A 227976-nucleotide genomic window follows, 5' to 3' on the forward strand; every position below is an offset into this window, starting at 1 on the left:
CGCCGCCGCGGCGGCGCGCATCGCCGCCGCGACCGCCCGGCCACGGTTCCCCGCCGCCGGCCGGCGCGGAGCGTTCGCGGCGGTCCTCGGCATCGTCTGCGGCGCGATCGTCTTCTCCCCGTGGCTGGGCGAGTTCCGCTTCCAGTCGGCGCACACCGGCACCCCCTGGGGTGAGCCCGCCAGCTTCGCGGCCATCTCGCACGCCTACGGCCAGTGGGCCGGCGGCCCGTCGACGGTCGGCCGGATCCTGCTGCTGTTCATCACCTGCCTGGTCGCGCTCGGCATCGCCGGGCGGGGCCTCGGTGGCCGGTTCGTGCTGATCGACCTGCGCGGCGGGGAGCCGGGGCGCACCCTCTTCCTGCTGTCCACGGTGACGCTGCTGGTCGCCGTCGCCGCCGGCAAGGTCGTCGGCAACGCCTGGGCCGACCGGTACACGGCGACGGCGTTCGTTCCCTTCCTGCTCGTCGTCGGCCTCGGGGCGACGGTCGTGCGCCACCAGCGGTTCGTCCGCGTCACGGTCGCGGTCTGCGCCCTGGCAGGGGTGGCCGGCGGATACGCCGACGTCCAGATGCAGCGCACCCAGGCCACCGACGTCGCCTCGGTCCTCAAGCGGGAGGCCAAGCCCGGCGACCTGCTGCTGATCTGCCCCGACCAGCTCGGGCCCGGCCTCGCCCGCACGATCCCGCCTGGTCTGAACGTGCACCTGATCCCGACGTGGGGGCCGCCGGACCGGGTCAACTGGGTCGACTACGAGGAGCGCAACCAGGCCGCCGACGGCGTCAAGCTCGCGCAGCGCGCCCTGGCGGAGGCCGGCGGCCACACGATCTTCATGGCGGACTCCGGCGGCTACCGAACCTACGAGACGCTCTGCCTGCAGATCCAGACCGAGATCCAGAACAAGCGGCCGAAGGCCAGCCTGGAGATGGAGCAGGGCAAGCCGTCGGAGGTGTACGAGAACTACCAGCTCGTACGGTTCCTTCCGCCTCCGTCATGACCGACACGCCGGACGGCGGGCGGGCGGCCATGTCGCGGCCGCCCGCTGGGTCCGCGACCACGGACGACGACGACGAGGACGAGGACGCCACCGTCCCGAGCTTGGGCGAGGCTGGCGCCGTGGCCGGTCCCCGGTTCGAGCCGTACGCGGCCGCGGCGGCGCGGCCGGTGGAGCGACGGACCTCCGGTGCGCACCGCGCGACGCGCCGGGAGGGCGAGCGGTCCGGCCGCTACACCGACGAGATCGACAACATGCTGGTCGTGCTCGCGGACCCGGCGACCGCCCGCGGCGGCACCGCGGCCCGGCACCGGTTCGGCCTGTCCGACGGCGTCGCCCCCGACGTCGCCCGCGGCGGCCGGCTCTCCCGCTGGTACATACCCGAGGCGGCCGTCGCCTGGGTGGCCGGCCGGGTCGTCGTCGCCGCGGCGCTCGGCCTGGTCCACTTCCTGGCCGGTTCGGTCTCGGACAACGGCGGCCGGCTCGACCACTCCGGCCTGCTCGGCTGGGACGCCGGCTGGTACGAGAGCATCGCCACCCACGGCTACGGCGGCGCCGGCGAGGAGAGCCGCCGGTTCTTCCCGCTGCTGCCGATGCTGGTGCGCGCCCTGTGCACGCTGCCCGGGCTCTCCGGCCACGAGGGCGCGGTGCTGCTGGTGGTCGTCAACGCGCTGGCGTTCGCGCTCACCGTCCTGCTCGCCCGGCTGGCCCGGGCCGAGGGGTTCCCGGACCCGGCGATCCGCCGGGTGATCTGGCTGTCGGCGCTGGCCCCGCCCGCGTTCGTGCTGGCGATGGGCTATGCCGAGGCCCTGGCGATGGTGCTCGCGGTCGGGGCGTTCCTCGCCGCGCGGTCCGGGCGGTTCTGGCTCGCCGCGCTCGCCGGGCTCCTCGGCGGGCTGTGCCGGCCGCTGGGCCTGCTGCTGGTCGCGCCGATGCTGATCGAGGCGGCCCGCGGGCCGCGCTCGGCGTCGCCGCGCTGGTGGCTGCCGAGGTTCGCCGCGGTCGTCGCCCCGGCGGCCGGTGCCGGGATCTACGTGGCCTGGTCGGCGACGACGTACCACGACGGCCTCGCGCCGCTGACCATGCAGCGCGACGCCGCCCGCCACGGCGCCGCCGGCAACCCGCTGTCGGTGCTGTGGGACGCGGCGCAGGGCACGCTGCACGGCGAGGTCGGCACGGGGTTGCACGTGCCGTGGCTGCTGCTCGCGCTGGTCGCGCTGGTGCTGATGGCCCGGCTGCTGCCGGCGAGCTATCCGGTGTGGTGCGGGCTGGTGCTGCTCACCGTGTTCACCGGCTCGAACCTGGACTCCTCGGAGCGGTACGTGTTCGGCGCGTTCCCGTTCGTCCTGGTCGCGGCGCTCGCGCTCGGGCGCCGCACCGTCTGGCCATTCGCCCTGGCGATCTCGGCCACCGTGATGACGGTCTACGCCACCCTCGCGTTCACGCTCGCCTACGTGCCATAGGCCAGCCGGCATCGGCCGGGCACCGGGCCGATCCGCCTCGGGCGCCTCGGGCGAGGTCGGTCCCGAGGTCAGGTCGGGAGGTAGCCGGGCAGGCTGCCGGGCCGGCGGCGGCGGCGCAGCACCACGCGCCGCGAGCCGTCGGGAAGCAGCCGCAGCCGCTCGAGCTCCCAGCCTCCGAACTCGGCATGCATGGTCAGAACCGTCTGCGCCGTCCGCCGGTCCGTCCACGGCGGCAGGTACAGCCGCTGGTACTCCAGCTCCATGTGTCGACACGGTAACGGCCAGGTAGATCTCGAGGGTACGTTTCGCGGTGACTTGAGGCGGCGATGACACGTCCCACCCCGTGGCATCTACCAGGTCACTCGCCCGGATGCGCTGCGTCGCGCACCCGCCCACGCGCCCCGCCCGATCGGTTACCCTCCGTAGTCGATATCCATGGCGTCGAATTCCACGATGTCGCCCTTGCCGCCGCCACGACCCGACTTCCGAACCAAGCCGTCAAGATCTTTTTCCGGAGTCTGCGGGCTGTCAACGGCGTGGACAACGCTGCGCGGCACGCCACCGAGCCACCGGGCCACCGGCCGCGCGCCGCGATCCGCCAAGATCCCATCTACCGCGCGCGCTCGATCCCCACCGGCCTTCACGCAGCGAACCGTGGTCGATGGTCGCGTCCCTGAACACCCTCATCAGCCACGATTCGCGACCAGCGAGCCGATCGTGGTCGATGGTCGCGTCCTGGGAGGCGACCATCGACCACGATCGGCGGCCGCCGGGTCAGTCAGAGCGCGTAGGTACGCAGCAGGGCGAGGGTTTTGGCGGCGTCGGGGCCGGAGGTGGCCAGTCCCGAGGCCTCGGGCGCGAGACGACGGGCGGCGACGCGGCAGAAGGCCCCTGCGGGACCACTGATCACCAGGTCGGCGCCGGCCGGTCCGTACTCCCAGACGGTGACGCCGTCCGGGGCGATCAGCTCGCAGCGAACCGTCGGTGCCTGCTCGCCGGCGACGGCGAACGCGTATGGCAGGGTGCGGTGCGCGAGCCAGGCGACGTGGCGGAGCCGGTCGGTGTCCGGGAACGGGATCGCGAGCGGCTCGACGATGTCCAGGCCGTGCGCCCAGTGCTCGGCGAGCCGGGTGGTGGCGAGCGCCGCGGGTCGCAGCGGCGCCGCCACCCAGGTGACCGGCCTGTCCGGGTCGGCCCGGCGCAGCGCCTCAAGGGCGGCGGTCCTCGCCGCCTGCCAGCGGGCGTACACCCGGGCGGGATCCTCGCGCTCACGGCTCACCCAGGCGTCCATCGCCTCGTCGACCGAGGTGGTCTCGTCCACCCCGCCGACGGACCCGAGGGCGCCGGCCGGGCCGGCGGCGATGGTCTCGACCACCGTCTCGTCGGTCTGCGCCAGGTGGAGCACGACGTCGGCGACGCTCCAGCCGGCCGCCGCCGAGGGCGCCGTCCAGGACGCCTCGTCGAGGCCGCCGAGGATCCGGTCGAGGTTGTCCAGCTCTACTTCCAGATCGTCGAAGATCTGCATGCGCGAAGCCTAGGCTCCACAGCCACGGCGGCGCCAGAACGTCGCTAGCCGGACAGCGGACAGCGCCGAACGCCGGCCGCCACGCCACGCCACGCCGCCTCACGGCCTCGGCCCGCCGCGTCGGCCGCCGTCTGACCCCGCGACCGGGACGGGTTGTCGGGATCAGGCCGACATGCGGCTGGCGACGTAGTCGAGGGCGTCGGCGACGCCGCCGGGGCTGGCGCAGGCCGCGGCGATCTCGTCGAGCGAGATGCCGAGAACGGTGGCGAGCGCGGCGACGGTGAAGAACGCGGGGGTCGGGATCCGGCCGGACTCGATCTTCCGGATGGTCTCGGCCGACACGCCGGCGAGCTCGGCGACGCGCACCATGCTGCGCTCACCGCGGGCGGCCCGCAGCAGCGCCCCGAGCCGTTCGCCCCGCGCGCGCTCATGGCTGGTCAGCGGTGTCCGCACCATGTTCAGCATCCTAGTCCCGTGATAGTTATACCGGTATAGTTATTGCCGTAGTTGACCGGGCCGTCACACGGATCGGGACCACATAGTGGCGAGATCGGGCCAAGCCCCGGACCGGTCGAACAGGACGAACGGGCGACACGACGCGGCGCGACACGACGCGGCCCGGATGGAGGAGATGGCATGGTCGAGCTGAAGTCGCCCGCGGCGATCACGGCGATGCGAGCGGCCGGGCAGGTGGTCGGCCGGGCGCTCGCGGCGGTCCGGGCGGCGGCGCACGTCGGCGCCAGCCTGGTGGAGCTGGACCAGGTCGCGGCGCGGGTGCTCGCCGACGCGGGCGCGACCTCCACGTTCCAGGGCTACCAGCCCTCGTTCGCCCCCACCCCGTTCCCGGCGGTGATCTGCGCGTCCGTCAACGACGTGATCGTGCACGGCGTCCCGGACGACTACCGACTGCGCGACGGCGACCTGGTGAGCATCGACTGCGGCGCCGAGCTGGCCGGCTGGACCGGTGACGCCGCGACCAGCTTCGTCGTCGGCACCGCGCGCCCGGCGGACCTGCGCCTGATCGCGGCCGCAGAGGAGGCGCTCGCCGCCGGCATCGCCGCCGCGCGCCCGGGTGGACGGCTCGGCGACATCTCGCACGCGGTCGGCCGGGTCTGTCGGCGGGAGCGCTACGGCATCCCCGAAGGGTTCGGCGGGCACGGCATCGGCCGGCGGATGCACGAGGACCCGCACGTCGCGAACGATGGGCCGCCAGGCCGCGGCTTCCCGCTGCGCACCGGCCTGGTGCTCGCGATCGAGCCGATGCTGGTTGCCGGCGGCCGCGACCGTTACCGCACCGACCCGGACGGCTGGGCGCTGCGCACCACCGACGGCAGCCGCGCCGCCCACGTCGAGCACACCGTCGCCATCACCGACGAGGGTCCTCGGATCCTCACTCTCCCCTAACTCCCGCACCCCGGCTCACAGCCCGCGGACCGCGGACCGCAGCCGGTATACATGGCATGTATACGCACCATGTATAGTCCCGCGCATGTCGATCGGACACACGCTGCTCGGGCTGTTGGAAGCCGGGCCGCGCCACGGGTATGACCTCAAGCGCAGCTACGACGAACGGTTCGGGCACGATCGGCCGCTGCACTACGGGCAGGTGTACGCGACGCTGTCGCGGCTGCTGAAGAACGGCCTCGTCGAGGTCGACGGCGTGACGCCCGGCGACGGACCCGACCGCAAGCGCTACGCGATCACCGAGGCGGGCGTCACCGACGTCGAGGGCTGGCTCGCACAGCCGGAACGGCCGGACGTGTACCTGCACAGCGCGCTGTACACCAAGCTCGTCATCGCCCTGCTCACCGGGCGCGGCGCCGCCGACATCCTCGACCGGCAGCGCGCCGAGCACCTGACGGTGATGCGCGCGCTCACCCGCCGCAAGACCGGTGGCGACCTCGCGGACCAGCTGGTCTGCGACCACGCGCTGTTCCACCTGGAGGCCGATCTGCGCTTCCTCGAGCTGGCCGCCGCCCGGCTGGACGCGCTCGCGGCCACGATCGCGACCCCGACCGGGACCGCGATCGGGATCACCGAGGCCGCGGAGACGAGGCCATGACCGCCCGGGACCGAACCGAGGCCGCCCTGACAGCGGTTCCTTCGCCGGGCGGCACGGCAGACCCGGTATCGGCCGGCACGGCGGCCCCGGCGTCGGCGGGCGTCGGCCTGGCCGCGCCGGCGGGCGACGCCGGGCCGCCCGGTGCGCTGCTGGCCGCCGTCGAGCTGCGCAAGCGGTTCGGGACCACGACTGCGCTCGACGGGGCGAGTCTGCGTGTCGACGCCGGTGAGATCGTCGCGCTGATGGGCCCGAGCGGCTCGGGCAAGTCGACGCTGCTGCACTGCCTGGCCGGCATCATCGGCCCCGACGCGGGCGAGGTCTACTACGGGACGCGGCGGCTGTCGGCGATGTCGGAGGCCGGCCGCAGCGCACTGCGCCGCGGCGAGTTCGGCTTCGTGTTCCAGTTCGGCCAGCTCGTCCCCGAGCTGACCTGCGCCGAGAACGTCGCGCTGCCGCTGCGTCTCGGCGGTGTCAGCCGCCGCACGGCCCGCGAGCGCGCGCACGCCCAGCTGGCGCGGCTCGGCGTCGACGACGTCGCCGGCAAGCGGCCCGGCGAGGTGTCCGGTGGCCAGGGCCAGCGGGTCGCCGTCGCCCGGGCCCTCGCCACCGAGCCCAGGGTGATCTTCGCGGACGAGCCGACCGGGGCGCTGGACTCGCTCAGCGGCGAGGAGGTGATGCGCCTGCTCACCCAGGCGGCCCGGGAGGCGGCCGCGGCGGTCGTGCTCGTCACCCATGAGGCCCGGGTCGCGGCGTACTCCGACCGGGAGGTCGTCGTCCGCGACGGCCGGACCAGGTCGCTGACCGGATGAGCGCCCCCGCCGTGACCGCCACCAACGCGGCCCCGGCCGCAGGGACGAGGGCGCGCGCGTGGTTCGTCCAGTTACTGCTCGGGGCGCGCCTCACCCTGGCCGGCGGCCCGTCGGCGTGGCTGCGCACCGCGATGACGGGCGTGGGCGTCGGACTCGGTGTCGCGCTGCTGCTGGTCGCCGCGTCCACGCCCGCGATCCTCGGCGCCCGCGACGACCGGCGCGCCGACCGCGACGCGTCGTCCTACCTCGTCGGCGGACCGGTCGTCCCCGGAGACACCACCGTCGTGGCCCAGCCGTACGAGACCAGAACCCACGGCCAGGAGGTCGCCGGGCTGGTGGTGCGGCCGGACGGGGCGCACCCGCCAGTTCCACCGGGTCTGTCCGCCCTGCCCGGCCCGGGTCAGATGGTGGTGTCCCCCGCGCTCGCCCGGCTGCTCGACGCGCCGCGTGGCGCGCTCCTGGCCGCACGGCTGCCCTTCGAGCGGGTCGGCGTGATCGATGCGGCGGGGCTCGCCGGTCCCCACGAGCTGTACGTCTACATCGGGGAGCCTCGGGACCGGCGGCCGGGCGGCGCGCCGGGCAACGGCCAGGAGTTCCGGATCGACCACTTCGGCCGCCCTCAGCGGGGTGCGTCGGTGCCGGGCGTCCTGACGATGCTCATCATCGTGATCGTCGCCGTGCTGCTGCTGCCGATCGGCGCGTTCACCGCGGCCGCCGTGCGGTTCGGATCGCAGGCGCGCGACCGGCAGCTGGCGGCGGTCCGGCTCGTCGGCGCCGACCCGGGAATGGCGCGGCGGATCGCGGCCGGTGGGGCTCTGGCCGGCGCGCTCGCGGGCTGTGTCGCCGGCGCCGCGCTGTTCCTCGCCGGGCGCCCGCTGGCGCAGCGCGTCACCCTGTTCGGCAACGGCGTGTTCGCGGGCGACATCCGGCCGAGCCTGGCGCTCGCCGCGCTGGTCCTCGTCGCGGTGCCGGCCAGCGCGGTGGCGATCACCCTGTTCTCGCTGCGCCGGGTGGTGATCGAGCCGCTCGGCGTGGTGCGCCTCGCCCCGACGACGCGGCGGCGGCTGTGGTGGCGCCTCGCGATGCCCGCGGTCGGCATCGCCCTGCTGCTGCCCCTGCACGCGGGCGGCGAGGAGGTCTTCGACCGGGGGAAACAGGCCCAGCTCGCCGCCGGCGTCGTGCTGGTCCTGGTCGGGGTGACCGTGCTGCTGCCGTGGGTGCTCGACGCGGTCGTTCGCCGGCTTGGCCCCGGCCCGCTGGCCTGGCAGCTGGCGGTGCGCCGGCTGCAGCTGGACAGCGCGACGACCGTGCGGGCGGTCGCGGCGGTGGCGGTCGCCGTCACCGGCGCCATCGCGCTGCAGATGGTCTTCTCCGTCGCCCAGGACCGGTTCACCCGCAACGTCAGCATCGGTCCTGACGGCAGGCGCACGGACATGGCCCGGCTGATGGTCTACGCCGGCTCGCCCGGCTCGACCGTCACCGACCTGGGGCTGGCGCTGGCGGCCGTGCCCGCGGCGCGCCAGGTGTGGGTGTCGGCCGAGGGCTGGATGATGACAGTCGACCCTATCGGCGGCGACCAGGCCAACGGCCAGCTGTCCGCGAGCCTGGCGGTCGCCGACTGCGCGTCGTTGAGACGGTTCGCCGTCCTGCCCGACTGCGCCGACGGCGATGCCTTCCTCGCGGCGCCGGACGCCTCCACCGGCGGAGGCGGCGCAGGTCCGCCCGTCGTGATCAGCCCCGAACAGCTCACGGGCCAGACGGTCGGCGCGCTCGTGTCGGGGGCGTCCAGCGCGCTGCCCGGCCCCGGAACCCGGATGATCGTGAGCCCCGACGTGGCCGGCGCTGGCAGCGCCTGGACGATCCCCGCCGGGTCCGGCGTCGTCGCCACGCGTCCGGACGCGCCGATCCGCGCCGTCGTGCTGGCCACCCCGGGCGCCGTCGGCCCGGAGCTCCTCGACACGCTGCGCCCCACCGGCTATCTCGACGTCGACCGTGACGAGACGGATGCCTACGACCAGGTCGCGGTGGCCGCCGCCCGGGTCGACCCGCTGGCGAATGTCCTGGCATTCGAGCGCACGGTCGTCGACCCGGTCTTCGGCCAGATCCGGATGTCGATGTATGTCGGGATCGTCGCGGTGCTCGCCATGGTCGGCGCGAGCCTGCTGGTGACCATGGTCGAGCAGCTGCGGGAGCGGCGCCGGGTGCTGGCGGTGCTGGTGGCCTTCGGCGCCCGGCGGCGCACCCTGGCGGCGTCGGTCCTCTGGCAGGCTGGGCTGCCGATGGTGCTCGGGGTGACGCTCGCGGTCGGCCTGGGGATGGGGCTCGGTGCCGCGCTGCTGCGAATGGTCGGCCTGCCGCCGAGCTTCGACTGGGCGAACATCGCGACCGTCTCGGTGGCGACCGCTGTCGTCGTCCTCGGCACGACGGCGGCGAGCCTGCCCGTGCTCCTGCGCCTCATGCGCCCGGATGGTCTGCGCACGGAGTGACCCGCTCGCCACCCAGCCGGCTTCCCACCGGCCGGTGGTGGCGGCGAGGGACGCGTCGTGGGCCGATGGGGACCGCCGTGGAGGCCGAGACGATCAACGGCCCCGGCGTGGCGGGGCTTGTGAGCGGGGCGGGCGGGTATGCCGTTGGCGGCCAGCCGGCTCGCCACGGTCGTCCTCGGACGACCCGGCCAGGCGCACGGGTCCCCCGGCGTCCGGCGACGGCGGCCGGCCGGTCGACCGGCACTCCCGGCGACCTCGGGCGCGGCCAACGGCGCCCGCGCCGGGCGGCCACCCGCATGGGCCCGCGCGGGCGGCGCGGCTGGAAACGGTGCCCGCGTCCACGCCGGCCACGCGTCAACGAGAGGACCGTGATGACGACGACCGCACGCGAGATCATGCACCAGGACGCCACCTGCATCGGCTCGAGCCAGACGTTGCTCGACGCCGCCCGCAAGATGCGCGAACTGGGCGTCGGCGCGCTGCCGATCTGCGGCGAGGACGATCGACTGCAGGGGATCATCACCGACCGCGACATCGTCGTGCGCTGCCTCGCGGCCGGCGGCGACCCGGCGACGACACCCGCGAGCCAGCTCGCGCAGGGCAAGCCGTTCTACGTCGACGCCAGTGCCGGCGTCGACGAGGTACTGCAGAGCATGAGCGAGCACCGCATCAGGCGGATGCCGGTCATCGACAACCGCCGCCTCGTCGGCATGATCAGCGAGGCGGACCTGGCCAGCTGCGGCAAGCTCAGCGACTCCCAGCTCGGCCAGCTCGTCGAGGCGGTGAAGTCCGGCCCCGCGGATCGCGTCGGCTGAGTTTCTGGTTCGCTCCGTCCGGGCACGGCGCTACGGCCCCTTGCTCGCTTCGCTCCCAAGGGACCTCCGCGCCGTGTCCTCCTCCGCTCACGTGCGCTGCGGCGACCTCCGCGCAGGCGCGCCTCCGCGCCGCACGGTCACCCATCGCTGGAACGCCAACAACCCACCAGCGGCCACTCCCGCGGGGCCACGTCGCGCTCGGAGGCGTGCCTCGGCGCCGCACGGTCACTCACCGCCGAACGGCGGCGATCCCACACGGCACGGTGGGGCTATCTCGCTTTGCTGCCGCCGGCGGGCAGGGTGGCGGTGAAACGGACGCCCAGGTCGACCCATTCGATGAGGGCGTCGGTGTCGGCGAGGGCGTCCGGGTCGACGAGCACCCAGCCGGTCATCGCCCGGCCGCGCATCTCGAACGGCCCGACGCCTTCCTGGATCAGCGCGGCCGGGTAGGCGTCCGGCCCGACCCGCAGCATCAGCCCCCTGCTCGTCACCGCGCAGATCATGTTCCCTTCGAGCAGGAACGCGAGCCCGCTGAACATCCGCTTCTCCGACAGCCCCGGCCGTGGCCCCAGCACGTCCCTGACCCGTTCCGCGAGCTCCACGTCGAACGCCATCGCCGCACCTCCGAGCCGTGACCACCCCTGCCCCCGCCGCGGATTGTCACGGACACCACCGACAATTCCGTCCAGCGGGATTGACCTCGTCCCCCCTTGAGGTTGTGGACTAGGCAGGACCCACGGCGGGCGCGAGCGGAGGAGCACGGCATGCGGGTGGTGTACCTGACCAGGTTCGGCGGTCCGGAGGTCCTAGTCGCCGGGACCGCGCCAGAGCCCGTCGCCGGCCCCCGCGAGGTCGTCATCGAGGTCGAGGCGGTGAACGTGACCTTCCTGGACACGCTCATCCGGTCGGGCAACGCCCCCGGCCCGTTCCCGGTCACCCCGCCGATCATTCCGGGCAACGGCGTCGGCGGCGTCGTGACCGCGCTCGGCCCGGAGGTCGACCCCGCGCTCAAGGGCCTGCGGGTGGTCGCCGGCACGGGCGGCTCCGGCGGCTACGCCGAGCGCGTCGCCGTCGCCGTCGACAACCTGGCCGAGGTGCCCGAAGGTCTCGGCGTCGAGGCCGCGACCGCCGTACTCGCCGACGGCCGTACCGCGACCTGGCTGGTGGAGGCGACCGCGGTCGCGCCCGGCGACCGGGTCCTCGTCGACGGAGCCGCCGGCGGGGTCGGCTCCATGCTCGTCCAGCTCGTCCGCGCCGCCGGCGGCACCGTCGTCGCCGCGGCCGGCGGCGCCCGCAAGGTGACACTCGCCCGTGAGCTCGGCGCCCAGGTCCGCGTCGACTACCTCGACCCGGCCTGGCCGGACCAGGTCCGCGCCGAGACCGGTGGCGTCGACGTCGTCCTCGACGGCGTCGGCGGCGAGGTCGGCCGCGCCGCCGTCGGCCTGCTCGTTCCCGGCGGCCGGGCGCTGTCCTACGGCCTGACCAGCGGATCCTGGGCCGGCGTCACCGACGAGGAGGCCGCGGCGCGGGGCATCACGGTCATCCGGAGCCGGCCGGGCCCGCGGGACATCCACCGACACCTGCGGTCGGCACTCGCCGCGGCCGCCGCCGGGCGCCTGCGCCCACTGATCGGCCAGCGCTTCCCCCTGGAGGAGGCCTCGGCCGCGCACGCGGCCATCGCCGCCCGCGCCACCGTAGGCAAGACCCTCCTCACCGTCGGCTCCTGACGCCGGCGGGCGCACCCGGTTCGCGATCACGAGTCCCTCGCGACGCGTCGGCAACTCGACCGCGTCAGGGCAACCTTGACGCTACCCAATCGTCAGGGTTAGCTTGACGCCATGACGATCACTCGAAACCCGGTGCCAGGCGAGGGCCGGCTGGAGAAGTTGTGCTGCTCGTTCTGCGGCAAGGACAAGGCCGTGGTGACGAAGCTGGTGGCCGGCCCGGGTGTCTACATCTGCAACGAGTGCGTGGACCTGTGCAACACGATCATCGCCGAGGAGCCCGCGCCCGCGTTCGGCGCGTGGGACGAGCGTTCGGACGAGGACCTGCTGGTCGGCCTGGCCAAGGTCCAGGCGGTCGTGGCCCACGCCGATGCCGCCGTCCACGACTACGTCGACGTCCTGCGCCGCCGGGGCATCAGCTGGACCCGGATCGGAGCGGCGCTCGGCGTGTCCAAGCAAGCGGCCTGGGAACGGTTCTCCGGCGAGGACTGACTGGCCGACCCGGGCATCGGCGACCTCGACTTCCGGGCAGCGGACGGTTCCTCCCCGCTCGCGGTCCCGGAGGATCCCCGCGGCGAGGGCGTCGAAGGACTGCTCCGCACGATCGACGCCCGGCTGCGGCGCATCGAGCACGCCCTCGCCCTGGACACCGACCGACCGCCGCCGACCGCCTAGCCCAGACCCTTTCGACCACCAGCGACTCCGCTACCAGTGACTCCGCCAGGTGGTCGCCCCAGAGCGGTCCAGGAATACCTCCAGAACCGGACAGCTACAGCAGTCGTGCTGTTTCCCCTCCGGGGTGCCAACCACGATCTCAGCCGGTCGTGACTCGCGAATGACGACGCCCGCGCGCACAAGCTGGAACCGTCTCGCCTGGCCTAGCTCTCCCAGGAAGACGGACGGTGAGACCGTATAGGGGTCCGATTTCTGGTCCAGCCCGGGGGATTCCGTCCGAGGGAGGCTCCGAGCCGTCGGCCAGTGGTAGACCGGTCGGCACTCCTCGTCGCACACCCTCAGTTCGTCCGGGTCATCGCCCGGCTGGATGAACTCCTCAAGATGGACCACGGTTTGCACCAGGCACGGCTCGCAGACGATGTCCCCACAGTCCTCCCCCACCAGCGCGCAGCCGCTGGTTGCGGCGAGCGCCGTCGTCGCGCCCAACCCCGGCAGGGCGACCAGCAATACCAGTAGTCCACGGATCAGAAACGTCCCGACCCGGCGCCGGATCACGCGAGCACCTCCTGTCGTCCCCGGATTGGACGCCCGACGGCCCGGTTCGGTTCGCATTGGTCGCTGCTTCGCCGCCATCTGTTACGGAAAGCCGGCGGCGAGGCCGTGCAGACGTGTTGTCCCCGGCTGCGCGAGGTGCGGGCAGGGTCGGCCGGGTGCCCGCTACGCCGCCTTGGTCGCCCGGACCGCGGCGGTCGTGAACGAGACCAGGATCTGGCCGTCCGCGAGGGACGGGTCGAAGCCGGTCGGCGGGCCGCCGGCGAGCTCGGCGCGCAGGTCGGCGTAGACGGCGTCCCGGTCGGCCACGTCGGTGAGGATCCGTTCGAGGGGCAGGCGGCCAGGGGCTGCCAGCTCGTCGTGGTCCAGCTCGCCAAGCTCCGACCGCAGCAGCTCGGCCAGCTCCGGGTAGAGCAGCGCGGCGGCATGGGACGGGTCCATCTTGCGGTGCAGCTCGTCGAACGGGCCGCGCAGCTCGGGGCCCGGCGCGACCATGTCGGAGACCGCCACGACCCCGCCCGGGCGGCACACCCGGACCATCTCGGCGACCGGGTCACCAGGCCGCGGGAAGTGGTGCAGCGCCGACCGGGACAGGACCAGGTCGAAGGAGCCGTCCAGGAACGGCAGCGCGCTGGCGTTGCCCTCCTGCAACAGGACGTTGGTGATGCCCGCGGCGGCCAGGCGCTCGGCCGCGAGGCCCAGCAGTGTGCCGGTCAGATCGATGCCGACGACCTGCCGTACGTGCGGGGCGACCTGCTCGGCGAGATGGCCCGCGCCGCAGGCCAGATCGAGGACGATCATGTCCGGGTGCAGCGGGCCGAGCCACGGCGGCGGTGGCGCCGCCTGGGGAGCGGCGAAGACCGCGGTTTCGCCGGTGAACAGCCGGGTCTGCTGGCCGAAGGACCGCCGAACGGTCGCGTCGTGGTCGCGGCCGGACTCGCCCGCGGCCTCACCTGTGCCTGTTCCAGGGGTCTCACTCATGAATAAGATGTCTATAGGTTCCCAACCGTGTCCGTCTCTGCACATTCGGTCATGAATCATGCTCGGTCGGCCAGACCGACGATCGGACGCGGAAACCGGTTAACGGGTGGCGCGGCGGAATGCCGCCGCGGCCAGCTCGCGGCAGACGACCGCGAGGTCGAGGCCGGCGGCGTGCAGGGCCATCGGCCAGGTGCTCGTGTCGGTCATGCCAGGGGCGACGTTGACCTCCAGGAACTGGGGGGTGCCGTTGGCATCGACGATGAGGTCGGTGCGGGACAGGTCGCGCAGGCCCAGGACGCAGTGGGCCGTGACCGCGGTCGCCGCGGCGGCGCGCAGCACGTCCTCACCGAGACGCGCCGGGATGTGGAAGGCGGTCGCGCCGGAGGTGTAGCGGGCGGCGTAGTCATAGACGCCGGTGATCGGTTGGATCTCGACAGCCGGCAGCGCCACCGGGCCGTCGCCGGTGTCGAGGACACTGACAGCGATCTCGACACCGGGCACGGCGCGTTCGATCAGTGCCCAGTCGTGGTAGCCGAAACAGGTCATCAGCGCCTCCGCGAGCTGGCCCGCCTCCTCGACGAAGCCGACGCCGAAAGCCGAACCACCCGCGCGAGGCTTCACGACCAGCGGCAGGCCGAGCCGAGCCACGATCCGGTCGATCAGTGCCGCGGCCCCGAGGTCGTGGAACGCCTCTCGGGGCAGTGTCACCGCTGGCGGCGTCGCGATGCCGGCCGCGCCGACCGTCGCCTTCGCGGTCGCCTTGTCGAACGCCGCCCGGCAGGCGACCGGCGTCGCACCCACATACGGCAGGCCGTACAGGTCGAGCACCTCGCGGATCGTGCCGTCCTCGCCCGATGAGCCATGCAGGACGGGGATCACGACAGCGGGCGGGTCCGCGGCGAGTGCGGGAAGCGTCGAGCCGTCGACATCCCGCATCTCGACGTCGACGGCGATGCGTTCCAGCGCATCACACAACCTGCGTCCGGAGCGTAGTGACACCTCCCGCTCCGGCGAGAGACCCCCGGCGAGGACAAGCACACGGCCCAGATCGGTCACGGTCACGTCCTTCACTGGCTGGAAGGGTCGGCGGCGGGATCGTGCGCGAACGCGCGCCGCAGGCTGATCTCCGCCTGCAGCACACCGGCGAGGCGTCTCACGCCATCCTGGATACGTTCAGGCGGCGGGTAGCAGTAGGACAGCCGCATAGCGTTGCGGCCCAATCCATCGGCGTAGAAACCGGTGCCGGGTACATATGCGACCCTGGCCGCGATCGCCCGCGGGAGCATCGCCTTCGCATCGACACCGTCCGGCAGCGTCAACCAGACAAAGAACCCACCCTCGGGCCGCGTCCAGGTCGTGCCGGCCGGCATCGTCTCGGCAAGGGTCTTCAACATGGCGTCGCGGCGGTCCCGGTACATCTCCCGGAACGCCTTGATCTGTTCCGGCCATGGCTGCGTCGCCAGGTACCGCTCGACGGCGAGCTGGGTGAACATCGAATGCGACAGGATCGCCGACTCCGCCGCGAGCACAAGCCGCGCCGCCACCGGCTGGGGCGCGAGCGCCCAACCCACCCGCAGGCCCGGCGCCAGCGTCTTGGAGAACGAACCCAGATAGACCACGTCATCCGGAGCGTCCGCCCGCATCGCCCGCACCGGTTCACCCGTGAACGACAGCAGGCCATACGGGTTGTCTTCCACCACGAGCACCCCCGCCCGCCGGCAGATCTCCAGCGTCTCCGCGCGCCGCGCCGCCGTCAGGGTGATCCCCGCCGGATTCTGGAACGTGGGAACGGTGTAGAGCAGCTTCACCCGCGCGCCCTCGGCCGCCAGCCTGCTCAGCGTCTCGCGCAGCGCCTCAGGCACCAACCCGTCGCCGTCCATCGAGACATGCACGACCCGCGCCTGGTAGGCGGCAAACGTGTTGATCGCCGTGACGTAGGTGGGCCCCTCGGTCAACACCACGTCGCCGGGATCGACGAACACCCTGGTGAGCAGATCGAGTGCCTGCTGCGAACCAACCGTCACCACCACGTTGTCCGGATGCGCGTCCGTGATGCCCTCCATCGCCATCACGTCACAGATCCGCGCCCGCAGCTCCGGATCACCCTGTGCGGAGCCGTACTGCAACGCCACCGGACCCCGGCTCATCACCAGATCCGCCACCGTCGACGCGACCGCGTCCAACGGCAACGCGTCCACCGCCGGCATGCCACCCGCCAGCGACACGATCTCCGGACGGCTCGCGACCGCGAACAGCGCCCGCACCTCCGAGGCGACCATTCCGGACGCGCGAGCTGCGTACGAGCCCCACCAGCGGTCCGTCGGCCCCATACCCCCTACCCGCTGATCCCGGTCCACCCATCCACCCCACCGTCGATGCCAGAGGAAGCCGGCCAATGGCGTCATCGCGACGACACCTACGGTGCGACAGCCAACCAGCCCACTGGCGCCAGGGCCAGCCAGTTTCGGCGGCGACAGCCTCTAACCGGCGAGTTCAGGGTTCGAATCCCTGCCGCGCCATCACACTGCGTAGTCGCATCTGACCCTGACAAGCAGGTCCGATATATCGAAATCCGCGATGGGGCGCCGTACGGCCAGGTAGGCGACATGACGGCCGGTTCGTACGGCAATGATTCTCTTGCACTGTCGCTAATTGTGAGGCGTCGACCCATTTTCTAGGACATTCTATGCCGTTCATCAGTCGGATCAGCGGCTGGCTCGTGGCTTTCTGGCCACGTCGGGGGCGGCGGTCAGGTTTTGGGTTGCTGCCCAGCTGGTGAGGAGGCGCAGGGCGTCGGCGTTGGGCGAGCCGATGTCGGCGTGGAAGGCGACGAGGGTCAGGCCGGGGTCGGCGGGCAGGTCCAGGACCTCGAAGTTCAGGTGGAGGTCACCGACGGCGGGGTGGTGGAGGTGTTTGCGTCCGGTGCGGTGGAGGCGGACGTCGTGGGTTGCCCAGCGGACGCGGAAAGCATCGCTGCGGGTGCCGAGTTCTCCGACGAGGTCGATGAGGTCTCTGTCGTGGGGGTCGCGGCCGGCTTCGGTGCGCAGGGTACTGACGCTGTCGTCTGCGGCGCGGTCCCAGTCGAGCCAGAAGTCGTGGGCATCGGGGTCGAGGAAGGTGAACCGGGCGTGGTTGACCGGCTGGCCGGCCGAGCGGACGGGGCTGGTGTAGACGGGCGCGAACAGCGCCCGGCCCAATGCGTTGGCGGCCACGGTGTCCAGACGGGCGTTGTTCACGATTGCCGGGATCTCGGTCATGAGGTCCAGCAGGCGTTGGATGCTGGGCCGGACCTGCTGGGTCGCGGGCCGGCGGCGCGGGCGGGCGGCGGGGCCAGCGGCGCGGGCGAGGTCGAGCAGGTGAGCGCGCTCGGCGTCGTCGAGTTGCAGAGCTCGGGCCACCGCGTCCAACACGCTGTCAGAGGCGCCCGCGAGGTTGCCGCGTTCGAGCTGGGCGTAGTACTCGACGCTGACACCCGCCAGGTCGGCGACCTCGCTGCGCCGCAGTCCCGGCACCCGCCGACCGCGGCCGTGGCTGGTCAGCCCGGCCCGCTCAGGGGTGATCTTCGCGCGGCGGGACGTGAGGAACGCCTTGACCTCGTCCTGGTTACCCACCAGCCCAGGCTAGACACGAACTCGCGGGCGAGAGGTGGGCTGTCAGTACACCTGCCAGCGGTGACTTCCTCGCACGCCCGCGGCCGGATTGCATCAGTGTCGCCACCCGAGGAGCCGGCCGCGACGGACCTCGGGCGGCCGCGGGGGACCAGGTCTGACCTGGGCACCGGGAGCGGGAACAGGAACGGGAACGGGACCGGGACCGGGACGGCTGGCCTAGGTCCCGACCGACACTGGAAGGAAGAATCTGATGAAGAACGTCCACCTCGGGACTCTGGAGGTCTCCCGTATCGGCCTCGGCGCGATGACCATGGCCGGCACCTACACCTCCGAGGGCGCCCTGGACAACGACGAGTCGATCCGCGCCATCCACCGCGCGCTCGATCTCGGCGTGACGCACATCGACACCGCGGAGATCTACGGACCGTTCCTCAGCGAGGAGATCGTCGGACAGGCGATCAGGAATCGCCGCGACGAGGTGAAGATCGCCACGAAGTTCGGCCTTGTCTCGCACTCCGGCGGTGGTCCCGGTGTCGTCGACAGCAGCGCGGCGAACGTGAAGGCCGCCGTCGAGGGATCGTTGCGACGTCTGGGCACGGACCACATCGACCTCTACTACCAGCATCGAGTGGACCGGAGCACGCCCATCGAGGAGACCGCGCAGGCGGTCGCCGATCTGATCGCCGAAGGCAAGGTGCGCCACTTCGGGCTCTCCGAGGCGTCCGCGACGACGATCCGGCGCGCACATGCCGTACAGCCGGTGTCGGCGTTGCAGACGGAGTACTCACTGTGGACCCGCGACGTGGAGGCGGAGATCCTGCCGCTGCTGCGCGAACTCGGGATCGGGTTCGTGCCGTACTCGCCGCTCGGCCACGGGCTGCTGACCGGTCGGATCCGCTCCGTCGACGACTTCGCCGATGACGACTGGCGCAAGACCAATCCGCGCTTCACCGGCGAGAACTTCCAGCGCAACCTGGCCATCGTCGACACGGTCACGGCGATCGGCGCGGAGATCGGCGCGACCCCGGCGCAGACCGCCCTGGCCTGGATCCTCACCCGCGGCGACGACATCGCGCCCATACCCGGCACCCGCCGCGTCACCCGCGTCGAGGAGAACACCGCCGCCGACGGCGTCGAACTCACCGCGGACCAGATCGAGCGGCTGAACACCCTCGACCCCGCCGCCGGGGAACGCCACGACGAAGCCAACATGACCACGATCGACCGCTGACCCGCCCGCGCGAAGCGACCGGGTCAATCCGGTCGCCTGGGCACAGACATCCAGGTCAGAGGGGTCATGCCGGTGCGTCCGGCTCGCCTCGGGTGCCTTTGCGACGACTCGGAGCCGGCGCGGCGGACGGATCCGCCGCGCCGGCTCCGGTGCGGGCCTGGCCGTCAGAACGGCCACTCACCGCGGTGGTGGGTGTCGAGATGACCAAGCATCGCGAAGCCGGCGTCGCTCAGGCCGCCAACGGTCACCCGGTTCGGCGCCGCCGCGACGTGAGCGGCCCGGTAGCCGGCCACGTTGAAGGTGATGATCGGGACGTCGGGCAGGTCGTCCGGGCTGTCGTGCGCCTGCTCGTCGGTCACGATCACTACCCGGGTGTGGCCCGCGTAGGTGTGCCGCAGGGTGGTCCAGGTCAGCGTGCCGCCCAGGTCCGCCCGACCGTGCTTGTCGACGAGCGGCAGTAGCGAGCCTCCCTTCGGCAGCCGCACCCGCTGGTGCTTCGGCTTCATGTCGTTCCAGCCGCCCTGCGCGCCGTAGACGTACACGTCCGCCTTCTCGGCGCGCAGGCCGACCGCGAAGCCGAACAGCGCCGCCGCCTCCGCCCGGGTCAGGTCGGAGCGGGCCGACAGCGGCGCGGCCATCGAGCCGGACTGGTCGACGAGCACCAGCGTCCGGCCCGGCAGCGCCGGGACGTTCGCCAGCGAGTGGGTGACCGCCTGCTCCAGCGGCCACGCCCAGCGAGCCGACGGCGCCGCCTTGTACGCCGAGAGGAACCGCAGCGGGAACATCCGCGACGCGCGGACCTGCTCGGCGTCGGCGAGCCGCGCCGCGACCCTGCCGGCGAGCTCGTCCGAGACGCCGGCCTCGTCGAAGTTCCGCAGGTTGCGGACCTGCGCCATGAGGCCCATCGACGGGATCATGGCCGACCAGGCGGTGGCGTCCATCGGGCCGGCGAGCCAGCCGGCCAGCGCCTCCCACGTCATCCCCGCCGCGGCGAGCCGGTCCGGCGCGCCCGCGCCCCACGACCGCAGCTCGGCGGCGCGCGTCGCCGCGGGGATCGCCTCCAGCGCGGCGCGGGCGCGCAGCGTCGGCAGGTTCTCGGTGGCGACGGCGTCGTCGTGGTGACGGCGGTCGAGCAGGTAGCGGAACAGGTCGTTCTGCCAGGGAGCCGACGGGGTCGGCCGGGCGAGCTCCACCACGTCGCCGAGGCGGAACGCCTGCCGGTGGCCGTCGTACTTCAGCGCCGCGCGCTCGGTGAACAGCCGGGTCGCCGCGTCGGCGACGCCACGCTGCACACCGCCCGGCAGGCTGTTGCGGCCGGGACGGCGGCCAGCCAGCCAGTACGCGGCGAACTCGCCGGGCTCGTCGGCGCGCCGCAGCGCGCCGGCGACCACCGAGCGGACGGTCGGCGCGGCCGCGCGGGCGGCCTCGGGCAGTGCCGTGAGCGCCCGGGCGTACTCGGCGGCGGCGACAACCGACGCGGTACGCAGGTTCGCGCCGTCGCGCAGCCACGGGATGAGCCGGGCCACCCAGGCGGCGTCCTGGGCGACGGCCTCCCAGAGCAGGCTGACGAAACGGCTGTCCCGGTCGCGGCCGGCCTCGTAGAAGGTGTCCTCCGAGACGAGGTTCGTGACGGCGAGAAGAAAAAGTTCACCCTTTGCATCCCGCGTAAACCCCGGGGCACCTTCATGGGTCAGCGTGCGGCCGATCGTCATGACCGGCCCGGACGGTCCCCGCTGCTGCCGCATCAGCTTGCCGAGCTTAGCCACGTCTCCCGATACCGCCTTCCCGCTTTCCTGCGAATTGGACTCACGTTCTTATTGTTGAGGTGCTGGTAGGTCGGAGTCAGCGAGTGGCAGTTAGGGCAGAGCAGTCGGAGATCCTCCGGCCGGTTGCGGGCCCGATCTCCGCTGATGTGATCAACGTGCAGTGGCACACGTCCACTGGTTGGGTTCAGCTCGGCCCAGCCGCACTGTTCACACCTCTGCCCACGCTGAGCGATGAGCACCTCTCTGACGTGCCAGTCCGGCTTGCCGTCAGGACCTGTGCCGCTAATCTCGCCAGCCATCCAGGCCGCGGCCCATCGAGCGAAGCCCCCGGCGCGCCGATATCGATCTTCGTTGAAGCATGACCATGAGCAGTACGGGCCGCCCGTGCGGCGTCCGGCCCGTTCGCGCGACCCGCAGTAACGGCACGGATCCGGAACCCTCTTTCGGGCAATGTCGGCACAGGCACGACTACACCGCAACGCACCCCTAGTCTTGATGGTCGTACCGCAGACGGGGCAATGAGGGCGGAGGGCGTCGGCGTTGCGCTTACGGGTCTCGTTTCGCTGGCCCTGATGTACTCACCAGGTGGCGTCCATTGCTACAGAACCGCGCGTTCCTGGTCGGCTTGCCGCAGTTCTCACACGGATGCTCAGGAAACCTCGCCGCCATATACAAATGATACCCGGTGGCGGAGTTGTTCGGGGCGAGGAAAGAAATCGCTCTTGACGTCACGGACCAGCCGGCGCCACCTCGGGCGGTGACCGCGCTCTCGCCGCTGGTACGGATGAGGCCAGCCACTCCCCAGCGCCGCAGCAGTCTTCGCGACGTTCTCCACACCGTCCTCCTTTCAGCTGGGACGCCACGGCGGAAGCGCCAGGCGGTACCGAGAACCGATTCGGGCGAGGACCAAGGCGTCCTGGTCCACTAGACGACGGGACCCGAAAGTCCCGGCGGGATTCGAACCCGCGTCACCCCGTCCGCAGCGGAAGGAACCCCACCCTGCACTTCGGTACCGCCGTGGCGCGTGACGGTGTCGAGGACCAGGTCGGACGGCGTCTGCCCCCAGAAGGGCATAGCCCCAGGGGTGGGGCTACAAGGAGTCGAACCCAGAAGTACGCCAGCCAAGCACTTCGACACCGCCTCGAATGAGGATGCCGAGAACCAGGTCCGGGAAGCTGTTGTCTACTGCTCTGCCTTCTGAGCTACCCGACGGCCAGCGACCGCCGAGGCGGGACTCGAACCCGCGACCCGTAGATTAGAAGTAAGCCTGCCCGTTCACTTCGGCACCCAATATCCAGCGGTGACGTCCGAGAACCAGTACGGCCGAAGGTGGGATCTTCTTGAGAGGAAGTAACCCTCGGCCTTCACTTCGGACAGGACAAAGAGTACGGCTGGCGCCGTCGTTCCGAAACTGGTTTTTGCTCCCCGCCGATATGCGCCGCCCGGCGTCGGCCCGCTCGCCGGTCGATGGCGGGCTACTCCTCCGAGGGCTCCGGAGGCGGTGCCGGAGGCGCGAGGGAGACGATGCGACCCTCGCGCAGGCGGTGGGCCAGGCCGGTGTGGCGGCGCCCGGCGGTCGCGGCGTGGACGGCGCGGCCGATGGCCTTCTTGGAACCGACGAGGACGACGAGCTTCTTGGCCCGGGTGACGGCGGTGTAGAGCAGGTTGCGCTGCAGCATCATCCAGGCGCTCATCGTGACCGGCACGACGACGGCCGGGTATTCGCTGCCCTGAGAGCGATGGATGGTCAGCGCGTAGGCGTGGGTCAGCTCGTCGAGCTCGGCGAAGTCGTAGGAGACGGTCTCGCCCTCGTCGGTGCGGACCGTCAGGGTCTGCTCGACCGGGTCGAGGGCGGTGACGACGCCGAGGGTGCCGTTGAAGACGCCGTTCGCGCCCTTGTCGTAGTTGTTGCGGATCTGGCTGACCTTGTCGCCGACGCGGAACACCCGCCCGCCGAAGCGGCGTTCCGGCGTTCCCGGCCGGCTCGGGGTGAGCGCCTCCTGCAGCGCGCCGTTGAGGGCGCCCGCGCCGGCGGCGCCGCGGTGCATCGGGGCGAGCACCTGCACGTCGGCCCGCGGGTCCAGGCCGAACCGGCGGGGGATACGGTTCGCGACCACGTCGACTGTGATCTTCGCGGCGTCCTCGGCCTCGTCGCAGGCGAACAGGAAGAAATCCGGCAGGCCCTGGACCTGGGGGAACTCGCCGGCGTTGATCCGGTGCGCGTTGCTGACGACACCCGACTGGGCGGCCTGGCGGAACACCTGGGTCAGGCGGACGTGGGGCACCGGGGTGCCCACGGCGAGCAGGTCGCGCAGCACCTGGCCGGCGCCGACCGACGGGAGCTGGTCGACGTCGCCGACGAGCAGCAGGTGCGCGCCGGGCGCGACCGCGCGGGCGAGCTTGTTCGCGAGCAGCAGGTCGAGCATGCTCGCCTCGTCGACGACGACCAGGTCGGCGTCCAGCGGGCGGTCTCGGTCGTAGGCGGCGTCGCCGCCGGGGCGCAGCTCCAGCAGCCGGTGCACGGTCGCCGCCGGGTGGCCGGTCAGCTCGGTGAGGCGCTTGGCCGCCCGGCCGGTCGGCGCCGCGAGCACGACCTTCGCGCCCTTCGCCGTCGCCATCTCGACGATCGAGCGGACGGTGAAGCTCTTCCCGCAGCCCGGCCCGCCGGTCAGCACGGCGACCTTCCGGGTGAGCGCGAGGCGCACCGCCTCGTCCTGCGCCGGGGCGAGGTCGGCGCCGGTCCGGCCGCGCAGCCAGCGCCGGGCCGCGTCCCAGTCGACCGATCCGAACACCCCCAGCCGGTCGTCGCCGGCCGCGAGCAGCCGCAGCAGCTGGTTGGCCAGCGACACCTCGGCCCGGTGGAACGGCACCAGGTAGATCGCGGGCACCGGCTCCTCCGGGTCGTCGCCGGGGATCTCCTCGCGCTCGACACCGCCCTCGGTGACCAGCTCCGCCAGCGCGTCGATGACCGCCGGCAGCGACACCTCGAGGATCTGCGCGGCGTCGGCGAGCAGGCGCTGCTCGGGCAGGTAGCAGTGGCCGCTACCCGTCGACTCGGACAGGGTGTACTGCAGGCCGGCCTTGATCCGTTCGGGGGCGTCGTGCGGGATGCCGACGGCCTGGGCGATCGTGTCCGCGGTGCGGAAGCCGATCCCCCACACGTCGCTGGCCAGCCGGTACGGCTCACGGCGCACGACGTCGATCGACTCGTCCTTGAACTTCTTGTAGATCTTCACCGCGAGCGAGGTGGAGACGCCGACGCTCTGCAGGAAGACCATCACCTCCTTGATCGAGCGCTGTTCCTCCCAGGCGGCGGCGATCGCCTTCGTCCGCTTGGGGCCGAGCTTCGGCACCTCGATGAGCCGCTCGGGCTCGGTGTCGATGACGTCGAGGGCGTCGACGCCGAAGTGGTCGACGATGTTCTCGGCCAGCCGCGGACCGATCCCCTTGATCAGCCCGGAGCCCAGGTAGCGGCGGATGCCCTGGACCGTGGCGGGCAGGACCTGGGTGTAGTCCTCGACCTGGAACTGCCGGCCGTGCTGGGGGTGACTCCCCCACCGGCCTCGCATCCGCAGGAACTCCCCCGGCTGCGCGCCCAGCAGCGAGCCGACGACGGTCACCAGGTCCCCGCCGCGCCCGGTGTCGACCTTGGCGACCGTGTACCCGGTCTCCTCGTTGGCGAAGGTGATCCGCTCCAGCACGGCGTCCAGCAGCGACCACCGGACCGGCTCACCGGAGCCGGGGGCCGACGCCGGCGACCGGCCGCGCGCGGGGAGCTGGCCACGCTCGGGCCGACTGCGCGCAGCCGCCTCCATGGTCACCGCCGGGCCCCTCCCTCGCCGTCACCCACGGCCGCGGCTCCCCGCCGTCGCCGCCGCGGCCCTCACCGGGGCCGGACCGGCCGCGGAGGCCGCCCGTCCTCGCCTCTGGATCAGCGTAAGGGCCGCCTCCGACGAAACTGCCTGGCGCCAGGCCGTTCCACCGCGGACGCTACCGGGTCAAGCGCGGCACAACGGCCAGCCGAGCGGGGCTGTGGACACCGGGAGCGCGGGGCCACTGCGTACCAAACCGTCGCAGACCACCGGTAATCTGCGCGCCTCAACGCGCGCCGCGGGACGACGGCGCCGGGGCACCGTGGCGCTGGCGACCGACCGGCACGTGGCGTGGCGCCCGATCACGAGGGTGGGACAGGACAGCCGTGACGGACGAGACCTCCCCCGGCGCGTGGCCCGTACCGGAGCCGGCACCGGCATCGGCACCGACGCCAGTGCCCGCACCGGCGTCGGCGTCGGGCGGTCCGGATATCGGCATGCCCGCGGCGGGCGCGGGCGGCCCCGCGGGCTGGCGTACACCGCCGGCGCCGCCAGGCCGGCCGCCACGCCGCTGGTCCGACCGGAAAGTCGGGGCCGTCGTCTTCTTCGCCGTCGTCGGCCTCTTCCTGGCGGCGGCCGGCGTCACCGCCGTCGCCGTGCACGCGGCCGGGGACGACGGCGAGCCGGTGGCCGCCGCGCCCTCGGGCCCACCGCTGACCCCGGCGTCGCCCACGTTCTCGGACCTGCCGACGGCCGTCGGCCTCGCCTTCCAGCGGGGGCACTGCTACTACTGGCCCGGGCCGGACGATGTGCCATGCACGACGCCCCATCATTTCGAGTCGACCAGCGACACCCCCGTCCGCCTCAGCCGGATCGACTACCCGGATGGGGCCGCCTACCCCTCCCCTACGGAGTGGGACACCATCGATGGCAAATACTGCGGACCGCAGGCCGTGGAATACCTGGGGTACGAGCTCGACCCGTTCGGCCGGTTCCGCGTGCAGTCGATCAGACCGTCCGAGGACATGTGGAACGGCGGGAGACGCTTCCTCCGCTGCGGCCTGCACACCTTCGTGCCCGTCCTCGAGCGCCTGGGGGTCCAGGAGAACGAGGCGGTCACCGGGTCGGCCAAAGGCGCGGACCAGTCCTGGATCTACCCGATAGGGACCTGCCTGACGAGCAGGCCGCAGTCGCTGTTCGTGGCCGACTGCGCCGGGCCGCACGAGTACCTGACGATCGGTAACATCCGGCTGCCGGAGACGGCCGGCGGCGGGCCGCCCAGCAGTGCTGAGTTGAACGACATGGCCAGCCCGCCCTGCGTGTTCGCGGCCCGCGTGGCTCTGGGACAGTCCTTCCAGCTGTCGCCGACGGAGACCATCGGCTTTCAGGCCATCCGCCCGGAGAGCTGGCGCGCCGGCAGCCGGTTGATCACCTGTGTGCTCAGCTACGTCACGGCGTCCGGCGAGCCGCGCTCGGAGACCGGGGAGCAGCATCACCCGGCTGGCGGGCCGCGCGGCGCCCGCTGGCCGCGGGCCGCCGGTCCCGCGGGCACGGTGCCGCCTCGTCCCGTGCTCGCGGCCCTCCTCGCGCCAGAGTCAGAGTCAGAGCAAAATTACCGAAAGTGACGACGGATCTCCAAAAGTGTCAAACAGGGGACCTATCGTACGAATCGGTGTTAATAGCCGATATTGTCCGCGCCACAGTTCGCGCCGCGACCGTCGGCGGGCCGAGCGGAGCGGCGGCGGCGCAGCCTCGCCCGCTCCCCGGTCCGGCCGCCGGCGGTCGGCGCGCCCGACGCGATGGGTGGAGCGAGACAACCGTGGCCGACGAGACATCCCCGGCGCCGGGACCCTGGCCCGGGCAGACTGGCCCGGCGGGCGGCCCGTGGCCCCAGCAGCCGGGCCCGGCCACCCCGGGTGGCGCGCCGGCGCCAGCCGGCTGGCCGGCGCCGGCGGGCAGCCCGGTCCCCGGCGCGCCCGGCGGCAACCCACCCGGCCAGCCCGGCCAGCCCGGCGGCCCATGGGCCCAGTACAGGAACCCGGGCCCGGGGGCACCCCCGGTTCCTCCGTACTGGCCGCCGGCGCCGCCGACGCCACCCCGGCGGTCACGCTGGACCCGCGGGCGCATCGTCGCCGTCGTCGTGGGCGGCGCCGTCGCCCTCATCCTGGTGCTGGCGGCCATCGGGGCCGCCGTGGGCGGCAGCGGGGACGACAAGAGCGACGCGGCCGCTGCCACCGCGGGGCCGTCCGGCGCCGCGTCGCCGGGCCAGACCGTCGAGCCCGAGCTCAGCCAGCGCAGCTACAAGAGCGGTCACTGCTACCGCTGGGACCGTGGTGGCACCTCGGCGAAGGTCGACGACGTCCCCTGCGCCGAGCCGCACCTGTTCGAGTCGGTCAGCGACGACTCGGTCGACATCAGCGGTGAGTTCCCGGCCAGCGCCCCCTACCCGCTGACCGACGACGAGTGGTCGGCCATCTATGACCGGTACTGCCTGCAGCCCGTCCAGGCGTACCTGGGCTATCCCCTGGATCCACACGGGCGGTTCTCGGTCTCCACGATCGTGCCGACCACGACGGGCTGGATCCAGGGCGACCGGAAGATCGACTGTGGCATCGGCGGCTACGCCCCCACCCCGGAGAACCCCGACAACGACCTGTTCACCGGATCGGCGAAGGGTGCCGACCAGTCGATGGTCTACCCGGTCGGCACCTGCATGGCGAAGAGCACCGACGGCACCAAGCCGGTGGCCTGCTCCGCCCCGCACCAGCACGTGGCGATCGGTGATGTCCACTTCACCGATCCCCCGGGCGCGGCACCGCCGGCCGACACGGCGTTCGACGAGCGGGCCGGCCAGCAGTGCGCGGTGGTCGCGCGGGCGTTCTTCGGCCCGTCCTTCCAGCAGACCTCGACGGTGAGCATCGGCTGGTTCCCGATCGACCCGGAGAGCTGGCAGGCCGGCAGCCGGTCGTTCAGCTGCCTGGTGAGCTACTACACCGACGCGGGCGATCCCCGTTCGGTGACCGGCGACGCCCGCAACCCGGTCCCGGCCTGACCGCCCGCCCTCCCCACCTTCCCGCCGTGGCCGGTCCAGTTGGACCGGCCACGGCGGGAAGGACCGATCGGGACCTCGGCGCCGTCGTCACCGCGGCCGGTGCGTGAGCACCAGCGCGTATCCGAGGCAGCCGAAGGCCGCGGTGGTCGCGATCGTGCGGACGATGTTCCAACGGATCCAGGCGCCCTCGAAGTGGGCTCTGACGGCCGCCAGGTCGGTGATCTGGTCGAGCGGCCCGGCGGCGTCCAGCGCGTTGTTCAGCGGGACGTTCGCCACGGCGGTGACCCCGAAGGCGACGACGTTGAGCGCGAGCCCCGCGGCCACCCACGGCAGCGCGGCCCGGCCACCGGACGGCAGGTGCACCGCCCCGGCGGCGAGCGTGAGCAGCGGCGCGCCGACGAAGACCAGCAGGAACCAGCCATTGAGGATCGCGACGTTGATGGACTGCATCGTGCCCACCATCGTGCGGTCGTCGGTCGCGCGTAGCCCCGGCATCACCGAGCAGGCATACGCGAAGTAGAGGCCCGCCATCAGCCCTGTCGTCAGGGTCGCCGCCAGCAACGTCCCGATCCGCGTGCCATTCACGGTTGCTTCTCCTCAGGTTCGGTTGGTCCGGCCCGGGCCGCGGTCGGGTGGAGGCCGACTCACCGTGGCCGCCGGGGCCACCTCCATGAAGCCGCGACCGGGTGGGCCGTGACCATCGCCGAGAGGCTCCGGCGCATACGCCGTCGTCCACGCGGACAGTCGATCTAGACTGCCGGGTGTGGACGCGCTCGCCGGGCTGTTGGACGGTCCCCGGGCGCGCGGCGCCTTCCTGCTGCGGGCGATGCTCACCTCGCCCTGGTCGCTGCGGATCCAGGACCGGGCACCGCTCGCCGTCGTGGCGCAGTGGCGCGGCGAGGCCTGGTTCTCCTTCGACGGCGCCGAGCCGCCGACGCGGCTCGGGCCGGGCGACGTGGCGGTCGTGCGCGGACCGGACCCGTACACGGTGGCCGACCATCCGTCGACCCCGCCGCGCGTCGTGATCCACCCCGGGCAGCGCTGCACCACCCCCGACGGCGTCGACCTGCACGACGTCATGGGTCTCGGGGTACGGACCTGGGGCGACGCGCTGGACGGCGAGACCGTGATGCTGGTCGGGACCTACCAGATCGCCGGTGAGGTGAGCCGGCGGCTGCTCGACGCGCTGCCGCGGCTGCTCGTGCTGGCGGGCGAGAGCTGGGACAGCCCCGTCCTGCCGCTGCTCGCCGCCGAGATCCCCCGGGACCGGCCCGGCCAGGATGCGGTCCTCGACCGGCTGCTCGACCTGCTGCTCATCGACGTGCTGCGCGCCTGGTTCACCGGCGACGGCTCCGGCCAGCGTCCGAGGCGCGACGGTGGTGAGGCGGGCCGGGAGCCCTCGTGGCTGCGGGCGCACACCGACCCGGTCGTCGGGCGGGCCATGCGGCTGCTGCACAACAACCCGGGCCAGCCGTGGACGGTCGCGGCGCTCGCCGCCCACACCGGGGTCTCCCGGGCGGCGCTGGCCCGCCGGTTCACCGAGCTCGTCGGCGAGCCGCCGATGACGTACCTGACGGCGCTGCGCCTCGACCTCGCCGCCGGCCTGCTGCGCGACGAGCGGGACGCGACGCTCGAGACCGTCGCCCGGCGGGTCGGCTACAGCACCGCCTTCGCGCTGAGCAGCGCGTTCAAACGGGTCCACGGCGTGAGCCCCTCCGAGCATCGCGCCCGCCTGTCCGGCGCCGCCTGATCCCGCCCGACCCGCCCGCCACCCATCGCCCGGCCGCCATCGCTCGCGACCCGCGCAAAGTGGGCTATATGCTGCGCGCCATAATCCGCGTGCCGCCACGCCGGGCGGCCGGATGGGCGGCGCCCCGGCGGGCGCCGTCGCGTCCGCCTGGCCGCCGGCGGGTTCGGCATCCGACAGAAGGGCGAGGTCGACACAGCCGTGGCGGACGAGGTTTCCCCGGAGTCGACGCCTGCCGGAACACCGGCTGGCCAGCCAGCGGCCAGTGGTGGCCTCGAGGGTGGCGCCGGCGCCGGCCATGACCCGGACGACCCGTTCGCCGGCCTGGTGCTCGACGAGTCCTTCGTCAGGGCGGCGTCGGTCTACGAGGCCCCGGCCCGCACCCGCGCGGCGGTGCGCCGGCATGGCGGGCCGGACGTACCTGGCCGCCCGGCGCGCCGCCGCCGGCGGGTGACGGCGGCCACCCCGCCCTCGCCGCGGGACTGGAGTCCCGCGGAGGCCCCGGCCCGCCGCGCGCGGGCACGGCTCGTCGGCATCTCTGTCGGTCTGGTGGCCGTGCTCTCCCTCGGGTACTTCGCGGTGCTGCCGAGGCTGCACCACGGGGACGACCCGCCCGCACCGGCCGGAGCGGCGCCCGGCGCGCTTCCCAGCGCCCCAGCGGGAGCCACACCGGCGAACGCCGGCGGCCTGGCGCCGGCGCCGGCCGGCACGCCCACCAGCGAGAACCTGATCGACAACCTGAACTTCCGGCGTGGCGGCTGCTACCGGTGGAACCAGGAGCTGGCGGTCGCCCACGCCGATGGAGTGCCCTGCACCCAGACACACCTGTTCGAGGCGGTCGAGCGCACGTCGATGGACAGGGCCGAGTACGCCCCTGGCGCCGCCTACCCGACCCCCGACGAGTGGGACACGATCGTCGACCGATACTGCACGGCCCCGCTGACTACGTTCCTCGGCTACCCGCTCGACCCGCACGGCGCCTTCGGCGCCGGCGCGATCCAACCGTCCAGGGAGAGCTGGCCGACCGGTGATCGCTCGCTGGTCTGCGGGCTGTCCCACAACTGGTACGAGGCGAACCATCCGGTCGACTGGTTCTACTCGTTCACCGGCGCCGTCGAGGGGGCCGACCAGTCCTGGATCTACCCGACCGGCTCGTGCCTCGCGAGCGACCACGATCATTTCCTCGGGACCATCCCCTGCGACCGGCCGCACTCCGAGGTAGTGATCGGCAAGGTGACGCTGCCGGGCGCGCCCGGTTCACCCGCGCCGAGCCAGGACGCGTTCACCGACCTCGCGGGGCCGCGCTGCGACGCGGTCGCACGTGGCTACCTGGGGGCCGGGTTCCGCTCCTCGACGACCGTGCGGGCCGGCTGGATGGACATCGAACCCGACAGCTGGGCCGCCGGAACCCGCTCGACGAACTGCCTGATCTACTTCACGACGCCATCGAACGAGCAGCGGCAGGTCACCGGTGAGCTCGGCCGCGCGGATCAGGGTGTACCCGCGTGACCCGCTGGCGCGGGCCGGCCGGGGTGGTGCTGGATGTGGTGCTCGTCGTGGCGGTGCTCGTCCTCGGCTACGCGGTGGTCGCGTCGAAGGCTGGCCACGACGACGCGGCCGGCGACACCGGCCCGGCCGTCCAGGTGGCCGCGACCACGGCCGCGCCGTCGGCGTCCGGTGAGGTCACCGGCGCCGACCAGTCCCTGCTCTTCCCCGTCGGGGCCTGTCTCGCCGAGACCGCGGCCGAGGTGCGCGGCACTGTCCCCTGCGAGCGGCCGCACGACGCGGTCGCCGTCGGCAGGATCACGCTGCCCACCGGGCCGAGCAACGAGCCGCCGACCGGCGAGCAGTTCGACGCCCTCGCGGCCCCGCGCTGCATGGACCTCGCCAAGTCCTTCTTCGGGCCGGACTTCCACGACTCACCGACGCTAGCGACCAACTGGCTACGGATCTCCCCGGAGAGCTGGCGGGCCGGCTCCCGGAGCTTCACCTGCACCGTCGGCTACCGCACCGAGACCGGCGGGCAGCGCTCGGTCGCCGGCGCGCCGCCCCACCCGACCGCCTGAACCGGTCCCGGGCCGGTGATCGGCCCCGGGATCGGCTCAGGCGGCTACGCCGACCAGCTATCCAGCCCCAGGGAGGCGCCAGAACACCGCATCCTGGTCGATCTTGGTCAGGGTTGCGGTGATGCCGTGTGCGGTACGGAAGTCGTGCACCGCCTCGCGGCAGGCATGGATCATGTAATCATCGATGATCACAAAACCGCCTGCCGATACCTTCGGGTACAGGTTCGCCAGGGCGTCCATGGTCGACTCGTACAGGTCGCCGTCAAGCCTGAGCACCGCGATCCGCTCGATCGGCGCCGTGGGAAGAGTGTCGCGGAACCACCCCGGCAGAAAACGGACCTGGTCGTCGAGCAATCCATAGGCGTCGAAGTTGGCTCGCACGGTGTCGAGCGAGACGGCCAGTACCTTGTTGGCCAGGTGTAGCGGGGTCTTTTGGTCACTGGGATGGCTGTCCGGGCCGCTGACCGGCATTCCCTCGAAGGAGTCGGCCGCCCAGACCAGACGGTCGGGCACTCCGTACGCGCGCAGGATCGCGCGCATGAAGATGGCCGTGCCGCCGCGCCACACGCCCGTCTCCACCAGGTCGCCTGGAACACCGTCCGCGATCACCGCGGCGACACATTCCTGCACATTGTCCAGTCGGGCGCGCCCGACCATGGTGTGCGCGACACTCGGCCAGTCCTGGCCGGTGGCGCGACGAGCATCGTCGAACGTCGAGCCCGGCTGCATCCGGCTCGCGATAGGCGGATCACGGTAGATCGTATTGGTCAGGATTCGCTTCATCAGGTCGAGGTAATGTTCGTTCCCGAGTTCTTGGGCACTCGGTGACGGCGCCAGCGCCACGTGGTCGTCCAATCTCGCGGAGGTGCGTCCTCGCACCGCCCGGCCTTGCTCCGGGCATGCAGGGATGGCAGGTCACTGCCTGGCAGAACCGTACTGTGCCGATCAGATCGCCGAGCCTGTTTTCGAACAATCCCCCAGAAGGGAATCGGCGCTCCGGATCTCCACGGCCGACGCCCGCCCGGTCGACAGAAGACCCGAGATCAGTGACCCGACGCCAGGTTTCTCAGTACTGTTCGTGATGCCGACCCGCCGTCTTCGGCTGTCGGCCACAAGACACCAAGGTCCCGACTTCGGCACGACCATCGACCACGGCGCGACGCGGATACTGGCCGAAACGCGAGCTCCGCGCGCCGGAGTGACACGATCGTCGCGGCGGGCGCACCCAAGTACACGGGAACGCGGTGGGTACCGGGGTGGGGCGGCCGCGCGGCAGACTTGCCCGGCCGGGCGCGCACGGCGGACGGCCGACGTCACGGTGGAGGGTCGATGGACTTCGCGCGGTACCGGTCACTGGATGGTCTGGCGATGGCGGAGCTGGTGGCCAGCGGCGAGGTGAAGCCGGCGGAGCTGCTCGCCGCCGCCCGCGAACGTGCCGCCGCCGTCAACCCGAAGATCAACGCGATCGTCCGGCCGATGGACGACATCGCCGACCATCGGCTCACCGAGGAACTGGCCGGCCCGTTCGCCGGGGTGCCGTTCCTGCTCAAGGACCTCGGCCAGGACTACGCCGGCGTGCCGACGTCGGCCGGCTGCCGGGCGCTCGCCGACAGGACCGCCACCGAGCACTCGACCGTCGTGCAACGCTGGCTCGACGCCGGGCTGGTCATCTTCGGCAAGACCAACACCCCCGAGTTCGGCTCCAAGGCAGTCACCGAGCCCGCACTGTGGGGACCGGCGCGCAACCCGTGGAACCCGGCGCACACCCCCGGAGGATCGTCGGGCGGCTCGGCGGCGGCCGTCGCCGCCGGGATCGTGCCCGTCGCCGGAGCGAACGACGGCGGCGGCTCGATCCGCATCCCCGCGGCCTGCTGCGGCCTTTTCGGGCTGAAGGCCGGGCGCGGCGTCATCCCGCACGGTCCGGCCGACGCCGAAGGCGGCACCGGTCTGTCGACGCACGGGGTGGTGTCCCGCTCGGTGCGTGACACCGCCGCGATGCTCGACGCCCTGGCCGGCGCCGACCCGTACGCGCCCTACCTGCCGGCCGATCAGCCACCCGGCCACTACCTGGCGGAGGCCGGCCGCGCTCCGGGGCGGCTGCGCATCGGCGTACGGGTGACCTCGGCGCTGAACCCGACGCCGTCACCCGACGCGGTCGCCGCCGTCGAGGACGCGTCCGCGCTGCTCGCCGAGCTCGGGCACGAGGTCGAGCGGGTGGAGCCGGTCGTCGACGAGCGGGCACTCGCGACCGACTTCCTGACCTACTGGTTCGTCAAGTCGGCCCGGCTGGTAGCCGACGCCCGCGAGGTACGGCCCGGTGACGACGGCTTCGAGACCGACACGCTGATCACCGCGGAGATGGGCCGGGCCACGGGCGCGGTGGCGGTACAACGATCCGTGGAGCGCTGGCACGGCCACACCAGGGCCCTCGTCGACTTCCACCGCTCCTACGACCTGCTGCTCACGCCCACGCTCGGCCGGGAGCCGCTGCGGATCGGCGAGGTCGCCACCGCGGCGCGCGAGCGGGCCGCCGGGATGCTCATGGTGCGGCTGCGCGGCGGCACGCTGCTGCGCCGGCTCGGCCTGGTCGAGAAGGCGGTGCTGGCCAACCTCAGCTGGGTGCCGTACACGCAGCTGGCGAACATGACGGGTCGGCCCGCGATGAGCGTCCCGCTGCACTGGACGGCCGGTGGCCTGCCGCTCGGCGTCCAGTTCGTCGCCCCGCTCGGCGGCGAGGGCACCCTGCTGCGCCTGGCCGCGCAGCTGGAGTCCGCCCGCCCCTGGTTCGACCACCACCCTCCGGAGGCGGCGCTGACCACCGCTTCGTAGTGGTGCGCCCGTCCGTCGCCGGGCCCGCGGCGACGGACGGGTACCGCGTCTCCCCACCGGACCGAAGTTGATCTTCGCGGGGCACTGGCCGGTCGTCAACGGCGTGGACAACGGCGCGGGGTGGCCGGCGGTGGCAAAAATGAGGTGCGGACTCGGGCGGGCGCGGGTGATCCTGGGTCGGTGGACAACGGAGCGGAAAACACGGGGCGCCGCGCGCCGAGTCCCTGGCGAAAACGCGCCAGGGCGCGCCGGCGACGTTCGCGAACGCTCCCGCCGGCGTCAGCGACCGGCCTTTCCAGCCAGCAGGAAGCCCTTCTGGAACGCGCCAGCCAGGCCGGACCGGACGCGACGGGAACAATGTTGCCCGCGCCGCGCACCGCGAGAGAGCCAGCGGCGACGGGGAAGAGGACGGCGAACGCGAAGGCAATGGCGAAGGACGAGGGCGAACGGCCACCCGCGAAGCGGCGGCACGCCGGGCTCCGTTCCTACCTGCGTTTCGTCGGAACCTTCCGCCGGTCAGTGACGGTCGTCGTCGTCGTCTTCGTCCTCGCGGACGCTTTCCTCGCCGTCATCCCGCTCTTCATCGGGCGGTTCGTCACGGCGCTCACCGCGACCCCGCACGGCGACGTGCTCACCTACACGATCGCGCTGATCGGGTGCAGCATCGGGCACGACCTGTTCTGGCGCAGCGCCGAACTGCTCTACATGCGGCTGCTCAACCCGCGTGGCTACGACTACCAGAACCTGCTGTTCCGCCGGGTCATCAACCAGGAGTACCCCTACTTCTCGAGCCGGGCGACCGGCAAGATCAGCGGGTACGTGCGCACGCTCGGCCAGGAGTTCCGCGACTTCCTCGACAACGCCTGCTTCAACTACATCGACCTGCTCGTGAAGCTTCCGTCACTCGTGCTGATCATGTTCACGGTGAACCTGCCGACGGGCCTGCTGTTCACCGGCTCGATCGCTCTGCTGTTCGTCGTCGGGCGCAAGACGGCGGCCCGGTCCGCTCGCGAGGAGAAGCGCTGGACCGACGTCAACGCCGACATGGAGAGCTACATCCTCGACATTGTCTCGAACTTCGTCAGTGTGAAGTCGTTCCGCCGGGAGGAGGCGGAGCACGCGCTGGTGGTCGAACGCCGTCGGGATGTCGTGACGCAGTCGAACCGGTCGATGCTCTGGGCGATCGTGTTCTGGGGCTCGATGAGCCTCGTCGTGCGTTATCTGGTCTGGCCGGGCGCGATCCTGCTCAACCTCTGGCTTTACCTGCGCGGCGAGCTGACGATCGGCCAGCTCACCACCTTCCTGTCGGCGCTGGTCATCTTCTCGGACTTCATCTGGGGGACGATCTGGGAGATCTCCCAGCTGAACCTGCGGCTGGCGCGGGTCGAGGAGGCCTACGGCTACCTGTTCGACGAGCGCGACGTCCTCGACGACGCCGCGTTCCCCGACCCGGGCGCCGCCGGCGCGGACGAGACCTCGCCCGGGCTGACGGCCGCCGCCGGTCTGACCCCGCCGGCCCCGGCCGGGGCGGCCGTGGACTGGGCGGACGCGGGTGACCTGGCCACCGCCCTCGGGCGGCTCGACCTGGGCGGGGTGACGTTCGCCTACCCGGACAACCCGGCGGTGCGCATCCTCGACGGGGTGACGCTGACGATCGAGCGACACGAGAAGGTCGGGATCGTCGGGCGCAGTGGCAGTGGCAAGACGACGCTGCTCAAGCTGCTGCTCGGCTACTACGCCCTGCCTCTCGGAGCGGTCGCGCTCGACGGCCGGCCGGTGCCCAACCGCCGACTCGCCCGCGCGATCTCCTACGTCCCCCAGGACATCTCGCTGTTCCACCGCTCGATCCGCGACAACATCACCTACGGGGCGCCGGACGGGGTCGGCGACGCGGAGATCGAGCAGGCGGCCCGGCGGGCGCACGCCCACGAGTTCATCGTCCGCGCCGTCAACGGCTACGACACCCTCGTCGGCGAGCGTGGCATCAAGCTGTCCACCGGGCAGCGGCAGCGGATCGCGATCGCCCGCGCGTTCCTCGACCACAAGCCGCTGCTGGTCCTCGACGAGGCCACCAGCGCGCTGGACAGCGAGAGCGAGCTGCTCGTCCAGCACGCCCTGGAGGAGCTGTGGAGCGAGCGCACCGTCATCGCGGTCGCCCACCGCCTGTCAACGCTGCTGCGGATGGACCGCATCGTCGTCCTCGACGGCGGCCGGATCGTCGAGCAGGGCAGCCACCAGCAGCTTCTCGACACCGGAGGCCACTACTACCGCCTCTGGCAGCAACAGTCCGGCGAGATGCTCGTCAACGACTGATGGTGAGCCTGGCCCGACACGTCTCCGCGTGTCGAGCCAGGCTCGCTGCCGCATTGGATAAACTGCGAAATACCGGTGGACCGGTGATACGGGGGCGCGATGACCGGAACGGGCGGCGGTGGTACCGGGCAGCCGGGCGGAACGGGGCAGCCGGGCGGAACAGCGCCACAGCCTGATCCCGACGCGGAGACCGCGATCTCCGCCGTGAACATGATGGCCGGCTGGATTTCCAACGCCGACCAGAAATCCGCGATCCTCGGGGCCGCGCTGGTCGTGTACGGTACCGCGCTCGCCCAACAACGCGACACGGTCGCCAACGCCCTGGATGACGCGGTCCACGGTCCCTGGCACGGCGCGGACGAGGTTCTGGCCCGGGTGCACGAGATCGGGTCGCTGGTGCTGTTCGCCGGCGCGGCCATCGCGCTCGGCTACGCCGGGATCTACCTGTTCCGGGCGCTCGTACCGCGCTCCCCCAGCTCCCGCATTTCCGGCACCGCCCCGGCCGCCGGCACGAACCGGTTCTCGTGGCCGGATCTCAAGGATGCCCAGATCGACGCGTTGGTCAACGGCCTGCCCGACACGGTGCGGCGGGAGGCCTGGACACAGGCGAAGACACTGGCGACGATCACCGCGGGCAAGTTCGCCCACTTCCGCCGCGCCATGGTCGGCGGCGCGGCCTCCATCGCCTTCGCCGTTCTCTGGGTGATCGTCGGCCAGTGACCGTCGGATAACGGGCAGTCGGCCGGGAGGACAGCCCACCGCCACCGCGACGCCCGCGATCCCGGGACGCCTCAGTCGAACCTCTCATTCCGTTGTCAGGTCCGCCAAGCCCGGCAGGATCACCGCGTCGCCATCGGCGGCGTCGCGCCGGGTGCCCGTCACCGGGCGGCTAGTCGATGTACTCGAGCGGAACGCTCTTGTAGCCCTCGACCTCGGTGGGAATCATCAGCTTCTCGTGCTGGGCGGAGGCGACCAGGCTGTTCAGCAGCGTGAGGAGCACGTTGACGAGCGCCTCCTGCTGCTCGACGCCGGCCTGCGCCTTGAACGCGGCCTTGGTCGCGATCCTGGCGAGCACATGCTCGGCCGCGTCACCAAAGCCAAAAGTGATCACATGCGGCCGCCGCGGCCAGCTGGGTGAGGTGAGCTTCGCGAACTCGCCCTCCCACACACCGGAGTCATCCATCGGCTGGCCGTCGGTGATGAAGAACACCGCGGGGCGCAGCACCGGCCGGCCCTGGGCGCGCAGGGCATTCACATCCGCGTCGATCTGCGCCGCCACGACCCGGAAGGCCTCGGAGTAGTTGGTGGACCCTCGGCAGGTCAGCTCCGGCAGGGCGTCGATCTTCGAAATATCCGTCAGGGGCAGCACGACGTGCGCGTTCGAGTTGAAGCTGATGATCGAGACGTGGGCGAACTCCGCCACCGCCTTGTGGTAGTAGAGACCCTCGTACACGCGTTCGAGGGTCTCGTTGAGGACTTTCTCGAACGGGCGCATCGACGCGGACGTGTCCAGTACGGCGTAGGTCGGCAGGCATTTCTGCCCACTCTTTGCCCCTTCGGGCTGAGTCGTCATATCTCTCTCCTTCGACAAGCTGATTTCTTCGCGCGGAGAAGCTCACAGGGCCCTGGCGAGCCCGATGACCACCAACAGGAGGAGCCCGAGTCCCAGCGCCCACGCGCCGAGCACGCTCACGATCTCCGCCGCCTCTCTGAGCGGCCTGGGGACGGGCCTCGCCGGGCGCGGCCTGGTGGCAGGCTGGCCAGGCCGCGGCGGTGAGGCCCGGCGGGTGGGCGAGCCGGTCGTGCCCTGCCGAGCCGGCGATGGCCGCCCCGGGGGCGGCTGTCGCGCGGTGGACGGGTCGCGGGCGGAGGCCGCGGCCGGCGGCCGCGGCGGCGGCGGCGGCGGCGGCGCGGATGCTCCCACAGTCGTGGCCGTGGCCGAAGGGCCGACCTTCTTCCAGTTCTTGACGTTCGCGTCGGACTCGGGCTCCGTCGCCGGGACGGTCTGGACCGGGACGGGAGCGGTCACGCGCGCGGCGGCGCCCAGGGCGACGGCCAGCTCCTCGATCGTCGGCCGCTTCTCCGCCGGGGTGCCGGCGTGGATCATCCGGAGCAGCACCTCCACGGCCGGCTCCCGGTCACGCATCCCCAGAAGCGCGGCGGGGACCTTCTCCGGGCCGCGCTCGCCGGTGAGGCAGCGCGCGACCAGCAGGCCGAGCCGGTAGCGGTCCGTGGTGGTCGTGATCGGCTGCCCGCGGGCGACCTGGGGGTCGTCCCAGTTGACCGCGCCGATCCACGGTCGCGTCCCGAAGTAGCACCCGTCCACGTCGATGACGTAGACCGAACCGTCCTGCGGGTTCCAGAACGCGTTGGTGTACGACCAGTCCGCGTAGACGAGGTCGTGACGCTCGAAGAGCGCGCCGACCTCCGCCAGCCGCCGGCCGGTGGCCCGGCGGTCCTTCTCCGACGGCACCGGCTGGCCCAGCGCCTTCAGCTCGTCGGCCGGCCGGCACAGCTGGTCGACGTTGACCGTCTTGGGCTCCATCCACTTGCCGTCCGGCCGCCGGAAGGCGTGGACGAAGCTGTCCGACGCCTTGGGGATGACGACGCCGACCGACCTGCTCTGCGCCACCACCCGGGCCACCGGCCAGGAGGTGGCCGTGTGGACCAGCGTCTTCTCGGCCGCGTCCAGCCGTTCCGGCAGGGAGATCAGCCGGTCCAGGCGGGCATCCGAGATGGCGGTCCCGGGCCGGTACTGCTTCATCAGCCAGCCGGGCATTCCAGCGATCTCATAGACGATCTTGGCCTCCCCGCCGGTCGTCGAGATCACCTTTCCGCGCCGGTCGACCCAGTCGAGGTGGATGACCCGGTCGCGCCGCCAGTCCGACCAGCCGGTCATCGCGGCTGTCCCCGGCCACGCGCGCCGACGGCCGGCGAGGCCGGGTCCGGCTGGCCGGGCGGCGGTGTGTCACACCAGACCACCACCGCCGTGCGGTCGTCCTGGTGGGTCCTGGCCTCGAATCCGACGTCGAGGACGAAGGCGCCCAGCGTGGGGGGCGTCGCCCACCAGTCCGCGAACGACGCGCTCGCTCCGGGGATCTGGGTCATCGGGTCGCTCACGCCGTCGGTCAGGAACGCGAGAACCGCGCCGGGAGGCAGCGTCAGCCACGTGTCCTGGGCCTCATTCGGGTGGAAGGGCAGGAACGCGCGCAGGGTGTTGGCGTCGGTGCCGGCGCCCTTGTGGTCACCGGCCACCTGCTCCCAGCCGTGCCCGGCCGGGTAGGCCTGCCTCCAGGCCGACACGTCGGCGAGGTGCCCGAACCAGGCGGACCGCCGGCCCTGACGGTTGAGCTCGACCTCGACGACGCCCACGATCAGGCCGGTACGCACGTCCCGCGGGTCGATCTGGCGCTGCTGCGCCGACCCGGTGATGGCGCGGGCGAGCTCGGTGAACAGGCGGTCCGCCGACAGATGCTGGACCGTCGCGCCGCTGTCGAGGTCGGACCGCAGCTTCGCGACCGCCGTGCTGACCGCCACCGTGGCGCCGTGGTCGGAGCGGGGGCTGTCCGACATCCCGTCGGCCACGGCGACGATGAGGTGCCGCCCGGTGGTGTCGCGACCGAGGCGGTAGGCGTCCTGCCGCGGGGTCGCCGGGTCCTGGGTCCGGTGCCCGGGCCCGATGATCGAGGCCGCGCGGATCTCCAGCGTCCCGATCCTGGCCTGGTCGGCGGCGACGGCGGGCTGGGTGGGCAGGACCGGGAGACGCCAGGGTTCCCGGGCCAGATCCGAGCGGGCGCCAAGCACCCGGAAGTCGGCCGGTGCCGGTGCCAGGACCTGGGACGCGGCGCCGACGTGATCGGGTGAACCGCCGCGGTCGATCGGCGGCGGGTCAGCGGCAAACCACTGGCCATGGCCGTGCTCCTCGAAGCCGTGGTGCTCCTCGAGTCCCTGGTCCTCAGGATCCGGCGCGCGAGCGGGTTGCTCCGCCGGCGTGCCGATGGCCGGGTCCGGCGGCGGATCCTTCATGGCGCCCTTCTTCTCCCGTGCCTTCCGCCCGCCCTCCAGTCCCGGCGTGCCGGCTGGCAGGGCACGGTTGTGCTTCCGCTGGAAGAACCCCAGGACGAGAGACATGACGACGCTCCCCAGGACGGTGAGGATGCCGGTCCGCATGGTGCCGACCTGCAACGACAGAAATCCGATGGCTGTGAACGCCGCGCCGGCGGCCAACGACAGGCCGGCGACAATCCAGCCCACCAGGAGCCACGGTGGGACGTCGGCAATCCGAAATCCGTCGCCGCCGGGCCGGGACGGCTCCGACCGCTCGGTCCGCCGCGCGTCGCTGTGCCTGCCAGGGCCGCCCGCGCCCTTCCCCCCGGGCACGTGGACGGCGGCGGACCTGTATTCGCCGTCGTCGTGGCCGCCATAGGCGGGATGCGAGGACATGTCACTCCCCCGGCCGGCGGAGCTTCTTCCAGCCCGCCACGTTCGTTCCGCCCGAGGCGTCTGGCGCCGACGCGCCGGTCGGCCTCTCGTAGCCGGCCATCGGCTCGACGATCGGCCGTTCCTCCTCCTCGATCGTCAGCTCGTCCGCCGGTTGGCCCACCGGGCCGCCGGGCGACTGGCCGACCGTTCGCCAGCCACCGACGTTCGACGGCTCCACGCCCAGCGGCGATTCCTCGGGCGCGTACTCGGTTGGCGATGGCCCGGGTGCCGGGTAGGCCGTGGGTGGCGGCGGGTAGGCCGGCCCTGTCGCGGACCGCCCCGACGGGGCGCCGTACGTCGTGGTCGGCGGCTCGGGGCCGCTCCCGCCCGGTGCCGGGCGGGAGCCGGCTGGCAGCGCCGCCGGGGGGCCGCCCGGCAGCGCCGCGGGGCCTGGCTGGCCGTAGGACGGGGGCTGGATGGCCGGGCGGACGTCGAGGCCGGCGAACCGGGCGAGGATGCCTTCGGCGTCCGCGGGCTGGAGCATGCCCTGGCTGATCATCCGGTCGATGAGCCCCAGCTGCGTGTCACGGTCGGCCTGCCGGCTCGCCGCGATGCTCTGCAGCGCGAACGCCGTGTCCTCCGGATGCACGGTGAGGTGGCGCAGCAGCAGCTCGTCGTGCCCGCCGAGCGCGGCCCGCAGCGCGATGTATCTGTCCTGCTCGCGGCGTAGCCGCCCCTGCTGGGCAATGTCGGCGATCGCGTTCTCGTGATGGGCCTGCGAGGTCTCCCCGGCCTGCAGGCCGATCCGGCGCTGGTGCTCGCGCTCCTGCAGGACCTGCTCCTGCACCCACTCCTGGGTGCCCTTCTCCCGGGCCACCCGCACGCTCGCCCGGAAGATCGTGATGCCCTCGGGCAAGGCCAGGTGCTTGCTCCGGAGCCGCTCGTTGAGCGCCCGCTCGGCTCGTGCCGGATCGTCCTGGTCGTAGCGGCGGGTTATCGGCATCATGTCATCGAGCAGATGGGAGCGGGCCACCCCGAGGCCGTCGCCGACCCGGCGCAGCACCACCTCGCGAGGGTCGGTCACCCGCCAACCGACGTCGATGGTCGTCTGAAAGGCGAAGACGTCGTCCCGGCTCGGCAGGTTCTCCTGCAGGGTGCTGAGGTGGTCGGTGACGTCGACCGTGTACTGGGTCCGGTAGCGGGCTGTGATCCCGTCGCCCAGCCCCGGGCGCCGGTTCAACGTCACCGCATCGCCGTCGGCCGTCGCCACCACCAGGACGGTCCCAGGGCGGATCGCCGCCCCCCGGTTGAACCGCCGGTCGAGCGGCTCCTCCTGGAGAATGAGCGGGACTGGCTGATACACCATCTCAGCGGCTCCTCGCGGCGATGTGTGCGAGCACCGTCTCGGCGGTGCGCGGGGCTGGTGGGTCGGGGTCGGCCTTCTGCCAGGAGATCGCGGCCCGCCGGATGATGGTCAGCGTGCGGGCGGACTGGGCCTGGTCGACGACCAGCTGGGCGAACGCCTCCTGCCCTCGAGGCAGGTCGTCGAGCATGATCGCCCAGATGGTGAGAACGTCGTGCGCGGCCTCCCACAGCTCGGCGTTCAGGGCGCTCTCCCACAGGTAGGCGATCTCGGCCCGGCGCCGCTGGTCGACGGTGGCGATCCGCAGCAGCGCCGGCCAGGTCACCTCCCCACGGCTGGGTGACGGCAGCTGGGAGACGAGGTCCGCCGCGGCGATGAGAAACGCGGACCAGCCGGTCCGGGCCCGCGCACGGCCCAGCTCCGACCTGGGTCCCGACGTCCACCGGATGAGCTGTTCGAGCACCCGCGCCTCGGTCTCGGGGCTGCCGGCGGTCAGCAACAGCTCGCAGACGCTGTGGCAGATCGCGTTGAGCACGCCGAGCTTGTCCGTCTCGGCGAGCGCGTCCAGCTGCCGAAGTGCCTCGGCGGGGTCGTGCTCACCGAGACTTGCCCCGTAGGCGCGCACGGCGGTGGCCTGCAGCCTCGGGTTGCCGTCGGACAGCCAGGACTTCACCAGCCGGTCGACCGCGTCGGCCAGCCTGCTGTCGGCGGCGGGGTCGTGCAGGGCGATCGCCGCGGCGTCCCGCTCGCGGGAGGCGTCGCTCAGAGCCCAGGGCATCAGCACCTCGGCGCGCACGACGTCGAAGGCGACGGCTGCGAGCGCCCCGGCGGCGACGGCCGCGCGCACCCGCACGGTCTCGATCGGGTGGCCGCCGAGGTAGCGCAGCCAGGCCAGGATCCGCGGCTGAGCCTGGTGGTACCGCCAGACCCGCAGAAGGGCTCGGCGCGGGTAGCTCTCGTCGACGTAGCGCGCCACCGACGCCGGGGCGGCGGCGCCATGGCGGGTCTCCACCGACGTGGTGGCGAGCGTCGCGCGCAGCCGCGTGAGTTCGGTGTCACGGTCCGTCAGGAGGATGGCGGGCGACGTCGTCGACGCGGACAGCACAGCCGCGGGCCGGCCGTCACCCGGGTCGACGAAGCAGCGTCGCAGCGCGTCCGCCGCGGTGGTGACCGTCTCGTAGGGCTCGCCCTGCAGGACGGCGAGCGCGATCGCCAGGGTCAGCAGGGTCGGGTCGTTCTGGTCGTCGGGGTTGATCGGGTTCGTCTGGCTCGTCAGGCCGGCGAACCAGTGCTCGAAGTCGTCGTCGTCGAGCTTCGCGAGACTGGCCTGCGCGGCCGCGGCCGGATCCTCCTCGCCGTCCTCGGCCGCCTCGGCGAGAACCTGGGCGAGGAAGGCGACCGTCTCCATCGGCACGTCCGCGCTCAGTCGCGCATCCACCACGGCCCGGACCGAGTCCGTCGCGAGCAGCCGGGCGGCCCGGCGCGCCGCCGAGGCCCGCTCGTCCAGCGCCCACTGTTCGAAGCCGGCCTCGGTGTCCTGCTGCCCCGCCGGCCGGTCCCGGCGGTCCCAGGCGCCGTTGGCATAGGCAGCGAGGCCCGCCAGCCAGAACGCCAGGTGTCTCGCCAGGACCTCGGCCCGGTGGGCGGGACCTGTGAGCTCGGCCGCGAGGCCCATCCGGCGGACCCCCGGCATCCGCACCTCGGGGGCCGCGGTCACGACCAGGTAGGCACGCCGCTGCTCGAGCCGGTCGGCGAGGCCGAGCAGGTCGAACGAGCCGAGCTCGTCCGCCTGGGCCTGTGTGAGGTTCGACAGGATGTAGCCGGCGTCCTTGGCGGGTTCCTGGGCGAGGAACCTGCGCAGGTCGGTGTCGGGCGCGAGTTCGTGGACTGCCCCTGTGGTGCGGGTGACGAGCACCTTCAGGCCGGCCGCCGTCCGGCCGCAGCCGGCTCGGCCGCGCACCACCAGCAGGTGGGTACGCCGGGCGACTGCCTCCAGGGCGTCGAACCCCGGCTGCGGGACGAACGCCTCCGTCGCCGCGAGGTCTGCGAGAGACAGCCTGCGGAGACGGACGCCCACCTCACTTTCCGAGAAGAAGTTGTTCGTGACCCGCGGCGCGAAGTTGTTGAAGTTGCCGCCGACGAAGCCACCGAGCACGTCGTTGCCGGCGCCCACCGCGTTCCTGGCCTCGCGTTCGGTGGCCAGGTTCGCCTGGATCCCGCCCTGCGCGGCGTTGGTCGCACGGATCTCACCGCGCAGCTCTCCGAGGAGGTCCGGCCGCCCGCCGGGCTCGCCGCCCGCCGGGCGACCGCCCTCCCCGCCCGGTGGAGCCGCGGCCCCCTGGCCGCCCACGGCGGGCCCGGCCGGATGTGGCTGGCCCGCCTGACCTGCCTGGGCCGGCTGGTGGTCGGGCGGGTTCGCGGGGCCGGGTGACTCCTTCGGGTCGCCGTTCACCGCGAGGATTCCGGCGGCGTGCGGTACACGGTCTGGTCGCCGAAGACGATGCCGCCGACGACGTCGCCGTCGGACCGGATCCGCACGTCGCCGAAGGTGAACCCACCGGCGCCCTGGCCACCGGGCGAGCCTCTGCCGCCGGGTCCGCCAGCGGGTTCTGGCGGCTCCGACGGCCCTGGCGGCGGAAGGGGAGCCTCGCCGGGCTCGGGAGCGGGCGGCTCGGGGTAGCCCGGCACATGCACCCAGGCCCGCTCGACGAGCTCCTTGGCGGCGACGGTGACCTCGCGGTACGTCGCCGCCTCGACCCCGCCTCGGTTGTGCCGTACGACGGTCTCGTACCAGGTCGCCGACACGATGAGCGCCAGGTCGGCGGCCCTGGCCTGGCGCAGCACCGAGCGCAGTTCGCGCGAGTCCAACAGGCGGCTCGCGACGACCAGGGCGTACCCCACCCAGCCGAGGTCGTCGCGTTCGAGGTCACCGGCGTGCAGCACGGCGCGCATGCGCAGGGGCACGTCCGCCCGGAGCAGGCCGGCGTTGTACTCATGCAGCCGCCGGTACACCCCGCGGATGACCGGCCCGCCGACGTCCTCCTTCGCCACCTCGGCCGGGAAGAGCACCTGCGCGCCGTCGCCGCGGTCGTAGCGGCGGCAGGCGTCCCAGTCGATGCCGGCGTCCTCGACGGCGCCTCGCACCGAGGCGTACATCGCCCGCCGGCCGTCGAGGAGCTGCCCGTCGAGGCGGCTTCCGGACTTCTCAATATCAACCGCAAGCACCGAGAAGTGCCGCGTCTTCACCATCCTCATCCCCCGTCCCCGTTTCGCGCGGCTACTGCCGGACGAGGTCGTGACGATGGCGAGGTTCTCCGCGGAGGCGGCTGGACACGCCGACCGGATTAACCGGCCGGGGCACGCCGCGGACGCGCGAACGCCGAACCCGTGGGCGCCCCCTTGAAACACCGCCGGACGCGGTCATCGCGCCCGGAGGCAGCCCACGTACGTCGGCCATGTGAATCCCCCGTCAGCCGTCGCCCCCTCCAGGACCGCTGCTGAGGAGATGTTACGCCAATGACCGAACTGTCCACGCAATGCACCCAGCCAGCGTCCTGTCGAGACAGAACGGTCACCCTCCGGCGGACATCGGGCGAATTTAGCAACAAACGCCCAACCACAGGGTTTTGGTTCTGGAATGGGCGTGACACCGTCTACGGACGTCGGCGGCGCGCCTGGGTACCGGTCCGCGGGGTTTCCGGGTGTCTAGTGGCCGCGGTCAAGCCAGGACTGGCGTGCGGGGGCTTCCTTACCAATCGTCGTGGCGGCGCCGTGGCCGGTCCGGACGACGGTGTGGGGCGGCAGGCCCAACAGTTGGGTCGTGATCGAGTCGATGATCGTGGAAAAGTCGGAGAAAGAGCGGCCCGTCGCGCCCGGACCGCCCTGGAACAGGGTGTCGCCGGTGAAGACGGTGTTCAGGGCGGGGGCGTGGAACGACACACTCCCCCAGGTGTGGCCGGGGGTGTGCAGGGCGGCCAGGGTCACCGCGCCGTCGCCGCTGCCAATGGTGAACTGCTGACCCGGTTCGATCTCATGATCGGGGGCGCGGTCCGGATGGGTGCGGTCCCACAGCTCCCGGTCGGCCGGATGGAGCCAGATTCCCGCGCCGGTGGCGGCGGCGACGCCGAGGACCGCGTTGACATGGTCATCGTGCGCGTGGGTGCACAGGATCGCGGTCAGGTGACGGTCGCCGACGGCGTTGACGATCGCCCCCGCGTCATGCGGGGCGTCGAGCACGACGCATTCCTCGTCGTCACCGATGAGCCAGACGTTGTTGTCGACATGCCAGCACCCGCCGTCGAGCGAGAAGATCCCCGACGTGACGAGGTGGTCGATCCTCACTCGCCCGCCGAGGCCGCCTGCCGCGCCGTTCTCCGGGAACGTGCCCGCGGTGTCCGTTTCCGTGCTGGCCGTGTTCCTATTCTCGGTGGCGCCGCCGGCGGCGTCCTCAACCGAGGCGCACATCAGATCATCACCACCGAACGCAGCACGTCGCCCCGCTTCATCGCGTCGAAGGCCGCCTCGATGTCGGTGAGGGCGATCTTCTCGGAGACGAACTTCTCCAGTGGCAGCCGGCCCTGCAGGTAGAGGTCTATGAGCATCGGGAAGTCGCGTTCGGGGAGGCAGTCGCCGTACCAGGACGACTTCAGCCTTCCGCCGCGGCCGAACACGTCCAGCAGCGGGATCGAGAGCTCCATCTCCGGGGTGGGGACGCCGACGAGGACGACCGTGCCGGCGAGGTCCCGGGCGTAGAACGCCTGCTTCCAGGTCTCCGGCCGCCCGACCGCGTCGATGACGACGTCCGCGCCGAACCCGTCGGTGAGTTCCTGGATGGCGGTGACCGGGTCGACGTCCCGCGCGTTGACGGTGTGGGTGGCGCCGAGGGTCGTGGCGAGCGCGAGCTTGCGCCCGTCGACGTCGACCGCGATGATCTTCGCGGCACCGGCGAGCCGGGCACCGGCGATGGCCGCGCCGCCGACGCCGCCGCTGCCGATCACCGCGACGCTGTCGCCCCGGCCGACCTCCCCGGTGTTCATCGCCGCGCCGAGCCCGGCCATCACGCCGCAGCCGAGCAGCCCGGCGATCTCCGGCGGCGCCGCCGGGTCGACCTTGGTGCACTGCCCGGCCGCGACCAGCGTCGTCTCCAGGAACGCGCCGATCCCGAGCGCGGGCGAGAGCTCGGTGCCGTCCTCGAGCGTCATCTTCTGGGTCGCGTTCGCCGTGTCGAAGCAGTACCAGGGCCGCCCGCGTCGGCAGGCGCGGCACTGGCCGCAGACGGCCCGCCAGTTGAGGATCACGTAGTCGCCGGGGGCGACGTGGGTGACGCCCGGACCGGTCTGGGCGACGACGCCGGCGGCCTCGTGGCCGAGCAGGAACGGGAAGTCGTCGTTGATCCCACCCTCGCGGTAGTGGAAGTCGGTGTGGCAGACCCCGCAGGCCTTCACGTCCACGGTGACCTCGCCAGGCCCTGGGTCCGGCACGACGACGGTGCGCAGCTCCACTGGCGCACCCTTGCTCATCGACACGACACCTTTGACCTGACGGCTCACGACTGGCCCTCTCCCTCGCGTCCCTCGCGCCAGCCGGCATGACGGCCCGCACGTATCAGTACGTCATCGTCACGTGACGGCCATGCCAACGCAACGTCCGAACATCCCGGCACGCAAGCGACTCTGTCCTTCCAGGTCAGCCCCCGTCGGGCTGCTCCCCCACCGGGCCGTCGTCGCCCGCAAGATCGGGCTGAAACATTTGAGCAGCATTCCTACCAACTAAGTTGACAAACAGCTGACTTAACTGCTTCAGTGAGCAGGCCAAGGCGTCAGCCCGACGGATGTCGGGCCCATTCCCGGCCGCGCCGGACGCCACGCGGCATTCCCCGTTCGCAAGGAGCTACCGTTGACGCCTGCCCGCCGGGCCGGCCAAGGCCGGCCGCGCCGCACGTCCGTGCTGGCCGCTCTGTCCGCCCTTCTCGCCGTCTTCGTGCTGGCGGCCTGTGGTTCCCATGGATCCGGATCCGGGTCCGGCGGTGACGGCTCCGGCGCGGCCGCGAGCGTCGGCGCCACCGGATTCCCGACGGCGGTTCCGGCCGGTACCAAGCTGCGGGTCGGCGACCAGGGCGGAACCCTGAAGGCCCCGCTCGATCTGTCCGGCCAGAGCACCGGCGAGCCGTACGCGGTCGACTGGTCGACCTTCGCGTCCGGGCCGCTGCTGCTCGAGGCGTTCCGCGCGAACGCCGTCGACGTCGGCTACGTCGCCGACACGCCGCCCGTCATCGCCGCGGCGTCCGGCCAGGACCTCGCCGTGATCGCCTCCTGGCAGAACCCCGCTGGCCAGCTCATGCTGGCGACCAAGCCGGGCAGCGACATCCGCACGGTCAGCGACCTCAAGGGCAAGAAGGTCGCGTTCAGCGTCGGGACGATCCTGCAGGCCTACCTGCTGCGCTCGCTCGACAAGGTGGGCCTCGCGCAGAAGGACGTCAAGACCGTCAACCTGCTGCCGACCGACATCGCCGGGGCGCTCTCGCGCGGCGACGCCGACGCCGCCGTGCTGGTCGAGCCGCTCGCGTCGCCCTACCTGAAGGACAACCCGACCGCGCACAAGGTGGACGGCGCCGACACGTCGCCGAGCGTCCAGTACCTGATCACCACGCACAAGGCGCTCTCCGACCCGGCCAAGCAGGCGGCGCTCGGTGACTTCGTGGCGCGGTGGGTGAAGGCGTCCGCCTGGCGCGACGGCCACATCGACGAGTTCACGCAGAAGTACTACGTCGAGCAGGTCAAGGTGCCGGCGGAAACCGGAAAGCTGCTGCTGGCCAAGACCTCCCCTTCGGCATTCGTCCCCATCGACGCGACCAGCATCGGCGGCGCGCAGAAACTCGCCGACCTGTTCACGTCCAGTGGAGTGATTCCCAAGAAGGTCGACATCTCCAAGGTCTTCGACTCCCGATACAACTCCGCCGTTCAGGAGGCCCAGCAGTGACCATCACCGACGCCGTGACCATCACCGACGACAGCGCGGCCCAGTCCGCGATCGGCCTGGACGTCCGGCCACTGTCCGGCTACATCGGCGCCGAGATCCACGGCGTTGACCTCACCCGGCCGCTGGAGCCGGCGGTGATCGCCGAGATCCGGGCCACGCTGCTGAAGTGGAAGGTCGTCTTCTTCCGGGACCAGGACATCACCCCGGCCCAGCAGGTCGCGTTCGGCCGGCAGTTCGGCGAGGTCACACCAGGCCACCCGACCCTGCCGACGCTCGAGGGCCAGCCGGAGGTCTTCCCGCTGGACAGCCGGGCCGAGCACTACCGCTCCGAGATCCGGGTCCAGAGCCGGTGGCACACCGACGTGACGTTCGTGCACAACCCCCCGACGGCGTCGATCCTGCGCGGCGTGATCGTCCCGCCGTACGGCGGCGACACCCAGTGGACGAACCTCGTCACCGCCTACGAGACGCTCTCCGCGCCGATCCGCGACCTCATCGACGGCCTGCACGCCGTGCACGTCAACCAGATCCACCTGGAGCGCGGGGACAGCTCCAAGCTGTCGGCCCTGTTCGCGAAGACGGCATACGAGGCCGTCCACCCCGTGGTCCGGGTCCACCCGGAGACCGGTGAGCGGGCGCTGTTCGTCAACCCGAACTTCACCACCCGGATCGTCGAGCTCAGCAACCCCGAGAGCGCGCAGATCCTCGACCTGCTCTACCGGCACCTGGCCACCCCGGCGTTCACGGTCCGGTTCCGTTGGCAGCCGAACAGCATCGCCTTCTGGGACAACCGGGCGACCGCGCACCTGGCGCCGACCGACCAGGGCAACACCGACTTCGACCGGGTGATGCACCGGATCACCATCGCGGGCGACATCCCTGTCGGCGTCGACGGCAAGCAGTCCGAGACACGCGAGGGCGGGTCCTTCGCGTGACCTCGCTCGCCCTCCACGGCCCCGGTGGCGCCGACGCCCTCGACGCCACCGGGGAGGTCGGCCTGGCCTCTGCCGGGCCGGCGGTGTCACCCGTGGCCTCGCCCCCGCCCACAGCCGCCGGCGGGGGCCGGCGCGGCGTCGAGATCACGCTCGCGGACCCGGACCGACGGGCGCGCCGGCCGCTGCCACCGTGGCTGCGCCGGCTGCTCGGACCGGTGCTGCTGCTGGCGCTCTGGCAGGTTGGCTCGGCCACCGGCGTCATCGCGTCGAACATCCTCGCCGGGCCGTGGACGGTGCTGCACACCGGCTACGACCTGGCCGCGGACGGGACGCTGCACCACAACCTGCTGATCTCGTTGCGGCGGGTGGCGCTGGGTCTGGTGCTCGGCGTCGGGGTCGCGCTGGTGCTGGCCGTCGCCGCCGGGATCTTCCGCCTCGGCGAGGACGTCATCGACGCGCCGATGCAGATCCTGCGCGCGGTGCCGATCCTCGGGCTGGTCCCACTGGCCATCCTCTGGTTCGGCATCGGAGAGCAGGTGAAGATCTTCCTGGTCGCGCTCGGTACCGCGTTCCCCGTCTACATCAACACGTTCGCCGCGATCCGGGGCGTCGACGCCCGGTACATGGAGCTCGCGCGCACCGTGCGGCTGAGCCGGGCGGCGGTGATCCGCCGGGTGGTGCTGCCCGGCGCGCTGCCCGGCTTCCTCGTCGGCCTGCGGTTCGCGTTCACGGTCTCGTGGCTGGTCCTCGTGGTCAGCGAGCAGATCAACGCGTCCAGCGGGATCGGCTACCTGATGGACCAGGCGCGCACGTTCGGGCAGACCGACGTCATCGTCGTCGGCCTCGCCGTCTACGGCCTGCTCGGCCTGCTCTCCGACGGGCTCGTCCGTCTGCTCGAACGCCACGCCCTCGCCTGGCGCCGCGGCCTGGAGGCAACATGACCACGCTCACGACGTCCGCTTCGGCCGGGACGGACACGCAGGACGGCTCGCCCGCGCCCTCGTCCTCCTCCTCGCCCGCGCCCTCCTTCTCGCCTACACCCGCGTCCTCGCCCTCGGTCGCGCCGGCGGTGCGCGCCCGCGGGGTGCGCCGCGAGTTCGGCGGGCGGGCGGTACTCGCCGGGATCGACCTGGACATCGCCGCCGGCGAGTTCGTCGCGCTGCTCGGCCGGTCCGGATCCGGCAAGAGCACGCTGCTGCGCATCCTCGCCGGCCTCGACGCCGACGCCACCGGGCGCGCCACCGTCCCGGCCCAGAGCGCCGTCGTCTTCCAGGACCCGCGGCTGCTGCCGTGGGCGCGGGTCCAGGACAACGTGCTGCTGGGCCTGAAGGGCCGCGACGCGCGCGCCCGGGGAGCCGCGGCGCTGGCCGAGGTCGGGCTCGGCGGGCACGAGCGCGCCTGGCCGGCGACGCTGTCCGGCGGCGAGGCGCAGCGGGTGGCGCTCGCCCGCGCGCTGGTCCGCTCCCCCGGGCTGCTGCTGCTCGACGAGCCGTTCGGCGCGCTCGACGCCCTGACCCGCATCCGGATGCACAGCCTGCTGCGCGACCTGTGCCAGCGCCACCAGCCGGCCGTGCTGCTGGTGACGCACGACGTCGACGAGGCGATCCTGCTCGCCGACCGGGTCGCCGTCCTCACCGACGGCCGGCTCTCGCTCGACGAGCGGGTCCAGCTCGGCGAGGTCCGGCACCGCTGGGACCCGCGCTTCTCCGCGCTGCGTGCCCGGCTGCTCGCCGAGCTCGGCGTCACCGACGACGAGGCGGGCGGCGGCGACGCCAGCGGTGGCGGCGCCGTTGCCGGCGCGGTCGGCCGTGACGTCCCGGTCGCATCCGTGGAAGGCGCGGGCCCGCGGCCGTAGGCTGCGCGCCGCGCCGGGCATACAGACCAGCGGCGGAGCGGCGCGGCGGCCGAGCCATGCCGCCGTGCCTGGTAGGGAACCCTCGGCGGGCCATCGAGCCCGTCGGACAGCCCACGTGAGCAGGGTGAGCAGGCGGCATGAGCCAGCAGACCGCAACCCAGTCGCCCGAACCGACGGGCCCAGCCGGGTCGCTCGCGCACGGACCGCGGTCGCACGACGCGCGACTGCGGCTTCTGCTGAGCGCCGAGCGGCTGTACGCCGAGCACGGCCTGGAGGCGGTGTCGCTGCGGCACATCTGCCGGGCGGCCGGCAACGGGAACAACAACGCGGTGCAGTACCACTTCGGCAGCGAGCGCGGCCTGCTCGAGGCGATCGTCTCCTACCGCGTCCCGCCACTCGACCAGCGCCGTGCCGCGTTGCTCGAAGCCGCGCGGGCCGGCGGAGACCCGCTGGGGGTCCGCGAACTGGTGGACGTGCTGATGCGCCCGCTCGCCGAGGAGGCCCGCCGGCCGGGCAGCCGCTATGTCGGCTTCCTGGGCCGGTTCGCCTCGCATCCGCCGGAGCGGCATCCGTGGTGGGTCGGCGGCGCCCCGGCCGGGCCGGTGGGCCACGAGGTGTCGATGGCGATCCTCGACCGCTTGGCCGCCGTGCCGGAACCGCTGCGGAGCCTGCGGCTACGCCATGTCGTCAGCCTGTGCCTGCCAGCCCTGGCCGGCTACGGCCAGTCCCCCAGCGGCGGCGCCTCCGACGGCGGTACCGACGCGCACGACGACGTCGTCTCCGGTGACGCCGTTCCCTACGGGCTCTACGTCACCGACCTGTTCGACATGGCGGCGGCGGCGCTGACCGCTCCGCTGTCCACGGGAGCCGACAGCAGCCAGTAGATCTCGGTCTCGAGGTCGGCGGGGTCGTCACGGTGGTCGCCGTAGATCTCCCACCGAGGGCCGGCAAGGTGTAGGCCGGCGGCGGCGCAGCGGTCCACGACGGCCTGGTGCGCGCCGGCCAGCGCGGTGTAGGGGCCGCGGTGGACGGTCCTGGCGACGACGCCGGCGGGCAGGGCCGAGGCCACGACATGACCGGTCAGTGGGCAGGGCTCGCGCAGCGTTACACCGACCTGGACGTTCGGCACATCGTCGAGGTAGAGCATGACGGTCCGACAGCCGGCTGCCACACCCGCCGCACGGACGCTGGTCCAGACGTCGTCCAGCAGTGTTCCCCAGAGTGCCGGGAACTCCGCCCAGGTGGTGGTTGCCGCCACCACGGCGGTCGGGCGGGCCCGAACCTCCTCGACGGTCACCTGGTAACTCATCCCGTCCCCGTCCCTCAGCCAGCCGGCCCAGGAGGTGAAGCCGAGCATCGCCTGCATCATCGCCTAAGATCGGCCGCTTATGCGGTGGCGTGCCTGAGCGGCGGCGTCTTCCTCCCGCGGCGGCGTCTTCCTCCTGCGGCGGCGTCTTCCTCCTGCGGCAGGGACTGGATAGCCGATGCGTGGGGGGTGGCAGGTCGTGCACGTGGTACGCAGGGTGGTCACCCGGGATCACCTGGAAGGCGTCGCGTATGCGGCCCTGGGCACCGAGCATCGCCTCGTGGGCGTCTCGCGGCTGCGAGGTGGAAGCAAGAAGGGCGTGTACCGCCTCACCTTCGACGACGACTCCGCCGCGATCGTCTACATCTGGGACGACGCCGAGAACTACTGGACCACCCCGCAGGGCGACGACACCGGCAGCCATGTGGACCCGTTCTCGCCCGCCTCCGGCATCGAGCTCTTCGAGGCCGCCCACCGGCAGCTGGAAGCTCTCGGAATCCGCACTCCCCGGATCCGGCTGGCCGACCGGAGCAGGACCTACTACCCGGCGGACGTTGCCGTGGTCGAGGACGTACCCGGCGACACCTTGGAAGTACTGCTCCGCCAGGACCCGCGCAGCGTGGAAACGACCATGGCGCGACTCGCCGAGGCACTTGGTGCGATGCAGCGACACCAGGGCCCACGCTTCGGCAGATTCGCTCTGATCGACAGGGGTGGTACCTCCGAGGGCAGGTCATGTGAGCAGGTGGTCCTGGACCATGCGCTCGACGACCTCACCGAGGCTGCGTCTCGCGACGCGCGGATCACACGCGCCCGCGACCGCCTGGAGGCTGTAGTTCGCACACTGGCCGCGGCTGTGCGCCCACGCTCGCAGTACGGGCTCATCCACGGGGAGCTCGGGCCGGACCATGTGCTGGTGGACCGACACGGGCAGCCGGTCCTCATCGACATCGAGGGATTGATGTTCTTCGATGTCGAGTGGGAGCACGCGTTCCTGCGACTGCGCTTCGGCGAGCACTATCGGTGGCTGGAGCGCAGTGACCTCGACGAGCAGCGCCTGACGTTCTACATGCTGGCGATGCGCCTGTCTCTCGTCGCCGGACCGCTGCGGCTCCTCGACGGAGACTTCCCCGACCGCGCCTTCATGAGAGGTATCGCCGAGCGCAACCTCCAGGAGGCGCTCGCCTTCCTGCCCATGAACGACCGCTGAGTCCTTGGAATAGATCATCTAGTCGACGAGGCCAGCCCGACGTCCACGGATGATCAACGCGCTGGCTTTGGTTTTCTCGGCCAAATCGTCTGGCTGACCGCCCACAGGAGGTCTGCCACCAAAATGAGGCCCAGCAGCGGGTAGCGGGCCTCGAGGCCGACCGTCCGGTCCGGGTCGTCGACCAGGACCGTCAGGATCCAGATCACCGCGGCGGCGATGAAAACCGCGATCCCGGTGCGGCCCACGTCCGCCCAGCATTCCCGCGTGTACCGCGCGCCGTGAAGCCGCACCGGGGCCGGCCCGCCGGCGAACCGGTGGGCGGCGCGCGCGTCCGCCCAGGCGATGAGCTTGTGCCCGTAGGTGACCGAGAAGCCGAGATAGATCGCGGCGAGCCCGTGGAACACCCCGGCGGTCGCGCCGCCGCGCAGGTCGACGACGGTCGCGGCCAGCAGGACGACGTCGACCAGCGGCGTCATCGCCAGCAGGACGAGCCCAGCGCGCCGCCACCGCAGCCCGTAGCGGGCCATCAGCCCCAGCGCGACGAGCACCCAGAACCCGACCTCGCACGCGACGATCACCGCACCCAACACGGCGCTTCTCCTCCCGGACACCCGCACGGACACATCTTGGCAGCACGCCTGTGCTAGAAAACGACGCTAGCACACCCGTGCTAATTTGTGTCCGTGCCGAGGACCATCGACCGGGACGCACGCAAGGCGCAGCTCGCCGCGGCCGTCTGGCGGATCATCGTCGAACGCGGGATCGGCGCGGTCTCCGTGCGTTCAGTCGCCGAGGAGGCCGGCGTCGTGGTCGGCTCGCTGCGCCACGTCTTCCCGACTCGGGCGGAACTGCTGGAGTTCTCGGCGCGGCTCATGGTCGACCGGGCCACGGCGCGCATCCTGGCGACCCCGCGCTCCGACGACCCGGTGGAGTTCGCGTACGCGATCCTGCGCCACCTGCTACCGCTGGAACCGGACAGCCGGGCCGAGTTCGAGGTCAACCTGGCCCTCATCGCCGAAAGCCCGGCCCTGCCCAGCCTGGTGGAGATCCGTGACTACACCACCCGCGAGGTCGGGGAGCTCTGCCACCAGGTGGTCGAGCTGCTCACCGGCAGACCGCGCGACGAGACCACCCTCACGGCGGCCCGGCGCCTGCACGCCCTCGTCGACGGCCTGGGCCTCCATCTCCTCACCCAGCCGCCCGACGCCGACCCCACCTGGGCCACCGCACTGGTGCGCGCGGAGCTCACCCGCCTCCTCGCCGCCTCGTCATGACCTTCATCAGCGGCTCTGTATCACGATCCGAACCAGCAGGGGCTCGGAGTTCGGATGCCGATACAGATCCGGCGATCAAGGTCACGGCGAGACGGTCGTGACCGGGAGCGACTCCCAGCCACGGACCACCGACGTGCGGGCCTGGACGGCGCTCGGCCAGTCGATCTCCCAGGTGGGGAAGCGGCGCAGCACCTCCTCGAGCGCGACCCGGCCCTCGAGGCGGGCGAGCGCCGCGCCGAGGCAGTGGTGGATGCCGTAGCCGAACGTGAGGTGGCGGCCGACGTCGCGGTGGATGTCGAACCGGTCCGGGTCGGGGTAGCGGCGCTCGTCCCGGTTCCCCGAACCGACGAGGAAGACGACCACGCTGCCCGCCGGCACCGACTGGCCGTGGTACTCGACGTCCCGGGCGACGTATCGGGCGTGCGCGGGCGCCGGCGCCTCGTAGCGCAGCAGCTCCTCGACCGCGTTCGGGATCAGCGCCGGGTTGGCGACGAGCTCGGCGCGCTGGTCGGGGTTCTCGGCGAGCACCTTCCCGGCCCAGCCGATCAGGCGCGTCGTCGTCTCGTTGCCCGCGGCCGCCAGCAGGTTCACGTAGACCAGGATCTCGGACCGGTCGAGGGTGCGCGTCGTGCCCGTCTCGTCCTCGAACTCGGTGGTCAGCAGCTCGGTCATCAGGTCGTCCGACGGGTGGCGGGCCCGCCAGTCGATGTACTCGGCGTACTGGGCGCCGTCGCTCATCCTGGGCGCCGGGTCGGGAGCGTCGTCGGTGAGCCGCAGGCCGCGGTCGATTCCCGCCCGGATCGACTCCTGGTCGTCCTCGGGAATGCCGAGCAGGTAGCCGATCGTGCGCATCGGCATCGGCGCGCCGAGGTCCCCGACGAAGTCGAACCGGCCCGCGCCGACGAGCGGGTCGAGACTGCGCACGCAGAACTCCCGGACCTTCGCCTCCAGCGCCAGCATCTTCTTCGGGGTGAAGACTCGGGAAAGAAGGCCGCGGTGCACGGTGTGCGCCGGCGGATCCTCGAACAGGATCAGGCCCGGCGGCATCTCCAGCTTCGCCTCCAGGCTCGCCCTGATGAACTCCAGCACCGAGCCGCGCCCCGAGTGGTAGGTACGCCAGTCGGCGAGCCCGGCCTCGACGTCGTCGAACCGGCTCAACGCGTAGAAGTCGAACTTCTCGTTGTAGTAGAGCGGTGCCTCGTCGCGCAGCCGCCGCCAGACCGGGTACGGGTCGGCGTCGATGGCGGCGTCGTAGGGGTCGTAGTACGGCTCGCCGCGGCCGGCCATCGGGCCGGCCCCGGCGCCGGCCGCCGCCGCGACGCCCGCATCTGCGTCCGGCGCGCCGTCGGCGTGGGCGTGCGCGTCCGAGTCCTGGTTCGTGACCGTCACCGCTAGACCTCCCGATCCCGGGCCAATATGACGCACGTCGCATGTCCACTATCGCGCGCCTCCGACCTCCGCACGACGGCCAACCGCGGCGAGTACCCGCGCCGGGTGCCAATTTCGGGCCGCCGGACGTTGGTGCGCGGGGAACTGCGCAGCCAGGCGCACGCGGGGCGCCTGGCCGTAAAGGAGTGGTATGAAAATGAGCGTGACGGCGGATTCAGCGGACGACGCGCCGTTCTTCGAGATCCACAAGTACGGGGACCTGACATCCGTGGCAGTCGCGGTACGCGGGAGTGGCGCCGTGATCGTGGACTTCCGATCCGTGGACGACGCGATGGGCCGTCGGGTGGCCGACTTCTGCGCCGGTCTCGGTTTCGGGATCGGCAACTCGCCCTTCCGTCTCACCGACCGTGTTTACTTCCTGTCGGGCCAACGCACGCCGAACAGGGCGGAACGGGCACGGTTCGCGGGATGAGCCCGACGGAGCGGCAGCCCGCGCCGGATGACGGCCTCGCGGCGGACAATTACGACGAGTTCGGATACCTGCACGAGAACGCCGCGGAGATCGGGATCCCGTTCCCCGGGCGGCCCGACGTCGTTCGTGGGTTCCTGGAGGTCGGGACCGGTCAGGAACTGAGCTACATCCGCTGGGGCACGGCCGAGCCGGAGATCGTGTTCCTGCACGGCGGCGGGCAGAACGCGCACACCTGGGACTACGTCGCGCTCGCGCTCGGCCGCCCGGCGCTCGCCGTCGACCTGCCCGGCCACGGCCACTCCTACCGGCGCCCGGACCGGAACTACGGCCCGTGGCGCAACGTCGAGGCGCTGGAGGTGGCGCTGCCGGCGCTCGCGCCGAAGGCGAACGTCGTCGTCGGCATGTCGCTGGGCGGCGCGACCCTCATCCACCTGGCCGCCAAGCGCCCCGACCTGTGCCGGCGTGCCGTCATCGTCGACGTGACACCGCATGTGAGCGACACGCGCCAGCGCCTGACGCGGGCCGAGCAGGGCACCGTCGCCCTGGTCGGCGGCCAACCGACCTATGCCTCGTTCGAGGAGATGGCCGACACGGCGATCGCGCTGAGCCCGTACCGGGCGGCGTCCGGGGTGCGCCGCGGCGTCCGGCACAACGCCTACCGCCGCCCCGACGGGCTGTGGACCTGGCGTTACGACCTGTTCGGCCCGCCACCGGCGGGCGGCGAGAACTGGAACGACCACCTCGGCCGGCTGTGGGCCGACGTCGACGCGATCACCGTGCCGACGATGCTGGTCCGCGGCGGCGAGTCGAAGTTCGTCGCCGACGCCGACGCCGACGAGTTCCGCCGCCGCCTCCCCTCCGCGCGCTACGAGCTCGTCCCCGGCGCCGGCCACGCCGTCCAGAGTGACCAGCCCCTGGCCCTCACCGCCCTGATCAGGGACTTCACCTTTCCAGCTTGACCGCGCATGATCGCGGCTTGCGCCCTCCGGTGGTCATGAACCGGGTCGGATGACGACCACCGGAGGGCACAGACGGCGGTCAAGCAGCCGCCGGTTGCCGGCTGCGACGGGCGACGGGCGACGGCGCTCAGGTGGTCGGGGCGGACGGGCGGGGCGACAGGCCGGCGGCGCGGTAGATGTCGTCGATGACCCGGATGTTCGCGAGGGAGTCCGCGGGCGGGGTAAGCACCGGGGTGCCGTGCCGGATGGCGTCGCGGAAGGCACGAAGCTGCAGGGTGTAGGTGCTCTCGCCGACCACCTTTTCACGCCGCCGCCGGCGGCGGCCGGCGCCCGTCACGGTCAGGCGGTTCAGGATGTGCGGCGCGAGCGGGTTGAGCACCCGGATCTCGCCCCGCTCGCCCGTGATGACCAGGCGCATGGCGAGCCCCGGCCACGCCCAGAGGCCGGTCTCCAGACGGCCGGTGACACCGCCGTCGAACCGCAGCCGCGCCGTCAGGTGCCGGTCGACCTCCGTGAGCCGTGTTTTCGCGGCGGCCGAGACGACGGTGGGCTCGGAGCCGACCACCGTCCTCATCATGTGGACGCCGTAGCAGCCGAGGTCCATGAGACTGCCGCCGCCGAGGGCGAGCTGCCAGCGAATGTCGCGCCGGCTCGGGATGGGGACGACCAGGCGGGCCGCGACGTGCCGCACCGCCCCGATCTCGCCGCTCGACACGATCTCCAGGAGCCGGGCCGCGAGCGCGTGGTAGCGCCAGTGGAACGCCTCCATCACGACCACGTCGCCACGGTCCGCCGTTTCCTTCACCGTGAGCGCCTCGTCGGCGTTGGCGGTGAACGGCTTCTCGCACAGCACGTGCTTGCCCGCCTCGATCGCCCGGACTGTCCAGTGGGCGTGGGCCGCGGGGATCAGCGGGATGTAGACGGCGTCGATCTCGCCGTCGTCCACGACGGCGTCGTAGTCGGCCAGGACGCGTGGAACACCCTGCCGGTTCGCGAACCGCCGCGCCCGCGCCTCGTCGCGCGCGGCGACCGCGACGACCTCGACCCCGTCCATGGCCGCCGCCGGACGGATCAGCGCCATCGGCGCGATCCGCGCCGCCCCGAGCACCCCGATCCGCAACGCCTGCTGGTCCCCCGCGGAAAACGTCGCCATGATGATCCTTACCGGTCTCGTCGCCGAAAGCCATTCCCCGAAGATCAACAGGAAGCACGCTATCTCGCCGCGGGCTCGCCGGCTGAGAGAGGTTCCGGTCCGGTCGTGCGGAGGCGGGTGACGAGGTCCTCGATGGGAGGCTCGCGGATCGCCAGGTCGACGAGGGGGTAGCGGGCGCCGACCCCGGCGACGAGCGGCGCGGCGCTGGCCTTCGCGGTCGGGGCGGTCGGGGCGATCGGGGCGATCGGGGCGAGTGGCGCTACCGGGCGGCACGCTCGACGACGACCAGCGGGATCTCGCGCTCGGTCATCGTCTGGTGAGCGGCCATCTTCTCGTTGAAGTCGGCGAGCGCGGTGAGCAGCCGGGCCCGCTCGTCGCCGGTGGCGATGCTCGCCGTCGCCTCGAACCTGTCGATGCCGTCCGCCCCGGGCAGTTCGACGGTGACCGACGGGTTCGCGGCCAGGTTCGCGTACCAGTCCGGATGCTTCGGCGCCGCCATGTTCGACGCCCACAGCACGATCCGGTCCGGGCCGTCGGTGAAGTAGCCGAGCGGCGTGGTGTGCTCGCCGCCGCCGCGCGCGCCGACGGTGGTGAGCAGCAGCACGCGCGACCCCTTCAGCATCCCGTCGCTGATCTCGCCGCCGTTCGCGCGGAAGTCGGTGACGACCGACCGGTTGAACTCCCGCATGTCGCTTGGCATCGTCACGGCTTTCTCCTCGATCGACGGTGATCTGACCGCGCCGGACGCGTGCAGGGCCGGGACAACGGCTGGTAGGTGCTCGGTATGCGGCGACAGCACATCACATGGAGCACCTGCACCCGCCGCCGGCTCACCGTTGCTGGCCAGCGGCCTTTCCGGGCGGTAACGGTGCGCTGCCGGCAGGAACCGACGGTCCGCGCGCTGCCGGTGGGAACGGATCGGCCGGATCCTCAGCTCTCCGGGCGGCCGATGCGGACGTCGACGCCCGGCGAGTAGTGCGCCAGCGGCGGGCCGGACGGGGCCGGCAGGCCGGCGGCGGTCACCAGCCCGTCGTCGAGGTCGAGCAGATCGACGCGGTGCAGCGGCCAGGGGCGGTGCCAGGCCCGGGCCGAGCGCGGCGGGCCTGAGCGGACCGGGCTGAACAGGCGGAACCGGGCCGTCAGGAAATGGTCGCGGGCGCTCAGCTCCGCGTCCGGGATGCGCCTGCCCGGCCGGACCACCACTCGGCTCGCCGCCCCGCGCGGGCCGGGCCAGCGCCGCCGGCAGGTGTACGTCGTCGTGCCACCGCCGGCGCTGCCTGCGCCGCCAGCGCCCGGGCCGGCCTCCTCGACCAGCCGCATCGACGACCAGAAGTACGGCAGCCGGTAGGTCGTCCGGGCGACGGCGACCGCGCCCCACCGGGCCGCGTCCAGCGAGAAGAACCAGATCCCCGGGCGGCCTTGCTCGTCCCGGACATATGTCCGCACGTTGGTCTCCGGGAAGAAGCTGACCCAGGGAGCGGCCAGGTCGCGCCGCCCGGTCCGCACCTGCATGAAGAACGGCACCAGGCTCACCCAGGCCGCTCCGTCGCACGTCTCGGCCGCGAGGCCCGCCGGCAGCAGCCGTTGCACGGCGTCCGTCGGGTAGGGCCAGTGCAGGAACGTCAGCCGCTCCCAGCGCTGGCGCATGATGGGCCGCTCCACCGTGAACGGGCAGGTCCCGGCTGCCGCGTCACCCACCGAACCCGCGGTCCCGGGTATCGCGGCCCTGGACGCCGCGGGTTCGCGCGTCGCGGGTTCGGGCGTCGCGGCGTCGGACCGGTCGGGAGCGCTCATGGCCCCCATCGTCGCTCCCCTCGACTCCACGGGCGCGCATGCCGACGGGGACCACAGGCATCACACGAGTCCTGAATGGTTTCGCCACACCGGTCCTTGCCCGCGTTCTAGGGTCATGTCGCGACCTTTCGGCGCGCTGGCCTTGGGGGACCTTGCGACGCGGGAAGGGCCGGGGACGGGGGAGGTGGCCGGCTCGTGACCGTCCTCGCCGCGGCGCGCCCGTCGGGCATTCAGGCCGAGCTGCGCACCTGGGCGGCGGTCGCGGCGGCGAGCGCCCGAACCAATGTCGCCCACCGGGCGACGGTCGCCGCGTCCGTGCTGTCGAACGTGACGCTGACCGTGCTGCGCGGGTACCTGGCGCTCGCGGTGTGGGAGGCCCGGCCGGGCCTCGCGGGTTACGACACGCAGCGGGCGGTCACGTTCGTCGTGCTCGGGCAGGCGCTGATGACGACGTTCGCCGCGTTCGGCGGCATGATCGACGTGCCCTGGCGGGTGGAGAGCGGCGCGATCGTCCTCGACGTGGCGCGGCCGTTCGGGTTCCTGCGCTGGTGGCTGGCGCGGGAGATCGGGCGGGCGGCGGTGTTCCTGGTCAGCCGCGCCCTGCCGGCCGGGGCCGTGGGGCTCGCGCTGTTCGGCGCCGTTCCGCCCGCGTCGAGGGCAGCTGCGGCGGGGTTCGCCTTAAGCCTGGTGTTCGCCCTGCTGATCAGCTTCGGGATTCGTTATCTGGTCGGGCTCTCCGCGTTCTGGGTCATCGACGCACGCGGGACGCTCGCGATCTCGGCGCTGACGATGACGTTCTTCTCCGGCGCCGTCCTGCCGTTGACGATCTTTCCCGGGGTCTTCGGCGAGGTCGCGAGGGCGCTGCCGTTCGGCGCGATCGTTCAGGTCCCGATGGACATCTACCTGCGCCCGGCCGGCGGCACCGGGATAGGTCAGGCGCTCGCGTTCCAGGCGGCATGGGCGCTGGTCCTGCTGGTCGCGAGCGACCTGGTCTCCAGGCTGGCGCTACGCCACGTCGTCACCCAGGGCGGCTGACCGATGGTCACCAGGGCGGCCGGGTCGGCGGTCGAGGCGGAGCCGACGGGCCCGGCGGCGCGGATCCGGGCCGTCCGTGGCCTGCTGTGGGCGGAGGCGGCGGCCTACGTGCTGCTCGTGCGGGTCGCGTTCCGTGAGGCGGCGCAGTACCGGGCGTCGCTCGCGCTGCGATCGCTCACCGAAGCCGCGGGGACCGTGCTCGACCTCGTCGCGATCGGCATCGTGTTCGCCCACCTGCCGGCGCTGGAGGGGTTCTCACTGGCCGAGGTGGCCTTCCTCTACGGCACGTCCGCGCTCGCGTTCGCGCTGGCCGAGGCGTTCCTCGGCCCGGTCGACCGGATCGGCTGGCACATCAACGACGGCCGGTTCGACGTCGTGCTGATCCGTCCCGTGAGCGTGCTCGTGCAGGCGGCGACGATGGCGTTCTCGCCACAGCGGGTCGCCCGGGTCGCCCAGCCGATGGTGATCGTCGTCGTCAGTTGTCTCGCGCTGCACGTCCACTGGACCGCGGACCGGGTGCTGCTGGTGCCGGCGATGGTCCTGTGCGGCGCGGTCCTCGCCGCGAGCGCGTTCGTCGCGACCGCCGCGGTCCTGTTCGTCGCCCCGGACGCGACGGTCGCCGTCGTGGCGAGCACGCAGGGCTCGGCACTGGCCGCGCGCTACCCGATGACGGTCTACGGCCACCACCTGGCGCTGTTGCTCACCGTCGTGCTGCCCATCGGGTTCGTGAGCTGGCTGCCGGCGCTGCACGTCCTGTCCCGGCCCGACCCGCTTGGCCTGCCGACGGCGCTGCGCTTCGCCTCGCCGCTGGTCGCGGCCGCCGCGGCCGGCCTGGCGGCGCTCGCCTGGCGGGCCGGCGTGCGGCGCTACCGAAGCACGGGGAGCTGACCGACCCATGACCGACCTGATAGCCGGCCCCGACGAGGCCGGCAGCGGCGACGCTGGCGGCGGGGCCGGTCGCACCCAGCAGCCCGTCGTCATCGAGGTGACCGGGGCGACGAAGACGTTCGTCCAGCGCCGCCGGATCGCCGGGCAGCGGCTGCGGCGCGAACGGGTGGACGTCCACGCGGTGCGGGACGTGTCGTTCACCGTCCGGGCCGGGGAGATCATCGGCTATCTCGGCCCGAATGGCGCCGGGAAGAGCACGACGATCAAGATGCTGATCGGCGTGCTCACCCCGACGGGCGGGCGGCTGCGGGTCGCCGGGCTCGACCCGGCCCGCCAGCGGATCGCGCTCGCCCGCCGGATCGGCGTCGTGTTCGGGCAGCGCTCGACGCTGTGGTGGGACCTGCCGCTGCGTGACAGCTTCGAGCTGGTCCGCCACCTCTACCGGGTGCCGCCCGGCCAGTTCCGCGCGAACCTCGCCCGGTTCGTCGAGATGCTCGACCTCGGCCCGTTCCTGGACACCCCGGTGCGCCAGCTCTCCCTCGGCCAGCGGATGCGCGGCGACCTGACCGCCGCGTTCCTGCACGACCCGGCGATCGTCTACCTCGACGAACCCACCATCGGCCTCGACGTCGTCTCCAAGGCGGCCGTGCGCGCCTTCCTCGCCGAGAAGAACCGCGAACAGGCCACCACGATCATGCTGACGACGCACGACACCGCCGACATCGAACAGCTCTGCCAACGCGTCCTGGTGATCGACCACGGCCGCCTCGGCTTCGACGGCGACCTCGCCACCCTGCGCGACCGCCTCGGCGGCGAACGCACCCTCATCGTCGACCTGGCCACCCCACTGCCCCCACTCAGCGTCACCACCCCCGGCGCCCGGGTAATCCGCGTCGACGGCCCCCGGCAGTGGCTCGCCTTCCCCGCCAAGGCCAGCGCCGCCCCCCTCGTCGCCGAGGTCGCCGCCCGCTACCCCCTCGTCGACCTCGCGATCCGCGAACCCCCCATCGAGGACGTCATCACCCGCCTCTACACAACCGGAGCCACAGCGCCGGAAACCGCGGCGAGCTGACGGCTCGGCGTCGTGGACGGGAGGACCGCGCCTACGGTGCCGTGGGACGGGTGACCGGGACAGGCTGGCCGCCGCCGCGGCGTAGCAGCAGCACACAGGTGATGAGCATCCAGAGCCACGTCGCGAGGTACGGCGGGTTCCACAGCACGTCGGACGACCAGGCGAAGCGGGCCAGCACCAGGAGGGCTCCGCTGACGACGCCGAGCCAGCCCAGCCAACGCGGGAAGACACCGGCCGCGAGTGAGGCAAGCCCCGAGGCCAGGGCGAAGCCGCCCAGGGCGAGGCGGGCGTTGGCGAAGCCGAAGGCAGTCACGTCCCAGGCGTAGGCCGCCAGCGGAGGGTCGATCACGCCGCCGCGGTGGGCGCCCGCCTCGACGCTGGTGTTGACCAGGCCGAAGGCGACGAAGAGCACCCCCGACATCAGCGCCACCGTCGAGCACCACGGCGGCTCGGGCTCGGCGCGGCGCAGGATCTGGCTCAGCCCGACGGCGAACCACAGGAACACCAGCAGGCTCACGGCGAAGAGGGCGGACGCCGCCTGCAGCCAGGCGCCGTCGGCCTCGCGGAGGTAGCGGGCGGCCTGCGCGACAGTGGCCACCGTCGGTGGTTCCCCGTCGCCGATGACGATGACCGAGCCGAAGATCAGCACGATCGCGGCCAGGCCGACCGCGCCGGTGACGCGCTCCAGACGAGGCCACGTGCGGTCGGGAGCGGACAGACGGTCGGGAGCGGACAGGTCGGTCGTCATCTCGGTCCTCCTCGGGTGGACGTCGGCTAGCGGGTGCGGAAGGCGGCCATCATGGCCATGTCCTCGTGTTCGAGGTTGTGACAGTGCAGGAGGTACCGGCCGGGATAGTCGGTGAAGCGCACGAGCACCTCGACGGTCTCGCTGGGCGAGACGTCCACGGTGTCCTTCCAGCCGAGGTCGTGCGGGCCGGGCGCGCCGCCGCGCCGCGACAGCACCTGGAACGGGTTCAGGTGCGTGTGCACGGGGTGGTGCAGGTCGCTGGTGAACCGCCAGATCTCGACGTCACCGAGGGCGACGTCGGCGTCGATGCGGGCGGGGTCGAAGGGCTGGTCGTTGATCAGCCAGCCAGGGTGCTCGCCGGTGGGTGCTCGGCGGAAGCGCCAGTCGCGGGTCCGTACGGCCTGGCTGCGCCGGAGGGGCTCGAGGTGGCTGAGGCGCGGCGGCACGTGGCTGTCGTCGCTGGCACGTCCCGTGACGCGGAACAGCATGATCTGCGCGGTGGATCCGGCTCCCAGCGCGTTGTCCAGCGTGACGGCGGTGCCGGGCGGGAAGGCGGCGAAGTCGACGACCACGTCGGCGCGTTCGCCCGGGGCCAGCACGATGGTTGCCTGTTCGACGGGGTGGTCGAGCAGTCCGCCGTCCGATCCGATCTGGACGAACGGCGTCCGCGCCGGATCGAGGCGGAGCTGGTAGCGGCGGGCGTTGGACGCGTTGAGCAGCCGGAGGCGGTAGTGGGTGGCCGTCACCTCCAGTACCGGCCAGGGTGCGCCGTTGACCAGGATGACGTCGCCGAGCACACCCTCCATGTAGGTGTCGGTCACGCCGCCGGTGATGTGGAGCATCCAGTCGAGCGACGGGTAGAGGAACGAGCCGTCGGCGTCGAAGGCGCGATCAGTGATCATCAGCGGGATGTCGCGGTCACCCCGGGGCAGCGGCAGGGCTGCCTCTTCGTCGTCGGTGACCAGGTGGAAGCCGGCCAGGCCGCGGTAGACCTGCGGACCGGTGAAGTCCATGCGGTGGTCGTGGTACCAGAGCGTCGCGGCCCGCTGCCGCATCGGATAGGTGTAGTCGCGCCGGCCGGCCGCGACGGCGCCGCCGTCCATGGGCATCGTGGCGCCGCCGTCCATGGGCACGGCGGCCCCGCCGTCCATGGCATGTGTGTGCTCGGACCAGCCGGCCGCGGGCAGGATGAGGTCGGTGGGGTAGCCGTCGCTGTCGGCCGGGGTGTGCCCGCCGTGCAGATGGACGGCGACCGGGACGGCGAGTTCGTTGTGGTGGGTGACCACGGTGGTCCGGTTGCCGCGGCTGACGATGGTGGGGCCCGGGAAGATGCCGTCGTAGCCGAAGATCCGGGTGCGCAGCCCCGGCAGCAGCTCGACGTCGGCCTCGCGCTGCGCGATCTCGTAGAAGTCGGTGGTCGCGTCGGTCCGGACCGGCCGGGCCACCGGCGGCACCGGCAGCGGGACGGTGTAGGGCTCGGGCAGCCTGGCGCGGCTGTGCAGCAGCTCGCCGGTCTGGCCACGAGGGCTGGACAGGGCGAGGCCGCCGAAGCTGGCCACGCCGAGCGCGGACAGCCCGAGCGCGCCGAGCACGTGCCGCCGGTTCACCGGGCACGCTTCCGGCGAGCCCGGCGCGGCCGCGGGGTGGCGGCGTCGGCGCGGAACAGCCACACGGTGGTCAGGATCTGGCCCACGACGAGGGACACGCCCAGCGGCAGGTGGACCACGAGCAGCCGTTCGTAGCCCATCCCGACCTGAACCTCGACCAGCAGCGCGATGGCAAGGCTGGCCCAGATCGGCCAGGCCCGCCCCCGGCCCTTCCAGACGAAGGCGATCGCGCAGACCAGCTGGATCACGTCGAGCCCGGTGACCACGATCGCGTTCGCGTCGTGCAGGGCCAGCGCGTCGACGTCACCCTCCAGGTACTCCCCGGCGAGGACCGGCTGGCCGAGGAACGCGAGCGCATGCAGCACCGCGACGACGCGTAGCACGAGGAGCGTCACGCGGGGGCCGGCCTGTGCCAGCGGGCGCGGGCCGGCGGCCTGCTCCGGGATGGTCTCCCCGGACCCGCTCCCGGGGAGACCATGCGCGTCCGCCACGTCCGACACGTGGGTCACGGCAGGCGGACCTCGCGGTCTGGCCCGTGCACCGCGGTGGCCGGCGCCGCGGGAGCCGGGTCGGTGTAGGTGGCGGCGCAGAGCACGAGCAGGCCCAGGCTCCACACCCCGGCGCCGGCCGCGAGGAGGTCGGGCGAGGGGCTCATGGCCAGCAACGCCACCGACCCGACAGCCGCGGCGAGCGGGGTGCGCCGACGCCAACCTGTCCAACGTCCGGCCCGTGACGAGGCCACCGTGAGCAGGATGTATCCGGTCACCGAGAGCAGCGTCGCCAACACGAACATCATGATCACGACAAGGGCGCCGGTGTCGGAGACTCGGTCGCCGCGGACCGCGATCGAGGCGAGCTCGGCGGCGGTGAACAGCCCGAGCGCGCCGAGCGCGAGGCCCCCGCCGACCCGCGCGGCCCGGCCCGAGCCGGCGGCGCCGCTGCGGGCGAACCCCAGCACGCCGACGAGCACCAGCGCATGCAGCAGCGCGTTGACGAGGGCGGCCGCGACGAACGCCCCACTCGAGAACGGGTAGCTGTAGATCTTGGTCGACACGTCTGTCCCCGGCAGGACGACCGCCAGCACCACGACCTCGTCGACCACGGTGGCCGCTGCGCCGACGACACCCACCGCCGCCATCCGCCGCACCGACGCGCCGCGCGGGCCGCGCGGGCCGCGCGGGCCGCTCGTGGATCCGCCGGACGACGCCGCCCGGCCGCCGTTCGTCGTACTTACGTCATTCGCCGTCGCCATCTCGTCCTCCCAAGTGGACGTGGTTCGGAATTGGTCAGACGCGGCTTTCCAGGAACCTTTCGCTTCTCACCTTGATCAGCCAAGGTCGCCGCGGGTCCGAGCCGACGACGGAAAAGGTTTCAGTGGTGACGCTCGCGTTCTGGGAGGTGAAGCTACGGCGGCGGTGATCGCCCAACATCGGGGCAGGCACCGCATTTCCGTGCGCTCCCACCCGCAGCGGCACTAAGTACCAGTACGCAGCCGGGGCGAGTACCAACACCGTTGGCGGCGCCCGGTGGCTCTGGGACGATGGCGCGATGGCGGGTGCCGGACACTCCCATCCGAACGGGGCGTCTCGGCTCGGCCGGCCGTCGTCGCGATCGGGGCCGGCAGGCGCCAGCGGCCCGAGCGCGCCGGCCGGCCGCACGCGGGGCGGGTGAGCGTCGCCGCGCGGATCCAGCGCGGCGAGCGTGCCGGGAAGGGGGCAGGGTGCGGACGTCGCCGTTCCGCGGCCGGCTGCTCCCGGCGGTCCTGCTCGGGCTGACGGTCGCCGCCGAGGTCGCCGCCGTCGTGCTGTCGTCGTCGCTCGAGCCGCGCTACGACACGGTGCTCAACGCCATGTCCAACGTGACCTTCGCCGTCGCCGGGGCGCTGGTCGCCGTCCGTCACCCGCGCCATCCGATCGGCTGGCTGCTGTGCGCCTGCGGCGCCCAGAGCGCGCTGACGGAGCTCGCCCAGGGCTATGGGCTACGGGCGGCGGCGCTCGGCTGGCCGGGCGGCCCCGCGGCCGAATGGTTCAACGCGACGACGAGCTGGACGCTCGGCAGCCTGATCCTGACCTCGATCTTCCTGCTCTTCCCCGACGGCCGCCTGCCCGGCCGGCACTGGCGGTGGGCGCTGTGGGCCAACGGCCTCGGCGGCGCCCTCGCCGTGCCGGGATGGGGTTTCAGCCACCTGTCCGACGCCGGTTTCGTCTCCGGGCACAACCCCCTGGCCACGGACGCGATCCCGACGAACGTCGTCTTCGCCGCCAGCGCCGCCCTGGTCATCGGCGGGCTGGTCGCCTCCGTCGCGGCGCTCGGAGTGCGGCTGCGCGCCGCGCGTGGCGCCCTCCGGCAGCAGCTCAAGTGGTTCACCTACGCCGCCGCGGTCGCCGGGGTGTTGCTGCCAGCGTCCCTGGTGCTGTGGAACGCCTGGCCCGGGGCGCGCGTCCTGTCGGCCGTGGCGGTGACCGTGCTCCCGATCGGCGCCTGCGTCGCGATCCTGCGCTACCGGCTCTACGACATCGACGTCGTCATCAACCGCACCCTCGTCTACGGCACGATCACCGTCCTGCTGGCGGCGGCGTTCGCGGCGACCGTCCTCGCCCTCGGCACGGTGCTCGGCCGTGGCTCCCCGGTGGCGACGGCGGGCGCCACGCTGGTCATCGTGGTCGCGTTCCGGCCGCTACGCGCCCGGGTGCAGGCCGGCGTCGACCGTCGGTTCAACCGCGCCCGCTACGACGCGCTGCGCCGGATGGCCGACTTCCTCGACGCGCTGCGCGCCGACCGCGCGGCCCCCGAGCAGATCGGCGACGTGCTGCGCGGCCTGCTCGACGATCCGGGCCTGGACCTGCTGTTCTTTCAGACGGAGAGCGCGGCATACGTGGACGCCGACGGCGAGCCGGTCGCGGACGTCGCCGCGGCCGCGGCCGGCCGGGCGCGGCTGCCGATCAGCCGCCGTGACGAGCCAGTCGCGTTGGTGCTGCACCGCCCGCGGCCCGACCCCCTGCCCCGGGACGTCGTCCAGGCCGGCGGGCTGGCGATCGAGATCGCCCGGCTGCGGGTCGAGCTGCGCCGCCAGCTCGCCGAGGTGCGCGGCTCCCGGGCGCGGATCGTCGCCGCGGCCAACGAGGAACGCCGCCGGATCGAGCGGGATTTGCACGACGGGGCGCAACAACGGCTCGTCTCGATCGGCCTGGCGCTGCGGCACGCGCAGCACCAGCTCGGCGGCACCGCCGGGCCGGAGCGGGCGAGCCGCACTCTCGACGACGCGGTCACGCAGCTGGGCAGCGCCATCGACGAGCTGCGCGAGCTCGCCCGCGGCCTGCCCCCGGCGCAACTCGGCGGCGGCCTCACCCCCGCCTTCACCGAACTCGCCCGCCAGTCCCCCGTCCCGGTCACGGTGCGCGTGAACCTGGTGCCCTCCGCCGCGGAGACGTCCACGCCCACCGCGATGCCGCCGACATCGGTGGCGTCGGCGGCCACCGCGACGATCACGGCTCCCGCCGCCGCGCCGTCGGCCGGGGCCGCGATGGCCGCGGCCGACGGTGACGCGACGGGTCGGACAGCGGGCGCCGGGCCTGCCGGCGCGGTCCGCGGAGACGGACCGAAGGGCGCGGGCGTCGGGCGACTGGACCGCCGAGTCGAGGTCGCCGCCTACTTCGTCGGAAGCGAGGGGGTCACGAACGCCGTGAAGCACGCGCAGGCCCGCCGGATCGAGCTGAGCGCCGAGGTCCGCGACGGCCGGCTCGTCGTCGCCGTGGCGGACGACGGGGTCGGCGGCGCCACGCCGGCAGGCGGGACGGGGCTGCGCGGGCTCGCCGAGCGGGTCGCCGCCCTGGGCGGGACTCTGCGGATCGCGAGCGGCCCGGGCGCCGGCACCGTGCTCACGGCGGAGCTGCCGTGCGGCTCGTGAGCCGTGCCGCGCAGCCGGCCGCGGCGGCTGGGCGCGAGGGCTCCCATCACCTCGGGCGGCACCAGGCGAACGCGGGAGGGGTGGCCTGCGCATGCGGGTGGTGATCGCCGAGGACCAGGTGCTGCTGCGCGAAGGGCTCGGCCGACTGTTCGAGGACGCCGAGCACGAGATCGTCGCCTCCGTCGGCGACGCGGATCGGCTGCTCGCCGCCGTCGACCAGCACCGTCCCGACCTCGCCGTCGTCGACGTCCGCATGCCGCCGACGTTCACCGACGAGGGCACGGTCGCGGCCGGCGAGATCAAGCGACGCCACCCCGCGGTCGGGGTGCTCGTGCTCTCACAGCACGTCGAGACCACGCACGCCGTCCAGCTCGTCCCCCTCGGCGGGTTCGGCTACCTGCTCAAGGACCGGGTCCTGGACGTGAGCGAGTTCCTCGCCGCGGCCGAACGGGTCGCCCGCGGCGGCTCGGCGCTGGACCCGAAGGTGGTCGCAAGCCTGCTCGCCTCCCAGCGGACCGACGACCCGCTCGCCGGGCTCACCGAGCGGGAACGTGAGGTCCTGCGGCTGATGGCCGAGGGAATGACGAACGTCGGCATCGCGCGCCGGCTCGTGCTGTCCGAGCGAACCGTCGAGGCGCACGTCCGCCACGTCCTGATCAAGCTCGACGTCCCCGATCACGCTGACGCCCACCGCCGGGTCCTGGCCGTCCTCACCCACCTCTCCCTGTCCGCGTGAACGGCTGGCCGACGGGCACCACGCCCCCGCGCTGATCGTCGCCACCGGCGGCTGCCGCAACCCCTCCGCACCGAACTCGCGTTCACGGGCTCCGCCAGCGGCGGCAACGGCGGCACGGTCCAGCTGTGGAACGTCGCCGAGCCGGACCACCCGCTGCCCGGCAGGACGCTGCGATGCGACACCACGAGGGTGTACGCGGTGGCGTTCTTCCCGGACGGGAAGACCCTGGCCACCGGCGGCGGCGACGCGACGGTCCGGCTGTGGGCGATGCCCTGACCCGATCGATCTCCGTTCCCCGGTCCCGGCGCTCGATGCCGGCCGCGCCGCGGTCAGCCGGCGGTGACGCGGCGCGGGCCGGGGCGGGCCGGCGGGGGCGCGGTCATCGGGCGCAGGCTCGCGGGTGGGTCGCCTACGGTGAGCCAGATCGGGTTCGTCAGGCATTCCATGTCGCCCTCGGTGGCGAGCGGCAGGCCCTCATGGGTGTGGCCGCCGCCCCGGACCTCGACGCGGACGTAGCCACCGCCCGGCGGGATCGGGATCGTCGCCTCGATGGTCTGGTCGTCGGACGTGACCGCCGTGGTGGACAGCGTCCCGGCCTGGGTGATGACCGTCGCGCGCATGCCGCCGGCGCGGCGGACGCGGACCTGTACGCCGACGGGGTCACCGCTGGCGCCGAAGACCTCGCCGCCGACGATCGCCCGCTGGCGCTCGCGGCTCGCCGTCAGGTAGCACTCGACGCCGTCGGGGCGGCGGGTGACGAAGCTGCGCCCGGCGCGCAGCGCGGCGATGACCGCCTTCGTCTCCAGCGCGTCGGCGTAGACGACGGTCGTCGGGGTGCCGGCCCTGAAGCCCTGCTTGGCGCCGCTCTCGACGCCGTGCAGGTCGCTGCCGCCGTTCGCGCAGACCCGCCAGCCCTTGCGCAGCATCCCGTCCCAGGCCTGCACGGACTGCTCGTCGTCCGGTCCGTACGACCCGGTCCACAGCTCGTACCCGACCGGTCGCCCGGCCGGGCGTTCCATCTCGGCACCGAACTGCCACTTCAGCCCCGGGAACGACGGGTGCGCCGCCGCGACGTAGGCACCCAGGTCACGGGCCGTCGCCAGGAACTTGTCGATACGAGCGCCGTTCTCCGGCAGAGGCGTGCCTTCCGGCGTCTGGCGGAAGTCCAGCCAGTCACCGACGTCGATCCCCGACACGGTCGCGTGGCCGAAGCTCCAGTTCGTCATCTCCTCTCCGGGCATCAGCAGGACGTCGGAGCCGGCGTCGCGGGCGAGGAAGAGGTTCTGGGAGACGACGTTGTGGTCGGTCATCGCGACGAAGTCGAGGCCGAGCTGGCGACAGGTGTTCGCCCACGCGGCCGGGGTGAGCGCCGTCTTCTGGTTCCAGGCGTCCGACGACTCGGGGGTGTGGCAGTGCAGGTCGCCGCGGTACCAGCCGGGCCGGGCCAGCACGGTACCGACCGTCGCGCCTGGAGTGAACGGCTTCGCCGGGGCCGGGCCGCCGGAGAGGGTGACCGTCACGGTGACCTGCGACGGCGCCTGGACGGCGAAGACCGGGACGATCACGGTCCAGCGGCCCGGCTCGACCGGCCCGGGCAGGAAGCTCTGCGAGGCGCTGTCGGCGGCGACGAAGAACGACGACCGCTCCTCGCCGTAGATGCCGCGGAACCCGGGCGAGCCGTAGGCCGGGCCGCGGTGGTCGAACAGGCCGATGCCGAGCTTCGCCGTGGGGTCGGCCTTGGCCATGGACACCTGGACGCGGTTGACCCCGGGGCCGACGTCGAACGGAAGGTAGACGTACTCCCCCCGGCTGGCGACCGTGCCCGTGAGGACGACCGTCCTGGTCGGCGGGAAGCTGGTGACGGTCGCCCGCGGCGTGGGACCGCCGGCGCCTGCGTCGTCCGAGCAGGCCGCGAGCCCGAACGCCGACGCACCACCGGCGAGCAGCGCCCCACCGCCGAGCCCGGCGACCGTCAGCACCCGCCGCCGGCTCGGCCCGGCCGGCGCCACCGGGCGCGCCGCGAGCGGACCGCCGGTATGCGGGCGGTCGGCGTCCGGGCGGTCGGCGTCGGGGTACCGCTCGGCGACGTACCTACGCTCGTCGGCCTTGACCGCTTCCGGGGCCAGGTCCTGGCAGGGCGAGTCGATGCCGTGATGCCCGCACATGGCATCGCAGTCTGCTCCACATCGGCCGCCGGGTCAGGCCCGCTCGGGCGGTTTGCGCGTCGCGTGGGCCGCCGTCCGCGACCCGTCCCCCTCCCGGCCACGCCCGCGCCACCCGCGTACGGCGCCCGGGCCGCCCGGGCCATACCGGAACAAGGGTGACGCCCGGGTCGTCGGCCTTGCGGCGGCGGCCCACCTGAGCGAGACAATCGTCGGGCCGAGAGCACACGTCCTGGGCGGGAGGTCGAGCCCGTCCTCGCGGCGAGGGGGGATCGTGCTCGTGAAAGGCGGTACGGAACCGGTCCGCGGCGAGCTGGCGCGGCGGACGCGCGGCGCCGCCGGGGCGGCGGTGCTGGGCGTCGCCGTGGTGGGTTACGGGTGTCCCGCGGTCACGTCCTGGCCGGCCCTGCGGGCGCGGCTGACGCCCAGGCTCGCCGGTCTCGGCCGCCGGGACCATGTGGCCCTGACGTTCGACGACGGGCCGGACCCCGCCTCGACGCCGCAGTTCCTGGAGGTCCTGGCCGCGGCGGGTGCCCGGGCGACGTTCTTCCTGCTCGGCTCGATGCTCGCCCGCTCGCCGTCGCTGGGCCGGGAGCTGACCGCCGCCGGTCACGAGGTGGCCGTGCACGGCTGGCTGCACCGCTACACCCTGCTGCGCACCCCGTCGGCGCTCTACGACGACCTCGCCCGGACCAGGGATCTCATCGAGAACGTCACCGAGCGCCAGCCGGTCTTCTTCCGGCCGCCGTACGGGGTGCTCAGCACGGGCGCGCTCGCCGCGGCACGACGGCTGGGGCTGCGGCCCGTGCTGTGGACCGCGTGGGGCCGGGACTGGAGCCCCGGGGCGACCCCGGAGTCGGTGCTGGCCACCATCCGCGGGGGCCTGGCGGGCGGCGGCACCGTGCTGCTGCACGACTCCGACTGCACGTCCGCCCCCCAGGCCTGGCGCTCGGCGCTGGGGGCACTGCCCGGCCTGCTCGGCGAGTGCGCCGGGCGCGGACTGCTCGTCGGACCGCTCAACGAGCACTTCGGGCCCGGGCCGACACCCGCCGAGCCGAGGACGCTGGCCGCGGCCTGAGGGCGGCTCCGGCCGGCGGACGGTCCGATCAGGCGGCGGCGCGCTCCAGGATGTGGACGCCGCAGGCGTTGCCGAGGCCGATGACGTGCGCGAGCCCGACCTTCGCGTTCGGGAGCTGGCGGTCGCCGGCCTCGCCGCGCAGGTGGGTGGCGACCTCCCAGACGTTGGCGATGCCGGTCGCCGCGATCGGGTGGCCCTTCGACTCCAGGCCGCCGGAGACGTTGACCGGGGTCTTGCCGTCACGCCAGGTGGCGCCGGAGTTGAAGAAGTCGACCGCGCCGCCCTCCGGGCACAACATCAGATTGTCGTAGTGCACCAGCTCGGCGGTGGCGAAGCAGTCGTGCAGCTCCACCAGGTCGAGGTCCTCGGGGCCGATGCCGGCCTTCTCGTAGGCCTGCGTCGCGGCCTGCCGGGTCAGCGTGTTCACGTTCGGCAGCACCTGGCAGGCCTCCTCCCACGGGTCGGTGGTGAGGACGGAGGCGGAGACCTTCACGGCGCGGCGCTGCTGCTCCAGGGAGAGCGTCTTCAGCTTGGCGTCGGACACCAGGACGGCGGCCGCCGCGCCGTCGCAGTTCGCGGAGCACATCGGCCGGGTGTTCGGGTAGGCGATCATGACGTCATTCATGATCTGGTCGAGGGTGAACCGCTTCGAGTAGGCGGCCAGCGGGTTCAGCGTCGAGTGGGCGTGGTTCTTCTCGGAGATCTTGGCGAACAGCTCGAAGCTGGTGCCGCCGTACTTGTGCCCGTACTCGAGCCCGATCTGGGCGAACACCCCGGGCATCGTCTCGGTGCCGATCCGGCCGTCGATCGGGCCGACGGCGCCGAACCGGCCGCTGGGCGTCCAGTCCTTCGCGTCGCCGCCGCGGCTGCCGCCGGCGAGCAGGCCCGCGCCCGCGAGCTTCTCCACGCCGACGGCCAGGCCGAAGTCGGCGTCGCCGGCGCGGATCGCCATGTGGCAGACGCGCAGCGCGGTGGCGCCGGTCGCGCAGGCGTTCGACACGTTGTAGACCGGGATGCCGGTCTGGCCGACCTGCTTCTGCAGCATCTGCCCGGAGGCCCGGCCCATGAGGCTGCCGAAGGCCAGCAGGCCCATCTCGCGCATGGTGACGCCAGCGTCGGCGAGCGCGCCCATGGTCGCCTCGGCCGCGAGGTCGATGACGTCCTTGGTGGGGTGCTTGCCGAACTTGGTCATGGTGATGCCGAGGATCCAGACGTCGTCGCTGGCCATGTCCGCCGCTCCGCTTCTTCGTGGTGTGTGGAAGGTCTGTGGGGAGCGCCGGTCAGCGCTGGGGCTCGAAGCCGAAGTTGACGGCCTCGGTGCCGGACTCGTCGGCGCCGACCGGCTGCAGCGCGAGGCGCACCTTCATGCCGACGTGCACGGCCTCGGGGGTCGGGGCGACGTTGATCAGGTTGGCGCGGACGCTGGTCCCGGCGCAGTCGACCGTCGCGGAGACGAACGGCACCGGGATGCCGGGCGCGGCCAGCGAGACGATCGTGAACGCCCGCACCTCGCCCTCGGTGGCGACGTCGGCCTTGCGGAACTCGGTGGCGAAGCAGCTCGCGCAGGCGTTGCGCCGGTCGAAGAACCGCGCCCCGCAGGCGACGCACTCGTTCGCGACCAGGTGCGGGTTGTCGCCGAGAACCAGGTAATCGACGAAGGGGATCGACTGCGGCACGGTCGGTGCTCCTAGGCGGTACGGCCCCGACGGGGCGGACAGCGAGCCGGCCCCGGGCGGGGCGAGCGGCGAGACGACGAACGGACGGTCGGACGAACGGTCGGTCGGACGGTCGGTGACGCGGGCGCGGGGCCGGGGCGTCGTGACCGGTGCCGGCCTCGCGCGGCGGCGCGACCGACCCCCGCCCGCAGAGGACGACCGAGAAACCTGGTTCTAATCCCGGCATACCACCCATCCCCGTCCCCAGCAACCACTAGGGCCGGGCGCGCGACGCCCACACCGTCGTTCCACCGAGGGGGCCGGCCTGGGCCACGGGAGGGACTCACGGCGTTCGCCGCGTCACCAGGGCCCCTCACGGCTGCGCGCCACCACCAACGTCACATCAAAGTTCATATATCGAACTCAGTGGCGAGACAAGCGAACCGAACCGCGGCCGGGAAGACCTCCACCGCGGCCATCACCCCGCGAACGCCACCCCTGGACGCGGGCGGCATGATCGGCAACATCGCCACCGCCCCCGTCCCGCGGTGGTGGCCCGCCTACCCCGCACCACCCGGCCCCGCACGCCACCAATCAGACCGACGGTAAGCGATCTGCCACGAAGGGTAAATGTTCGAAAGCTGGGTGCCGTCAGGAGGAGAGGCGATGATGGTCGGAGTCGACGAACGGCCGAGAGTGTCCGCACCGACCCGGGCGGCGAACGAGGCGACGGCCCGGGCGCTGCCCTTCGGCGACGAGGCCGACTTCGCCGACGCCCGGCGCGGGCTGATCGAGGAGGTCCCCGACCTGGTCATCAGGGACCCGTCGGGCTTCACCTCCTGGGACTCCCGGCCGTACGGGTTCCTCCGCGACGGCGCCGCCACCCCGGAGACCGTCAACCCGAGCCTGTGGCGCTACGCCCGCCTGATGGCCACCACGGGGCTGTTCGAGGTGACCAAGGGGATCTACCAGGTCCGCGGGATGGACATCTCGATCATCACGTTCATCGAGGGCGGCACCGGCGTGATCGTCGTCGACCCGCTGGTGACCGTCGGCGCGGCCCGCGCCGCCCTGGCGCTCTACCGTCGCCACCGCGGCGACCGGCCGGTCGTCGCCGTCATCCACAGCCACAGCCACGCGGACCACTACGGCGGCGTCGTGGGTGTCGTCGACCCGGCCGACGTGGCGGCGGGCCGGGTGGCGATCATCGCCCCGGAGGGGTTCCTGGAGCACGCCGTCACCGAGAACGTGTTCGCCGGGACGGCGATGAGCCGCCGCGCGATCAACATGTACGGCGCGCTGCTGCCCAAGGGGCCGGCGGGCCAGGTCTCCGCGGGGCAGGGGCTGACGAACTCCCTCGGCCCGCCGACCCTGATCCCGCCGACCCGCACCATCCGGGCGACCGGCGAGCGGGCCGAGCTCGACGGCGTGCGGCTGGTGTTCCAGCTGGTGCCGGACACCGAGGCTCCGGCCGAGATGAACATGTACCTGCCGGACCGCCGGGCGCTGTTCGTCGCCGAGACGGCGAACGCGACCATGCACCAGCTCTACACGCTGCGGGGCGCCCAGGTGCGCGACGCCCGGGCCTGGGCGCGCTACCTGCGCGAGACCGCAACGATGTTCGCCGCCGACTCGGACGTCCTGTTCTCGACGCACTCCTGGCCGCGCTGGGGCACCGACGCCCTCACCGAATACCTGACCGACCAGGCGGACGTCTACCAGTACCTGCACGACCAGACGCTGCGGCTGGCGAACGCCGGCTACACGATGCTCGAGTGCGCGGAGATGATCGAGCTGCCGCCGCGGCTCGCCGCCAAGTGGTACAACCGCGGCTACTACGGCTCGGTCAGCCACAACGTGAAGGCCGTCTGGCAGCGCTATCTCGGCTGGTTCGACGGCAACCCGGCGAACCTGCACCCGCTGCCCCCTGAGCCTGCGGGGCGGCACTACACCGAGATGATGGGCGGGCCGGACGCCGTCGTCGCGAAGGCACAGCAGTACTTCGACCGCGGCGACTACCGGTGGGTGCTCCAGGTACTCAACCACGTCGTGTTCGGCCATCCCGGCCACCACCCGGCCCGCGAGCTCGCCGCCCGGGCCTGCGACCAGCTCGCGTACCAGACCGAGAACGCGCCGTGGCGGAACTTCTACCTCGCCGGGGCCACCGAGCTGCGCGGCGGCATTCCCCCCGGCCTGCCCGCCACCAGCACGGCGAGCGCCGACACGGCGCGGGCCATGCCGGTCGACACGCTGCTCGACTACGCCGGTACCCGTCTGGACGGCCCACGCGCCTCCGAGGAGGACCCGTTCACCGTCGACCTCGAGGTGGACGGCGTGGCGGCCGGCCGCCGGCGCCTCGAGGTGCGCAACGGCGTGCTGCGCCACCGCGCGCTCGGCGACCAGGAGCCGGCCGGCGGGAGCGTGCTGCGGCTCGCCCGGCCGGACCTCGCCACGCTGCTGTCCGGCGAGGCCGCGCTCGCCGACCTGTGCGGCGACGGGCGGGCCGTCGTCCAGGGCGATTCCGGGCCGCCGGAACGGCTGTTCGGACTTCTGGTCGGCAGCTCGTTCTGGTGGGCGATAGCCACGCCCTGACGCACCAGCCGGCGCGGCCGTCGTGGCCGGCGCTGGCGAGCCCGGACGGCGCCGCGGTCCCGAGCCAGCCGGCAGGTGACGCGTCGCTGTCCGGCCGCCGCGAAACGCCCGACGCGGGCCATTACCCGAGCGTGGTCGCGCCGGGGCGTGAGGATGACCACCTGACGGCGCGGGCGGGACCGCGGAACGCAGGGACGGGTGGGCGGATGGCGGGCGGCGACGGGCGCGGCGGGCGTTGCCGCCGCGCCGCGAGCCCGCCGCCGTACGCCGGCGGGCCGCCGCCGATGCCCGTCGCCGTCGCCGCGCACCTGGGGGTCGCGGCGCTGCTGCCGTTCCTCGCCCGCCGGCTGGGTGCCCGGATATACCTGCTCGCCGCCGTCGTGCCGGCCGCCGTCTTCTGCTGGCTGCTGATCGCGCGGCTCGGCGACGTGACGTCCGGCGGGCGGCCGGCGACGGTCCTGCGCTGGGCGCCGGGGCTGCGCCTGGAGATGGCGTTCCGGCTGGACCCGCTCGCGCTGCTGATGGCGCTGCTCGTGACCGGCGTCGGCGCGCTCGTCCTGTGCTACGCCCGCTGGTACCACGCGCACGACGCCGCCGGGTTCGGCCGGTCGGCGAGCGCGCTGCTCGCCTTCGCCGGCTCGATGCTCGGCCTGGTGATCGCCGACGACCTGCTCACGCTGTACGTCTTCTGGGAGCTGACGACCGTCTTCTCGTTCGTCCTGATCGGCGGGGACGGGGTGGCGCCGGCGGCGCGGCGCGCGGCGGTGCAGGCGCTGCTGGTCACGACCCTCGGCGGGCTGGCGATGCTGTTCGGCTTCGTCCTGCTCGGCGAGGCGGCGGGGACGTACCGGATCTCGGGCATCCTCGCCGATGCGCCGCCGGCCGGCGGGCTCGCGGCCGCGGCGGCGCCGCTGATCCTGCTCGGGGCGGCGACGAAGTCGGCGCAGGCGCCGTTCCACCCGTGGCTGCCAGCCGCGATGGTCGCGCCGACGCCGGTGAGCGCCTACCTGCACGCGGCCGCGATGGTGAAGGCCGGCGTGTTCCTCGTCGCGACCCTCACGCCCGCCTTCGCCGCCGCCGGCGGGTACACGCGGGTCTGGACGGTTCCGGCGGCGGCGCTCGGCGCCGTGACCATGCTGATCGGCGGGCTGCGGGCGCTGGCGGCGACCGACCTCAAACGGCTGCTCGCGTTCGGGACCGTCAGCCAGCTCGGGATGCTCACCACGCTCGTCGGCCTCGGCGGGCGGACCGTGGCGCTCGCCGGCGCGACGCTGATCCTCGCGCACGCGCTGTTCAAGGCGGCGCTGTTCATGGTCGTCGGCGTCGTCGACCACCGGGCCGGCGGGCGTGACCTGCGGACGCTGTCCGGCGTCGGCAGGCAGGCGCCGGTGCTGCTGACGGCGGCGGTGCTGGCCGGGGCGTCGATGGCGGCGCTCCCGCCGACGGTGGGTTTCCTCGGCAAGGAGGCGGCGCTCGAGGGGCTCTGGCACGGCCGGGGCGCCGGCCAGGCGGTGCTGCTCGCGGTCATGGTCGTCGGCGCCTCGCTCACGATGGGCTACACGATCCGCTTCCTGTGGGGGGCGTTCGCGACCAAGCGGGACGTGGCACCGAGCGGTTGGCGACCGGCGAGCCCGGCGTTCACCGGCCCCGTCGTCGTGCTCGCCGCCGCCGGGCTCGGCCTCGGCCTCGCGGCGCCCGCCGTGGACGCGTTCGTCGCCGGCTACGCGGACACCGTGGCACCGGACGACGGGACCGCTGCCTATCACCTGGCGCTGTGGCATGGAGTGGGCGCGGCCCTGCTGCTGACCGCGCTCGCCGTCGCGGCCGGTGTAGCCATCGTCATCGCCGAGGCACGGCTGGCGGCGGCCAGGACCAGATCGGTGGCGCCCGAGCACCAGCATCCGGCGGAGGCGGGGGGGTCGGCGTCGCCGGCCACGGCCCCCTGGAAGCAGGCAAGGCGAGCGAAGGGCCTGTTCGACGCGCAGCGGGGCTACGAATGGACGGTCACGGCCGTCGGGCGACTCGCGCTCGCGGTCACGGCGCGCACGCAGGTCGGGTCGCTGCCGATGTACCTGGCCACGGTCCTGATGGTGGCGCTGCTCGTGCCGGGGGCGGCGCTGGTGCGCGGTCTCGTGTGGCCGACGGGCCTGCCGCGCTGGGACTATCCCATCCAGCCGGCGCTGGCCGTCGTCGTGCTCGCCTCGGCCGCGACCGTGGTGCGCGCCCGGCGGCGGCTGACGACGGCGGTGCTCCTCGGTGGCGTCGGGTACGGGTGCGGCGCGCTGTTCCTCGTCGAGGGCGCGCCCGACCTGGCGCTCGCCCAGTTCCTCGTCGAGTCGCTGTCGCTGATCGCGTTCGTCTTCGTGCTGCGCCGCATGCCGGACCGGTTCGCCACCATGGCCAGGACGGGGGTGCCGCGCTGGCCACGGCTCCTGATCGCGGTGGCGGTCGGCCTGTTCGTCGGCGCCTTCGCGATCACTGTCGCCGACGTGCACCCCCAGTGGGGCCTCGCGAGCCAGGAGTACGTCGCCCGGTCGCCGTCGCAGACCGGGGCGACGAACGTCGTCAACGCGATCATCGTCGACTTCCGCGCGCTCGACACGCTGGGCGAGAGCACGGTGCTGGCGGTCGCCGCGCTCGGCGTCGCCGGTCTGCTGCTGGCCCGCGCCCCCGGCGTCCGCTCCCCGCGTGGGGGCGTCCGAGAACCGGCTGGCCCGGCCGGGGGCGGGTTGGAGGCCGCCGGCCCAGGCACGAGTGGACCGGCCGACGACGGACCCGACGAACGGTGGCTGGACGGCGCGGGCGAGCTCGGCTGGGTCTACCAGCCGGGCGGCGGCCGCACGTCGACCCGGTCGGTCCTCATGGAGGTGACGGCCAGGGCGGTGTTCCCCGTCGTGCTGGTCTTCTCGGTCTACCTGCTGTTCGCCGGGCACTCCAGGACCGGCGGCGGTTTCGCCGGCGGCCTGGTCGCAGGCCTCGCCTTCGTGCTGCGCTACGTCGCCGGCAGCCGCGACCGGGTCGGCGCGGCGGTGCCGGTCCAGCCCTCCCTGGTGATCGGCGCGGGCCTCGCCGTCGCCACCTGCGTGGCGCTCGCGCCGGTGCCGTTCGGCGGTGCCGTGCTGCGAAGCTACGTCGCCGAGGCGCACCTGCCGGTCCTCGGGCACGTGGAGCTGGCGACGAGCCTGTTCTTCGATGTCGGCGTCTACCTGGTCGTCGTGGGCGTGGTGCTCGAGCTGCTGCGCACGCTGGGCATCGGGATCGAGAAGGAGAGCGGGTCCGCTCCCGGCCCGGCCGCCGGGGACCTGAGCGTCGGGTCCGACCCCGCCCGCCGCCCGCGGCCGGGCCGCTCGCCGGGAGCTCCACCCGACGCCGCGCCGGGCCCGGGCGAGGCACGGTGACGCTGGCAGCAGCAGCCGCGGCGGCCGCGGTGACCGGGCCGGCGGGCCACGGCGTGCTGAACCTGACGTCGGTGGCCGTCGTCTCCGGCCTCTACATGGCCGGGACGTTCCTGCTGCTGCAGCGCGGGCTGTTGCGCGTGCTCGTCGGCATCGTGCTGCTCGGCCACGCGACCAATCTGCTCCTGCTGCTGGTCGGCGGGAAGAGCGGCCGACCCGCCATGTCCGGCTCGGTGCCGCCCGACCAGATGTCCGACCCACTGCCGCAGGCCATGGCGCTCACGTCGATCGTCATCACGTTCGCGCTGACGACGTTCCTGCTGACGCTCGCCTACCGGGCCTGGACCCTGCTCGGCAACACCGAGGTCCGCGACGACGTCGAGGACCACCGGATCACCGCACTGGAGGAGCGCCTGGAGGCCCAGTTCGCGTACCACTTCCCGCATCTCTCCCTGCCGCACCCGCACGCCCCGCGCCATCGCCACCCCGATGACGACCACCGACGAACGGGCCGCCCGGACGGCTCGGACGGTTCCGAGTCGGACGGTCCGGGCGGAGAGCCGCCGGGCGGAGAGCCGCCGGGCGGGGAGCGGCGGTGACGGCGCCGGAGGTGCTGGTCGTGCTACCGGTGGTCGGGCCGCTGCTCGCCGCGGGCGGAACGCTGCTGCTGCGCTTTCGCCTCCGGGCGCAGCGGATGCTGGCGCTCGCCGTCGTCGCGGCGGTCGCGGCCGACGCGGCCGTGCTGCTCGCCGCCGCCGACACCACCGGCCCGACGGTCGCGCACCTGGGCGACTGGCCGGCGCAGATCGGGATCACCCTGGTCGCCGACCGGCTCGCGGCCCTGCTCCTGCTCACCTCGGCGGTGGTGACGCTGGCGGTGCTCGGCTACGCCGTCGGCCAGGGCGTCGTCGACGAGCGGGCGGAGGGCAACAGCACGATCTTCAACGCCTGTTACCTGACGCTGGTCGCCGGCGTGGCGCTCGCCTACCTGACCGCCGACCTGTTCAACCTGTTCGTCGCGTTCGAGGTCATGCTCGTCTCGTCCTACGTCCTGATCACGCTGGACACGACCGCGGAACGGGTCCAGGCGGGCATGACGTACGTGATCGTCAGCCTGACCTCCTCGCTGCTGTTCCTGACCACGCTGGCGCTGGTGTACGCGTCGACGGGAACGGTCAGCTTCGCGGGGCTGGCCGCGACGGTGTCGGGTCTGCCGGCGGCGCTGCGGGCGGCACTCGGCCTCCTGGTCCTGGTCGTGTTCGCCATCAAGGCGGCGGTGGTGCCGCTGCACTTCTGGCTGCCGGACAGCTACCCGACCGCGCCGGCGCCGATCACCGCCGTGCTCGCCGCGCTGCTGACCAAGGTGGGCGTCTACGCGATCGTGCGCACCCACACCCTGGTGTTCCCGCACAGCGGGACCTGGCCGCTGCTGCTGGCGGCCGCGGTCGCCACGCTGCTGGTGGGCGCGCTCGGGGCGCTGGCCCAGGAGAACCTGAACCGGGTGCTGTCGTTCCTGCTGGTCAGCCACATCGGGTTCATGCTGTTCGGGCTGTCGCTGTTCACCGTCATCGGCCTGTCCGGCGTGATCCTCTACATGGTCCATCACATCGTCGTGCAGGCCACGCTGTTCCTCGCGAGCGGGCTGATCACCCGGTACGCCGGCACGTCGATGCCGAGGCGCACCGGCGGCCTGGCCGCCGTCGTACCGGTCGTCGCGGCGCTGTTCGCCATCCCGGCACTGAGCCTGTCCGGCGTGCCACCGCTGTCCGGCTTCATCGCCAAGCTCGCGCTCCTGCAGGCCGGCTCCCGGGCGGGCGCCGCGTCGGGCCCAGGAGCCGGCGCGTTCCGGACCGGGGTGTACGTGGCAGTCGCCGCGATGCTCGTCACCAGCCTGCTGACGCTCTACGTGATGGCGCGGGTCTGGGTGAGCGCGTTCTGGCGACGCCCCCGGCCGGCGCACCCCGACCCGGATCCCGGCGACCTCCTCGTCGTCGGCACCGAGACGGTCAGCCGCCCGATGATCGCCGCCACCGCCGGCCTGGTCGCCGCGGGCCTGGTGATCCCCGTACTCGCCGGGCCCCTGTCCGGCCTGACCGCCCGCGCCGCCGCCGACCTGCTCACCCCGGCGGTCTACGAGCAGGCCGTGCTCGGTGGCAACCAGGGCCGGGAGCCCGACGGGCACGGCACGGCCAGCGGACGGGTCGGCGGCCGGTGAGCGCCGGCCCGCCCGTGGCCAGGTCCACCGGGCCGAGCCCCCGCCCACGCCCGTCGCGGCGGCGGCCGGGGGCCGCGGTCGTGACGGCCGCCCGGCGGCCGGGGCAGGTCGCCTGGCTGTGGCTGGTTTGGATGCTGTTGTGGGGGCGCCTCAGCGTGCTCGCCGCGCTCAGCGGGCTGCTCGTCGCCGTCGCCGTGCTCGCGACGTTCCCGTCGCCGTCGCCCGAGGACGCGGACGAGGACCAGGACGGCGCCGCGGCCGGGCATCGGCGGCCGCGGCCGGTCGCGGCCGGAATGCTGGCCGCCCGGCTGTTGGCCGGGCTGCTGCCGGCGAGCGTCACCGTCGCGGCGCAGCTGGTCCGCTACGGCCCCGCCATGCCGTCGGCGATCGTCGCGGTCCCGCTGCGGACCCGATCCGAGGTGGTCGCGGCCATCGTGGCCAACGCCGTCTCCCTCGCCCCCGGCTCGGCGGTCATCCAGGTCGACCGTGACAACGGCATCTTCTACGTCCACGCCCTCGTCGCCCCGGCCCCCGGCGCCGTCGAGACCGTCCGCGCGCACGCCGACGCGCTGCAGCGGCGGGTGATCCTCGCCCTGGGCCACGATCTGGTCCCACCGGGGCCGGAGCCGCGCCCGGCGCCGGGGCCACGGCCCTCAGGGAGGCAGTGATGCAGGTCGTCTACGCCATCACGCTGGGGTTGGTCACCCTCGCGGGCCTGCTGACCCTCGTCCGGGTGGTGCGCGGCCCGACAGAGCTGGACCGCGTCCTCGCCCTCGACGTCCTGGTGGTCCTGATCGTCACCGCGGTCACGGTCGAGGTCGCGCGGCTCCAGGAGGGCTTCAACCTGGCCCTGCTCGGCTCGGTGGCGCTTCTCGGGTTTCTGGGCGCGGCGGCGGCGGCCCGCCTCGTCGAGCTGCGCGGCCCGCCGGGCCCCCGCCCGCCGCGATCGGGGCAGGACCCGTGAGGGGCCTCGTCGCCGACGTCGCGACCAGTGTGCTGATGCTCGGCGGCGCGGCGTTCTGTGTGCTCGGCGCGTGGGGGCTGCTGCGCTTCCCGGACGTCCCGGCCAGGCTGCAGGCCGCGACCAAGCCGCAGACGATCGGCCTGCTCGCGATCCTCACCGGCGCCGCCCTGCAGGTCGACCTCCGGTACGGCTCCGGCCTCGTCCTGGTCGGCCTGTTCCAGTTGGTCACCGCCCCCGTCCTCGCCCAGCGGATCAGCCGCGCCGCCTACCGCACCGGCCAGCTGCGCCGCGACCTGCTGCTCACCGACGAGCTCGCGGACGGGTCCCCCGACGCGGGGCCGGGCGCGACGGGCCATTAGCTGGCTAGGATTGCGGCGGCGCCAAAGCTCCTGGAGGCCCACAGGAGGTGCGAAAACGCTCCTCCTTCGCACCTCTGGAGGCCCCGTCCCCAGAAGCACCAAGGAGGCACCGGTGAAGACGACTCTTGACTGCCCCTGCGGCACGCGCATCCAGGGCGAGAACGAGGACGACCTCGTCGAGAAGGCCCAGGCCCACCTCGCAGAGAAGCACCCCCACCTGGAGTACGACCGCGACGCCATTCTCTTCATGGCTTTCTGACCGGGCGTGCCGAGCCTGCGGGCGAGGCTCACCCAGTCGGTCGCACTGCCGCTGCGCGGCGGGGACCGGGAGTGGACGGCCGAGGCGATCCGGGCGCGTCTCGCGGCCCAGGGGACGAGCCCCACCGCCGCCCGGGCGCCGCGCTGGCTCGGCCATCTCACCCGGCACACCGTCGCCGACCGCGCCGGCTGGGCCGTCCACGAGCTCTCCCCCAAGGGCCCGCCGGCCCGGGCGGTGGACGGCGGGCCTGGCACCGACGTGACGGTGCTCTACCTGCACGGCGGCGGCTACGTGAACGAGATGCTGCGCTGGCACTGGTACCTGCTCGCGCGGCTCACCCGCGCCGTCCCCGCGCGCTTCGTGGTTCCGATGTACCCGGTGGCACCGCGCGGCGCCGCCGCGGACGTCGTCCCCGCCGTCACCGACCTGCTGTCCGACCTGGTGACCAGGGCGCGGGCCGGCGAGTCCGGCCAGGCGGGCCGGGCCGGCGCGGCGCGGGTCGTGCTGATGGGCGACTCCGCCGGTGGTGGCCTCGCGCTCGCCGCCGCGCAGGTCGCGCGCGACCGCGGCGCACCCCAGCCGGACCGGACCGTGCTCGTCTCGCCCTGGCTCGACGTGACGATGACCGACCCCGACCAGCCCGCGCTCGCCGCGAAGGACCGGATACTCGCCGTTCCCGGCCTCGCCGAGGCCGGCCGGTGCTGGGCCGGGGCCCTCGACCCGGCAGACCCGCTGGCCAGCCCGCTGTACGGCGACCTGACCGGTCTCGCGCCGCTCACCGTCCTGTGCGGCACCCACGACGTGCTGCTTCCCGACAGCCGCCGCCTCGCCGCCCGGGCGACCGCCACCGGCCTGGAGATCGACTACCACGAGGCCGCTGGCCTCCCGCACGGCTATCCCCTGTTCCCCATCCCCGAGGCCCGCGCCGCCCGCACGATCCTCGCCGCGGCGCTGCGAGGCCCGGCCCGCGGTCGGTGACCGCCGCTCCGCCGGGACCTGGCTAGGACGCCAGCACGGGGATCTCGGCGTGGACCTCGCCACCGGCCGGGCCGGGGCCCGCGGTCAGGGTGCCGCCGACCTGCTCGGCCCGCTCCCGCATCGACTGGAGACCGACGCCGGGCCGCCAGTTCGCGGCGGCCCCGCGGCCACCGTCGCGCACGGCGAGCACCAGGCGGTCCGTGCGCGCCTCGACCGTCAGCCAGACATCCGCCGACCCGGAGTGCCGGGCCGCGTTGGTCACGGCCTCCAGGACGATCCGGTAGGCGGCGACCTCGACGGCGGCCGGCAGCGGTGGCAGCTCCCCCGGCGCCTCGACCGCGACGGCCAGCGCCCGCCCGTCCGCTGCGCGCAGCCGGTTGCAGCCCTGGCGAATGGCCGCGACCAGGCCCAGCTCGTCGAGCGCGGGCGGGCGCAGGCCGTACACGATCCGGCGGATCTCGGTGATCGCCGCCGCCGTGTCGGCGCGCAGGTCCGCGAGCACGGTCTGCGCCCGGTCCGGGTCGACGGGAACGAGGTTGCGCGCGGCGTCGGCGCTGTAGGCGACGCCGGTCATGATCGGGCCGAGGCCGTCGTGCAGGTCCCGGCGCAGCCGGCGGCGTTCCTCCTCCAGCGCCTCGACCAGCTGGCCGCGCGAGACCCGCAGCTGTTCGGCCAGGGCAGCGGCGCGCAGGGCCTGGGCCAGCGGCGGCGCCACCAGGCGCAGCACGCTGCGGGTCGCCGGCGGCAGCGCGTGGACCTGCGGTGGAAGGCCGACGACCAGCGCGCCGACCCGCTCGTCGCCGACGACGAGCGGCACGGTGGTAGTGGTCATCACGTCCGGCGGGTGGGCGTGCCCGAACCGATCCGCCGCCGCGGCGGCCTCGGCCTCGGAGGCGGGGGCGGGGGCGGGGGCGGGTGACGGAACCGGGCTCGGCGGCGCGCCCGCGGAGGCGACCCGCTCGTCCTCGCTCCACAGCTCCACGTAGGGCAGCGCCAGCCCGGCGCGCAGCGCCGGCAGCCACGACGCGGGGTCGCCACCCGCGTCGAACCGCTCGCCGAGGCCCGCCAGCGCCTGCACGGGGTCGGCCCGACCGCCGAACAGCACGTCGTCGACGAGGTCCTCGATCGCGCGCAGCGCCGGCTGGAACAGCACCGCGATCATGACGCAGAGCACAGTGACGCCGCTGCGCCCTGGCGGGTGGCCGGTGATGAGCTCCAGGGCGGCGTATGTGCCGGCGGTGGTCGCGAACGCGCACTCCAGCGTCACCGTCCACGCCGACGACTTCCTGATCAGCCAGCGGATGTCCAGCAGATCCGGGTCGACGATCCCGATCACGGCACATACCGGAGGCGGCAGCGCCGCGAGCGCGAACGTGATCACGTAGAAGGCGCGTGGCAGGTCGACCGCGAACGCCTCGCCGACGAACATGACGTGCAGCACGAGAAGCGTCGTCTGCGAGAAACTCCACGCCAGCCACTGCAGCGCCCGGCGGTGCTGCCCAGCCGCTGTCACGAACCGCGCCCAGCCGGCCGACAGCAGCAGGACGACGGCGACGGCGCCGAGCGGGACGGTGGTGTTCTCGTCCACCCGTGCCAGGGCCGCGGCCAGGGCGGCGGCGACGATCCCGGATCCGGCACACGACCGCGTGATCCACCCTGGCAGCCGGCCGTCCGGGTACAGCGCCGCCGAGACCGGGGCCACGACGCCGACGGCGACGAGGTACAGAACCTCGGATACCTGGTCCGCGCCGGGCAGGCCCCAGCCCGCCAGCGTCTGCGCCGCGGCACTGGCCAGGACGAGGCCCGCGAGCGCGGCCATCGCCAGCCCGCAGCGGTTGCGGGGATCCGGGCCGAAGGCCAGGACCGCCCACGCCGTCGCCGCGCACACCGTCCCGAAGATCAGTGCGCCCACCCCGCGCCAGCCCACGCCGCCGGGAGCCCACAGGCCGAGGACGGCGAGGACGACGAGCACGGCCGCCACCCCGACGGGGCCTTTCGGCAACACCCGCCGCGCGCTTGGCCCGACCCACGCCCCGGTCCGGCGCGGGGCGCCACCGGGAACCGTCCCGGCCAGCCTGGTGCCCGCGGCGGCGGGTGGTGGCACGCCGGGACCCGAAGCCAGGGGCTCGGTGTCGGCGTGCGAGGCGTCCGGCGCCAGGGCGTCCGCGGGCCTGGGCTCGGGCGGCACGGGTTTCGGCGGCGCGGGTTCCCCGGACACGGATTCCGGCGGCGCGGATTCCGACGGCGCCCTGCTCATCGATGCGGACCGGGCGGAGTCGGCGCCGACGGGCTCCGTGAGCGCCGGTTGGCCGGTCATGCCCGGGTCACCGGCCAAGGCCCGCTTCCCGGGCCCGCACGATCGCCTCCGCGCGGGTCGCCAGCCGCAGCTTGGCGAAGATCGCCGACACGTGGTTGACCACCGTCTTCGTGGCCACGCCGAGCTCGGTGGCGATCGTGCCGTTGCTGCGCCCGGCGGCGATGAGGTCGAGGATCTGCCGCTCCCGGGCGGTGAGCTCGGGGAACGGGTCCGGTGCCGGGCCACGCGGCTCGGCGGCCTGGTCGAGCAGCCGGCGAGCGATTCCCGGGCCGAGCACCACGTGCCCGGCGGCGACCGAACGGATCGCGTGCAAGATGTCGTCCTGGGCGGCGCCCTTGAGCAGGTATCCGCGGGCGCCGGCGCGCATCGCGGCGAACACGGTCTCGTCGTCGTCGAACATCGTCAGCATCAGCACCGCGCACTCCGGGAGCGCGTCCGCGAGGCCGCGGGTCGCCTCGACCCCGTCCATGTCCGGCATCCGCACGTCCATGACCACCACGTCCGGCCGGGTCAGCTGGGCCTCGCGGATCGCCTCCGCACCCGTCGCCGCCTCGCCGGCCACCTCGATGCCGCCCACGGACGACAGCAGGGCCGCGATCCCGCGGCGGACCACGGCATGGTCGTCGGCGAGGAGCACCCGCAGCGGGGCCGTGGCAGAGATGGTCATGCCTGATGATGACGCCGGCGCGCTCCCGTTGTCCCTGGGAACCTACCCACCCGTCTGGGAGCCTGCCCCCAGACGGGTCGGGCGAAATCCGGGACGGCTGGGAGTCGGGACGGCTGACACCCGCGCCCAGGCGGCCGACCATGGACCGGTGTCGCCCAGCGGACCGGTGTCGCCCAGCGGCAATGGAACCCTGTCCACGCGCCCGCCCCTGTCGCGGCTCAACCGGGCCGGGCTCGGCCTCGCGACCGCCCTCGGCGTCCTGAACCTCGCCGGCCCCGCGCTGCCCCTGCCGAGCTTCGCCGCGAGCGGACCGGTCGCGGCCACCCTCGCTTTCTCCGTGCTGATGGGCGTCATCACCGTGGTGAGCGTCGTCATCCTGCTGACCACCAGGTCGCGGACCGCCTTCCGGGTCGTCGCGGCGAGCAGGATGTTCTCGGTGCTCACCGCGATCCCGGCGTTCTTCCGTGACGTCGTCCCCTCGGGGCTCGTCGTGTCCGCCGCGCTGTGGGTCCTGGTCAACGTGGTCGCGGTCGAGCTGATGGTGGAGCCGGGCAGAGCGCCGCTGCGGCTCCGGCGGAGCTGACGGACCGGCGACCGGCGATGACACCCGGCGAACCGGCTCGAACAGACGGACCACCGGCCGGCCCGCGGCCCGGTTCCGGTGGAGCATCGATCGTGAGCCCAGGGCTCCGCCGGCGAGCCAGGGCCGGGCTGGCCGTCGCGGCCGTGCTCGGCGTGGCGGACCTGCTGGTCCTCGGCCTGCCCGGTTCCGCGGTGGACGGCGACAAGCCCCCAGCGAGCGTGCTGGTGTTCGGCGCCCTGATGGGCGTGGTGACGCTTGGCTGCCTGGTCGTCGCGCCTGCTCGCCGCTCACTGGTCGCTGTGTGGGTCGTCGCGGCGAGCCGGGTCCTGTCGGGACTGGGCGCCGTTCCCGCCCTGTTCACGGCCGGCGTCCAGCCAGGACTGATGGCGCTCGCCGCGGCCTGGGTCGTGCTGAACCTGCTGACGGTCTGCCTGCTGGTGGCGCCGTTGCCGGGCCGGTCCGGCGTCCCCTGATCGGCGCCGTCCCACCGGGCCGGTAGCCGGTGTCGCCGGACGCCAGGCGGGCGGGCGGCCCGCCAGACGCCGGGCCGACGTCTGGCGGGCCGACGTTTGGCGCGCTGGCATCCGGCGCGATGTCGTCCAGGCGACGTCGGGGCGCGGAACCGGTGGCCACGGGCATCCGTTGGGCCTGGTGCGGGTTCGCCCACGACCCTGTGCCCCCGGGTCGGCCGGGGTCCTCCCTCCCGGAGAGCGCGCTCGGCTCGCCGCCTGCGTATTCCCCCACCGCGACGGCGAGCCGAGCGCCCGAGAAGGGCCCGCTGGCGGCCCGGCCAACCCCTCGGTGATCGCAGTTTGTGCCCTGCCGCTAGAAGACGCCGGGCCAGATCGTGACCGCCGAAAGGCGCAGACGGCGATCAATCAGGAGGATGGGGAGGCCACGGGCAGCGGGGGTGTGGTGTTCGGAGCGCCGGCGGGGGTGACCGGGGCGGACCAGTCGATGTGGTGGCGCACCGGCCAGGCGAACGACTCCGGGTTCATGAGCTTCATGGCGACGGGCATCATCAGGTCACGCAGGACGCGGGCGGCCGGGCCGGCCGCCTTGTCGCTGTTGGTGCGCTGCGCCATCTTGATGATCCGTTCCACGCGGTCGCGGCGCATTCCCTCGTAGGTCGCGAACGCCTCCCGATACGGCAGGTCGCGCAGACAGCGGGCCAGTTCGACGGCGCTCTCGATCGCCAGCGAGGCACCCTGGCCCGAGCTCGGTGACGTCGCGTGCGCGGCGTCCCCGATGAGGACGACGCGGCCGTGGTGCCAGACCGGAACCGAGGGGATGTCTTCCATCCCACCAACGGTGACGAGTTCGGCGGGGTCGGTCCGGCTGATGAGGTCGATCGCGCGCAGCCGGTCGTCGGCGAACGTCTCGCGCAGGACCCGCAGCCACTCGACGGCGCCGACCGCGCGCGCCTCGGACGCCGTCATCGACGCCGCCCGCGGCAGGTTCGCGAACCAGCCACCGGAGCCGTCCGCCGCCAGGACGTAACCGAAGAACGCCCGCCTGCCGAAGACGAAGTGCATCTCGCTGCCGGTCGGGTCGATCCGTGCCGGGTCGACGGGCCCGGCGGACAGGCGGGCGCCGAAGCCGAGCAGGCCGACGTAGCGCGGCGACGGCGCCACCGGGTCGATCAGCGAGCGGACGGCCGAGCGGATTCCGTCCGCGCCGATGAGGATGTCGGCGCTGGCCCGGTTCCCGTCGGAGAACACCGCCGTCACGCCGCCGGCGACGTCCGTGCCCGTGTCGTGCTGCTCGATGGCGACCAACTTCCTGCCGTGCTCGATCCGGGCGCCGTGGTGGGCCGCCGCGTCGTGCAGCGCCCGGTACAGCTCCGGGCGCCAGACCAGCAGCTGGTCCGGCAGGCCCGCCGGCGAGCCGAGCGAGGCGAGCCGGCGGCCCTTGCCGTTGCGCATCACCATGGCGGTGATCGGCGTGCCGACGGGTTCGACGATTCCGCCGAGACCCGCGGCGGCGAGCGCGTCGACCCCGTTCGGCGCGATGCTCAACGTTCCGCCGACGCCGTCCGCCATGGTCTCGTACGCCTCGTACACCGTCGCCTCGATGCCGGCCTTTCCGAGGGCGACGGCCGCGACGGGACCCGCGATCCCGCCGCCGATGACGATGGCGCTCCGAATTCTGGACATGGCAAGTTCCGCCTTTCAGGCGTTGAGGGTGCCGAGGAGGTCTTGCGCGGCAGCGGGCAGCGCCGCGGCGGGTGCGGCCGGACGGCCCGGCCCGGCCGGTCAGGGTTTGGCCAAGCGCCGCACCGGCCCACGGGCGCCTCGCGGATCTCCGCTGGGCGGACAGCCGGGCTGGACACCCACCGTGATCGAGCGTGCGCGGCTGAACGGGTCGTGGAGGGCCGAACGCCAGCCGGCTGGAGTGAGGGGGCGTCCCACCCGGCAGGCCCGAGCGGTGGGCATCCGCCCAGGGGATCCCGCAGGTGCGAACCGTGGCGGATCAGCGACCCTATAGCGCCAATGATCTGACGCGGTCCGGTGGTGCGGGTTCAGACTGTGGCAGATCAGCGACCGTATAGGGTCGCCCAGCTGCCACGGAACGGACGTTCCGAGCGACTATGCGGGACCAGCCGGGCCCGTGGTGGGCGCGGCGGGCGTGGTCGGCGTCGGCGCCCCGCCCGCGGCCATGGCCTCGTGGAACTGGGCCCAGGCGGAGGCCCAGCCGGTCTCGGGGTCGGCGATGCGAGCGACGAGACGCTCGACGAACCCCGCCTCGGTGTCAACCTGGGCGAGGCGGTACTCCTCCTCGATCAGGAACAGCTCCGGGACGCCGGCCACCAGCGCGTCGTCGACCATCTTCTGGATCTCGGCCCGCCGCTCGGCGAGACGAGCCAGCCGCGCCTGGAGCAGGCCCGTCACGTCGATCGGGTGCAGTGCGCCGATCAGCGACAGCGCCGAGACGAAGCTCGGGTACTCGTGCTCGGGCTCCGCCACCAGCTCGCGCAGCCAGTCACGCAGCTCGGCGCGGCCGGCGTCGGTGAGGGCGTAGACGGTGCGCTCAGGGCGCTGGCCCGCGCGGGTCGTCTCCACCTCGGTGATGAAGCCGGCCTTCGCCAGCTGCTGGACGACCATGTACAGCGAGCCATGGTTGAACTTGATGCTGCGGGCGTCGCCGTTGTCCCGCAGCATGCGGGAGAGCTCGTAGGGGTGCATCGGGCCCTGGACCAGGTAGGCCAGGACGGCCAGCCCCAGCAGATTGCCGACCTTGCGCCGCGCCGCCACCCGGTTCTCCTCCCGCCACCTTCGCCACCTCCATCCTGCCCTGCCGGCCGACGCGACCCCGACTGTTCGATTTCAACTATCCAGTTCTGACTAGTCGGTGTCAACTAATTTTGAGAGCGTCAGCCATCCAAGGCGGAACGACGCAGGACCACGCATGACGAGGCACGACGAGGCACGACGGCGCCGGGCAAGGCCGTACGGACGAGCCGGCGCCGCGGACGCCGACGCGGCCTCGCGTCAGCGCAGGGCGTCGTCGAGGAAGGCGAGGATGCCGGGGAGACGATCGGCGAGTGGGAAGTCGGGGCCGTGGCCGGCACCGTCGACGATGCGCAGGTCGGCGGCGCCGCCGGCCGCGCGCAGCGCGCCGGCGAACGCGACGGACTGCTGGTAGGGCACGGTGCAGTCGGCGGTGCCGTGCTCGAGGAGGAACCGTGGCGGGGTCCGGCCGGCACCCAGGTGCGTGGCCGGGCTCGCCGCGCGGACGAGGTCGGGCACGGTGGTGATCTGGTGGCCGAGAAACCGCGACTCGGGCGAGCCGGCGGCGTCGTGGACGGCGGCGCCCGCCCCGCACCGGGGGTTGGCGGTCAGCTGGCCGTCCATGGTGGGAAAGTCGACCGGCCCGTACAGGTCGACGACGGCGCGCACCGCGCTCGGGACGTCGACGTTGCCGAGGGCCTCGTCCCCGGGGAACGGGAGGTCACCGGAGGTGCCGAGCATGGCGGCGAGGTACGCCCCGGCGGACTCGCCGAAGGCGGCGAACCGGCCGGCGTCGAGGCCGAGGCGGGGGGCGCCGGCCCGCAGCCAGCGGACCGCGGCGCGCACGTCGTCCACCGCCGCCGGGTACGTCGCCTCCGGGACCATCCGGTAGTTCAGGCTCGCGACCGCGTATCCGTGCCCGACGAGCGCCCGCACGTGGACGTCCATCTCACCCTTGTCCCCGAACGCGAACGCCCCGCCGTGGATCAGCACCACCAGCGGCACCGGGCCGCCGTCCGCGGCCGGCGCCGGCCGGTACAGGTCGAGCCGCTGCGCCGGCGACTGCGACGCGTACGCCACGTCCAGGTCCTGCCGCATGCTGGGATTCTCTCCCGCTGATCCTCCGGCCGAGGCCGAGCCGGCCGGCACGGGGCCGAGCGGCGCGGCGTCGCCCGGCCCGCCCGGCCGGCCGGCCGTCCCGTCGCAGGCCGCCATCGCGACGGCGACCACGCGCGCACGCGCCGCCAGCAGACGCGCCGTGAGCGCCGTGACGGCGCGGTCCCGGCTCAGCCGGCCCTCTCGGCGAGACGCTGGGCGTGCGCGCGGTGGTGGAGGCGGACGAGGTCCTCGACCTGGGAGCGCAGGGCGAGGAAGGCGGAGCCGCGGCGGGTCGCGAGATCGCGGTCGCCCGGGAGCCGGACGGGGATGTCCGCGACGACCCGGCCCGGGTCGCTTGCCAGGACGACGACCCGCTGGCCGAGGAAGACCGCCTCCTCGACGTCGTGGGTGACCATGAGGACGGTCGTGCCGGTGTCGGCCCAGACCCCGCGCAGGAACAGCTGCATGTCCTCCTTGGTCTGCACGTCGAGCGCGCCGAACGGCTCGTCGAGCAGGACGACCCGCGGCTCGCAGGCGAGCGCCCGCGCGATGGCGACCCGCTGGCGCTGGCCGCCCGACAACTGCCCGGGCAACCGGTCGGCAAAGGGCTCCAGGCCGACCTCGCGCAGGTACCAGGCGACGCGGCGGCTCCGGTCGGCGCGGGAGAGCGGCAGCAGTTCGAGGCCGAACGCGACGTTGGCCGCCGTCGTGCGCCAGGGGAACAGCGCGCCGGTCTGGCAGACGAGGCCGCGGTCCGGGCCGGGGCCGTCGACGGGCCTGCCGTCCAGGGTGACCTCGCCGGTGGTCGGGCGCAGCAGGCCAGCGGCCAGGCGCAGCAGCGTCGACTTGCCCGAGCCGCTGGCGCCGACGATGCAGACGAACTCACCGGGCTCGACGGCCAGGTCGACGTCGGCGAGCGTCGGGACCGCCGTCCCGGCGGACGCGTCCCCTCGCCCGCGACGGGGGCGGCGGCCCTTGCCGGCGTGGAAGTCCATGCCGACGCCGCGCAGCCGCAGCGCGCCGCCCGCCGCACCGGTGGCGGAACCGCCGCTGGCACCCGCCACCGCCGGGTCCACGACAACGGCAACGGACTCGGATACCGCGTCGGCGGCCTTGACCAGACTCGGGGACGCGGACGGCCCGGCGGGCGCGGTCGGCCCCGCGGGGGCGACCCGGTCGAGGGGTCCGGGCGGGGCAGCGGTCTTCGCGCGGTCGCCGCCCGCCTGCTGGGGTACACCGGTCACGTCGCCCACCTTCCGACCCGGTCGCGCAGGATGCGCAGCAGGATGTCGATCGCGAGGCCGATCACGCCGATGACGACGAGCACGGCGAAGATCTTGTCTGTCTGCAGGAAGCGCTGGGCCCGGGTGATGCGGTAGCCGAGGCCCGAGGTGGCCGCGACGAGCTCGGCGACGACGACGAAGTTCCAGGCCGCGGCGGCGTTCACCCGCATCGCGTCGATCATCCCGGGCAGCGCGTACGGCAGGATCACCTTCCAGGCGATCTCGTGCTGGCGTGCCCCGAGCGTCGCCGACACCTCCAGCAGGTCACTCGGGATCCGGCGGACGACGTCGGCCGTCATCAGCGTGTTGAAGAAGACCACGCCGATCACCAGCAGCGCGATCTTCGACGACTCGCCCAGGCCCAGCCAGATGATCAGCAGCGGGATGAAGGCGCTCGCCGGCATGTAGCGCAACAGGCCGATGACCGGTTCGAACAACGCCTGGGCCCAGCCCATCGACCCCATCGCGAACCCCAGCGGCACCGAGATCGCCACCGCGATGAGGAAGCCGAGGCCGACCCGGCGCACGCTCGCGGCCACGTCGGAGGACAGCTCGCCGGAGCGGGCCATGTCGATCCCGGCGTTCCACACCGCCAACGGCGACGGCAGGAACGTGTCGTCGACGGCGCCCGAGGCGGACAGCACCAGCCACACCGCCAGCGGCACGACGACCGACAGCACCCGCAGCACCCACCGCGTCGACGGCGACACGTCCTCGCCCAGCTTGGGCAGGCGGCCCGGCCGCGCCGCCCGCCGCCGCGGCGGCGGCCCCCAGTCCCGACCAGCCGCCGCGGGCCGGGCGGGGAGACCTTCTGGGGGCGCGGCAGCGGGGGCTGGCGCCACCGCCGGCGGCGCCTCGGCGCCGCTCACGAGGCTCGCCCCGGGCGGCGGTTCACGTCACTCACGTCGGACCTGACTTTCTCTCCCTTGTCGGCCACCGCCGCCGTTCGCCACCGTCGCCCGCGGGGACGGCACGGGCACGCGGCGCGCGCCCGTGCCGTCCCCGCGGGTTTCCGGCGGTCACCACGAGCCTGGCGGCCTACTTCACGGCCTTGATGAACGTGTCGTCGAGCAGGCCGTCGAGCGAGGGCGCCTCGTCGACCAGCTTGGTGCTGACCAGGAAGTCGGAGATCTTCTTGGCCTGGTAGTCGAGGTTCGCGTCCGTCGAGCCGGGGGCGAACGCCGCCACGTTCTGGTCGAGGGTGAAGATCGTGGTGCCCTTGTCGTACGACTCGTAGTCCGCGACCGAGACGCCGGCGCGCTTGGCCATGATCCCGTAGGCCTCGGTCTTGTTCGCCTGGATCCACTCGATGGTCTGGAACCAGGCGTTGACGAGGCCCTGCACGCCCTGCGGGTTGTCGGACACCAGCTTCTTCGAGACGACCAGGTGGTCGGGAATGGCGCCGGGGAAGTCCGCGGAGGTGGCGATCGCCTTGCTGCCGGCGAGGCCGAGCGCGGTGGTGGTGAACGGCGCGAACACGCCGACCGCGTCGACCTGGCCGGCGACGAACGCCGCCGCGGCCGCGTCGGTCAGCAGCGGCTTGAAGGTGACGTCCTTCTCGGTGAGGCCCGCCTTCGCCAGCGCGAGCAGCAGCAGGTAGTGGTCGACGGTGCCCTGCTCGGCGGCGACCGTCTTGCCCTTCAGGTCGGCGACGCTGTTGATACCGGGCTTGGCGATGATCTGGTCGTTGCCGGTGGAGTTGTCGTTCGTGAGGACGATGGTCTCGTCGGCGCCGCCGGCGACAGAGGCGAGCGTGTCGTTGAGGGTCTGGCTGTTCGCGTCGACGTTGCCGGTCGCGAGCGCGTTCAGGCTGTCGGTGTAGCTGTCGAAGTACTTCAGGTCGACCTTGACGCCGTTCTTCTCGAAGAAGCCCTTCTCCTGCGCCACCTGCCAGGGGAACCAGCCCGGCCAGGCGCTGAACGCGAGAGTGATCGGCTTGGCCGCCGAGCCGCCGGCGGGGGCGTCGGAGCTGTCGTCGGAGCCGCCGCAAGCGGCGGCGACCAGCGCCACCGACAGCATCGCGGCGCCGACGCCGAGTGCCCGCCCGCGGCGGGGCCGGGCGGCGGAGACTGTCGAGACGGTGGAGCCGGCCGGGCGGCCGGAAACGGAATGGTTGCGCCTACCCTGACCCTGCAGGCCGCGCAGGACGTTGCGAAACACGGACCGGTGTCCTTTCGAAGCAAGCCGACGTGCGGATACGAATCTGTTGCCGGGCCGGGCCACCCGCGGCCGCGCGACGGTGGCGGGGCCGCGCGCGGCCGGAGGGTGGAGGGCCAAGAGGTCGAGGCCGTGGGGTCGAGGGGCGGAGGGCAGGAGCGGGGTCAGGCGGTCGCGGGGCGCTTGGGCAGGTGGCCGGCGCGCACCAGGCAGCCGAGGGTGTCGCAGATGACGCGGGTCGCGATCAGTGCGGTGATCTCGGCGTTGTCGTACGGCGGTGAGCACTCGACGACCTCGATGCCGGCGAGCGGTTTCGCGTCCGCGATGATCTGGATGAACTTGAGGACCTCGCGCGGCAGGAAACCGCCGGGCTCCGGCCAGCCGGTGCCGGGGACGAACGCGGCGTCGAGGCAGTCGACGTCGAACGACAGCCAGACCGCGTCGGTGCCGTTCCAGGCGACCTCGAGCGCCCGCTCGGCGGCGGCCTCGATGCCCATCTCCACGCAGTCGGTGACCGTCATGATCGTGGTGCCGCGCTCGCGGCCGACCTTCACACCGGGCCGGGGTGCCTGCCAGCCGCCGATGCCGATCTGCACGAGGTTCTCCGCCGGCACGTTCGGCAGGTCGGTGGCGTGGAACCAGGGCGTCGTGTGCATCCGCTCGTCGAGATCGGTCTCCTGCGTGTCGACGTGGCGGTCGAAGTGGATGATCCCGAGCTTGCCGCCGTCCAGGTTCTCGGCGACGCCCTTGGTCGTCGGGTAGCCGATCGAGTGGTCGCCGCCGAGGACCACCGGGAAGGCGCCGGAGGCGTAGACGTGCGAGACGGCCTTCGTGATCTGGTCGAAGGTCTTCTCGATGTTGGCCGGAATGGTGAACACGTCGCCGACGTCGGCGATGGTGATGGACTCGCGCAGGTCGACGCCGAGCTCGAAGCTGTACGGGCCGTAGAGCGCGGAGATCTTCCGGATGCCCTGCGGGCCGAACCGGGTGCCGGGGCGGTAGGTCGTGCCGCCGTCGAAGGGCGCGCCGAGCACGACGACGTCGTACTCGCCGCACCTGCGCACATCCTCCACGTAGGGCGCCTTCAGGAACGTGTTGATGCCGGCGAAGTGCGGCAGCTCTCCCCGGGAGAACGTCGGGATACGCCGGTCGACGATGGAGTCGGCGCCGGGCAGGCCGAACTCCAGGCCGCGGGCGATCTCCTCGTCCCATTTCGTCGTCGGCAGCGCCTGTTCGGCCGCGACGGCGTAACGGGCCTCAGGGCCGTAGTTCTCGTGCAGCGCGTCGGTCGAGAAGCCCTCCGGAAGATGGCGGTGCGGACGGCCGTGACCATGGGAGTGGGAATGCGGATCGCCCACGGAACTCCTTATGGCGGAGCCCGGCTGGAGGCAGCCAGGCCTGGCTGGCCTCCCGGGCTTTTGTCCCGCCGTGGAACGGCGCGACCGCGTCGGCGTGCCCTTTCCCGCCCGGACGCCGACTGGCCGCCCCGTCTCGCCTCTCGGTCCAGGCTCGCTCTCGCGACGGAACCCTAGGCGCGCCCCACCCGTGGTGAGTCGAGATCAGCAAAGCCCTCCGGTGTCACCGAATCCGAACACCGGTGTTGCGACTTCGTGAACATCCGGGCCGTCGGCGCCGTACGAGGCTCCCGGACCGGCCTGGGAGGGCAGGCGGAGCAAGCCAGTCCGCCCAGGCCGGGTCAGGCCAGCCTGGTCGCCGGGCCAGGCCGGCCCTCGCCCGGCCTGGCCGGCGCGGCCTTAGGCGTAGGGCGGGCGCAGGTCGAAGATGGTGCGGCGGACCTCGTCGATGGTCTGGTCGAGATCGGCGATCGCTGCGGACAGCCGGCCGGTGCCCGGCTCGGCGACCAGGCGGACCAGCGACTGCAGCCGCAGGCCCACTGAGAACAGCCGCTGGATGACGAGGTCGTGCAGCTCGCAGGCGATCCGGTCGCGGTCCTCGAAGACCGCGAGGCGGGCGCGGTCCTCCTGCATCTGGGCGAGCTCGACGGACGCGGCGACGATGTTGGCGACCGACTGGACGAAATGCGCCTCGTCCTTGGTGAAGTATCGGCGGGCGCCGCTGTGCGCCGCCAGCACGCCGAACGCCCGGCTGCCGACGCCGATCGGCGCACCGACCGTGGCCACCGTGCCATCGCCCTGCAGCCAGCCCTCCGGGGCGATGTCCGCGTGGCCGGACAGGTCGTCGATGACGAGGGGCTGGCGGGAGGAGAGCACCTTCGAGACGTACGAGCCGGGGGCGGCGGAGACCGCGCCGGCGGCCCAGGCCCCGCCGACGCGGCCATAGCAGGCGCGCACATGCGCGTGGACGTCGCCCGTCAGCCGGGTGCCGGGGCCCACGTCGGCGTCGGCGTCGGTGGCCTTGGTGACCACGACGCCACCCGAGCCGGCCGCGGCCTGCTCCTGGGTGTCGCCGAACGGGCCGCCGCGGGCCCGGCCGCTGGCGGACGAGGCCGCCTCGAGGCACTCGATCAGGTCGCAGCGCTCGACCGCGAGCGTGGAGGCGACCAGTTCGACGGCCTCGTTCAGCAGGGCGGGCACGTCGAGCGTGGTCAGCGCACGCTGGCCGAGATAGGCCAGCGCCGCCTGCTGGCGCTCGGCGCGGCGCAGGTCGGTGATGTCGGAGAACACGACGGCGACCCGGGTGCCGCCCTCGTCGCGCAACGGGATCACGGTGGCGCGCAGCGAGCGCACCGGGCCCGCGGAGGTCAGCTGCGCATCCCCCGTGGCCGGCTGTCCGGCTGTTGGCTGTCCCGCTGTTGGCTGTCCCGCGCCGGCGTCCTCGGCGGCGGTCGCGGAATCGTCGCCACCGGCGACGTCCGCGCGCCCAGCGAGCACGTCGAGCACGTCGAGGTCGCCGATCTGGGCCTGCTGGGTGCGCCGGGCCGTGGCGACCAGGCCCCACTCGCCACCGAGCGCGGGCCCGCCGGCCGCGGCAGGGCGCAGCTGGGTGGACAGCACGTCGACGGGGTCGCCGGCCTGGGTGCGGGTGCCGACGAGCCGGTCGACCACCTGGGACGCCCGGAGCACCGTCAGGTCGGGGTCGTAGATGACGACACCGACAGGCAGATCGTCGATCTTGCCGCCGGTCGGCACGAGCTCCAGCAGCGCGCTCTGCTCGCCGGCCATCTCCGCCCCGAAGCGGGCGTCGGTGACGTCGATGATCGTGCCCATGTTGCCGACGACCTCGCCGGCGTCGTCGCGCAGCACCTTCGCGCGGATCTGCACGCGGCGGTAGGTGCCGTCGACGATGCGGTAACGGGTCTCGTGGTGACAGTGGTCCGCGCCGCCGACGACGACCGCCATGAACAGGGCGATGGTGTGCTCGATCTCCTCGGGGTGGACATAGGAGATGAACTGACTTCCGAGGCTCTCGGCGATGCTGAACCCGGTGAGCCGGGTCCAGGCGGGGTTCAGGTAGGTCCAGCACCCTTCGGCGTCCGTACGGAACACGACCTCGGAGAGGCTGTCGAGCAGGTTCAGCGCGTCCAGCCCGGCCGCCATCGACGTGCGGGCGGGCGGCGGCGTCGGGCCGTCCGGCACCGGATACCCGGCCGTCGGCGCCGGCGCGGCGGGCGCGGCCGTCGGTCCCGGCGGTGGCACCGGCCGCAGTGAGGTGCTGGGGGCGGCGGGCGCGGCGCCGGCCGCGTCGGCCATGGTGGCCTGCCAGGCGCCGAATCCGCTGGCGACGTTCGGTCCGGTGGCGTCCGGGCCCCCCGCGGGCGTGTCCTGCGCCGTGCTGGCCGCGTCGGCCGGCTGGTCCGTCGTTTCGCCCGTCCGCCCGGCCCCGGCACGCACCGCGTCCGTCATGCCCACGCCATCCCCAGACTCCCCCGGCCCCGGCAAGGTCTCGGTCAGCACCCAGCGGTTCATCCCCAGCTAGACGCCGCACTCAACAGTGCGTGTCTCGATACCGTTCGACACCGTACGCGCCCACACCCCGCCCGTCACGACACGGGTCCGGATCCGTGCAGTCCCACACCCGTTTCGCACCTTAGGGCCGACGCGCCGGGACTTATCCCGGGCCGGCGCCGGCGACGTACCACGACGGGCCACACGGCCGCGGCTGATTCGATCAAAGGCACGACACCCCCCGGGCGCGGCTCTCCCACCGGCCGGGCGGCCGGAATATCCCCGCACACGGCATTTCCCGGAGATCAGATCTCCTTACAGATTATTGTTTTCACCATCCCGGTCCCGACCCCTCACACACCTTGGTGCCAGGGACTGGTGGAAATCACCCAGCCCATTTTGGGGGACGTTTACCTGTCCCGCGAACAAACGCGGGACAATGGGTGGAGTAGTCCACGGGTGGTCCCCCTCGCGGCGCATTACCGCCATGGATTTCCGGCCCTAACGTTGGCGCCATGTCATTTTCGACCAGGCGTGAGCGGCACATTCCCAGGCACCGGGCGCCGGCGCGCCGGTCCGGCGCGCGAACGTCGGCGGCCCTCGTCCTCGGGGTCGCCGTGGCTGCGACGGCGACCCTCGGTGGCGGGGCGGCGCGGGCGGACACGCCCGTGGCGCTCACCGGCATCCCCGCCTACCAGCCGTCGCTGTCGGCCTGGTACACCCCGGACCAGATCAACCACTGCCTGGGTGGGAATCCCGACTGCGTCTCCGTGACGATCGCCCGGATGAACGAGATGCTGGGCGGGCTCGCGGCGACCTGCGACCACCGGGCACCCTTCGCGCTGGCCTACCTGCGCACGACCCAGCAATACCAGCGGGCCGCCTCGACGCCCGGGTTCTTTCAGGACCCGGCGTTCGTCAACGTCGAGGACGTGTTCTTCGCTTCCTATTTCTTCAACGCCTACGACAACTGGAACGCGGGCAACACGTCCGCCGTGCCGCGGGCCTGGCAGGTGGCGTTCTCGGCTGCCCAGAACAAGAGCGTCTCCGGGCTCGGCGACATCCTGCTCGGCATGAACGGCCATATCAACCGGGACCTGCCCTATGTGCTGGCCGGCCTCGGCCTGGTGGCGCCGGACGGGACGAGCCGCCACGAGGACCATGAGCGGGTCAACATCTTCCTCAACCAGGTCGCCGAGTCCATGCTCGACGAGGCCGCCACCCGGTTCGATCCGACAATCAATGATCTGAAAAGCCCCTACGGCATCACCTACACGGTGTTCATGCAGATCATCGCCGGCTGGCGGGAGGTCGCCTGGCTGAACGCCCGCCGGCTGGTCGGCGCGTCGACTCCGGGGCAACGTGCCCTCGTCGAGGCGTCCATCGAGCAGACCGCCGCCGTCACCGCCATCGCGCTGCGCACGGCGTTCACCTACCTGCCGCCGCTGACCGCCCTCCGCGACGACTACTGCGCCAGCCACCACGGCTGACACGCCCCGCCGAGATGGCCCGCCGGACAGCCCGCGACGAGGCAGGACGGGTGAGTCGTTGGGCACACGCCTGTCCGGCGGGCCCGGGCGCGGGAGACGATCGCGGATGGCGTGAAATGCGCCGTGTACGGCCCGGTCTGGAGGTCGCCGGGCCGGGTGGGTGTGAGGTGGGAGGAGAGCCACGGTGAGGGCACCGGCCCGGGAGTACCCGGAGACGCGGATGCGGGTGGGGCCGATCGACCGGGGCAACGGCATGCGGGTGCCGATGCCGGTCGGGCCCTGGATGCTGGCCCCCAGTGGTGACCAGACCGTCGCCGCGCTCGGCGTCATCGTCGACGACGCGATCGGGATCGAGGTCCACCACCAGCGGCCGGCCGGCACCCACTCGGTCACCACGGAGCTGTCGGTGGACGTCGTGCTGCCGCCGCCGTGGGCGGGCCCGGAGCTCGTGGCCACGTCGCGGCTGGTGGGCGCCGGGTCGGCGGACGGGGTGTCACGCGGCGAGGTCCGCGACGGCGACGGGCGGGTGGTGGCGATCGCGAGCGGCCGCAGCCGGTTCGTGCCCGCGACGGGCATCCACGCCGACGTCGCCGAGGTGGAGCGCGAGCCACCGGACCGGATCGAGCCGGCGGACCACCGCTCCATCCTCGAGGTGCTCGACATCGCCGACCTGGAGCGCTCGCTGACGTTCGACTTCACTGGGGGCGCCGACACAGGCATTCGTCTCCCGTCGCCGGTGGACCGCCAGGGCGCCGACACCCGGGTCCCCGCCCCGCGTCCGACCGCCGACGACGACCGGCCGGTACAGGTCGCCGCGGCCGCCTCCCACAGCGGGAAGGCCGCGGGCGCCACGCTGGCCGAAGGGCCGGCGCTGTCGGCACCGTCGGCGCGGCCGGCGGCGCCGATGGCGGCTCGGCTGGTCGTGCCACCGGTGGAGGCGTTCGGCAACGCGAGCGGAACGATGCACGGCGGCCTGCTGTTCGCCTGCACGGACCTGGCCGCGGCGGGGCTCGCCGGCGCGCTGGGCTCACTGCCGGCGACGGACTACACGACGTCGCTGCGGCTGAACCTGCTGCGCCCGGCCCTGCTCAGCGAGCCGGTGGTCTTCACCGCCCGCGTCGTCAACCGCGGCCGCTCGGTGAGCGTCTACCGCGTCACCTCCCACGGCGCCGCCGGCCGGCCGTACACCGTCGCCACCGTCACCCGCTCCAGCCGGCCATGAGCGCGGGCGCCCCGGCTCCCGGCTAGGTGAGTGGGGCGATCACGAGGTTCTTGACGCCGCCGGTGAGGGCCAGCTCGTAGCGGTCCTTGCCCGACGCGCGGCCGGAGGGCCAGCTTCCCTGGGGGCCGAGGTGCTCGCCGTCGACGACGACCTGGCTCGCGCCGCCGCGCAGCCGCAGGTCGACGGGCACGCCGGCCGGCCGCTCGATGCGCAGCCCCTTCGCCCCGCCCGTCACCGAGATCCGGGCGGGCGGGTGCGGCGGGCCGAGGCGCAGCGCCAGGTGGTTGACGCCCCCGGTCAGCGAGAACGACGTCATGGCGAGCCCGGCGGTGTCGACGGCGAGGTTCTCGGCGCCGCCACGGACGTAGATGGACCAGGAGACGCGTGGGCTGAGCGTCAGCGTCGACGCCCGGCTTCCCGGGCGCCACAGTGACCGGTTGCGGCCGAACTGGATCCGCACCTCGGTCTCGTCCGGGCGGGTGGTGACCTGGCTGGTCGGCGCCCCGCCCAGGAAGCTGCCCTGGTAGAGGCTGTCGCCGGGAAGGTCCGCGTCGCCGGCCACGATCGCCAGGTGCCTGGCCCCGCCGGCCAGGAGCAGCCGGGCCCGCGGGGCCGCGCCCAGCGGCGCACCCAGCGTGACGGGCGAGGCCGTGGTGGCCGGGCCGTCGCGCAACGACTGCGTCTGGTCGCGCAGCATCTCGGTGGTCGCGGCCAGGAAGCGCGCGATGGTGCGCTGGTCGGCGGGGCTGAACGTCGTCTGGATGGTCGCGGCGGCGTCGGTCATGGGGCCGAGGAGCACGTCGAGCGCGGCGACCCGCTCGGCGACCGCCGTCACGATGACTCGCCTGCGGTCGCCGGGGTCGGGCGCGCGGGTGAGGAAGCCGCGCTGTTCCAGGCCGTCGAGCACCTTGGTGATCGCGCCGGTGGTGAGCCGGGTGGCCGCGGAGAGCTGGCCGGCCAGCCGCGGGCTGGACCGCAGGATCGTGAGCACGGCGAGCTCGGTCGGTGTGAGCCGGGCGCGCACGCCGGCGGCCGCCTGGAACAGCTGCGCCGCGGACACCAGCTCGCGCAGCAGCGCCTCCAGGTCGACGTCGCCGTCCCGCGCCGGGCCGGCTGTCACCGCCGGCTCCCGACAGACCTTGACATCTTGACTGGCACTCTCCCACTATCGCATTGTCTCACTCGCTCAGACAAGTTCTTGCTCAGACAAGTCTCGCTCACAGGTACTCGCTCACCCGGGTACTCGCGCAGAGAAGACTCCACGCTGGCCCACGGCCAGGCAGGAGGACCCGGCCGCCTCACGCCGCTGCGCACGCTCGGCAGGGTCCGAAACCGTCGGTGGCAGTGGTCACGATGGCGTCCAGAGCCTGGAGAGCGGCTGGGTCCTCCGCCCCCCGACGAACGGACGTCACATGATCGCCACCCACGCGCTGCGCCGGGAGTTCCGCCGGTCGAAGCGCGCCGAACCTGTCGTCGCCGTCGACGGGATCGACCTGTTGGTCGACCCGGGCGAGGTCTTCGGGCTGCTCGGCCCGAACGGTGCCGGCAAGTCGACCACGATGCGCATGCTCACGACGCTGCTGCCGCCGACCTCCGGCACCGCGATCGTCGCCGGCCACGACGTGGCGCGCGAGCGAGCCGCGGTACGCCGGCGGATCGGGTTCGTCGCCCAGGGCGGCGGCACCGACTCGGCCGAGACCGCGCGCGCCGAGCTCGTCATGCAGGGACGCGTGTTCGGCCTGTCGAAGGCCGACGCGCTCGCGCGGGCGAATGAGCTGCTCGGCCGGTTCAGCCTGACCGACGCGGCCGACCGGCGCCTCGGCACCTGGTCGGGCGGCATGCGCCGCCGGCTCGACATCGCCATCGGGCTGGTCAACTCCCCCGAGCTGCTGCTGCTCGACGAGCCGACCACCGGGCTGGACCCGGCGAGCCGCGCCGAGGTGTGGGCCGAGATCCGGGCGGTCCGGGAGGCGGGCACGACGATCCTGCTCACCACGCACTACCTGGAGGAGGCCGACGAGCTCTGCGACCGGGTGGCGATCATCCACAAGGGCCAGGTCGCGCGGACCGGCAGCCCGGACGAGCTGAAGAGCCAGGTCGCCGGCGACAGCATCGTCGTGACCCTTCCCGCTGGCGGCCCCGAGGCCGTCGCCCCCGCGGTGCGCGATCAGCCCTGGTGCCACGGTGCCGACCAGGTCGACGAGAAGACGCTGCGCGTCTTCGTCGACGACGGCTCCCGCGCCGTCACCGACCTGCTGCGCCTGCTCGACGGCCTGTCGACCCCGGTCATCACGCTGACGCTGACCCGCCCGAGCCTCGACGACGTCTTCCTCACCGCCACCGGCCACCCACTGGCCACCGCCGGCGTCTGAACCTGTCCAACGGCTGCCGGCCACGCGAGGCTCCGCCATCATCGCGTGGCCTTTGGCCTGACCGCCGCCCTCGCCCCTGAAAGGGAAGCCGCCTCATGCGCTTCTTCTCCGACGTCCGGCTCACCTATGCCCGCGCATGCCGCGCGGTACTGCGAGAGCCGAGCTGGATCATCATCGGTCTTGCCCAGCCCCTGTTCTACCTCTACCTGTTCGGCCCGATGCTCGACAACAGCGGGGTCACCCGCGGCTGGCCGGCGGGGACCAGCAGCTGGGACGTGTTCATCCCCGGCCTGCTGGTGCAGCTCGTCCTCTTCAACTGCGCGTTCAACGGGTTCGCGCTGCTGTCCGAGATGCGCCAGGGCGTGCTGGAGCGGCTCTCGGTGACACCGATCAGCCGGCTCGCGCTGCTGCTCGGCCGCGCCGGCCGGGACGCGACGCTGGTCATCATCCAGGGCGGGATCCTCGTCGGCCTCGCCGTCCCGCTCGGGCTGCACGTCCACACCGGACTGATCGTCGCCGCCCTGGTTCTGCTGGCGCTCGGCGTCGGCCTGTCCTGCCTCGGCTACGGCCTCGCGCTCATCCTGCGCAGCGAGGACGCCCTCGCCCCCGTGGTCCAGGGCGTGTCGCTGCCGGTACTGCTGCTGTCCGGGGTGCTGCTGCCGCTCACGCTCGCGCCGGGCTGGCTGGACGACACCGCCGAGGCCAACCCGCTGCGGCACACCGTCGACGCCGTCCGCGCCCTGATGCTCGGCTCCGGCCGCGCCTGGCTCGGCATCGTCGTCACCCTGGCACTCAGCGTCCTGCTCGTGGTCTTCGGCACGCGCCGCTTCAACACCACCGAGGACATGCGCATCACCTGATCCCTTCAGGGCAACTGCAGGGTCAGTGTGGGTGGGGCGTCGGCTGGACGACAGTCCGGGGCCGGCGGGGCGAGCGACGATGGGCAGGTGGACATCAGGGTGCGCCCGCCTGCGGCCCGGCCGGCCAGGCTCACGCGCAGGCTCGCGTGGGCGAGGCTCGCGGCCGTCGGGCTGGTGCTGGCCGCGCTGGCGGTCGTCGTGGCGGGGTGTGGTGGGGGCGGCGCGTCCGCGTCCGCCGGCACCGGCCGGGCTGGCGAGGGCCCGGTGCCCGCGCAGCTGCGGTTCGACGCCGCGACGGTCGACGGTGGCCGGATCTCCGGGGCCTCCCTCGCAGGGCGGCCGGCGGTGCTGTGGTTCTGGGCGCCGTGGTGCCCGATCTGCCATGGCGAGGCGCCGGAGATCGCGCGGGTGGAGAAGAAGTTCGGCGACAAGGTCCAGTTCGTCGGCGTCGCCGGGCTCGGGACCGTCGGTGAGATGCGGACGTTCGTCGCCGACACCGGCCTCGGCACGTTCCCGCACGCCGTCGACGCCGACGGCAGGCTGTGGGCCTCCTTCGGCGTCGACGAGCAGCCCGCGCTGTCGTTCATCACGGCCGATGGCAAGGTCAAGACCCTGCAGGGCCTGCTGTCCGAAGCCGAGCTGAACATGTACACCGAGCAGCTGGTGACGAGCTGACAGGCGCCGGCCGACGACCGCCCGCCTCGCGCTCGGGCTCGCGCGGCGAGCGCGGGTCGACGGGCGCGGGCTGATGGCCGGGACGCCGTACGCGCTGGCGTTGACGGCCGGGATGGTGGCCGCGGTGAACCCGTGCGGCTTCGCGCTGCTGCCCGGCTACGTCTCGCTGGTCGTCGTCGACCAGGCTCCGCCCGCCCGTCTGGGGGCGCTGCGGCGGGCCGCCGGGATGACGGCGGCGATGACCGGCGGGTTCGTCCTGGTGTTCGGCCTGTTCGGGCTGGTCGTCACGCCGCTGGCGTTGTCGGTCGGGCGATGGCTGCCATGGGTGACCCTCGTCGTCGGTGTCGGGCTGATCGTGCCCGGCATCGCGATGGCCGCCGGGCACGAGGCCTGGGTACGGCTGCCGAAGCCACGGTCGGCGCGGGTCGACGGGACCGTCTGGTCGACCGCGCTGTACGGGGTGTCGTACGCGCTCGCGTCGTTGTCCTGCACCGTCGGGCCGTTCCTCGCGGTGACGACGTCGACCTTCTCGTCGGCGAGTCTCGCCGCGGGGGTGGCCGTGTTCGTCGTGTACGCCGCCGGGATGGGCCTGGTCGTCGGTGTCGTCACGGTCGCCGCCGCGCTCGCCCGCGACGGCGTCACCCGCCGGCTGCGCCGCGCCCAGGCCTACGCCGGCCGGGCCGGCGGCGCGCTGCTCGTCGCCGCCGGTTGCTACGTCGTCTACTACGGCGTCTACGAGCTGCGGGTGTTCGGCGGCGCGGACGCCACCGACCCCGTCGTCCACGCCGCGACCCGCCTGCAGGGCACCCTCGCGGACTGGGTCCGCGCCGCCGGCGCCACCACCCTGCTCGTCGCCCTGATCGCCCTGGTGACGCTCGCCATCGGCCTGGCCGTCGCGGCCCGGCGCCCCTGGACCCGGGTCCGCCGCGCCGACTCCCCACCGGCATCTGAGCCCGACGCCCCGATCCGGGTGTCGGATCGTGGCCAGCGGTGGTGAGGCAGTCGAGATTGGGGTGGAATCGGCGTCCTCGGCCCCGATATCGCCTGCCTCGTCGTCTGATCGGATGGATGTTGGCCTGCTCGCGCACATCGGAGGCGACCTCCGCGGGACGAGGCTGACTGCCGCGGAGAGTCCCAGTCGCGTTCAGGTCGGTCGCACCGTCTGACAGGGCGCCTCCGGCGACCTAACGTCTGATGGACACAGCCGGGGCGGGGAGGGGCGGGCGTGGGCGTGGGCGTGGGCGTGACGGTTGCTCAGCTCGCCGAGCTCGTGGACGCGCTGCCGGCCGGTGTGGTGGCCACGGAGCCCGACCTGCTGGACAAGTACCGGCGGGACCGGGCGGCCGACCCGGACGCCGGGACGCCGCTCGCCGCGGTGCGGGCGGAATCGACCGAGCAGGTGCAGGTGGCGGTCCGCTGGGCGGCGCGCCACCGGGTGCCGGTCGTGCCCCGCGGCGCCGGCACCGGCCTGTCCGGCGGCTCGTCGGCCGTGGACGGCGGCATCGTGCTCTCGACGGAGCGGATGCGGGCCGTCCGCGTCGACCCGGCGACGAGGATCGCGGTCGCCCAGCCGGGGGCACTGAACGCCGAGGTGAAGGGCGCGGCCGCCGAGCACGGGCTGTGGTACCCGCCGGACCCGTCGTCGTTCGAGATCTGCTCGATCGGCGGCAACGTGGCGACCAACGCCGGCGGGCTGTGCTGCGTGAAGTACGGGGTGACGACGGACTACGTGCTCGGCCTGCAGGTGGTGCTCGCCGACGGCACGGCCGTCCGGCTCGGTGGGCCACGGCTCAAGGACGTCGCCGGCCTGTCGCTGACCAAGCTGTTCGTCGGCAGCGAGGGCACCCTCGGGATCGTGACCGAGGCGACCCTGCGGCTGCTGCCCGCCCAGCCGCCGACCAGCACGCTGGTCGCGAGTTTCCCGACCATGGCGGCGGCCACGGCCGCGATCCTGTCGATCACCTCGGCGATGCGCCCAGCGATGCTCGAGCTCATGGACCGGACGTCCATCAACGCCGTCGAGGACATGCTGATGATGGGCCTGGACCGCGCCGCCGCGGCGCTGCTGCTCGCCCGCACCGACGCCCCCTACCGGGCGGGTGAGCAGGAGCTGCGCGCCATGGCCGCCGCGTGCGAGGCGGCCGGTGCCAGTGAGGTGCTCGCCACCGACGACCTGGACGAGGGCGAGGCGTTCGTCGTCGCCCGCCGCGCCGCGATCACGGCGGTCGAGCGGCTCGGCCTGGTACTGCTGGAGGACGTGGGTGTCCCGCTGCCCCGGCTGCCGGAGCTGGTCACGGGCATCGAGGCGATCGCCGCCGCCCGCGACGTCACGATCGCGGTGATCGCGCACGCCGGCGACGGCAACACCCACCCGCTGATCGTCGTCGACCCCGGCGACGCCGCCGCGGCCGAGCGGGCCCGGCTCGCGTTCGGCGAGGTGATGGACCTGGCGATCGGCCTCGACGGCACCATCACCGGCGAGCACGGCGTCGGCCGGCTCAAGCGACCCTGGCTGCTCCCCCAGGTCGGCCAGGACGTCCTCGACCTGTCCCTGCGCATCAAGCAGGCCCTCGACCCGCTCGGCATCCTCAACCCCGGCGCCGTCTTCGCGCCCCGACCGGATTCGCTGGCCGGCGGGGTGTCCAGCCGGCAGACTTCCTAGCTGGCAAGGTTTTTGGTCGGCCGGGTTCCTAGGCGGCGCGGTCTCCTGGTCGGCGCGGTTTCTGGTCGGCAGAGCTCCTCGTCGCGCCTCGTCGGCGGAGCTCCTCGTCGGCAGGGTTCCTAGGTCGGCGGGTTCCTCGCCGGACGAGAGGTGGGCACGTGGCCGAGGTGGAAACGCAGCTGCCGTTCATCGACGAGCACACGACGGTCGTCGACGCCACCCCCGAGGACGTCTGGCTGGCCCTCACCGACCGGCTGGACCGGTCCTTCCGCGGCGCGGGCGCGCAGCGCTACGCCCGCGCGGTCGGCTGCGCCAACTGGGCGCCGTCCGGGCCGCGACCACTCGCCGTCGGCTCGACGATCGTCGGCTTCCGGGTCGCCGCGGCGGTGCCCGGCTCCTACCTGACCCTCGCCGGGCGGCACCGCTTCGCCGACTACACCCTCGCCTTCCGGCTCGACGACGCCGGCGCGGGCCGTATCCGGCTGCGCGCCGAGAGCAGGGCCGCCTTCCCCGGCGTGCCTGGCCGGACCTACCGGCTCCTCGTCATCGGCTCGCGCGGCCACGTCGTCGGCCTGCGCCGCCTGCTCGCGGCCACCCGCCGCCAGGCCGAACGACCCGGCCCGGCGGGCGCTCCCACCTCGCAGATCGACTAGCGCCGGTGGCCCACACGACGACGCGCCCCCCGCCAGCCGAGGCTGGCGGGGGGCGCGTCGCGTGAAGCCGGATGCGACCGGTGCTCAGGCGTCGAGGCTGATGCCCAGCGCCGTCTCCATGCTGGCGTGGCGGTGGTGCAGACCAGGCTCGTTGCGGCCGAAGACGAGCTGGGAACGCCCGCCGGAGGCCATGCTGGCCTGGACCTTCGCGGCCAGCGGGTAGTCCTCGTCGCGGACGCTGGCGTGGGCGTAGGCGAAGATGTCGTCCGCGCCCGCCCGGCCCGCCTCGTCGGAGGTGTCCAGGGTGGTGGCATTCTGGTGAACGGTCACCGAGTTGCCGGCCCCGCTACCCGGGTAGACGCGGAAGATCTCACCGTTGATGAACGTCACCGACATGACGATGTTCGGGAAGATCGCATAGATAACCACGAAGTAGTGCAGTGGCTCCCATTCGCTCTCCGGCTTGTCCGCGAGCTCGGTGATGTTCTGCATCGGGAAGATCAGCCGGTGATGCGGACCATAGGTGTCGAACAGCGCGCAGTTGCCGCGGACCAGCAGCGCGAACGTGTTCTTGTGCACCGTCGGGAAATGGTAGTTCTCGCCGAACGTGTCCAGCGCGAGCTTCCAGTTCACCGGCGCGTCGAGGACCTTCTCGCCGACCGAGTTCCAGTCGCCGATTCCCCAGGACGCCAGCTCGGGGCCGAGCTCGCCGAGGTGGCCCTCGATGTCCAGCGGGCCGCCATCCGGGTCGAGTCCGACCCACAGGAAGCCGGCGTGGTCGGCGGCCGGCAGCTCGGTGAGGCCGGGCTTGTTGGCCATCGTCTGCGGAAAGCCGTCCCGGCCGGGGCAGGTGACCAGCGCGCCCTTGTTGTTGTAGCTCCAGGCGTGGTACGGGCAGGTGAACCGCTCGGCCTCGCCGTCGCCCTCGGCGACCTGGGCCTGCCGGTGCGCGCAGATGTTCTGGAACGCGCGGACGGTGCCGTCGTCGTCGCGGGTGAGCAGCACCGGGACGTCCATGACCGTCTTGGTGGTGTACGTCCCCGGACCGGGCAGCTCGGAGCGGTAGCCGACCAGCTGAGGAGAGCTGCGCACGAACTCGCGCTCGCGCTCGAACAGCTCCTCGCTGGTATAGATCGCGGCCGGAATGATGCGCTCGCCGGGCGTCATGTCCGTCGTCTTGTCATTTGCGATCTTCAGCGCTCGCCGCGTGATGTCAATGAGCTCGTTGCGGTCGATCGGAAGCCTCCCTGGCGCGGCGATGATGAATTCGTGATCAGCGAGCGATCATGACCGCCGACGCCGTCGGCGAGCCTGCTGGCGTTTCGCGGCGGCACCTTTGCCCCCCTACGCCCTACCTTAACGCCAGGTCATACGCCCAGCTTGACCGGCATCTGACATATCCGTCCCGGCGCATCCGCCCTTCCCGGCCGGGCCATCCGACCCGTCCCGCCCAGCCCAGGTGGCCCAGCCACGCGACCAGGGCACCTGCCCTCCCGGCGAACCCGCTCCGGCAGACGGCCTCCAGACCCCGGCTCACCGCCGTGTCGGACAGCTGACATGACCACCCGATGCGCCACGAGTTCCGTGTCCGAGCGCGAGGAAAGTCACCTCCCGACCGCGTGGTCGCCGGCGGAGCGCGAACGATCCCGGCCAGCGGCCGCCACGCCCGGGCACAGGGCTGCCCAGAGGGCCCGCGAGCTGTGCGCGACCGCTTCGTTGCTCTGGGCACGATCGGGGCAGACTCCGCATGTGAACCACACGCGACACGATGAAGAGGTCGTCAGATGGGTGCCCAGCGAGCGACGTCAGGTCGGGATCCGCCGGAGGTGGAGCGGGTCGAGCTGCTTCATGCGTCGGAGCGGACCCGGGTGACGCGGCTGGTGTTCCCGACCGGGAGTGTGATCCGCAAGGAGCCGCTGGGGCCGGACGCCCGGCAACGGCTGCGGCACGAGGTGGCCATCCTGGAGCGGCTGTCGGGAGTCGAGGGGGTCGCGCAGCTGGCGCACGGAACGCCGCCGTACCCGGGATCGATCCTGCTGGCCGACGTCCGCGGCACGGCTCTGTCCGAGCGGGTGACTCCCCTGGACATGGCCACGCTGGTCGATCTGGCCGAATCGCTCGCGCGCGCCGTGGCAGAGATGCACCGCCGGGGCGTCGTCCACCGGAACATCCATCCGGCGAACATCGTGGTGGGTGACGACCTGCGTATGCCATGCCTGATCGATTTTGCATTGGCTACCACATTTGGGGCGGTCCAGGGCGGGTTCGTCCATCCCAACGAGATCGTCGGGACGGTGCCCTATCTGGCGCCGGAGCAGACTGGCCGGACCGCCCGCCCGGTCGACCAGCGGGCAGACCTGTACACGGTCGGCGCGACCCTGTACGAGCTGGCCACCGGCACGCCGCCGTTCGGCACCGGCGACCCGCTGCGCATCGTTCATGACCACCTGGCGCGGAGGCCGGCGCCGCCGACGACGGTAAACCCCGCGGTGCCGGCCCCGGTGTCGGCGATCATCATGCATCTGCTGGAGAAGGAACCGGATGATCGGTACCAGGGCGCCGACGGCCTGACGCACGATCTCGCCCTGGTGCGCCGCGGCGCCGCGCCCGCGCGTCCTGGCGAATGCGATTTTCCGGCGCGGCCGCTGATGCCGTCCCGACTGTCCGGGCGCGCGGAGGAGATCGGGAAGCTGGCAGCGGTGTTCGCCGAGGCGATGGCGGGCCGCTGCACCGGGCTCCTCGTCTGCGGCGCGCCGGGGGTGGGCAAGACGTCACTGGCGAACGAGCTGCGGCCGATCGTGGCCGGCAGTGACGGCTGGTTCGTGTCGGGCAAGTTCGACCAGTATCGCCGCGACCAGGACTACGACGGGGTCCGGCAGGCGTTCCGGGCGCTGGGCCGGCTGTTGCTCGCCGAGCCGGAGGACCAGGTGGCGGTCGTACGGGACCGGATGCTGCGGGCGTTGGGACCGAACGCCGGACTGGCCGTCGCCGTCGTGCCGGAGCTGGCGGCGCTGCTCGGGGTCCTCCCGAAGCTGGGGGACCCGATGACCGCGCAGGCGCGAGCGGTACGCACGTCTCTCGAGATCCTCCGCGCCGTCGCTTCTCGCAAACGGCCGGTGGTGTTCTTCGTCGACGACCTGCAGTGGGCCGGCCGGACCCCGCTGGGCCTGTTCGACCTGGTGCTCGGCGGCGAGGAACAGGTCGAGGGGGTGTTGCTGGTAGCCGCCTACCGGGAGGGCGACGTGGACGCCGCTCATCCGCTGGCGCCCATGATCGCCCGCTGGCGCCGCCAGCCGGCCGGTCCGCGTCAGCTGCGGCTGGACAACCTTCCCCCTGAGGGCCAGGCGGCCCTGGTGGCCGACCTGCTGCACCTGGAGCCCGCGGCCGCCACGAAGCTGGCTGAGATGATCGTGCCAGCCACGGGCGGCAATCCGTACGAGACGGTGGAGCTGCTCAACGCGTTGCGCCACGACGGCGTGCTTGCCGGCGGCGAGGGCGGCTGGCGATGGGACCGGACCAGACTGCGCCGCAGGCTGGCGCGCGCGGACGTGACCGGGCTGCTGGCCGCCTGCCTGGCCGCGTCGCCGCCGGCGACCAGGGACATGCTGGCGGCGATGGCCTGCCTGGCCGGCCGGGTGGAGTTGGACCTCCTCGAGGCCGCGACCGGGCTGACGGCGGGCGAGGTCTCCGGGCGGCTCGCCCCCGCGTTCGCCGACGGCCTGCTGGTGCTGGAGACCGAGGACCCCCAGAGCATGCGGTTTCGCCACGACCGGACGCAGGAGGCCGTCCTGGGCGACCTCACCCCGCGGGAGCGGCAGACCATACGGCTGCGCACGGCCCGGTGTCTGGCCAACCGGCCCGAGTTCTTCGCCGTCGCCGCCGAGCAGTACCTGCACGTGGCCGACGCCGTGCACGCACCCCGGGAACGGCGGCTGGTGGTCCGGCTGTTCCGGCGGGCCGCCGACCAGGCGCGGTTGCTGAGCAACTACCCGCTGGTGGAGCGGTTCCTGACCGCGGCGGTCAGGTTCATCGACCCGGCCGACACCGACCAGCTGATCGCGGTCCGCACCGACCGGCACGCCGCCCTGTACAGCCTCGGCCGGCTGGAGGAGACGAACGAGGAGTACCAGGCCATCAGCCGGCTGTGTACCCACCCGGCGCAGCGCACCGCCGCCACGGTGGCGCAGGTCAGCAGCCTCACCAACCAGGGCCAGTTCAGCGAGGCGATGCGCCTCGGCCTGGACCAGCTGCGGCAGCTCGGCCTCACGGTCCCGGACCGGGACCACCTGGAGGAGGAGGTCGACCGCGGGCTCGACGCGCTCTACCAGTGGATCGACCAGACCACCGAATCCGATGACCTCTGCCGACCGCCCATCACCGACCGTTCGCTGCTCGGTCTCCTCAGGCTGGTCAACCGGATCATGCCCGTGGCGTTCTTCTGGGACCAGCCGATGATGGCCTGGCTGACCGTGACGACGCTGACGATGTGGGCACGGTACGGCCCGGATCCCAGCATGCTCGGCCCAGCCGGCCATATCGCCAATTTGATCATCCCCCGCAGGCACGACTACCGCGTCGCGCACCGCGTGATGCGACGGATCATCACGGTCGGCCTGGACCGCGGCTACGAGCCGGAGGTGTGGCACGCGCAGTTTCTGTACACCGTGAGTACCGGCCACTGGTTCGGATCACTCGAGGACAACGTGTCCGTGACACGGCGGGCGTCGGAGGGCCTCGTCCAGGGTGGTGACCTGCAGAACGCATGCTGGACGCACTACGCGCTGCTGTACGACCTGCTGGACTGCGCACCATCGCTCGAGATCTTCGCCGCCGAGCTCGACGAGGCCCTGGCCATCGCCGCGCGCACCGGAAACGGATACGCCGAACAGATGTTCGGACCATGCCGCTGGCTGACCCGGGTGCTGCGCGGCGAGGCCGTGGGATCAGCGGCTGACGAGACGGCCCAGCTGAGCATGCTCGCGGACAACTCCTTCATCGTCCTGCACCTCCACGTCAGCCGGGCGATCGCCGCGGCCATCCTCGATCGTCCGGAGGAGCTGGCCCGGCACACGACCGCGGTCGCTCCGTTGCTGCCAGCCTTCGAGGCGCAGTATCAGGTGGCGGTGGCGCGCGTGCTGCGGGCTCTCGCGCTGGCCGCGCGGGCCCACGCCGCCCAGGCGGACCAGCGCGGCGCCGAGCTGGCCGAGATGGACGAGTCGATCGCCTGGCTGGCCACGCGCGCGGCCGACGCCCCGGTCAACTTCCTGCACCTGCTGCGCCTGATCGAAGCGGAGCGGGCCTGGGCAGCCGGCGACCTCCGCGAGGCGATCTACACCTTCGACCTGGCGCAGCGCGAAGCCTTCACGCGCGCACGCCCCTGGCATCGCGCACTCATCGCGGAACGTGCCGCCCGGTTCTACCTGGCCCACGGCGTACGGCACGTCGGCCACGCGCTGCTCGCCGAGGCTCGCCGCCACTACGCGGACTGGGGTGCCACTGCCAAGATCAGCCAACTCGACTGGGCCTACCCGGAGTTACGAGCCGAACCCGGCGGCGCGTGGCCGGCCACGCAACCACCGGTCGAACCCACGGCCACCCGATCCGTCGTCACCGCCGGGACCCTCGACCTGCTCGGCATCGTCGCCGCCTCTCGGGCCCTCAGTTCCGAAACCACCGCCAACGGCCTTCGGGCCAAGGTCGTGGGAATCCTGTCGGCGATGACTGGCGCCACCGGCGTCCACCTGCTCCTGCGCGACGACGAGCGGGAGGGTCACTGGTCAGTGCCCGTCGGAGACAACGAAGCCGTCTCGCTCGACGGGGCCGGCTACCGGCGCATGCTGCCGCCCTCGGCCATCCGGTACGCCGAACGCACCCACGAACCGCTCGTCAGCACCGACGCGACGCGCGACGACCGGTTCACCCGCGACCCCTACTTCGCCGGCCTGGACCGCTGTTCGCTCCTGGCCATACCCATCATGATCCGCGGCGAGCTGCGCGCCATGCTGCTGCTGGAGAATCGGATGATCCGCGGAGCGTTCACCACGGAGCGACTCGAAGGGATCATGCTCATTGCCGGGCAACTGGCCGTCTCTCTCGACAACGTCATGATCTACGCATCGTTGGAGCGCAAGGTCGCCGAGCGCACCCGGCAACTCGCCGCCGCCAACCGGCGCCTGGAACAGCTCTCCGTCACCGACCCGCTCACGGGGCTGGCCAACCGTCGACGTCTCGACGAGATCCTGGACGCCGAGTGGTGCCGAGCCAGGCACCAGGCAACGCCCGTCGCGCTCGCCATGGTCGACATCGATTACTTCAAGGCCTACAACGACCATTGCGGGCATCCCGCCGGCGACCGCTGCCTCCAACGCATCGCCGCCTGCCTCGCCCGCAGCACTCGCGACACCGACCTGGCCGCCCGCTACGGCGGCGAGGAGTTCGCCGTGGTGATGCCAGGCGCGGACCTCGACACCGCCGAGCGCATCGCGGAGCGACTCCGCGCCGCCATCCATGAACTGGCCGAGCCGCACCCGACGCCACCGGGCGGGATCATCACCGTCAGCATCGGGGTCGCGGCGACCACGCCAGCGTCCGACGACGACGTGAAAGCGTTCGTCGACCTCGCCGACAACGCTCTGTACCAGGCCAAGGATGGCGGGCGCAACCGGGTGGAAACGGCACTTCCTGGCCCCGCAGCCCGGTAGGACACACAAAGTCGCGGGGCCCCGGTGATCGTCTCCCGGGCAGCCCCCGCGACCCGCGGGGCATTGCGCGGCGACAAAGAAGACGGCCGTGCTGGCGCGGTACGGGGGGATCCGCGCCAGCACGGCCGGCAGTGCCACCATCATGCCGGAAGCTCGGCCGAATGTCGATACCTTCAACATTTTTGCCGCCAAGCAAGCCCGAGGGCGTAGTCAGCCGGGCCACGCCCGCGGCGCCCGGGCGCAGCTAGCCGACGGCCTGGATGATGGGCTCGATGGCGGGCTCGGGGACCATCTCGAGGGCTGGCGGCGAGGACGGGAACGGGCGGCGGGGCTCGCGGACACCGGCCGAGCCGTCGCCGCGGCCACCGATCCACAGGCGTATCGGCGTGCCGGACGCGACCCTGGCGCCAGCCTCCGGGGCCTGGCCGGTGACGAGCGCGCCGGAGTCCGGCTCGACCTCGACCAGCCCGATGCCAGGCTCCGTCGACAGGCCCACGGCGACGGAGGGGAAGCTCCAGCCCGCCAGCACCGAACGGGCGTCCTCCCACGTCCGGCCGACCACGTTGGGCACCACGATCGTCTTGCCCGACCGACGCCGTGACCTGCGACTGGAGCCGCCCGCCTCGTCCTCGCCGGCGCCGGCGGTCGAGGCCGGCTCGGCTCCCGCCGCGGGCGGGGCCTCGGTCGCGTCCATGTCCGTCATGATCTGCCGGGCAAGGTCGCGCGCCAGCCCGATCTGATCCGCGACCGCGGCGTCGATGGGCCCCGGGAGCCCGGCGGGGTCCACGGCCGGTTCTGGGGCCGGCTCGGAGGTGAGGGGCGGGAGGTTCTCGTCGAGGTCACGCCAGCGCTCCCAGGCCGACTGCCGGGTGACGCCGAGCCGGGTGGCGATCTCCGCCCACGACTTGCGGTGGAAGCGGGCGGCGCGGACCGCCTCCAGCTCGGTCTGGTCCAGCAGCCGCCGCAGGGTGCCGATGTCGGTCAGCGCGCCGAGCGCCGCCTCCCCGTGGTCGGTGCTCCCGGGGCGGCCGAACACGCGGTCGCGCCAGGTGTCCAGCCGCTCCCACGCCCGGCGGCCCTCGTGCCACGGACCGCTCCTACCCTTGGCCATGCATGTCAGGATAGCCTGACAATCGCGACCTGGGTAGGGGTTCAGGGGTCGAGCGCGGGGCCGCCGCCATACGGGCGCGTCAGAATCTCCATGCCGTGGCCGGAGGGATCCAGGAAGTACAGGCCGCGGCCGCCGTCGTTGTGGTTGATCTGATTCCGCAGCCGTCCGTGCGGGTCGGCGTAGTAGACGACCCCGGCTCGCTGGATTCGCGCGAAGGCCGCGTCGAACTCCGGCTCCGACACCTGGAAGGCGTAGTGCTGGGTGGTGATGTTCTCCGCCGGAGCCGTCGCGAAGTCCAGCGTGACGCCGTTGCTGGTGGCGACCGGGATGAACGGGCCCCATTCCGGGCCTACCTCGAGGCCGAGGATGCCGGCGAGGAACTCGGCGGACTCCCGGTTGTCTCGGGAATGCACGATCGTGTGGTTCAGGAGGACAGGCATGCGCAGGTCTCCGTGGGCGTTCCGGCGCCTCCATGCCTCACCCGGCCGGTGACCGGCACGCGGCGCCAGAATCGAGCCTATGCGCGACCGGGCCCGCGCACCCGCGGCACGGCGGAGCGTTCGGCGCGGGTAGGGTAGCCTGCGGCGCGGGACGAGTCGTCCGCTCTCGGGCGGCTTGCCCGGTCCTGGTCGGACCCGTGTTTGGTTGGACTCGGTGCTGGTCGGAATGGTGGCCCATGACATCTTCCGTTGGGCGCCTGCGTGCCCCGGGGCCCCGAGATCCCACGACGATCGGTCCATACCGAGTCCGCGCCCTGATCGGCGAGGGCGGCATGGGCCGGGTCTACCTCGCGAGCTCACCCGCCGGCCGGCTCGCGGCGGTCAAGGTGATCAGCCCGGCCGTCGCCGGTGACCCCGTGTTCCGGGAGCGGTTCCGCCGGGAGGTCGCGGCGGCGCGCAGGATCGCCGGCGCGTTCACCGCGCCCGTGGCGGACGCCGACCCGGACGGCCGACAGCCCTGGCTCGCCACCCAGTACGTGCCCGGGCCTTCGCTGCGCGACGCCGTCGAGGTGCTCGGCCCGCTGGAGCTGGAGACCTGCTTCATGCTGGGCGCCCGCATGCTTGAGGCACTCATGGCCGTCCACCGGGACGGCCTCGCCCACCGGGACCTGAAGCCCAGCAATGTCCTGCTCGCCGCCGACGGCCCGCGGCTCATCGACTTCGGGATCGCCCGGGCCGCCGACCAGACGACGCTCACCCGCACCGGCGAGGTGTTCGGCACCGCCGCCTACATGTCGCCCGAGCAGGCGATGGGCGACGAGGTCGGCCCCGCCTGCGACGTGTTCGCGTTCGCGCTCGTCCTGATCTTCGCGTCCACCGGCCGCGATCCGTACGGGTCCGGCGACCCGGCGGCATTGCTGTTCCGGATCGTGCACGACCTGCCGGACCTGCGCGACGTGCCCGCGGCGCTGCGGGAACGCCTGCGGCCCTGCCTGGCCAAGGATCCGGCGGTCCGCCCGGCCCCGGCCACGCTGCTGAAGCTGTTCGCCGCCGATCTCGGCCCGTCGCCGGCCTGGCCGCCCGGGGTGGCCCGGCTGATCCGGGAGCGGGAGGCCGAGATCGCGGCCTGGCTGCCGGCCGCGCCCCGCTCCCCCGCGCCCGCCGGCGCGGCAAGGCCCGCGCTCCCGCCCGCACCCGCCTCCCAGCCCGACGCGGCCCCGGGACCGGGACCACGACCTCCGGTTCCGCCCGGCCCGGCACCGCTCAAGCCGACCCGGCGTGAATCGCCACCGCCGGGCGCGGCGGAGCGGCAGGTCGCGGTCCGCCCGGTGCCGGCACTGCCAGCGCCACCAGCCCCGCGGGCACTGCCGGCACCCCAGCTACCACGTGCACCCCAGCTACCGCAGGCACCGCAGGCACCGGCCAGGCTGGCGCCGTCAGCCGGACCGGCTGTCCTCGTGGGGCCGGGCGCCCAGCGCCCGCCGGTACCGGCGCCGGGTTACCCGCCAGTCGCGCCGACGAGGGTCGCCCTGTCCGAGAACGGCTCGGACGAATCCTGCGTCTTCACCGGCAGACGGTGGCCCAACGTGGTCGCCGGAGTCTCGGCACTCCTGGCCGTCGTGCTCGCGCTGATCACGGTTCTGGTCTGCCTCGGCACCCTGGGCAGCAAGGACCCCGCCGTCGGGGCCGGGGCCAGGCTGGTCGGCACGATCCTCGGCGCGGGTGCCCTGTTCTTCGCCGTCACAAGCCTGCGGCGCGCGGTGTGGCGGCTTCACCTGGCGTTCCGTCCACCCTGCCTCTCCGTCACGCCGGGCGGCATCCAGGCGCGGGCGGGCGGGCGCCACTACGACATCCCGTGGTCGCAGGCACGCGGCGCCCGGGTCATCCGCCTGGGCCAGCGCGAGGTGGTCGCGGTCTGGCCGACGCCGGAGTGGGCGCTGCGCACACCCCACGTCGACCGCCCCGCCCGGTGGATCCCGCGCAACCGCAGCCTGTGCATCTGGCGAAGCCCGGCGATGAACTGCGACCTGCTCCTCGACGTCCGCCTGCTCTACCCGGCCACCGCCCAACGCCTGACCACAGCCATCGCCGTCCTGGCCAGCCGCTACGCCCCCCACCGCTAGGCCGTCCCGGGCCTCCAGGCCCGCCCCGAGGCCGCCTGACCTGGGCCGGCGGTCCGATCATTCGCTGTCCGGTACGCGACCCGAGCCGGGAAGGCTCGGGGAAGAGGCGCGAGCGACAGTGGGCGGCATGGATCGACTGCGTATTGCTGACCTTGGGACCGTCCTGTCGGTGTGGGCGCATCCCGATGACGAGACCTATCTGGCGGGCGGGCTGATGGCCGCCGCCGCGGCGAACGGCCAACGGGTGGTGTGCGTCGCCCTGACCGCTGGCGAGCACGGCACCGACGACCCCGCGACCTGGCCACCGGAGCGCCTCGGCGCGGTGCGCCGGCTCGAGGCGGACGCCGCGATGGCCGTGCTCGGAGTCCGGGAGCACCGGATCGTCGGGATGCCCGACGGCGGGCTGGCGGGCTGGGGCCCGGTCGGGGCGCGGCTGGTCGCCCAGGTGATCGACGAGGTGCGTCCCGACACCGTCGTGACCTTTGGACCGGACGGGACGACCTTCCACCCCGACCATGTCGCCGTGCATCGCTGGGTACGCCACGCCTGGGAGGAGAGCGGTCGTGGTTTCCGACTGCTGGAGGCGGCGTGGACGACGGAGGCACTCGAACGCTTCGCGGACCTGCACGACGAGTTTCGGGTGTTCATGACCGACGGCCGCCCGGCCGGAGTGCCCGCGGAGGCGCTGTCCGTGCGCGTCGCGCTCGACGGGCCCGAACTCGACCGCAAGGTGGCGGCACTGCGGGCGATGGCGAGCCAGATCGGACCGACCGTCGACGCGTTCGGCCTGGCCCGGTTCACCGACTGGGTGGCCGAGGAACGCTTCGTAGACGTGGCCGTCACCGCCGACGAACCGGCCATGGCGTCGGCGTCGGCGGGCAGCGAGGCGCCGGCGGAACCGGAACTGGCAGCGGTCGGCTAGGGATAGCCGGATGGTTGGACGGCGGTCAGGAGGGCGGCAGCGTAGGAGAAGCGGGCGCTTTCCGGGGAGCAGACGAGGATCTTGTCGCCGGAGGTGAGCCGGCCGGACCTGACCAGCTCGTCGAGCATCAGGTAGACCGACGCCGAACCGACGTTGCCGACCCGGTCGAGGTTGGTGAACCAGGCGTCCGCGGCAATGCCGATGCCGGCCGCCGAGAGGCCTTCCCGGATCTTTTCCGCGAAGAAGGCCGACGACAGGTGCGGCAGAAACCAGGTGACGGCGGCCGGGTCGAAGGCCCCCCGGTCGACGAGACCGGTGACGAATTCCACGGCCTTCGGGACAATGTGGCGTTCGAGCAGCTTCACGTCCTGCCGGATCGCGAATACGCTTTCGGCCATCCACCCCGCCGGGTCGAGGTCGTGGTAGCCGATCAGTGTCGATCCTGACTTCACCCCGCCGGCGTACATGCAGGGCTCCAGCTCGCCGGCGAAGGAGACCATCTCGACCCACTCGACCTTCAGAGAGGTCCTCGCGGGATCCGGTGCCGGCTCCATCAGGACGGCGCCCGCACCGTCGCTGAGCATCCAGCGCAGGAAGTCCTTCTCGAAGGCGAGGTAGCCGTTCTTCCGAACCTCCTGAATCCTCTCCAGCTCGGCCGCGAACTTGTCCGCCGTCAGCTGCGCCGAGATGCGCTCGGACCCGGTCGCGACCGCGTTGGTCGCGCTGCCGGACCCGACCGAGAGAAACGCGGTCTTCAACGACTGCATGCCGGCATTGCACGCGCCGGAGAACGAGTAGGTCTCGACCGGTCCGATACCGAGCTCGCCGTGCACCATCGACGCGTGGCCCGGGAGGATCTGGTCGGGCGAGGTCGTTCCGCAGGCGAGCAGCCGCAGCTTGGCCAGGTCGTCGCCCGGGAGAAGGGCCCGGACCGCCCGGGCCACGAGCGCCGCGTTGGTCAGCCGCTCCCGCCCAGGCCCCAGTGCGTAGTGCCGGCTGGTGATGCCGTTGCGGCCCAGGATGATCCGCCGGATGCGCGACGGCCGTCCGCCGACCATGCCAAGGTAGGCCTCGATGTCGTCGTTGGCCACGGGATCGTGGGGAAGGAAGCTCGCCGTCCGGGTGATGTAGACGTCGTCCACCTGGCTCCGATCAGGGACTCGTCATGCCGTCGCCATACCGGCAAAAGCGCGGGAACGGGCCGAGTGACGGGGAATTGAACGACTCGAAGGATCCGGCGGCCACGAAATACGGCGCCGTCGGCGAACAAAAAGCTAGGTGCGAGCGTCGAGGCGGTCAATCTGGTTGACCACGCCGTGAGCCAGGTCATAACCACTCCGCCGCCCGAAGCCCGGCCCGGGCGGCGACCGGGGTCTTTCCTGAGATGCGGAGCGCCCGCCTCCGGAGAGTGAAAACGATGCGACCACGACGGTCGATCCGTACGCTTCGCATTTGTTCACCAACGCCCGCTGCCCACCAGCGGGCCACATTCACCGTTCGCCACCGGCGCCCGGTGCGGGCGGCCGCCCAGTGCGGCTGGCGAGGCCCAGGCGTCCGGCGGGGTGACTACCGGCGGGGTGGCGGCAGCAGCCCGAGGCGGGCGGTGATGGCGCCCAGCTGGAAGCGGCTGGTCACGCCGTGCTGGACATAGAGGTCGGCGACGTCGCGCCGGACGGTGCGTGGGGTGATCCCGAGGCGGTCGGCGACGGCCTGGTCGGTGTGCCCCTGGGCCAGCAGCGCCAGCACCGCCCCGCGGCGTGCCTGCTCGGAGCCGTCGGCCGGCGGCCGCGGACCGTTCAGCGGCTGCGCGTCCTTGTGCACCCGCTCGACCAGGTCACTGATCACCGCCAGCGGGCCAGGCGCGCGCACCAGCAGCGCACCCTGACCAAGGTCGTCCGGGTCGACGGGCAGGACGGCCTCCCGCCCGTCGACGATCATCACCCGCATCGGCACGAGGGCGCTCTGGCGCACCCAGCCGACCGCCGGCAGCCGCCCACCGCCCAGCGCCCTGGCCGCCGCCACCTGGTCGGGCGTCCACACCGAGGCGACCCGCACCCCCCGGCCGGCCGCCCTCGCCAGTCCCTGCAGCATGTCCACCGCGGCCGGTCGCGGCGGGGTCGGCCCGGACAGCAGGAAGCCGATCTGGGTGGTCGCGTTCTCGACCAGCTCGGCGATCTGCACCCACACCTGGTGCGGGTCGAGGATCGCGGCCACCCCGTCGGCGTTGTCGGGGCGGCGACGGCCGCCGACGTAGTCCGACAGCAGCCGGCTGCGGTACAGCGCGGTCCGCTGCGCGACCAGCGCCGCCTCCCGCGCCTCCAGGGCACGCTCCCGCGTCGCGTGCTCGACATACAGCGCTATGGAGGGGTCCTGCGCCTCCCAGCCCTCGTCGATCTTGCGCAGCAGCCCACGCCCCGCGAGCCGGTCGACCTCGGCCGTCACCTTCTCCACCGGGAGGCCGGCCCGGTCCGCGAGCATCTCGATGGTGGCCCGGTGGTGGCCGGCGGCGGCGCGGAAGACTGCCAGGCCCGTCTCATCCAGCCCGAACAGCGCCTGCTCGTCCCCCGGCACCACGATCCCCCACTCCCCAGCCGTCACGGAAGGGAACCGCCGCCCCCACCCGCCGCACCACAGCCGACGGCGGGCGTAGCGAACTGACGACGCCTGGTCGCACGATGGCGTGGCGGGCAGGTTAACGCAGGAAACGTGGGCGAACGATCCAAATCGGAAGCCATATGCGCTCACCGCGACTGGATGACCGTTTTGCCGTGAATAAACCACTATGCCCCGGGCAGGAAACGTCGACGATCACCCGCGTGACGGCGCCGCGGCGGCGCCCGGGAGGCGCCTCGAGCGTCACGCGCGGGACGCCGCCAGGCGGGCGAAGGCCGCGCCGAGATGAGGGCCGGCGCGGCCACGAGACACGGCCGCGGGCGGCCCGAAGTTGCGCCGCCGCGGCCGCCAATGCCGGTGTCATCTTGCTCACAGGATGGCTTGCGACCCAAGATCGAAACGATACCCAAACGACCAGAATGCCGGAGAAAACCATCGGCGCAGAAGCCGACGGCAATCCCGGCGGCACCAGCGGTAAAGTCCCCACCAAATAGGGGTCTCGACCGCCCCCTCCCAATGTGCTAACGGAAGCCGTCGAACAGTCCGTGCTGAGGACGAGAAACCCCCGATGGCAATGCACCGGAGACCACCTCTCCCCCATTGACGTTCGGCTATCGTGACCAACAGGACCACACGGTGGTATCGATCGGGAGTCGGCGCGTCACCGGCCGCTACCTGAATTCGCGCTGGTAGACCGACTTCGATGCCGCTCCCATGCCGTTGGTCACTCGCACGGGGGGCTGGATGGACGGTGCACGAAGCACCGATGAACTAGGGCACCTTCTTGGCATCGTCGCCGCCTACGCCACCGACTATCTGACCCGCACGGCGCACGACCCGGTCGCTATCCGCGCCACTACCGCGCAGTTGCGCGAGTGGTTTGGTGGGGAGCTGCCGGCCGCCGGCGCGGATCCGGCCCAGCTCCTGCATTCCTTCATCGCGGCCGCGGAGCCCGGGATCTCACCGTCGACGTCCGGGCGGTTCTTCGGTTTCGTGACGGGTGGCGCGTACCCGGTGGCGGTCGCGACGGAGTGGCTCACCACCGCGTGGGACCAGACTCCGGTGCTGCACACATCCAGCCCGACCGCGTCCGTGGTCGAGGAGACGGTCGCCGGCTGGCTGGTCGGGCTGTTCGGGCTGCCGGCCGCGACCTCCGTCGGGATCACGTCGGGATGCTCGACGGCGAACCTGACCGGCCTGGCCGCCGCCCGTCACCAGGTCCTCGCGGACGCCGGGTGGGACGTCGGGCACCAGGGGCTGTTCGGCGCGCCGACTCCCCGGGTGCTTACGAGCCGGGGCTGCCACGTCACCGTCTCGCGGGCGCTGCGGCTGCTCGGCCTCGGTGGGCAGATCCACCTCGTCGACACCGACGACCAGGGCCGGATGCGTCTCGACCATCTCGCCGACCTGCTCGCCGCGACGACCGGGCCGCTGATCGTCTGCGCCCAGCTGGGCAACGTGGACACCGGGGCGGTCGACGCGCTGGCGGAGATCTGCGCGATGACCCATGCGCACGGCGGCTGGGTCCACGTCGACGCGGCCTTCGGCATGTGGGCCGCGGCGAGCTCGCGCCTGCGCGCCGAGCTGCCCGCCCTCGCCGGGCTCGCGCGGGCGGACTCGTGGGCGACCGACGCGCACAAGTGGCTCAACGTGCCGTACGACTGCGGCGTCGTGCTGTGCGCCCACCCGGAAGCGCACCAGGCCGCCATGCGCGCCCGGGCGGACTATCTGCCGGCCGGGCCGGCCGGGTCGCGGGACCCGGTGGACTACACCCCGGAGATGTCCCGGCGCGCCAGAGCGCTCGTGCTGTGGACGACGCTGCGCCACCTCGGCGCGGACGGGGTGGCCGAGCTGATCGAGCGGTCCTGCCTGCTCGCCCGGCGGATGGCCGGGCGGCTCGCCACCGTCGACGGCGTCACCGTGGCCAACGAGGTCTCGCTGAACCAGGTGCTCGTGCGGTTCACCACGCGCCCCGGCGCGGCGACGGGTGGGACCGGCATCGTGACCGACCCGGCCGCCGACCCGGCCGCCGAGGCGGCGGATGACGCCCACACCGAGGCGGTCGTCGACGCGTTCCAGCGGGGCGGGGTCGGCTGGGCGAGCCCGACCCGCTGGCAGGGACGAACCATGCTGCGGCTGTCGGTGTGCAACTGGCAGACCGACACGGCCGCGGTCGACGCCGCGGTGAGCGCCCTCGTGGATGCCCACCTGCGCCTGCGGTCCCGCCACCAGCCCGACGCCGCGCGGACGCTCGCGCGGCCACCCTCCCAGCCCGGCTCGCCCGACCAGGATCTCGTCACGGAAGGAACGGCATGACGTCGCCGGAGATCGTGCACACCTCGGACCCGGACCTGCCCGCGGTCGTCGAGACGCTGTGCCTCGCCTTCGACACCGACCCGGTGACGGAGTGGAACTTCCCACGGGACCTGGCGAACCGGGCCGCGCTGATCGAGGGCTTCTTCCGGGTCACCGTCGGGATGATCCTCGACCACGGCGGCACCGTCGCGACGACGACGGACCATGTGGCGATCGGGGTCTGGTCGCCACCCGGCGAACCCACGCTCACCGAGGCCGAGGCCGCCGACTACGCGGACGCCCTGTTCAAGGCATGCGGCGAGGGCGGCGAGCGGGCGGCGATCATCATGCAGGCGCTGGACGCCGCCCATCCGGCCGACCTGCCGCCGCATTACCACGTGTTCTTCGCCGGGGTCCGTCCCGGGCACCAGGCGCGCGGCCATGCCCTGGCGGTGACCCGGACCCTGGCCGCGGTCACGAACGCGGCCGGGGCCGGGGTCTACGCGGAGGCGTCCAACCTGCGCAGCCTCGCCCTGTGGGAACGGCTCGGGCTGCGCCGAATCGGCCCGGAGATCACCCTGCCCGACGGCGGCCCGTCGCTCTACCCGATCTGGGGCGACCCCGGCACCTGGTTCACGTAGACCGCGGAGCCCCCGCAGCCCCGATCACTCACTCGGCGGGCCCCGATCGCTAAAGGGAGACGGTCAGCCTGGAGAAGCCGCGCAACGTGAGGTTGGGTCGGAACTCCGGCTCCTCGTCGGTGAGCGCGATGTTCGGGAAGCGCTCGAAGAGCCGCCGGACGGCGGTCTGGGCCTCCATCCGTGCCAGCGCCGCGCCGACGCAGAAGTGGTGCCCCAGACCGAAGCTGAGGTTGCGGTTCACCCTGCGCCGCACGTCGAACGTCTCGGCGTCCTCGAACTCCGAAGGGTCGCGGTTGGCCGCCGCGATCAGCGGCACGACGCCCTCCCCCGGTCGCAGCACCACGTCGCCGAGCCGCATCTCGCTGGTGATGGGCCGCGCCCGCATCATGTGCACCGGCGGGTCGAACCGCAGCACCTCCTCGATCGTCGTGCGGATGAGCGACGGGTCGGCGCGCAGCAGGGCGAGCTGGTCCGGGTGGCGCAGGAGCTGGTAGACCGCGTTGGTGATCAGGTTGGTGGTCGCCTCGAAGCCGGCGATGAGCAGCACGCCGGTGTTCGTGAGCAGCTCGTCCTCGCTGGCGAGCCGGCCGTCCTCGCCCGCCTCGATGAGCCTGGTGATCAGGTCGTCGCCCGGGTCCCGGCGGCGCCGCTCCAGCAGGCCCGCGATGTACCCGCGCATCCGGTGGACGGCGGCGAGGCGCTGGTCGGCGGGAACGCCCGGGTCGACGGAGCGGGCGATCTCGTTGCCTATGTCGATGAACTGTTCCCGGTCCTCCGGCGGGGCACCGAGCATGTCGCAGATGACGAGGATCGGCAGCAGCGAGGCGTACTGGGCGACGACGTCCACGGTCGGGCCGTCGAAGTCGTCCATCAGCTGCTCGACGAGGTCGTTGATCGCCTGGCGGCTGCGCTCGACGCTCGGAGCGGTGAACGCATAGCTGATCAGCCCGCGCAGCCGGGTGTGCTCCGGCGGGTCGGTGTCGAGCAGCGACCTGGTACGCCGGATCGCCTCGAGTTGCTCCGCGCGCTCGCCCGGGTCGGGCGAGAGGGTCTGCTGGACGCTCGGGGACGCCGTCACGTCGTAGCTCAGCGCCGCGCTGCGGAACATCGTGAAGCAGTCGGCGTACCGCGAGAGGTACCAGACCCTGTCGGGCGATCGCCACGCGGGCGCCTGCTCCCGCATCCTCCTGTAGACCGGGTACGGGTCCCGGCGTAACTCCGGGCTCGACGGGTCGAACAGGATCTCTGCGCTGGTGGTCATCGCGGCGGCTCCTTGACGTGGTCGAACGCCGGGCCGGCGGGCACCGGCGCCAGCGGACCGAGGCAGCCGCAACGTAACAGAGTGAGCGGTCACTCGTTCGAGAGTCTGAGCGAGTGCCCGATGCCGGCGCGCACGGCTGGCGGAAATTCAGCGGCGGTGTGCCGCGGCCGGTGATAACGTGCCGCTCGGACGATGTAGTGCCCGGGCCTGGTCGCAGCTGGCGATCGTCCCGGGCCGGACGGTGCGGAGGTGGGGTATGGCCGCCACGGTGGCTGTCGCGTTCGCGCGCCCTCACTCCTTCCGACCGTCCACCGTCACCGGCTGACCACCACGCCGCGCCCGGACCTGGCTGTTCGCCCGTCCGCCGCCGGTCGCCGGGGCATTCCCCGAGGGGTTTCCTCCGTTGCTCGCGTTTCCCGCTGATGGTCGTGCCTCCCTGCCCGACCGTCCGCACCCGAACCACGCCCGTACCGACATCAACACCGATACCGATACCGATACCGATCACCCGCGGCCCGGCCTCGATCTCGGCCTCGGCGGCGAGGGCCTCACCGCCTATGGCTGGGACGCGGGCTGGGAGGACGTGTTCGCGTCCTACCGTGCCGCCGGCCTCGTCCCGGGCCGGGTCACCCGCGTCGACCGGGGAGCCTGCGAGGTGGTCACGGCGGACGGCCGCTCGTGGCCGGCGACGGCGCCCACCGGGCCGGACGGCCCCCGGCCACCGTGCACCGGGGACTGGGTGGCGCTGCGTCCCGACCCGGGCCCCGTCGCTGGTCCGGCCGGGCGCGAGGCCCTGGCCGTCGCCGCGCTGCTCCCCCGGCGGACCGCGCTGGTCCGCGCGTCCTCGTCCCGGCGGTCCGACCCGCAGCCGCTCGCCGCGAACGTCGACGTCGTCGCCGTGGCCGTGCCGCTGACCGCCCCGGTGAACCTCGGCCGGCTCGAACGGCTGGTCACGCTCGCCTGGGAGAGCGGCGCCCGCCCGCTGGTGGTGCTGACCAAGGCCGACCAGGCGGGCGGCGCCGGGTCCGAGACCGCCCGAACGGCCGAGGCCGACGCCACCGCGGCGGCACCCGGTGTCACGGTCGTCATCACCAGTGCGACCGACGGGACCGGGCTGGACGTCCTGGCCGCCGTCCTCACCGGCACCTCGGTGCTGATCGGCACGTCCGGGGCCGGCAAGTCGACGCTGACCAACGCGCTGCTGGGCGTCGACGCCCAGCGGGTCAGCGCGGTGCGGTCCGCCGACGGCAAGGGCCGGCACACCACGGTCCGCCGCGAGCTGCTACCGCTGCCCGGCGGCGGGGTGCTGATCGACACTCCCGGGCTACGCGGGGTCGGGCTGTGGGCCGTCGAGGACGGGTTGAGCCAGGCCTTCGCCGAGGTCGAGGATCTCGCCGCCGACTGCCGGTTCGGCGACTGCGAGCACCAGACGGAACCCGGCTGCGCGGTGCTCGCCGCGATCGACGACGGGGTGCTGCCGGCCCGGCGCCTGGCGAGCTACCGCCGGCTGCTGCGGGAGAACGCCTACATGGCGGCTCGTGGCGACGCCCGGCTGCGCGCCGAGCAGGAGCGCCAGTGGAGATCGATCAGCAAGGAGCAGCGGCGCATGTACCGGGAACGCGGCCGCTAGGAAGATCGCCAGGACTGTACCCGGATCCGAACTCCGAGCCGCCGCCAGTTCGGATCCGGGTACGGAACTGCTGATCAAGCTCGCGAGCATAACGTGGGAGGTCAGGCGCCAAGGTGTATTCGCCCCGGTGGGAGCCCACGGGAGGCGGCGGGAGGCAGAGCGTCGACGCTCCGTCCGCGGGTCGGCGGGAGCGGTGGCCTGCCGAGGCGGATCGCGGGGCGAACGAAGTGCCGACGTCGAGAAAACGGAGCGTGCTGTGGCATTACAGCGGGTCGAGATCGGGCTGGTCAGCACGGACGAGGCGTTGGTCGACTTCTTCGCGGACGTGTTCGAGCTGGAACGGCTGCCGCCGATCGGGTCCAGCTCCGGCATCGTGCATCGCGTCCAGGCACCAGGCGTGGCGCTGAAGGTAATGGTGCCGTCCGTCCCACCCAGCCCCGCCGAACCTGTCGGCTTCTTCCTCGGCGCCACGGGTCTGCGCTACCTGACGATGTACGTCACCGACCTCGACGGAACCCTCGAACGCGTCGCGGCCCGCAAGGGCCAGGTCCTGCACGGCCCCATGGACATCGGTCCCGGCGTGCGTATCGCCGTCATCCATGATCCCGACGGCAACACCATCGAAGTGGTCGAAGGCGCCCCACCGCCCGACGGCGCCGCCGCGCCGCGAGATGATCGCGGCGAGGCGTGACCGCGGCGTCTCGATCTCGCTCGGCGAGGCATGTCGATCCGCGGCCGCGCCGTTCGACCTGTGGGTGAGAGGGGTCGAGAAGCGGCCCCCGGACCAGGGAGACCGAAGATGGCCAAGTACATGTTGATCATGCGAGGCACCGACGAGTCCATGGCGAAGATGATGGACACGCCGTTCGAGCAGATGCTCGAGACGATAGGTCGCTTCAACGAGGAGCTGATCCGGGCCGGCGTGCTCGTCGCGGCCGAAGGGCTGGACGACCCGAACCAGGGTGTGGTGGTCGACTTCAGCGGCGAGACGCCGGTGGTGACAGACGGTCCGTACGGCGAGACGAAGGAGCTGTTCGGCGGCTACTACATCCTCGACGTCGCCTCGAAGGAGGAGGCGGTCGAATGGGCCAAGCGGATGCCGGCGATGTCCGGCTCGAAGTGCGAGATCCGCCGCGTGCCGGGCATCGACGAGTTCCCGCAGGACAACGAGTGGATCGTCATGGAGCGGGCGTGGCGGGAGCGGACCGGCCAGCTCTGATCGCCGAGGCTTCCGGATGACCGAGGCTTGCGACGGCCCGCCGGGCGCCGCGTCGGCGAGTGCCGACGCGGCGCGGCGGGCCGTCGAGGCCGTCTGGCGGATCGAGTCGGCGCGGATCGTCGGCGCGCTGGCCCGGCACACCAAGGACTTCACGCTCGCCGAGGACGTCGCGCAGGAGGCGGTGGCGGAGGCGCTCGTCACCTGGACACGGGACGGCACACCCGCGAACCCGGTGGGCTGGCTGCTCACGACCGCCAGACGGCGCGCCATCGACAGCTTCCGCCGCCGGTCGGCGCTCGACGAGCGGTACGCGACCCTCGCCGGCCAGCTCGGCGAGGGCGAGGCGAGCTCGGGCGCGGCCCCGCGGAGGCGGGCGGACGAGGACCTTCCGTGGGATCCGGACCGGGTCGACGACGACGTCCTCGCGCTGATGTTCGTGGCCTGCCATCCGGTGCTCTCACCGGAGGCCCGGGTGGCCCTGACGCTGCGCGTCGTCGGGGGGCTCGGGAGCGAGGAGATCGCCCGCGCGTTCCTGGTGCCCGTGCCGACCGTCCAGGCCCGGATCACCCGGGCGAAGAAGACGATCGCGGCCGCGGGTGTGCCGTTCGAGCTGCCACCGGTCGAGGACCGGCGCGAGCGGCTCGGCGGTGTGCTCAGCGTCCTCTACGTGATCTTCACCGAGGGCTCGACCGCGACGTCCGGCGACCGCCTGTTGCGCCCCGACGTCGCGTACGAGGCGATCCGGCTGGCCCGGATGCTGGCCGCGCTGCTGCCCGACGAGCCGGAGGTGCACGGGCTGCTCGCCCTCGTCGAGCTCACGGCCGCCCGGTTCCCCGCGCGCGTCGGGCCTGACGGCGAGCCGGTGCTCCTGGAGGACCAGGACCGGCGGCTGTGGGACCGCTCCGCGATCCGCCGTGGCCGGGCCGCCCTCGACCGGGCCTCGACGCTGGGGCGCGGGCTCGGTCCGTATGGCCTGCAGGCGGCGATCGCCGCCTGCCACGCGTCGGCGCCCTCCGTCGCGGCGACGGACTGGGAGCGTGTCGTGCTGCTCTACGAGGCGCTCGGCCGGGTGGCCCCGTCCCCGATCGTCGAGCTCAACCGTGCCGTCGCCGTCGCGATGGCGCACGGACCGCGTGAGGCGCTGGTCCTGGTAGACGAGCTGGTCGCCTCCGACCGTCTGTCCGGGTCGTACCTGGTCCCGAGCGTGCGCGGCGAGCTGCTGCGCCGGCTCGGCCGGACCGCGGAGGCGCGCGCCGAGCTGGAACTCGCCGCCCGGCTGTGCCGCAACACCCGCGAGCGGTCGGTCCTGCTGCGCAAGGCGGCCGCGCTGTCGTGACGTGACGTGACGTCCGTCGACAGCCTCGCTGGCTCCGCCGAAACGGGGCTGGCTTTGGTTCTGGTCGTCGGTTCACGACCCGGTACAGTGCCCCCACGGCGGTACGTCACCGGTCAGGCTGCCGCGCGAGGGAACGGACGTATGAACGACCCTGCCAAGCGGCGCTCCGAACCCGACACCAGACAGCGGCTGATCGACGGCGCGCTGGAGGCAGTCCGCACGCGCGGCATCGCGGGAATCTCGGCGCGGACCGTCGCCGCGACAGCTGGTGTGAACCAGGCGTTGGTCTTCTACCACTTCGGAACGGTGGACGGCCTGCTCTCCGCCGCGTGCCAGTCCGCGACCGCCGAACGGGTCGAGTTCTACCGCGAGCGGCTGGCTGCCGTCGGCTCGGCCCAGGAACTGCTGCGGCTCGGCCAGGAGCTGCACGAGATCGAGCGTGGCCATGGGCATGTCACGGTGCTCGCCCAGCTTCTCGCCGGGGCGCAGGTCGACGCCCGGCTCGCGGACGCCGTGCGCGCGGCGCTCGGGCTGTGGACCACGGAGATCGAGGCAGTGCTCCGCCGCCTGTTCGGACAGTCCGCGCTTGCCGACGTCACCGACTTCGCGGGCCTCGCCCGCGCGGTCTCGGCCTCGTTCATCGGCCTGGAGCTGTATGAGGGGGTCGACCCGGACGGCGCCTCGGCCGCCACCAGCTCGCTCAACAGCCTCGCCGCGCTGCTTGACCTCCTCGACAGCTTCGGCCCAGTGGCGCGACGGGCGCTACGAAACCGCACCCGTCGCGCCACCAGGACCACTGGCTGACGCGTAAGGGACCTTTTCGGCGCCAGGGCGAGCCGCGTTGTTCATCCTGAGACACGCATCGGTCGAAGTGGGTTCCAGATCGCTGGGACGTTCCGCATCAACAGGGCGTTGTCGAGCACCGCGCTGCCCGGCGGAAACCGGTCGGGGTCGTCGAAGAACGTGGACCGCACGTTCCGGACCTCGACGGGCACCACCCGCCAGGTACCGACGGTCAGTTCGACACCATCCAGGCATGAGGTGTCGCGGCCGGCGGAGTAGCCGACCGACCCGCGCTCGAAGAAGTCCGACGCCTCGTCGAGGTCAGCGAACAACGTGCTGTCCCGAAACCGCTCGGCGACGCTGGCGTCGATGCTCACCTGGGTCGCGCCGTCCCGGCTGACGTAAGCGATGTGCAGGTCGCGCGGTGTTTCACGCACGTCGAACGACGCGGGGTGGTGAACTACCGTCAGCCGACCGCTCGCCAGGACACTGGCGGTCGATCCGGTGTCGCGACGGGCGACGTAGACGCCTTTCTCCGGCCCCTCGGGCCCGTCCCACTCGACCGCGATCCGGTAGGCGGCGTTCTCGCTACGCAGCCCGAGAGCACCCGGCAGCCAGGCGGGATGAACCCGGCCCAGCCGGATAAGGCAGATGCCCGCGACCGCCCAGCCGTCGATCTGCAGGGGGCGCATTCCCGCCGGCAGCACCGAAGCCACCACGGCAGGCGCGACGCGGTAGTTCACCAGCAGACGGCGCTCGATGACACTCGACACACGAGGTTGCCTCATGCCGGCCCCTTCGTCGACTTCCACTTAAGCGGTTGCTCAACTGAAGATTAACAGATCTTAAGCGACCGCTCAAACCTCCGGAACATCGACAGTCAGCACCGAACCGACGATCATTCCGCGAACCAGCCGACGGCGACCCGCGCGGCTCCTACCCGCCCCGCGAGGGCGCCGGTGAGGAAGTCGACGAATCCGAACGGGGCGTGGTCGTCGAGACACAGCCTCAGGAGCGCATGCGCGGCCACGACTGCCGACTCGCCACGGGGGAACAGCGCCTCTTCGTAGACGGCGAGCGCCGCCTCGACGTCGTCGGGGTGCGCGGCGACCGCCTTCCCGAGCTCGGCGCCGTCGAACGAACCGCGACCGACCGGTCGCCCAGAGGGGTTACCGCGGCCTGCCCGACCGATGAGTTTGTTCGTTCGCCCGAGTCTCTCCACCAGGACCGATCCATCTGGAGGGACGTGCGATGGGGCAGCCAGTGGTGCATTTCGAGATCATCGGGCGGGATCCCGCGATGCTGCGGGGCTACTACGCCGAGTTGTTCGGGTGGGAGTTCCAGACCAACGATGCGGCCACCGAAACGGTCTCCGAGCCGGGTAACTACGGGTTCGTGGACGAGACCACGGCCAGCGGCGGGATCAACGGTGGCGTGGGTGGTGGCGCGGGTTATGAGGGACGGGTTCTGTTCTACGTGGGAGTTCCCAATGTCGAGGCCGCGCTCAGGAAGGCCGAGAGCCTCGGCGGGAAGCGCCAGATGGGTCCCGAGGGCACTCCCGGAACGCTGGTGGTCGGACGGTTCTCCGATCCCGAGGGGCATGTCATCGGCGTAGCCGGCACCGAGTAGGCGAAGGGTTCCCCATGGCACGCCGGCCGCTGCCTCGCGGTGCCCGGTGCCTCCGCCTGCGCCCGTGGCTTCGACGTCGCCCTTCGGGAGGTTCGAGGTCTCGCTGATCGTGATGCTCTGGCGCGCCTCACCGTCATGACGGCTCTTCCACGCCCACCGTCGTCCTCGGGACCGGGCGCCGCATGGTGACCCACACCGTCCTGGCCACCGCGAGCACGTCGCCCTGCCGCAGCAGGGCCGAGCCGGCGATCAGCCTGCGCCCCTCACGTCTGATCGACCAGGCGACCACCTGGTACTCGTGCCCGACCGCCGGCAGTGCCGCCACGTTGACGGTCATCTGGCCCAGCAGGATGGCGGCATCCTCGCTGATGTCATGGGCTTCGATGGCGGCGATCCCACTGGGGCAGTCCAGTGCCGCCCAGGCGATCTCCGGGCGCACGCTCGGGCCGCCGTCCGCCAACGAGGCGTCCGGTGCCCATGGCGCAGCCCACAGGGGCCGACCGTGCACCAGCCCAGGGAAGATACGCAGGCCGTCGCCTCGCCCACGCCGAGTGCCGCAGACGAAGCAGGTCGGGAACTCCGGGCGTTGGAAGTAACGCGAACGGCCCTCTACCGCACGTGCCTCGGCCATCGAGACGGTGTCGGGTACGCGCAGCGCCGGGCGGTCCTGGGCTGGCGCGGCCTCGGCTATGACCGTGCCAGCGTGATGGATCCGAACCGAACCCTCGGCGCCGCCCTCGACGGTCATGGGTGTGACCAACGGCGGCGGTCGGCGCAGGGTGACCGTCACCGGGCCGTCGAGATACCCGGCGAGGAGACCGCCCAGGTAACCACCGTTGGCGCTGTCGAGCGGTCCGCAGAAGCGAGACGGGATGGTCAGGGTGTGCGGCACCGCACGCGGCGGCTGGTCGCCGGCCGCGGGCAGGGGAGCAGGCCTCAAAGCGTGTGCCATGGGGTGGACGCTAGGACCGCCGCACGGGTCCGGACATCGGGCAACATACCCGCGCACCGCCGGCTCGATCTCCCTGCTAGCACGGATGACGGGCGCGGGCATCGGGCGGTTGACCGAGCGGTCCGACCGGCGACGCGTCGCCGATGAGTTGGCAGGCCGCCGACGGTCAGTCGGTTAGGAGTAATGACGACAGGTAGCCAGCCGCTCCGGCTGACCAAGGAGGAACCGTGGGCCTCATTCACATCGACCTGTTCAGCACGCTTGACGGTGTCGGGCAGGCGCCCGGCGCGCCTGACGAGGACACGGAGGGCGGCTTCGGGTTCGGCGGCTGGCAGGCGCCGCTGTTCGACGACGTCGTCGGCCAGCAGGTCGGTGCCGGTATGGAAGGTCTCGACGCGCTGCTGCTCGGCCGGAAGACCTACGAGATCTTCGCTGGCTTCTGGCCCCACCAGGAAGACGGTGTCGACGGCGGGATCGCCAAGCTCTTCAACAGCGTGCCCAAGCACGTCGCCTCGCGCGGCAACCCGACCCTTGAGTGGGCCAACTCGGAGCTTCTCGGGCCCGACCTGGCTGTCGCGGTACGCGAGGCACGTGATCGCCACGCGAACGTGCACGTCATCGGCAGCCTCGACCTGGTCCAGACCCTGCTTACCGAGCGGCTATTCGACCGGCTGTCGCTGTGGGTCTTCCCGGTCGTCCTCGGGGCCGGCAAGAAGGTCTTCGCGCACGGCGCCGTACCCGCGAACCTCACGCTCACCGAGCCACCTGTCACCTCGACCACCGGCGCGGTGCTGCTGCGCTACGCCCTCACCGACGGCACCCCTGGCACCGGTGACATGACGCGAGACGACCGCGGGGTGTAGCCCCGTCGTGGCCGACACGGTCGATGCGGCCGCGCGCCGCGGCCTCCGGCTCCTCGATGTGGTCGAGCAGGTCGAGAACGAGGCCCATCGATCGCGGTGTAGTTCAGGCAGAGCCCGGCACGCAGCCGCTGGATGCGCGCGATCGGCATCGCCCCTATCGCCTCAGGACGCGCTGGCGAAGTCCACGTTCTGGGTCTCGACGGTGCCGGCCGTGCGGCCCGGGGCCGTCTGGTAGGTCCAGTACAGGTTGGTGTGGGCGATGACCGCCTCCGGCGGCGGGGCGCCCCACGCCGTGGTGTCCTCGGTGGTGTGGGCGTCGCTCACCAGCGTCGCGTCGTACCCCCGGGCGAGCGCGCCGTGCAGCGTCGAGCGGATGCACTGGTCGGTCTGGGCACCGACCACGATGAGCCGCCCGACCCGCAGCCCGGCCAGCACGACCGCCAGGTCCGTGTCCTCGAAGGAGTCGCCGTAACGCTTCTCGATGCGCCGCTCCTCGTCACCCGGGCGCAGCTCGGGGACGATTCGCCAGCCGTCGCTCTCCGGCACGAGGTGCTCGTCGGTCTGCTGCACCCAGATGATCGGCACCTGGTCCCGCCGCGCCTTCTCCACCAGATAGGCCATGTTCGCGATGGCCGCGTCCCGCTGGTACGCGTCGTTGACGACCGCGTTCTGCACATCGATCACGAGCAGCGCGGTGTTCGGCCGGTCTGGAAGTGTGGTCACTGGCCGCCTCCTCGTGTGGATCTCCAGCACTAGCCACCGTAGCCCGAGCCACCGACATATTCGACCGATTTGTCGGGGATCGGACCGCCGTCAGCGGACCTAGCGAGGCCTTCTGGTCACTCTGCGTCCAGGTCCCGCAGGTTGGTCCTGGCCAGCTCGACGAGCTCGTCCCCACCGCCGGACACGATCGTCCTCGTCGCGTACAGGGTGAAGCCCTTCATCTGGCCATACGTGAGCTTCGGGGGAAGCGCGAGCTCGTGGCGGGCCGTGTGGACGTCGACCAGCGCCGGGCCGTCGTGCGCAAACGCTGCGGCCAGCGCCTCCTCCAGCTCGCTCGCGCTCTCCACCCGCGCGCCGAACAGACCGGCGGCGCGGGCGATCCCGGCGAAGTCGGGGTTGTCGAGCTCCGTGCCGTAGGTGACGATGCCGCCGGCCTTCATCTCCAGCTCGACGAACGACAGCGCGCCGTTGGTGAACACCACGACCTTGACCGGCAGCCGCTGCTGGCGCAGCGTGATCAGCTCGCCGAGCAGCATCGCGAGGCCGCCGTCGCCGGACAGCGCGATGACCTGTCTGCCCGGCTCGGCCGCCTGCGCGCCGATGGCCTGTGGCAGGGCGTTCGCCATGCTGCCGTGGTTGAACGAGCCGATCAGCCGACGGGTGCCGTTCATGTGCAGGTAGCGGGCCGCCCAGATGGAGGGCGTGCCGACGTCGGCGGTGAAGACCGCGTCGGCGGTGGCGAGCCGGTCGACCGTGGCGGCGGTGTACTGCGGATGCAGCGGGGTGCCGTCCCGACCGGGGCGGGCCAGGCGATCCAGCCGGGTCCGAGCCCGCCGGTAGTGCGCGATCATCCGGTCCAGGTGCGCGGAGTCGCTCTTGACGGCGATCAACGGCAACAGGGCGTCGATCGTGTCCCTGACGGTGCCGACCAGCGGCACCTGGACCGGCACCCGGCGGCCGATCTGCTCGCCCCGCACGTCCACCTGGATCACCGGGACGCCCTCGGGCAGGAAGGGCCGGTAGGGAAAGTCGGTGCCGAGCATGACCAGGGCGTCGCAGTGCTCCATCGCCCGATACCCGGAGCTGAACCCGATCAGCCCGGTCATCCCCACGTCGTAGGGGTTGTCGGGTTCGACGACGTCCTTGCCGCGCATCGCGTGCACGACCGGCGCCTTCAGCGCCGCGGCGAGCCCGACGAGCTGGTCGTGCGCGCCGGCGCAGCCCGCGCCGGCAAGGATGGTCACCCGGCTGGCGGCATTCAGCACTCGCGCCGCGTCCGCCAGCGCCGGCTCGTCCGGGCGGACGACCGGCCACACGGCCCGCACCGGCGCCGGCGCGGGACCCCCGGCGGCCTCGGCGAGGAAGATCTCACCGGGGACGATGATCACGGCGACCCCGCGACGCTGCAGTGCCGCGCGCATCGCGAGCTCGAGCAGGCGCGGAAGCTGCGCCGGGATGCTGGCCAGCTCGCAGTAGACGCTGCACTCGCGGAACAGCAGTTCCGGGTGGGTCTCCTGGAAGTAGCTCCCGCCGATCTCCTCCCGCGGGATGTGCGCGGCGATCGCCACGACCGGCACCCGACTGCGGTTCGCGTCGTACAGCCCGTTGATCAGGTGCAGGTTGCCCGGGCCGCAACTGCCCGCGCACACCGCGAGCTCCCCGGTCAGCGCCGCCTCCCCGGCCGCCGCGAACCCGGCCGCCTCCTCGTGCCGGACGAGCTGCCAGGAGATCGCGCCGTCGCGGCGCAGGGCGTCGGTGAACCCGTTCAGCGAGTCGCCAGGGATCCCGTACACCCGCCGCACTCCGGACACCCTCAGCGTCGTCACCATCACGTCGGCCACCGTGGTCGCCATCGGCTGCTCCTTGCCACGAACCGGCCATGCGGGCGGGAAGGCGCCAGTCAGGGCGGTCACGCCCCAAGCCGGTTGGACCGTCATCCGCCGACGTCAGTCAGCCATGCCGCCGATGTCGGCCGACCGGGCCCGGAGCCCTGACAGGGGTGTCGCGTGCGCGGCCTCGCGGAAGCGAGGTCCGGGCTCCTGTTCGGCGGCGCCGCCATCATTCTGCGGGGGTCCAGTCGATTGTGCTGGCCCAGCTCTCCGCTCGGGTGATGATCTCGGTGACGAGCGGGCCCTTGGCATCCGCGCTGTCATGATCCCCGCCGTGGGCAGCGCCGCTCACCGCCGTCCCGCGGCGACGGCGCGATCGCGACGCGGTCCGGATGGCTCATTCGCGCCTCGACGGGTCCGGGTCGAGAAGCTCACGGATCAGGGCGTCAGCCACCCATTCCTCGAACGCGTCGGGCGCCCAGCCGGACTCGACGACCAGCTCGCCGTAGACGCCGGGGGCGGCGAGCGCGCGGTAGATCGCCTGGGCCTGGGGGACGGGGACGCGCAGCGCGCCGTCGAGCGAGGCGACGATCATGTCCATCACCTGGTTGCGGCCGGCCAGCTTGGCCTGCAGGAGCGCCCTGGTCTCGGCGTCCTCGTCCGAGGCGGCCGCGAAGAGGGTCACCACGTCGAAGCCGGCCTCGTACAGCGTCCGCAGCCAGTGGGCGGCGGCGCGCAGACGCGACCTGGGGTCGGGCTCGGCGACCGCCGCCTGGGCGAGCTCACGGGCGCGGGCCTCTTCCAGCCATCGTTCGCAGATCGCCGACAGGATCTCCCGCTTCGCACCGAAGGCCGAGTAGACGGTCCGGGCCGCGACGCCGGCCTCGGCGGCGATCGCGTCCATGCTCGTCGCCCGGTAGCCCCGAGCCGCGAACAGGCGGCGGGCCGCCTCGGCGATCCGCTCGCGGGTCTGCTGGGCCTGAAGTTGTCGGTAGCTGGACGTGTTGACAGGCGGAGCCACGTGGGTACAGTAGCACTGCTTTCGATGCAGTAGTACTGCATCGACGGCAGAGACAGCGCAGTGAAAGCAGTTCAACTGCATCAGACGAGAGCCCGCGCACCCGGTACCGATCATGAAAGGAAGCAGGCTGTGGAAACCGAAGCGAACAAGCGCACCGTCCGCCGCGTCTTCGAGGAGGCCTTCACTCAGGGCAACCTCGACGCCGTCGACGCGTGCCTGGCCCCCGACGCCGTCGACCGTCATCCCTTCGCCGAGGACGAACCCGACTTCCGCGCGCACCTCAAGGGCACCATCCGCATGCTGCGCGCGGCCCTGCCCGACCTGGAGACCACGGTCGAGGATCTGATCGCCGAGGGCGACCGGGTCGCCGCCCGGGTCCACCTGACTGGCACCCACACCGGTGGGCCCCTGTTCGGGGCCGAGGCCACCGGTGGCCGGGTCGCGGTCGAGCAGTTCCACATCGTCCAGTGCGACGACCAGGCCCGTGGTGTCCGGCACTGGGCCTACGTCGGCATCGACCAGCTCCAGCGTCAGATCGCCGCGACGCCCGGGCGCTGAGGCCACCACCCTTCACATCCGGCGGCGGCCCTGCCCGGGGCCGTCGCCGGGAGGAGCCCATCATGACCAGGCCCACCAGCGCCGATACCCCGTCATCCGTCTCCTCGACCGACGCCGCGACCGTCGACCGGCTGGTCCGGGAGCAGTTCGCCGTCATCGAGACCGGAGACCTCCGCCTCGCCGACACCAACGTCACGCCGAACTTCGTCAACCACCATGACCATGTTCAGGACGTCGACTTCTCACGATGCCGGGTGTCGTCTGCACGCCCCACATCGGCTACGTCACCAGGGACGAATGGGAGCTGCAGTTCGCCGACGTCTTCGACCAGATCAACGCCTACGCCGCCGGCACGCCGATCAACGTCGTCAATCCCGAAGCCCTCCGGTCCGCCCGTCACGACGAGCGTCCTTGTACACCCATGGACACGACGTTCTTTCGCCGTCGCCAAGGGCACCAGATCGATGATCTATATCACCCTATGAATCCAGTTGGGTACCACTCGCTAATCAGGGGTACGACCGCCCCAGGCGGCCGGACCGTCGGTGCCCTTGTCCGCATCGAATCGGGGCCGGCGGGAGGGGGACTGGCTGCGGATGGGCAACGGCGCAACGACATCAGCCGATCCGCGGACGGGTCCGGATGCGCGCCGGTTCGCCGTCGGGCTCGCCGGGTTCGCGGTGGCCGTGACGGTCTGCGCGCTGGTGTTGCCCGCCGGCGAGGCATTGACGGCCGTCCGCGTGGCCAACGCCACGGCCGTCGTCGTCAGTACCGGCGTCTGCGCCTGGGCGGCGAGCCGTCATCACGGGATCGAGCGGTGGTGGCGCGCGCTGATGTGCGTGATGCTCCTGATCGGGGCGGTGATGACCGTGCCGTACCTGTTTCTCGTGGCGGAACAGGGGCAGGCGATCCCCAAATACAACGCCATCGCCCTGCTCATCTTGCTTCTGCCCCCCGCCTCCGGGCTGGCCGGGCTGATGCTCTACCCGTCCGAGCCGTTCGACGTCACCATTCGGGGTCCGACCGGACGCCATGACCGCTACTGGCTCCTGGTGATCGTCCTGGACAGCCTCATCGTGACCGGCGCGCTCGCGCTCCTGGCCTGGATCGTCATCCTCCAGGGCGTCGTCCGTCCCGGTATCCGGTCCCCGACGGTGCTGTATTCCTTTGGGCTGACGGCGGTCTCGCTGGTGCAGGTGCTCGCCGTGATTCTCGTCCTGGCATTCCGCCGGCTCCGGCGCCCGAGTGGCCTCGTCGTGCTCGGCCTCGGGCAGCTCGCGTGCGTCTTCTCGCTGTTGGTCCAGCTCGACGTCCAGGTCCGCGGGGCGACGGACTACACGCACCTGTTCGATCTCGGCTACGTCGTGGGGCCGCCGATGATCGCGTTGGCCACCCTGTTGCCGACAACGGCGTCGGCATCGGCCCTCGGACCGGGGGACGCCGACCGGCCCGAGGCGCCCGCCCGTAGTCCACGGCGCCGCTGGTGGCAGGCCGCGTTGCCCTACCTGCCGCTCCTGACCGCCAGCGGATTCGCCCTGGCCACGATCTCGCAGCAACGCGGGCTGACCGTGGAGATGTGGGGACTGCTCTTGCTGCTGTTCCTCACCCTCGCCCGCCAGGTGGTCACCCTGGCGGACAACCTCCGGCTGGTTGACCGGGTCGAGGAGGACCAGATCGCCCTGCGCCACCTGGCCTTCCACGACCCGCTGACCGGGCTGGCCAACCGTGCGCTGTTCACCGACCGGCTCGCGCACGCCCTGAACCGGCAGGCCCGGGCTCCCGGCCGCCTCGCCGTGCTCTTCTGCGACCTCGACGGCTTCAAGCACGTCAACGACACGCTCGGGCACGCCGCGGGCGACGAGCTGCTGCGGCTGACGGCCCGTCGTCTGCGCGCCGCCGTGCGCGCCGCCGACACCGTCGCCCGCTTCGGCGGCGACGAGTTCGCGATCCTGCTCGAGGCCGACGACCCGGCAGAGGCGGCCCGGCGGCTCACCGACGCCGTCAGGGAACCGTTCCTGCTCGCCGACACCTACTACGTCGTGCGGGCCAGCACGGGAATGGCCGTGGTCGAGCCCGCCGCCGAGCCGGTCACCGCCGAGACGCTGCTGCATCACGCCGACCTGGCGATGTACACGGCCAAGGCCAAGGGCGACGGTGGCCTGACCCTGTACACCCCGCGGCTCGCCTCGCCGGACACCCTGTCCGCGCTGCACACGGCACTGGGGGCGGCGATCCGCGGCGACCCAGCCGGCGGACGTCTCGAGGTGGACTACCGGCCGATCGTCGAGCTCATCAGCCGGACCTCGGTGGCGCACGAGGCCCGGCTGACCTGGCACCATCCCACCCTCGGCACGGTGCCAGCCGACCGGATGCTGACCGCCGCCGCCTCGGCCGGCCTCGCGCCCGCCCTCGACGATCTGCTGCTCCAGACTGCCTGCGCTCACGCCGCCGACCACCAGGACGCGGCGGGCGGACCACTGCCTGTCCACATCCCGCTGTCCACGGCCCAGCTGACCGGCCGGGACATCACCCGGCAGATCCTGGCCGCGATGGACACCACCGGTGTACGGCCGCAGACGCTGGTGCTCGAGCTCGTGGGCACCTCCCGCACGCCCGATCTGCATGCCACGGCGCGCTCTCTCGGGCGCCTGCACGACCTCGGAGTGCGGATCTCGCTGGCCAGGGTGGGCACCACCGACACCGCCCCGGACGCGCTGCGCATCCTTCCCGTCGACATGATCGTCCTGCACGAGTCACTCATCGCGGCGCTCACCGGGACGCGGCACGAGCCGGCCACGGCCGCGCTCTCGCACGGCTACCTGACCGCGGCGCTCCGACTCGGGCTGACCGTGATCGCCGATGGTGTCGCCGACGAGTCCACCGCCGCCCGCGTCCACGGCATCGGCTGCCGCCAGGCAGCCGGCCGGCTCTTCGGCGACTGGCACCCCGAGCGGTCCGGTGGCCTGGCCGCGATCCGCCCCCGTCGTCAGTCACCGATCGAGCGGCTGTAGCACCCATCCCTCTACCCCCGGGGTATATACGCAGGGTATACGCTCAGGTTATATTGCTCGCATGAGCGTCCCCCTGACCCTCCTCGGCCTGCTCGAGCGCGAGCCCAGCCACGGCTACGACCTCAAGCGCGACTACGACACCTTCTTCAACCGCGGCAAGCCCCTGCCGTTCGGGCAGGTCTACGCCACACTCAGCCGCCTCACCCGCGACGGCAAGATCGTGATCGGCGACGTCGAGCCGGGCGTCGGGCCGGACCGCAAGCGCTATGTCATCACCGACCTCGGCGCGACCGAGGTCGACACCTGGCTGACCGAACCGGTGGAGCCCGAGCCCAACCTGCAGACGGTGCTGTTCAGCAAGGTCGTGCTGGCGCTGATGCTGGGCCGCCCCGCCGAGGAGTACCTCGACACCCAGCGCGCCGCGCACCTGCGGCGGATGCAGGAGCTCACCACGGTCAAGCGCGGCGGCGACCTCGTCGACGCCCTGCTCGCCGACCACGGGCTGTTCCATCTCGAGGCCGACCTGCACTGGATCGACACGACGGCCGTCCGGCTGGACGCCCTGCGTACCGTGGTGACGGCATGACGGCCGGTGGGGGCGTGACAGCCATCGAGGCGCGCGACGTCGTCCTGTCGTTCGGCGAGACCCCGGCGCTGCGCGGCGCGAGCCTCGCCGTGGATGAGGGCGAGATCGTCGCCATCATGGGCCCGAGCGGCTCCGGCAAGTCCACCCTGCTGCACTGCCTGGCCGGGATCCTCGTGCCGAGCGCCGGCGAGATCCACTTCGGGGGCGACCGCGTCGACCAGCTGGGCGAGAACGAGCGCAGCGTCCTTCGCCGGGACCGGTTCGGGTTCGTCTTCCAGTTCGGGCAGCTCGTGCCGGAGCTGACCGCCCAGGAGAACGTCGCGCTCCCGTTGCTTCTCGGCGGCATCCGGCGGGGGGCGGCGATGGCCGCGGCCCTGCCCTGGTTCGAGCGGCTCGGCCTTGCCGGACTGGAGCGGCGCCGGTCGGGTGAGCTCTCCGGTGGTCAGGCGCAGCGGGTGGCGCTCGCCCGCGGCCTCGTCGCCCGGCCGAGCGTTTTGTTCGCCGACGAGCCGACCGGAGCGCTCGATTCCATCACCGGCGAGCAGGTCATGAACCTGCTCGTCGACTCGGCCCACGAGCAGCACACCACCGTCGTGCTCGTCACCCACGAGGCCCGGGTCGCCGCGTACGCCGACCGGCAGGTCATCGTGCGCGATGGCAGGGTGAACGCGCTGGTGCACTCGTGATCCGGTTCGCGGTGCGGCTGTCGGTGGCCGGCGGGCGGGAGGCCCTCGTCCGGCTGGTCATCATCGCGGGCGCGGTGGCGCTCGGCGTCGCCATGCTGCTCGCGCCTGTCGCGGGCCTGAACGCGGTGGGCGCGCAGAACCAGCGGTACGCCTGGCTCAACACCGCTGCCGGCCCGGCGGCCCGCGGCGGCGACGGGATGCTGTGGCTGATCCGCGGCGACTACTACCACGGTCGCACGATCGGTCGGGTCGAGGTCGCCGCGCTGGGATCGGACGCGCCGGTACCGCCGGGCATCCCCCGGCTGCCGGGCCCCGGTGAGTACTACGTCTCCCCCGCGCTGGGCGAGCTGCTACGAGCCACGCCCGCGGCGGAACTCGCCGACCGCTTCCCCGGCCGCGGGGTCGGCACCATCGGCAGGTCGGCGCTGCCCTCCCCCGACTCGCTGCTCATCGTCCTCGGCCGCCCACCCGCGGACCTCAGGGCGCTGGGGGCGACCCGGGTCACGCAGATCATGACCACCACGCCGAGCGCCTGCCGCGACTGTTACATCGGGTTCAACGCCGACATCATGGCGGTCACCCTCTCCGTCGTCGCCGTGTCGCTGCTGTTCCCGGTGCTCATCTTCATCGGCACCGCGACGCGGCTGGCCGCAGCCCGCCGCGAGCAGCGCTTCGCGGCGATGCGGCTGGTGGGCGCGACGCCGAGGCAGATCTCGCTGCTGTCGGCGGTGGAGTCGACGCTCGCGGCCGCCGTCGGCACCGCCGTCGGGTTCGGCCTGTTCCTCGCGATCCGGCCAGGGCTGGCCGGGATAGCGTTCACCGGCGAGCGGTTCTTCCCCGCGGACCTGTCGCTCACAGCCCTGGATGTGCTGCTGGTCGCCCTCGGGGTACCGGCCAGTGCTGTCGTGGCGGCCGGGCTGGCGCTACGCCGGGTCCGGATCTCGCCGCTCGGCGTGACGAGGCGGGTCACGCCCCGCTCGCCGCGTGCCTGGCGGGTGTTTCCGCTCGCCGCCGGGCTCACGGAGCTGGCCTTCTTCATCGGTCGGCGGCCCGACGCGACGAGCGGCCAGCTCATCGCGTACTTCACCGGCTTCGTACTGATCCTGATCGGGCTGCTGCTGGCCGGGCCGTGGCTCACGATGCTGGCCGCCCGCCTGCTGGCCGGCCGGGCGAGCCGGCCGGCCGCGCTCATCGCGGGACGGCGCCTCGCCGACGACCCGCGGGCCGGCTTCCGGTCGGTCAGCGGCCTGATCGTCGCGCTGTTCGTGACCAGTGCGGCGACCGGGGCCATCACGACGTTCGTCGCCAACCGCGGCGCGCCCCGCACCGACTCCGTGGCGACGACGAGCGTGCGTAAGATCTTCTGGCCCGAGGATGGCCCGGCGCCGACGGCGGCCCAGCTCCCCGCCGGGCTCGGGGCGATCCCCGGCGTCCGCAATGTCACGTTGGTCCACCGGGACACCGACCCGGAGAAGTGGCGACCAGTGATCACGTGCGCCGAGCTGGACCGTCTGGCGGTCTACGGCCGCTGCCCGCCCGGCGCCCAGGTCGCCACCGTCGCCCCCGGCCTCGTCGGCTCGGCCAGCGCGGGAATCGACGCCATCGAGGCGGTCGACGTCACGCCCGCCGAGGTCACGCGGATGCCCATCCTGTCCGTGGTCGTCGACACCACCGACCAGGCGGCGTTCGAGCGCGCCAGGACCATGCTGGAGAACGCGTTCCCCCAGGGACAGCTGCCGGCGAGCGAGGGCGAGTGGGAGGCCGACGGCGCGCGGCCGCTGGTGCGGTTCCAGCAGCTGGCGAACGTGGTCATCCTGTGCAGCCTGCCGATCGCGGGCTGCGGGCTGGCGGTCAGCGTGGCCGGCGGGCTCAGCGACCGCAGGCGACCGTTCAGCCTGCTGCGGCTGACCGGGGTGCAGCTCGCGACGCTGCGCCGGGTGGTCGCGATCGAGAGCGTGGTACCGCTGCTGGTCACCGCCGCCGTGGCGATCGGCATGGGGTTCCTCGCCGCGCAGCTGTTCCTGCGCGCGCAGCTCGACTACACGCTGGTCGCGCCGGGCTGGGTGTACTACGCCGTCGTCGCCGGTGGGCTCGCGCTCTCGCTGGCGGTCATCGCCTCGACGCTGCCACTGCTGCGGCGGATCACCGGCCCGGAGACGGCACGCAACGACTAGCCGGACAGGCCTTGGCCCGGCTGTCCGGTCCGATGGCCACCCGGTCCGCCGGGTGGCCATCATGGTGCCCGTGGTGGACGGTGTGACGGCGGCGGCCGTGGAGTCGGAGATGACCAGCGAGCAGGTCGGCCGCTGGCTGGCGGTTGCCGGCACGATCGCCGGGATGGTGCCGCCGGGCGCGGTTCGGGTTCTCGTCGACGGCTCCGGGGCCGGGGCCATGCCCGCCCTGCTCGCGGACCGGCTGGCGGACCGGCTGGCGGACCGGCTGCGCGCGGACGGTCGCCCCTGCCGCCGGCTGGCGGGCGCGCCGCCGGCGGCGGCGAACGGTGGCACGACGGGCGGCGAGGACGACGCCGACCTGGTGGTGCTCGCGGACGGTCCGCGCTGGCGCGCCGAGCCGGCCGGCGGCGAGTGGGATGTCGTCGTCTGGTTGCGATCCCGCTCGGCGCGGCGCGACGACCGCGACGACGAGCGTCGCCCGGACGTCGTCGTCGACGTGGACGACCCGGCGTGGCCGGTGATCAGGCGCGTCGCGTCCCGGCTGGCCGGCGACGGGAGCTGGCATGTCAGCGAGAGCCAGGCGTTCTTCGGCGTCCGCGCGGCCACGTGGGACACGAAGTTCGGGGACGACCTGCCCGCGTACGCCGCCGCCGTCGGCGAGATCGGGCTGCGCCCCGGCGCGGTCGTGCTCGACGCGGGCTGCGGGACCGGGCGCGCCCTGCCCGCGCTGCGCGACGCGGTCGGACCGGCCGGCACGGTGATCGGCCTGGACCTGACCCCGGAGATGCTCGTCGCCGCGCGGCATGCGGGCCGAGACGCCGACGTGGCGCTGGTGCTCGCCGATGCCCGCCGCCTGCCCATCCCCACCGGCACCGTCGACGCGGTCTTCGCCGCCGGCCTCGTGCACCATCTGCCGGACGTGCCCGGCGGCCTCGCCGAGCTCGCGCGGGTCAGCCGCCCCGGCGGACGGCTTGCGATCTTCCATCCCTCGGGCCGCGCCGCCCTGGCGGCCCGCCACGGCCGCGCCCTGCGCCCGGACGAGCCGCTCGCCGTCACCCGCCTCGAGCCACGGCTTGCCGCCACCGGCTGGCGCCTGGACAGCTATGACGACCCGCCGCACCGCTTCCTCGTTCTCGCCACCCGCGAGTAGGACTGGTCACCGCGAGCGGCGACGAACGCCTGTCCGGATCCCTCAGACCGGATCCTGGACCGGCAGCGGCAGTGGCCGGGGCGGGACGGGGCTGGACACGACGATGGAGCTGATCGTCTGCCCATATGCCAGGAACCGGTCGAGGACGGATTCAAGGCCCGCCACGGTCGGGGCGTGGACCTTGAGCAGGAAGCAGTCCTCGCCGGTGATGCGGTGGCACTCGCTGACCTGATCGGTCGTCCGGGCGAGGGCGGCGAGTTTCTCCAGCCGCCCGGGTATGGGACGGACTCGGACGAACGCGGCGACCGGTAGGCCGACGGCCGCGGGGTCGACGTCCATGCGGAATCCGGTGATCACGCCGTTGCGCCGCATGCGCTGCACGCGCTCGGTCACCGCCGGGGACGACATGCCGACCCGACGGGCCAGCTCCGACATCGCGATCCGGGGATCGGCGTGCAGCTCGGCGAGCAGGCGCGCGTTGACGTCGTCGATCCGCTCGTCGTCATATCGACGGTCAGCCACCTAGATCACCTACATTCCGAAGGAAGTTCCCGAGCAGGGCCTTCGATCACCCATGGAGTAGCTGGCTCCAGGCTTTGAGAATAGATCCGTGGCAGCGTGCGGCGGGGTGACGGCGACGATCCACGGCCCCAGCCGGGTCGGACGCACGGTCGGGGCACTGCCACCCGCGTCGTTCTTCGGGGTCAGCGCGGTCTTTCACTACCTGGGCCCGTCACTGGCTGTGCTGCTGTTCGCCCGGGTCGACGCCCTGGGTGTGGCCTGGCTGCGCATCGCCTCGGCCGCGGTCGTCTTCGCCGTCTGGCGGCGGCCCTGGCGGGCTCTGCGCCGGTTGCGCGGGCGGGACCGGTGGGTGCTTGTCGGTCTCGGCGGCGTGCTGGCCGGCATGAACTCGCTGTTCTACCTGGCCGTCGACCGCCTTCCGCTGTCGACGGTGGGGGCTGTCGAGTTTCTCGGCGTCGTCGCGTTGGCCGCCGCCGGCGCCCGGACCCGGCGCAACGTCCTCGCGCTCGCGCTGGCGATCGCCGGGGTGCTCGTCCTCACCGATGTCCGGCTGGCCGGACAGCCGCTCGGGTTCGTGTTCGCGTTCGCCAACTGCGCCGGGTTCATGCTCTATGTGATGCTCGGTCACCGCGTCGCCACCGCGAGCGCCGCGGCCGCCGACGACCACGCTCCCGAGCCGATGGGCGGCATCGACCAGCTCGGCGCGGCGATGCTGGTCGCGGCGTTCGCCGCGACGCCCGCCGGCATCGCCGCCGCCGCGCCCGCCTTCACCCATCCGGTCTGGCTTGTCTGGGGCATCGGCGTCGGCGTCTGCAGCTCGGTCATCCCCTACGTGGCCGACCAGCTGGCGATGGCCCGACTCCCCCGGGCCACGTTCGCGCTCATGCTCGCGCTGCTGCCCGCCGCCGCCGCGGTGATCGGCCTGGCTGTCCTCGGCCAGGTGCCGACCTGGCGCGACCTGGCTGGCATCGCCCTCGTCATCACCGGCGTCGCCGCTCACCAGCCCGCGGGCCGGCCGGTGGCGGCGTCCCACGAGCCCTCTCGGCGGGTTCCGCGAGACCACCGGCACGGGCGAGGGCGGGCGGGCCAGGGCGAGAATGGGGCGGTGAGCGCTGACGAGCCGGCGGAGGTCCGTCTCGAGCGGGTGGGAGCCGAAGTGACGCTGCCATTGCGGCAGCGGGTGCTGCGGCCACACCAGACGGTCCGTGACGTGGCGTTCCCGGGTGACGACGAGCCGGACAGCGCCCATGTGGTCGCCGTCCTGGCGGACGGGACCGTCGTCGGGACCGTGTCGGTGCTGCGGGAGGCGGCGCCCTGGGGGGCGGCTGGCTGGCGCCTGCGGGGCATGGCGACCGACGAGGCGATGCGCGGCCGCGGGATCGGGGCCAGGCTGTTCGCGGCCGTGGTCGGCCACGTCCGCGACCAGGGCGGCGGGCTGCTGTGGTGCAACGCCCGTGTGCGCGCCGTCCCCTTCTACGAACGGGAAGGGCTGCGCACGCGGGGTGAGGTGCGGGAGGAGCCGGGCATCGGCCCGCACGTCGTCATGTGGCGGGACGTCTGACCTCCCCCAGCGCGGTCCGCATGGTCGCGCGGGCGGCGAACCGGCCGGCGCCCAGGGTGAGCAGGACGACGACGACGGCGACCAGTGGCGCGATCCACAGCTGGGCGTCCGGGACGACGCCCTCGTGGCGGGCGACCGAGAAGGGGATCACGGTCGCCAGCGAGCCCAGGGCGCCGAGCACCAGGCCCACGACGGCGACGACGGCCGCCTCCGCGACCACGGACCGCCTGACCTGCGTCGGGGTGGCGCCCATGAGCCACAGGCGGCGCAGCTCGGCCCGGCGGTCGGCGACGCCGGCGGCGAACGCGTTGACGACCATGATGGCCGCGAACAGGGACGCCATCCCGACGACGACGTTGTTCAACAGGTTGATCGTGTCGGAGTCCTCGGTCCCGCCGGGCAGGGTACGGGTGTCGATGCTGACCAGCATGAGCGTGCCGATCGCCGCCGACGTCAGCACGATCACCGGGGCGAGCACGGCCGCGAGCCGGTGCGCCCGCCGCCGGGCGTTGTACGCCGCGAGGTAGCCGGCGCCCCGGCCGCGGAGGCCCGTGACCACCCCCGCGAGCGGGGCCGACAGCCAGCGCAGCAGCAGCGGCGCGAGCAGGGCCAGGCCGAGGCCGACCAGGATCGAGCAGCTCCCGCTCGTCTGCATCGCCGCGTACGGGTCGTCGGAGTTCGCCGTCACGGTGATCGTCACGACGCCCCCGCCGATGCCGTAGGCGATCAGGAGCAGCGCCCCCACCACCCGGTACCAGCGCATCCGGCCGGTCTCCGCGTCGCTGTCGCGCAGCGTCACGCCGGCGGGCGCGCGGGTCGCCCGCCGGGCCGCGACCGCCGCCGCCGCGACGCTGGTGAGCACGACCAGACCGGCCGCGGCGCCAAGGGACGCGGGCCCCGCCGCGTACCCGACGGAGGCCGAGACGAGGTGGCCGCGCAGCAGGTCGAGCAGCAGCCAGCCGGTGCCGGCGGCGAGCATCGCGCCGACGAGCGCGCCGCAGGCGGCGACGGCCAGCGCCTCCCGGCGAATCAGCCGGCGGGCCTGGCGCGGGGTCGCGCCGAGGGTGCGCAGCAGCCCGATCTCGCCGGCCCGCCGCGCCGCGGTGAGGCCGACCGTCGAGGCGACGGAGAAGAGCACGATCAGCGTGCCCCAGCCGCCGACGACGGCACCCATGATGATCAGAGTCTCCCGGTCGGCGTCCCGGTCCGGCGCGGTGGGGCCGAGCGCGAGCGCGGTCTCGACCAGGGTGGCGAACGAGCCGATCAGCGCGGTGCCGAGCAGGACCGCGAGGAAGGTCGCGACCTGCGCGGTCATCCGGTGCCGCAGCGACCGGAGCGCGAGACCCGTCAGCCCGCTCATCGCCGCGCCACCCGCTCGTCGAGGTGGGCGGCGTGGGCGGCGACGACGTCCGCGGTGGGCGCCTCGATCCGACCGGCGACGCGGCCGTCGACGAGGAACACCACCGCGTCGGCGTAGGCCGCGGCCACCGGGTCGTGGGTGACCATGACGACCGTCTGGCGGAACTCGTCGACGCACGCCCGCAGGAGCGCGAGCACGTCCCGGGCGGTCGCCGAGTCGAGCGCGCCGGTTGGCTCGTCGGCGAGGACGACCGCCGGGTCGGTGACCAGGGCGCGGGCGATCGCGACCCGCTGCCGCTGCCCGCCCGACAGCCGCCCGGGCAGGTGGTGGGCGCGGTCCGCGAGCCCGACCAGGTCGAGCAGGCCGCGCACCCGGGCCCGGTCGGGCCGCCGCCCGGCGAGCCGCGGCGGCAGGCCGACGTTCTGCTCGGCCGTCAGGTAGGGCATCAGCTGGAAGTCCTGGAAGACGAAGCCGATGCGCTCCCGGCGCAGCCGGGAGCGGCGGTCCTCGTCCCAGTCGGTGACGTCCGTCCCGGCCACCAGCACCCGGCCGCCGGTCGGCCGGTCGATCCCGGCGGCGCAGGACAGGAAGGTGGACTTGCCGGAGCCGGAGGGGCCCATCACGGCCGTGAAGGTGCCGCGGGGGAAGGCGAGGTCGACGCCGTCGAGGGCGTGCACGGTTCCCGCGCCCGCGCCGAAGGTCCGGGTCAGGCCCTGTGCCTCCAGCGCTGAGGCGACTGGCGGGGCTGTCATGAGATCACTCCAGGCGAGTAGGCCGTTCGTGGCGGGTAGCGACACTCACGCTAGAAACGGGTCCGCCCGCGCACGAGGGGCCTGAACCGCCGCCGTGGGTGGGCCTAGCCCCACCGTCCGCGCGGGCGGCCGACGACGTGCCGTCGCGGATCCGCGTCCGCACCTGGCGAGGGCCGCCGACGGCCACAAGGCAGACGAGATCGGCTACGGCATGACATGCATGAGGGCGTCCGACCCCGGCGGGCAGAGGCGGGCGCCCCCGGTCGACCGGACCCACCAGATCATCACTGAATGAATTCGGTTGATTGCGGTAAGCTACCGGTGGGATGCAGTGATGTCTGGACTCCGCGGCGTCGACGCCGCAGACAGGCTGTGGCGTCCGACCGGTCTGGGCCGCGCGCCACGGTTGTTCCGGTATGCCGTCGTCGCCTCCGTAGCGCTCCTCGGGCTCGATGTCGCCCTCGCGGCGCTGCTGGAGCTGCACACCGCCCGAGTCGCCACGGACCTCGTCAACGCCACCCTCCAGCTCGCCGCCGCGATCGCCTGCTTCTGGTCCGCCCGGCGGGTGCATGGCGCGGAGCGCCGCTGGCGGGTGCTCATCGCCATCACCGCCGCGGGCGGGATGTTGGCGAGCCTGTCGGTGATGCCGGCGCTCCTGGCCGGCCGCATGCCCCACCAGGGCGGCATCTCCGCCGGGTACGCCGCCTTCCTCGTCCTCTACGTCCTGGCCCTGGCCGGTCTGCTGTCCCTGCCCACCGACCGGGTCGGTGAGCACGGCGGCGATCTGGGCCGGCGGCGGCACAGCGCCTACCGCTGGTACACGATCACCCTGCTGGACTGCATGCTGATCGTCGGCTCGATCGTCCTGCTGCAGTGGGGGATGACGCTCGCCACGCTCGTCCAGGCAGGCCACCACACCGAGACGTTCGAGCTCGCCCTGATCCACCAGGTAGCCGGTCTGATCCTCGCCGCCGCGGTTGTGCTGATCGCCACCTTCCGCCGGCCGCGCGCCCCGGTGGTACTGGCCCTGCTCGGCACCGGCCTGCTGGCCTACGCCGTCACCACCAATCTCATGCCCTACGTAGCGGCGGTGCATGGGCTGGAGCTGCCGCCCTGGGGCATGGTCGGGTTCGCCCTCGCCTATCTGCTGATCTTCCTCGCCGCGCTCGCCCCCGTTCCGCGCCCCACGCACCCGGACGGCCCCGCTCCACCCGGCCCGCGGGCGATGTGGGCACACGCCGTGCTGCCCTACGCGACGCTCGTGGCCGCGGGCCTCCTGGTCGTCGACAAGCGGCTCGCCGGGGTCCGGCTCGACCTGTTCGAGACCTACGGCATGATCGCGCTGGTGGTGGTGGCCCTGATCCGACAGATGGTCACCGTCGCCGAGAACACCCGGCTGCTCACCGAGACCCAGGAACAGCAGGAGCAACTGCACCACCAGGCATTCCACGACCCCCTGACCGGCCTGGCGAACCGGGCGCTGTTCACCCGACGTCTACAGCGGGTCCTCGCCTGCGCCCCCGATGGCGACGGCACCAGGATCACCGCCGATTACGCCCCCGACACACGAGTGTCCCTTCTGTTCCTGGACCTCGACGGCTTCAAGCGGGTGAACGACACGTTCGGCCATGCCGCCGGCGACGAGCTCCTCAAGATCATCGCCGACCGGCTGCTGACGGAGACCCGCGCGGTCGACACCGCCGCCCGTCTTGGCGGCGACGAGTTCGCCGTCATCCTCGACGGCGGCGGCCCTGACGACCCCCGCCACGTCGGCGAGCGGCTCGCCGTCGCCATCCAGGCGCCCTGCCTGCTGGTCGGACAGCACTACACCCCTAGCGCCAGCCTGGGCATGGTCATCCTCGACAGCGTCGCGTCCCGGCCCACCAGCCCCGACGTCCTGCTCCGCCAAGCCGACCTGGCCATGTATACGGCCAAACGGGGACGAACGGGGACGGTCGTCGTCTACCACCCCGCCCTCGCCGAGAGCGCCAGCTGAGTCCTGGGACCGGCGGGGCGGCCCCGCCGACCTCGCCGGCCGGCATGGGCGCCCGGAGTAGCCGCGCGCTCAGGGGCTGTCGGGCACACTGTCAGCCCGGCTGGCCGCCGGGCGGCTGACCGCCGGGCATGCCAGCCGTCTGACCGTTGCCCGAACTGGTGGTGGTGTCGACACCGACGGCGAGGGTGACGGTGTAGCCGGCGGTGGTGGAGCCGGTCACGGTGGCGAGTTGCTGGGCGCCGCCGTCGTCCCCGAACACGTTGTCGCTGGTGAGGCTGACCTTGGAGAGGTTCGCCACGGACGCCTCGTAGCCAGACTGCGCGTAGACCTGGTCGCAGATGTCCTTGGGCAGCGCGACTTGGGACGTGGCGATGGCCTTGCTGGCGTCGGTGATGCTGGCCTGGTCGGGGTAGACCTCGAAGTGGATGTGCGGCCACCGTCCGCTGTAGCACGCCGGGAAGATGCTGGTGAAACGCACCTTGCCGCCCGTGTCGGCGACCTGGACGCCGCGCAGGTAGTTCTGGTCGGTGACGCCCTGCGAGTACATCGAGTAACGGCCCTCCCGGTCGCAGTGCCACACGTAGACGGCCACACCGGTGAATGCGCCACCACCTGCGAGGTCGGCGATCGTCAGTTCCAAGGTCATGGGGACGCCCTTGGCGGTATCCGTAGCCGTCCCGAAGCTGGACCGGATGTCGCTACGCACGACGCCGCTCTGCTGGAGCACGTCGGGACCGTTGGAACCGTCGCCGGGGTACGGACCCGCCGTCTCCTCCGGGATCTCCCCCGACGCGCCGCTCGTTGACGTGGACGCCGTCGCACCGGCGGTCGTGGACCCGGCCGTCGCGGCACCGGCGGTCACGCCCGCCGACGTGCCGGAGCCTGACCCGCACGCCGCCAGGCCCGCCGTCGCCGCGCCGAGCCCCACCATGGTCAGAAGCCGCCGCCGGCTCAGCAGGGTGCCAAGGTCGAACGCGAGTCCCTGGTCGACGACATCCTCCGCCGGCCGGGCGAGCGGACGTCCCTCATAGGACGAGATCCCATCGGTCCGCTGTTTCCTGGTCACGCGCGTCCTCCTGTGACGATCGGATGGTTCCGCGCTTCACAGCATCACAGGATCAACTTTGCCCCGGCTGTGCGCTCGCTGTGCTGCGCCTTTGCAACCTCCCGTCCACCCCCGGCGACGTCCGGGCATCTCGGCACCCGGCAGCGCGTCGTCGAAGCCGCCACCGACGCTGGCACGTCGGCTCGCCGGTCCTCGTCATCGGCCTCGCCGCGGGCGGCGGCCTCGCCGCGGGCGGCGGCCTCGCCGCCCTTCTTACCGCCACGACCCTCGCGACCCGCCGCCGGCGGCGGGTCGCCCGAACCACCAGGCGCGGCGCTCACCGGACCTGACCGTGCCGCTCGCCGCGCCTCCCCGCCGCTCACCGTGCCCCTCGAAACCGCCGTCCGCCGGCTCGTCAACGCTGGTCGCCGCGGGCGGCGGCCTCGAGGGCCGGGGCGACCGCGGTGACGCTGATCGTGTCCCCGTTCGGCACGGCACCGTCGGGCTGGCGCAACAGCCACGCGACGACGGCACCCACCGCTTCGGGAGGCCGCCCGTACTCGGCGACCCAGCGCAGGTCGGGGCGGGCGAGCACCCGCTCGGTGGCGACCGGTCCAGGCTCGACGTTGAAGCACCGAATACCGCGCCCGCCCAGCTCGGCGGCGATCGCGCCGGCCATCCGGTGGAAGCCGCCTTTGCTGCACCCGTAGGTGACCGCCCAACCGCCGGCCGTGCCCGGGCCACTGCGCGGGTCGGTCGTCCCGGCGGCCGAGGTGATGCCGACGACCGTGCCGCCGCCCGCGTCGACCATCGCCCGGACCACCCGCTGGGTGAGCAGCAGCTGCGCGGTCAGGTTGGCGTAGATCCGGCGTTCGATCTCGGTCCGGCTCACGTCGAGAAAGCCGGCGTCGCCGCCCGGCCCGACGTAGATGGCGTTGTTGACGAGCACGTCGAGCCGGCCGAACGCGTCGAGCACGCCCTCCACCGCCGGGGCCAGCTGGTCGGCGTCGAGCAGGTCGAGCCGCACCGGCACGACCCGGGCGCCGAGCGCCGCCGCCTCGGCCGCCGTCGAGTCCAGGCTGCCCGGCAGGCCATGGGGGCGGTCGCCCTCGCGGACGGTGCGCGCCGTGATCGCGACGTCGTAACCGTCGGCGGCGAGGGCAAGTGCGACGGCCCGGCCGATGCCGCGGCTAGCACCGGTGACCAGCGCGGTGGGGCGCCGGCCCCGCTCGCTCCGATCGCCCTGCTCGTCGCGCGGCTGGGTGCCCTGCTGGGCAGCCGGCTTGGCGACCGACTGGGCAGCGGGCTGGGTACCGGCCTGGGTGGCCGTGGACTCGGTGGGCTCGTATGCCGTCATGACTCGGGAAGCTCGGGCGCCCAGGAGACGCCGTTGATGTGGCTGCCGCCGTCGACGAAGAGTGTGTTGCCGGTCAGGTAGCGGGCGTCCTCGCTGGCAAGGAACACGGCGACACCGCCGATGTCGGCCTCCGGGTCGCCGAGGCGTCCCATCGGGTTCATGGCCGCGGCGCCGGCGAGCAGCGCCGGGTCCTGCTGAGCGAGCCGTTCGAAGGCGGCCGACCGCGCCGCCGGGCAGATGACGTTGGCGACCACCCCGTACGGCGCCCATTCCCGGGCGGCCGTCCGGGTGAGGGTGCGCAGCGCCTCCTTGGCGGCGTTGTAGTCGAGCGAGCCGACGTGCGCGTTCACCCCGTTGAGCGAGCAGATGTTGACGACGCGGCCCCACCCCTGCGCCTTCATCAGCGGGAACGCCGCCTGCATCGCCCAGAACGGCCCGTAGAAGCCGACCCGCAGGGCGTGGTCGAGCTGGGCATCGGTCTTGCGTTCGGCCCGGCCGAGTCCGCCGCCGCTCCAGGCGTTGTTGACCAGCACGTCGACCGTGCCGAACTCGTCCTTGGCCGTGTTCACCGCGGCGACCACCTGGGCCCGGTCGCTGACGTCGGTGAGCACGAACCGGACGTCACCGCCGACGTCCGCCTCCAGCTCGGCCGCCGTCGCGCGCCCCAACGGCTCGTTGTACTCGGCGATGACGACCTTGGCTCCCTCGCGCAGGAATCGGCGGGCGATGCCGCGCCCGATCCCCTCCCCCGCGCCGGTCACGATCGCCACCCGTCCCGCCAGACGACCCGTCGGACCTGTCACCGGTACTCCTTCGCCCTGACGTCACGCGGACGGGCGGACCGTACGGGCCGAGACCTGGCGGGGTCAATCGTTTCTGATGACCCGTCAGATCTGGCGACGGGCGCGGCGGGGCTCCGGCCAGCCGAACGTGCGCGAGATCCGGGTCCATACGATCGGCGTTGTCGACGTGACCGACGATCCACCTTCGCCGGATAGGGGCAGTCCGATGCTCTGGCGTCACCTCAAGGCACAGCTGATCGTCCAGTTGTGCGGCGGCCTGGTCGGGCCGATCTTCCTGCTCGTGTACTTCTCGACCGGCCCGGAGAATCGTCATCTGCTCTCGTGGATGCTCGTCGCGGGCCTGCTGATCACGGCGATCGACGTGGTGGTCGCCATGCTGCTGGCTCGCGCCGACACCAGCGCGGTCATGCTCATCGGCCGGGCGGCCTTTCCCGGTCGGGCGGGCTTTGCCGGTCGGGCGGCGTTCCTGGGCCAGGCAGTCACCGGAACCGGCACGCGGGCCGCCGAGCTGGAGCGTGACGGTGTGCTGGCGCTCGCCCGGATCACCGGCATGGCCGAGACCGGCATCAGCGTCAACGACCAGCCGCTGGTCGGGATCCGCCTGCGCGTCGAGGGACCGGGCTTCGCGTTCGACGCCCAGGAACAGGCGGCTGCCGGGGTGACCCGCATGGCCACCCTCAACGCGCGCAAGGTCGTCGTCCTCGTCGACCCGGCCACCCAGGCCGTCGCCATCGACTGGGACCGCAGCGCCCTGGTCAACGGCCAGGTTCTCGCCCGGTTCACCCTCGCCGAGGACGACACGGCCTATGACCTGACCGGCCAGGCCGGCCCGCTGCTGGAGATCCTGCGGATCCTGAAAGCCCACGACATTCCGTTCGACCGGATGGTCGACGCCCGCTCGAACCCGGACCTGCGCGACCAGCTGCGCGCCGTGGTGCGACAGGCCACGGCCCGCGAGGGCACGGCCCGCGAGGGCACCGCGGCCTGGTCCCCGCCGACCACCGACGCCGACGGCGCGCCCACGTTGCTGACCAAGCCGAAGCGGCCCGCGGCCGAGCGTCTGCGCGAGCTCGACGCGCTCCGCGCCACGGGCGCCATCAGCGACACCGAGTACACGACCAAGCGCGACCAGATCATCGCCGAGATCTAGCCGCCTCCGCCTTGCGCCCCTGACCCGCTCGGCGACCCGAGGGCTTCGCCGGGCAGGTCGGCCGAGTTCGCCCACGCCCGGGCGCGATGGCGAAAATCCGCCAGACACACCGGACCGTCGATCGAATGATGAAGGCATGACCACCGCGATCACCACCGCCTACCGCCTCCGGCCGATCGATCCTGACGACGCCGACCGGCTGCGTGCCGAGCACCCGGACGCGCCGGTGTACGCCGTCGACGCCCACCCGGGCTACCCGTGCCGGCAGTGCCTGCGGGACGCGGCCGTGGGCGAGGAGGTGATCCTCGTGTCGCACGATCCGTTCACGGCCGACAGTCCCTACCGCTCGGCGAGCCCGATCTTCCTGCACCGCGCCCCCTGCGAGCCACCTTCGGACCTTCACGCCCTTCCGGCGCAGCTCGCCGGCCGGCAACTGTCCGTCCGCGCCTTCGACGGAGACGCGGTGATGATCGACGCGGCTGTGATCGCTGGCACCGACCTCCCCGGGACGCTCGACCGCTTCTTCGCACTCGAGGCGTGCGACCACGTCCACGTGCACAACGCGAGCCGTGGCTGCTGGGCCACCCGTGTCGACCGCGCTCGCTGACCAGCGAGACCGCCTGCCTTCCGAACCATGAAAAGCGCGCCTTTGTCACCGTTGTCACCGCTGTCACCGCTTGGCGGGCAGCTCGCCACAGCTGGTCGCCGGCTCGCCCCAGACCGGGAATGCCGTCCCGCGGCCAGGTGGTTGCGCAGGCATGACGACGATCGGACTGATCGGAAGCGGGAACATCGGCTCGACCGTGGCCCGGCTGGCGGTCGCGGCCGGCCACGACGTGGTGCTGAGCAACTCGCGCGGTCCCGAGACGCTGGCCGGCCTGGTGGCCGAGCTGGGTCCCCGGGCGCGGGCCGGCACCGCGGCCGAGGCGGCGAGGGCCGGCGACCTGGTGGTCGTGACCATCCCGTTGCGGGCCTACGAGAGCGTTCCGGTGGAGCCACTCGCCGGCAAGATCGTGCTCGACACCTGCAACTACTACCCGCAGCGTGACGGGCAGATCGCCGAGCTCGACGACGAGAGCACCACGACCAGCGAGCTGGTGGCGCGCCACCTGCCCGGCTCGAAGGTCGTGAAGGTCTTCAACAACATCTACTTCAAGCACCTGCTGTCGCTGGCGCGCCCGGCCGGGGCGCCGGACCGCTCGGCGCTGGCGATCGCCGGGGACGACGCCGACGCGAAGGCCGCGGTCGCCGTGTTCCTCGACCAGATCGGCTACGACACGGTCGACGCCGGCCCGCTCGCCGAGGGCTGGCGGTTTCAGCGCGACACGGCCGCGTACGCCGGGCTCTACTTCGGTCCGGATGGACGCGCGGGCGACGCGGGCGAACCGATCGACGGCGCTGCCCTGCGCACCAAGCTCGCCGCCGCCCGCCGCTACGCCGACACCGCCGCCGGCTGACCCCAGAGCGGATCATCCGCAGACGCCACAGCCCACCATCCACCGCGACCGCCGATACCTGACAAATGGGCACCGCCTGGGCGGGTTACCCCACGGGTACGGTCGATAACTAGCGGCAGTCGGGACGCAACCCGTCCGGTCGCGGTGGCCAGCCGGAGTTTTCCGGCATCGCCTGGTAGGGCAGGTGCGGGGCGGACGCCAGCGGAGAGCCCGCGGGCGCGGACGCCACGGCCGAGACCGGCGACGCACGATGCGGACGGGACGGCCTCGCCAGACTCTGCGACCGCATCCTCACGGACGTCGCCGGCCTGGCCGGCGGCGAGGACGACCTGCGCCTGCTCGCCGTCGCAACTCCCTGACCCACAGGCCGTCCTCGGGCGCCGGCGTCGCGAGGTTCGAAAAGCTGATCGTCGTTCCTGCCTTCCGGTGGTCGCCCACCAGACCAGGTCAGGCCTTAAATTGAATCTCGAACCAGTGCCGTATGTGTTCGTCGGTATGAGTACGGCCGATGCGGATTGCCTCGCCGATCAGCACACGGAGATCTGCGGGGTAGTAGTCCTCGTTCCTGAGAGTCAGCTCGCGCAGGACGAACCGGCGCACGGCAAGGTCTTCATTCGACACGAACTCGCGCAATATGGCTTCACGCCATGCTGCGCGCAGGTCCGCCAACGACGCCCATTCCGCCGGATCCACCGGCTCCATGATCCCCACTGCGTGGGCTTTGTGCCGCCAGGGCATGCACGTCCAATACCATGCTCGAACCGCGCCGGCACGCTCGGCATTTGTCCCGCCGCGGAGGAAGCCGAGCAATGCGGTCTGGACCCGACGCCGGCCGAAATTTTCCACGGCCGGCCTGATGAACTGGGCGTTGAAGCTTGGATCCGGCTCATAGACCCCTGCCCGGACAAGTGCCTCGAAGAACTGTTCCGGCAGCTTGTCGTGCTCTCGCAGTCTGCGCCGGATGGCAGCCCTGGCCGCGTGTTGCCAGGCCCGGGTCCCGGGCTCCGTCGGCCGGATGTCCGCGCGGACGAGGCTCGCAAGATCCACCAGATGACGGCGATATATGGCGGCGACATCCCCGGCGCACGGGGGTCGCGGCTTGGGTGCCTCCGGGGGCCGCTCCAGTGCGTTCGCTGTTTCGTCCGCGTTCATGGCCATCCATGTCGAACAGGTCCGTGTCGGCGTTGGGGTTTCGCCGGCCCACGTCGCCGGTCTGCCAGGCCGTACCTTGATCTCGCGCCTCGGGACACGCTGGATCCAGCTTGCGAGGTGCCCCAGCGACGTCTGCCTGGCACCCGCGACGGCGGCCCAACCAGCGTGGCAGTGACGCAGGCCCAACCCCTCCGTGATCGCCGGTTGCGCCCTGCCATGGCTGCCAGCGGGGCCAGGCCATGGCCACCGGAGGGCGCGAACAGTGATCAAGCCTCAGGCCGACCACCAGGGCAGCGATGGTGAACCTCACGTCGGCGTTCCTGGCCGAATCCAGTCAGAGCCTGTGGCGCCCGTAACGGCCCATCCGGCGCCACAGGCCATGGCTCGATCCCATGCCGACGGAAGGACAACCGACGCCGGTGCCGGCGTCGGTGCCCCGACGGACGTCGAAAATCAGGTGCAGGCGTTCTGCAGCGCGGTGCCCGCGCTGATCAACGGGGTGTTGTCGGGCATCTGCGGCGTGGTGGAGGTGGAACTGGAAAGGTTCCCGACGAACGTGCCCAGACCGTCCATCGCCTCGGCGACCTGCAGGCCGGCCGTCTTCACATCGCCGCTCGCGCCGTTGGCCGTGGCCCGGATCGCGGCCGCCTGGTCGTGGTAGGTCTTCGCCATCGCGGTGGGATCATTGACCTGCGACATACTGGTCGTGCCGAGATCCTGGATAGCCTTCTGCATCGACGTGCAGGCAGCGGCGTTGTCACCGCTGCTCGAACAGGCCGCCGTCAGTCCGAACATTCCCGTGAGGGTTCCGACCGCGATTGCCGTCGACAGGCGGCGGGGTGCACTTGGCATGTGACGTCCCTTTTCGTTGCTTTTGGGAGGAATCTGCGCACACGGTACACCGCCCAAACCGGGCAGCCTCAGCGGCCTCACGTGCGGCCGGCGCGCATGGCCAGCTCAGGCACCGAGAAGGCGTCGCCGGGCGACGGCCTGCAGAAGTCACCTATCCACATGTCGGGTTTCCGACACGCGGATGCGTCACCATCCCGTCCCGCGGAGGTGGGGCCGGGGCCGAGCCCTCAGCGTTTGTGCCCGACGGCGAAGACGCGACGGAACGGCAACAGCACTCGGCCGGCGTCGTCGACTGGGAATGCCTCGGCCAGGCGCCCTTTCAGTTCCCGCTCGAACGCGGGGCGCAGGTCGGCCGGCAAAGCGGCGAGGGTGGGCCGCAGGCTCGTTCCGGAGATCCAGGTGAAGACCGGGTCGGGTCCGGTCAGCACGTGCAGGTAGGTGGTCTCCCAGGCGTCGGCGATGAGGCCCTCGGCGGCCAGGGCACGCAAGTACGCCGCCGGGTCGTGCGCGGCCCCCGCCTCGACGTCGGCCGTGTGGGCGGCATACGGCGGCTCGGCGGCGAGCTGGGCGCCCAGCGTGTGGCTCGGCGCGGCGAAGTTGCCCGGCACCTGGAACGCGAACCAGCCGCCCGGCGACACCGCCCGGGCGAGCGCGGGCAGGAGATCGAGATGGCCCGAAACCCAGTGGAAGGTGGCGTTCGAGACCAGCACGTCGACGCTGCCGGCCGGCGCGGCGCTCACCCAGTCGCGCAGGTCGGCGACCCGCCAGGTGATCCGCTCGTCCGTGGCCTTCGCGATCATCGCCGAGCTGCTGTCGACGCCGACGACGCGGGCCGCGGGCCACCGGTCGGCGAGCAGGGCGGTCAGGTTGCCGGGGCCGCAGCCCAGGTCGACGACGGTGGCCGGCTCGGCCGAGACCCTGGCCATCAGGTCCGCGAACGGCCGGCCACGCTCGTCGGCGTAGGTCAGGTAGCGGTCCGGGTCCCAGGTATCCGCCATCGCAGCCTCCAGGCCACCCGACTTCAGAGCAGTAGCAGGCTAACCCTCATGGGCTCACCGCGCTCCGGCGGCCAGCCAGGCGTCGAAGGTGGTGGGCATGATGCGGGCGCCCGCGCCGGGCAGCATGGCGTTGCCGGCCATGCCGAGGCCGTGTACCCCCTCCCACGTCGGCACGAGCCGGATCTCCCGGCCGCGTGCCGCGTAGGTGCGCCGCGCCATGTCGACCAGGTCCTGGGTCTCAGGGCCGGCGATGTCGAGCCGCTCGCGCCGGGGCTCACCGACGGCGGTCTCGGCCAGGACCGCGGCGACGTCGGCGGGGGCGATCGGCTGCATGAGCAGCGGTGCGACGACAGCGGTGCCGTCCCGCTCGGTCCAGGAGGCGACCATGGCGGCGAAGTCGTGGAACTGGGTGGCGCGCACGATCGTCCACGGCACCGGTCCCCGCTCCACGGTGGTCTCCTGCGCCAGCTTCCCCGCGTAGTGCGCGTTCGCCGGCGGCTCCGACATGCCGACGATGGACAGCGGCACGTGATGCCCCACCCCGGCGCGCTGTTCCGCGGCCAGCAGGTTCGCGGTGGTGGTCGTGAAGAAGTCGACGACCGTAGTGACGTCCTGTGCCGGGGTGTTCGAGCAGTCGATCACGGCCGCCACGCCGTCCAACGCCTTGTCCAGCCCCTCCCCGGTCAGGACGTCGACGCCGAGTGACCGGGCGACGTCGACCACCTCGTGCCCGCCGTCCCGGAGGACCTCGCTGGTGAGCCGCCCGATCCGGCCTGTGGCTCCCACTACCGCCACCCGCATCGCTACCTCCCGCACGTCTGGCTATTGCGGAGAAAACATATCCTAAATCTCCTAGATCCCGCCACCTCCGATACGGTGGCGGCGTGAGGCTGCCGGAGAGCACCGAGTGGCTGTTGCACTGCGCCGTCACGCTCGCCCTGCTGAAACCCGGGCAGGCGGCCTCCGCCGGCCAGCTGGCCGGCTACTACGACCTGCCTCTGCCTTCGCTGGCCAAGCAGCTTCAGGCGCTCGTGCGTGCCGGCGTGCTCACGGCGACGACCGGCCCGCGAGGCGGGTTCCGGCTGGCGCGGGACCCAGCGGACATCACGGTCCTGGAGGTCGTCGAGGGGGTCGACGGCGCCGCCGCCCCCTACCGGTGCCGCGAGATCCGGCAACACGGCCTCGGCGCCCTGCCCACCGAGGACTGCGCCGCCCCGTGCGTCCTGGCCACCACCATGGCCCGGGCGCATCAGGCCTGGCGCGACAGCCTGGGCTCGGTCTCTCTCGCCGACATCGTCAGCGACCTTCCACCCGGCGCCCCCGGCCGCACCCGCCGGTTCCTTCCCGGGCGGTGAGCCGCCCGTGCCTCACTGATCGCTAGCGCACGGTGAAGTCGCAGGCCAGCCGCTTGACGCCGTTGATGAAGCTGCTGGCCAGCCACTCGGGCTCACCGACCGCCCGGATGTCGGGGGCCTGGGCGAACAGCTCCCGCCACATCACCGAGATCTCCCTGCGGGCCAGGTGGGCGCCGAGGCAGAAGTGCGGGCCGGCGCCGCCGAAACCGAGGTGGGGGTTGGGGTCGCGGCGGACGTCGAACCGGTCGGCGTCGGCGAACACGGCCTCGTCGCGGTTCGCCGACGAGTAGAACAGCAGGACCTTGTCGCCGGCGTGCAGCCGCTGCCCCGAGACCTCGACGTCCTGGGTGACCGTGCGGCGCATCCAGCGCACCGGGCTCGACCACCGGACGATCTCCTCGACGGCGGTCCGGCTCACCCCCGCCACGTCGCCCCGCCAGGCGGCCCGCTGCTCGGGGAACGCCGTCAGCGCGAGGAGCGCGTGGCTGATCGCGGTGCGGGTGGTCTCGTTGCCGGCGACCAGCAGCAGGATGAAGAACGAGGCGATCTCGCTGTTGTCGAGGCGTTCGCCGTCGACCTCGGCGAGGGCGAGCGCGGTCGTGAGGTCGTCGGTCGGCGCGGTCCGCCGGCGCGTCGCCTCCTGGTTCAGGAGGTCGGCGAGCTCCGCGCCGGCGCCGAGCAGGGCGGCCACGATGTCGGCGCCCTCCGGGACGTAGTCCGGGTCACCGGAGCCGAGGATCACGTTCGTGCAGCGGAAGACGTCGCCGTACCGCTCCTGCGGCAGGCCCATCATCCGGCAGATGACCTCCAGCGGGAGCCGGGCCGCGACCCGCGAGACGAAGTCACCCGGCCCCTTGGCGACCAGGTCGTCGACGATCGCACGGGCGATCGCGGCGATGTCCTGCTCCGTCTGGGCGATGATGCGCGGCGTGAAGGCCCGGGAGACGATGCGCCGCAGCCGGTGGTGCCGCGGCGCGTCGAGGTTGATCATCCCGCCGAAGAACTCGAGGAACTCGGGCGGCAGGTCCGGGATCGAGGTCGCGCCGCGGGCCGAGGAGAAGGTGCCCGGCTCCGAGCTGATCCGGACGATGTCCGCGTGCCGGGTGGCCGCGTAGTAGCCCGGCCCGGTCGGGATCAGCTCGCTCACGGACGACGGCTCGCGGTAGAACGGCAGGCCCGGCCGCCCGCGCAGCCGGGTGAACGCGGCGTCTATCTCGGCACGAGGCCGGACCCAGAAGGAGAGGTCGGAGAGGTCGACGTCGTCGACCGCCCGAATCGGACCGGCACCGGTGGCGGCTGACATGACTCTGCGTCCCTCCTGACGTGCGGCTGACCTGCCCTCTTCCGCTGCCACCATCTACGCGTCCGCGACGCTTCGTCGTCCCGGCGCGCCGCCCGCCGACGACGAGCCGTGGCCGTCCGGGTTCACGCCATCCGGCGAGGCCCCGGTCCCCGGTAAGTGTGACCTGGATCGCAGGACCTGGTGATCGGAAACGGCATACAGGTCTCCACGAGTCTCGCGTTCCGGTTCGGCGGCGGCCTTCCCCGAGCTGGTCGCCGGGTGGGTCAGTCAGCCGGCGGCGCGGCGCGCCCGGGCCTCGAGCCCACTCGGGGCGAGCAGGATGGCGGCCAGCGCGGCCAGCTCGACCACCGGCGAGACGTGGCTGCCCAACCACGGCACAGCCAGGCAGACCAGCGCCGTGACGGCTCGCGGCCCCGCCGGCGCGAAGCGCAGCGCCCGACGGAACGCGGCCGACCCGAGCGCGAAGGTCGCCGTTCCGATCGCGATCAGCATGGCGGAGGCGGTCGATCCGCGGGCCAACAGGTCCTCGCTGGACAGTCGGATGCCCGCCGCCAGCAGCAGGACCCCGAAGATCATTATGTAGTGGGCAAGGAAATAGCCGGTGATGGCCAAGATTGGGCGCCGCCGCGGGTCGGCGTTCCGCATGGCCGTGACCGCCCGGTCGTCGTCCCCGCCGAAGTACCACCACCACATGACGGTGAGCACGACGAGCCCGGCCAGGGCCCCGGCTATCAGGCGCGGGACGATCCGGCTCTCCTCGCTGGCCAGGGCCACCCCGACCAGCGACTCGCCGAGCACGATGAGAATCACCAGGCCGTGCCGCTCGCCGAAATGGGCCGCGTTGATGTCGAAGTTGCTTTCCAGCCGGACGAGGAACGGCGTCACCACCTGGACCAGCGCGGCCATCGTCCACAGCACCGGCACGACCCGTCCACCACTGAACCCGGCGGCCAGAATGAGACCGGTACTGAGCAGGTTGGACGGCAGGAACCGGGCGACCGCCCGGTAGGCCGCCCGCCCGGTGAACATGATGAACCCGGCGGCGTGGACGAGAATGACGGCCAGGTAGGCAAAGCCGAACGTGATCCCGCCACCGTGAAACGCGGTCGGCACCGCCATGGCGACGACGAAGAACGCGGCCATCCCGAACAGCAGCACCGCCCGACGGCCCGAGGTGTTCGGATCGTTGGTGTTGGTCAGCCACGCGAAGCCGCCGTACATCCAGAAGATGACCGACAGCTCGACCGCGGCCCGTCCCACCCCGGCCAGATCGGCCGACCGCACGATCACGGCCGTGGTCTGGGTGACGGTGAAGACGAACACGAGATCGAAGAACAGCTCGGTCGTCGAGACCCGGGACGGGGCGATCGACGGACGGCTCACGTCGGTCACGCGGGAACCGGACCCCTCCCAGCCAAACGACCCCAAGTTGCCTGCCTCGGCGACCCGCTGGTCCGCCGGCCTCACCGGCACTGGTTCGGGCAGGCCTGCCCGGTCGTCCGGACGGTGCCATGCGTGATCCTCCTGCCGGCGACCGAGCCGCTGCCTGCCCCCGAAGCTCTGGACGTGACCGGCGGCGCGGAGCGACATTCCCACTCTAATCACCGCGATCTGCCCCCGGGCATTCACCGACCACATGTCGCGGCCTGCTGCCGTGTCCGTGGGGAACGGTCGGCCGGCCGTCGCCACCGCTTCGGGTTCACGCCAGGCCGTACATGAGCACGGCGGTGCCGAACGGCGCCCCGCCGCGGCCGGTCGGTATTACTGGGTCTGACTCTCCTGTCGGCGTCGCCCGCGGCCGACCCGGTTGGTCGGTCGGCGCACCGAGGGCATGGTCCCGTCGTGGGCTTCCCGTGAGCACGAGCGCGGTTTCCCGCCACGGCCGGGAGGAATTCCCGCGCCGTTCGGGACCGGTCGCGGTGCGCACCGTGAACGTGATTCACCCGGCGGCCGGAGACGTCCCAGTGGACCATCAAATATGAAGCCCGTCTCACCCCTCCGCGAACATGATTCATTTCGCGGTGATGGACCTGGCAGGGACGCCACGGAGTTCCCTCCGTTCCCGCCGGCCGGTCCACGGCCCGACCCGGCGACACGGTCAGGCCGGGTTAGTCCCGGTGAGCCGGACGAGCAGGACGGCGATGTCGTCCTGCTGGGGTTCGTCGCCCGCCGCCTGCCGGGTGAGCGCGTCGGCCAGTCCGTCCAGGTCGGGGTGGGCGCCGCCCGCATGGCCGGAGACCGGCTCAGGGGTGTGGCCGGCGAGCAGGGCGGCGGCCTGGTCGATGCCCTCCTCGATATCCCGCCCACGCCGCTCGACCAGCCCGTCCGTGTAGAGGAGCAGGGTCGAGCCGGGTGGCACCGAGAGGCTCGCCTCGCCGCGGCCGCCGGCGTCCATGACGCCGAGCAGGAGCGAGTTCGCGTCGGCGAGCGGCTCGACCGTGCGCTGCCCGGTGCCGTCGACGGTGCACAGCAGCGCCGGGAGATGCCCGGCGTTGGCGTAGCTCAGCGTCGCCCCGCCGCCGGGGTCCGGCGCCAGGACGGCGTAGAAGACGGTCGCGAAACTGTCCATGCCGAGTCCCTGGACGACCCGGTCGAGACGCTCGAGCACCTCCCCGGGCCCGGCCAGCTCCCAGGCATAGGCCCGCAGCATGCTGCGCAGCTGCGCCATCGTCGCCGCCGCGGGCAGGTCGTGGCCCATGACGTCGCCGATGGCGATTCCGACCCTGCCGTCGGGCAGGAGCAGGACGTCATACCAGTCGCCGCCGACGCGGACCGTGTCGCTGGCCGGAAGGTACCGGGCGGCGAAGGACAGGGCGGGCACGGTTGGCATCTCGGGCAGCAGGCTGCGCTGCAGCGTCTCGGCGACCGTGTGGGCGCGCACGTACAGGCGGGCGTTGTCCAGCAGCAGGCCGGCGCGCCGGCCCAGGTCGACGGCCAGGTCCAGGTCGTCCCGGTCGTAGCGGCGGCCGGACGCCGCGGTCGTGATCAGGCGAAGCACGCCCACGACCTGGCCGCGGGCCAGCAGCGGTACCGCGAGAAACGAACGCGGTCGCATCCGGCGGTAGGCGTCGAGCTCGGCGGCGCTGGTCGCGGACCGCACCATGTCGTCGTCACGGACCTCGGGCACCAGGACCGGCCGACCGACGGACAGGACCCGGCCGACCAGTCCCCATCTGGTTCCCGGCAGGCCACGGGCGGCCTCGCCCGCCAGGAAGTCGGCCTCGATGCCGGGGTCGAGACCGGCGAGCGCGGTCCGGCCCGACTCGTCGCCCCAGGAGGCCAGGTCGACCACGGCCAGGTCGGCCAGCCTCGGCACCAGCACCCTGGCCAGGGCCCGCAGGGCGGCCGGCCCCTGCCGCAGCGCTCCCGACATGACGTCGGTGACCTGTCCGAGCAGCTCCAGGCGGTCGTGCGCGGCCCGTTCGACCCGCGCGGCCCATTCGGCGGTGGACCGCGCCTGCTGCTCGCGGACGAGGAGTTCCTCCCGCCGGGCCCTCGCCTCGACCCGATCTGTCACGTCGCTCTGCACGCCGACGAAGTGCGTGAGCCGTCCGTCCCGGTCGAGGACGGGGGCCAGCGCGATCTCGCTCCAGAAGGTGCTGCCGTCCTTGCGGTAGTTGAGGATCTCGACCCGGGTGGGCCGGCGCTCCCGCTGGGCGGCGCCCAGCCTGGCGGCGGCCGCCGGGTCGCTGCGCGGGCCCTGCAGGAAGCGGCAGTTTCGCCCGACGGCCTCGGCGAAGGAGTAGCCGGTGATCCGGGTGAAGGCGTCGTTGACCCAGGTCAGCGGGGTGTCGGGCTGGTACGGGTCGGCGAGCGTGAAGCTCACGTCCGTGCTCCGCAGGACACGTTGGTAGAGGTCGTCAGCCGCCGCCATCCCCAGGGACCCATCCGCCGGGCCGCCGGATGCCATCCGGTGGTGCCCGGCGCGCCTCGATCGACCGGGCACCTCACAGCCCGGCGACGCACGATCATCCCACCCTTGCTCACCGTACGTGTCGTCGCGATTTCGTCGCGCATCCACTCCTCCACCTTAGGTCCGACTCGTCACGACGGCCGCTCGGCGACCGATGCCCCGCGCGGGACCTCTTGACGAGCCGAGGGGCGTCCGAGATCATCTCCCCCGCGCCACGTTTTTCTGACGGACCATCAGATTTGAACCAGTCAACAAAGGGGCATCATGACTCGTCACCACGAGCCCGCACCCCACCGTCCGGACGAGGATCCGGGCCGGAGCCACGCCTCCCGTCGGGCCGTCATCGCGGGAGCGGGCCTGACCGCGTTCAGCCTGCTGCAGTGGACGCCCGCCTTCCGGCTGACGCCGGCGGAGGCGGCCACCCCCGCGCCCCCGAACTTCCCGACGTCCGTTCCCCTGTACCTGCAGGCCTTCCAGAACTGGTCCGGCGAGATCAAGGTCGACAACCTGTGGACCGCCGCGCCCGCCTCACCCGCCGACGTGGTGACCATGGCGAACTGGGCGCATGCCAACGGCTGGCGATTACGGCCGCGGGGCGCGCGGCTGAACTGGTCACCGCTGGTGGTACCGGCGGGCGCATCGGGCGTCGTGCTCGTCGACACCACCGCACACCTCACCGCGATCACCGTCCACGCCGGCAGCCCGGCATCGGTGACCGTCCAGCCGGGCGCCACGGTGGACGCCGTGCTGGCGGCGCTCGAACCGGCCGGCTACGGGGTGACCGCGACCCCGGCGATCGGTGAGAACACAATCGGCGGAGTGCTGGCGGTCGGCGGGCGCGGGACCGGGATAGCCGCACAGGGCGAGACCCTCCCCGCCGGCCACACCTTCGGGTCGCTGAGCAACCTGGTGGTCTCCCTGACCGCGGTGGTCTGGGACGCCGGCCAGAACCGCTACGTGCTGCGCACCTTCCAGCGCGGCGACGCCGAGGCCGGCGCGCTGCTCGTCCACCTCGGCCGGGCCTTCATCACCGAGGCGACGCTGCGGGTGGGGCCGAACCGGCGCCTGCGCTGCCAGAGCTGGTTCAACGTCAGCGCCGACACGTTGTTCGCTCCCCCGGCCTCGGCCGGGGCCCAGTCGTTCGCGAGCTACGTGAACTCCAGCGGCCGGGTGGTGTGCATCTGGTTCCCGTTCACGGCGAACCCGTGGCTGCGGGTCTGGACCGTGAGCCCGAACAAGCCGGTGCTGTCCCGGCAGGTCTCCAGCGCGTACAACTTCCCGTTCAACGACATCATCCCGCAGCAGGTCTCGGACCTCCTGACACAGATCATCACCGGCGACGTCTCGCAGACGCCGACGCTGATGCAGACCCAGATCAGCCTGGTCGGTGCGGGCCTGGTCTCGACGGCGAGCTGGGACATCTGGGGCTGGTCGAAGAACCTGCTGTCCTACGTCAGATCGAGCACGCTGCGGATCACGACCACCTGCCACGCGATCCACACCCGGCGCGCGGACATCCAGCGGGTGGCCGCCGAGTTCTACGCCTTCTACAAGGGCAAGCTCGCCGAGTACCAGGCGCGCGGCCAGTACCCGATGAACGCCCCGGTGGAGTTCCGCGTCACCGGTCTCGACAATCCTGCCGACTCGCTCGTGCCCGGCGCGCGCCCGGCGCTCCTGTCACCGCTGCGGCCGCGGCCGGACCACCCCGAGTGGGACGCGGTGGTGTGGGTCGACGTGGTGAGCGTTCCCGGCACCCCGTACCAGGACCAGTTCTACCGGGAGCTGGAGACGTGGCTGCGCAGCAACTACGCCGGCGCCTACGCCGCCGTCCGGCCGGAATGGTCGAAGCGCTTCGCGCACACCGACGCCGGCCCCTGGACCGACCCCGCGGTGCTCGGCACGACGATTCCGGCGAGCTACTCCGCCGGCGCACCGGCCGGCGCCGACTGGAACGCCGCCCGGGCGATCCTGTCCGCACTGGACCCGCACCGGGTGTTCAGCAACGCGTTCCTGGACACCCTCCTACCCTGACCCAGCCGCGGCGGCCTGCCAGGCAGCACGGCCGTCAGCCGAGGGCGCGGTCGAGGTTGAACGCGGCGCTGATCAGCGACAGGTGGGTGAAGGCCTGCGGGAAGTTGCCCTGCTGCTCGCCGGTGCGGCTGATCTGCTCGGCGTACAGGCCCACGTGGTTGGCGTAGGTGAGCATCTTCTCGAAGGCGAGCCGCGCCTCGTCGAGCCTTCCGGCCCGGGTGAGCGCCTCGACGTACCAGAACGAGCAGATCGAGAAGGTGCCCTCCTCGCCGCGCACGCCGTCGGGGCTCGCCGCGGGGTCGTAACGGTAGACCAGCGAGTCGGACACCAGCTCCTCGCCGAGTGCGTCCAGGGTGGACAGCCACTTCGGGTCGGTGGGCGAGACGAACTTGGCCAGCGGCATCATCAGCACCGAGGCGTCCAGGACGTCGTCGTCGAGGTGCTGGACGAACGCCCGCCGGTTCGCGGACCAGCCGCGGCGCATGACCTGCAGGTAGATCTCGTCGCGGCAGCCCCGCCAGCGCACGATGTCGGCGGGCAGGCCACGGTGCGACGCCAACCGGATCGCCCGCTCGACCGCCACCCAGCACATCAGCCGCGAGTACAGGAAGTTCTTGCGGCCACCGCGGGTCTCCCAGATGCCCTCGTCGGGTTGGTCCCAGTGGTCGCAGACCCAGTCCACCAGCACGCAGACCTCGTCCCACAGGCCGCTGGAGATGGGCTGCCCCCACTTGTCGTAGAGGTAGACGGAGTCGAGGAGCGCCCCGTGGATGTCCAGCTGGAGCTGGTCGGCGGCGGCGTTGCCGACCCGGACCGGGGCGGAGTCCCGGTACCCGCTGAGATGGCCCAGCTCCTCCTCTGACAGCTGGCCGCGGCCGTCGATGCCGTACATGATCTGGAGCGGGCCGCGGGGGCAGTTGTCGCGCAACGTGACGCGCTCGGACAGGAAGTCCATGAACGCCCGCGCCTCGTCGGTGAATCCCAGCCGCAGCAGCGCGTAGACGCAGAACCCCGCGTCCCTGATCCACACGTATCGGTAGTCCCAGTTACGCTCCCCGCCGATCTGCTCGGGCAGGCTGGTCGTCGGGGCCGCCACGATCGCCCCGGTCGGCGCGTAGGTGAGCAGCTTGAGGGTCAGCGCGGAGCGGTGCACCATCTCCCGCCACCGCCCCCGATAGCGGGACGCGGCCAACCACCGGCGCCAGAACGCCACCGTGGCGGTGAACTCCCGCTCGGCCTCGGCATGCGGACACCCACGCGGCGCGATGTCACCGCCCACCCGGTCGAGGGCGAAGACCGCGGACTCCCCCTCCAGCAGCTTGAAGATCGTCCACACGTCCCGGCCGTCCCCGTCGAGCGGCACCGTGGCGGTCAGTGCGAGGGAGAGCGACGCCGACTCGAACAGCGTCGCGCCGCCCTCTGTCCTGACGGTGTGCGGCAGCCGGGCGTAGTCGAACCGGGGGGCCACCCGCGCGCGCATCGGAATGGACCCGCGCACGCACACCACGCGCCGGATCAGCCGGTGCCGGTCGCCCGCGCTCGCGTCGCCGATGATCGGCATGAAGTCCTGGACCTCGCCCACACCGTCCTCGGTGAAGAACCGGGTGATCAGGACGTTGGTGTCGGGGAAGTAGAACTGCCTCGACCTCGCCGGCGCGTCGGCCGTCAGCTCGAAGTGCCCTCCCCGGTCCGCGTCGAGGATCGAGCCGAAGACGCTGGGCGCGTCGAAGGACGGGCAGCAGTACCAGTCGATGGTCCCGTCCGTGCCCACCAGGGCGACGGTGCGCAGGTCGCCGATCAGCCCGTGGTCGGCGATCGGCAGGTAGCGCGGGCCCCCGGCCCACCAGTCCTGCCCGGTCATAGACCTGTCGTTCCCCGGGCGGGCCGGCCGTGAACGGGCATCGCCGTTCGCCGTGCCGCTCCACCGTTTCGCACCGCACCGTCTCGGCGGGGTCGGTTCAGGTCGAGGGTGATCTGAAGTAGGTGGGGGGATTGGCCGCGATGTCCTGGAGCCGTTCGGGGAGGCGCCAGGTCACGTAGGCGGCGATGGTGGCTGCCCACACGGCGGTGACCAGCACCACGCCGCTCGTCGAGATCAGGGGTTCGAGGAGGGCGATGCAGACCCCACCGCGCGGCGGCGCGCATAGGTCGCGACCAGGTTTTGCGTGGGTGGCCGGCCTGGTGATGCCTGTGGCTAACGTTCCTGTGTGGTGCCGGTCTCGGTGAATCGGGCCAGCTGTTCGGTGACTGTGCCCCAGCCCTCCAGGAAGCCGAGGTCCTGGTGCCGGGCGCGGGCGGTCGGGTCGCCGTGGCGGACGACGATCCGGTAGTCGGTGCCGCTGGGATGGTCCAGGAAGGTGATCTCCGCGGTCATGGGTACCGGCGCGGGGACCGCGGGGCGCCAGGCGCTGTCGATCGCGTTGGTGAACACGAGGCGCTCAAGCTCATCGACGACCAGGAAGCAGGCGTCGAGGTGTGGGGTGAATTCGGTGCCGTCGTCGCTGAGCCGCGTCACGAAGGCGCCGCCGGGCCGTGTGTCGAGGCGGTCGACGCGGCAGAGCGTCGGAGCGGGAAGCCACCAGCGTTCGAGGCTGGCCGGGTCGGTCCAGGCCTTCCAGACAGCGGCGCGCGGCGCGTGGATGAGGCGTTCCAGCGAGAGGTCGAGGTCGTGGTTCATGCCTGCTCCTCGGGCGAGGTGACGAACTGGACGAGACGGTCGGTGCGGTCCTCCCAGCCACGCCGCTGCTCCGCCAGCCAGTTCTCGAGCGGCGCGAGGCCGTCGCGGTTGAGCTCGCAGGTGCGGACCCGGCCGGACTTCGCCGTACGGATGAGGCCGTTCTTCTCGAGCGTGCGGACATGCTTCATGAAGGAAGGAAGGGCCATGGGGAAGCCGTCGGCGAGGTCGCTGACGGTCGCCGGCCCGCGGCCGAGGCGGCCGAGCACCGCGCGCCTGGTCGGATCCGCGAGAGCCACGAGCAGCCCGTCGAGCCGCACCGAATACTGTTCCACGCGGCTAAGTATTGCGGGCCGCGATACTTAGCGCAAGAGCTAAGTGTCTGGCTCTACCGCGCGCCCTGAGCCTGGCCTGGTGCGGCCGGTGCTTCGGCCGCCGGAACCGAGGATGGTTCCGGATCTGGGGTGTCGACGAACTGGCGGGCCTGGAGGGTGAACAGGTCGTGGTAGATGCCGGGGCGGCTCATCAGCTCGGGGTGGGTTCCCTCGTCGACGACGAGCCCCTCGTCGAGCACGTAGATGCGGTCGGCGGTCCGGACGCTGGCCAACCGGTGGGTGATCAGCAGGACGATCCGGTCCCGGCCGAGCCGCTGGATCAGGCTGAACAGCGTCTGCTCGGCGCGGGCGTCGAGGGCCGCGGAGGGTTCGTCGGCGATGAGGAACGGGGCGTCCCGGTAGACGGCGCGCGCGCAGGCGATCCGCTGCCACTGGCCCCCGGACAGGTCATGACCGGCGTTGTACTGGCGGGCCAGCGAGGTGTCGTAGCCGTGCGGCAGCTTGTCGACCACCTCGTCCGCGCCGGTGGCCCGGGCGGCGGGGATGACGCTGTCCGGGCCGTCGGTCGCCAGCCGACCGACGCGGCCGACCGCGATGTTCAGCCGGGCCGACATGGGCCACTGGGTGTAGGACTGTGGGATCAGGCCGACCCGGTCCCGGACGCTGTCCGGGTCGACGTCGGCGAGGTCGACGCCGTCCCAGGTCACGGTGCCGGCGTCCGGCAGGTACAGGCCGGCGAGCAGCTTCGCCAGCGTGGACTTGCCGCTGCCGTTCGCGCCGACGAACGCGACCACCTGGCCCCGGCGCAGCTCGACGGAGACGCCGCGCAGCGCCTCGGTGCCCGTGTGCGGATAGCTGTAGGTGGCGCCGTCGACGCGGATGACGGTCGGGTTCACCGGGGCCGTCGGCGTCCGCCGCTCCGGGATCCGACGGGCCGCCTCCTCGATCCAGGCCCGGTACTCGCCGAAGTAGAGGAAGTTCTCGTAGGCGTCGTTGAGGCTGGACAGCGCGGTCGACAGGGCTCCCCGCCCGTTGCGGATCGCGAGGACCGCGGTGCCCGCCGCGGCGAGCGGCATCACCCCGGCGTCGAGGAGCAGGACGAGCATGCCGTACACGGCGCCGAGGGCGAGCCCGGCGACGCTCTCGCCGATCAGCCGGTACCGGACCTGGCCGCGGCCGACCCGCAGTTGCTCGGCCTCGTTCGCGCGGGCGAGCAGGGTGTACTCGTCGAGCAGGAAGCGCCCCAGCCCGAACGAGCGGATCTCGGCGGCGCTGCTCCGATCGATCATGTAATACCGCAGCATGTACTGCCGCCGGACCTGGCGGATGGTACCGAGCCAGGACGCGTACGCCAGCCGAGCCGAGCGCGCCGTCGCCCAGCCGTCCGGCAGGATCGACAGGACCAGCAGCGGCAGCAGGAGCGGATGCAGCACGCTCAGCACGCCGCCCGCGGCCACCATCCGCACGGCGGAGGTGAACACGTCGGCGGTGTTGTCAACGAGCTGGCGCCCGCCCGAGGCACCGCGCTCGGCGGCGTCCAGGTCGTCGACGAACCGTGGGTCGTCGAAGGCCATCACGGAGGTGCGGGTCGCGACGTCGAGCAGCCGGACCATGCAGACCCGGTCGATCCGCGGGCCGAACCGGCGCCGCAGCAGGCTCTCGACCAGGGACAGCGCGGTGCGCACGACTCCCGCACCCGCGACCAGCGCCAGCGCCGGCAGCGCCTCGCGGATCCGGTCCGGCGTCGGGCCCGCGCTCAGCAGCTCGGTGAGCGCGCCGGCCACGGCGAGCAGGCCGGCCGCCTCCGCCAGCCCGGACACCACCCTGACGGCGACCAGGGCCAGCAGCCCGGCGCGGTCGGCCTCCCAGGCGAGCGACCACGACAGCTTGAGCAGCCCCGGAAGCCGTCTGGCCATGGTGCGTACGCCGGTACGTTCCATCGTCTTCTTGTGCTTCGTCCACGCCCCGGTGGGGTCCTCGTCCTCCTTTCCGTACGTCAGGACGGGATCGTGGAGCGCGGCGCCGGGCGGCGAGCCGTCCTCCGGTGACGGACCGCTGGTCTCTTCGCCCCGCTCGGAGCTGGGAACGTCCCGCTGCGCCGGTAGCGCGCCCGTGCGGTCTGGGTTGCCGTCCACCGGTTCAGCGTCAGCGAGAACGCCGGTCCGAACCTCGGATTTTGGGGGTCTTTCGCTTCCCGCGCGCCGGTGGGCGCCCCTGCCACCATTTGCCCGGTTTCACTATCGGCTGCGTGTCCGGTCCCCGCCGGCCAAGCTCGATCCGGACGCACCGCCCGGCGACGGCGCCGTCCACGTGCCGAACCGACGAGGGAGCTTTCATGAAGGCTGTGCGGGTGTTACCGGGTGGTGGGCTGGAGGTCGCCGAGGTGCCGGTGCCGGAGGTGGGCGCCGGGGAGGTGCTGGTGAAGGTCGCCGGCGCCGGGCTGTGCCATTCGGACTGCCTGATCGCGGCGGCTCCCACGGTGTACCGGCCCGACGGAGCGGGATTCACGCTCGGTCACGAGACGGCCGGCTGGGTGGAGGCGGTCGGGCCCGGCGTGCGCGGACTGAGCGCGGGGCAGCCGGTCGTCGTGCACGCCGAGTACGGCTGCGGCCAGTGCCCGACCTGTGTCGCCGGCCACGAGCGGTACTGCCCGGTCATCAGGCCGGCGAGCGGCGCGGGCCTCGGGTTCGACGGCGGCCTGGCGGAGTTCCTCCGGGTGCCGGCGCGGACGGTGGTCGCGCTCCCCGACGGTCTCGACCCGACGGACGCCGGGCCGCTCGACGACGCCGGGCTGACGCCGTACCACGCGATCCGGTCGTCGATGCCGTGGCTGGGCGCGGGGGCCGTGGCCACGGTCATCGGCATCGGCGGGCTCGGCCACCTCGCCGTGCAGATCCTGCGCGCGCTCTCGCCGGCGACGATCGTCGCCATCGAACGCGACCCGCGCCGCCGCGAGTTCGCCCTCGAGCTCGGCGCCGACGTCGCCCTCGACCCGGGCGACCACGCGGCGGGGCGGGTCAGGAAGCTGGGTCGCTCGTCGTTCGTGCTCGACCTGGTGGGCGCCGACGAGACGCTCGCGCTCGCCGTCGCCTGCGCCGCCGAGCGCGGCAAGGTCGTCTGCGTCGGCGCCGCCCTCGGCTCCGTCCCCTTCGGGCTGATCCACGCCCCCTGGGAGTGCGTCCTGCAGAGCAGCTACTCCGGCGAGGCCTGGGAGCTGCGCGAGCTCGTCACGCTCGCCGCCGCCGGCAAGGTGCGCGTCAGCGCGAACCACATCTCGCTCGACGAGGTGCCGGCGGCCTACGAACGGCTGGACCGCTCCGAGCACGGCCTGGGCCGCACCATCGCCGTGCCGTGAGCCACCCCGGCCCGTGACCGGCCGCGCCGCCGGCGGGCCACGGCGTCAGGCCGCAGCGTCAGCGGCCCGCCGCGCCGGCCAGGGCGACGTCGAGGGTGGGTAGCACCCGCGCGGCGAGCCATCCGGGTCTGACGCCGGCCGCGCCGTCCGGCAGGCGCCGCCAGCCAAGACCGGGCGCGAGCAGGGAGAGGTCACCGGTCGCGCGCCGAACCAACGGGAACCGTTCCTCCCACCCGCCAGCATGCGGGTCGGCGCCCGCGGCGAACCCGACGACCAGCTCGGCCGGCGACGACTGACCGGCGGTGATCTCGTCCGGTCCGGTGATCGCTCCGGTCGTCAGGGCAAAGGTGTGGGTGAGCGCGCCGGCGCCATCGCTCCCGCCGGGAGGCAGGGCGGCGAGGTCCAGCGAACGGGTCTCACCCCCCAGCCGGATGTACATCCGCGCGCCGGCTCCGACGCTGGCGGGCGCGGCGGCGTTCCCCCCGGTCGCCGCCGCGGGCGGGCGGATGGTCACCCGGATCTCGACCCGGGTGCCGGTCACCTGGCGCAGCGGGACGAACGAGCCCCGGTAGCTGCCCGGGACATCCGCGTCGACGAGCTCGTCCGGTCGCAGCCGGTAGAGCGTGCGCCCGGGCATCCGCTCGGGAAGGGCGGCGACGGCGGGCCCGATGTCCGCCGCGTAGACGATGGGGCCGTCCAGCCCGGGGCTGTTGCGCAGGGTGTGGTACGGGACCTGGGTGTACCGGCTGGCCACGCCGGACGTGACGACGACCAGCGCCGGGCCGGGCAGGTCGTCCGGGACGAGCGCGTCCAGGAAGTCGTTGCCGGCGTCGACGTTGTGCTGCACGTCGATCCTGGCCTGCAGGGTGGGCACGGTGAGCGCCACGAACCCGACCGCGGTGAGCGCGAGCGCGGTCGGTCGGACGAGGCGGGTAGGCAGGCTGGCCCGCGCCGGGCGGGCCGGGCTGCTGGCCGGGCGGGCGGCGGGCGCGGCCGCCCGCCGCGTGCGCGGCCGCCCCGGTAGCAGGGTCCAGAGCCACCGGGCGCCGGCGGCGGCGAGGATGACCAGGGGCGTGAACCCGGCCAGGTGGTAGTGCGGGCCGAGGCCGTTGCGCAGGCCCGGCACGGCGAACGCCGAGCCCCACCAGAAGAAGTAGCCGGCCAGCACCGCGGCGGTCGTCGCGAGGAGCAGCAGGCGTTCGGGGCGTCGCCGGGGGGCCAGCAGGCCGACGGCGGCGAGAGCGACCAGTCCCAGGCCGCCGAAATACCAGCTCGGTGCCGCGCCCAGGGTGTCCCAAAGGGCCTGTTCGGCCGCATGCCGGGTGAACAGGAAGCTCGGTTCGGTGGGCAGGATGCGCCGCGCGCCGAAGCCGAAGGTGTCCAGCGGGTCCGAGGCCGACAGCGGCAGCCGCAGCGGCGATCCCGTCACGTGCCAGCAGTAGGCCAGCAGGACGGCGACCAGCGGCGCGGCGCCGAGGGCGGCCCAGGCCGAGCGGGTCAGCAGCCTCCGGGGGGTCCGCCGCTGCCGCGCGGCCACGAAGAGCACCAGGGGCAACATGACGAGGACCACGTCGTACGGCCGGTTGAGCAGCGCGAACCCGACGAGCGCGCCGCCACCGATGAGCGCCGGTCGTGATCCGGTACGGGCCCCGCGTAGCAGGAGGGCACTGGCCAGCGTGAGCACTGCCGCGCAGCAGGCGTAGGCGAGCGGAAGAGCCGTGTGCAGCAGGACCAGCGGCGAGAGCGCGAGGAGCACGGCGGCCACGAGGGCCGTCCAGACGTCGTCGAACAGCTCGCGGGCGAGCAGGTAGGCGCCGATGACCCAGCAGGCCGCGACCGCCGCGGGAGCGACGGTCATCGTGCCGAACAGCGCCTGGGAGACGGCGAGCAGCGCGGGCCAGCCCGGCAGGTACTTGGTGAAGACATGGTTGCCGTGGACGCCGGTCAGCCACGGCTGGAAGAACGGCTCCACCACCCGCGCGTCCAGCGTGAGCCGGCCGTCGAGCAGCATCCGCGCCTGCAGGACGTAGGCGGCCTCGTCGGCGTCGCCGGAACCGCGTGGGTAGAGGAAGGCCTGCAACAGGAGGCTGCCGACGAAGGAGCAGAGCGCCAGCAGCAGGACCGCCGCGGCCGGTGCGCCGATCCGGATCCGCCGGAGCCCCCGACGCCCTTGGAACGCCTGAAGCTGGAGCCCCTGAAGCCCACGGAGCCCTCGGGGACGCGGCGGGAGGTCCTGAGCCGGTCCGCCGGGCCCGGTCCGGGCGTCGACCGGTCCGGGCTGTGCCGGAATACCTGACTCGGGGGCGACCGCTTCGGGTGCTGACGAGTCGATGGTCATCGCGACATGCCGCGTCCGGCCCTCACCATCATGAAGGCCTCACGGCCCAACCCCGTCGTCCCCGGTCATGCGTCCGCACCATCCGTCGCCCGCCTGTCCGCCGGCCCCGTCTCACGGCATCCGTAACAACCAGCGCATTCGCGCCAACTGGGATGATAGAGAGTGCGCCAGTCCAGGCAGGAGAGGGTTCCTCCGGCCGGAAGCCGCGCGAACGCCGGGTTTCGATCAGGCGAACAGCCGCCCGCGGGACGAAGATCGCGGGCGGTCGGCAGAGTCGGGATTGCGGGTGGCGATCGCGGCGTTCAGTGCGGTGGCGAAGCCGGTCCAGGCCACATACGGCAGCAGCGCCGCCGCGGCTGGCCGGTCGGCCCGCCAGGCGCACGCCAGCAGCGCCAGGTTGGCCGCGTCCAGCGCGGCGATCTCAGCCAGCGCCCAGCGCGGGCGCCTGGCCCGGAAGAACAGCGGCGTCCAGCCGGCGTTCAGCGCGAGGTCGATCGCGAACACGCGCCGCAACCGCCGCCGCTGCTGCTCCTGGGCGGCACCATCCAGCGCACGGGCGCCGGCGAACGCGATCAGCGCGTACAGCGGGGTCCAGACGGCGGGGAACGCCGCCGGAGGCGGCTGCCAGGCGGGTTTGTCCAGAGTCCGGTACCAGTTGGAGTCAGGGCTGGTGGCGACGGCGCCGAGGGCGGCGGCGCCCGCCGTGGCCAGGCCGGTCCTGACGAGAGTCGGAACGCTCATCCTGGCCTGATACCCGGCGGACGCCCAGCATCTCCGGCACCGAGCATTCCCGGGCACCGAGCATTCCCGGGCACCGGGCGTCCCCGGACATCGGGCCCGGACTAGGTCAGATCATCGCCTGGAACATCCAGTGCTGCATCTCCAGCTCCTTGAGCGCACCGATGATCAGGTCCTGGGTGACGGGGTCCGGCTCCGCGGTGGCGTCCATCCGGCCACGCATCCGGGCGACGACCTCGGCCAGGACGTCGGTCATCAGCCGGACGACCTTCTCGTCCTGGACATAGCCGGACTCCACGCCGTGGATCTGACCGCGGTGGGCGACCGTGGCCACCTGACCGTCCGGGTTCACCCCGATGGCCACCGCGCGCTCGGCCGCCAGATCGGTGTGGCGGCGGGCGACGTCGACGACCTGGTCGAGCTGGCGGTGAATCGAGCGGAAGGTCCGGCCGGTCACGTTCCAGTGCAGCTGCTTCGCGAACAGCGAGAGGTCGATCAGATCGACGACCATGGCTTCCAGGGCCTCGCCGGTTATGGTGCGCGCGTCGTCTGACAGCGGGCTGCGAATGGCACTCATGGAGTTCCTCTCCTCGCGATGGCGGTCAGGTCCTTGTCTGGAAATGCCCGCAGAGAAGATCGTTACAGCGGCCTCGTACGCGTGACGGTGACGGGCCGGTCCGACGGTTTGGTCCCGGGCTGATACCGGACTGATACCGGACTGATGGAAGTGAGGAGAGGACGATCCGGGTCGTGGCCCGGCGCCGGGGCCGCCCGTGTCGGAACACCCTGAATGACCGGAACTCATCGCGATGGCCCTGACCGCCGAGTGCTCTCGTGCGGCACCACAGTCCCGGCAACGACCGGTCCGCCATCCCGCGTCGGCGTGTGCGGCCCAGGGGCGGTACCGGGCCGAATCGGTCCATGCCGGGCGTCGCTGACCCCACTCGACAGCCGGCTGGGGCAGACGCCCGCGACGGCCGTGTCCGGGGAGGGACGAAGACCGCATGATCCGCCGCACGGGCTCGCTGCGGCAGGTGGAATTGGGGTCCAGACCGGGTCTGGACCCCAATTCCACCTGCCCCGAGGATCTGCTCCGTCCGCGGGCGACGATCACCGCGGGCCGCGCCGTTCGTCGGACAGTCCTCCGCGACGCGAGGCGGCTGTCCTCTGGCCCGCGATCCTCGAGGTGGTCGTCGGGCGTCGTGGCGGATGTGGCGGAGTTGGGCGGCGAGTTGACGGGCGCGGGCGAGCGGCCTGACCGATTCGGGCGGCCTGGGAGTGCGGGATCGTTGCGCCAAAACGGTCACGGGCGGCTAGCATTCGCGCCATGAGCAGGTACCTGGAGAACGCTGCCCGCATGCTCGAAAAGGCCGAGAAAATGGCCGATGAGAACGGGATTGATTCCGGTGAATATCGCGTCTGCGTGGAACTTGCCCGCGAGTACCAGAGGCTTGCCGAGATCGAGCGGGGGCAGGCCCCAGCCCATTTCCTGGCACCAGGAACACCCAGGGATGAATTACAAGGTTACTGTCCGATGTCGGGGCAGCCGCTCGCGCCCGCTTCTGCCGGCGGTATTCGGATGACCTCGGACCGTCCTGGCGGCCGCGGCCAGGGGCGTAGCAGCGTGCTGAACTGCAACAATGGCTTCTGCGGTTTCCTGTCGACAGGGCAACCCCAGTGCGGATGATCGATTTTTGATCGCGCCTGTGGGTGTCGCGCGCGACGCCGCTCACCGCGGACGGCCGGCTGGCGAGCTGATCTGGGCCATCGCGATCAGGCCTGGTCCGGTGGATCGCGGTCGGGGGCCGCGGGCAGGGTCACGGTCACCACCAGGCCGCCGCCGTCACGGGCCTCTGCCCTGGCCGCGCCGCCGTGGGCCTCGGCCACGGACCGGACGATCGACAGTCCGAGCCCGGCCCCCTTGGCGGTGATCAGCCGTTCGGTCGCCATCCGGTGGAACGGTTCGAACAGCGACGGGACCTCGTAGGACGCCACCGCGGGCCCGGTGTTGGACACCTCGATCTCCACCAGGCTGTCGTCCCGGGCGCGACTGGCGACCCACACCTCGCCGCCGTCGCCGATGTTGTGCCGGACGCCGTTCTCGACCAGGTTGTGCACCAGCCGCTCCAGCAGCAGCGCGTCGCCGCTCGTCGGGGCCTCGGTCGCCGACTCGTGCACGACGATCCCGGCGCGTTTCGCCTCCGGCGCGGTCTGGCCGACGACGTGGGTGACCACGTCCGCCAGATCGACGGGCCGGCGCGCGGTGATCTCCTTCTCCGAGCCCGCCAGCAGCAGCAGTCCACTGATCAGCCGCTCGTGCCGAAGGTTGATCTTCAGTAGATCGTCGCCCAGCTGCTTCACGTCCTCGGAGGCCGACCGCCGGTGCATCGCCACCTCGACGAGGGCGCGACCCACGGTGAGCGGGGTGCGCAGCTCGTGGGAGGCGTTCGCGATGAACCGGCGCTGCCCGTCGAACGACCGGTCGAGCCGTTCCACCATCGTGTCGAACGCGTCGGCCAGCTCCTTCACCTCGTCGTGCGGGCCGCGCAGGGCGATCCGCTCGTGCAGCCCCCGGTCGGCCGCCGGCGCGGCCGCGATCCGGCGGGCCGTGTCGGTGACCCGGTGCAGGGGCGCGAGGACCCGACCGGCGACCAGCCAGCCGAAGCCGGCCGCCGCGCCGCCGACCACACCCAGCGCGATCCCGCCCTGGACGAGCAGCGACCTGGTCGCCGCGCGGCGAAGCTGGTTCTGCTGGTCCCGCAGCCAGCGCTCAGCGTCCGCTCCGGTGATCAGAGTGTCGCTGCCATCCGGGGAGGACGTCTGCCTGCCGAGCGAGGTGGTGGTCGTCACGTTCCCGTTGGACTCGACCCGCTGGGCGAGCACCTTCGTCCCGGATCCGCGCATCTGCTGCTGGAACAGCGCATACGTGGCGCCGAGCAGCACCACCCCGGCGACCAGGAACAGCCCGCCGTAGATCAGCGTCAGCCTGGTCCGCAGCAGGCGGCGCCGGGACGACGACGGTCGGACGGCGGTGGCGGTGGCAGCGGTCATGAGATTCGATAGCCGACGCCGGTGACGGTCTCGACAACCGGCGGGTCACCGAGCTTGCGGCGCAGTTTGAGGATGGCCAGCCGCACCGCGCCGGTCAGCGGGTCGGCGTGCTCGTCCCACGCCTTCTCCAGGAGGAACTCGGCCGACACCACGGCGCCCTTCGCCCGCAGCAGCTCGGCGAGGACGGCGAACTCCTTGCGCGACAACGGCACGTATCGGCTGTCCCGGAACACCTGCTGGCGGGCCGGGTCCAGGGTGATGCCCGCTCGGTTCAGCACCGGTGGCGCGGCCGGCCGGGCGCGCCGGCCCAGCGACTGGACCCGGGCGGCGAGTTCCGCGACGGCGAACGGCTTGGTCAGATAGTCGTCCGCGCCAAGGTTGAGCCCGTCGACCCGGTCGGTGACCTCGGCGGCGGCGGTGAGCATCAGCACCCGGGCGGTCGCGCCGGAGGCGACCAGCTCCCGGCAGACATCGTCGCCGTGCACGGCCGGCAGGTCCCGGTCGAGCACGACCACGTCGTAGCTGTGGACGGTCAGCCGGTCCAGCGCCGCCTCGCCGTCGTACGCGACGTCCACCGCGTGTGCCTCGTCACGCAGCCACTCCGCGACCGCCTCCGCGAGCATCGGCTCGTCCTCCACCACCAGTACCCGCACGGCGCCACTCCGCTCATCCCGTCGACCCGCCGACACATGCTCGCCGACCACTCTGTTTCCTCACCGTTAGCGCAAGCTGATGATCTTGAAATCGCCCCGGTCGGAGGGCGGGCCACCAGCCGCCGACGGCGGCCATGGAAACGCCGGCGAAACGCCCCGGTGCGTTGCATCAGCGCTCGACCGGTCGCGACCAGCGCCGGTCGAGACAGAGCGACCTGGCAGGGAGACGACGTGACGCGAAGGCTTTCCCGGCGAATGCCGACGGTTCTGGCGGCGCTGCCGCTGGCCCTCATGCTGGCCCTCGCCGGCTGCGGTTCGGGCGACGACAGCGGCACGGTGGCCTCGGCCGCCGGGGTCGGGTCCGGGGGCGCGGGCGCGGACGGAGCGACCGACGGCGCCACCGCCACCAGCTCTCCGCGGCCGGGGGATCTGGCCGTCAAGTTCGCGCAGTGCATGCGCGAGAACGGCATCGACATGCCCGACCCGGTGGACGGCCGCATCGAGCTACGGATCGACCCGAGCACCCCGAAGGAGACCGTCGACGCGGCCATGGCGGCCTGCCGCGAGTACAGCCCGCAGGCGAACGGGTCCGCGGGCAGCGACCCGGAGATGGAGGCCAAGTCCAGGGACTTCGCCGCGTGCATGCGGAAGAACGGCGTCGAGGCGTTCCCCGACCCCGATCCGGGCCAGCGCGGCATCATCATCGGCCCGGAGGCCGGGGACGACCCGGACTTCCAGACCGCCCAACAGGCCTGCCAGGGCATCCTCTCCGGGAAGGCGTGACCCGGGTGACCGTCAGGGAACAGACAGACCAGCCAGACCGGACACGGGAGTCCGGACCGACCGATAGCAACAAGCCAGCCGAGACCACCGGGCCCGCGGAAACCATTGAGACCACCGAGACCACCGGGACCGCGGAGACCGTCGAGTCCGCCGGGAGCCGTCGGCGCGGCGGCCGCGGACGGCGACGTGGCTGGCGCGTCGCGGCCGCCGTCACCGTCGTCGCCGCGGGCGGGGCGGCGGTCACCGCGGCCGTGCTCGGCACCGCCGACGACGGCGAGGCGGGCGGGCCGACCGCCGGCGCGCTGCCGCCGAACACCGCCGAGGTGACCCGGCAGACGCTCACCGACGCCCGGACCGTCGACGGCGATCTCGGCTACGGCCCGTCGACCACGGCGGTCAGCCGCGTGCCGGGCACCGTCACCGCGCTGCCGGACACCGGCGCGGACGTCACCCGCGGCCAGGAGCTGTTCCGGGTCGACGACCAGCCGGTGACCCTCCTGTACGGGACGACGCCCGCCTACCGGCCGCTGCGCGCGGGCACCGAGGGCCAGGACGTCCGGCAGCTGGAGGAGAACCTGGCGGCCCTCGGCTACTCGGGTTTCACCGTCGACGACTCCTACACCGGCGACACCGCCAGCGCGGTCGCCCGCTGGCAGCGGGACGTGGGGCTGCCGGAGACGGGACGGGTCGAGCTCGGCCGGGTGGTGTTCGCGCCGGACGCCGTCCGGGTGGACAGCGTCACCGCCGCGCTCGGCGCCCCGGTGGGCCCCGGCGCCCCCGTGCTGAGCTACACCGGAACCGCCAAGGCCGTGACCGTGGAGCTGGAGACCTCCGACCAGCGCCTGGCCACGAACGGCGCCGAGGTCACCGTCACCCTCCCGGATGGCGCGAGGACTCCCGGCAGGATCGACGACGTGTCGACGCGGATCGACCCGGGCAGCGGCCCCGACGCGGATCCCACCACCACGGTCGAGGTGGTCGTCGGCCTGCCGGAACAGCGGGCCGCCGATGCCTACGCGCTGGCCTCGGTCGACGTCACGTTCACCGCCGGACGGCGGCCGGACGTGCTCACCGTCCCGGTCGCCGCGCTGCTGGCGCTGCGGGAGGGTGGTTTCGGGGTGGAGGTCGTCGACGAGGCGGCCGGGACCTCGCGGTACGTCGCGGTCACCACCGGCCTGTTCGCCGACGGCCGGGTGGAGATCTCCGGACCCGGCATCGCCGCCGGCGTCACGGTGGGGATGCCGGCATGATCGAACTGGACGACGTGACCAAGGTCTACCCGGGCGGGGTCGCCGCGCTCGCCGGCATCACCCTGCGGATAGGCCACGGCGAACTGATGGCGGTCGTCGGGCCGTCCGGGTCGGGGAAGTCGACGATGCTCAACATCCTCGGCGCGCTGGACCGGCCGACGTCCGGGACCGTGCGCATCGACGGGTACGACGTGGCCCGGCTGGCCGACGCCGAGCTGTCCGCGCTGCGGGCCAGCCGGATCGGCTTCGTCTTCCAGCAGTTCCACCTGGCGGCCGGCGTCAGCGCGCTGGGCAACGTGGCGGACGGGCTGCTCTACTGCGGCCTGCGGCCGGCGGCGCGGCGCCGGCTGGCCGCCGCGGCGCTCGAACGGGTCGGCCTCGCGCACCGGATGGACCACGAGCCGCACGAGCTGTCCGGTGGCGAACGGCAGCGGGTCGCCGTCGCCCGGGCCGTGGCCGGCGACCCGCCGCTGCTGCTCGCGGACGAGCCGACCGGGGCACTCGACTCGGTGTCCGGCGCCGGCGTGATGACGCTGCTGCGCGAACTGCACGGCGGCGGGACCACGGTCGTGGTGATCACCCACGATCGGGAGATCGCCGCGTCCCTGCCCCGGCAGGTCCGGATGCGGGACGGCCGGCTGGTGGCCGACTCGGGTGCCGGCCAGGTCCGCGAGCCGGCTGGGGAGGTGGCGTGATGCCGGCGCCGTCCGAGGTCGCGGCCGCCGAGCCGACGGCCCTCCCGACACGGGCGCTCCCGGCACGGGTGGGCCCGCGGGAAGGCCGCGCGCTGGCACCGGCCCGGATGTGGCCGGGGGACGTGGTGAGGGTCGGAGCGGTGGGGCTGCGCACCCGTCCGCTGCGGGCGTTCCTGTCCGCGCTCGGCATCGCCATCGGGGTCGCCGCGATGATCTCGGTGGTCGGGCTCTCGTCGTCGTCCCGCGCCGATCTGGACCGTGCGCTCGACGCGCTCGGCACCAACCTGCTGACCGTCGCGCCGGGCACAACCCTGTCCGGGGAGCAGGCCCGGCTGCCGGCCGAGGCCGAGGCGATGGTCGGCCGGATCGGCCCGGTGGAGTCGCGCTCGGCGGTCGGGCGGCTCGAGGGTGCGAAGGTCTACCGCACCGATCGGATCCCGGCGGCGCAGACGAACGGGATCGCCGCCTACGCCGCGCGCACCGACGTGCTGGCGGCGGTGGGCGGACGGCTGGCGAGCGGCACCTGGCTCAACGAGGCCACCGGCGGCTACCCGGCGACGGTCCTCGGCGCCGACGCCGCGCGGCGGCTCGGGATCGGCCACGCCTCACCGGACACCCGGATCCTGCTCGGCGGGGACTGGTTCACCGTGGTCGGCATCCTCGAACCGGCCCCGCTCGCTCCCGAGCTGGACACCGCGGCGCTCGTCGGGTGGCCGGTCGCCGAGTCCAGGGCGGGATTCGACGGGCGTCCGACGACCATCTACGTCCGGGCGCGGGCGGGCCAGGTGGAGGCGGTCCGCGACGTGCTCGGCGCCACCGCCAACCCGGAGGCGCCGAACGAGGTGGAGGTGTCCCGCCCGTCCGACGCGCTCGCCGCCCAGCGGGCGGCCGGTGACGCGTTCACCGGCCTGCTGCTCGGCCTTGGCGCGGTGGCGCTGCTCGTCGGTGGGGTCGGGGTCGCCAACACCATGGTCATCTCGGTGCTGGAACGGCGCTCCGAGATAGGGCTGCGCCGCTCGCTGGGCGCGACCAGGGGCCAGGTCCGCGGGCAGTTCCTCACCGAGTCGCTGCTGCTGTCCGCGCTCGGCGGCGCCGGCGGGGCGCTGCTGGGCGCCGCGGTCACCGTCGGGTACGCGGCGGCGCGGGGGTGGCCGCCGGTGCTGCCGGCCTGGGCGGTACTCGCCGGCCTGGGCGCGACGGTCGTCATCGGCGGGGTCGCCGGTCTCTACCCGGCGGTCCGCGCCGCCCGGCTCTCGCCCACCGAGGCGCTGGCCACCCCGTAGGCGGTCTCCAGCGCCTCCAGCGCCTGCGCGTGCCACCCGGCGACCAGCTCTGCGGCGGGCACCGCGCGGCTCAGGGACGCCGTCTCCCCCGCCCACAGGTTGACGAGCTCCGGGTCGTGGCGCCGGCGTCCCTCCGCCCGTAGCGGCGCGGTGATCCGGTGGACCCGCGGGTAGGCGGCCGGGGCGACGGGCCCGTGTTCGCGGGTGAACGCGTTGTCGAGCCCGCGGGCAAGCCGCCCGGTGAACGCCCGGCTGACGACGGTGCGCCGCCCGCCGGCCAGCGCCGCCCGGTGCACGTCGGAGGTGCCCGCCTCCGGCGTGCGCAGGAAGGCGCTCCCGAGGACGGCGGCGTGGGCGCCGGCCGCCAGCACCGCCGCGACCCCGGCCCCGTCCGCGATGCCACCCGCCGCCAGCACCGGCACGTCGACGGCCGCGCGCACCCTGGCCAGCAGCGGCATCAGCGCCAGCCGCCCGTCGGCGCCCTCCACGTCGTCCGGGTCGATGCCGCCGCGGTGGCCGCCCGCCTCCCAGCCCTGCGCGATGAGCGCGTCCGCGCCGCGGGCCGCGGCGGCGAGCGCCTGCCGCTCGTCGGTGACCGTGACCGCGACCGGTATCCCGGCGCCATGGCAGCGCGCGACGTCCTCGTGCGACGGCAGGCCGAACGCGACGCTGAGGAGGGCGGGGCGCGCGGCCACCGCCACGTCGAGCTTCGCCGCGAAGTCGTCGTCGTCCGGCGCCCCGGCCGAACCGCCGACCCCAGGAGGACCGGGGTCGCCGGGTGCCACGTCGAGGCGGGCGGCGAGCGGGCCCAGGCGCTCGGCATAGGCCGCGACGGCCGCGTCCAGGGCCTGAGCGTCGGTGCCCCGGGCCCGCTGCCCGCCCAGGAACAGGTTCACGGCGAACGGCCGGCGGGTCAGCCCACGGGTCCGCTCGATGTCCGCCGCGAACCGGTCGACGGTCAGGTAGCCGGCCGCCAGCGTCCCGAGCCCGCCGGCCTCGCCGACCGCCGCGGCGAGCTCGGGCGTCGAGGGCCCGCCGGCCATCGGGGCACAGACGATCCCGGTCGGCACGGGTGGCAACTCCATGCTCGCGACCTTCCCATGGCCAGGCCCGGCATGGTGCCACCAGCGGTCCGACGAAGGTTCTCCGCGACGACGGCACCCGCACACCGCAACCAGACAATAAGAACCTGGTTCTTGCACCGAGCGGAGAGTTCCTTAGGCCTATCGTCCCTTATTTCCAGCGAAAAGAAGGCAGACATCGCGCCTCATCCAGACGAGGCTATGCTCACGTTTCAGGCCAGAAAGGGCGGCCGACCGGGGCGGCCAGACCGTCGGCTCGACGGCGGTCGAGAGCAGTACGTACGAGCCCGCAGTGGTCCGGCGGGACACCAGCTGGGAGTCATGCATGCACGCGGCAAGCAACGGGCCTGGCACGCGCCGTCAGCCGGCGGCGGCCAGCCGATTAGTCGCTCTCGGTCGCGTACCGGTCGGCGGACGGCCGCCGCGGCAAGCGGCGCGCAGGCGAATGCGGGCGGGAACGCTTTCCCTGGCTCTGGCCGTCGTGGCGGCGGCCGGCTGCTCCGCCAAGGCGGGTGAGGAAGGCGCCGCCGCCGCCGACTGCGCGGCCCCGGGCGTGACCCCCGATGCCGTCAAGATCGGGCTGCTCTATCCGAACACCGGGGTCCTGTCCGAGGCGTTCAAGTCGGCGCGCAGCGGGGTCGAGGGCCGGATCGGCCTGGCCAACCAGTCCGGTGGCGTCAACGGCCGCGGCATCGAACTGATCTGGCGCGACGACGCGGCCGCGGCGAGCACCAACGGCACGGCCGCCAAGGAGCTCGTCGAGAAGGACCATGTACTGGGGCTCATCGAGCTGAGCACGGCCGTCTCCGGCTCAGCGGACTACCTCGACAAGAGCGGCGTGCCGGTGACCGGCCTCACCGCCGAGTCGCTGTGGAACGACCACGCCAACATGTTCTCGTTCTCCTACCTGTTCGCCAAGGGCACCGCCGTCACCACCTTCGGCCTCTACGCCAAGGCACAGGGCGGTACTAGGGCCGCGGTGCTTGAGGACGCCGCCGACGGCCCGTCCCTGGAGATCGCCAACCAGCTGATCGCCAGTCTCGCGAGCCAGGGCATCGAGACCGTGGACCGGGTCGGGTACACGACCGGGTCGAGCAGCCCCACACGGACCGCCGACGAGATCATCGACAGCGGGGCCGACGTCATCGTCGGCACAGTGGCGATGAGCAGCATCGCCGACGTGCTGGCCGCGGTGCGCGACGCCGGCGGCCACCCCAAGGTCGTGCTGAGCCCGAGCGGCTACAGCCAGGCGCTGGTACGCGAGCAGGGACCCGCCATCGCGGGTCTGACCATCTGGGTGAACTACACCCCGTTCGAGTCCGCGTCGCCGGCGATTCAGAAGTACCAGAAGGCCATGGCCGACTTCGCCCCCGAGCTGGACGACCCCGACCAGGAGGTCGCCGTCGCCTCCTACATCAGCACGGACCTCTTCCTGCGCGGCCTGGAGGCCGCCGGCCCCTGCCCCACCCGCCAGGCCTTCATCACCAACCTGCGGAAGGTCACCGACTACGACGCAGGCGGACTCGTCCCCGGCACCATCAACCTGTCCCAGAACCGCGGCCAGCCCAACACCTGCTACGCGTTCGTGCGCGTGAACGCCCACGCCAGCGGTTTCGAGGTCGCCAAGGCCGACGGGAACGGGCAGTGGTGCGGCCAGCTCCTGCGGCAGACGCCCGCCGGCAACGGGTGACCCGACCGCGGCCGGGCGGTCCCGCGGGCAGGCCTCGCGCGGGACCGCCCCGACCGGGCGCGGTGTAGATTCATCCGCTACCGCCGCCGCGGGTCCACAGCTTCTGGAGGCCGCCCAGGGTCCCTGGACCGGCGTAGCGGGAGCTCGGAGGGCACGCGAGGTCGACGGAGGTCCGGTGGTGGTCGATCAGCCCTCCCCCGCTCGCGGGCGGGGCCGCCCCCGGGGTCTTTCCGAGCGGGTCCGCCGGGACGTCTTCACCGCCGTCCGGTCCATGCTCATGACGGTCGGCTACGAGGCGTTGCGGATCGACGACGTCGCCACCGCGGCCGGCGTGCACAAGACGACGCTCTACCGGCAGTGGTCGAGCAAGGCCGACCTGGTACGCGACGTGCTGGTCGCCGCCGAGACCGCCGCGATGCCGCGGCCGGACGAGGGCAGTTGGGTAGGCGACCTCGAGAAGCTCGCCGAGGGCCTGCAAAGACTGTTCAACCACCCTACGACGCTGGCCCTGCTGCGGACCAGGATGACGGCGAACGACGAACGGCTGACGGCGGGCCTTCAGGAGGTCGCCACCAGCGAGATGGAGTTCGTCGGCGCACCCTTCCGACGAGCCGTCAGCCGTGGGGAGATCGATCCCGACGCGGACGTGTCGATGCTGGTCGAGTGCATGCACTCGATGCTCATCACCCGGGCGACCTTCTCCCGGCGCCCCATCGACGACGAGTTCATGGACCGGCTCGTCCGCCTGATCAGGACCGCCGCCGGCACCGGCCCGTCGGCCCCCGCGACGTTGCCGCCGGCCACGGACGCCTGAGCGAGCTCCACCCGGAACGTCCGCTCCACCTCGCCGTCCGCTTCACCGTGCCGTCCGCTTCACCGCGCCGCCGGCGGACCGTTTGACGCAGTCATTGGTTGCATAAATTATGCGAAGACAGGCGGGCGAACGGGTTCCCCTCCCCCGGAGCCGTCAGCCCACGAACCAGCCGCCGCGCCGACACCCGCCCTCCGGGCACCTTCCATCCTCCTGGAGTTCACCGTGACCGAAGCAGTCATCGTCTCGACCGCCCGCACGGCGATCGGGCGGGCCCGCAAGGGCACCCTCGTCGGCCTCGACGCCTTCGACCTCGCCGAAGCCGTCGTCCCCGCCGCCCTGGAACGCAGCGGCATCCCCGCGACCGACCTCGACGACCTCATCCTCGCCGAGTCCTACCAGGGCGGCGGCGTCATCGCCCGGCACACCGCCGTCCGTCTCGGCCTCACCGGCGTCTCCGGCGCCGCCACCAACCGCCACTGCGCCGGCGGCCTGACCGCCGTCGCCATCGCCGCTGGCAGCATCCGCGCCGGCATGGACCGCGCCGTCATCGCGGGCGGCACCGAAAGCCTCAGCAACCAGGTGCTCGGCTCCAAGCGCGACGCCGAGGGCAACCAGAAGATCTGGATGTCGCCACCCAACCCCGACACCCCCGAGGCCCCCGCCTTCGACATGTCCATCACCGTCGGCGAGAACACTGCCCGCGAGATGGGCCTCACCCGCCGCGACGTCGACGAGTGGACCGTCTACACCCAGGAACGCGCGATCGCCTCCATCGACTCCGGGGCGTTCGTCGACGAGATCATCCCCCTCGACGTGACTCGCCCCGACGGCACGACGGTCCGGTTCGACACCGACGAGCACCCCCGCCGTGGCACCACCCTCGAGAAGCTCGCCACCCTCAAGGTGCTGCACCCCGAGCTGCCCGACGCCACCGTCACCGCCGCCAACGCCGCCGGCCTCAACGACGCAGCCGCCGCCGTGACGCTGACCAGCGACACCTACGCCACCGCCCACGGCCTCACCCCCCTCGCCCGCATCCGCGCCTGGGCCACCGCCGGCATCGAACCCGCACTCACCGGCCTCGCACCCACCCTCGCCATCCCCAAAGCACTCGACCGCGCCGGCCTCACCCTCGCCGACATCGACCTGTTCGAGATCAACGAGGCCTTCTGCTCCGTCCCCGTCGCCGCCATCCGCAAACTCGGCATCAACCCCGAGATCGTCAACGTCAACGGCAGCGGCGCCAGCCTCGGCCACCCCATCTCCGCCACCGGCGCCCGCATGGTCGTCACCATGATCGGCGAACTACGCCGCCGCGGCGCCACCCACGGCTGCGTCTCCATGTGCGCCGGCGGCGGCATGGCCGCCGCCATGATCATCGAGATCGTCTAGCGTGCGGGCCTGACCTGCGCATACTGACGCAGGCATGCCGGGCGGCGTTCCGAGCCGTTCTCGTTGTCGTCGAGCACGGTCGCGAGCCATGCTGGCTGACGGTCGATGAAGCCTCTGTCGACGACGGCCCGAGCACACGATCGGCGTGGATCCAGTCAGTCGCCGCAACGAAACGGCGAACCGCGTACCAGTCGGCGACGTGGAACTCGTCGGTGCCGGGCCGAGTAGCGACCGCGCAGGCGTCAGGGCGGCAGCGGCAGCCGACAACGTCGATCCCCAAGCCGACCTGGCGCTGGTTACCGGCCTCGTCCCACCCGTCTCCGAAGATCGCCACGTGTGTACGCGGATCCGAACTCCGGGCCGTGACCAGTTCGGATCTGGATACAGAACTGGTGATCAAGCTCGCCGAGCGCGGAGGCCTGGGCTGTTTGGCACGGTGTGGGGCCAAGTGGCGGGCGGCCTGTGGACGTCGCCTCCTGGTTGGCTGACGGTCTTCGACGTAGCGAACACCGCCATCGGTCATCGACCGCAGCGAAACGGCGAACCATATAGCCACATATAGCCAATAGCGACTCGGGTCGCACAGTGGCCCCATGGTCCTGGAGTGCCGTCTCAGACCACGGGCGTGTGGTCGATGAACGCGGCCATCGGAACGCGTGCCTCAAGACATGCAGGAGAGGTAGTGGATGGCTGCCGATCAGCCTCGCGTGCTGTTGGGCGCCTCATCGCACGAGAGCACTACTACTCACGGATCGTTGATCTAACTTCCGCACCGACCGACGCCTGGGCCAGCCCTCAACCACCATCAAGATCGTCTAGTGACGCCCTGGCGCGGATCGTGGCTGGGTGATCCTCGCCCAGCACCCGCCGACGCCGAGCCAGCACGTCCTCCCCCAGGGCACGCGCAGCCGGATAGTCACCCAGGTCCGCCAGGATTGCCGCGAGGTTCGCCGCCGCGCGGATCGTGTCCGGATGATCCTCACCCAACACCCGCCGACACCGGGCCAGCGCGTCCTCCCCCAGGACACGTGCAGCCAGATAGTCCCCCTGGTCCGCCAGGGTGACCGCGAGGTTCGACGCCGCGAAGATTGTCTCCGGATGATCCACACCCAGCACCCGCCGACGCCACACCAGCACGTCCTCCTGCAGGACACGTGCAGCCGGAAAGTCCCCCTGGTCCGCCAGGGTGACCGCGAGGTTCGACGCCGCGCCGATCGTGTCCGGATGATCCTCACCCAACACCCGCCGACGCCGAGCCAGCACGTCCTCCCCCAGGACACGGGCAGCCGGATAGTCGCCCAGGTCCGCCACGGTGGCCGCGAGGTTCGACGCCGCGCCGATCGTGTCCGGATGATCCTCACCCAACACCCGCCGATAGCGGGCCAGCGCGTCCTCCTTCAGGACACGCGCAGCCAGATAGTCCCCCTGGTCCGCGAGGGTGACCGCGAGGAGAGACGCCGCGAAGATCGTGTCCGGATGATCCTCACCCAACACCCGCCGATAGCGGGCCAACACGTCCTCCTTCAGCGCACGCGCAGCTAGATAGTCCCCCTGGTCCGCCAGGGTGACCGCGAGGTTCGACGCCGCGCGGATCGTGTCCGGATGATCCTCACCGAGCACGCGCCGACGCCACACCAGCACGTCCTCCTCCAGGACACGCGCAGCCGGAAAGATACCCTGGGCCCACAGTGTGTCCGCGAGGTCCGCCGCCGCACGGACCGTGTCCCGATGATCCTCACCGAGTGAGGTGGCCCACCGATCGTGGACGTGTTCACCGATGCGGCGACTGGTCGGATAGTCGCCCTGGTCACGCAAAGCCTCGGCCAGCGCCAGCACGAAATCCCGGCCCGTGTCACTGTCGGTATCCAACAGACCCGTCGCCAGGACATGCGGATACAACTGCGCGTACCGGCCCCAGCCCGCAGGAGTCGTCCGATCGGGCGGATGGCCCCGGGCAAGCAGCCCCTGCGCCACCCGGCGCAGCACTGGCCGAAGCGCCTGCGGGGTGTCGTCCCGCAAAACGGCATGGACCAGCCGGTGCATCACCACCTGGTCACCCTCAACTAGTCGCACCATCGCAGCACGCACCAGCGTCCCGACGACATCCCGCAACGCCAACGGATCACGCACAGCCTCATCCAACGGCGCAGGCAGCAGATCTGCGACCTGCGGTCGGATCAGGTCCACCGGGATCGGCTCCGGACCGAACTGCGCCCACAACCGCACCAACAACACCGCCGACTCATCCAGCCCACGTAGCGCCACCGTCCACGTCGCCGCGACCGGCACATGATCCAGCGGCGTCCCCCGGGCCATCACCTCAGACACCCGCTCGCGCAGCAGATCCACATACTCACCAGCAGGCATACCGGTCTCCGCCAGCCACGCACCCGCCTGCTCCAACGCCAACGGCAAATCGTCCACCGCCGCCGCGATCCGCTCCGCCTCCGCCACCGACAGCCGCGGCGTTCTCTCCCGCAGCAGTGCCACCGACCTGTCACGGGGCAGCACATCGACCTCCACCGTGCCGGCAAGCCGCGACCAGGTCGGATCTCGGGTGGTCACCAGCACATGCCCACCACCACCAGCCGCCGACAGCACCCCACACAGGTCGTTCGGCGTTTCCGCGTTGTCAACGATCAACAGCCAACGCGCGAAACGGCCCCCCTGGCGCAGCAGCTCCACCACCGCGCGGACCGACTCGTCCGCCTGCCCAGCCACCCCGACCCCGACCCGATCCGCCAACGCCGCCAACGCACCCAGCACCAGCGCCAGATTCTCTGCCGGCACCCACCAGACCAGGTCATAGTCACCGGCATGCCGGTAGGCGTACTGCACGGCAAGCTGCGTCTTGCCGACCCCACCCAGACCGTGCAGGGCCTGCGGTACAGCCACCGCCCGACCATCCCCCACCAGACGGGCCCGCAGATCCGCCAGCTCCCCCTCACGGCCCGTGAAATGCGGATTCCGCGGCCACGGCAACGACCACACCACACCACCCGCCGCCGCCGCCGAGCCTGAACGGGCAGCATCCGCCCGAAACACCGGATTCGCCGGAAACAGCTCCAGGGCAGCCGCACACAGTGCTGCCCGACCGTCCTCGATCAGCCCGTTCGCCAGCAGCCCCGACACCGCCGACCAGAAACCCAGACCATCCGTCACCGCCCACGACGGCAACCGCTCCACCGGCACACCCGCAGCCACCAGCACCCGCCCAGCCGAACCCGCATCCGGGAACACCCTCGCGAACTCCGCGACCTCACCCACCGACAAGCCACCCACCGGCAGCCACCCCCGTCACCGACCAGCCACCAGCCGTGGCACGCCAGTGACTCAGACAAACATCATCCCACCAGGGACGCAGCTACAACCAGCACCACCGAACACATCACCAGACACCACTGGGTGACCGACATCACAACCTGAGGGTGAGTAATTTCGGTTCCTTGCCTCATCACAAGAGAGCACTACTACGCGAGGATCGTTGATCTCTTCCCGCACCGATGAACGCCAGGGCCCAGCCGTCAATCGCCGTCAAGATCGGCTAGCACTACTCTGGCGCGGATCGCGGCCGGATGATCATCACTTAGCACCCGCCGATACCGGGCCAGCACGTCCTCCTTCAGGGCACGCGCCGCCGGATAGTCCCCCTGGGCCTGCAGGGTGACCGTGAGGTTCGACGCCGCGAGGATCGTGTCCGGATGATCCACACCCAGCACCCGCCGACGCCACGCCAGCACGTCCTCCTTCAGAACACGCGCCGCCGGATAGTCCCCCTGGGCCTGCAGAATGACCGCGAGGTTCGACGCCGCGAGGATCGTGTCCGGATGATCCACACCCAACACCCGCCGATACCGGGCCAGCACGTCCTCCTGCAGAACGCGCGCCGCCGCATGGTCGCTCTGCTCATGCACGGTAGCCGCGAGGTTCAACGCCGCGCCGATCGTGGCCGGATGATCATCGCCCAACACCCGCCGACGCCACGCCAGCACGTCCTCCTTCAGGACGCGCGCCGCCGGATAGTCACCCTGGCCATGCAGGGTGACCGCAAGGTTCGACGCTGCGCGGATCGTGGCCGGATGATCATCGCCCAACACCCGCCGACGCCACGCCAGCACGTCCTCCTTCAGGACGCGCGCCGCCGGATAGTCACCCTGGTCATGCAGGGTGGCCGCAAGGTTCAACGCCGCGCTGATCGTGTCCGGATGATCCACACCCAGCACCCGCCGACGCCGAGCCAGCGCCTCCTCCTGCAGGACACGCGCAGCCGGATAGTCCCCCTGGGCCCACAGCGTGCGCGCGAGGTTCAACGCCGCGCTGATCGTGTCCGGATGATCCACACCGAGTTCGGTGGTCCACCGGTCGTGGACGTGTTCGCCGATGCGGCGGCTGGTCGGGTAGTCGCCCTGGTTACGCAAGGCCGCAGTCAGCGCCAGCAAGAATTTCCGGCCCGTGTCGCTGTCGGTATTCAGCAGACCCGTCGCCACGGCATGGGGATACAACTGCGCGTACCGTCCCCAGCCCGCAGGAATCGTCCCATCGGGCGGATGGCTCTGGGCAAGTAGACCCTGCACCGCCCGGTGCAGCATCGGCCGAAGCGCCTGCGGGGTGTCGTCCCGCAAAACGGCCTGGACCAGCCTGTGTATCACCACCCGGTCACCCGCAACCAGACGCACCATCGCCGTCCGCACCAACGTCCCGACGACATCCCGCAACACCAACGGATCACGGGCTGCCTCGCCCAACGGCGCAGGCAACAGACCGGCGACCTCAGGTCGGACCAGGTCCACCGGGATCGGCTCCGGACCGAACTGCGCCCACAACCGCAACAACAACACCGCCGACTCATCCAACGTCCGTAGCGCCACCGTCCACGTCGCCGCGACCGGCACATGATCCGCCGGGACGCCGCGGGCCATCACCTCCGACACACGCCCTCGCAGCAGATCCACATACTCCCGGGCCGAGATTCCGGTCTCCGCCAGCCACGCGCCGGCCTGCTCCAACGCCAACGGCAAATCGTCCACTGCCGCCGCGATCTGCCCCGCCTCGGCCACCGATAGCCGTGGCGCCCTCTCCCGCAGCAGTGCCACCGACCGGTCCCGCGGCAGCACGTCCACCTCTACCGTGCCCGCCAGCCGCGACCACGCCAGATCCCGCGTCGTCACCAGCACATGCCCACCACCAGCTGCCGACAACAACCCGTACAGATCGTCCGGCCCACCCGCGTTGTCCAGGATGATCAACCAGCGCGGGAACCGCTGACCATGCCGAAGCACCTCTACAACCGCACGCGCCGATTGCTCCGCCTGCCCAGCCGCCGCCATCCCGACCCGCGCCGCCAACGCCGCCAAAGCCCCCAGTGCCAACGCCGGATCCTCCGCAGGCACCCACCACACCAAGTCGTAGTCACCCGCATGCCGGTAGGCGTACTGCACCGCCAATTGCGTCTTCCCGACCCCACCCAGACCGTGCAGGGCCTGAGGCACCGCTACCGCCCGGCCATCCCCCACCAGACGGGCCCGCAGGTCCGCCAGCTCCTCCTCACGGCCCGTGAAATGCGGATTCCGCGGCCACGGCAACGACCACACCACACCACCACCCGCCGCCGTCGCCGAGCCCGAACGTGCAGCACCTGCCCGGAACACCGGATTCGCCGGAAACAGCTCCAAGGCCGCCGCACACAGAACGGCCGGGCCGTCCTCGATCAACCCGTTCGACAGCAGCCCTGACACCGCCGACCAGAAACCCAGAGCATCCGACGCCGCCCACGACGGCAACCGCTCCACAGGCACACCCGCAGCCACCAGAACCCGCCCAGCCGAACCCGAATCCGGGAACACCGTCGCGAACGCCGCGACCTCACCCACCGACAAGCCACCCACCGGCAGCCACCCCCGTCACCAACCAGCCACCAGCCGTGGCACGCCAGTGACTCAGACGAACATCATCCCACCAGGGGCGCAGCTACAGCCAGCACCCACCGAACACATCACCAAACACCACCGAGTGACCGACATCACAACGTGAAGGTGAGTAATTTCGGTTTCTTGCCTCAGCACGAGAGAGCACTGCTACTCGAGATCGCCGATCTGGGAATCCGGTGGTAAAGTCCGCAGCCGCCCCCAGCCGTCAGGATCGGCTAGTGCTGCCCTGGCGCGGATCGTGTCTGGATGATCCTCACCCAACACCCGCCGCCCCCGGGCCAGCACGTCCTCCTGCAGGACACGCGCGGCCAGGTAATCACCCTGCTCATGCAGGGTGGCCGCGAGGTTCGACGCCGCGACGATCGTGTCCGGATGATCCTCACCCAACACCCGCCGCCCCCGGGCCAGCACGTCCTCCTGCAGGACACGCGCGGCCAGGTAATCACCCTGGTCCGCCAGGGTGGCCGCGAGGTTCGACGCCGCGACGATCGTGTCCGGATGATCCTCACCGAGGCTCGTGGCCCACCGGCCGTGGGCGTGTTCGCCAATACGACGGCTGGTCGGATAGTCACCCTGATCACGCAAAGCCGAGGCCAGAGCTATCAGGAAATCCCGGCCCGCGTCGGTGTCGGTGTCCAGGAGACCGGTTGCCAGGACATGGGGATAGAGCCGGGCGTACCGGCCCCAGCCCGCAGGAGTCGACCTGTCCGGCGGATGGCCCTCGGCAAGCAGCCCCTGCACTACCCGGCGCAGCACCGGCCGGGCCGCCTCCGGGGTGTCGTCGCGCAAAACGGCCTGGACCAGCTGGTGCATCACCACCTGGTCATCAGCGACCAGACGCACGATCGCTGTCCGGGCAAGCCTGCTCACGGTGTCCCGGAACCTGATGGGATCATGGGCGACCTTGCGGAGTCGTCGCGGGAGCAGGCGCGCGACCTGCGGCCGGATCAAGTCCACGGGGATGGGCTCCGGGCCTAGCTGCGCCCACAACCGCGCCAGCACCACCGCTGACTCATCCAGACCACGTAGCGCCACGGTCCACGTCGCCGCCACCGGCACATGATCCGCCGGAGTGCCCCGGGCCATCACCTCCAACACCCGCACCCGCAGCAGATCCACGTACACCCCCGCCGGCATACCCGTCTCCGCCAGCCACGCCCCCGCCTGCTCCAACGCCAACGGCAAATCCTCCACCGCCGCCGCAATCTCCCCCGCCTCCACCTCCGACAGCCGCGGAGCCCGCTCCCGCAACAACACCACCGACCTGTCCCGCGGCAGCACGTCCACCTCCACCGTGCCCGCAAGACGCGACCAGCCCGGATCCCGCGTCGTCACCAACACATGACCACCGCGACCAGCCACCGACACCACCCCGTACAGATCGGACGGCGCCTCCGCGTTGTCAACTATCAGCAACCAACGCGCGAAACGGTCCCCCTGGCCTAGCAGCTCCACCACCGCACAGGCGGACTCCTCCGCCTGCCCAGCCACCCCGACCCCGACCCGCTCCGCCAACGCCGCCAACGCCGCCAACGCCAGCGCCGGATCCTCCGCCGGCACCCACCACACCAGGTCATAGTCACCGGCGTGCCGGTAGGCGTACTGCACCGCCAATTGCGTCTTCCCGACTCCACCCAGACCATGCAGAGCCTGCGGTACGGCCACCGCACGACCATCCCCCACCAGCCGGGCCCGCAGGTCCGCCAGCTCCCGTTCACGGCCCGTGAAATGCGGATTCCGCGGCCACGGCAACGACCACACCCCAGCCCCCACCGGACCACCCGAAGGCAAAGCACCCGCCCGAAACACCGGATTCGCCGGATACAGCGCCAACGCCGCAGCACACAGGACCGCCCGGCCGTCCTCGATCAGCCCATTCGCCAGCAACGACGACACCGCCGACCAGAACCCCAGCGCATCCGACGACGCCACCCACGACGGATGCCGACTCACAGGCACACCCGCCGCCACCAACACCCGGCCCGCCGCCAGCGCGTCCGGGAACACCTCCGCAAACGCCCCAACCTCATCCGCCGACAAACCACCCACCGACAGCCACCCCCGTCACCAACCAGCCACCAGCCGTGGCACGCCAGTGACTCAGACAAACATCATCCCACCGACGATGCAGCTACAGCCAGCACCCACCGAACACATCACCAAACACCACTGAGTGACCGACGTCACACTTGAGGGTGAGTAATTTCGGTTCCTCGCCTCGTCGCAAGAGAGCACTACTACGCGAGGACTGTTGATCCGACTACCCGCGGAGACGTTCCGAATGGCATGGTCCTGCCGAGCCGTTCGCCGGCCGCCAGCTGGGCACCGCTCGGCCGCCAGTCCTTTCTCGTCAGGCCGGCGAGTCGGCCAGGTACTCCTCCCGGAGCTTTCCCTTGGCGAGTTTGCCGGTGGGCATCCTCGGCAGCTCCTCGCGGAACACGACGACCCGCGGCACCTTGTAGCCGGCGATGCCGCGACGCAGGTAGGTACGGAGTTCCTCGGCCAGTTCGGGCGAGCCCTCGACGCCGTCGGCGAGCTGTACCACGGCGTGCACGTACTCCCCCATCTCGGGATCCGGCAGCCCGAACACGGCGACGTCGGCGACCAGCGGGTGCATGACCAGCGCGGCCTCGATCTCCGCCGGGTAGATGTTCACGCCGCCGGAGATGATCGTGAAGCTCTTCCTGTCGGTCAGGTAGACGTAGCCGTCCTTGTCGAGGTAGCCCATGTCGCCGGCGGTCGCCCAGGTGGGGTGGCGTGGGTGGCGGCTCTCCCGGGTCTTCTCCGGGTCCCGGTGGTACTCGAACGGCTCCTCGTCGCGTTCGAAGTACAGCGTCCCGGCCTCGCCGGTCGGCAGCTCCCGCCCGGCCTCGTCGCAGACGTGCGGGGTGCCTATCAGCGGCCGGCCCACCGAGCCCGGGTGCGCCAGCCAGTCCTCGGCGCCGATGTAGGTGAGCCCGGCGCCCTCCGTCCCCGAGTAGTACTCGTCGACGATCGGGCCGAGCCAGTCGATCATCTGGCGCTTCACGTCCACCGGGCACGGAGCGGCGGCGTGGATCAGTCGCCGCAGGCTGGACAGGTCGTACCGGAGCCGCACCTCGTCGGGCAGCTTCAGCAGCCGGACCAGCATCGTCGGCACCACCTGGACATGGGTGACCCGTTCACGCTCGATGACGGCCAGCAGCTGCTCCGCGTCGAACTTGTCGAGGATGACAAGGGTCCCTCCGATCTCGTGCACGCCGGTCGACCACTGCAGCCCGGCCGCGTGGTACAGCGGCGTCGGGCACAGGTAAACCGATTCCTCCGTCATCCCGAACAGGAACCGCGCGAGGGTGGAGATCCCGCCCCGGCCCGGCTCGTCGACCGCGTCACCGGACAGCCTGCGCCGGATGCCCTTGGGCCGTCCCGTCGTTCCCGACGAGTAGAGCATCACGTCGCCCCGGGGCTGCTCGGCCAGCGGCTCGGCGGAGCGGGCGGCGATGGCGGCCTCGTAGGTCTCGAATCCGTCCACGGAGCCGTCCATCATCAGCCGGATGCCGCACTCCGGCGCGAGCTGCGCCACCCGCGTCGCCAGCTCGCCGAACCGCCTCGTCGCGACGAGCGCCTTCGCCGCCGAATCGTTGACGAGGTACGCCGCCTCGTCCGCGGCGAGATGCCAGTTCACCGCCGTCAGGTAGAAGCCGGAACGCAGCGCGGCCCAGACGACCTCCAGGTAGCGCGGATGGTTCTCGGCGACGATCGCCACCGCGTCACCGGGGCGCACCCCGCGCTCCCGTAGCAGGCGGGCCAGGCGGATGGACCGCTCGTCGAGCTCCCGGTAGCTGACGCGCTCGCCCGAGGTGCCCATGACGACGGCGGCCTTTGCCGGGTGAGCGGCCGCGTGCAAGCCTGGGTACATCAGCGGACCTCCAGCGTCTGTGTGCCAAGCCCCGAAGGCGGCCGAGGACTCGAGGATCGCCGCGCCCGCTCGGTCATGCCTCCGCCTCGATGAGTTCCAGCGCCTCCAGCTCACGGATGGCCGCGCAGGCGCCGTGGGCCATCGAGAGGAACATCCGGTCGGAGTTGTCCGACCGGACGCCGGCGGCGTAGACGCAGCCGAGCACCGTGATCAGTGGCCCGTGCGGCAGGCCGCGCCGGTAGTCGTCGAAGCAGTCGGCCACCGTGTAGCCGGTGACGCCGAGCTCGACGAGCCGCCGGTGGTAGGCGTCGACCAGCTCGCCCTCGTGCGCGCGGCGCACGTCCGGGGACAGCGCGGTGGACAGGAAGTAGGCGAGGTCACGGCCGGGCAGCCCGATCGAGATCGTCTGCCAGTCGACCGCGCACACCCCCGGGCCGTCCGCCGGGAACAGCAGGTTGTCCAGCCGGTAGTCGCCGTGCAGTACCGAGTAGGGCGCCTCGTAGGCGCTCTGCCAGCGGTAGGTCAGCGCGGCGGCGCGCCGCAGTGTGTCCGCGTCGCGCGGGTCGAGCTCGGCCCGGTAGCGCTCGACGAAATCCGCGGTGGCCGCCACGTGCAGCTCGCCCATGAACGCCCGCGCGGCGTCGTCGGAGCGCGCGAGCCAGGACGACTCGGCGTCGAGCAGCGCGCTGTTCCAGAACGGGGCGTGCAGCCCGGCGAGGTTGCGGACGGCGTCGGCGGCCTGGTCGACGTCGCAGCCGGCCTCCTGACTGCCCGCGCGGGCCGGGTGCGCGTCGGCGAGTACCAGCGTGAAGAAGCGGGAGTCCGGGCTGATGGCCGCCTGCCAGCAGTGCGGCGTGCGGATCCGCACGGAACCGGCGAGGTGGGCGTAGAAACCGACCTCCTTGCGGTAGCCCTGCCGGACCACGCCGCGCCCGTCCGGGTCGCCCGCGCCCATCTTGACCACCACCGTGCGCGGGGCGGTGCTCACGGCGTCATCGGGCCCGCCGCTGCCGGGCCCGCCGTCCGCGTACTCCAGGTGGAAGCGGTAGCTGGAGCCCATCTGCCCCGTGCCCACCGCCTCGTGGCGCAGGCCGGTCACGGTGACGTCGCCAGCGCCGCCGCCGCGCAGCGCCGCGGTCATCCAGGCCGGGGTGATCTCGCCCGGGTCGTCGACGACCTGCGCGGCCGTCCCGATGGCGTCGACGTCGTCGCCCTCACCGGGCGCCCGCCGCGCGGCTGTGTCGTCAGCCGTGGCCGTGCCGTCCGCGGCCGTCATGCCGACCGCCCCGGGTTGGCCGGCAGGCCGGACAGGCCGGCCGGGCGGACGCCGCGGTAGGCATGGACGACGGGCGCGAGCTCCGCGGATGTCGCGCCGTGCATGATCACTCCGGTCACGCCCAGATCGAACTGGCGCGCGACGGCCCGGGCGCACTGCTCGGGGCTGCCGGTCGCGGCCGTCGCCAGCCATTCCGCCGGGATCAGCGTGGCGATGTGCTCAAGCTGTTCCGTCGTCGCCTTGGCGTCGATCCCGCCCTTGACCGAGGTGACCACCTCGTCCGCGCGGAACCGGGCCAGCACCGCCGGGTCCCAGTCGTTGACCCGGACCATCAGGTCGCCGTAGCCCTGCAGGTAGGAGCCGAGCCGGCCGACGGTCTTGAGCAGCCGGCGGTCCTCGGGGACCTCGTCGGAGACGGTGGCCAGCACCGACCAGACCCGCACGCTCGCCGGGTCGCGGCCCGCCGCCTTGGCGCCGCGGGCGACGGCGGCCAGCGCCTCGCGGACCGCGGTGTCGGAGTAGAAGGTGTGCAGGATGACGCCGTCCAGGCAGCGGCCGGCGAGCTCCAGCGAGCGCGGCCCGAGCGCGGCGAGCATCACCGGGATGTCGTCGTCGAAGTCGGCGTCCTGGTGCAGGTACGGCCAGGCGCCGGCCGGGCCGTCGTGGCCGAGCACCATCTCGCCGTGCCACAGCCGGCGCAGCACGCCGACGAAGTCCTCGATCTGCGCCCCGGTGATCGGCTTCAGCCCGAACGCCTGGAACAGCCGGTCGAAGCCCCGGCCCAGGCCCAGCGCGAACCGGCCGCCGGTCAGCCGGTGCATGGTGGCCGCCATCGTCGCGGTCACGATCGGATGGCGGGTGTTGTGGTTCGTCGCGCCGGTGGCGATGCCGATCGACGTGCTGACCGCTCCGGCGGCGCCGGACAGCGTCGCCGCGTCCTTGGTGCTGAACCGTTCGGAGATGAAGGTGGCGCCGATACCCAGTTCCTCGGCGGCGCGTACCTCGTCGACCAGGTCACGGGGTGCCGAGCTGTGCCCGGCTAACGTGTAGAAACCCAGCTCGGTGAGCTGGGGACTGCCCGTCGGCTGGTCGGGCGGCTGGTTCGGCGTCACGTCGCGCTCCGTCCGGATCGGTCCGGCCGGCCGCACGCCGACCGACTGGTACTGCGGGTAGGCCTAGACGCCCCCGGGCCGTCGATGAACGGTTCCGCGCGTACTCACCGCGCTCCTCCCGAACACCTCGGCGCGGCCGGGGGTGGACGCCCGCCGCGAGCGGCAGGCCGTGCGACCAGATGTTGCATAAAGTATCCTTTCTGCGAGCGGCAGACAACGGCCGCCGACCGGATCCGCCGGCCGCGCCGTCACGGCGGGCCAAGCACGAGCCTTCGGGCCAGTCCTGTCCCTCCACACATTTGCCAAGACTCGGCAATACCGTAAAGCGCCGGAGCCCTCGGCTCCCTGCCGCGAACGGACTCGACGCGCCGGTCCGCCCGATCAACCGGCAGTCGCTCCGCCCGCCGTGCCACGGGAGAGGGGCCCCGCCGGCCGCGCCGTGCCCTTCGGAGGACCCATGCCGTCGCTGGACACCATCAACGTCTACGACCCCGCCCGCTACGAGAGCGGCATCCCCCACGAGGACTTCCGGGTGCTGCGCGCGCAGGCCCCCGTCTTCCACCATCCCGACCACGAGCGCCCCGACGGCCTCTGGGCGGTCACCCGGCACGCCGACGTCACCCGGGTGTCCCGCAACCCGGAGCTGTTCTCCTCGAACCGGTGCACCGCGAACCTGGGCGAGATGACCGAGGAGAGCATCGCCCAGCAGCGGCTGATGATGCTGAACATGGACCCGCCGGAGCACAACCGGCTGCGCGGCCTGGTCAACCGTGGGTTCACCCCGAAGATGGTGAGCCGGATGACCCAGCACCTGCGGGACACCTGCGAGCGGATCGTCGACGAGGCGCTGGCGGCCGGCTCCGGGGACTTCATCGAGCTGTGTGCCGCCGACCTCCCGCTGATCGTGATCGCCGAGCTGATGGGCGTGCCGGTCGAGGACCGGGGCAAGCTGTTCGACTGGTCCAACCGGCTCGCCGCCGCGACCGACGGGCAGCTGGACAGCGACGGTGACGCCGCGGTCGCCGTCATGGAGGCCTACGGGTACGCCAACGACCTCGGCGCGGCCAAGCGCGCCTGCCCGGCCGACGACATCGTCAGCCGCCTGGTGGCCAAGGACGAGCAGGGCCAGGAGCTGTCCGAGCTGGAGTTCGACCTGTTCTTCCTGCTGCTGATGTTCGCCGGCAACGAGACGACCCGCAACGCGATCGCCGGCGGGATGCAGGCGATGATCGACCATCCCGACCAGTGGGAGCGGCTGCGCGCGGACCCCGGCCTGGCGTCGAAGGCCGCCGACGAGATCGTCCGCTGGGTCAGCCCGGTCAACGGATTCCGCCGCACCGCCACCCAGGACGTCGAGCTCGGCGGCCAGCTCATCCGCGAGAACGACAAGGTCGTCATGTTCTACGCCTCGGCGAACTTCGACGAGGCGGTCTTCGACGACCCGTACACCTTCGACATCGGCCGCAGCCCCAACCCGCAGCTCGGCTTCGGCGGCGGCGGCCCGCACTTCTGCCTCGGCCGCCACCTCGCCATGCTCGAGATCGAGCTGATGTACCGGACGCTCGCCGCCCGGGTGCGCCGCGTCGAGCCGCTCGGGCCGCCGACCCGGCTGCGCTCGAACTTCGTCAACGGCGTCACGGCGATGCCGGTCCGCCTCATCCCGGCCTGACACGGCCTGGGAAGCGGCTTGTGACGGTGGGCCGGCGCTAGCACTGTTTCTCGCCAGCGCGCGTCTCCCGCCGGCGTGACCGGTTCAGGCGGCCGGTCCGGACCGAGCCGCCCGGCCCCGCCCTCGTCCACGTCCGGCGCCACCGAGGGGCGTACCGCGTAAAGCGCGTCGCCCATGCTGGCGGCGAGGCTCGCGGCCGGCAGGTCGAGGCCTCGGTCGCGGGCGAGCTCGACCGCGTGCCGCAGGTCCTTCTCGAGCAGCGCCGAGACGGTGGCGAAGTACTCGTGGTCGGGGTCCACCGGCTGGCCGCGGCGCCGCTCGTGGATGTTCAGGAAGACGTCGGCCTGAGCCGAGAGCGTCCCGGAGGCCCGGGTGACCTCGACCAGCAGGCCGTCGGCCACCCCCAGTGCGCGCGCCAGCTGGGCGGCCTCATAGGACGCCAGGTAGTCGAGGTAGACCATGACGTTGTGGGCCAGCTTCAGCGCGGCGCCGCTGCCCAGGGGCCCGGCGCGCACCAGCCGGCCGGTGAACGTCGCCAGCGCCGGCTCGACCGCGTCGACCGCCGCCGGCTGCCCGCCGACCAGTGCCCACATCGACCCTTCCCGGACGCCCTCGGCGCCGGTTCCCGTCAGCGGGGCGTCCACCAGGTCGACGCCGCGGCCGGCGGCCGCCGATGCGAGGTCCGCGACGGTGTCCGGGTGCACCGTCGACAGGATGGCGACGACGTGCCCGGGACGCGCGCCCGCGAGCACGCCACGCTCACCTGACAGCACGTCGACGCACTGGGCGTCGTCGCGGACGCACACGAGCGTGACGTCACTGGCCGCCGCGACCTCGGCGGCCGTCGCGAGGCCGCGGGCGCCCGCCTCGACGGCGTCGGCGACCGGCGCGGGCCGCACGTCGTGGACCGTCGTGACCAGGCCCGCGCCGACCAGCCGGCGCGCGATCGGCGCGCCGAGGATCCCCAGCCCGACCAGCCCGACCGACGGGTGTCCCACGGAGCCTCCAGGAAGGCAGGGGTGGGCCTGAGCCAGACCACCCGAGGAGCAGGGATCAGATATTGCAGGTTATATACATCCCGATCGTTTACTACAGACTGTTGATCGGGTGCTGCGGACGGTGGTAGCCGTCGAACCGCAGCTGGCCGCCGCGCAGCTCCCGGATCGTCAGGAAGTCGCCCTTGTAGCCCTTGTGGTCCCAGGGGCCGAACTGGATGTAGGTGGCCGGGCCGCCGTTGGTGGCGGGCATCCAGCGGATGCGCTCGATGCCTTCCTTGACCTCCTCGGGGGTGGCCATCGCGGCGTTGGCGACCCCGTGGATGCCCACCCGCGCCGTGTCGTAGCCCAGGGCGACGACGACGTTCTTCGACACCCGGCCGAAGCGCTTCTCGAACCGCGCGACCATGGCCTCGTAGTTCGGGTTCGTGCCCTCCACGCCGAGCTGGTCGACGCCGTGCCAGCCCTCCAGGCCCTCCGCCCACGTGTTGGTGTTGGAGTAGAACATGAACGCCGTGCCCATGACCCGCGGCGGGTCCCAGTCGAGCGTCCTGAACGCCTCGGCGAAGTGGAAGGTGGAGTAGCCGTACCCGCCGTAGTAGATGCCGGTGATGCCGTCCTCGCGCATCGACCGGAGGTGGTCGGTGAGGCCCCGCGGGTTCGGCCCGAGCTTGATGTCGCGGGCGATGGTCAGCCCGAGGCTGTTGCACTCGTCCCGGAAGAAGCCGGCGTAGTCACGCCCCGAGCTGCCCTGCTCCCAGAACATGCCGACCTTCTGGTGCCCCTGGCTCTTCAGCCACTGGGCGCACATCACCCCCTCGGTGGGGACGTCGCCGTTGGCGATGGTGAAGCAGTACTCGCTGGCGAACCGCCAGGCGCCCGTCCAGGCGATGACGGGCACCTTGCGCCGGTTGACCAGCTCCTGCAGCGACAGCGAGTTGTCGCTGACCTCCGGGCCGAGCACGACGACGCACCCCTGGTCGCAGAGCCACTCGTAGCCGGTGCGGGTCTTCTGGAAGTTCTCCCGGGGAAGGCCGCGGGCGTCGGCGACGACGAGGCGGACCGGCCGGTCGTAGATCCCCTCGTTCAGCGCGTCCTCGAAGGCAAGGATCGTCGCGTTGATCCAGTCGAAGATGAGCTGGCCGTTCTCGATGTCCATGAGCAGGCCGATCTTCACCGGCTCGAACGCGTCGCCCTGGGTCTGCAGGCCGCGGGTCGGGGGGTACACGACGATGTCGGCGTGTGCCTTCTCCCCGATGCGGCCGCCGCCTTCATACCACTTCGTGGCCGCGCCGGCGTCGGGCGCGTCGGTGCCCGACCGGACGTTGGTCACCGCGCGGTCGGGCTCGGCGATCCCGTGCTCCGTCGGCTCCGGGAACATCCGCTCCACGAACTCGCTGTCCGAGTACGAGTGGCTCATCCATCGCTCCGTCGATCAGAAGGCTAGAATAATTACGTGTCGCAATATAACGAAACGCACTCTAGCGACGGTTCGCCGGCCCGGGCAACACCCGGCGTCGCCGACCCCTCGCGCGGACGGCCGCGCGATCCCCAGGTCGACGAACGGATCAGGCAGGCCACGCTGGAGCTGCTGAGCGAGAAGGGATTCGCCGACACCACGATCGCCGCCGTCGCGCGCCGCGCCGGCGTGGGAGCGCCCGCCATCTACCGCCGCTGGCCCTCGCGGACCGCGATGATCGAGAACGCGATCTTCCCCGGCTTCGACCGCCTCGTGGTGCGGCCGACCGGCGATCTGCGGCGCGACCTCAAGCGGTACGTGGACGCCTTCGTCGCGACCTTCGACCTGCCGGCGGCCCGGGCCGCGCTGCCCGCCCTGCTGAGCGTCTACCAGTCGGATCCCGAGAACAACGCGCTCGCCGGGCAGCGGGTCGGCGGCAGCGTCCGCGAGCCGTTCCGCGAGATGCTCGCCAAGGCCGTGCCCGACCACCCGCACGCGGACGTCGACAGCGACGACGTCCTCGACATGCTGATCGGCTCGGTGCTGTTCCACCTGTTCATCCGCCGGTTCTCCGGTCGGGACATGACCAGCGACTACATCGTCGACCTGCTCGCCCGCGCCGTCCTGGCCGGCCGGGACCGACCGTAGCCGCGGCGGCCCCGACTGCTCGAACGGCGGCTCGAGGGCCGAGCGGTCAGGAGCGAGCGTCCGCGGTCGCCGGCCGCAGAAGGCGCGCGCAGATGTCGACGAGACGCTCCAGGGGGCGGTTGCGCTGGGCGACGGTGGGGATCAGGGTTCTCGCCAGGACGCAGCCGAGCAGCGTGTCGAAGACGTCGTCGGGGTCGGCCGCCGGGTCCACACTGCCGGGTGGCGCCGCCCGGAGGATGTCGAGGAACTGCGGCCGCGCCGAGACCGCGAACCACGTCTCGGCGGCGTTCGCGCGCCCGGCCGACTGATAGACGGCGAGCAGCCCCGGCACCGCGGCGCGCGCGGCCGGACCCGCCATCGTGGCCGCGTAGGCGCGGATGAACCGGCGCAGGTCGCGGCGCAGGTCGCCGGTCGGTCGCACCGTGACCGGCGCCAGCCCCGGGAAGACGGCCTGCTCGATGATCTCGATGCGCGACGGCCACCGGCGGTAGATAGCCGACGCGTGGACCGCGGAGCGCTCGGCGATCGCCTGCACCGTCGTCGCCTCGAACCCCAGCTCCACGAGCAGCTGCCGGGCCGCCTCGAGCACGCGTACATCGATGCTCGCGTCACGGGGACGCCCCCGACGCCCGTGGGGCCGGTCCGGGGTCATGAACAGATGCTATGGCGGGAACCAATTACGGGAGAAGGTGTTCCGTATTGGTCGGCCGGTCGACGCGACGAGCGACGCCTGCGTGCCTGGCCGCGCACCGGAGACCGGCCGTCATGCGGGCCGCTGGGCGGCGGGCAGGACCTCCTCGGCCACGGTCTTGAGATAGCGCCAGCCGATCTCGGGTGGCAGGCCGCCGACCAGGGGGTGCAGCCGGAGCATGCCGCCGCCACGCACGAGCTCCACGGCCTCGTCGACCGCGAGGATCTGGTGGCTGCGCCGCTCCGCCCGCAGCTCCTCGGCGGTCCGCGCGAACGACAGGCTCGCGGTGTCGGTGTTGCCCTCGTTCCAGGCGGCGTAGCTGCGCACGTCGTGCATCAGGTACGGACCCAGCTCGTCCCACGCCTGGTCGACGTCCTGCGCGACGAACACCGTCGAGGGCTCGTCGGGCGAGTTCAGCATGCACATCCCGGGCTCGTGGCCGGCCGCGCGCGCCGCTTCCTCGTAGGCCACGTGCAGTTCCTTGTTGTCGCTCTGGGCCAGGAAGCCGATGCCGTGCCGGCCGGCCCGGCGGGCGGCCGCGGGGCTGCCGCCGCCCCAGAGGATCGTCGGTCCCCCCGGCGTCAGCGGCGTCGGGGTCACCTGGACGCGGCGGCCCTCGTGCTCGAAGGCCTCTCCGGTCTTGGCACGCAGCAGGAGCGGCAGCAGCTCGTCGGCCAGCCGGCCGCGCCGGCGGAAGTCCACGCCGTACATCTCGTACTCGCCGGGCAGGTACCCGATGGCGGCGACGTAGAAGAGCCGCCCGCCGCTGAGGATGTCGAGGACCGCCATCTCCTCCGCGAGCCGGATCGGGTCGTATAACGGCAGCGGCAGGGCGGCGACGGAGAGCGGGACGACGGAGGTCCGGGCCGCCATGGCGGCGGCGAGGACCAGCGGCGCGGGCAGGTAGCCGTCCGCCGACATGTGGTGCTCGCAGAGCACCACCGTCACGCAGCCACGGGTCTCGGCCCACGCGGCCATCTCGGTCGCCGCGGCGTACAGGTCCCGCGCGGGCGCCCCCGTCGCCGGTGCCCGCATGTCGAACCGCATGATGAACATCGCCGAACCTCCTGCGCCGGGCGACACCTGCCGAGACGGAGACCCGGCCGTCGTGTGTCTCGACCGTCCGGGTCAGCCACGCGACCGGTACGGCATGATTTCGGGTTGGAACATCCCGAAATCGGGTGGGTCTGTCAACCGGGAGCGACACGCGTCGTGCCGCGACGCACTCAAACCGCGCGCGAGGCCGGCGGACGGCCGTGGGTGGCGGCGGTCAGGGCGTCGGCGGCCGCCCGCACCCGTTCACCGAGCCCGAGGATCTCGGCGCCCGGGCGCACCGGCATCCCGCCGTGGCCGTCCGCGCACACGAGGCACAGGACGACGACGACCGTGCCTGCGGCGTCGAAGACCGGCGCGTTGACGGCGGACGCGCGGTAGCCCGCTGCCGGGTCGATGGTCGCGGGCAGGGTGTCCGCCAGGTCGAACATGCCGCCGATCTCGCTCATCAGCCGTCGCAGCGTCTCGGCATGCTCCGCGTGGCGCTGGTCCTCGCCGAGCTCGGCGGCGAGCGTGCCGAGACGTTCCCGCACCCGGTTCTCGACCTCCAGCGCCCAGCCGCGGGCGCGGACACCGGCCAGGCCCGGAGCCACCCGGGCCAGCGCGTCCGCCGGCCGGTCCGGGCCGAGGCGCGCCAGCCATCGGTCGACGGCCCCGTCGTCGGCCCAGGCGACGCAGACCGAGCCGAGCGGCGGCTGGGGCGGTATCCGCTGACCCAGGCGCAGGCCGAAGTAGGTGGTGACCGGCTGCTGGGCCGCGCCGCCGACCGCGCCGTCCACCACCGGCCGGCCGATCTCCGCGACCAGCAGCTCGTCGTGCTCGCCCGGGATGGCGCCGGCGACCAGCGCGAGACACATCAGGCCGGTCGCCTCGGCCATCTCCCGCACGACCGGCCGGGCGCTGTCGACCACCGGATGGCCGCGGGCCGCCGCGCGGCCCGTGGCGACGAGCGCGGGGCCCAGCCGGTAGGTGTGCCGCTGGGGATGGCGCAGCAGCCAGCCGCGGCGGGCCAGGGCAACCACCATCGGATGAACCGTGGCCTTGTTGACGCCGGCCGCCCGGGCGATGTCGGCCAGCGTGAAGCCGTCGTCGGGGCGCGTGGCCAGCAGGTCCACCAGGTCGATGAGCCGCTCTGTCTGCGGCGAGGGTCTGGTCATGGCGTCCCGACGATAGCCGGCCAGCATGGCGGCCGTTTGCATAATGCCACCGTTGATTTGGGCACTGCATCCTGCGAGGGTCAGACGACCCCGCCCGCCGCCTACCGAGGAGACGCCGATGACCGACGCGGCGCACGACGCCCCTGGCCGCTTACCGGCCGCCGACCGTGTACCGCGGCAGGCGGGCACGGAGCCGACCCCGACGAGAGGCATGCCGCCTGGCTGGGTCGGCGTCGTCACCGGGGCGGCGAACGGCATCGGGCGGGCCGTCGCGCGGCGCTTCGTCGCCGAGGGCGGGAAGGTCGTGGGCGGGGACGTCGACGAGGCGGGCCTCGCCGCGCTCACGGCCGAGCTCGGCCCGGACGCGTTCGCCGCGGCGCGGTGCGACGTGACCGTCGAGGAGGACGTCGCCTCGCTGATCGGCCTGGCCGGCGCCCGGTTCGGCCGGCTGGACGCCGTGGTCGCCAACGCCGGCGGCGGCTCGTCCGCCGAGATCGCCGACCACGACTTCGCCGAGTGGCGCCGGGTGGTGGACCTGTGCCTGCACGGGGCGTTCCTCACGGTCAAGCATGGCGCCCGCGCGCTGCGGGACGCGGGCCGCGGCGGCGCGATCGTCACCCTCGCGAGCCTCAACGCCGTCCAGCCCGGCCGCGGCATGGGCGCCTACTGCGCGGCCAAGGCCGGCGTCGTCGCGCTCACCGAGGTCAGCGCCCTGGAGCTCGGGCGGCACGGCATCCGGGTCAACGCGGTGGCGCCTGGCCTGGTGCGGACCGCGGCCACGGGCCCGATGTGGAGCGTGCCGGGTCTCGTCGAGGAGTTCGTCGACAACGCCCCGCTCGGCCGCTTCGCCGAGCCGGACGAGGTCGCCAACCTCGTCTGGTTCCTCGCCTCCGACCAGGCGTCCTACGTCAGCGGCGGGCTGTACGGCGTCGACGGCGGTGCGCGGACCAGGCGCTACCCGGACATGATCGCCGCGGTCGAGCGGCTCATGACCGCGAGCCCCGCCACCTCCTGACAACCTTCGCCCGGACACGGCCGGCTGGCGCAGGCCAGCGGACAGACAGGAAAGGCACCCGTGGGCACGACTACTGGCGGCGAGCTGGTCGCCCGCACGCTCGTCGACCTGGGAGTGACGCACGCCTTCGGCGTCCACGGCGGCCATCTCGACCCGTTGCTGACGGCGCTCGACGCCCTCGGCGTCACCCTCGTCGACACCCGGCACGAGGCGGCCGCCGGCAACGCCGCCGAAGGCTACGCCCGGGCGACCGGCGGCCTCGGCGTCGCCTTCGCGACCTCCGGCCCGGGCTTCACCAACGCGTACGCGGCGCTGGCGAACGCCTACATCGACCGGATCCCGATCCTGCTGCTCACCAGCTCGCCGCCGCTGCGCGAGGCGGAGCTCAACGTGCTGCAGGGCGGCCTCGACCAGGTCGCGGCGGCCCGCACGGTCGCGAAGTGGGCGCATCGGGCCACCACCGCGGCGCGCCTGCCCGACCTGGTCGCGCTGGCCGTGCGGCACGCGACCACCGGGGTGCCGGGGCCGGCCGTGCTCGACATCCCGATCGACGTCATGTACCGGAAGATCGACGAGGCTGTCGCGACCAGGCCGTCACTGACGATGCCGACGCCGCCCGCGCCGGCGTCGGCGGCCCTGCGCCGGATGGTGGAGCTGCTGCGCACCGCACGCCGGCCGGTGCTCGTCCTCGGCGGTGGCGCCGCGCTCAGCCGGGATGTCCGGCCGGCCCTGGAGGCCCTGCTCGACCAGGTGCGCATCCCGGTGGTCACGACGTCGTGGGGGCACGGCCAGATCTCCCCCGACCATCCGTGCGCGCTGGGCGGGTCGGGGGCGCTCGCCGCGCTGCCGTTCCTCGCCGAGCGCCCGGACCTGTTCGTCCTGCTGGGCGCCCGCCAGGGCATCACGCTGGGCGCCCGAAGCGGCTCGATGATCGCTCCCGGCACGCCCGTGGTCCACGTCGACGTCGACGGGGTGGAGCCGGGCCGGCTCGGCGAGGTCGAGCTGTCGGTGGTCGCCGACGTTGGCGAGACGCTGCGCACCCTCGCCCTCGCCGCGGCCGCCGGGGACCTGCCCGACTGGGAGGACTGGAACACCGCCACCCGGGCCGCCGTCGGCGCGCATGCGCTGATGTACGCGGACGCCCCGGCCGTCACGCCCAGCGGGCGGCTGCACCCGTACCACGTGGCGCGGGAGCTGACCGAGGCGCTGGAGGACGACGCGGTCGTCGTCTACGACGGCGGCGAGACCGCCGGCTGGATCAACTTCTTCGCCCGCGCCCACCGGCCGCGGTCCTGGTTCGGCCTCGGCATGATGGGCGGGCTCGGCGTCGGCCAGGGCTTCGCCATCGGCGCCCAGTGCGCCCGCCCCGGCGCCCAGGTCGTGCTCGTCACCGGCGACGGCGCGGTCGGCTTCCACCTGCAGGAGTTCGACACGATGGCCCGTCACCGGCTCCCGGTGACGACGGTCGTCTACAACAACCTGTCGTGGGGCATGTCCCTGCACGGCCAGCAGGCCATCTACGGCGAGAAGACGAGCGTCGCCGTCGAACTGCCCGACACCCGCTACGACCTGATCGCGGCGGCCATGGGCCTGTACGCGGAGCGGGTCGACGACCTCGCGCAGGTGCGGCCGGCGCTGCGGCGGGCCCGCGAGAGCGGCCGGCCCGCCTGCCTCGACGTCGCCATCGCCGCCGACGTCGTCCACCCGATGATGGCCCCGCTCACCGCCGACCTCCCCGACGGCTCGATCCGCGTCCCCTACTACGAGGCGATCCCCAGCGGCGAGGGGTGAGGTCGAACACCGGGCGGGCAACGGGTCCGCGGCGTGCGGGGGGGGGCGGTACCCAGGCCAACGGGCCGAGACCAGGGCTCCCGTATGTTCTCGGGTGGCGCTGGCGAGGGAGGTCCCACCGACCGAACGCAGGTCCGCGCCGCGGACCCGTCGCGAACGGACGGGCGGGGCGAAGCGCGGCGAGGAGACACGGATGACGGACGACCTCGACGGGTCGGTAGAGCACAAATACGCGACGGTCAACGGCGTCACGCTGCACTACGTCATCGGCGGTGAAGGCCCCACGCTGCTCCTGCTCCACGGCTTTCCGGACTTCTGGTACACGTGGAAGGCGCAGATCCCGGCGCTGATCGCCGCCGGTTTCCGGGTGGTGGCACCGGACATGCGCGGGTACAACTTGTCGACCAAGCCCGTCGGCGTCTGGAACTACCAGGCCAGGGTGCTCTGCGACGACATCGACGGGCTGATCGAGCATCTCGGCGAGGACCGCGTCCATCTGGTCGGGCACGACTGGGGCGGGCTCGTCGCCTGGTTCTTCGCCATGCGCCATCCGGACCGGCTCCACCGGCTCGCCGTGCTGAACATCCCGCACCCGGAGAGCTTCTTCGCCGGGCTCCGCACCTGGAGCCAGCTGAAGAAGAGCTGGTACATGTTCTTCTTCTGTCTGCCGATCCTCCCGGAGAAACTACTCGGGGCAAGCGGGCGCAAGGGCCTGCTGAAGGTCTACGAGACCGAGCCCAACCCGCCCTTCCCGCCCGAGGACATCGACCGGTACCGCGCCGCCTTCAAGGACGACAGCACCCTGACCGCGACGATCAACTACTACCGCGCCTTCATCCGCGACGGGAGAGACCTGCGGCGTAACCACATGCGCCCGACGGACGTCCCGACGCTGGTGCTCTTCGGCGACCGCGACCCCCACCTGCGCAGCGACCTCGCCGACCCGCCGCCCCACCTGGCCCCCAACGCCCGGACGATCCACTACGCCGACGCGGGCCACTGGATCCAGCACGACCTGCCCGACGAGGTGACCACCCAGCTCGTCGGCTTCTTCGGCGAGAAGGACGGTTCGCCCTCTCGTCCCTGACGCCCACCGAGCGGGTTCGCCCAGCTCCGTACCGGCGACGATGCGGCTATCTGTTGTCCGGCTCCAGGACGAAGACGGGGATCTGCCTGCTGGTCTTCTTCTGGTACTCCGCGTAGTCCGGGTACGCGGCGACAGCCCGGTCCCACCAGACCGCCTTCTCGTCGCCGGTCACCTCGTGGGCCACCATGCTCTGCCGGGTGGGCCCGTCCTGCAGCTCCACCTCGGGGTGCGCGCGCACGTTGTAGTACCAGACGGGATGATTCGGAGCGCCGCCGAGCGAGGCCACGACGGCGTAGAGCCCGTCATGCTCGACCCGCATCAGCGGGCTCTTGCGAATCTTGCCCGACCTCGCGCCGACCGTGGTGAGGATGACGACCGGCCGGCCGTTCAGCATCGTGCCCCGGGTGCCGCCGGAGCTTTCGTACTCCTCGACCTGCTCGCGCACCCAATCCGAGGGGCTCGGCTCGTAGTCACCGGTGACAGGCATGCGCCGATTAAACGCCGCGCCGCGCCGTGGCGCCCGTCGACCTCGGGCCGGCACCCACCAACGACGCATCCGCCGTCGGCTCGACCGCCAGGGCCGTTGCCTGGCATGGGCATCGCCGGTTGCCAACCTCACCTGAAGCGGCAACAGCCCGGGCGACGGACGATGATCTGGTGGGATTTTCGGCGTCCTGACTCCGAAAATGCCACCAGATCATGAGCCGAATCATGATCTGGTGGAAGGCTCGCTCAGCGACTGGCGACGAAGGGGACGTTCTCGGGGGCGGCCTTGCGCGCCGCGAGCAGGGTCATGGACTGTTCGCCGATCGGCACCCGCAGCGGCGGCGCCTCGAGCTCCGCGGCATCGGCGATCGCGTGGGCGACCTGTTCCGGAGTGATGAAGCTGCTGGGGTTGAAGCGGCCGGCGAGCAGGTCCGGGTAGGGATCGTCGGGCAGCCGGTAGGCCAGGGGTTCGTCGAGCGCGCCCGAGCTCACCGCGCCGGGCTCGAGCAGCGTGACGCGGATCCCGAACGCAGCGGTCTCGATGGCCAGCGACTCGACCAGGGCTTCGAGTGCCCACTTGGTGGCGGCGTACGCGGCGTTGCCCGACAGCACGAGACGGCCGACCACGCTGGAGACGAACAGCAGCCGTCCGTCCCGGCGCTCGCGCATCTGCGGCAGCAGCGCCTGGGCGACCCGGATCGCGCCTGAGGTGTTCTGCGCGAACAGCCGCTCGATCTCGGCCACCGGGCTCGCCTCGACCGCGGCCAGGAAGATCACACCCGCGTTGGAGACCAGGACGTCGACCTGGCCGGCGGCCTCGACGGCTTCGTCGACGGTGGTCTGGTCGGTGACGTCGAGGCGTAGCCGCTGTGCCACGTCGAGGTCGGCGAGCGTGCGAGGGTCACGCGCGGTGGCGATGACGCGGTAACCGCGGGCCGCGAACTCGCGGGCGGTGGCCCGGCCGATGCCCTTCGAGGCCCCGGTGATCAGCACGGATGTCATGAGCTTCCCCTGTCAGTAGGAAAATCAGACCTACCTACGATCGGCCACGGTAGCGCTCTTGAGTCTGAAAATCGAACCCAGTATTCCCGGCGGTTCCCACAGCGGACCGTGCCCGTCTTCCCCGGTGGTCACGCGGGCTCCCCGGCACTCACGGCGGTGAGGCGGCCGAAGGCGGATGATGACGCGCTGCGCCGGAGGTGACGGCGCCCCGCTCAGCGAGTTGGAGGTACGGCTATCTGGCCGTCGCGCCAGCGCCGCTCCGGAACGGTCTGCTAGGGATCTCCCAGGACGGTGGCGATGACCTGTCCGCACAGCTCGCGGACCTGCTTCGGGTCCGCCGCGTCGCGGTGGGACAGGGACAGTGCCGCGGTTCCTCGGGCCATGCCCATGATGAGCAGGGCCGCGGCGTCGGCGTCGACGCTCCGCCGGATCGACCCTTCGTGCTGCCCGTCGCGGATGGTGTCGGCGAGGGCCCGGTGGGTGAGATCGTCGGCCTGGACCATCGCAGGGAGGTCGTAGCCGGAGGGGAAGGTCGCGCCCCACATGACGAGGACGGCGCGTTCCTCGATGCTCTGCCCCGACTCGACGATCTCAAGGAAGGTTTCGATGATCGCGCGCAGGAGATCCAGTCGGGAGAGTTGCCCGATGTCGCCCTCGGCTGGGCGGAGGGCGGCTGCCGTCGCTTCGTAGGTGCGTCCGTAGGCGTGTCCGATGAGGCGGCCGATGAGGCCGTCCTTGGAGCCGAAGTGGTAGGCCGGCATCGCGCGGCTGATGCCGGCGCGTTCCCCGACGCTGCGCAGCGACGTCCGCTCGATGCCGACCTCGGCGATGAGCTCCGCCGCGGCCCGCAGCAGTGCGGCCTCGGACGCGGCCCGGCGCTCGGCCTGCGTCCGCCGGAGTCCGCTGGCTGACGCACTCATACCTGACAACCTACGGAAGATGCCTGCCGCTCGACAAGTTTTGACTTGCCTGCCGCCTGGCAGATAAGTTGCCGACCAGGCGGTCGACGCTGGCTTCCCCGACGAGCTGCACGTGCTCGAGGCGAGTTCGTCGTCGTGTATGCCTTTCGGTAGGGAAAACGACGCCTACGCCGGCCGTGTTGCCGGTGTAGGGCGCGCTCCTACCGCCATCGACGGCCCTGCATGCCTTGAGACCACACGCCTTCAGGTCCTCATGCCCGAACGCCGAGTACATCCCACCGTCTGCGCACTCCGGCGGACATCGTTCGAGGGTGACGGCGGCAGCGTCCGCGGCCTCCACCGAACCGATGGCTCCGCGCCCAGTCAACCGCTGGAAGGCTCCCGCATCGCGCCGCGGTTCTCGGCCGCCGGCAACCGGTTCCAGCTGCCAGCTCATCTCACGAACGGAGGTCGCAATGACACACGTGGACGACATCGAGGCGATCAAACAGCTCAAGGCCCGGTACTGCCGCTTACTCGACACGAAGGACTGGGACGGCTACCGCCTGATCTTCACGGATGACGTGGTCATCGACACCGAGGATTCCGGCGGCAACATCGTCGACGGCGCGGACGCGTTCCTGGAGTTCCTGCGCGTCGCGCTCGCGGGCACCGTCACGGTCCACCAGTGCCACACCCCGGAGATCACCATCACCTCGCCAGCATCGGCCACCGGTATCTGGGCGATGGAGGACCGCGTCCGCTTCCCCGACGGAAATGACCTGACCGGCTTCGGCCACTACCACGAGACCTACGAGAAGGTCGACGACGGCTGGCGCATCAAGGCCTCCAAGCTGACCAGGCTCCGGATGGACTTCAGCAAGCCGGACACCGCCTGACCAGCTGAGGCACCAACGCCCCGCGCGCGGGGGCGTCGGCAAGTCGGGCGGCATCGGCAATCGACCGGAGGAGGACGACATGGAGTCCGAGGACCTTGCCGCGCAGGTCGCGGTCGTCACGGGGGGCGCGTCGGGGTTCGGCCAGGCGCTCGGCGAGCGCCTGGCCGAGCGCGGTCTGCGGATCGCGCTGCTCGACCGCGACGGGGAACGGGCCAAGACGCAGGCGGCGACGATCGCCGCGCGGCACGGTGTCGCGGCGATCGGCCTCGGCGTGGACGTCGCGAGCGGGGAGGCGCTGCGCGCGGCCGCCGGCGTCGTCGCCGATCGGTTCGGCCGCGCGGACGTCGTCGTGTCGAACGTCGGGGTCCAACTGTTCGGCGCGGTGGAACGCCTCACCGAGGACGAATGGCGGTGGGTGCTGGACGTCAACGTGCTCGGCGCGGCGCGCACCGCCCAGGCGTTCGTGCCACTCCTGCGGACGGCTCCCCGCGGCCGGCTGGCATTCACGACCTCGTCGTCCGTGCTGTCGCCAGCAGCCCGGCTGGGCGTCTACCAGGCCAGCAAGTTCGCGGTCTGGGGGCTGGCGGAGACCCTACGGCTCGAACTCGCCCCCGACGGGATCGCCGTGTCCGTCATCTTCCCGTCCGGAATGGCCTCGCGGCACCTGGAGACCAGCGCCGCCGCCCAGCCCGAGCATCTGCGCCGGGCGATCGGCGACCCTGACGACTTCGAGGCCATGGTCGCCAGCAACCCCGGCATGGTGCAGAACCCGGTCACACCCGACGAGGCGGCCGGCAACATCGTCGACGCCCTGCTCGCCGGCGAGCGCTACATCATCACGCACGGAGACCTCGTCGACGCCGTCGGAACACTCGGCGCCGACCTGCGCCAGGCGGCCACCGCCGCCCACCCCACCCGCGACCCGCGAACGGCACCAGACGACGCCCCGGCCGCCCCGCGGCCTCGCACGGCGGACAACGCCAACCGGAACAGTCCCTGAGCCCGTCCCGGTCCCGGGCGTTGCCGCGGCGGAGCGCCGGAGTGGTGACCGAGCAATGCACCCGGCCACCATTCCGACCTCGCATCCGTCAGACCGGCAGCAGGTTGTGGCCGGTCTCGGTCGGGTTCTGGCCGGCGCCGAACCGCTCGGCCCGTTCGCGCAGGGTGGCGGTGGCCTCGTCCCGGCCGAGCATGAGGCAGTACTCGCCGGCCCGGATGCCGCGCAGCACATCGTCGGCGAGCTCCTCGAGCGGCTGGACCGGGATCTCCTTGCCGACCTTCGCCGCCGACTCGACGAGCGTCGCCACCGTCATCGCCGGCGTCGACCGCGGCTTCTCCCTGGCGAGCTCCGCCGGGCGGTTGCGATCGGAGGTCCACAGGCCGGTGTCGAGCAGACCCTTGCCGGACGGCAGGAACAGCGACACCGCGATCGGGTGGCCCTCCTCGGCGAGCTGCGCGCCGAGGCACTCGGTGAGGATCGACACGGCCGCCTTGCTCGCCGCGTACACCGACGCGCTCGGCATCGGCGCGACCGCGCCGTCGCCGGACGAGGTGTTCACGACGTGGCCGGGCTCCCCGGACGCGATCATGCGCGGGACGAACGAGCGGATGCCGTTGGCGACGCCGTAGACGTTGACGCCGAAGGTCCAGCGCCAGTCGTTCGGCGTCGTCTCCCAGACCTTCGCCGACGGCGGCCCGACACCGGCGTTGTTCACCAGCACGTGGGTGCGCCCGTGGCGGCGGAACACCTCCTCGGCGAGGGCCTCGACCGAGTCCGCGTCCGACACGTCGGCGACGACACCGCTGAGCTCGGCGCCGGTCGCCCCGGCGAGGGCCGCGACGGTGGCGTCGAGCGCGTTCTTCTCGATGTCGGAGAGCACCAGGACGGCGCCGGCGCGGGCGAAGGCCTCGGCGAGCGCCCGGCCGATGCCCGCGGCCCCGCCGGTGATGACGACGACCTTGCCGGCGAAGTCGGTGATGTGGGCGGTCACGCGGCGGCTCCCTGGCCGTGGATGTCCTCGACCGTCAATCCGATCCGGTCGACCACCGGGGCGAGCTTCTCGAGGTCGAAGCCGTACAGCTCGGCGGCGTTCAGGCCGAGGATGCGGCGGGTGTCGGCCACCGGCACATCACTGAACCGGTCGCGCAGCCACTCCCTGGTGCGCGGCCAGGTGCCCTCCGGATGTGGGTAGTCGTGCCCCCACATCAGCCGTTCGACGCCTATCTCATGACGCCGCTCCACCTCGACGCGGCCCATGACCGACGACGCCATCCAGACGTTGCGGTTGTAGTAGTCCGACGGCTTCATCGTCATCCCGTCGCGGAACGTCTTCGGCCCGAACTTGCGGGTGGAGTGGTCGCCCTCCCACTTCGCGTCCATCCGGGTCAGGATGTCCGGCACCCACCAGGCACCGTTCTCCGCCAGCGCATAGCGCAGCTTTGGGTGGCGTTCGAAGACACCGCCGAGCAGCAGCGCCCACAACGGCCGCGCCGCCCACCAGTACGCCTCGGTGGCGTAGATCGACAGGAAGCCCGGCGCCCAGGTGTAGTCCGTCGGCCCGACCCCGGAATGGGTGTGCACGACCAGACCGGCCTCGGCGCACACCGACCACAGCGGGTCGTACACCGGGTCGTTGTACGCCGGGTAGCTCCCCCACTTCGTCGGGATCATGATGCCGCCGCGCAGACCATGCTCGGCCGCCCACTCGGCCTCGGCCACCGCCGCCGCGACGTCGTGCAGCGCCGGGACGATCGCGATGCCGAAGCGCCGCTCCGGGTCGTGCTGGCAGAACTCGGCCGCCCATCGGTTGTGCGCCTGGGCGCCGGCCATCACCAGCACCGGGTCGCTGTCCCCGGACGAGCCGAGCCCGGAGCCGAAGGGGGACGCCGAGACCCCACCGACGCCGGCGGCGTCCGCGTCCGGGAAGACCACCTCGGCCGCCACGCCCTCGGCGTCCATCTCCTTGGTGCGGATGGTCGCGTCCCAGGCGCCTTCCATGCCGCCGTGGTCACCGATCTCGGAGTTCCACTCGGCCAGGAACTTCTGGTGGTCGTCCTCGCTCACCAGCGCCGCGGCCGTGACGTCCGCGGCGAGCGCCTCGTCGAACGCCGGCCGGTACTGGGGATCGATGTACTCGCGGTACTGCTCGGGAGGCAGCCCGGCGTGCGTGTCCGTGGAGATGAGCAGGTATTTGTCGCTCATGACCCTTCTCCTGGTAACGGGTCGTACGTGCTTCGGATGCCCGGGCTCGCCGAACGTGCCGACGGAACCGCCGACGGAGCCGGCGTTGCCGGACGGTGGGACGTCACGCCGACGCCCGGGTCAGTGGTCGTAGCGGGCGTGCGCGAACGGCTCGAACGCGACCGGGTCGACCGGGCCGACGACGCTGGCGCGGTTCACCGAGGACCGGGTGGTGTAGTGGATCGACACGGTCTCGAGCACCGGCAGGTCGACGACCGGGGCGGTGGGCTCGTCGCGCAGCACGAGCTTGCCCTCCACCTTCTCGACGGTCGCCGGGGTGCGGGTCTGGTCGAGGCGGACGAGCAGCGGGTCGCCGTCGAAGCCGGAACCGGAGACGGCGGGCATGAACTTGTACCACCACTGGGTGGCCGGATACGGCTCCGGCACCGGCAGGCTCTCGGTGACGTCGCCGATGATCTCGACGAAGGTCACGCCGCCCCGGGTGATCCGCCCCTCGACGTGGTCACCGTCCCGGGTGAGCTCGAGGTCGGCGAGCTTCTTCGGCTCGCCGTGCTTCTCCCGGCTGATCGAGATCGCCGACTCCAGGTCGATCGGGATCAGCAGCGGGTACTCGCCGGTCACCCCGTCGTAGACGGCGTCGACGGCGATGTAGCCGACGAGCTCCTTGTAGTGGTACTCGCCGAAGTGCAGGTCGATGTCGGTGACCCGGACGTGCACCCGGGGCTGCGCCGGCGGGGTCAGCGGCGGCGGCAGCAGCGCGGCGAGCACCGCGGGGTCGGTCAGGTAGACGACCTCGAGCGACGGGATCGGCGGCAGGCCCGCCCCGATGCTCGCCTCGGCCTCGGACTTCTTCTCGACGGTGCGAACCCAACGGTTCCCCATCAGGACCCTCCTCGTTGACGTACCGGACGTGGGAAGACGCGGACCAGCCGGCCGCGGTGGACGGCGGCCGGGCTGGTCGATCGGCGCGCCGGGACGGGCGCGGTGCCGGGTGCCGTCAGCGGCGGCGGGGGTCGCCCTCGGGCCAGGAGTAGAACTGCTGGCACCAGCGGCGCTGCTCGGTCACGGCCTTCTCGGACGGCCGCAGCACCGGCGGGTCCTTGAAGATCTTGTTCTCCCAGATCGGCAGGTCCTGGCTGACGCCGGCGGTGAAGCTGAGCGACGCCTTCTCGGCGGCGTCGTCGCCGAGCGACCGGGGCGCCGTGAAGATCCACCGGACGTGCACGTTCTCCTCGTCGATCGGCGTGGTCGAGGAGACGAACGTGGTGTAGCCCTTCACCCGCAGCACGCCGAGGCCCAGCCCGAAGC

At 72.6% G+C, this 227976-nt stretch carries 193 protein-coding genes and 2 pseudogenes (1 of these 195 only partly in view); 94 read left to right on the forward strand and 101 right to left on the reverse strand.

Annotated features, from left to right (window positions below; translation table 11 throughout):
- Together FRCN3DRAFT_RS45270 and FRCN3DRAFT_RS0219275 are read left to right on the forward strand one after the other, a co-directional pair.
- Positions 1–994, forward strand: a pseudogene (locus FRCN3DRAFT_RS45270) (glycosyltransferase family 39 protein); the annotation flags it as partial.
- On the forward strand, positions 991–2454 hold the full coding sequence (locus FRCN3DRAFT_RS0219275; protein WP_007518325.1) for a mannosyltransferase family protein: 1464 nt from the start codon (positions 991–993) through the stop codon (positions 2452–2454). The pseudogene FRCN3DRAFT_RS45270 and the gene FRCN3DRAFT_RS0219275, both read left to right, overlap by 4 nt.
- 68 nt (positions 2455–2522) lie before the next feature.
- Here FRCN3DRAFT_RS0219275 and FRCN3DRAFT_RS0219280 read toward each other — a convergent pair whose 3' ends face one another.
- The 4 genes from FRCN3DRAFT_RS0219280 to FRCN3DRAFT_RS0219295 form a co-directional block, all read right to left on the reverse strand.
- Positions 2523–2717: a DUF5703 family protein gene (locus FRCN3DRAFT_RS0219280; RefSeq protein ID WP_007518323.1), complete on the reverse strand. Its 195-nt coding sequence runs from the start codon at positions 2715–2717 to the stop codon at positions 2523–2525.
- Between the two features lie 150 nt (positions 2718–2867).
- Positions 2868–3098, reverse strand: coding sequence for a hypothetical protein (locus FRCN3DRAFT_RS54180; protein WP_131803527.1), 231 nt, complete (start codon positions 3096–3098; stop codon positions 2868–2870).
- A gap of 134 nt (positions 3099–3232) precedes the next feature.
- The gene (locus FRCN3DRAFT_RS0219290) at positions 3233–3979 is read right to left on the reverse strand and encodes a maleylpyruvate isomerase family mycothiol-dependent enzyme (RefSeq protein ID WP_007518321.1); all 747 of its coding nucleotides are present in this window, start codon (positions 3977–3979) and stop codon (positions 3233–3235) included.
- 162 nt (positions 3980–4141) lie between these two features.
- Positions 4142–4435 carry a helix-turn-helix domain-containing protein gene (locus FRCN3DRAFT_RS0219295; protein ID WP_007518319.1) on the reverse strand — a complete coding sequence of 98 codons (294 nt, stop codon included), beginning with the start codon at positions 4433–4435 and terminating at the stop codon, positions 4142–4144.
- 180 nt (positions 4436–4615) lie between these two features.
- Between FRCN3DRAFT_RS0219295 and map the strand changes: the two genes are divergently transcribed.
- From map to FRCN3DRAFT_RS0219320, 5 genes are all read left to right on the forward strand, one after another.
- On the forward strand, positions 4616–5383 hold the full coding sequence (gene map, locus FRCN3DRAFT_RS0219300; protein ID WP_007518317.1) for a type I methionyl aminopeptidase: 768 nt from the start codon (positions 4616–4618) through the stop codon (positions 5381–5383).
- An 85-nt stretch (positions 5384–5468) separates the two neighbouring features.
- Entirely contained in the window at positions 5469–6041 is a 573-nt protein-coding gene (locus FRCN3DRAFT_RS0219305; RefSeq protein WP_007518315.1) for a PadR family transcriptional regulator, read from the forward strand.
- Positions 6038–6850, forward strand: coding sequence for an ABC transporter ATP-binding protein (locus tag FRCN3DRAFT_RS0219310; RefSeq protein ID WP_007518313.1), 813 nt, complete (start codon positions 6038–6040; stop codon positions 6848–6850). Before FRCN3DRAFT_RS0219305 ends, FRCN3DRAFT_RS0219310 begins: the two co-directional genes overlap by 4 nt.
- Positions 6847–9336 carry an FtsX-like permease family protein gene (locus FRCN3DRAFT_RS0219315; RefSeq protein ID WP_007518311.1) on the forward strand — a complete coding sequence of 830 codons (2490 nt, stop codon included), beginning with the start codon at positions 6847–6849 and terminating at the stop codon, positions 9334–9336. The genes FRCN3DRAFT_RS0219310 and FRCN3DRAFT_RS0219315 overlap by 4 nt, the downstream gene beginning before the upstream one ends.
- Positions 9337–9707: 371 nt before the next feature.
- Positions 9708–10151, forward strand: coding sequence for a CBS domain-containing protein (locus tag FRCN3DRAFT_RS0219320; protein ID WP_007518309.1), 444 nt, complete (start codon positions 9708–9710; stop codon positions 10149–10151).
- Positions 10152–10420: 269 nt separating this feature from the next.
- On the opposite strand, the gene FRCN3DRAFT_RS0219325 is transcribed toward FRCN3DRAFT_RS0219320, so the two are convergent.
- Positions 10421–10765: a TfoX/Sxy family protein gene (locus tag FRCN3DRAFT_RS0219325; RefSeq protein ID WP_007518307.1), complete on the reverse strand. Its 345-nt coding sequence runs from the start codon at positions 10763–10765 to the stop codon at positions 10421–10423.
- Between the two features lie 150 nt (positions 10766–10915).
- Between FRCN3DRAFT_RS0219325 and FRCN3DRAFT_RS0219330 the strand changes: the two genes are divergently transcribed.
- Together FRCN3DRAFT_RS0219330 and FRCN3DRAFT_RS57760 are read left to right on the forward strand one after the other, a co-directional pair.
- Positions 10916–11878: a zinc-binding dehydrogenase gene (locus tag FRCN3DRAFT_RS0219330; protein WP_007518306.1), complete on the forward strand. Its 963-nt coding sequence runs from the start codon at positions 10916–10918 to the stop codon at positions 11876–11878.
- A 111-nt stretch (positions 11879–11989) separates the two neighbouring features.
- Positions 11990–12367, forward strand: coding sequence for a ClpX C4-type zinc finger protein (locus FRCN3DRAFT_RS57760; RefSeq protein WP_007518304.1), 378 nt, complete (start codon positions 11990–11992; stop codon positions 12365–12367).
- A gap of 213 nt (positions 12368–12580) precedes the next feature.
- On the opposite strand, the gene FRCN3DRAFT_RS0219340 is transcribed toward FRCN3DRAFT_RS57760, so the two are convergent.
- From FRCN3DRAFT_RS0219340 to FRCN3DRAFT_RS0219360, 5 genes are all read right to left on the reverse strand, one after another.
- On the reverse strand, positions 12581–13105 hold the full coding sequence (locus FRCN3DRAFT_RS0219340; RefSeq protein ID WP_007518302.1) for a hypothetical protein: 525 nt from the start codon (positions 13103–13105) through the stop codon (positions 12581–12583).
- 162 nt (positions 13106–13267) lie between these two features.
- Positions 13268–14083, reverse strand: a complete 816-nt coding sequence (locus tag FRCN3DRAFT_RS49660; RefSeq protein WP_007518301.1) for a class I SAM-dependent methyltransferase — start codon at positions 14081–14083, stop codon at positions 13268–13270.
- A 99-nt stretch (positions 14084–14182) separates the two neighbouring features.
- A complete protein-coding gene (locus FRCN3DRAFT_RS0219350) occupies positions 14183–15139 on the reverse strand; it encodes a D-alanine--D-alanine ligase family protein (RefSeq protein WP_007518299.1) in 957 nt (318 codons plus the stop codon).
- 11 nt (positions 15140–15150) lie between these two features.
- Positions 15151–16362 carry an aminotransferase-like domain-containing protein gene (locus FRCN3DRAFT_RS0219355; protein WP_035924942.1) on the reverse strand — a complete coding sequence of 404 codons (1212 nt, stop codon included), beginning with the start codon at positions 16360–16362 and terminating at the stop codon, positions 15151–15153.
- Between the two features lie 426 nt (positions 16363–16788).
- Positions 16789–17694, reverse strand: a complete 906-nt coding sequence (locus tag FRCN3DRAFT_RS0219360) for a helix-turn-helix domain-containing protein (protein WP_007518296.1) — start codon at positions 17692–17694, stop codon at positions 16789–16791.
- A 250-nt stretch (positions 17695–17944) separates the two neighbouring features.
- Here FRCN3DRAFT_RS0219360 and FRCN3DRAFT_RS0219365 point away from each other — a divergent pair, with 250 nt between their 5' ends.
- Positions 17945–18925 (forward strand): aldo/keto reductase, encoded by a 981-nt coding sequence (locus FRCN3DRAFT_RS0219365; RefSeq protein ID WP_007518294.1) that lies wholly within the window; start codon positions 17945–17947, stop codon positions 18923–18925.
- Between the two features lie 164 nt (positions 18926–19089).
- Here FRCN3DRAFT_RS0219365 and FRCN3DRAFT_RS0219370 read toward each other — a convergent pair whose 3' ends face one another.
- The 3 genes from FRCN3DRAFT_RS0219370 to recD2 form a co-directional block, all read right to left on the reverse strand.
- Entirely contained in the window at positions 19090–20691 is a 1602-nt protein-coding gene (locus FRCN3DRAFT_RS0219370) for a TROVE domain-containing protein (protein WP_007518292.1), read from the reverse strand.
- Complete coding sequence (locus FRCN3DRAFT_RS57765) at positions 20670–20990, reverse strand: HNH endonuclease (RefSeq protein WP_157845234.1); 321 nt, start codon at positions 20988–20990, stop codon at positions 20670–20672. Before FRCN3DRAFT_RS57765 ends, FRCN3DRAFT_RS0219370 begins: the two co-directional genes overlap by 22 nt.
- 1176 nt (positions 20991–22166) lie before the next feature.
- Entirely contained in the window at positions 22167–24506 is a 2340-nt protein-coding gene (gene recD2 / locus FRCN3DRAFT_RS0219380; protein WP_084174262.1) for an SF1B family DNA helicase RecD2, read from the reverse strand.
- A gap of 494 nt (positions 24507–25000) precedes the next feature.
- On the opposite strand from recD2, the gene FRCN3DRAFT_RS0219385 reads away from it, so the two are divergent.
- Both FRCN3DRAFT_RS0219385 and FRCN3DRAFT_RS49665 read left to right on the forward strand, forming a co-directional pair.
- Positions 25001–26128 (forward strand): septum formation family protein, encoded by a 1128-nt coding sequence (locus FRCN3DRAFT_RS0219385; RefSeq protein ID WP_007518289.1) that lies wholly within the window; start codon positions 25001–25003, stop codon positions 26126–26128.
- A 194-nt stretch (positions 26129–26322) separates the two neighbouring features.
- A complete protein-coding gene (locus tag FRCN3DRAFT_RS49665; RefSeq protein WP_083401590.1) occupies positions 26323–27555 on the forward strand; it encodes a septum formation family protein in 1233 nt (410 codons plus the stop codon).
- Positions 27556–27642: 87 nt separating this feature from the next.
- Here FRCN3DRAFT_RS49665 and FRCN3DRAFT_RS0219395 read toward each other — a convergent pair whose 3' ends face one another.
- Positions 27643–28140 (reverse strand): anthrone oxygenase family protein, encoded by a 498-nt coding sequence (locus tag FRCN3DRAFT_RS0219395; RefSeq protein ID WP_007519846.1) that lies wholly within the window; start codon positions 28138–28140, stop codon positions 27643–27645.
- A gap of 178 nt (positions 28141–28318) precedes the next feature.
- On the opposite strand from FRCN3DRAFT_RS0219395, the gene FRCN3DRAFT_RS0219400 reads away from it, so the two are divergent.
- The 3 genes from FRCN3DRAFT_RS0219400 (at position 28319) to FRCN3DRAFT_RS0219410 (ending at position 31368) form a co-directional block, all read left to right on the forward strand.
- Positions 28319–29305 carry an AraC family transcriptional regulator gene (locus FRCN3DRAFT_RS0219400; protein WP_007519848.1) on the forward strand — a complete coding sequence of 329 codons (987 nt, stop codon included), beginning with the start codon at positions 28319–28321 and terminating at the stop codon, positions 29303–29305.
- Positions 29306–29503: 198 nt separating this feature from the next.
- Entirely contained in the window at positions 29504–30811 is a 1308-nt protein-coding gene (locus FRCN3DRAFT_RS0219405; protein WP_007519850.1) for a septum formation family protein, read from the forward strand.
- On the forward strand, positions 30808–31368 hold the full coding sequence (locus FRCN3DRAFT_RS0219410) for a septum formation family protein (RefSeq protein ID WP_007519852.1): 561 nt from the start codon (positions 30808–30810) through the stop codon (positions 31366–31368). Before FRCN3DRAFT_RS0219405 ends, FRCN3DRAFT_RS0219410 begins: the two co-directional genes overlap by 4 nt.
- Before the next feature lie 57 nt (positions 31369–31425).
- Here the strand turns inward: FRCN3DRAFT_RS0219410 and FRCN3DRAFT_RS0219415 are convergent, their stop codons facing one another.
- A complete protein-coding gene (locus FRCN3DRAFT_RS0219415; protein ID WP_035924947.1) occupies positions 31426–32211 on the reverse strand; it encodes a TylF/MycF family methyltransferase in 786 nt (261 codons plus the stop codon).
- 486 nt (positions 32212–32697) lie between these two features.
- Here FRCN3DRAFT_RS0219415 and FRCN3DRAFT_RS0219420 point away from each other — a divergent pair, with 486 nt between their 5' ends.
- The 3 genes from FRCN3DRAFT_RS0219420 to FRCN3DRAFT_RS0219430 all read left to right on the forward strand — a co-directional run bounded on the left by FRCN3DRAFT_RS0219420 (position 32698) and on the right by FRCN3DRAFT_RS0219430 (position 37230).
- Positions 32698–34197 (forward strand): amidase, encoded by a 1500-nt coding sequence (locus FRCN3DRAFT_RS0219420; RefSeq protein WP_007519854.1) that lies wholly within the window; start codon positions 32698–32700, stop codon positions 34195–34197.
- Between the two features lie 426 nt (positions 34198–34623).
- On the forward strand, positions 34624–36510 hold the full coding sequence (locus FRCN3DRAFT_RS0219425) for an ABC transporter ATP-binding protein (protein ID WP_051466309.1): 1887 nt from the start codon (positions 34624–34626) through the stop codon (positions 36508–36510).
- Between the two features lie 99 nt (positions 36511–36609).
- Positions 36610–37230, forward strand: coding sequence for a Pycsar system effector family protein (locus FRCN3DRAFT_RS0219430; protein WP_007519856.1), 621 nt, complete (start codon positions 36610–36612; stop codon positions 37228–37230).
- Between the two features lie 169 nt (positions 37231–37399).
- On the opposite strand, the gene FRCN3DRAFT_RS0219435 is transcribed toward FRCN3DRAFT_RS0219430, so the two are convergent.
- The 8 genes from FRCN3DRAFT_RS0219435 to FRCN3DRAFT_RS0219470 form a co-directional block, all read right to left on the reverse strand.
- Positions 37400–38083 (reverse strand): vWA domain-containing protein, encoded by a 684-nt coding sequence (locus FRCN3DRAFT_RS0219435; RefSeq protein ID WP_007519857.1) that lies wholly within the window; start codon positions 38081–38083, stop codon positions 37400–37402.
- 42 nt (positions 38084–38125) lie between these two features.
- The gene (locus tag FRCN3DRAFT_RS0219440) at positions 38126–39409 is read right to left on the reverse strand and encodes a serine/threonine-protein kinase (protein WP_027140755.1); all 1284 of its coding nucleotides are present in this window, start codon (positions 39407–39409) and stop codon (positions 38126–38128) included.
- Positions 39406–40953: a protein phosphatase 2C domain-containing protein gene (locus FRCN3DRAFT_RS45290; protein ID WP_007517208.1), complete on the reverse strand. Its 1548-nt coding sequence runs from the start codon at positions 40951–40953 to the stop codon at positions 39406–39408. Before FRCN3DRAFT_RS45290 ends, FRCN3DRAFT_RS0219440 begins: the two co-directional genes overlap by 4 nt.
- 1 nt (position 40954) lies before the next feature.
- Positions 40955–42298, reverse strand: a complete 1344-nt coding sequence (locus FRCN3DRAFT_RS0219450) for a hypothetical protein (RefSeq protein ID WP_007517207.1) — start codon at positions 42296–42298, stop codon at positions 40955–40957.
- A gap of 1 nt (position 42299) precedes the next feature.
- Positions 42300–44747 carry a hypothetical protein gene (locus FRCN3DRAFT_RS0219455; RefSeq protein WP_007517206.1) on the reverse strand — a complete coding sequence of 816 codons (2448 nt, stop codon included), beginning with the start codon at positions 44745–44747 and terminating at the stop codon, positions 42300–42302.
- Positions 44744–45544 carry a hypothetical protein gene (locus FRCN3DRAFT_RS49670; protein ID WP_007517204.1) on the reverse strand — a complete coding sequence of 267 codons (801 nt, stop codon included), beginning with the start codon at positions 45542–45544 and terminating at the stop codon, positions 44744–44746. Before FRCN3DRAFT_RS49670 ends, FRCN3DRAFT_RS0219455 begins: the two co-directional genes overlap by 4 nt.
- A 456-nt stretch (positions 45545–46000) precedes the next feature.
- Entirely contained in the window at positions 46001–46759 is a 759-nt protein-coding gene (locus tag FRCN3DRAFT_RS0219465) for an MBL fold metallo-hydrolase (protein ID WP_007517202.1), read from the reverse strand.
- Complete coding sequence (locus FRCN3DRAFT_RS0219470; RefSeq protein ID WP_007517200.1) at positions 46759–47844, reverse strand: S-(hydroxymethyl)mycothiol dehydrogenase; 1086 nt, start codon at positions 47842–47844, stop codon at positions 46759–46761. Before FRCN3DRAFT_RS0219470 ends, FRCN3DRAFT_RS0219465 begins: the two co-directional genes overlap by 1 nt.
- A gap of 346 nt (positions 47845–48190) precedes the next feature.
- Between FRCN3DRAFT_RS0219470 and FRCN3DRAFT_RS0219475 the strand changes: the two genes are divergently transcribed.
- The 5 genes from FRCN3DRAFT_RS0219475 (at position 48191) to FRCN3DRAFT_RS0219495 (ending at position 52947) form a co-directional block, all read left to right on the forward strand.
- Entirely contained in the window at positions 48191–49273 is a 1083-nt protein-coding gene (locus FRCN3DRAFT_RS0219475) for an aliphatic sulfonate ABC transporter substrate-binding protein (protein WP_007517199.1), read from the forward strand.
- Positions 49270–50208, forward strand: coding sequence for a TauD/TfdA dioxygenase family protein (locus tag FRCN3DRAFT_RS0219480; RefSeq protein WP_007517198.1), 939 nt, complete (start codon positions 49270–49272; stop codon positions 50206–50208). The genes FRCN3DRAFT_RS0219475 and FRCN3DRAFT_RS0219480 overlap by 4 nt, the downstream gene beginning before the upstream one ends.
- Positions 50205–51149 (forward strand): ABC transporter permease, encoded by a 945-nt coding sequence (locus FRCN3DRAFT_RS0219485; RefSeq protein WP_007517196.1) that lies wholly within the window; start codon positions 50205–50207, stop codon positions 51147–51149. The genes FRCN3DRAFT_RS0219480 and FRCN3DRAFT_RS0219485 overlap by 4 nt, the downstream gene beginning before the upstream one ends.
- Positions 51146–52063: an ABC transporter ATP-binding protein gene (locus FRCN3DRAFT_RS0219490; RefSeq protein ID WP_007517194.1), complete on the forward strand. Its 918-nt coding sequence runs from the start codon at positions 51146–51148 to the stop codon at positions 52061–52063. The genes FRCN3DRAFT_RS0219485 and FRCN3DRAFT_RS0219490 overlap by 4 nt, the downstream gene beginning before the upstream one ends.
- Positions 52064–52200: 137 nt before the next feature.
- On the forward strand, positions 52201–52947 hold the full coding sequence (locus tag FRCN3DRAFT_RS0219495) for a TetR/AcrR family transcriptional regulator (protein ID WP_007517193.1): 747 nt from the start codon (positions 52201–52203) through the stop codon (positions 52945–52947).
- Here FRCN3DRAFT_RS0219495 and FRCN3DRAFT_RS45300 read toward each other — a convergent pair.
- The gene (locus tag FRCN3DRAFT_RS45300) at positions 52869–53420 is read right to left on the reverse strand and encodes a GyrI-like domain-containing protein (protein WP_198536005.1); all 552 of its coding nucleotides are present in this window, start codon (positions 53418–53420) and stop codon (positions 52869–52871) included. The two genes, FRCN3DRAFT_RS0219495 and FRCN3DRAFT_RS45300, sit on opposite strands and share 79 nt — an antisense overlap.
- Before the next feature lie 127 nt (positions 53421–53547).
- Between FRCN3DRAFT_RS45300 and FRCN3DRAFT_RS0219505 the strand changes: the two genes are divergently transcribed.
- Entirely contained in the window at positions 53548–54579 is a 1032-nt protein-coding gene (locus FRCN3DRAFT_RS0219505; RefSeq protein WP_007517184.1) for a phosphotransferase family protein, read from the forward strand.
- A gap of 53 nt (positions 54580–54632) precedes the next feature.
- Here the strand turns inward: FRCN3DRAFT_RS0219505 and FRCN3DRAFT_RS0219510 are convergent, their stop codons facing one another.
- Complete coding sequence (locus FRCN3DRAFT_RS0219510) at positions 54633–55169, reverse strand: hypothetical protein (RefSeq protein ID WP_007517183.1); 537 nt, start codon at positions 55167–55169, stop codon at positions 54633–54635.
- 93 nt (positions 55170–55262) lie between these two features.
- Between FRCN3DRAFT_RS0219510 and FRCN3DRAFT_RS0219515 the strand changes: the two genes are divergently transcribed.
- Complete coding sequence (locus tag FRCN3DRAFT_RS0219515) at positions 55263–55853, forward strand: TetR/AcrR family transcriptional regulator (protein WP_027140759.1); 591 nt, start codon at positions 55263–55265, stop codon at positions 55851–55853.
- 81 nt (positions 55854–55934) lie between these two features.
- Here FRCN3DRAFT_RS0219515 and FRCN3DRAFT_RS0219520 read toward each other — a convergent pair whose 3' ends face one another.
- On the reverse strand, positions 55935–57140 hold the full coding sequence (locus tag FRCN3DRAFT_RS0219520) for a cytochrome P450 (protein ID WP_035928639.1): 1206 nt from the start codon (positions 57138–57140) through the stop codon (positions 55935–55937).
- A gap of 304 nt (positions 57141–57444) precedes the next feature.
- On the opposite strand from FRCN3DRAFT_RS0219520, the gene FRCN3DRAFT_RS0219525 reads away from it, so the two are divergent.
- On the forward strand, positions 57445–57714 hold the full coding sequence (locus tag FRCN3DRAFT_RS0219525; protein WP_157845235.1) for a cell division protein SepF: 270 nt from the start codon (positions 57445–57447) through the stop codon (positions 57712–57714).
- Complete coding sequence (locus FRCN3DRAFT_RS0219530) at positions 57711–58673, forward strand: alpha/beta fold hydrolase (RefSeq protein ID WP_007517179.1); 963 nt, start codon at positions 57711–57713, stop codon at positions 58671–58673. The genes FRCN3DRAFT_RS0219525 and FRCN3DRAFT_RS0219530 overlap by 4 nt, the downstream gene beginning before the upstream one ends.
- 127 nt (positions 58674–58800) lie before the next feature.
- Here FRCN3DRAFT_RS0219530 and FRCN3DRAFT_RS0219535 read toward each other — a convergent pair whose 3' ends face one another.
- The 3 genes from FRCN3DRAFT_RS0219535 to FRCN3DRAFT_RS0219545 form a co-directional block, all read right to left on the reverse strand.
- Positions 58801–59826, reverse strand: a complete 1026-nt coding sequence (locus tag FRCN3DRAFT_RS0219535; protein ID WP_007517178.1) for a Gfo/Idh/MocA family protein — start codon at positions 59824–59826, stop codon at positions 58801–58803.
- Positions 59827–60085: 259 nt separating this feature from the next.
- Positions 60086–60526 (reverse strand): nitroreductase/quinone reductase family protein, encoded by a 441-nt coding sequence (locus FRCN3DRAFT_RS0219540; RefSeq protein WP_198536145.1) that lies wholly within the window; start codon positions 60524–60526, stop codon positions 60086–60088.
- A 230-nt stretch (positions 60527–60756) separates the two neighbouring features.
- Complete coding sequence (locus FRCN3DRAFT_RS0219545) at positions 60757–61620, reverse strand: YqjF family protein (protein ID WP_106410237.1); 864 nt, start codon at positions 61618–61620, stop codon at positions 60757–60759.
- Between the two features lie 195 nt (positions 61621–61815).
- On the opposite strand from FRCN3DRAFT_RS0219545, the gene FRCN3DRAFT_RS0219550 reads away from it, so the two are divergent.
- Genes FRCN3DRAFT_RS0219550 through FRCN3DRAFT_RS0219560 form a run of 3 tightly spaced genes read left to right on the forward strand, consistent with a single transcriptional unit; the run spans position 61816 to position 64615 of the window.
- Positions 61816–62655: an ABC transporter permease gene (locus tag FRCN3DRAFT_RS0219550; protein ID WP_007517171.1), complete on the forward strand. Its 840-nt coding sequence runs from the start codon at positions 61816–61818 to the stop codon at positions 62653–62655.
- A 3-nt stretch (positions 62656–62658) separates the two neighbouring features.
- A complete protein-coding gene (locus tag FRCN3DRAFT_RS0219555; protein WP_007517170.1) occupies positions 62659–63543 on the forward strand; it encodes an ABC transporter permease in 885 nt (294 codons plus the stop codon).
- Positions 63544–63550: 7 nt separating this feature from the next.
- Positions 63551–64615, forward strand: coding sequence for an ABC transporter ATP-binding protein (locus FRCN3DRAFT_RS0219560; RefSeq protein ID WP_007517169.1), 1065 nt, complete (start codon positions 63551–63553; stop codon positions 64613–64615).
- Between the two features lie 31 nt (positions 64616–64646).
- Here FRCN3DRAFT_RS0219560 and FRCN3DRAFT_RS0219565 read toward each other — a convergent pair whose 3' ends face one another.
- From FRCN3DRAFT_RS0219565 to FRCN3DRAFT_RS0219580, 4 genes are read right to left on the reverse strand one after another with little or no spacing between them, the layout of a single operon-like run.
- Positions 64647–65363: a hypothetical protein gene (locus tag FRCN3DRAFT_RS0219565; RefSeq protein ID WP_007517167.1), complete on the reverse strand. Its 717-nt coding sequence runs from the start codon at positions 65361–65363 to the stop codon at positions 64647–64649.
- Between the two features lie 26 nt (positions 65364–65389).
- Positions 65390–66970, reverse strand: coding sequence for a multicopper oxidase family protein (locus FRCN3DRAFT_RS0219570; RefSeq protein ID WP_007517166.1), 1581 nt, complete (start codon positions 66968–66970; stop codon positions 65390–65392).
- The gene (locus FRCN3DRAFT_RS0219575; protein ID WP_007517164.1) at positions 66967–67479 is read right to left on the reverse strand and encodes a hypothetical protein; all 513 of its coding nucleotides are present in this window, start codon (positions 67477–67479) and stop codon (positions 66967–66969) included. Before FRCN3DRAFT_RS0219575 ends, FRCN3DRAFT_RS0219570 begins: the two co-directional genes overlap by 4 nt.
- Positions 67476–68222 (reverse strand): hypothetical protein, encoded by a 747-nt coding sequence (locus tag FRCN3DRAFT_RS0219580; protein WP_007517162.1) that lies wholly within the window; start codon positions 68220–68222, stop codon positions 67476–67478. Before FRCN3DRAFT_RS0219580 ends, FRCN3DRAFT_RS0219575 begins: the two co-directional genes overlap by 4 nt.
- Before the next feature lie 468 nt (positions 68223–68690).
- On the opposite strand from FRCN3DRAFT_RS0219580, the gene FRCN3DRAFT_RS0219585 reads away from it, so the two are divergent.
- From FRCN3DRAFT_RS0219585 to FRCN3DRAFT_RS56330, 3 genes are all read left to right on the forward strand, one after another.
- A complete protein-coding gene (locus FRCN3DRAFT_RS0219585) occupies positions 68691–70877 on the forward strand; it encodes a sensor histidine kinase (RefSeq protein WP_007517160.1) in 2187 nt (728 codons plus the stop codon).
- A gap of 91 nt (positions 70878–70968) precedes the next feature.
- Positions 70969–71613, forward strand: coding sequence for a LuxR C-terminal-related transcriptional regulator (locus FRCN3DRAFT_RS0219590; protein ID WP_007517158.1), 645 nt, complete (start codon positions 70969–70971; stop codon positions 71611–71613).
- Between the two features lie 168 nt (positions 71614–71781).
- Positions 71782–71889, forward strand: coding sequence for a WD40 repeat domain-containing protein (locus FRCN3DRAFT_RS56330; protein ID WP_269799860.1), 108 nt, complete (start codon positions 71782–71784; stop codon positions 71887–71889).
- Between the two features lie 53 nt (positions 71890–71942).
- Here FRCN3DRAFT_RS56330 and FRCN3DRAFT_RS0219600 read toward each other — a convergent pair whose 3' ends face one another.
- Complete coding sequence (locus tag FRCN3DRAFT_RS0219600) at positions 71943–73778, reverse strand: CehA/McbA family metallohydrolase (RefSeq protein WP_007517155.1); 1836 nt, start codon at positions 73776–73778, stop codon at positions 71943–71945.
- 271 nt (positions 73779–74049) lie between these two features.
- Here FRCN3DRAFT_RS0219600 and FRCN3DRAFT_RS0219605 point away from each other — a divergent pair, with 271 nt between their 5' ends.
- Positions 74050–74853: a polysaccharide deacetylase family protein gene (locus tag FRCN3DRAFT_RS0219605; protein WP_007517154.1), complete on the forward strand. Its 804-nt coding sequence runs from the start codon at positions 74050–74052 to the stop codon at positions 74851–74853.
- Between the two features lie 28 nt (positions 74854–74881).
- Here FRCN3DRAFT_RS0219605 and FRCN3DRAFT_RS0219610 read toward each other — a convergent pair whose 3' ends face one another.
- Together FRCN3DRAFT_RS0219610 and FRCN3DRAFT_RS0219615 are read right to left on the reverse strand one after the other, a co-directional pair.
- Entirely contained in the window at positions 74882–76081 is a 1200-nt protein-coding gene (locus tag FRCN3DRAFT_RS0219610; RefSeq protein ID WP_007517153.1) for a thiolase family protein, read from the reverse strand.
- A gap of 52 nt (positions 76082–76133) precedes the next feature.
- Entirely contained in the window at positions 76134–76529 is a 396-nt protein-coding gene (locus FRCN3DRAFT_RS0219615; protein WP_007517152.1) for a Zn-ribbon domain-containing OB-fold protein, read from the reverse strand.
- A 645-nt stretch (positions 76530–77174) separates the two neighbouring features.
- Here FRCN3DRAFT_RS0219615 and FRCN3DRAFT_RS45305 point away from each other — a divergent pair.
- The 9 genes from FRCN3DRAFT_RS45305 to FRCN3DRAFT_RS0219665 all read left to right on the forward strand — a co-directional run bounded on the left by FRCN3DRAFT_RS45305 (position 77175) and on the right by FRCN3DRAFT_RS0219665 (position 87270).
- On the forward strand, positions 77175–79100 hold the full coding sequence (locus tag FRCN3DRAFT_RS45305; protein ID WP_007517150.1) for an alkyl/aryl-sulfatase: 1926 nt from the start codon (positions 77175–77177) through the stop codon (positions 79098–79100).
- Positions 79079–82498: a hydrogen gas-evolving membrane-bound hydrogenase subunit E gene (gene mbhE, locus FRCN3DRAFT_RS0219630; protein ID WP_063630168.1), complete on the forward strand. Its 3420-nt coding sequence runs from the start codon at positions 79079–79081 to the stop codon at positions 82496–82498. The genes FRCN3DRAFT_RS45305 and mbhE overlap by 22 nt, the downstream gene beginning before the upstream one ends.
- Positions 82495–83094, forward strand: coding sequence for a sodium:proton antiporter (locus FRCN3DRAFT_RS51635; protein ID WP_232794085.1), 600 nt, complete (start codon positions 82495–82497; stop codon positions 83092–83094). Before mbhE ends, FRCN3DRAFT_RS51635 begins: the two co-directional genes overlap by 4 nt.
- Positions 83091–84710 carry a Na+/H+ antiporter subunit D gene (locus FRCN3DRAFT_RS0219640; RefSeq protein WP_007513784.1) on the forward strand — a complete coding sequence of 540 codons (1620 nt, stop codon included), beginning with the start codon at positions 83091–83093 and terminating at the stop codon, positions 84708–84710. The genes FRCN3DRAFT_RS51635 and FRCN3DRAFT_RS0219640 overlap by 4 nt, the downstream gene beginning before the upstream one ends.
- Positions 84711–84790: 80 nt before the next feature.
- Positions 84791–85378, forward strand: a complete 588-nt coding sequence (locus FRCN3DRAFT_RS45315) for a Na+/H+ antiporter subunit E (protein ID WP_007513786.1) — start codon at positions 84791–84793, stop codon at positions 85376–85378.
- Positions 85378–85674, forward strand: coding sequence for an MrpF/PhaF family protein (locus FRCN3DRAFT_RS0219650; RefSeq protein ID WP_007513788.1), 297 nt, complete (start codon positions 85378–85380; stop codon positions 85672–85674). The genes FRCN3DRAFT_RS45315 and FRCN3DRAFT_RS0219650 overlap by 1 nt, the downstream gene beginning before the upstream one ends.
- Positions 85671–86033 (forward strand): monovalent cation/H(+) antiporter subunit G, encoded by a 363-nt coding sequence (mnhG, locus tag FRCN3DRAFT_RS0219655; protein WP_007513790.1) that lies wholly within the window; start codon positions 85671–85673, stop codon positions 86031–86033. Before FRCN3DRAFT_RS0219650 ends, mnhG begins: the two co-directional genes overlap by 4 nt.
- A gap of 112 nt (positions 86034–86145) precedes the next feature.
- Entirely contained in the window at positions 86146–86292 is a 147-nt protein-coding gene (locus tag FRCN3DRAFT_RS50695) for a DUF1059 domain-containing protein (protein WP_007513791.1), read from the forward strand.
- Between the two features lie 6 nt (positions 86293–86298).
- Complete coding sequence (locus FRCN3DRAFT_RS0219665) at positions 86299–87270, forward strand: alpha/beta hydrolase fold domain-containing protein (protein ID WP_007513793.1); 972 nt, start codon at positions 86299–86301, stop codon at positions 87268–87270.
- Between the two features lie 22 nt (positions 87271–87292).
- On the opposite strand, the gene FRCN3DRAFT_RS49675 is transcribed toward FRCN3DRAFT_RS0219665, so the two are convergent.
- Together FRCN3DRAFT_RS49675 and FRCN3DRAFT_RS0219675 are read right to left on the reverse strand one after the other, a co-directional pair.
- Entirely contained in the window at positions 87293–89587 is a 2295-nt protein-coding gene (locus FRCN3DRAFT_RS49675) for a sensor histidine kinase (RefSeq protein ID WP_027140760.1), read from the reverse strand.
- Between the two features lie 7 nt (positions 89588–89594).
- Positions 89595–90254 (reverse strand): response regulator, encoded by a 660-nt coding sequence (locus tag FRCN3DRAFT_RS0219675; protein WP_007513796.1) that lies wholly within the window; start codon positions 90252–90254, stop codon positions 89595–89597.
- A gap of 148 nt (positions 90255–90402) precedes the next feature.
- Between FRCN3DRAFT_RS0219675 and FRCN3DRAFT_RS0219680 the strand changes: the two genes are divergently transcribed.
- A complete protein-coding gene (locus FRCN3DRAFT_RS0219680) occupies positions 90403–90837 on the forward strand; it encodes a hypothetical protein (RefSeq protein ID WP_131803532.1) in 435 nt (144 codons plus the stop codon).
- Between the two features lie 92 nt (positions 90838–90929).
- On the forward strand, positions 90930–91310 hold the full coding sequence (locus FRCN3DRAFT_RS0219685; protein ID WP_007513800.1) for a hypothetical protein: 381 nt from the start codon (positions 90930–90932) through the stop codon (positions 91308–91310).
- Positions 91311–91715: 405 nt separating this feature from the next.
- Here FRCN3DRAFT_RS0219685 and FRCN3DRAFT_RS0219690 read toward each other — a convergent pair whose 3' ends face one another.
- The 8 genes from FRCN3DRAFT_RS0219690 to FRCN3DRAFT_RS0219725 all read right to left on the reverse strand — a co-directional run bounded on the left by FRCN3DRAFT_RS0219690 (position 91716) and on the right by FRCN3DRAFT_RS0219725 (position 102492).
- Positions 91716–92993, reverse strand: a complete 1278-nt coding sequence (locus FRCN3DRAFT_RS0219690) for an FAD-dependent oxidoreductase (protein ID WP_007513801.1) — start codon at positions 92991–92993, stop codon at positions 91716–91718.
- A 432-nt stretch (positions 92994–93425) separates the two neighbouring features.
- Positions 93426–94091 carry a PadR family transcriptional regulator gene (locus FRCN3DRAFT_RS0219695; protein WP_007513802.1) on the reverse strand — a complete coding sequence of 222 codons (666 nt, stop codon included), beginning with the start codon at positions 94089–94091 and terminating at the stop codon, positions 93426–93428.
- A gap of 237 nt (positions 94092–94328) precedes the next feature.
- Positions 94329–95165: an alpha/beta hydrolase gene (locus tag FRCN3DRAFT_RS0219700; protein ID WP_035928683.1), complete on the reverse strand. Its 837-nt coding sequence runs from the start codon at positions 95163–95165 to the stop codon at positions 94329–94331.
- Between the two features lie 188 nt (positions 95166–95353).
- Entirely contained in the window at positions 95354–96409 is a 1056-nt protein-coding gene (locus tag FRCN3DRAFT_RS45325) for an ABC transporter ATP-binding protein (protein ID WP_007513804.1), read from the reverse strand.
- Positions 96406–97317 carry an ABC transporter permease gene (locus FRCN3DRAFT_RS0219710; protein WP_007513805.1) on the reverse strand — a complete coding sequence of 304 codons (912 nt, stop codon included), beginning with the start codon at positions 97315–97317 and terminating at the stop codon, positions 96406–96408. The genes FRCN3DRAFT_RS45325 and FRCN3DRAFT_RS0219710 overlap by 4 nt, the downstream gene beginning before the upstream one ends.
- A 169-nt stretch (positions 97318–97486) precedes the next feature.
- Positions 97487–98608 (reverse strand): ABC transporter substrate-binding protein, encoded by a 1122-nt coding sequence (locus tag FRCN3DRAFT_RS0219715; RefSeq protein WP_007513806.1) that lies wholly within the window; start codon positions 98606–98608, stop codon positions 97487–97489.
- Positions 98609–98769: 161 nt separating this feature from the next.
- Positions 98770–99963, reverse strand: coding sequence for an agmatinase family protein (locus FRCN3DRAFT_RS0219720; RefSeq protein WP_007513807.1), 1194 nt, complete (start codon positions 99961–99963; stop codon positions 98770–98772).
- A 396-nt stretch (positions 99964–100359) separates the two neighbouring features.
- A complete protein-coding gene (locus tag FRCN3DRAFT_RS0219725) occupies positions 100360–102492 on the reverse strand; it encodes a PAS domain-containing protein (protein ID WP_007513808.1) in 2133 nt (710 codons plus the stop codon).
- A gap of 494 nt (positions 102493–102986) precedes the next feature.
- On the opposite strand from FRCN3DRAFT_RS0219725, the gene FRCN3DRAFT_RS0219730 reads away from it, so the two are divergent.
- Together FRCN3DRAFT_RS0219730 and FRCN3DRAFT_RS0219735 are read left to right on the forward strand one after the other, a co-directional pair.
- On the forward strand, positions 102987–103961 hold the full coding sequence (locus tag FRCN3DRAFT_RS0219730) for a DUF5995 family protein (RefSeq protein ID WP_007513809.1): 975 nt from the start codon (positions 102987–102989) through the stop codon (positions 103959–103961).
- A 184-nt stretch (positions 103962–104145) separates the two neighbouring features.
- A complete protein-coding gene (locus tag FRCN3DRAFT_RS0219735) occupies positions 104146–105183 on the forward strand; it encodes a PaaI family thioesterase (RefSeq protein WP_007513810.1) in 1038 nt (345 codons plus the stop codon).
- A gap of 22 nt (positions 105184–105205) precedes the next feature.
- On the opposite strand, the gene FRCN3DRAFT_RS0219740 is transcribed toward FRCN3DRAFT_RS0219735, so the two are convergent.
- Positions 105206–106303: a MarR family winged helix-turn-helix transcriptional regulator gene (locus FRCN3DRAFT_RS0219740; protein WP_007513811.1), complete on the reverse strand. Its 1098-nt coding sequence runs from the start codon at positions 106301–106303 to the stop codon at positions 105206–105208.
- A gap of 292 nt (positions 106304–106595) precedes the next feature.
- On the opposite strand from FRCN3DRAFT_RS0219740, the gene FRCN3DRAFT_RS0219745 reads away from it, so the two are divergent.
- The 6 genes from FRCN3DRAFT_RS0219745 (at position 106596) to FRCN3DRAFT_RS0219770 (ending at position 112405) form a co-directional block, all read left to right on the forward strand.
- Positions 106596–107555: a daunorubicin resistance protein DrrA family ABC transporter ATP-binding protein gene (locus FRCN3DRAFT_RS0219745; protein WP_007513812.1), complete on the forward strand. Its 960-nt coding sequence runs from the start codon at positions 106596–106598 to the stop codon at positions 107553–107555.
- A gap of 95 nt (positions 107556–107650) precedes the next feature.
- On the forward strand, positions 107651–108415 hold the full coding sequence (locus FRCN3DRAFT_RS0219750) for an ABC transporter permease (protein WP_007513814.1): 765 nt from the start codon (positions 107651–107653) through the stop codon (positions 108413–108415).
- Between the two features lie 87 nt (positions 108416–108502).
- Positions 108503–109090 carry a redoxin domain-containing protein gene (locus FRCN3DRAFT_RS0219755; RefSeq protein WP_198536006.1) on the forward strand — a complete coding sequence of 196 codons (588 nt, stop codon included), beginning with the start codon at positions 108503–108505 and terminating at the stop codon, positions 109088–109090.
- A 73-nt stretch (positions 109091–109163) separates the two neighbouring features.
- A complete protein-coding gene (locus FRCN3DRAFT_RS0219760; RefSeq protein WP_007513818.1) occupies positions 109164–110087 on the forward strand; it encodes a cytochrome c biogenesis CcdA family protein in 924 nt (307 codons plus the stop codon).
- A 228-nt stretch (positions 110088–110315) separates the two neighbouring features.
- A complete protein-coding gene (locus tag FRCN3DRAFT_RS45335; protein WP_007513819.1) occupies positions 110316–111752 on the forward strand; it encodes an FAD-binding oxidoreductase in 1437 nt (478 codons plus the stop codon).
- A gap of 158 nt (positions 111753–111910) precedes the next feature.
- Complete coding sequence (locus FRCN3DRAFT_RS0219770; protein WP_007513821.1) at positions 111911–112405, forward strand: SRPBCC family protein; 495 nt, start codon at positions 111911–111913, stop codon at positions 112403–112405.
- Positions 112406–112489: 84 nt separating this feature from the next.
- Here the strand turns inward: FRCN3DRAFT_RS0219770 and FRCN3DRAFT_RS0219775 are convergent, their stop codons facing one another.
- Complete coding sequence (locus FRCN3DRAFT_RS0219775; protein ID WP_007513823.1) at positions 112490–113572, reverse strand: aromatic ring-hydroxylating oxygenase subunit alpha; 1083 nt, start codon at positions 113570–113572, stop codon at positions 112490–112492.
- 617 nt (positions 113573–114189) lie between these two features.
- Here FRCN3DRAFT_RS0219775 and FRCN3DRAFT_RS0219785 point away from each other — a divergent pair.
- On the forward strand, positions 114190–119106 hold the full coding sequence (locus FRCN3DRAFT_RS0219785) for a diguanylate cyclase (RefSeq protein WP_007513825.1): 4917 nt from the start codon (positions 114190–114192) through the stop codon (positions 119104–119106).
- Between the two features lie 244 nt (positions 119107–119350).
- Here the strand turns inward: FRCN3DRAFT_RS0219785 and FRCN3DRAFT_RS45340 are convergent, their stop codons facing one another.
- Positions 119351–120217, reverse strand: coding sequence for a PASTA domain-containing protein (locus FRCN3DRAFT_RS45340; RefSeq protein ID WP_007513827.1), 867 nt, complete (start codon positions 120215–120217; stop codon positions 119351–119353).
- Positions 120218–120258: 41 nt separating this feature from the next.
- The gene (locus FRCN3DRAFT_RS0219795) at positions 120259–120657 is read right to left on the reverse strand and encodes a VOC family protein (RefSeq protein ID WP_007513828.1); all 399 of its coding nucleotides are present in this window, start codon (positions 120655–120657) and stop codon (positions 120259–120261) included.
- 236 nt (positions 120658–120893) lie between these two features.
- Here FRCN3DRAFT_RS0219795 and FRCN3DRAFT_RS0219800 point away from each other — a divergent pair, with 236 nt between their 5' ends.
- Both FRCN3DRAFT_RS0219800 and FRCN3DRAFT_RS0219805 read left to right on the forward strand, forming a co-directional pair.
- Positions 120894–122780, forward strand: a complete 1887-nt coding sequence (locus tag FRCN3DRAFT_RS0219800) for a serine/threonine-protein kinase (protein WP_035924960.1) — start codon at positions 120894–120896, stop codon at positions 122778–122780.
- Between the two features lie 127 nt (positions 122781–122907).
- Positions 122908–123702, forward strand: coding sequence for a PIG-L deacetylase family protein (locus FRCN3DRAFT_RS0219805; RefSeq protein ID WP_106410241.1), 795 nt, complete (start codon positions 122908–122910; stop codon positions 123700–123702).
- On the opposite strand, the gene FRCN3DRAFT_RS0219810 is transcribed toward FRCN3DRAFT_RS0219805, so the two are convergent.
- Both FRCN3DRAFT_RS0219810 and FRCN3DRAFT_RS45345 read right to left on the reverse strand, forming a co-directional pair.
- Positions 123699–124844: a StlD/DarB family beta-ketosynthase gene (locus FRCN3DRAFT_RS0219810; protein ID WP_007513834.1), complete on the reverse strand. Its 1146-nt coding sequence runs from the start codon at positions 124842–124844 to the stop codon at positions 123699–123701. The genes FRCN3DRAFT_RS0219805 and FRCN3DRAFT_RS0219810 overlap by 4 nt on opposite strands.
- Positions 124845–125268: 424 nt before the next feature.
- Positions 125269–126300: a helix-turn-helix transcriptional regulator gene (locus FRCN3DRAFT_RS45345; protein ID WP_232794086.1), complete on the reverse strand. Its 1032-nt coding sequence runs from the start codon at positions 126298–126300 to the stop codon at positions 125269–125271.
- Between the two features lie 759 nt (positions 126301–127059).
- Here FRCN3DRAFT_RS45345 and FRCN3DRAFT_RS0219820 point away from each other — a divergent pair.
- Entirely contained in the window at positions 127060–128631 is a 1572-nt protein-coding gene (locus FRCN3DRAFT_RS0219820) for a pyridoxal phosphate-dependent decarboxylase family protein (protein WP_007513838.1), read from the forward strand.
- Positions 128628–129251 (forward strand): GNAT family N-acetyltransferase, encoded by a 624-nt coding sequence (locus FRCN3DRAFT_RS0219825; RefSeq protein WP_007513840.1) that lies wholly within the window; start codon positions 128628–128630, stop codon positions 129249–129251. Before FRCN3DRAFT_RS0219820 ends, FRCN3DRAFT_RS0219825 begins: the two co-directional genes overlap by 4 nt.
- Positions 129252–129300: 49 nt before the next feature.
- On the opposite strand, the gene FRCN3DRAFT_RS0219830 is transcribed toward FRCN3DRAFT_RS0219825, so the two are convergent.
- Entirely contained in the window at positions 129301–130512 is a 1212-nt protein-coding gene (locus FRCN3DRAFT_RS0219830; protein WP_007513841.1) for a cytochrome P450, read from the reverse strand.
- Between the two features lie 403 nt (positions 130513–130915).
- Between FRCN3DRAFT_RS0219830 and rsgA the strand changes: the two genes are divergently transcribed.
- From rsgA to FRCN3DRAFT_RS0219855, 5 genes are all read left to right on the forward strand, one after another.
- Entirely contained in the window at positions 130916–132142 is a 1227-nt protein-coding gene (rsgA, locus tag FRCN3DRAFT_RS0219835; protein ID WP_007513843.1) for a ribosome small subunit-dependent GTPase A, read from the forward strand.
- Between the two features lie 256 nt (positions 132143–132398).
- Entirely contained in the window at positions 132399–132833 is a 435-nt protein-coding gene (locus FRCN3DRAFT_RS45350; RefSeq protein WP_007513845.1) for a VOC family protein, read from the forward strand.
- A gap of 108 nt (positions 132834–132941) precedes the next feature.
- Entirely contained in the window at positions 132942–133361 is a 420-nt protein-coding gene (locus tag FRCN3DRAFT_RS0219845; RefSeq protein ID WP_007513846.1) for a YciI family protein, read from the forward strand.
- Positions 133362–133377: 16 nt separating this feature from the next.
- Positions 133378–134697, forward strand: coding sequence for an RNA polymerase sigma factor (locus FRCN3DRAFT_RS0219850; protein WP_007513848.1), 1320 nt, complete (start codon positions 133378–133380; stop codon positions 134695–134697).
- Between the two features lie 141 nt (positions 134698–134838).
- Positions 134839–135501 (forward strand): TetR/AcrR family transcriptional regulator, encoded by a 663-nt coding sequence (locus tag FRCN3DRAFT_RS0219855; protein ID WP_007513851.1) that lies wholly within the window; start codon positions 134839–134841, stop codon positions 135499–135501.
- A 41-nt stretch (positions 135502–135542) separates the two neighbouring features.
- Here FRCN3DRAFT_RS0219855 and FRCN3DRAFT_RS0219860 read toward each other — a convergent pair whose 3' ends face one another.
- Together FRCN3DRAFT_RS0219860 and FRCN3DRAFT_RS0219865 are read right to left on the reverse strand one after the other, a co-directional pair.
- Positions 135543–136268 (reverse strand): DUF2071 domain-containing protein, encoded by a 726-nt coding sequence (locus FRCN3DRAFT_RS0219860; RefSeq protein WP_007513853.1) that lies wholly within the window; start codon positions 136266–136268, stop codon positions 135543–135545.
- Positions 136269–136378: 110 nt separating this feature from the next.
- Positions 136379–136702 carry a hypothetical protein gene (locus FRCN3DRAFT_RS0219865; protein ID WP_007513854.1) on the reverse strand — a complete coding sequence of 108 codons (324 nt, stop codon included), beginning with the start codon at positions 136700–136702 and terminating at the stop codon, positions 136379–136381.
- A gap of 29 nt (positions 136703–136731) precedes the next feature.
- Here FRCN3DRAFT_RS0219865 and FRCN3DRAFT_RS0219870 point away from each other — a divergent pair, with 29 nt between their 5' ends.
- Positions 136732–137109: a VOC family protein gene (locus tag FRCN3DRAFT_RS0219870; protein ID WP_007513856.1), complete on the forward strand. Its 378-nt coding sequence runs from the start codon at positions 136732–136734 to the stop codon at positions 137107–137109.
- A gap of 133 nt (positions 137110–137242) precedes the next feature.
- Here FRCN3DRAFT_RS0219870 and FRCN3DRAFT_RS45355 read toward each other — a convergent pair whose 3' ends face one another.
- A complete protein-coding gene (locus FRCN3DRAFT_RS45355; protein WP_007513858.1) occupies positions 137243–138061 on the reverse strand; it encodes a hypothetical protein in 819 nt (272 codons plus the stop codon).
- 227 nt (positions 138062–138288) lie between these two features.
- Here FRCN3DRAFT_RS45355 and FRCN3DRAFT_RS0219880 point away from each other — a divergent pair, with 227 nt between their 5' ends.
- The gene (locus FRCN3DRAFT_RS0219880; protein WP_007513859.1) at positions 138289–138924 is read left to right on the forward strand and encodes a dihydrofolate reductase family protein; all 636 of its coding nucleotides are present in this window, start codon (positions 138289–138291) and stop codon (positions 138922–138924) included.
- A 162-nt stretch (positions 138925–139086) separates the two neighbouring features.
- On the opposite strand, the gene FRCN3DRAFT_RS0219885 is transcribed toward FRCN3DRAFT_RS0219880, so the two are convergent.
- From FRCN3DRAFT_RS0219885 to FRCN3DRAFT_RS57165, 3 genes are all read right to left on the reverse strand, one after another.
- Positions 139087–139647 carry an isochorismatase family protein gene (locus FRCN3DRAFT_RS0219885; RefSeq protein ID WP_007513861.1) on the reverse strand — a complete coding sequence of 187 codons (561 nt, stop codon included), beginning with the start codon at positions 139645–139647 and terminating at the stop codon, positions 139087–139089.
- A 116-nt stretch (positions 139648–139763) separates the two neighbouring features.
- Entirely contained in the window at positions 139764–141500 is a 1737-nt protein-coding gene (poxB, locus tag FRCN3DRAFT_RS0219890; RefSeq protein ID WP_007513863.1) for a ubiquinone-dependent pyruvate dehydrogenase, read from the reverse strand.
- Between the two features lie 373 nt (positions 141501–141873).
- Positions 141874–142497: a TetR/AcrR family transcriptional regulator gene (locus FRCN3DRAFT_RS57165; protein ID WP_007513865.1), complete on the reverse strand. Its 624-nt coding sequence runs from the start codon at positions 142495–142497 to the stop codon at positions 141874–141876.
- A 129-nt stretch (positions 142498–142626) separates the two neighbouring features.
- Between FRCN3DRAFT_RS57165 and FRCN3DRAFT_RS45360 the strand changes: the two genes are divergently transcribed.
- The 6 genes from FRCN3DRAFT_RS45360 (at position 142627) to FRCN3DRAFT_RS51645 (ending at position 150662) form a co-directional block, all read left to right on the forward strand.
- Positions 142627–143055: an ester cyclase gene (locus tag FRCN3DRAFT_RS45360; RefSeq protein ID WP_007513867.1), complete on the forward strand. Its 429-nt coding sequence runs from the start codon at positions 142627–142629 to the stop codon at positions 143053–143055.
- A gap of 551 nt (positions 143056–143606) precedes the next feature.
- Positions 143607–146066 (forward strand): GGDEF domain-containing protein, encoded by a 2460-nt coding sequence (locus tag FRCN3DRAFT_RS49680; RefSeq protein WP_131803534.1) that lies wholly within the window; start codon positions 143607–143609, stop codon positions 146064–146066.
- Positions 146067–146127: 61 nt separating this feature from the next.
- Positions 146128–146652 carry a PadR family transcriptional regulator gene (locus FRCN3DRAFT_RS0219915; RefSeq protein ID WP_007513871.1) on the forward strand — a complete coding sequence of 175 codons (525 nt, stop codon included), beginning with the start codon at positions 146128–146130 and terminating at the stop codon, positions 146650–146652.
- Positions 146649–147338 (forward strand): ABC transporter ATP-binding protein, encoded by a 690-nt coding sequence (locus FRCN3DRAFT_RS0219920; RefSeq protein ID WP_007513872.1) that lies wholly within the window; start codon positions 146649–146651, stop codon positions 147336–147338. The genes FRCN3DRAFT_RS0219915 and FRCN3DRAFT_RS0219920 overlap by 4 nt, the downstream gene beginning before the upstream one ends.
- Entirely contained in the window at positions 147335–149512 is a 2178-nt protein-coding gene (locus FRCN3DRAFT_RS0219925; protein WP_007513873.1) for an FtsX-like permease family protein, read from the forward strand. Before FRCN3DRAFT_RS0219920 ends, FRCN3DRAFT_RS0219925 begins: the two co-directional genes overlap by 4 nt.
- Positions 149513–149573: 61 nt before the next feature.
- Positions 149574–150662: a class I SAM-dependent methyltransferase gene (locus tag FRCN3DRAFT_RS51645; protein WP_007513874.1), complete on the forward strand. Its 1089-nt coding sequence runs from the start codon at positions 149574–149576 to the stop codon at positions 150660–150662.
- Positions 150663–150704: 42 nt separating this feature from the next.
- Here the strand turns inward: FRCN3DRAFT_RS51645 and FRCN3DRAFT_RS0219935 are convergent, their stop codons facing one another.
- Entirely contained in the window at positions 150705–151184 is a 480-nt protein-coding gene (locus tag FRCN3DRAFT_RS0219935) for an Lrp/AsnC family transcriptional regulator (protein ID WP_007513875.1), read from the reverse strand.
- Between the two features lie 88 nt (positions 151185–151272).
- Between FRCN3DRAFT_RS0219935 and FRCN3DRAFT_RS58205 the strand changes: the two genes are divergently transcribed.
- Positions 151273–152745, forward strand: coding sequence for a GNAT family N-acetyltransferase (locus tag FRCN3DRAFT_RS58205; protein ID WP_007513876.1), 1473 nt, complete (start codon positions 151273–151275; stop codon positions 152743–152745).
- Here the strand turns inward: FRCN3DRAFT_RS58205 and FRCN3DRAFT_RS0219945 are convergent.
- Positions 152726–154105: an FtsX-like permease family protein gene (locus FRCN3DRAFT_RS0219945; RefSeq protein WP_007513877.1), complete on the reverse strand. Its 1380-nt coding sequence runs from the start codon at positions 154103–154105 to the stop codon at positions 152726–152728. The two genes, FRCN3DRAFT_RS58205 and FRCN3DRAFT_RS0219945, sit on opposite strands and share 20 nt — an antisense overlap.
- On the reverse strand, positions 154102–154857 hold the full coding sequence (locus FRCN3DRAFT_RS0219950) for an ABC transporter ATP-binding protein (protein WP_007513878.1): 756 nt from the start codon (positions 154855–154857) through the stop codon (positions 154102–154104). The genes FRCN3DRAFT_RS0219945 and FRCN3DRAFT_RS0219950 overlap by 4 nt, the downstream gene beginning before the upstream one ends.
- Before the next feature lie 334 nt (positions 154858–155191).
- Here FRCN3DRAFT_RS0219950 and FRCN3DRAFT_RS0219955 point away from each other — a divergent pair, with 334 nt between their 5' ends.
- Positions 155192–156853: a GGDEF domain-containing protein gene (locus tag FRCN3DRAFT_RS0219955; RefSeq protein ID WP_007513879.1), complete on the forward strand. Its 1662-nt coding sequence runs from the start codon at positions 155192–155194 to the stop codon at positions 156851–156853.
- 91 nt (positions 156854–156944) lie between these two features.
- On the opposite strand, the gene FRCN3DRAFT_RS0219960 is transcribed toward FRCN3DRAFT_RS0219955, so the two are convergent.
- The 3 genes from FRCN3DRAFT_RS0219960 to FRCN3DRAFT_RS0219975 form a co-directional block, all read right to left on the reverse strand.
- Entirely contained in the window at positions 156945–157919 is a 975-nt protein-coding gene (locus FRCN3DRAFT_RS0219960) for an intradiol ring-cleavage dioxygenase (RefSeq protein WP_007513880.1), read from the reverse strand.
- Positions 157920–158313: 394 nt separating this feature from the next.
- Positions 158314–159255: an SDR family oxidoreductase gene (locus FRCN3DRAFT_RS45380; RefSeq protein WP_007513881.1), complete on the reverse strand. Its 942-nt coding sequence runs from the start codon at positions 159253–159255 to the stop codon at positions 158314–158316.
- Entirely contained in the window at positions 159252–160058 is an 807-nt protein-coding gene (locus tag FRCN3DRAFT_RS0219975; RefSeq protein ID WP_007513882.1) for an SDR family NAD(P)-dependent oxidoreductase, read from the reverse strand. The genes FRCN3DRAFT_RS45380 and FRCN3DRAFT_RS0219975 overlap by 4 nt, the downstream gene beginning before the upstream one ends.
- A gap of 205 nt (positions 160059–160263) precedes the next feature.
- On the opposite strand from FRCN3DRAFT_RS0219975, the gene FRCN3DRAFT_RS0219980 reads away from it, so the two are divergent.
- The 3 genes from FRCN3DRAFT_RS0219980 (at position 160264) to FRCN3DRAFT_RS0219990 (ending at position 162665) form a co-directional block, all read left to right on the forward strand.
- Positions 160264–161208 (forward strand): SHOCT domain-containing protein, encoded by a 945-nt coding sequence (locus tag FRCN3DRAFT_RS0219980; protein WP_007513883.1) that lies wholly within the window; start codon positions 160264–160266, stop codon positions 161206–161208.
- 136 nt (positions 161209–161344) lie between these two features.
- Positions 161345–161815 carry a DUF1203 domain-containing protein gene (locus tag FRCN3DRAFT_RS0219985; RefSeq protein WP_007513884.1) on the forward strand — a complete coding sequence of 157 codons (471 nt, stop codon included), beginning with the start codon at positions 161345–161347 and terminating at the stop codon, positions 161813–161815.
- 151 nt (positions 161816–161966) lie between these two features.
- On the forward strand, positions 161967–162665 hold the full coding sequence (locus FRCN3DRAFT_RS0219990; protein WP_007513885.1) for an NADPH-dependent F420 reductase: 699 nt from the start codon (positions 161967–161969) through the stop codon (positions 162663–162665).
- A 447-nt stretch (positions 162666–163112) separates the two neighbouring features.
- Here the strand turns inward: FRCN3DRAFT_RS0219990 and FRCN3DRAFT_RS0219995 are convergent, their stop codons facing one another.
- The 4 genes from FRCN3DRAFT_RS0219995 to FRCN3DRAFT_RS0220010 form a co-directional block, all read right to left on the reverse strand.
- Positions 163113–163817, reverse strand: a complete 705-nt coding sequence (locus tag FRCN3DRAFT_RS0219995; RefSeq protein ID WP_007513886.1) for a hypothetical protein — start codon at positions 163815–163817, stop codon at positions 163113–163115.
- Between the two features lie 453 nt (positions 163818–164270).
- The gene (locus tag FRCN3DRAFT_RS0220000; protein ID WP_027140766.1) at positions 164271–164612 is read right to left on the reverse strand and encodes a hypothetical protein; all 342 of its coding nucleotides are present in this window, start codon (positions 164610–164612) and stop codon (positions 164271–164273) included.
- Positions 164613–164896: 284 nt separating this feature from the next.
- On the reverse strand, positions 164897–165667 hold the full coding sequence (locus FRCN3DRAFT_RS0220005) for a methyltransferase domain-containing protein (RefSeq protein WP_007513889.1): 771 nt from the start codon (positions 165665–165667) through the stop codon (positions 164897–164899).
- Between the two features lie 54 nt (positions 165668–165721).
- Entirely contained in the window at positions 165722–166468 is a 747-nt protein-coding gene (locus tag FRCN3DRAFT_RS0220010; protein ID WP_007513891.1) for an SDR family oxidoreductase, read from the reverse strand.
- Positions 166469–166551: 83 nt separating this feature from the next.
- On the opposite strand from FRCN3DRAFT_RS0220010, the gene FRCN3DRAFT_RS0220015 reads away from it, so the two are divergent.
- Positions 166552–167022: an RrF2 family transcriptional regulator gene (locus tag FRCN3DRAFT_RS0220015; RefSeq protein WP_007513893.1), complete on the forward strand. Its 471-nt coding sequence runs from the start codon at positions 166552–166554 to the stop codon at positions 167020–167022.
- Positions 167023–167044: 22 nt separating this feature from the next.
- On the opposite strand, the gene FRCN3DRAFT_RS0220020 is transcribed toward FRCN3DRAFT_RS0220015, so the two are convergent.
- The 3 genes from FRCN3DRAFT_RS0220020 to FRCN3DRAFT_RS0220030 form a co-directional block, all read right to left on the reverse strand.
- Positions 167045–168325: a cytochrome P450 gene (locus tag FRCN3DRAFT_RS0220020; RefSeq protein ID WP_007513895.1), complete on the reverse strand. Its 1281-nt coding sequence runs from the start codon at positions 168323–168325 to the stop codon at positions 167045–167047.
- Between the two features lie 267 nt (positions 168326–168592).
- Positions 168593–169717 (reverse strand): low temperature requirement protein A, encoded by a 1125-nt coding sequence (locus FRCN3DRAFT_RS45385; protein WP_157845237.1) that lies wholly within the window; start codon positions 169715–169717, stop codon positions 168593–168595.
- 706 nt (positions 169718–170423) lie between these two features.
- Positions 170424–172199, reverse strand: a complete 1776-nt coding sequence (locus FRCN3DRAFT_RS0220030) for a SpoIIE family protein phosphatase (protein WP_051466316.1) — start codon at positions 172197–172199, stop codon at positions 170424–170426.
- Between the two features lie 303 nt (positions 172200–172502).
- Here FRCN3DRAFT_RS0220030 and FRCN3DRAFT_RS0220035 point away from each other — a divergent pair, with 303 nt between their 5' ends.
- Positions 172503–174269: a cholesterol oxidase substrate-binding domain-containing protein gene (locus FRCN3DRAFT_RS0220035; protein ID WP_007513900.1), complete on the forward strand. Its 1767-nt coding sequence runs from the start codon at positions 172503–172505 to the stop codon at positions 174267–174269.
- A 34-nt stretch (positions 174270–174303) separates the two neighbouring features.
- Here the strand turns inward: FRCN3DRAFT_RS0220035 and FRCN3DRAFT_RS0220040 are convergent, their stop codons facing one another.
- From FRCN3DRAFT_RS0220040 to FRCN3DRAFT_RS0220060, 5 genes are all read right to left on the reverse strand, one after another.
- Positions 174304–176130 carry a glycoside hydrolase family 15 protein gene (locus FRCN3DRAFT_RS0220040; RefSeq protein ID WP_007513902.1) on the reverse strand — a complete coding sequence of 609 codons (1827 nt, stop codon included), beginning with the start codon at positions 176128–176130 and terminating at the stop codon, positions 174304–174306.
- Between the two features lie 97 nt (positions 176131–176227).
- Positions 176228–176350 (reverse strand): hypothetical protein, encoded by a 123-nt coding sequence (locus FRCN3DRAFT_RS57170; protein WP_269799832.1) that lies wholly within the window; start codon positions 176348–176350, stop codon positions 176228–176230.
- A gap of 113 nt (positions 176351–176463) precedes the next feature.
- A complete protein-coding gene (locus FRCN3DRAFT_RS0220050) occupies positions 176464–176946 on the reverse strand; it encodes an SRPBCC domain-containing protein (protein WP_007513906.1) in 483 nt (160 codons plus the stop codon).
- A complete protein-coding gene (locus FRCN3DRAFT_RS0220055; protein ID WP_027140767.1) occupies positions 176943–177278 on the reverse strand; it encodes an ArsR/SmtB family transcription factor in 336 nt (111 codons plus the stop codon). The genes FRCN3DRAFT_RS0220050 and FRCN3DRAFT_RS0220055 overlap by 4 nt, the downstream gene beginning before the upstream one ends.
- Positions 177279–177331: 53 nt before the next feature.
- Complete coding sequence (locus tag FRCN3DRAFT_RS0220060) at positions 177332–179413, reverse strand: ABC transporter ATP-binding protein (RefSeq protein WP_007513910.1); 2082 nt, start codon at positions 179411–179413, stop codon at positions 177332–177334.
- A gap of 200 nt (positions 179414–179613) precedes the next feature.
- Between FRCN3DRAFT_RS0220060 and FRCN3DRAFT_RS0220065 the strand changes: the two genes are divergently transcribed.
- Positions 179614–180633 (forward strand): arabinose dehydrogenase, encoded by a 1020-nt coding sequence (locus FRCN3DRAFT_RS0220065; protein ID WP_007513912.1) that lies wholly within the window; start codon positions 179614–179616, stop codon positions 180631–180633.
- A 58-nt stretch (positions 180634–180691) separates the two neighbouring features.
- On the opposite strand, the gene FRCN3DRAFT_RS45390 is transcribed toward FRCN3DRAFT_RS0220065, so the two are convergent.
- The 3 genes from FRCN3DRAFT_RS45390 to FRCN3DRAFT_RS0220080 all read right to left on the reverse strand — a co-directional run bounded on the left by FRCN3DRAFT_RS45390 (position 180692) and on the right by FRCN3DRAFT_RS0220080 (position 184286).
- A complete protein-coding gene (locus FRCN3DRAFT_RS45390) occupies positions 180692–182971 on the reverse strand; it encodes a DUF6541 family protein (protein WP_083401605.1) in 2280 nt (759 codons plus the stop codon).
- A gap of 225 nt (positions 182972–183196) precedes the next feature.
- Positions 183197–183712, reverse strand: a complete 516-nt coding sequence (locus FRCN3DRAFT_RS0220075; RefSeq protein WP_007512039.1) for a TspO/MBR family protein — start codon at positions 183710–183712, stop codon at positions 183197–183199.
- A 106-nt stretch (positions 183713–183818) separates the two neighbouring features.
- The gene (locus FRCN3DRAFT_RS0220080) at positions 183819–184286 is read right to left on the reverse strand and encodes a Dps family protein (protein ID WP_007512041.1); all 468 of its coding nucleotides are present in this window, start codon (positions 184284–184286) and stop codon (positions 183819–183821) included.
- A gap of 750 nt (positions 184287–185036) precedes the next feature.
- On the opposite strand from FRCN3DRAFT_RS0220080, the gene FRCN3DRAFT_RS54190 reads away from it, so the two are divergent.
- Entirely contained in the window at positions 185037–185396 is a 360-nt protein-coding gene (locus tag FRCN3DRAFT_RS54190) for a hypothetical protein (RefSeq protein WP_131803537.1), read from the forward strand.
- A gap of 86 nt (positions 185397–185482) precedes the next feature.
- On the opposite strand, the gene FRCN3DRAFT_RS0220085 is transcribed toward FRCN3DRAFT_RS54190, so the two are convergent.
- On the reverse strand, positions 185483–186760 hold the full coding sequence (locus FRCN3DRAFT_RS0220085) for a sensor histidine kinase (RefSeq protein WP_007512043.1): 1278 nt from the start codon (positions 186758–186760) through the stop codon (positions 185483–185485).
- Positions 186757–187413 (reverse strand): response regulator transcription factor, encoded by a 657-nt coding sequence (locus FRCN3DRAFT_RS0220090; protein ID WP_007512045.1) that lies wholly within the window; start codon positions 187411–187413, stop codon positions 186757–186759. The genes FRCN3DRAFT_RS0220085 and FRCN3DRAFT_RS0220090 overlap by 4 nt, the downstream gene beginning before the upstream one ends.
- Positions 187414–187644: 231 nt before the next feature.
- Here FRCN3DRAFT_RS0220090 and FRCN3DRAFT_RS0220095 point away from each other — a divergent pair, with 231 nt between their 5' ends.
- From FRCN3DRAFT_RS0220095 to FRCN3DRAFT_RS0220110, 4 genes are read left to right on the forward strand one after another with little or no spacing between them, the layout of a single operon-like run.
- Complete coding sequence (locus FRCN3DRAFT_RS0220095; RefSeq protein WP_198536007.1) at positions 187645–188196, forward strand: hypothetical protein; 552 nt, start codon at positions 187645–187647, stop codon at positions 188194–188196.
- A gap of 5 nt (positions 188197–188201) precedes the next feature.
- A complete protein-coding gene (locus tag FRCN3DRAFT_RS0220100; RefSeq protein ID WP_198536008.1) occupies positions 188202–189446 on the forward strand; it encodes an efflux RND transporter periplasmic adaptor subunit in 1245 nt (414 codons plus the stop codon).
- A complete protein-coding gene (locus FRCN3DRAFT_RS0220105) occupies positions 189443–190141 on the forward strand; it encodes an ABC transporter ATP-binding protein (RefSeq protein WP_007512050.1) in 699 nt (232 codons plus the stop codon). Before FRCN3DRAFT_RS0220100 ends, FRCN3DRAFT_RS0220105 begins: the two co-directional genes overlap by 4 nt.
- Entirely contained in the window at positions 190141–191424 is a 1284-nt protein-coding gene (locus FRCN3DRAFT_RS0220110; RefSeq protein ID WP_007512052.1) for an ABC transporter permease, read from the forward strand. Before FRCN3DRAFT_RS0220105 ends, FRCN3DRAFT_RS0220110 begins: the two co-directional genes overlap by 1 nt.
- On the opposite strand, the gene FRCN3DRAFT_RS0220115 is transcribed toward FRCN3DRAFT_RS0220110, so the two are convergent.
- Complete coding sequence (locus FRCN3DRAFT_RS0220115) at positions 191367–192509, reverse strand: nitronate monooxygenase (protein WP_007512054.1); 1143 nt, start codon at positions 192507–192509, stop codon at positions 191367–191369. The two genes, FRCN3DRAFT_RS0220110 and FRCN3DRAFT_RS0220115, sit on opposite strands and share 58 nt — an antisense overlap.
- Before the next feature lie 442 nt (positions 192510–192951).
- On the opposite strand from FRCN3DRAFT_RS0220115, the gene FRCN3DRAFT_RS0220120 reads away from it, so the two are divergent.
- The 3 genes from FRCN3DRAFT_RS0220120 (at position 192952) to FRCN3DRAFT_RS0220130 (ending at position 196402) form a co-directional block, all read left to right on the forward strand.
- Complete coding sequence (locus tag FRCN3DRAFT_RS0220120; RefSeq protein ID WP_007512056.1) at positions 192952–194196, forward strand: ABC transporter substrate-binding protein; 1245 nt, start codon at positions 192952–192954, stop codon at positions 194194–194196.
- A 175-nt stretch (positions 194197–194371) separates the two neighbouring features.
- The gene (locus FRCN3DRAFT_RS0220125) at positions 194372–195010 is read left to right on the forward strand and encodes a TetR/AcrR family transcriptional regulator (RefSeq protein WP_007512058.1); all 639 of its coding nucleotides are present in this window, start codon (positions 194372–194374) and stop codon (positions 195008–195010) included.
- Positions 195011–195232: 222 nt separating this feature from the next.
- A complete protein-coding gene (locus FRCN3DRAFT_RS0220130) occupies positions 195233–196402 on the forward strand; it encodes a thiolase family protein (RefSeq protein WP_007512060.1) in 1170 nt (389 codons plus the stop codon).
- Between the two features lie 795 nt (positions 196403–197197).
- Here the strand turns inward: FRCN3DRAFT_RS0220130 and fxsT (FRCN3DRAFT_RS0220135) are convergent.
- The 6 genes from fxsT (FRCN3DRAFT_RS0220135) to FRCN3DRAFT_RS0220160 form a co-directional block, all read right to left on the reverse strand.
- On the reverse strand, positions 197198–199669 hold the full coding sequence (fxsT, locus tag FRCN3DRAFT_RS0220135; protein WP_007512061.1) for an FxSxx-COOH system tetratricopeptide repeat protein: 2472 nt from the start codon (positions 199667–199669) through the stop codon (positions 197198–197200).
- Between the two features lie 257 nt (positions 199670–199926).
- Positions 199927–202272 (reverse strand): FxSxx-COOH system tetratricopeptide repeat protein, encoded by a 2346-nt coding sequence (fxsT, locus tag FRCN3DRAFT_RS0220140; protein WP_007512062.1) that lies wholly within the window; start codon positions 202270–202272, stop codon positions 199927–199929.
- A gap of 204 nt (positions 202273–202476) precedes the next feature.
- A complete protein-coding gene (fxsT, locus tag FRCN3DRAFT_RS0220145; RefSeq protein ID WP_007512064.1) occupies positions 202477–204378 on the reverse strand; it encodes an FxSxx-COOH system tetratricopeptide repeat protein in 1902 nt (633 codons plus the stop codon).
- A gap of 301 nt (positions 204379–204679) precedes the next feature.
- Positions 204680–206227 (reverse strand): acyl-CoA synthetase, encoded by a 1548-nt coding sequence (locus FRCN3DRAFT_RS0220150; protein WP_007512066.1) that lies wholly within the window; start codon positions 206225–206227, stop codon positions 204680–204682.
- A 73-nt stretch (positions 206228–206300) separates the two neighbouring features.
- Positions 206301–207503, reverse strand: coding sequence for a phosphotransferase (locus FRCN3DRAFT_RS0220155; RefSeq protein ID WP_007512068.1), 1203 nt, complete (start codon positions 207501–207503; stop codon positions 206301–206303).
- Entirely contained in the window at positions 207500–208615 is a 1116-nt protein-coding gene (locus FRCN3DRAFT_RS0220160; RefSeq protein WP_007512070.1) for a TIGR03857 family LLM class F420-dependent oxidoreductase, read from the reverse strand. The genes FRCN3DRAFT_RS0220155 and FRCN3DRAFT_RS0220160 overlap by 4 nt, the downstream gene beginning before the upstream one ends.
- 457 nt (positions 208616–209072) lie before the next feature.
- Here FRCN3DRAFT_RS0220160 and FRCN3DRAFT_RS56340 point away from each other — a divergent pair, with 457 nt between their 5' ends.
- Positions 209073–210284, forward strand: a complete 1212-nt coding sequence (locus tag FRCN3DRAFT_RS56340) for a cytochrome P450 (RefSeq protein ID WP_007512072.1) — start codon at positions 209073–209075, stop codon at positions 210282–210284.
- A 173-nt stretch (positions 210285–210457) separates the two neighbouring features.
- On the opposite strand, the pseudogene FRCN3DRAFT_RS56345 reads toward FRCN3DRAFT_RS56340, so the two are convergent.
- A pseudogene (locus FRCN3DRAFT_RS56345) lies at positions 210458–211282 on the reverse strand (NAD(P)-dependent oxidoreductase); the annotation flags it as partial.
- A 91-nt stretch (positions 211283–211373) separates the two neighbouring features.
- Positions 211374–212699, reverse strand: a complete 1326-nt coding sequence (locus tag FRCN3DRAFT_RS0220175) for an ABC transporter substrate-binding protein (protein ID WP_007512076.1) — start codon at positions 212697–212699, stop codon at positions 211374–211376.
- 36 nt (positions 212700–212735) lie between these two features.
- On the opposite strand from FRCN3DRAFT_RS0220175, the gene FRCN3DRAFT_RS0220180 reads away from it, so the two are divergent.
- On the forward strand, positions 212736–213386 hold the full coding sequence (locus FRCN3DRAFT_RS0220180) for a TetR/AcrR family transcriptional regulator (RefSeq protein WP_007512078.1): 651 nt from the start codon (positions 212736–212738) through the stop codon (positions 213384–213386).
- 46 nt (positions 213387–213432) lie between these two features.
- On the opposite strand, the gene FRCN3DRAFT_RS0220185 is transcribed toward FRCN3DRAFT_RS0220180, so the two are convergent.
- The 3 genes from FRCN3DRAFT_RS0220185 to FRCN3DRAFT_RS0220195 all read right to left on the reverse strand — a co-directional run bounded on the left by FRCN3DRAFT_RS0220185 (position 213433) and on the right by FRCN3DRAFT_RS0220195 (position 216287).
- Positions 213433–214038: a TetR/AcrR family transcriptional regulator gene (locus tag FRCN3DRAFT_RS0220185; protein WP_007512080.1), complete on the reverse strand. Its 606-nt coding sequence runs from the start codon at positions 214036–214038 to the stop codon at positions 213433–213435.
- Between the two features lie 111 nt (positions 214039–214149).
- Positions 214150–215133 carry an LLM class flavin-dependent oxidoreductase gene (locus FRCN3DRAFT_RS0220190; RefSeq protein ID WP_007512082.1) on the reverse strand — a complete coding sequence of 328 codons (984 nt, stop codon included), beginning with the start codon at positions 215131–215133 and terminating at the stop codon, positions 214150–214152.
- Between the two features lie 170 nt (positions 215134–215303).
- Positions 215304–216287 carry a helix-turn-helix domain-containing protein gene (locus FRCN3DRAFT_RS0220195; protein ID WP_027140771.1) on the reverse strand — a complete coding sequence of 328 codons (984 nt, stop codon included), beginning with the start codon at positions 216285–216287 and terminating at the stop codon, positions 215304–215306.
- A 211-nt stretch (positions 216288–216498) separates the two neighbouring features.
- On the opposite strand from FRCN3DRAFT_RS0220195, the gene FRCN3DRAFT_RS0220200 reads away from it, so the two are divergent.
- From FRCN3DRAFT_RS0220200 to FRCN3DRAFT_RS0220210, 3 genes are all read left to right on the forward strand, one after another.
- The gene (locus FRCN3DRAFT_RS0220200; RefSeq protein ID WP_035928770.1) at positions 216499–217302 is read left to right on the forward strand and encodes an SDR family oxidoreductase; all 804 of its coding nucleotides are present in this window, start codon (positions 216499–216501) and stop codon (positions 217300–217302) included.
- Positions 217303–217362: 60 nt separating this feature from the next.
- Positions 217363–219093: a thiamine pyrophosphate-binding protein gene (locus tag FRCN3DRAFT_RS0220205; protein WP_007512087.1), complete on the forward strand. Its 1731-nt coding sequence runs from the start codon at positions 217363–217365 to the stop codon at positions 219091–219093.
- 193 nt (positions 219094–219286) lie between these two features.
- Positions 219287–220180, forward strand: coding sequence for an alpha/beta fold hydrolase (locus tag FRCN3DRAFT_RS0220210; protein ID WP_007512090.1), 894 nt, complete (start codon positions 219287–219289; stop codon positions 220178–220180).
- A 46-nt stretch (positions 220181–220226) separates the two neighbouring features.
- On the opposite strand, the gene FRCN3DRAFT_RS0220215 is transcribed toward FRCN3DRAFT_RS0220210, so the two are convergent.
- The 3 genes from FRCN3DRAFT_RS0220215 to FRCN3DRAFT_RS0220225 form a co-directional block, all read right to left on the reverse strand.
- Entirely contained in the window at positions 220227–220667 is a 441-nt protein-coding gene (locus tag FRCN3DRAFT_RS0220215; RefSeq protein WP_007512092.1) for a nitroreductase family deazaflavin-dependent oxidoreductase, read from the reverse strand.
- Positions 220668–220912: 245 nt separating this feature from the next.
- On the reverse strand, positions 220913–221668 hold the full coding sequence (locus tag FRCN3DRAFT_RS0220220; RefSeq protein WP_007512094.1) for an SDR family oxidoreductase: 756 nt from the start codon (positions 221666–221668) through the stop codon (positions 220913–220915).
- Between the two features lie 272 nt (positions 221669–221940).
- Entirely contained in the window at positions 221941–222588 is a 648-nt protein-coding gene (locus tag FRCN3DRAFT_RS0220225; RefSeq protein WP_007512095.1) for a TetR/AcrR family transcriptional regulator, read from the reverse strand.
- Positions 222589–223043: 455 nt separating this feature from the next.
- On the opposite strand from FRCN3DRAFT_RS0220225, the gene FRCN3DRAFT_RS0220230 reads away from it, so the two are divergent.
- Both FRCN3DRAFT_RS0220230 and FRCN3DRAFT_RS49685 read left to right on the forward strand, forming a co-directional pair.
- Positions 223044–223466: a nuclear transport factor 2 family protein gene (locus tag FRCN3DRAFT_RS0220230; protein ID WP_007512097.1), complete on the forward strand. Its 423-nt coding sequence runs from the start codon at positions 223044–223046 to the stop codon at positions 223464–223466.
- Positions 223467–223545: 79 nt separating this feature from the next.
- A complete protein-coding gene (locus FRCN3DRAFT_RS49685) occupies positions 223546–224466 on the forward strand; it encodes an SDR family oxidoreductase (protein WP_007512099.1) in 921 nt (306 codons plus the stop codon).
- Between the two features lie 88 nt (positions 224467–224554).
- Here FRCN3DRAFT_RS49685 and FRCN3DRAFT_RS0220240 read toward each other — a convergent pair whose 3' ends face one another.
- From FRCN3DRAFT_RS0220240 to FRCN3DRAFT_RS45400, 4 genes are all read right to left on the reverse strand, one after another.
- Positions 224555–225457 carry an SDR family NAD(P)-dependent oxidoreductase gene (locus FRCN3DRAFT_RS0220240; protein ID WP_007512101.1) on the reverse strand — a complete coding sequence of 301 codons (903 nt, stop codon included), beginning with the start codon at positions 225455–225457 and terminating at the stop codon, positions 224555–224557.
- Positions 225454–226668 carry an amidohydrolase family protein gene (locus tag FRCN3DRAFT_RS0220245; protein WP_007512103.1) on the reverse strand — a complete coding sequence of 405 codons (1215 nt, stop codon included), beginning with the start codon at positions 226666–226668 and terminating at the stop codon, positions 225454–225456. The genes FRCN3DRAFT_RS0220240 and FRCN3DRAFT_RS0220245 overlap by 4 nt, the downstream gene beginning before the upstream one ends.
- A 120-nt stretch (positions 226669–226788) precedes the next feature.
- A complete protein-coding gene (locus FRCN3DRAFT_RS0220250; protein WP_007512105.1) occupies positions 226789–227550 on the reverse strand; it encodes an acetoacetate decarboxylase family protein in 762 nt (253 codons plus the stop codon).
- 115 nt (positions 227551–227665) lie between these two features.
- Positions 227666–227976, reverse strand: partial view of a Rieske 2Fe-2S domain-containing protein gene (locus FRCN3DRAFT_RS45400; protein WP_007512107.1) — the end only. Its footprint extends 775 nt past the window's final position; 311 of the gene's 1086 nt are visible here — the last part of the coding sequence; the start codon falls outside the window, past its right edge — the gene reads right to left on this strand; the stop codon is at positions 227666–227668.

The organism is Pseudofrankia saprophytica (assembly GCF_000235425.2).
Classification (GTDB): Bacteria; Actinomycetota; Actinomycetes; order Frankiales; family Frankiaceae; genus Pseudofrankia; species Pseudofrankia saprophytica.

What these genes read in the sequence shown, in the direction of transcription:
- FRCN3DRAFT_RS0219275 (WP_007518325.1), top strand. Translation starts at nt 991, where the DNA reads ATGACCGACACGCCGGACGGCGGGCGGGCGGCCATGTCGCGGCCGCCC.
- FRCN3DRAFT_RS0219280 (WP_007518323.1), bottom strand. Translation starts at nt 2,717, where the DNA reads ATGGAGCTGGAGTACCAGCGGCTGTACCTGCCGCCGTGGACGGACCGG.
- FRCN3DRAFT_RS0219290 (WP_007518321.1), bottom strand. Translation starts at nt 3,979, where the DNA reads ATGCAGATCTTCGACGATCTGGAAGTAGAGCTGGACAACCTCGACCGG.
- FRCN3DRAFT_RS0219295 (WP_007518319.1), bottom strand. Translation starts at nt 4,435, where the DNA reads ATGGTGCGGACACCGCTGACCAGCCATGAGCGCGCGCGGGGCGAACGG.
- map (WP_007518317.1), top strand. Translation starts at nt 4,616, where the DNA reads ATGGTCGAGCTGAAGTCGCCCGCGGCGATCACGGCGATGCGAGCGGCC.
- FRCN3DRAFT_RS0219305 (WP_007518315.1), top strand. Translation starts at nt 5,469, where the DNA reads ATGTCGATCGGACACACGCTGCTCGGGCTGTTGGAAGCCGGGCCGCGC.
- FRCN3DRAFT_RS0219310 (WP_007518313.1), top strand. Translation starts at nt 6,038, where the DNA reads ATGACCGCCCGGGACCGAACCGAGGCCGCCCTGACAGCGGTTCCTTCG.
- FRCN3DRAFT_RS0219315 (WP_007518311.1), top strand. Translation starts at nt 6,847, where the DNA reads ATGAGCGCCCCCGCCGTGACCGCCACCAACGCGGCCCCGGCCGCAGGG.
- FRCN3DRAFT_RS0219320 (WP_007518309.1), top strand. Translation starts at nt 9,708, where the DNA reads ATGACGACGACCGCACGCGAGATCATGCACCAGGACGCCACCTGCATC.
- FRCN3DRAFT_RS0219325 (WP_007518307.1), bottom strand. Translation starts at nt 10,765, where the DNA reads ATGGCGTTCGACGTGGAGCTCGCGGAACGGGTCAGGGACGTGCTGGGG.
- FRCN3DRAFT_RS0219330 (WP_007518306.1), top strand. Translation starts at nt 10,916, where the DNA reads ATGCGGGTGGTGTACCTGACCAGGTTCGGCGGTCCGGAGGTCCTAGTC.
- FRCN3DRAFT_RS57760 (WP_007518304.1), top strand. Translation starts at nt 11,990, where the DNA reads ATGACGATCACTCGAAACCCGGTGCCAGGCGAGGGCCGGCTGGAGAAG.
- FRCN3DRAFT_RS49660 (WP_007518301.1), bottom strand. Translation starts at nt 14,083, where the DNA reads ATGAGTGAGACCCCTGGAACAGGCACAGGTGAGGCCGCGGGCGAGTCC.
- FRCN3DRAFT_RS0219355 (WP_035924942.1), bottom strand. Translation starts at nt 16,362, where the DNA reads ATGGTCGCCTCGGAGGTGCGGGCGCTGTTCGCGGTCGCGAGCCGTCCG.
- FRCN3DRAFT_RS0219365 (WP_007518294.1), top strand. Translation starts at nt 17,945, where the DNA reads ATGAAGAACGTCCACCTCGGGACTCTGGAGGTCTCCCGTATCGGCCTC.
- FRCN3DRAFT_RS57765 (WP_157845234.1), bottom strand. Translation starts at nt 20,990, where the DNA reads ATGGCTGGCGAGATTAGCGGCACAGGTCCTGACGGCAAGCCGGACTGG.
- recD2 (WP_084174262.1), bottom strand. Translation starts at nt 24,506, where the DNA reads ATGGAGGCGGCTGCGCGCAGTCGGCCCGAGCGTGGCCAGCTCCCCGCG.
- FRCN3DRAFT_RS0219385 (WP_007518289.1), top strand. Translation starts at nt 25,001, where the DNA reads ATGCCCGCGGCGGGCGCGGGCGGCCCCGCGGGCTGGCGTACACCGCCG.
- FRCN3DRAFT_RS0219420 (WP_007519854.1), top strand. Translation starts at nt 32,698, where the DNA reads ATGGACTTCGCGCGGTACCGGTCACTGGATGGTCTGGCGATGGCGGAG.
- FRCN3DRAFT_RS0219425 (WP_051466309.1), top strand. Translation starts at nt 34,624, where the DNA reads ATGGCGAAGGACGAGGGCGAACGGCCACCCGCGAAGCGGCGGCACGCC.
- FRCN3DRAFT_RS0219430 (WP_007519856.1), top strand. Translation starts at nt 36,610, where the DNA reads ATGACCGGAACGGGCGGCGGTGGTACCGGGCAGCCGGGCGGAACGGGG.
- FRCN3DRAFT_RS0219435 (WP_007519857.1), bottom strand. Translation starts at nt 38,083, where the DNA reads ATGACGACTCAGCCCGAAGGGGCAAAGAGTGGGCAGAAATGCCTGCCG.
- FRCN3DRAFT_RS0219440 (WP_027140755.1), bottom strand. Translation starts at nt 39,409, where the DNA reads ATGACCGGCTGGTCGGACTGGCGGCGCGACCGGGTCATCCACCTCGAC.
- FRCN3DRAFT_RS45290 (WP_007517208.1), bottom strand. Translation starts at nt 40,953, where the DNA reads ATGTCCTCGCATCCCGCCTATGGCGGCCACGACGACGGCGAATACAGG.
- FRCN3DRAFT_RS0219450 (WP_007517207.1), bottom strand. Translation starts at nt 42,298, where the DNA reads ATGGTGTATCAGCCAGTCCCGCTCATTCTCCAGGAGGAGCCGCTCGAC.
- FRCN3DRAFT_RS49670 (WP_007517204.1), bottom strand. Translation starts at nt 45,544, where the DNA reads ATGGTGAAGACGCGGCACTTCTCGGTGCTTGCGGTTGATATTGAGAAG.
- FRCN3DRAFT_RS0219465 (WP_007517202.1), bottom strand. Translation starts at nt 46,759, where the DNA reads ATGTGCGCCTCGGTTGAGGACGCCGCCGGCGGCGCCACCGAGAATAGG.
- FRCN3DRAFT_RS0219490 (WP_007517194.1), top strand. Translation starts at nt 51,146, where the DNA reads ATGACCACGCTCACGACGTCCGCTTCGGCCGGGACGGACACGCAGGAC.
- FRCN3DRAFT_RS0219495 (WP_007517193.1), top strand. Translation starts at nt 52,201, where the DNA reads ATGAGCCAGCAGACCGCAACCCAGTCGCCCGAACCGACGGGCCCAGCC.
- FRCN3DRAFT_RS45300 (WP_198536005.1), bottom strand. Translation starts at nt 53,420, where the DNA reads ATGCTCGGCTTCACCTCCTGGGCCGGCTGGCTGAGGGACGGGGACGGG.
- FRCN3DRAFT_RS0219505 (WP_007517184.1), top strand. Translation starts at nt 53,548, where the DNA reads ATGCGTGGGGGGTGGCAGGTCGTGCACGTGGTACGCAGGGTGGTCACC.
- FRCN3DRAFT_RS0219520 (WP_035928639.1), bottom strand. Translation starts at nt 57,140, where the DNA reads ATGGCCGGCCGCGGCGAGCCGTACTACGACCCCTACGACGCCGCCATC.
- FRCN3DRAFT_RS0219530 (WP_007517179.1), top strand. Translation starts at nt 57,711, where the DNA reads ATGAGCCCGACGGAGCGGCAGCCCGCGCCGGATGACGGCCTCGCGGCG.
- FRCN3DRAFT_RS0219535 (WP_007517178.1), bottom strand. Translation starts at nt 59,826, where the DNA reads ATGGCGACGTTTTCCGCGGGGGACCAGCAGGCGTTGCGGATCGGGGTG.
- FRCN3DRAFT_RS0219540 (WP_198536145.1), bottom strand. Translation starts at nt 60,526, where the DNA reads ATGCCAAGCGACATGCGGGAGTTCAACCGGTCGGTCGTCACCGACTTC.
- FRCN3DRAFT_RS0219545 (WP_106410237.1), bottom strand. Translation starts at nt 61,620, where the DNA reads ATGAGCGCTCCCGACCGGTCCGACGCCGCGACGCCCGAACCCGCGACG.
- FRCN3DRAFT_RS0219555 (WP_007517170.1), top strand. Translation starts at nt 62,659, where the DNA reads ATGGTCACCAGGGCGGCCGGGTCGGCGGTCGAGGCGGAGCCGACGGGC.
- FRCN3DRAFT_RS0219560 (WP_007517169.1), top strand. Translation starts at nt 63,551, where the DNA reads ATGACCGACCTGATAGCCGGCCCCGACGAGGCCGGCAGCGGCGACGCT.
- FRCN3DRAFT_RS0219565 (WP_007517167.1), bottom strand. Translation starts at nt 65,363, where the DNA reads ATGACGACCGACCTGTCCGCTCCCGACCGTCTGTCCGCTCCCGACCGC.
- FRCN3DRAFT_RS0219580 (WP_007517162.1), bottom strand. Translation starts at nt 68,222, where the DNA reads ATGGCGACGGCGAATGACGTAAGTACGACGAACGGCGGCCGGGCGGCG.
- FRCN3DRAFT_RS0219590 (WP_007517158.1), top strand. Translation starts at nt 70,969, where the DNA reads ATGCGGGTGGTGATCGCCGAGGACCAGGTGCTGCTGCGCGAAGGGCTC.
- FRCN3DRAFT_RS0219600 (WP_007517155.1), bottom strand. Translation starts at nt 73,778, where the DNA reads ATGTGCGGGCATCACGGCATCGACTCGCCCTGCCAGGACCTGGCCCCG.
- FRCN3DRAFT_RS0219610 (WP_007517153.1), bottom strand. Translation starts at nt 76,081, where the DNA reads ATGGCCAGCGACGACGTCTGGATCCTCGGCATCACCATGACCAAGTTC.
- FRCN3DRAFT_RS45305 (WP_007517150.1), top strand. Translation starts at nt 77,175, where the DNA reads ATGATGGTCGGAGTCGACGAACGGCCGAGAGTGTCCGCACCGACCCGG.
- FRCN3DRAFT_RS0219650 (WP_007513788.1), top strand. Translation starts at nt 85,378, where the DNA reads ATGCAGGTCGTCTACGCCATCACGCTGGGGTTGGTCACCCTCGCGGGC.
- FRCN3DRAFT_RS49675 (WP_027140760.1), bottom strand. Translation starts at nt 89,587, where the DNA reads ATGACCGGCCAACCGGCGCTCACGGAGCCCGTCGGCGCCGACTCCGCC.
- FRCN3DRAFT_RS0219675 (WP_007513796.1), bottom strand. Translation starts at nt 90,254, where the DNA reads ATGACCATCTCTGCCACGGCCCCGCTGCGGGTGCTCCTCGCCGACGAC.
- FRCN3DRAFT_RS0219690 (WP_007513801.1), bottom strand. Translation starts at nt 92,993, where the DNA reads ATGTCCAGAATTCGGAGCGCCATCGTCATCGGCGGCGGGATCGCGGGT.
- FRCN3DRAFT_RS0219700 (WP_035928683.1), bottom strand. Translation starts at nt 95,165, where the DNA reads ATGCGGCAGGACCTGGACGTGGCGTACGCGTCGCAGTCGCCGGCGCAG.
- FRCN3DRAFT_RS0219725 (WP_007513808.1), bottom strand. Translation starts at nt 102,492, where the DNA reads ATGAACCGCTGGGTGCTGACCGAGACCTTGCCGGGGCCGGGGGAGTCT.
- FRCN3DRAFT_RS0219730 (WP_007513809.1), top strand. Translation starts at nt 102,987, where the DNA reads ATGTCATTTTCGACCAGGCGTGAGCGGCACATTCCCAGGCACCGGGCG.
- FRCN3DRAFT_RS0219745 (WP_007513812.1), top strand. Translation starts at nt 106,596, where the DNA reads ATGATCGCCACCCACGCGCTGCGCCGGGAGTTCCGCCGGTCGAAGCGC.
- FRCN3DRAFT_RS0219750 (WP_007513814.1), top strand. Translation starts at nt 107,651, where the DNA reads ATGCGCTTCTTCTCCGACGTCCGGCTCACCTATGCCCGCGCATGCCGC.
- FRCN3DRAFT_RS0219760 (WP_007513818.1), top strand. Translation starts at nt 109,164, where the DNA reads ATGGCCGGGACGCCGTACGCGCTGGCGTTGACGGCCGGGATGGTGGCC.
- FRCN3DRAFT_RS0219775 (WP_007513823.1), bottom strand. Translation starts at nt 113,572, where the DNA reads ATGACGCCCGGCGAGCGCATCATTCCGGCCGCGATCTATACCAGCGAG.
- FRCN3DRAFT_RS0219785 (WP_007513825.1), top strand. Translation starts at nt 114,190, where the DNA reads ATGGGTGCCCAGCGAGCGACGTCAGGTCGGGATCCGCCGGAGGTGGAG.
- FRCN3DRAFT_RS45340 (WP_007513827.1), bottom strand. Translation starts at nt 120,217, where the DNA reads ATGGCCAAGGGTAGGAGCGGTCCGTGGCACGAGGGCCGCCGGGCGTGG.
- FRCN3DRAFT_RS0219795 (WP_007513828.1), bottom strand. Translation starts at nt 120,657, where the DNA reads ATGCCTGTCCTCCTGAACCACACGATCGTGCATTCCCGAGACAACCGG.
- FRCN3DRAFT_RS0219800 (WP_035924960.1), top strand. Translation starts at nt 120,894, where the DNA reads ATGACATCTTCCGTTGGGCGCCTGCGTGCCCCGGGGCCCCGAGATCCC.
- FRCN3DRAFT_RS0219805 (WP_106410241.1), top strand. Translation starts at nt 122,908, where the DNA reads ATGGATCGACTGCGTATTGCTGACCTTGGGACCGTCCTGTCGGTGTGG.
- FRCN3DRAFT_RS0219820 (WP_007513838.1), top strand. Translation starts at nt 127,060, where the DNA reads ATGGACGGTGCACGAAGCACCGATGAACTAGGGCACCTTCTTGGCATC.
- FRCN3DRAFT_RS0219825 (WP_007513840.1), top strand. Translation starts at nt 128,628, where the DNA reads ATGACGTCGCCGGAGATCGTGCACACCTCGGACCCGGACCTGCCCGCG.
- FRCN3DRAFT_RS0219830 (WP_007513841.1), bottom strand. Translation starts at nt 130,512, where the DNA reads ATGACCACCAGCGCAGAGATCCTGTTCGACCCGTCGAGCCCGGAGTTA.
- FRCN3DRAFT_RS0219845 (WP_007513846.1), top strand. Translation starts at nt 132,942, where the DNA reads ATGGCCAAGTACATGTTGATCATGCGAGGCACCGACGAGTCCATGGCG.
- FRCN3DRAFT_RS0219850 (WP_007513848.1), top strand. Translation starts at nt 133,378, where the DNA reads ATGACCGAGGCTTGCGACGGCCCGCCGGGCGCCGCGTCGGCGAGTGCC.
- FRCN3DRAFT_RS0219855 (WP_007513851.1), top strand. Translation starts at nt 134,839, where the DNA reads ATGAACGACCCTGCCAAGCGGCGCTCCGAACCCGACACCAGACAGCGG.
- FRCN3DRAFT_RS0219860 (WP_007513853.1), bottom strand. Translation starts at nt 136,268, where the DNA reads ATGAGGCAACCTCGTGTGTCGAGTGTCATCGAGCGCCGTCTGCTGGTG.
- FRCN3DRAFT_RS0219870 (WP_007513856.1), top strand. Translation starts at nt 136,732, where the DNA reads ATGGGGCAGCCAGTGGTGCATTTCGAGATCATCGGGCGGGATCCCGCG.
- FRCN3DRAFT_RS45355 (WP_007513858.1), bottom strand. Translation starts at nt 138,061, where the DNA reads ATGGCACACGCTTTGAGGCCTGCTCCCCTGCCCGCGGCCGGCGACCAG.
- poxB (WP_007513863.1), bottom strand. Translation starts at nt 141,500, where the DNA reads ATGGCGACCACGGTGGCCGACGTGATGGTGACGACGCTGAGGGTGTCC.
- FRCN3DRAFT_RS0219915 (WP_007513871.1), top strand. Translation starts at nt 146,128, where the DNA reads ATGAGCGTCCCCCTGACCCTCCTCGGCCTGCTCGAGCGCGAGCCCAGC.
- FRCN3DRAFT_RS0219920 (WP_007513872.1), top strand. Translation starts at nt 146,649, where the DNA reads ATGACGGCCGGTGGGGGCGTGACAGCCATCGAGGCGCGCGACGTCGTC.
- FRCN3DRAFT_RS51645 (WP_007513874.1), top strand. Translation starts at nt 149,574, where the DNA reads ATGGTGCCCGTGGTGGACGGTGTGACGGCGGCGGCCGTGGAGTCGGAG.
- FRCN3DRAFT_RS0219945 (WP_007513877.1), bottom strand. Translation starts at nt 154,105, where the DNA reads ATGAGCGGGCTGACGGGTCTCGCGCTCCGGTCGCTGCGGCACCGGATG.
- FRCN3DRAFT_RS0219950 (WP_007513878.1), bottom strand. Translation starts at nt 154,857, where the DNA reads ATGACAGCCCCGCCAGTCGCCTCAGCGCTGGAGGCACAGGGCCTGACC.
- FRCN3DRAFT_RS0219955 (WP_007513879.1), top strand. Translation starts at nt 155,192, where the DNA reads ATGTCTGGACTCCGCGGCGTCGACGCCGCAGACAGGCTGTGGCGTCCG.
- FRCN3DRAFT_RS45380 (WP_007513881.1), bottom strand. Translation starts at nt 159,255, where the DNA reads ATGACGGCATACGAGCCCACCGAGTCCACGGCCACCCAGGCCGGTACC.
- FRCN3DRAFT_RS0219980 (WP_007513883.1), top strand. Translation starts at nt 160,264, where the DNA reads ATGCTCTGGCGTCACCTCAAGGCACAGCTGATCGTCCAGTTGTGCGGC.
- FRCN3DRAFT_RS0219985 (WP_007513884.1), top strand. Translation starts at nt 161,345, where the DNA reads ATGACCACCGCGATCACCACCGCCTACCGCCTCCGGCCGATCGATCCT.
- FRCN3DRAFT_RS0219990 (WP_007513885.1), top strand. Translation starts at nt 161,967, where the DNA reads ATGACGACGATCGGACTGATCGGAAGCGGGAACATCGGCTCGACCGTG.
- FRCN3DRAFT_RS0219995 (WP_007513886.1), bottom strand. Translation starts at nt 163,817, where the DNA reads ATGAACGCGGACGAAACAGCGAACGCACTGGAGCGGCCCCCGGAGGCA.
- FRCN3DRAFT_RS0220000 (WP_027140766.1), bottom strand. Translation starts at nt 164,612, where the DNA reads ATGTTCGGACTGACGGCGGCCTGTTCGAGCAGCGGTGACAACGCCGCT.
- FRCN3DRAFT_RS0220005 (WP_007513889.1), bottom strand. Translation starts at nt 165,667, where the DNA reads ATGGCGGATACCTGGGACCCGGACCGCTACCTGACCTACGCCGACGAG.
- FRCN3DRAFT_RS0220010 (WP_007513891.1), bottom strand. Translation starts at nt 166,468, where the DNA reads ATGCGGGTGGCGGTAGTGGGAGCCACAGGCCGGATCGGGCGGCTCACC.
- FRCN3DRAFT_RS0220020 (WP_007513895.1), bottom strand. Translation starts at nt 168,325, where the DNA reads ATGTCAGCCGCCACCGGTGCCGGTCCGATTCGGGCGGTCGACGACGTC.
- FRCN3DRAFT_RS0220030 (WP_051466316.1), bottom strand. Translation starts at nt 172,199, where the DNA reads ATGGCGGCGGCTGACGACCTCTACCAACGTGTCCTGCGGAGCACGGAC.
- FRCN3DRAFT_RS0220035 (WP_007513900.1), top strand. Translation starts at nt 172,503, where the DNA reads ATGACTCGTCACCACGAGCCCGCACCCCACCGTCCGGACGAGGATCCG.
- FRCN3DRAFT_RS0220040 (WP_007513902.1), bottom strand. Translation starts at nt 176,130, where the DNA reads ATGACCGGGCAGGACTGGTGGGCCGGGGGCCCGCGCTACCTGCCGATC.
- FRCN3DRAFT_RS0220050 (WP_007513906.1), bottom strand. Translation starts at nt 176,946, where the DNA reads ATGAACCACGACCTCGACCTCTCGCTGGAACGCCTCATCCACGCGCCG.
- FRCN3DRAFT_RS0220065 (WP_007513912.1), top strand. Translation starts at nt 179,614, where the DNA reads ATGAAGGCTGTGCGGGTGTTACCGGGTGGTGGGCTGGAGGTCGCCGAG.
- FRCN3DRAFT_RS45390 (WP_083401605.1), bottom strand. Translation starts at nt 182,971, where the DNA reads ATGACCATCGACTCGTCAGCACCCGAAGCGGTCGCCCCCGAGTCAGGT.
- FRCN3DRAFT_RS0220075 (WP_007512039.1), bottom strand. Translation starts at nt 183,712, where the DNA reads ATGAGCGTTCCGACTCTCGTCAGGACCGGCCTGGCCACGGCGGGCGCC.
- FRCN3DRAFT_RS0220080 (WP_007512041.1), bottom strand. Translation starts at nt 184,286, where the DNA reads ATGAGTGCCATTCGCAGCCCGCTGTCAGACGACGCGCGCACCATAACC.
- FRCN3DRAFT_RS54190 (WP_131803537.1), top strand. Translation starts at nt 185,037, where the DNA reads ATGAGCAGGTACCTGGAGAACGCTGCCCGCATGCTCGAAAAGGCCGAG.
- FRCN3DRAFT_RS0220085 (WP_007512043.1), bottom strand. Translation starts at nt 186,760, where the DNA reads ATGACCGCTGCCACCGCCACCGCCGTCCGACCGTCGTCGTCCCGGCGC.
- FRCN3DRAFT_RS0220105 (WP_007512050.1), top strand. Translation starts at nt 189,443, where the DNA reads ATGATCGAACTGGACGACGTGACCAAGGTCTACCCGGGCGGGGTCGCC.
- FRCN3DRAFT_RS0220110 (WP_007512052.1), top strand. Translation starts at nt 190,141, where the DNA reads ATGCCGGCGCCGTCCGAGGTCGCGGCCGCCGAGCCGACGGCCCTCCCG.
- FRCN3DRAFT_RS0220115 (WP_007512054.1), bottom strand. Translation starts at nt 192,509, where the DNA reads ATGGAGTTGCCACCCGTGCCGACCGGGATCGTCTGTGCCCCGATGGCC.
- FRCN3DRAFT_RS0220120 (WP_007512056.1), top strand. Translation starts at nt 192,952, where the DNA reads ATGCGGGCGGGAACGCTTTCCCTGGCTCTGGCCGTCGTGGCGGCGGCC.
- FRCN3DRAFT_RS0220150 (WP_007512066.1), bottom strand. Translation starts at nt 206,227, where the DNA reads ATGTACCCAGGCTTGCACGCGGCCGCTCACCCGGCAAAGGCCGCCGTC.
- FRCN3DRAFT_RS0220155 (WP_007512068.1), bottom strand. Translation starts at nt 207,503, where the DNA reads ATGACGGCCGCGGACGGCACGGCCACGGCTGACGACACAGCCGCGCGG.
- FRCN3DRAFT_RS56340 (WP_007512072.1), top strand. Translation starts at nt 209,073, where the DNA reads ATGCCGTCGCTGGACACCATCAACGTCTACGACCCCGCCCGCTACGAG.
- FRCN3DRAFT_RS0220175 (WP_007512076.1), bottom strand. Translation starts at nt 212,699, where the DNA reads ATGAGCCACTCGTACTCGGACAGCGAGTTCGTGGAGCGGATGTTCCCG.
- FRCN3DRAFT_RS0220185 (WP_007512080.1), bottom strand. Translation starts at nt 214,038, where the DNA reads ATGACCCCGGACCGGCCCCACGGGCGTCGGGGGCGTCCCCGTGACGCG.
- FRCN3DRAFT_RS0220190 (WP_007512082.1), bottom strand. Translation starts at nt 215,133, where the DNA reads ATGTTCATCATGCGGTTCGACATGCGGGCACCGGCGACGGGGGCGCCC.
- FRCN3DRAFT_RS0220195 (WP_027140771.1), bottom strand. Translation starts at nt 216,287, where the DNA reads ATGACCAGACCCTCGCCGCAGACAGAGCGGCTCATCGACCTGGTGGAC.
- FRCN3DRAFT_RS0220200 (WP_035928770.1), top strand. Translation starts at nt 216,499, where the DNA reads ATGCCGCCTGGCTGGGTCGGCGTCGTCACCGGGGCGGCGAACGGCATC.
- FRCN3DRAFT_RS0220210 (WP_007512090.1), top strand. Translation starts at nt 219,287, where the DNA reads ATGACGGACGACCTCGACGGGTCGGTAGAGCACAAATACGCGACGGTC.
- FRCN3DRAFT_RS0220215 (WP_007512092.1), bottom strand. Translation starts at nt 220,667, where the DNA reads ATGCCTGTCACCGGTGACTACGAGCCGAGCCCCTCGGATTGGGTGCGC.
- FRCN3DRAFT_RS0220220 (WP_007512094.1), bottom strand. Translation starts at nt 221,668, where the DNA reads ATGACATCCGTGCTGATCACCGGGGCCTCGAAGGGCATCGGCCGGGCC.
- FRCN3DRAFT_RS0220225 (WP_007512095.1), bottom strand. Translation starts at nt 222,588, where the DNA reads ATGAGTGCGTCAGCCAGCGGACTCCGGCGGACGCAGGCCGAGCGCCGG.
- FRCN3DRAFT_RS0220230 (WP_007512097.1), top strand. Translation starts at nt 223,044, where the DNA reads ATGACACACGTGGACGACATCGAGGCGATCAAACAGCTCAAGGCCCGG.
- FRCN3DRAFT_RS49685 (WP_007512099.1), top strand. Translation starts at nt 223,546, where the DNA reads ATGGAGTCCGAGGACCTTGCCGCGCAGGTCGCGGTCGTCACGGGGGGC.
- FRCN3DRAFT_RS0220245 (WP_007512103.1), bottom strand. Translation starts at nt 226,668, where the DNA reads ATGAGCGACAAATACCTGCTCATCTCCACGGACACGCACGCCGGGCTG.
- FRCN3DRAFT_RS0220250 (WP_007512105.1), bottom strand. Translation starts at nt 227,550, where the DNA reads ATGGGGAACCGTTGGGTTCGCACCGTCGAGAAGAAGTCCGAGGCCGAG.